The organism is Ensifer sp. 4252, assembly GCF_050434565.1.
GTDB lineage: Bacteria > Pseudomonadota > Alphaproteobacteria > Rhizobiales > Rhizobiaceae > Ensifer.
Map to the genome: position 1 here is coordinate 1 of NZ_JBNDIU010000016.1, position 164,162 is coordinate 164,162.

Consider the following 164,162-nt stretch of genomic DNA (forward strand, 5'->3'; position numbering starts at 1 on the left):
GCCGGCATGGTGATGGTCAACCTGCCGACCGCCGGCGTCGATTTCCACGTGCCCTTCGGTGGCCGCAAGGGCTCCTCCCACGGCTCGCGCGAGCAGGGTCGCTATGCCGCCGAATTCTACACAACCGTCAAGACGGCCTACACCCTGGTTTAAGGGGCGCCGTCCAGGGCCCGCGTTTCGGCGCGGGCCGCTCAAGGAAGGATAAGATGAAGAAGAAAGCTGAGTGGCCGCGCAAGCTGCGTTCGCAGGAATGGTTCGGCGGCACGGGCAAGAATGCCATCATGCATCGCTCCTGGATGAAGAACCAGGGCCTGCCCGCCGACACGTTCGACGGCCGGCCGATCATCGGCATCTGCAACACCTGGTCGGAGCTGACGCCGTGCAACGCGCATCTGCGTGATCTCGCCGAACGGGTGAAGCGCGGCGTCTACGAGGCCGGCGGCTTCCCGGTCGAATTCCCGGTCTTTTCGGTGGGCGAGAGCACGCTGCGGCCGACGGCGATGATGTTCCGCAACCTGGCGGCCATGGACGTCGAAGAGGCGATCCGTGGTAATCCGGTCGATGGCGTCGTGCTGCTCGGCGGCTGCGACAAGACCACGCCGAGTCTGCTGATGGGGGCTGCCAGCGTCGACATCCCGGTCATTCTCGTTTCCGGCGGTCCGATGCTGAACGGCAAGTGGCGCGGCAAGGATGTCGGCTCCGGCACGGCCATCTGGCAGTTTTCCGAAATGGTGAAGTCCGGCGAGATGTCGCTCGCCGAGTTCATGGACGCCGAGCAGGGCATGGCTCGCTCGGCCGGCAGCTGCATGACCATGGGCACGGCCTCGACCATGGCATCGATGGCCGAAGCGCTCGGCATGACGCTCCCGGGCAATGCGGCAATTCCCGCCGTCGACGCCCGCCGGCGAGTGATCTCCCAGCTTTCCGGCCGTCGTATCGTCGACATGGTCAAGGAAGATCTGAGGCCGTCCGACATTCTGACGAGGGAAGCGTTCGAGAATGCCATCCGCGTCAATGGCGCCGTCGGCGGTTCCACCAATGCGGTGCTGCATCTTCTGGCTCTGGCCGGCCGCATCGGCGTCGATCTGACGCTCGACGACTGGGACCGGCTTGGCCGCGACGTGCCGACGATCGTCAACCTGCAGCCGTCGGGCAAGCATCTGATGGAAGAATTCTACTACGCAGGCGGCCTGCCCGTGGTCATCAAGGCCGTCGGCGAAATGGGCCTCCTGCACAGGCAAGCCTTGACCGTCACCGGCGACACGATCTGGAACGGCGTCAAGGACGTCACCAACTACAATGACGACGTCATCGTGCCGCGCGAAAAGGCCTTGACGCAGTCGGGCGGCATCGCCGTGCTGCGCGGCAATCTGGCGCCCAAGGGCTGCGTGCTGAAGCCATCGGCTGCATCGCCACACCTGATGCAGCACAAGGGCCGCGCCGTGGTCTTCGAAAGCATCGAAGACTATCACGCCCGCATCAACCGCGATGATCTCGACATCGACGAGACCTGCGTGATGGTGCTGAAATACTGCGGCCCGAAGGGTTATCCGGGCATGGCCGAAGTCGGCAACATGGGCCTGCCGCCGAAGGTATTGAAGAAGGGCATCACCGACATGATCCGCATTTCGGACGCGCGCATGTCGGGCACCGCCTATGGCACCGTCATCCTGCACACCGCGCCGGAAGCCGCCGACGGCGGTCCGCTGGCGCTGGTCGAGAACGGCGACATGATTACCGTCGATGTTCCGGCCCGCACCATCCGGCTCGATGTTTCCGACGAAGAGCTGGCCCGGCGCCGCGCGGCCTGGGTTTCTCCCGTGAAGCCGCAAAAGGGCGGTTATGGCGGCCTCTACGTCAACACGGTCATGCAGGCCGACACCGGCGCCGACCTCGACTTCCTGGTCGGTACCCGCGGATCTGTCGTCGAACGCGACAGCCATTAGCCGATTAAGTCACGAGGTCACGCCGATGCCGGATTATCCTCGGCATCGGCGCGCCTTAACTGCTTTATTTTAGCATAGCCTTAAAATTGTCGAGTTCGCGAGTTTCACGCGGCCTGGATACAGTGTAATGATGCAGGTGGAGTAGAATTTCGGGGATTGCGACGCTTGCTCTCTTCCTGTCTGAAGGAGGCAGATGAGCGTCGCAGCGTGGCATCTAAGGCTATTGATCTAAGCTTCGTCTGTATTCGCGGGAGGTGTGTGTTGCTCTGCCGTGGTGCCGGTCGTTCACTTGCAGCAAAGCGGGTGACGTATGATCCTACGTGAACGGATCGACATTCCCGCCGACAAGACGTTTGACATCTGCATCGTCGGGGCCGGTGCGAGCGGATTGACCATCGCGTCGGATTTCGCCGGTGGACGCGTTTCCGTCTGCGTGCTCGAAAGCGGAGGCGCCGATGCGATCCCGACGGCCAATGATCTCTCAGCGGGCGAAAGCACGGGGCTCACCTATGCCGAACTCGACACCTGCAGGCTGCGCGGTTTGGGCGGCAGCACGCAGGCTCTGGGCTGGGGCGGTCTCTGCAAGCCGCTCGACGAGCAGGATTTCGCGGTACGCCCTTGGGTCCGGCACAGCGGCTGGCCCTTCGGCCGGGAGCATCTGCTTCCCTATTACCGGCGCGCGCAGAAAACCCTCGGCATTGCGGATGTCGAGGCGCTTGGCCAGCGGCAACCGTTGTTTCCGGGGCGGTCCGACATCATCTCCGTCGATCATCTCGAGCTCTGTCGGCACAATCGGCCCGGCAAACGCCTGCGGCATGCCCTCGAAAGCGCTGAAAATGTCAGCATTCTCCTGCATTCCACGCTGCTCTATCTTTCGTTTGATGAACACAAGCGCACGGTCGGATCGGCGGTCGTCAAAAACGGGGCTGATGAAACCATTCACATCCGAGCGCGGACGTTCGTGATTGCCGCCGGTGGCATCGAGAACGCACGTCTCTTGTTGCTGAGCGGCGGCCCGGGGAGCGACGACAGAACCGCCGGGCGGTTTTTCATGGACCATCCGCGATTTTCCATCGGCACGCTGGTGCCGGCCAATGGCAGTGTTCTGAAAACTCTCAACGCTCTGGATCGAATCCGGATCGCGCGCGGCCAGCGGATCCGCGACGCATTGAGTTACACGCGACAACGCCCTTACCTCGTCAATGGGCTGACGTTGCCGGCGGATTTGCAGCAGCGCGAGGAGCTCCTCAATTATCGGGCATGGCTCGAACCTTGCTTCATCGGCCAGGACACCGCCAAGCTGCAGGCGATGAAAGAGAAACTGCTCGCCTACAGGGAGCAACGGCTGCACGGCGTCGAGGCGAAGTCGGCGGTCCGCGCGGCGGGCAAGGAGGGTCTCGTCAGTTGGACCTGGCTCATGCATCTCGTGCGGCCCTCAAGCCTTCTTCGTTCCTTTCGCCTGCTTCACATCGTGGAACCGGAGCCGGAGCCGGAAAGTCGCGTCATGCTGTCGAACAAGAAGGATCGTTTCGGATTGCCGATGGTCAATCTCCGCTGGCAGCTTTCGGGAAAAACGATCGATTCCGTCATGCGTACGATCACCATATTAGGCAGCGAGTTGACGAAGACCGGCCTGGGCAAGCTGATCGTCAAACCAGAGGAAATGAGCGGGTTCGATAAGCCGATGTGGACCTGGCATCACATGGGCACGACGCGGATGCACGCTGACCCAAGTCAGGGGGTCGTGGATACACAATGCAAGGTCCACGGTACCGATAACCTTTTCGTCGCCGGCAGCTCGGTTTTCCCGACGGCTGGAAACGACACGCCAACCTTTACCGTCGTGGCGCTCGCCCATCGGCTTGCCGACCATCTGCTGCAGGTCGTCCGCGGATAGCCTTGCCGGTGCTTAGAACGGTCGACGTGCGATGCAATCCTTCCCGACGACTCACCCAAAACTCACCAGGAAAACCGGCCGCGCAGTGATTGCACCGCTTCCGGTCGGTCAATCGTTTCAAAAAGAAGCGCGAGCTGCTTTCGCAGCAGCAATGTATTATCCACGATCCTGAAAGTAATAGACTTCTAATATATTCCGCGAAACCTGCCGTGGTCTTCAGGCGTATCTCATTGGTCAGGGCCATTCCGACCCTGAATTTGAGAAGGAGGACGATCATGCGGAGGAATCTTATCGCGTTGTCGCTGGGTCTTCTGACGACAGTGGCGCTCGCCGCACCCTCTCTCGGCCAGAGTGTCGATGGCGGCGGTCTCAATGTCGGGGTCTCTGTTGGTGGTTCGAACGGGCTCAATGCCAATGTCGGTGCTTCCCCTGGTGGATCGAATGGCGTGAACGCCGATGTCGGTGCGTCGCTCGGCGGCTCGCGTGGCATCGACGCTGACGCCACCGCGTCGATCGGGGGCAGCCGGGGCGTCAATGGCGATGCGAAAGTCGGGCTCGAGGGCAGCAATGGTCTCAAGGCCACCGTCGACGCCAATGTCGGCGGGGGCAATGGCCTAACTGCCGGTGTCAACGCCGATGCCGGAGGTGGAAACGGTATCGGTCTCGGCCTTGGCGGTAGCTCGGGCGGTGGCAGCCCAGGCAACGGCAATGGCGGGTCAGGCGGTGTTGTCTCGCCGGGCGTCGCATTGGCCGCTTTCAACGACATGTCCGCAGGCGAACGGCGCAAGGTGCTCAAACGCTGCCGCGATGTGGTTGGCGGCAGCTATGACAGCGGGCTGGTTTCGCTCTGCCGGCTGTTGCAGTCCAGCGCCTCACGGTAGGCTGAGCGTCTTGCTAGCCCGCCAATTCGCTGGCGCATGCTGCTGTCGGGGTCGGGTGTAGGCTGGTTCGAAGGGGCGCTCGGAAGCGCCGCTTTAGCGCCTTACTGACTTTGCGTCTGGCTCTGGCTTTGCGCCTGCTGCTCGACGGTCACCGATACTTTCAGCGTCTCGTTGGCCTCGCCATGGATCAGACCCGATATCGGGGCAGCGTCGCGGTAGCAGAGGCCGGAGGCAATGCGCACATAGCGGTCATCAGGGCAGATCTTGTTGGCGGCATCGAAGCCGACCCAGCCGAGGCCGGGCAAATGCACCTCGGCCCAGGCGTGGCTCGCTGTCTGCTCCGTTTGCCCCTCCATCATCAGGTAGCCTGAGATGTAGCGCGCCGGCATATCGAGCGAGCGGGCTGCCGAGATCAGGATATGGGCATGGTCCTGGCAGACGCCGTGACCGGCCTCGAGCGCGTCCTCCGCCGCCGTCTCCGCATGAGTTTCGCCGGCCTTGTACACCACCGCCGCATGGATCATCGCCATCAACGCGTGCATGCGGGCAAGATCGGTGTCGCCCTCGGCCGATTTCGCCAGATCGCGGATCAGCTTGCCCGCCTTGGTCAGCGGCGTTTCGCGGGCATAGAGCCACAGCGGGACGTAGGACTGATGTGGCCCGAAGACGCCGGCGCGATCCTCGGTGTGGACATCGCCGCTCGCGGCGATGCGGATCGCCTCCTGGTCGCCGTCGACACTGACGAGATGGACGCGGTTGCCGAAGTGATCGTCGTAGCTCACCTCCACGGCGGCGCCGTCGACGAGGGTCTGCCAGCCGAGCACGGTCTGGCCGATGCCGGTGATCGGCGTCAGCCGCAGCCGCTGCAGTGCATACTGCACCGGCTCGTCATAGTGATATTCGGTCGTGTGGCTGATTTTCAGGTGCATGCTGTCCTCCCGAAACTCAGTTGAAACGATAGCCGTCGGAGATTTCCTGGCCGAGACGATTGTTCTGGCTGATGAAATCCTCGAGATATTCGTGCAGGCCCTGGTCCATGATGTCGGTGATCGAGCGGCTGCGCAGCGCGGCAAGCGTGCGGTCCGCCGTCTCGTGCGCCTCGTGCCGCTCACCATATTCCCGTTCGAGATAGCCGAGGTTGCTGGCGATCTTTTCGTAGCAATAGGCGAGTGATCGCGGCATGCGGCCGTTGGAGATCAGGAAGTCGGCGATGTTCGCCGGCTTCAGCTCGGCGTCATAGACCCAGCCATAGGCGCGGTGCGCCGAGACCGAGCGCAGGATCGATTCCCACTGGACATTGTCCATCGACGAGCCGACGGCGACGACCGCGGGGAGCAGCACGTAATACTTGACGTCGAGGATGCGTGCGGTGTTGTCGGCCCGCTCGATGAAGGTGCCGATGCGCGAGAAGTTGAAGATCTCGTTCCTGAGCATCGTGCCGTGGAAGGCGCCGCGGATGAGGCCGGCGCGCCGCTTGATCGTGTCGATGATCTCCGGCATGTCGGTCGGACGCGCCTTCCTCGAGAGGATCGCCTTCATTTCGAGGTAGCACTCGTTCGTCGCTTCCCAGGTCTCGCGCGTCAGCGCCGTGCGGACCATGCGGGCGTTGTGGCGACCCGCCTCGATGCAGGACATCACGCTCGATGGATTGCTGCGGTCGCGCAGCAGGAAATCGATGGCGTCGATGCTCGTCAGCGCCTCGTGTACTTCGTCATAGAGTTCGCGCACGCCGGCGCTTTGCAGCACGCCGTCCCAATCGCCCTCGGTTGCGCCGCTGCGGGTCAGCGCCATGCGCAGGCCGGCGTCGATCAACCGGGCGCTGTTTTCGGCGCGTTCGATGTAGCGGAACATCCAGTAGAGACCGTTTGCAGTTCTTCCCAACATGGTCTCAATCCTCCAGCACCCAGGTGTCCTTGGTCCCGCCGCCCTGGCTGGAATTCACGACAAGCGAACCAGCCTTGAGGGCGACGCGCGTCAGGCCGCCGGGAATGATCTGCACCTTGTCGGAGACAAGGACGTAGGGACGAAGATCCACGTGCCGGGGCGCGATGCCCTTGTTGACGAGAATGGGCACCGTCGACAGCGACAGCGTCGGCTGGGCGATGTAGTTGGTCGGGCGGGCTTTGAGCTTTTCGGCAAAGAGGGCGCGCTCCTTCTTGCTGGCGGTCGGGCCGACCAGCATGCCGTAGCCGCCGGAACCGTGCACCTCCTTGACCACCAGTTCTTCCAGGTGTTCGAGCACGTATTTCAGGCTCTGCGGCTCGGAACAGCGCCAGGTTGGCACGTTTTCGAGCAGCGGCTTGCGGCCGGTGTAGAACTCGACGATCTCGGGCATGTAGGAATAGATCGCCTTGTCGTCGGAAATGCCGGTGCCCGGCGCATTGGCGATGGTGATGTTGCCGGCGCGATAGACATCCATGATGCCGGGCACGCCGAGCGCAGACTCTGGGCGAAATGTCAGAGGATCAAGGAAGTCGTCATCGACGCGGCGGTAGAGCACGTCGATCGCCTCGTAGCCGCGCGTGGTCCGCATCTTCACCTTGCCGTCAATAACGCGCAGGTCCGATCCCTCGACCAGTTCGACGCCCATCATGTCGGCGAGGAAGGCATGTTCGTAATAGGCGGAATTATAGATGCCGGGCGTGAGCACGGCGACGCGCGGCTTGCCGCTGCAGCCGGGGGGCGCCAGCGACGCCAGGCTCTGGCGTAAGAGGTTGGGGTAGTTCTCCACCGGGCGCACGCGGTTCTGATGGAAGAGCTCGGGGAACATCTGCATCATCGTTTCGCGGTTTTCCAGCATGTAGCTGACACCGGACGGCGTGCGGGCATTGTCCTCGAGCACGTAGAACTGATCCTCGCCGGTGCGCACGATGTCGGTGCCGACGATATGGGTGTAGACACCGCCCGGCGGTCGGAAGCCGATCATCTGCGGCAGGAACGCCACGTTCTTCTCGACCAGCTCGCGCGGCACGCGTCCGGCGCGGATGATCTCCTGCTTGTGGTAGATGTCGTCGAGGAAGGCGTTGAGCGCGATGACCCGCTGTTCGATGCCCTGGGCGAGCTTGCGCCATTCTCGGCCGGAAATGATGCGGGGGATAAGGTCGAAGGGGATGAGCTTTTCGGAGGAGTCTGCGTGTCCGTAGACAGCGAAGGTGATGCCGGTTTTCCGGAAGATGTTCTCGGCGTCCTTTGATTTCGCTATGAGCCGATTTCTGTCCTGGCTGGCATACCATAAATGATAGGTCGAATATGGCTGGCGCGGACTGCTGTCCGCATTCATCATTTCGTCAAATGCCAAAGGCGTGGTCCCCTTATTTTTGACCATTTGAGTACAACGCTGGATGCAATGCAAGAAGCGTGCACAGTCGCCGGAAAAGAAAGTTTTGGCGCATTATCCTGCTGCCTTCGGGCAAAGAGATGCCCAACAATGGGGCTGGGACGGTCCGCGATCGAAAGCGCCTCGATGTTGGCGTCCTGGAAAATAAGCAAATGCTTGAAATTTGGGCGCGCCCGGTAAACTAGCCCAGGCCGAAAACGATGATCGCCGCGGCTGCCAAACCGGCCAGAACCAGAAGCGACAGCATGGCGGCGGCGCTGGCGCGCGGCCCGGCATCGGCGAGTTTGCGGATGTCGACCTCCAGGCCGAGTGCCGCCATGGCGATGACGGTGAGCCACGTGGCGAGGTGAGCGGCGCCTGCGGCGGCTGCGTCGGGGATCATGCCGCCGTTGCGGGCGACCGCGACGGCGAGAAAGCCGAGGATGAACCAGGGAACGAAATGCGCGAATGCGGCCAGGCAGGCCGGGCGCTTACCGGCAGGCAGTCTCGGCGCCAGCGGATGCGCTTCGCCCTCGCGGTTGATGATCGAGAAGCACAAGACGACCGGGCCCAGCATCAGCACGCGCACGAGCTTGACCAGCGTGCCGACCTGCACTGAGAGGGCGCTGAACGGAGCGGCCGCCGCCAGCACCTGCGGCACGGCATAGACGGTCATGCCGGCCAAAACACCGAAACCATAGGGCGACATGCCGAACCAGCCGCCGATCAGCGGCAGGGTGAGGACGACGGCAATGCCGAGGATTGCGGTGAACGAAATGGCGGCGGCGACTTCATCGCCATCGGCGCCAATCGCCGGTGCGACGGCAGCGATTGCCGAATTGCCGCAGATGGCGTTGCCGCAGGCAATCAGCGTCGCCATTCGTTTCGGCAGGCCGAGCAAGCGCGCAATGAGATAACCGGAGACGATCGAGAGAAAAACGATGCCGACGATGGTGGCGAGCAGCACCGGGCCGCTGGCCAGGATGGCCTTGAAGCTGAGTGTCGCGCCGATCAGGACGATCGCCGCTTCCAGCAGCAGCTGGGAGGAAAAGCGGATACCCGCCATCCAGCGATCGCCGGGCGTCCGGAAGGTGCGCAGGAGCGCGCCGAGAAGGATGGCGATCACCAGCGCTTCGAGCCAGGGGCGACCGGTCCAACTTGCCTCGAACCGTTCGAGGATGAAGGCGGCGAATGCTACGAGACAACAGAGGATCAAACCCGGCGCGATGCGCGTTATGCGGGAAGTGAGCGTGGAGGCGAGGGCGGTCGATGGGGAATGCGATTTGGACATGGCTGCAACCTAGTCCGATTGATGAATCTGTCTAACGGATTGTTCTTGTCAATCCGATCGGTTTTTGCGATTGATTTTCTATGACACTCGACCAACTTCGCATTTTTGTGGCTGTCGCGGAGCGTCTGCATATGACGCGTGCGGCCGAGGCAATGAACGTCACGCAGTCTGCCGCCAGTGCGGCGATCGCAGCACTTGAAACGCAACACGACGTCAGGTTGTTCGATCGCGTCGGCCGCGGGCTGGCGCTGACCGAGGCGGGAAGAGCGTTTCTGCCGGAGGCGAAGGCCGTGCTGGCACGCGCGACGGCGGCGGCCGCCTGCCTCAACGACCTCTCGCATCTGCGCCGCGGCACGCTGGCGATCGCCGCGAGCCAGACGGTCGCCAGCTACTGGCTGCCGGTCCGTCTCGCCCGCTTCACCCACGATTATCCGCATATCGACGTGAAGCTGACCGTGCGCAACACGGCTGTCGTCGCCGAGGCGGTCGAGGAAGGAACGGCGCAGCTCGGTTTCGTCGAGGGCAGGGTCGATGCGGAGAAGCTCGACCATCGCAGCGTGGCGGTCGACCGCATTGCGATCTATGCACCACCCCGTCATGCGCTGGCCGGCCGGCCGGTCGATCTCGAAGCGCTGCTTGGCGCCCGCTGGGTGCTGCGCGAACAGGGATCGGGGACGCGCGCCATGTTCCTGCAGTCGATGCGGGCGCATGGTGCGGATATCGATCAACTTAAGGTCGAGCTCGAATTGCCGTCAAACGAGGCGGTGCTGACGGCGGTCGAAAGCGGTCCCTTCATCACCGCCGTTTCCAGGCTTGCCGCCCAACCCTTCGTCGACAGCGGCCGGCTGGTGGAATTGCCGTTCGAGCTTGCCGAGCGCAGCTTCGAGCTGCTGACGCATCGTGATCGCCAGTTCAGCCGCGCGGCGCGCGCCTTCGTCGATCTGCTCTGACAGCCTTGTAGGCAAAGGTGATTGCGATCCGGCGCGGCTGGATTATCAATAATCACGGCCGCTTGCGGCGGCGCTCAGTCCCTTCGTTGGCAAGAGGTGGCAATCGTGTTCGAAATCGTCGAAAGGCCGGCGCAGCGGATCGCCGGCTCCTTCTGGGAGGGAACCTTCGTCGAGGCGGCGGACGGTGCAGTACGCCGGTTGATCGCGGAGATGCAGGAGCATCATCTGCGGCTCCATCCAAAGGACCATCCGACCCTCGTCGGCCTTTCCTGGAACGATCGACCGGACGGTTTTCGCTACCTCGTCGGCTTCGTCTCCGAGACGGCGGAAACGACCCGTCACCCCGGTTATGTCGACCTGCCGGCCATGCGCTTCGTCAGCGTTATGCATCACCCTGGTGATGCCGACGTCTTTGCGCATTATCAGCACATGTTCGACTGGATCGCGTCTGAAGGGCTGGCAGTCGATACCAGCAGGCTGCACTACCGCGAGGAATACGAGCCGGGCTTCGTCTCCCTCTCGCTGTCGTCGCTGCGGTTGATGATTCCAATCGGCTGATCGTCACCATCAGAAAAATTGCTTTGACCATCAACGTCCCCGCGTCTATCGCGGCTGACCTCCCTTTGTTGGTTCGGATAGGTCAATGACGCTCGCCCGCCTGGCTCCGGCCATTTTCGTATTGCTCTGGTCGACCGGCTGGGTCGTCGCCAAATATGCGGCTGTCTATGCCGATCCGCTGACGTTTCTGGTGCTGCGCTACACCCTGGCGATCGTGCTCTTCATCGGCTTCTGTCTCGTGACCCGGGCGAAATGGCCGACGTCCTGGTCGGCTGCAGCCCATGCGGTCGTCTCGGGCATGTTCCTGCACGGGCTTTATCTCGGCGCCGTCTGGTGGGCGATCGGGCAGGGCGTGCCGGCTGCGATCTCGGGCATCATCGCCGGGCTGCAGCCGTTGATGACGGCCGTTGCCGCCGTCGTCGTCATTGACGAGAAGCTCAGCGTTCAACAGAAACTCGGACTGGTGCTCGGCTTCTTCGGCATCGCCCTTGCCGTGCTGCCTAAGGTGCTTGTCATCGATACCGGCGCAACGCCGATCCACCTGTTGCCGGTGATCATCAATGTCCTGGGCATGGCGGCCGTCACCTACGGCACGCTCTACCAGAAGCGGCATCTGCAGAGCGGCGACATCCGCACCATCGCGGCGCTTCAGTATCTCGGCGCCTTGATCGTCACCATACCGCTGGCCCTGATGCTCGAGGACCTGCACGTCACCTGGAACCTGCAGGTCTTTGCGGCGCTCGCCTGGTCGGTGCTGGGGCTTTCCATGGGGGCGATTGCGCTCCTGCTCTATCTCATCCGCCGCGGCCAGGTGTCGCGCGCGGCCTCGCTCATCTATCTCGTGCCGCCGCTTGCGGCGGTGCAGGCATGGCTGTTCTTCGGCGAGGCGTTGACGCTGCCGATGATCATCGGCACGGTCATTGCCGTTGCCGGCGTCTACCTCACCAACCGCAAGCAGCAGGCATAAAAAACGGCGGGCCGAAGCGACCCGCCGTTCTTGTTTCTTTGTTTTCAGGCATTTCCTGATGGAGATCGCTTCACGCGGTTCCCCTGAAATGCGCGTGCAGATTAGCTCTGCTGGCCGCGATTGCCGCCACCGGCGCCACGGCGCATGCCGCCCTGGCCGCCTTCGCGGCGGTCGCCGCCCTGGCCTTCAGGACGCGGGCCCTTGTTGCGCCATTCGCCCGGCTTCTGGCCGGGACGACCGTGGTGCTTCTTGGGCTCGTGGTTGCGGTTGCCTTCCGAACGGCCGTCGGCATGACCCTGGCCGGCCGGGCGCTGGCCACGGTGTTCCGCCTTCTGCGGACGGTCGTCGCGCAGGAGGTCGTCACCGGCAAAGCTGCTCGGGCCGAGGGCCGACTGGCGGGCCGGGCGCTCGCGGCGCGGACGGGCGTCCTGGCGCTGACCGCCGCCGCCATTGCCGCGGTGCTGGCCGTTGCCATTGCCGTTGCCGCGACCACCGCGTCCCTTGGACGGGCGGGCCTGGTCGGCAGGCGCTTCGCCGCTGGCAACCGCGATGTTGATGCCCATCAGCTTCTCGATGTCGCGAAGCAGGCGGATTTCGTCCGGTGCGCAGAAGGCAATGGCGATGCCGTCGCGGCCGGCGCGGGCGGTACGACCGATGCGGTGAACATAGGCGTCCGGAACTTCCGGCAGGTCGTAGTTGTAGACGTGGGTGACGCCGGGGATATCGATGCCGCGGGCAGCGACGTCGGTTGCCACGAGCACGCGGATCTCACCGTCACGGAAGGACTTGAGGGCGCGTTCGCGCTGGCCCTGGCTCTTGTTGCCATGGATCGAGGCGGCCTTGAAGCCGACGTGGTCGAGATGCTTCATCAGCTTCTCGGCGCCATGCTTGGTACGGCTGAAGATCAGCGACAGGCCATCCGGATTGTCGGTCAGGGTCTTCTTGAGGATGGTCGTCTTCAGGTCCTTGCCGGGAACGAAGTGAACATACTGTTCGACCTTGTCGGCGGCCTTGCCCGGAGGCGTGACCTGAACCTTGACCGGATCGGTCAGGTATTCGCCGGCGAGTTCGGCAATCAGCTTCGGCATCGTCGCGGAGAACAGCAGCGTCTGGCGGTTCTTCGGCACGAGCTTGGAGATCTTGCGCAGGTCATGGATGAAGCCGAGGTCGAGCATCTGGTCGGCTTCGTCGAGCACGAGGTAGCGACCCTGCGTCAGCGTCACGGCCTTGCGGTTGATGAGGTCGAGCAGGCGGCCCGGCGTTGCGACGAGGATGTCGACGCCGCGGGCGAGCTGTTCGGTCTGCTTGTTGATCGAGACGCCGCCGACGACAACGCCGATCTTCAGCGGGGACTTCTTGACGAACAGCTTGAGGTTGGCAGCGATCTGGTTGACCAGTTCGCGGGTCGGCGCCAGCACCAGGGCGCGGATGTTGCGCGGGTCGGGACGCTTGCCGTCGGCAACGAGCTTTTCGATCATCGGCAGGCCAAAGGCGGCCGTCTTGCCGGTTCCGGTCTGGGCGAGACCGATCAGGTCGTGGCCCTTCAACACCAGCGGAATGGCCTGCGCCTGGATCGGCGTCGGCTTTTCGAAGCCGTTGGCGGACAGGGTTTCCAGAATGTGTTCGGAAAGACCAAGATCTTTAAAGGTGGACAAATGCATATACCTTTTGGGGGCGCCAAACGCATTCGCCGGAACCGCAGTCTGCTGTTCCGGTGTCGTTCGGCGTCAAGAACCCCGCGTGAATTGGGAACTTGTGGGTTAAGAAAAAAGTCGTCAAGCGCCTGTGCTGTCGCCGCTTACGGCGTATGGTTGCGCTTTTCCTTCTTCACGGCTTTCTGTGTTGCCGAGGGCGCGCTCACGCGGCGGCCTGAAGGTGACGCTGCGTCCATGTCGTCGTTTTGGGCTTAAAAGTCAAGGTCCATCTTTTCGCAGGTGCGAAATGAGGTGGGGGCTATTCGCCGACCGACAGCTCGAAATCGGCGTTAGCGGCCTCCTGGCCGTTGACGAGGATCACCACGCGATGGGCGCCCGGATAGTAACGACGGGTTGTGATCGTCCGGATCGCGTGGCGCTTCTCGATCTCGATCGTCGCGCCCGGCTCCAGCGTCGCGGATGTCCATTTGAACACCTTGGGCGAGGTCGTGCCGTTGGCTTTGCGGTGATGCACGGCGTAGTCGATCATGATCTTCTGGGTGGTCTTGGCTGTGTGCCTGACCGCCAGCTTGAAGACGAGGCTTTCGCCGAGCGTGATTTCGGCTCGGTCGAGCGAGAACACTGCGTCGATGCCTGCGGGTGCCGCAAAGCCGAAGTTCGAAAGGGCTGCCTCATGGCCCTGCTTCAGAAGCGTTCGCGACGCGTGGCGCAGCAATTGCTGCCGTTCCGGTGAGGCGCCTGCCATATGTTCGGCCACGAAACCGGCCACCAGATCAGGGTGATCCTTGGCGATGTCGTTGAGGCTGTTGGCGACCGAGCGGCGCACATAGTCCTCGGGATCGTCGATGAGGGCTGTCAGGATCGGCAGGATCGGCTGGGGATCGCGGATGAGCTTCGGCAGCCGCATCGCCCAGGGCAGGCGCGGGCGGGTGCCTTCGCTCGCCAGTCGCCGGACGTGATGATTGGTGTCCGTTACCCAGGAGCCGATGGTCGCCAGCGCGCGCTCCTGGTCCTGGTCGATAAAGACACGGATTCCGAACTCGGCGGTGAAGTGCGGCGTCAAGGCGCGCAGCAGCGACAGCGAGAGCTCGAAATCGTCAAGGCCGCGCACGGCGACATATTGGCTGACAGGCAGCAAGGCCCAGCCGCTGAGGCCGGGCATATCATCGGAGGGAAGGCAATCGCCGAGCGCTGCCGCGGCTTTCGGGAAGGACTGCGGCAGCGTTTCGATCAGCGCATCGCGGATCTGCAGCGATCGTTGCATCAGCTCCAGCACCTCGAGATTGTCGCCGGCAAGCGCCTCGAACCTTGCGCGGTTGAAGGCTGGGCGGGCAGCGCTCAGGCGGTCTGCGATTGCGGTGACGACGCCTGGATGCAGCAGGTTTTTCAGTGGCTCCGCCATCTCTCGGTAGTCTCCCGGCTCAGATCTGTTGCTCGACCGCAAAATGCTGCATCAGCATTACCGCGCTGATTGCTGCCATGTAAGGGGCGAAATCCGGGTCGCGGCGCACGCGTTCGCCCGCCGACTTGGCGGCATCGAGCGTTTCCCATTCGACCAGATCCGCGAGCATGCCGGGTGTTTCGCATGAGCCGACGGCGCGCCAGGAGATGAAGCCCGGGTAGTTCGAAACGGCCTGCATGGCCCGATGGCGCGCGGCTGCGGCCGCCGGCCTGTCCGCGACGATGCAGACGGCGAGTTCGAGGATGCTCCTGGTGGTCATGTCCTGCTCCCTGTTGATTGCCGCTTGACTTAACCACAGCGCAACTGACAGCCTTATGGCCATAACCTGACATCGATACGAGACAGGAACCGCGAATGAGACCCGCCGACCGACTGTTTCGAATCATCCAGCTCATGCGGGCGACCGGCCGGGCGATGACGGCGCAGGAAATCGCCGACAAGATGGAGGTGGCGCGGCGCACCATTTATCGCGATATGGAACATCTGATGGCTTCGGGCGCGCCGATCGACGGCGAGCGCGGTGTCGGATACCTCCTGCGCGAAAGCTTCGACGCGCCGCCGCTCGCCTTCACCTTCGAGCAGCTCGAAGCTCTGGCCTTCGGTGCGCGCGCCGTGCAGATGCTCGGGGACCACCGGCTGGCGCAGGCCGCACGCGAGGCGATGGAAAAGATCGAACACGGACTTCCGCCCGAGCACGTGGCGCGATTGCGCAGCGCCCCGATCCGCGCTTTCCGCTCGGCGCTGCAGCCGAAGCCGCCGCCAATGCTCGGCGATTTGCGCCGGGCGATCGCGGAGGAGCGCAAGGTACGCATGGCCTATGAAAGCCTCGCCGAGCAGAGTTCGGAGCGCACCGTTTGGCCGCTCGGCCTTAGCGTCTTCGGCCATCACTGGCTGCTGACCACCTGGTGCGAGCTACGCCAGGACTTTCGCGACTTCCGGGTGGATCGCATCCGGGAGATGAAGCTTGAGCGCGAACATTACCAGCCGTCGCCCGAGCGAAGCTTCGACGCCTATCTCTCGCGCATGTGAGGCTGCGAACACACGATAAAAGTGCGCCCAATCGAGGAAGTCATGGAACCGGATGGGCCTTCATCCGTTTCTATTAAAGGCTTACTCTGGCCTGCCCACGAGCAACATCATTTCATGGGAGACAATCGTGCAAAACCGGACTTGGATACTGGCCGCGGATGGCAATACGGCGCGCTTCGTCAAGGGCGTCAACCTGCGGAAGGACGAACGTCAGCACCCGGAAGAAGAGGTTATCCACACCGACCCCAAACGCGCCCAGGATATCATGGCCGACAAGCCGGGGCGCAGCCATTCGTCTGTCGGTCATGGCCGCTCGGCGATGGAGTACAGCAGTGATCCGGTGCGCGAGGAAAAGCATCGCTTTGCCGTCGATGTGGCCAGCAGGCTCGAAGGTTATCTGAACGACAACGCCTTCGACAGCCTGGTGATTTGCGCGGCTCCGAGAACGCTCGGCGATCTGCGCAAGTTGCTTTCCGCCAATGTGAAGCAGAAGACGGTTGCCGAAATCGATCGCAATTGCGTGACGGTGCCGATCGAGCAACTGATCGCAACCGCCCGCTCTGCCGTCTATCCCTGACGCTTTTTCAGGGGAAAGCGCGGAAGCGCGTTCCTTGCCCTCCCGGCGCGCCCTAGACGATACTGCTGCGTCCCGTCAGAAGTCCGTCGGGACGCCACCTTCCTGCTTGCGTTTCGCAACGAAGGCGTCGAGCTCGTCTTCGATCGCCGGGTCCAGCGGCGGCCGTTCATATTCGTTGAGCTTCTGCTTGAAGACGCGGTTGGCGTGGTCGTAGGTCGTCGGCCGGCCCGCTTCCGTCCAGGTCTCGAAATTGCGCCAGTCGGAAAGGATCGGCGAGTAGAACGCTGTCTCATAGCGTTGCAGCGTGTGCAGCGTGCCGAAATAGTGCCCGCCAGGGCCGACATCGCGCACGGCGTCGAGGCCGAGTGCGTCCTCGCTGACGTCAAGCGGCGTCAGGAATTCTGCCACCATCTGCAGCATGTCGACGTCGAGGATGAACTTCTCGAAGGAGGCCGTCAGCCCGCCTTCCGTCCAACCGGCCGCATGCATGATGAAGTTGCCGCCCCCTTGCGTCAGCGCCCAGAGCGACAGCGCGGACTCGTAGGCTGCCTGCGCGTCGAGCGTGTTGGCGGCGTTGGTGTTGGAGGTCCGGTAGGGGATGTTGTAACGGCGGGCGAGCTGGCCGCCGGCGATGACTGCCTTCATGTATTCCGGCGTGCCGAAGGCGGGCGCGCCCGTCTTCATGTCGACATTGGAGGTGAAGCCGCCATACATGACCGGGGCTCCACGCCGCACCATCTGGGTGAAGGCGATGCCGCAGAGCGCCTCGGCATTCTGCTGCACCAAGGCACCGGCGATCGTCACCGGCGCCATGGCACCTGCGAGCGTGAAGGGCGTGATCACCACCACCTGATTGCGCGACGACATTTCGATGATGCCCTGCAGCATCGGTCCGTCGAGACGCAACGGCGAGGAGGTGTTGATGATGGTGAACAGCGACGGTTCGCGCTCCATCTGCTCCATGGATATGCCGCGACCGATGCGGGCAATCTCGATGCCGTCGGTGTTGCGCTCGCGGCCGAGCGAATAGACGTGGAAGACCTTGTCGGTAAGCTTCACCATGTCCGAGAGGCAGTCGAGGTGCCGCACGGAAGCGTGCAGGTCGACCGGCTCGACGGGATAGCCGCCAGTGGTGTGAATGATGTCGTAGGACTGGGCAAGCTTCACCAGCTTGCGGAAATCTTCCTGATTGCCGGTGCGCCTGCCGCCTTCGCGGTCGGCGACGAACGGCGCGCTGGCGATCTGGGCGAAGACGAGGTTGTTGCCGCCGATCGCGACATTGCGGGCCGGATTGCGCGCATGCATGGTGAAGGAGGAGGGAACCGAAGCGATCATGTCCATGAGCAGTCCGCGGTCGAAGCGCACGCGGTCGGTGCCGGGGGTAACATCGGCGCCCGCTGCCTTCATGCGCTCGCGCGCCTCGGGCAGGATGACGTCCATGCCGATCTCCTCGAGGATCGTCAGCGACGCCTCGTGGATCGCCTCGAGCGCGTCGTCGGAGAGCACCGAGGATTTGCTCTGGGTGTTGACGAGATTGAGATATTTGCCGCCTGAGGATTTTCGTGTGCGCTCGCCACTGCGGCCGCCAGGCCGGCGTCGCCGCTCGAGCGGGGCTGAGGAGGTTTCGCCTGTCGCAGCATCCGGAAACTGATCGTCGTTCATGAAAAACCTACCGCGTTGCCGATGGATTTTTGTCGCAGATTTTTAGCGATCGTGCCCCGTCATTTGCGACAGTTCAGTTCTCTGGTGGAGTAAAGGCGGTCAAAACGCCCGCGGAGGCCGGCTGTTTGCCGCGCTCAGCGCTTGTCGCCACGCAGCATTTCGCGTTTTCCGGCAAAGCCCTTGCGCTTCTCGACGGTAAAGCCGGCGGCCTGCAGATTGCGACGCACAAAGCCGGCCGCGGCATAGGTGGCGAAGCTGCCGCCGGGCGCGGTGCTGTCGAACACCAGTCGCATCAGTTCCTCCGACCACATGTCGGGATTGCGCGACGGCGCGAAGCCATCCAGGAACCAGGCATCGAAGCGCTCTGTCGCCTGGCTAAGGCCATTGAGAGCAGGACCGCAGACGACGGTCAGGCGAACGCCGTCGCCGAAATCGATCTCGATCCTGCCGTCATTCGTTGCCGGCCAGCGACCGGTGAGGGCCAGCCGTTCGACGTCGATCTCCGGCCAGTGCGACAGGGCGCGGGCGATCTCGTCTGCATGCATGGGAAACCGCTCGAAACTGACGAAATGGAGCGTGCCGCCCGCGGCAGCCGTGGCTTTCCATTGCCGCCAGGTTTCGCAGAAATTGAGGCCGGTGCCGAAGCCGAGTTCGCCGACGGTGAATGCACCGCCGGAGGCCCAGCGTTCGGGCAGGCCGTTGCCGGCAAGGAACACATGTCCGCATTCGAGCCGACCATCGGTGCGGCAATAAAAGTGATCGCCAAATTCCCTGGAATAGGGCATATCGCCTTCGTGCCAATCGAGGCTTTGATGGGCCGGGGGCTGGTTCGGTTCTGCGGCGGATCCTGTCATGCGATGGCGATAATCCCACCACCGGAGAAGGTCAATCGATGAGCGAACTTTTGATCGTCGGCGGCGGCATCATGGGGCTTTGGGCGGCTCTCACGGCGGCGCGCGCCGGTATGGACGTCCAGCTGGTCGAAGAGCGCCATATCGGTGCCGGCGCCAGCGGCGGCATCCTCGGCGCGCTGATGCCGCATATGCCGGACAAATGGAACTCCAAGAAACAATTCCAGTTCGACGCGCTGGTGTCGCTCGAAAGCGAGATCGAAACACTCGAGGCTGAAACCGGGCTTTCAGCAGGTTACCGCCGCAGCGGCCGCATCATGCCGCTCGCCAAACCGCATCTGCGCGACATCGCGATACGCCACGAGCAGGATGCGCTGCAAAACTGGCAGGCGGGCGACAGACAGTTTTTCTGGCATGTGCGCGACGAGCTGCCGTCCGGCTGGCTGGGCGCGGAAGCGGCTGCCTTCGGGCTTGTGTTCGATACACTTGGCGGCCGGCTTTCCCCACGCCAGATGCTGGCGGTGCTGCGCGCGGCGCTGGCGCAGTTGCCGAACGTGCGGATCGTCGAGGGAAACGGCGTTCGGGCCATCCATCCCGGTCAAGGCCGAGCCGAACTCGACGACGGCACGGAAATCTCATTCGGCCATTGCATTCTTGCCGCCGGCGTCGGCAGCTTCCCGTTGATCGACATGCTGTGCGGACCCATCCGCGAACCGAGCGGCACCGGGGTAAAGGGCCAGGCGGCGCTGCTTCTCGCCGACGTCGATCCGCAATTGCCTGTCATCTTTACCGACGGCGTCTACATCGTCGCCCATGAGGACGGGCATGTCGCTGTCGGCAGCACCAGCGAGAACAAATATGCCGATCCGCTGTCGACGGATGAACTGTTGAATGAACTGCAGGGGCGGGCCGAGGCGCTGGTCCCGACACTGCGCGGGGCGGAGGTGGTCGAGCGCTGGGCCGGCATCCGGCCGAAATCGACCGGAAGGGAGCCGATGGTCGGGCGCCATCCGGATCACGGAAACCTCTCGGTTCTGACCGGCGGCTTCAAGGTGAGCTTCGGCATCGCCCATCGCCTCGCGCGCTTCGTCATCGAGGAGATCGCAGGTCAGTCGTCGATCGCTGTTCCGGAATCCTTCTTGTGCCGGAATCACATAGCGGCACTTCGCGAGAAACATCTTTAAGCCGTTGGCATGCAAAAAGCCCCGCCGCCGGCGGAGCCCATATGTGACAGTGGAAAAGCCCGATCCTTACATCCAGTAAGGCGGCACGCCGTAATAGTCGTAGACGCGGCGTCCGTTCTCGCTGTTCCAGTCGTATTCGTCGTTGCCATGATATTTCGGCGCCCGCTCGACCTGCTCGCGAGTCACATCAGTGCGATAGCCACCGAGGTTCTCATCATAGGTCAGCTTCGCCCACGGCAACGGATAGTGGTCTTCGCCGATGCCGAGAAAACCGCCGAACCCGAGCACAGCATAGGCGACGCGACCGCTGCGCTTTTCCAGAATGACGCGCTCGATTGAGCCGATGTGCTTGCTGTCGGCGCCATAGACCTTCGTGCCTTCGACCTTGTCGCTCGCGATCAGGTCATGGGTTTCCTTGATCCTGGCGTCCTGAAGGTTCGCATTCTGATAGGTCACGCTTCTTCTCCATCGTTGTTTGCTACCTCTAGGGAACGGCTGTTGGACGGGATGGTTCCGAGAAAGTTCTGGCCGTATACTTGGCTGCGATCCCCAGGGTTGCCCCTTTTACTTCGTCAATCTGTCACGCAAATCACCTAAGACGCGGGCAATAGAGCGCCGCGTCTCCCCGGGGAGGGCAATGTTGAGGCTCTAAGGTTTTGAACCTGCGCGCCCGCCCTGGCGACAATCGAGATCGATCGTCGCGGGTCTGTGCCAGAACGGTTTTCCGGAGCATGCGCATGCGTTACGCCATTTGTTTCACGCCGCCGATGGCCGATCCGCTTTCAGCGGTTGCCGCCAGCTGGCTTGGCCGCAACGTCTATTCCGGCGAGCCGGCCGAATTGCCGTCGATCTCCGGATTGACGGCATCGGAGATTGCCTTCCATACGGCCGTCCCGCGTCGCTTCGGCTTTCAGGCGATGGTGATGTCGCCCTTCCGGCTTCACCCCGACATGGACGAGGCGCAGCTGCTCAAGGCGCTGATGCATTTTGCCGGCGCCCAGACGCCGTTCGAGATCGAGCGCCTGGAAGTGGCCCGACTCGGCCACTGCTGGGGGCTGATGCCGCAGATCCCCAATACGGCGATGCATCTGCTTGCCGCCAGCATCATCCAGGAATTCGACGCGTTCCGCGCGCCGCTCAGCGAAGACGAGATCGAGCGCTCCGACCCGGACCGGCTGACGGCACCGCAGTTTTCCAATCTGCATCGCTGGGGCGATCCTCATGTGATGGATGAGTATCGCTTTCACATGATGCTGACCGGGCCGCTCAATCAGGACGCGATGCGCCGGATCGAGGCTCCGCTTCGGGATCTGTTCGAACCGTGCCTGGCGCCGCCGCTCACGATCGGCAGCCTGGCGCTGTTCGTCGAGCAGGAATCGGGCGCCCCGATGCGCGTCCACTCGCAACACCCGCTCGGCAAGATTTCGGCGGCCAAACGGGCCGACCGGATCAAGCAGGCGGCAGCCGAGGCGACGCTCGCGCCAAGCCCTATCCCGCCATTGTCGCGGATGGTCGCCTCGCTGATGGCCAGCCGTTAACCGTCTGCACCGACGTCATTTTGTCTCGACAATCCGGTCGGCGGTGTTACCGTTCCGGAAAATTCGAAGGGTGATTTGATGTCTGAGACTACCTATCCGCGTGACCTCGTCGGCTATGGCCGCAACCCGCCCAAGGCGAACTGGCCAGGCGATGCGCGTATCGCCGTGCAGTTCGTGCTCAACTACGAAGAGGGCGGCGAAAGCTGCATCCTCGATGGCGATCCGGCGTCCGAGAGCCTGCTTTCGGAGATCGTCGGTGCGCAGCCCTGGCAGGGGCAGCGCAACCTCAACATGGAATCGATCTACGAGTACGGTTCGCGCTCCGGTTTCTGGCGGCTCTGGCGGATGTTCACCAGCCGCGACGTGCCGCTGACGGTTTACGGCGTGACGCTGGCGATGGCTCGCAATCCGGAAGCGGTCGCCGCCATGAAGGAAGCGGGCTGGGAGATCGCCAGCCACGGTCTGCGCTGGCTCGAATACAAGGATTTCCCCGAGGACGTGGAGCGCGAGCATATCCGCGAAGTGGTTCGGCTGCATACCGAACTGACCGGCGAGCGTCCGCTCGGCCTCTACCAGGGCAAACCTTCAAACAACACGCTGAAGCTCGTCCTCGAAGAGGGCGGCTTCCTCTATTCCTCGGATTCCTATGCGGATGAGCTACCTTACTGGGTGCCGGGACTGACGGCCGACAAGCCGCATCTGATCATCCCCTACACGCTCGACGCCAACGACATGCGCTTTGCGACGAACCAGGGTTTCAACTCGGGCGACCAGTTCTTCACCTATCTCAAGGACACGTTCGACGTGCTCTACGAGGAAGGCAAGGAGGGCGACGCCAAGATGATGAACATCGGCCTGCACTGCCGCCTGGTCGGTCGTCCGGGCCGCGCTGCGGCGCTGGCACGTTTCATCGACTATGTCATGTCGCACGACAAGGTCTGGGTGCCGCGGCGCATCGATATCGCCCGTCACTGGTATGAACACCACAAGCCGGAAGGGGCTCTCTGATGTCCGATCGCGACGCCTTCGTCAGCCGCTTCGGCGGCGTGTTCGAGCATTCTCCGTGGGTTGCCGAACGAGCCTACGACCGGGCGGCCGCGACGGGACTTTCAGCCGGCAACGTGCACTCGGCACTTTGCCAGGCGTTTCGCGCCGGACTGCCGCGCGAAAGGCTGGCGGTGCTGCGCGCCCATCCGGATCTTGCCGGCAAGCTGGCAATCGCCGGCAAGCTGACGGCGGACTCGACCGCCGAGCAGGCGTCCGCCGGCCTCGACCGCCTTTCGGCCGAGGAGCATGCCCGCTTCACGGCGCTCAACGAAGCCTATACGCAGAAGTTCGGCTTCCCCTTTATCATCGCCGTCAAGGGCCTGACGAAGAACGATATTCTCGCCTCGTTCGAAAGGCGCATTGACAATTCGACCGAAGAGGAATTTGAGACCGCCTGTGCGCAGGTGGAGAAAATCGCTCGTCTGCGGCTGCAATCCATGCTTCCAGGAGACGAAAATGCCTGACTTGCCCGTTCGCTATCTGCTCTCACCGCTACAGTGGGCAGTCGAGCCGGACCATGCCACTTGCGATGAGCGTTGCGGGGCGATGGCCTGATGTCGCGTATTCTTTCGATCGAACCCCTGACGCAGGATGCTTTTGCGCCGTTCGGCACGGTCATTGAGACCGATCCGGCTTCGATGCGCTACATCAACGGCGGCACCACCGAGCGCTTCCATGGCCTGGCGCGTGCGGATGTCGTCGGTGAGGGTGCCAACGTCATCATCAATATCTTTCGTGGCCAGCCGCGTGCCTTCCCGTACGCGGTGGCGATGATGGAACGGCATCCCTTCGGCAGCCAGAGTTTTTCGCCGCTCGACGATCGGCCCTGGCTGGTCATCGTTGCCGAAGACGAGGGCGGCCGACCGGGCGCGCCGCGGGTGTTCCGGGCGAACGGGCGGCAGGGCGTCAACTACGGGCGCAATGTCTGGCACCATCCGTTGATGTCGATGGGCGCGGTCAGCGACTTCATCGTTGTCGACCGGGATGGGCCGGGAAACAATCTCGAAGAGTATGCCTACGACGAGCCCTTCGTCATCGAAAGCGCAATGTGAAGGAAGAGCAGTGATGAGCAGCACCGGCCGTCTGACCACCCATGTCCTCGACACCGCACTCGGCAAGCCGGCCGAGGGCTTGCGCATTGATCTCTATTGGCTCGAAGGCGAGGAGCGGCAATTGATCCGCACCGTTCATACCAACGGCGATGGACGCGTCGATGGCCCGATGGTCGAAGGCGTCGGCTTCATGACCGGCAGCTACGAGCTGGTCTTCCACGCCGGCGACTATCTGCGTAAAGCGGGCACCGCGCTGCCGGAGCCTGCCTTTCTCGACCTGATCCCCTTGCGCTTCGGCATTGCCGATCCGGCCAGCCACTATCATGTGCCGCTGCTTCTCTCGCCCTACGGCTACTCGACCTATCGCGGCAGCTGAGCGCGGGTGGGCGCAAACTCGCGGTGGCGCCCAGTTCAGTCGAAAGCCGTCGCCGTCACAGGGATTTGTACGAAACGACTTTGAACGTCACGAGAGGAATTCGATGCGTTTCATCAATCCCATCCCTTTCGTCCGCGACATCGACCGCTCCAGGGAATTTTACCAGAAGACGCTCGGTCTGACGGTGTTGGAGGACTTCGGGAACTTCGTTCTCTTTGATACCGGCTTTGCGATCCACGAGGGCCGTTCTTTGGAACAGACGGTCTGGCGGGAAGTCGCTCCTGCGGAGGAACCCTATGGGCGAAGGAACCTGCTGCTCTATTTCGAGCATGGGGATATCGAGGCGGCCTTCGAAAGCATTGCACCGCAAGTGGAACTGATCCACCCGATTGAGCGGCAAGCCTGGGGGCAGCGGGTGTTCCGCTTTTATGACCCCGATGGGCACGCAATAGAGATCGGAGAGCCGCAAACTCTTGGACCTTCGGGCGATCTGCATCAATCCTGAAACTTGCGACTGAGCCGCCCGTGCTGAAGGACGGTTCGCCGTAAAAATCGGTCGCATATGTTTAGCTTATGCGACCGATTTTGGAACTGCAGGCATTCCACACAATTGTTGGACGTCGGCTACGAAGCCGCCCATTTCCAGGCAATCCGGCTTGGCTGGTTGGCGCGCGGGATCAATCCGCAAGGATGTCGCGGTTGACGTCGTTGATATCGCGCTTGCCGCAGAGCGCCATGGTGATGTCCATCTCCTTGCGGATGATTTCCAGCGCCTTGGTCACGCCTTCCTTGCCCATGGCGCCGAGACCATAGAGGAAGGGGCGGCCGATATAGGTGCCCTTGGCGCCCATGGCGACGGCCTTCAGCACGTCCTGGCCGGAGCGGATGCCGCCGTCGAGATGCACCTCGATCTGGTGGCCGACCGCATCGACGATGCGCGGCAGCATGCTGATCGAGGAATGGGCGCCGTCGAGCTGGCGGCCGCCGTGGTTGGAGACGATGATCGCATCGGCGCCGGTTGCAGCCGCCATCTTGGCGTCTTCCGGATCGAGAATGCCCTTGAGGATCAGCGGGCCGCCCCAGCGTTCCTTGATCCACTCGACGTCCTTCCAGGACAGCTGTGGGTCGAACTGTTCTGCCGTCCAGGCGCCGAGCGAGGACAGGTCGGTGACGCTTTTCGCGTGGCCGACGATGTTGCGGAAGGTGCGGCGGTTGGTGCCGAGCATCTTCATGCACCAGCCCGGCCGCGTCGCCATCTGCCAGAGATGTTTGGGGGTGAGCTTCGGCGGCGCCGACAAGCTGTTGCGCAGGTCCTTGTGGCGCTGGCCGAGGATCTGCAGGTCGAGCGTCAACACCAGTGCCGAGCACTTGGCGGCCTTGGCGCGGTCGATGAGGTTGAGCACGAATTCACGCTCGCGCATGACGTAGAGCTGGAACCAGAAGGGCTTGGTTGTCACCGAGGCGACGTCCTCGATCGAGCAGATGCTCATGGTCGACAGCGTGAAGGGAACGCCGAAGGCTTCGGCCGCCTGGGCTGCCAGCATCTCGCCGTCGGCGTGCTGCATGCCGGTGAGGCCGGTCGGCGCCAGCGCCACCGGCATCGACACCTTCTGGCCGATCATCGTCGTTTCCAGCGAGCGGTTGGTCATGTCGACCAGCACCCGCTGGCGCAGCTTCACCTTGGCGAAATCTTCCTCGTTGGCGCGATAGGTGCCCTCGGTCCAGGCGCCGCTGTCGGCGTAATCGAAGAAGAGCTTCGGTACGCGGCGCTTGGCGAGAGCCTTGAGGTCGCTGATTTCGAGGATTTGCGTCATGGAAACGGCCTTCATCTGAATCAAGGGTCAGAGCGGGATGCCGGTGAAAACCGCGCATGTCTGCTCCAGGAATGACTTCAGAGGCCTTACCATGTTTGACGAAGGCTTGTTAATAGCGCGCGAACAAAGAGGTCAACTTTTTTGACCTCTTTGTGTTTGACGATGCGATCAGGCCGCGGCGAGGGCCGACTTTGCAGGTTTTCCCGCGACATAGGTCTCGACGATCGAGCGGTCGTCGCCCATGGTCTGCAGCAGGAAAAGCTCGTCGGAGAGTGAATTGACCACCTCGGCGCGCAGCGCCATCGCCGGCGTTGCCGCCATGTCGAGCACGATGAAGTCGGCGTCGGTACCGGGCTCGAGCGTGCCGATCCTGTCGACCAGCGACAGCGCCTCGGCGTTGCCGCGGGTCATCATGAAGAAGCTGTCGAACGGGTTCAGCCGCTCGCCCTGCAACTGCAGGATCTTGTAGGCCTCATCGAGCGTCTTCAGCATGGAATAGCTGGTGCCGCCGCCGATATCCGAGGCAACGGAAGTGCGCACCGGCTTGTCGCGCCGGTTGAGCGCCCGCAAGGGAAAAAGGCCCGAGCCGAGGAAGAGGTTGGACGTGGGGCAGAAGACTGCCACCGATCCCGTCTCGCTCATCACATCCGCCTCTCGGTCGGAGAGATGGATGCAGTGGCCGAACAGGCTCTTAGGTCCGAGCAGGCCGTAACGGGCGTAGACGTCGGTATAATCAATGGCTTCCGGATAGAGTTCGCAGGTGAAGGCGATCTCGTCGCGGTTTTCCGAGAGATGCGTCTGGACGTGCAGATCGGGGAATTCGTGCACCAGCGATTTGGCGACATCCATCTGTTCCGGCGTCGAGGTGATGGCGAAGCGGGGGGTGATGGCCACATGGTTGCGGCCCTTGCCATGCCACTCGCGGATCACGGCGCGGGTCTCGTCGTAGCCCATCTGCGGGGTGTCGAGCAGCCCCTGCGGCGCGTTGCGGTCCATCATGACCTTGCCGGCGATCATGCGCATGTCGCGGCGCAGCGCCTCGGCGAAGAAGGCGTCGGCGGAAGCCTTGTGCACGGAGCAATAGGCTGCCGCCGTCGTCGTGCCGTGGCGGACCATTTCGTCGAAGAAGCGGCTGGCGATACGCTCGGCATGGGCAGTTTCGACGAAGCGGCATTCCTCCGGGAAGGTGTAGGTGTTGAGCCATTCGAGCAGATTGGCGGCGTAGGACGCCATCACCTGCATCTGCGGGAAGTGCAGATGGGTGTCGATGAAACCGGGCACGATCAGATGCGGACGGTGATCGATCTCGGCGATATCATCCGCTGCCTCGGCCTTGACGGCTGAATAGGCGCCCGACGCCTTGATCTGGCCGTCTTCGACCAGCAGCGCGCCATCGCCTTCATAGGCGTAGGCCGCGCTGTCGTCGATTGCCATTGGCGCGCGGTGAAAGCTCAAGAGGCGGCCGCGGATGAGCGTCGATATCATTGTGTCTTGCCTTCCTCGACGGCGCTTTCGAACCAGGCTGTCAGCAACTGGCGCTCGTCCGTCGTCATGTCGGTTATGTTGCCGGGCGGCATGGCATGGCTGCGCCCCGCCTGGATATAGATTTCGCGGGCACGGGCGGCAATCTCCTGATCGCTCTCCAGCACCACGCCATTGGGCGGCCGGGCGATGCCCTCATAGACCGGTTCGGCCGCGTGGCACATGGAACAGCGGGTCGAGATCGCATCCTTGACGGCGGGGAAGTGGGCATTCTCAGCAAACCGGGCAAAGACCGGCGCGACTTCTGCCTTTTCTTCGCCGGTCAGCACTTTCGGCACGGTCGACAGCCACATGATCAGGATGAAGAGGATGACGGTGACGAGCCAGGTCCAGGTGGGCCTGCCCTTGCGGGCATGGGTCGTATTGAACCAGTGGCGAATGGTGACGCCCATCAGGAACACGAGGGCGGCGATGATCCAGTTGAAGGCGGTCGCAAAAGCCAGCGGATAGTGGTTCGACAGCATGAAGAAGATGACCGGTAGGGTCAGGTAGTTGTTGTGCAGTGAGCGCTGCTTGGCCTGCGCGCCGAGCTTGGGGTCGGGCGTGCGGCCGGCGATCAGGTCGGCAACCACGATCTTCTGGTTGGGGATGATGATGAAGAAGACGTTCGCCGACATGATGGTCGCGGTGAAGGCGCCCAGATGCAGGAACGCGGCGCGGCCGGTGAAGACCTGGGTATAGCCCCAGGCCATGACCACCAGCGCCACATAGAGGAGCGCCATCAGGCCCCAGGTGCTGTTGCCGATCGGCGACTTGCAGAGCAGATCATAAAAGACCCAGCCGATGCCGAGCGAGGCGAGCGAAATCAGGATCGCGGACGTTGCCGAGATATCGAGCACGTGGCGGTCGATCAGGAAAAGATCGCCGCCGCCGTAATAGACGAGACAGAGCATGGCGAAGCCCGAAAGCCACGTCATGTAGGATTCCCATTTGAACCAGGTCAAGTGCTCGGGCATCGAGGCGGGGGCGACCAGATATTTCTGGATGTGATAGAAGCCGCCGCCATGCACCTGCCATTCTTCGCCATAGGCTCCAACAGGCAGGTGATCGCGCTTCACGAGGCCGAGGTCGAGCGCGATGAAATAGAAGGATGAGCCGATCCAGGCGATGGCGGTGATGACATGCAGCCAGCGGACGGCCAAGGCCAGCCATTCCCAGGCGATGGCGAACTCATACATTCGGGGTCCCCTTTATTCTCTCCGTCGTCGCACCTTGCGCAAAAACCGCAGGTTGGGGAAGGGGGCGAATGCGCGCCGGGACGTGATTTTCCGGGATCAGGACGATTTCGGGAGGAAATCGCCCTGGTGATAAACCTGATCGATTCTAATGGGTTACCCTAGCTCGCGGAAGCCGCTTTGCGCTCTTCTACCCAATCGGCCCCGAACTGAACCGACGGGCAGAGCTCGCTGAGGATCCAGTCGCGGAAGACGCGGATCTTCGGGGTGTTGCGGCGCGCATGGGGATAGGCCAGCCAATAGTCGCAGCCGTCGCTGCAGCGCAGGTCGAAAGGCTGGTAGAGCCGGCCGAGCGCCACGTCGTCACCGTAGAATTCCGGCGTCAGGATTGCCACGCCCTGGCCGGCAACGGCGGCGCGCGCCTCGAAGGACTGCGCGCCGAGCCGGCTTGTCGGACGGCCTTCGAGATCGGGATCGTCGACGCCGGCTGCGGAAAACCAGATCCGCCACCAGGGGTCGCCCGCATCGATGATCCTGAGCTTCAGGAGATCGCGTGGCTCGTGGATGCCCCCGACGGTTTCGGCGAGTGCCGGGCTCAGCATCGGGCTGAACTCGACACGCATCAGCGGATGGGTATCAAGGCCCGGCCAGACGCCGGCGCCGGAGCGGATGGCGAGATCCGCGGATTCCTTGGCAAAATCGATGATGTGGTCGTTGGTGCTCAGCCGCACGGCGATGTTGGGATGGGCGAGTTGAAACGAGCCGATGTTGCGAGCGAGCCATTGCGAGGCGAAGGTCGGGGTCGAACTGATCAGCAGTGCGCTGTCGATGTCGCCGCGCGCCGAGGAGACGGCCTCCTGCAGCATCTCGAACGCTTCGGTGACCCGCGGCGCCAGCCGTTGGCCGACGTCGGTCAGCGCGATCTGGCGCGGGCGGCGCAGGAACAGCGGTTCGCCGACATTCTCCTCGATCAGCTTGACCTGATAGCTGACGGCCGTCTGGGTCATGCCCAGCTCTTCGCCGGCCCTGGTAAAACTGCCGAGCCGGGCCACTGCTTCGAAGACCCGGAGCGCATTCAGCGGAAACTGCTTGGACATCTTCATGGATAAGTTCTCTTGATGCATGCAGACGGATGTTCGATTGGATTTCAATCCTCCTCCACGGCATCCTGCAAGTCAACTTCCCAAGACGAACAGGTGATCAAAATGACTTGCGACGTTCTCGAACATACTGAAAGAAAACCAGTTCTTTCGCTGGATGCGGTCGTGCGGTTCACGTCTACCCTGTTTCGCGGCGCCGTTGCCGCCAAGCCGATCCTGGATGTCAATGCGCTGTCCGACCATCTCAAGAGAGACATGGGTTTCATGGATTGGCATGGTGCTCATGAAGATGACGACGAGGCAATCGCCAACTCTCGCCGCCTTCTCAACATCGATGAACTCCCGCGGATCTAACGCAAATCCCGATGGCCGTCAGGATTGCCGAAGGCGTTCGACGGCCATCAGCACACGCTCCGGCGTCGCCGGCGCGTCAAGACGCGGGCATTCGCGGTAATCGGCAACGCTCGCCACTGCCATCGACAGCGCCTCGAGCACGGAGATCGGCAGCATGAAGGGCGGCTCTCCGACGGCCTTCGACCGCCCGATGGTCTTTTCCGCATTTTCCGCCCACTCGGCCAGTTTGACGTTGAAGATCTTCGGCCGGTCCGAGGCGAGAGGGATCTTGTAGGTCGAGGGCGCATGCGTGCGCAGCCGGCCCTTGTCGTCCCACCACAATTCCTCCGTCGTCAGCCACCCCATGCCCTGGACAAAGCCGCCTTCGATCTGGCCGAGGTCGATTGCCGGATTGAGCGAGCGGCCGACATCGTGCAGCACGTCGACGCGGTCGACCATGTATTCGCCGGTCAACGTATCGATCGACACTTCCGACACCGAAGCGCCATAGGCGAAATAGTAGAACGGCGTTCCCCGTCCGGTCGCACGGTCCCAGTGGATCTTCGGCGTCTTGTAGAATCCGGCGGCCGAAAGCTGAACGCGCGCCATGTAGGCGAGCTTGATGAATTCCGGGAAGGGCACCAGCTCCTCGCCGATCTTCACATGATCGGGAACGAAAGTGACGTTCTCGGCGGTCGTTTGCCAGCGCTCGCAGGCAAAGGCAATGAGCCGTTCCTTGATCTGGCGGGCCGCATCGAAGGCGGCCATGCCGTTGAGGTCGGAGCCCGACGACGCTGCCGTTGCCGAAGTGTTGGGCACCTTGCCGGTCGTCGTTGCAGTGATCCTGACACGGTCGAGATCGACCTGGAAACTGTCGGCGATCACCTGAGCAACCTTCACATAGAGGCCCTGGCCCATCTCGGTGCCGCCATGATTCAGGTGGATCGAGCCATCCTGATAGATGTGCACCAGGGCACCTGCCTGGTTGAAGGCGGTCATGGTGAAGGAGATGCCGAACTTCACCGGTGTCAGCGCGATGCCCTTGCGAATGACGCGGCTCGCACGGTTGAACTCGACGATGGCCTGGCGGCGCGCCTGGTAGTCGGCGTCGGCTTCAAGCTCGGCGACAATTCTGCCGATAATGTTGTCTTCGACGTGCTGGTGGTAGGGCGTGATATCCCGGCCCGAACCCTTCTCGCCGTAGAAATTGAGCTTGCGAATCTCGAGCGGGTCCTTGCCGAGCGCGTAGGCGATCTCCTCGATCATGCGTTCGCCGCCGACCATGCCCTGCGGGCCGCCGAAGCCGCGGTAGGCGGTGTTGGACACGGTGTTGGTCTTCAGTGGCTGCGATGTCAGCTTCACATGCGGGTAGAAATAGGAACTGTCGGCGTGAAACAGCGCGCGGTCCGTGACCGGGCCGGAAAGATCCGAGGAATAGCCGCAGCGTGCCGCATAGTTGGCATGAACGGCGTGGATGCGGCCGTCTTCGTCGAAGCCGACGTCGTAGTCGACGAGGAAGTCGTGACGTTTGCCGGTGGCCGTCATGTCCTCGTCGCGGTCGGGGCGGAACTTGACTGCCCGGCCGAGCCTCTTCGCCGCCACGGCCGCAAGGGCTGCGAACTGGTTGCCCTGCGTTTCCTTGCCGCCGAAGCCGCCACCCATGCGGCGCACATTGACGGTGACTGCATTGGAGGGAACGCCGAGCACGTGCGAGACCATGTGCTGGATTTCGCTCGGGTGCTGGGTCGAGGACCAGACGGTGATCTCGTCGTCCTCACCGGGAATGGCAAGGGCGATATGGCCTTCGAGGTAAAAATGCTCCTGGCCGCCGATGCGCATCCGGCCCTTCAGCCGGCGCGGCGCTTTTTCCAGTTCGGCGTCGGCATCGCCGCGCTGCAGGGTGAGGGGCTGGGTGACGAGTTCGCCGCCATGGGCGACGGCATCGGTGATATCGGTGAAATGCGGCAGGTCGCGATAGCTGATCTTCGCCAGCCGGGCGGCACGGCGGGCGATGTCGCGCGTCTCGGCGATGACGGCAAAGGCCGGCTGGCCGTGGAACTGGACGATGCCGTCGGCGAGCACCGGCTCGTCATGCAGGTGGCTGGGGCTGATGTCGTTGGAATGCGGCATATCGCGCGCCGTCAGCACGCAGACGACACCGGACGCGGCTGCCACGGCCGACAGATCCATTTCGGTGATTTCGGCATGGGCGCGATCGGTCATGCCCAGCGCGCCGTGCAGGGTGCCTGCCGGTTCCGGCATGTCGTCGATATAATCGGCGGTGCCGGCCACATGCTTGTGGGCACTGTCGTGGCGCTGGCGCGAATGCATCTGCCCGTTGATCGCCTTGCGTTCCTCGAAGGTCGACTTATCCATCTACTTCAATCCTTTCGAAGGACATGCCCCTCATCCGGCCTGCCGGCGACCTTCTCCCCGTAATGACGGGGAGAAGGGACATCGCGGTTGCGCCTCCGTTCCCGCTCCCCGCCTGCGGGGAGAGGGATAGGGTGAGGGGCAATCCCAAGCCATTGACCTTGCAGCCGGTGCTCATATCACCTCTCTCCCGTCGCATAGCGCACGAGCTCCGCCGGCTGGCCGCTGCTTTCGAGCAGGAAGCGCATCAGCAGGTTCTTCGCCGCCAGCATGCGATAGGTGCTGGTGGCGCGCCAATCGCTCAAGGGTTGGTAATCCGCCTCGAAGGCTGCTTGAGCGGCGTGCACCGTTTCCTCCGTCCAGGGCTTGCCGATGAGTGCTGCCTCCACACTTGCGGCGCGCTTCGGCGTGCCCGCCATGCCGCCGAAGGCGATGCGGGCGGTCTTCACCCTGTTGCCTTCGAGCGAAATGCGGAAGGCGCCGAGCAATGCGGAAATATCCTCGTCGCGGCGCTTGGAGAGCTTGTAGGCCGCAAACAGCTCATCCGCCGGCAGCCTGGGTACGAAGATGCTCTCGACGAACTCGCCGGCTTTGCGGTCCTGCTTGCCATAGGCGATGAAGAAGTCCTCCAGTGGCAGCGTACGGCTGCCTTCCGTCGAGCGCAGCGTGACGGTTGCCCCGAGCACGATCAGGGGCGGCGGGCTGTCGCCGATCGGCGAGCCGTTGGCGATATTGCCGCCGATCGTGCCCATGTTGCGCACCTGTTCGCCGCCGATGCGGTCGATCAACCGGCCGAAGGCTGGATAGGCTTTGCTGAGCGCTGCAAAGGCGGCTGAATAGCTGACGCCTGCGCCAATGGTCAGGCCGGCGTCGCTCTCCTCGATGCGCTGCAACTCGGTGATGCCGTTGATGAAGATGACGGGATCAATCGGACGCATCTGCTTGGTGACCCAGAGACCGACATCGGTCGCGCCGGCAACCACGGTCGCGCCCGTGTATTCGGCAAGAGCCGCCGCGAGGCCGGCAGCATCGGCCGGCACGATCAGACAGCTTTCACCGTGCCGGACCGTGATTGTCTTCTCAGGTTTAAGCGCCTTGAGACGGGCGATCGTTGCCTCGCGCGCAGCGGTGATCGGATCGAAGATGGCGGATGGCCGCGCGCTGGCGGCGGCTTCGGCCGCCTTTACGATAGGCTCGTAGCCGGTGCAGCGACAGAGGTTGCCTTGCAGCGCCTTTTCGATGTCCGTGCGGCTGGGATCGTCGTTCGACAGCCACAGGCCATAAAGCGACATGACGAAGCCCGGCGTGCAGAAGCCGCATTGCGAGCCATGGAAATCGACCATTGCCTGCTGCACGGGATGCAGCGTTCCGTCCTTCGCGGCCAGATGCTCGACGGTCACCACATGGGTTGCATGCAACGATCCGACGAACCGGATGCAGGCATTGACGCTTTCGTAGACCAGCGCGTTGCCGGCAAGCCGGCCGACGAGCACGGTGCAGGCACCGCAGTCGCCCTCCGCGCAGCCTTCCTTCGTTCCGGTCAGCCGGCGCTCGAGTCTCAGATAGTCGAGCAGGGTCGCGGTCGGTGCGACGTCGGAAAGCGCCACCTCGCTGTCATTGAGGATGAAGCGAATGCTGTCGTCGTCCTTGCTTTCCCTAGCCTTGGGCATGCCATTCATTCCTGCTGATGCATGGCCGCAAAAACCGGAATCGTTCCCGGCGGCGGACCATGCGCATTTTCATAGAGTTAGGGCGTCTTCCGCCTTGTCTCAATGGACGGGCGGCGTGCTATTGCGCCGTCCAGCCGCCATCCATGGAAACATGTGTGCCGGTGATCTGTGCCGCATCGTCGCTGGCGAGGTAGACGGCCAGCGATGCTACCTGTTCGACCGTGATGAACTTCTTGGTCGGCTGGCCCTTGAGCATGACGTCGTTGATCACCTGCTCTTCGGTGATGCCGCGGGTGCGGGCCTGGTCCGGGATCTGCTTTTCGACGAGCGGGGTCAGCACGTAGCCCGGGCAGATCGAATTGGCGGTGATGCCGTTTTCCGCAACTTCGAGCGCCACCGTTTTCGTCAGCCCCATGATGCCATGCTTGGCGGCGACATAGGCCGATTTGAACGGTGAGGCGACGAGCCCGTGGGCCGAGGCGATGTTGACGATGCGGCCCCAGCCCTTTGCCTTCATGCCGGGCAGGGCGGCGCGAATGGTGTGGAAGGAGGAGGAGAGGTTGATGGCGATGATCCGGTCCCATTGCTCGACCGGGAAATCCTCGACCTTCTCGACATATTGAACGCCGGCATTGTTGACCAGGATGTCGACGCTGCCGAAACGCCTTGCCGCCGTCGCCATCAGGTCGGCGATTTCATCCGGCTTGGTCATGTCGGCCGGGTGATAAATGACCGTTCCGGCCGTCAGTGCCCCGACTTCGTCCGTCGCTGCCTTGATTTCGTCCGGCGCGCCGAAGCCGTTCAAGACGATGTTGGCGCCGCCCTTGGCGAAAGCCTTGGCAATGGCAAGGCCGATGCCGCTCGTCGAACCGGTGATGACCGCAGTTCTCGTCATTCCTGATCTCTCCCTTTGCAGCGTCGCTTAATCTTGCCCGGTTTTTGCGACGCAACAGCGTCAACCTACGCGTAAAACCGCCGATGTGACAATTGTGTTTTTCGGGCCGCCGACGCAGAGTTGCGGCAACAGGCTTCGTCGCGATTTCTTGCGTTTTGTTTTCGTTTGACATTCGTTTTGCCATCGTATTGAAGTTTTTCGAAATGGACTCCACGCCCCTCGGGAAGGGCGTCGAAAAACACGTGATGCAGGCCGGGGAGGGGCATATGGGCGGATATATTCTCGCGATCGATCAGGGCACGACGTCGAGCCGGGCGATCGTCTTCGACGGCAAGCAGCAGGTGGCGGGCGTCGGCCAGAAGGAATTCAAACAGCACTTTCCGAAATCCGGCTGGGTCGAGCATGATCCGGAGGAGATCTGGGATAGCGTCGTCGTCACCGTCAGCGAGGCGATCAAGAAGGCGGGGATCTCGCTAAGCGATATCGCCGGCATCGGCATCACCAACCAGCGCGAAACGGTCGTCGTCTGGGATCGCGAAACCGGCAAGCCGATCCACAATGCCATCGTCTGGCAGGACCGCCGCACTTCAGCCTATTGCGACAAGCTGAAGAAGCAGGGGCTGGAGAAGACCTTCACCAGGAAGACCGGCCTGCTGCTCGATCCCTATTTCTCCGGCACCAAGCTCAATTGGCTGCTTTCGAATGTGAAGGGTGCCCAGGCCAGAGCCGCCAAAGGCGAACTCTGCTTCGGCACCATCGACACGTTCCTCATCTGGCGGCTGACGGGCGGAAAGTCCTTCGTTACCGATGCGACCAACGCCTCGCGCACGCTGATCTACAACATCGCCGACAATGCCTGGGATGACGAGTTGCTCGACATCCTGCACGTTCCCCGCGCAATGCTGCCGGAGGTGAAGGATTGCGCTGCCGATTTCGGCGTCACCGATAAGACGCTTTTCGGCGCGGCGATCCCGATCCTCGGCGTTGCCGGCGACCAGCAGGCCGCCACCATCGGCCAGGCCTGCTTCAAGCCGGGCATGCTGAAATCGACCTACGGTACGGGCTGCTTCGCGTTGCTCAACACTGGCAAGGACATGGTGCGCTCGAAGAACCGGCTGCTCACCACCATTGCCTATCGGCTGGATGGCGAAACCACCTATGCGCTCGAAGGCTCGATCTTCGTTGCCGGCGCTGCCGTGCAGTGGTTGCGCGATGGCCTGAAGGTCATCAAGGCCGCTTCGGACACCGGCACGCTTGCCGAAAGCGCCGACCCGTCGCAGGAGGTCTATCTGGTTCCGGCCTTTACCGGTCTCGGTGCGCCGCACTGGGATCCCGACGCCCGCGGCGCGATCTTCGGCATGACCCGCAACACCGGACCCGCCGAGTTCGCGCGTGCCGCGCTCGAAGCGGTCTGCTACCAGACGCGCGATCTGCTCGAGGCCATGCACAAGGACTGGCGCAGCAACGGCAAGGAAACGGTGCTGCGCGTCGATGGCGGCATGGTCGTCTCGGACTGGACGATGCAGCGGCTTTCCGACCTGCTTGACGCGCCGGTCGACCGGCCGGTCATCCTTGAGACAACGGCGCTCGGCGTGGCCTGGCTTGCCGGCAGCCGCGCCGGCGTCTGGCCCAAGCAGGAGGATTTTGCCAAGTCCTGGGCTCGCGATCGTCGTTTCGAGCCCGCGATGGACGAGGCGACACGCAAGGCCAAGCTCAAGGGCTGGCGCAATGCGGTCAAGCGCACGCTGAGCCAGGCCTGATCAAAGTTCCGTTTGGCATCATCCGGGAAACACAGTGTTTCCCGGACGCGCATTTGCTGCGGACACCGGAGCCAACTATCTGTTGGTAAACAACGATAGGATGGGCGCCATGGAACTCGGGCTTTACACTTTCGCGGATGTCGATCCGAACGCTGACGACAAGGGCCGGGAAGGCCAGCGTCGGCTTGCCGATCTGCTGGAAGAGATCGAACTGGCCGATCAGGTCGGTCTCGATGTCTTCGGTCTTGGCGAACATCACCGCCCTGACTATGCCGCCTCCGCCCCGGCCGTGATCCTGGCCGCCGCCGCCGCCAGGACGAAGACCATCAGGCTGACGAGTGCCGTCACGGTTCTCAGTTCGGACGATCCGGTGCGGGTGTTTCAGCAGTTTTCCACGCTCGACCTTCTCTCCAATGGTCGGGCCGAAATCATGGCCGGGCGCGGCTCGTTCATCGAGTCCTTCCCGCTCTTCGGCCAGTCGCTCGACGATTACGACCAGCTCTTTGCCGAAAAGCTCGACCTGTTGATGGCATTGCGCGAAACGGAGAAGGTCTCCTGGGCGGGCGAGATGCGTCCAGCTATCAGCGACCGCGGTGTCTATCCGCGTCCGCTGCAGGAACTGCTGCCGCTATGGATCGCCGTCGGCGGCACGCCGCAGTCGGTTGCCCGTGCCGGTGCCCTTGGACTGCCGGTGGCGCTCGCGATCATCGGCGGCGAGCCGCGCCGTTTCGCGCCGCTGTTCGACCTCTATCGCGAGGCCGCCCGTCGCGCCGGCCAGGATGCGGCAAAGCTGAAGACCAGCATCAACGTCCATGGCTTCATCGCCGATACGACCGATGTCGCCGCCGACCAGTTTTACGGGCCGCAGGCCGAAGTGATGAACCGCATCGGCCGCGAGCGTGGCTGGGGGCCGACGAACCGCGCGCATTTCGACCAGGCGCGCAGCCCCGCCGGCAACCTCTTCCTCGGCGATCCCGAAACCGTGGCCGAGAAGATCGTCGAGAACTGGAAGCTTTTCCGCAACGACCGCTTCCTGCTGCAGATGGCGATCGGCCCGATGCCGCACGCGCAGATCATGCGCGGCATCGAACTCTACGGCACCAGGGTGGCGCCGCTGGTGCGCAAGGCACTGGCGGAGGAACGGGCCGGACAGGCCGTTTCGGCCTGAGCCATTGCGCTTGACCCCTGTGCCTGTTGTCGGCGCTGGAAAATCCGGCGCCGACGGGCTACATGTGGGCACGAAAGCGAGACACGGATGACCCTCAACAACGAAGAAGATCTGCTGCGGCTGAAGGAAATCGGCCGCATCTGCGCCAATGCGCTGCAGGCGATGGGCGAGGCGCTCGAGCCCGGTATCACCACGGCCGAGTTGGATGCCATCGGCCGCAAGGTGCTGGAAGATTCAGGCGCGCGGTCCGCGCCGGAGCTCTGCTACCAGTTTCCGGGCGCCACCTGCATCAGCGTCAACGAGGAAATCGCCCACGGCATTCCCGGCAGCCGCATCATCCGCGCCGGCGATCTCGTCAACATCGACGTTTCCGCCGAGAAAGACGGTATCTTCGCCGACACCGGCGCTTCCTTCCCGGTGCCGCCGGTTTCGGCCGCGATCGACAGGCTCTGCCGTGACGGCAAGCGGGCGATGTGGGTCGGCCTCAAGCAGGTGCGTCCGGACCAGTCGCTTGCCGCGATCGGCAACGCCATCGGCGATTTCGCCCGCAAGAACCGCTATTCGCTGGTCACCAACCTTGCCAGCCACGGCATCGGCCGCTCCCTGCACGAGGAGCCGAAGGAGATCGCGACCTGGCCGGATCCGAGCGAGCGGCGGCGCATGATCGACGGCATGGTCTTTACCGTCGAGCCCTTCCTCTCGATGGGTGCGGATTGGGCCGAAAGCGGCGACAAGGACGACTGGACGCTCTACAGCGAGCCGCGGGCACCGACGGTGCAGTACGAACACACGGTCGTCGTCACGCGCGGCGGCCCGCTGGTGGTGACGCTGCCCGGCTGACGGGCATCGTTCGATTCCTTCAATAGGACGTTCAATTATAGTGATTTGTGGTGTTCGTTTTGCAGTGCAATAAAACTGCAATGACCACGATCGACCGACCACATCACGCAAGCCTCGCCTCCACCGCTACCGCCGGTGCCATCGCCATGGCAGTCGCCATGGGGTTCGGCCGCTTCTCCTACACACCGATCCTGCCGGCGATGATGGTGGACCTCGGCCTGTCGCCGGCGGATGCCGGCCTCATTGCATCGGCAAATTTCGTCGGCTATCTCGCCGGCGCCGTGCTTGGCGCCTACGGTTGGGCGCATGGGCATGAGCGCCGGATCGGGCTTGCCTCACTTGCGGCCACGACACTGCTGCTCGCGGCGATGGGGCTCTCGTCCTCGGTCTTCGTGCTCAGTCTCATCCGTTTTCTCGCCGGCCTCGCCAGCGCGTTTTCGATGATTTTCATCTCCGGCATCGTTCTGGGTCACGGGCTCTTGGCGCGGCATGAACATGTGCCGGCTGTGCATTTCGGCGGCGTCGGGCTCGGCATCGCCTTCTCCTCGCTCTGCGTCTGGTTGGCACCTCTCGCTGGCGTCGCCGGGCTTTCGGCGTCGCAAGCCGACTGGTTCACCGGCGCTCTCGTCGGTCTGATCGGCACGATCGTTGTCGCGCTAATGCTGCCTGCTAGTCCCGTCTCCGGCAACGGCGCCGTGCGTGAAAAGCCACTTATCTGGACGAGGCCCCTGACCGTGGTGACGCTGACCTACGGTCTCTTCGGCTTTGGTTACGTGATCACCGCGACGTTCCTGGTCGCCATGGCCCGCGATGCAAGCGGCGGCCACAGCATCGAGTTCCTCGCCTGGCTGCTGACGGGCTTAAGCGCTGCGCTGTCGGTCTATCTCTGGCGCTTCGCGGTGCCGCGCTTCGGGCTTGCCGGCGTCTATGCGATCGGTCTCCTGGTCGAGGCCGTCGGCCTTGTCCTCACCGTCAGCCTGCCGCTGCCCTATGCGCCGCTTGCCGGCGGCCTGATGCTGGGTGCCACCTTCATCATGATCACCGCCTATGGCCTGCAGATTGGCCGGCATCTGGCGCCGGAAAGCCCGCGCAAGGCGCTCGCTCTGATGACGGCTGCCTTCGGCATCGGCCAGATCATCGGCCCTGTAGTTGCCGGCTGGCTCGCGCAGCGTACCGGCAGCTTTGCTGCCCCCACCTTGATTGCGGCGGCGGTGCTGTTCGTCTGCGGCGGTGTCATCCTGGTGGAGCTGAGGCGGATTTCAGCTGCCTTGCCGCGCTGAAAAGCCACCTTGATGACCGCCCTGAGACGACGGCTGAATGCCGCAAGGCATCCCCTTCCGGCATCATGAAATAACAGTAAGGTTCATATTACCGGATTGTTGAAAACGGCGCTTTGCCCTAGTTTCGGCGCTTCGGGAGGCGAGTTGTTCTCCTCCCCCGAAACGAGAGTGCCGTACTTTGTTCCTATCCTTCTTTCCGAAGCCGAAGCTCTTTTTCATTTCCTTTGTCGTCTGGTCGCTTGTCGCCATCGCCTTTTGGTATGGCGGGGGCGAACAGTTGGGCACCGTCTTCGGAATGCCACCCTTGCCGTCCGATGCGCCGCCGATCACCGGCATTTCTGCGTTCTGGTCGCCCGCCTTCCTCTGGTTCTACCTCTACTTCGGGCTGGTCGTCGGGTTGTTCGCCGCATTCTGGTATGTGTACTCGCCCCACCCCTGGCAGAATTGGTCGATCCTCGGTTCGGCGCTCATTCTTTTCGTCACCTATTTTCAGGTTCAGGTGAGCGTCGCCATCAACAATTGGTACGGGCCGTTCTGGGATCTGATCCAGGCAATCGTCTCGAAGACGAAGGTGGTGACCGCGGCGGAGTTCTACGGAGAAATCGCCGTTTTCCTCGGCATCGCCATGGTGGCGGTCGCGGTTGCGGTCATGACCCGCTTCTTCGTCAGCCACTATATCTTCCGCTGGCGTACGGCGATGAACGAATACTACATGGCCCACTGGGGCAAGCTGCGTCATATCGAAGGCGCATCGCAGCGTGTGCAGGAAGATACGATGCGCTTTTCCACGACTGTGGAAGGCCTCGGCGTCAGCCTGATCGACAGCGTGATGACGCTGATTGCGTTTACGCCGGTGTTGATCCGGCTCTCGGCCAACGTCAGTGAACTGCCGATCGTCGGCGCCATTCCCTATCCGCTCGTTACGGCCGCGGTTCTCTGGTCGCTGTTTGGCACGGTGTTTCTGGCGATCGTCGGCATTAAGCTGCCTGGCCTCGAGTTCCGCAACCAGCGTGTGGAAGCGGCCTATCGCAAGGAGTTGGTCTATGGTGAGGACCACGCCGATCGCGCCCAGCCGCCGACGGTCGCCGATCTCTTCGAAAACGTTCGCCGGAACTATTTCCGGCTCTATTTCCACTATCTCTACTTCAACATCGCCCGCATCTTCTATCTGCAGATCAACGGCATCTTTTCGTTGCTGATCCTGGCGCCGTCGATCATCGCCGGCAAGATCACGCTCGGTGCGTTGAACCAGATCTCGGGTGCATTCGGGCAGGTGACGTCGTCGTTTCAGTACCTGGTTTCGTCCTGGCCGACGATCGTCGAGTTGCTGTCGATCTACAAGCGTCTGCGCGCGTTCGAAGCGGCGATCGATGACGAGCCCCTGCCGGAAATCGAGCAGAAGTTCATCGCGGTCGGTGGCGAAGAAGAGCTGGCCTGAGCCAAATCGAGATCTACGAAGATCAGAAGGCGGAGCGATCCGCCTTCTTTTTTGCCTCCTCGATCATCGGCAGCGCCTCGGCGTAGCTGACGCAGGCGACGTCCGGCTTGGTGCAGACCTCGGTCAGCAGCCGGTCGAGCGCGCGCCAATAGGCGCCGCCGTTCATTTCGACAAAATGGAAGCCGAGCTGCAGCGGGATCCGGTCGCCGGCATATTCCCTGTCGAAGGCTTTCCTGTAGGCCTCGTAGGTGCGCGCCTCGAAAGCGGCGCTGTCCTTCTTGTTTTCCACGCCCATCGAATGGCGCACGAACAGATTGTAGTCCATGCCGATCACCGGCCGCTTGGACGGCCCTTCGGGGATCAGCGGCAGACCGAAGCGCGGCATGCCATCTTTCTCCATCGGCCAGCCCGGTCCTTTGGTGACCAGGCTCGCGTCATAGGTGAAGCCCGATGCCTTCAAGGCCGGAAGCAGGCCGTCGCTCAGCGAAAGGTAGGGAGCGCGGAAACCCTTGATGCCGGTCCGGGCAAATTCCGCCCAGCCTTGCGGCTCGGCATCCGGCTTGTCCGCCTTCTTCCAGGCATCGCGCAGGGCGGTGTCGAAGGTCGAGAATTCGCTCTGCCAGTCGGACTTCGTCCAGCCCTTGCCGTCGAAATGGCCGCAGGCGTGGCTGGCAATGTCGTGGCCGTCGAGATGGGCCTGCCAGATGTGGCCGGCGCGGGCGGCGATTTCTTCGCGGCTCTGAGCAAAGCCGACATTGGAACGACCCGGTTTCAGCCCCGGCGGCTTGTAGATCTGCTTGCCATCGGCGCGCGTCATCAGGAACGTGCAGGAGAGGAAGTAGGTGAAATGCGCATTGGTGCGCTTGGCCATCGCCAGGCTCTTCTCCCACAGCGCGTTGTCATGCGCCCCATCGAAGGAGACGATGACGAGCTGTTTGTCCTTGGCAGGAACAACCGGTGCGGCTGTGTCGTACGTGGGTTCTGCGGCCGCGGCGAGGGCAGGGGCAAGGGCGAGGGAAACGGCAATAAATGTTCGGATCATGATATCTGCGACGATTTGCGTATGCCGTCCCTTTATCCAGGAATGCGGCAATCCTTTGATCTGTCTGGAAATTTCTGCACAGTCCGGCTATGCCTGATACCAAGTCTCGGTGATGGGAACCCATCATCGAGACTTGGTATGAGTGGATAGAACAACAATGAAGGACGGGTGACGACATGGCGCTGCTGATATTGGGTATCGTGATTTTCCTGGGCATCCATCTCGTTCGCAGTTTCGCGCCCGGCCTGCGCGCATCGGTGATCGCCCGCAGTGGCACCGGCGCCTTGCATGCAATCCACGGCATCTGTGCGCTTGTTGGCCTCGGTTTGATCGCCTACGGCTTCGACCAGGCACGCGCCACCACGGGTATGCTCTATACCCCCCCGGTCTTTTTCGCGCATATCGCGCTGACATTGATGCTGATCGCCAGCATCTGTCTCGTGGCTGCCTATCTGCCGCCTGGCAAGATCCGGGCGGCCACCAAACACCCGGCGATCCTTGCAATCAAGATCTGGGCGCTCGCCCACCTGCTTGCCAATGGCGAAACGTCGTCGGTGCTGCTTTTCGGCACCTTCCTCGTCTGGGCAGTGATCCTGCGCATTTCGATGAAGAAGCGCTGGCGCGCCGGCGAAATCACTTATCCAGCCTTCGTTTCCTATCGCTACGACTTCATCGCCGTGGTGCTCGGCGCTGCCCTTTACGGCGTGATTGTCTGGAAGTTGCACGAACTGGTGATCGGTGTTTCGCCCATGGTTGTCGGCTAAATAACGCGCGCCCCCTTACAACTGCCGCAAAATCGGGTAGAAGGCGCAAAATCCTAATAGCGTGCAGGGAAGGCCGAGAGGCCGGGGCAATCGATGGCGAACCAAGACGACAGCTTTATCCGCGAGGTGAATGAAGAACTGCGCTCGGACCGGATGAAGAACATCTGGGCCCGCTTCGGCAGCGTCATTGTGGCGATCGCCGTGCTTATCGTTCTGGGAACCGTCGGCAAGGTCGGCTACGACTACTGGCGCGACAACGCGTCCTCGAAGTCCGGCGACGAGTTCCTCCAGGCGCTGAACCTCGCCAAGGAAAACAAGGCCGACGAGGCGCTTGCCGCCCTCAGCAACCTGCAGAAGGACGGCTACGGCGCCTATCCGGTTCTGGCTCGCCTTCGTGCGGCGACGCTGCAGGCCGAAAAGGGCGAGACCGAGGCCGCAATCAAGGCGTTCTCGGAGATCGGCAAGGACACAGGCCTGCCCGAGGCGCTTCGTGATGCCGCCCGCCTTCGTGCCGCCTACCTGCTGGTCGATGCCGGCACCTATGACCAGGTTTCGGCCGAAGTCGAGCAACTGGCCGTGCCGCAGAACAATATGCGCCACTCGGCCCGTGAGGCGCTTGGCCTGTCTGCCTACAAGTCCGGCGACATCGCCAAGGCGAAGAGCTGGTTCCAACAGATCGTCGATGACGCCCAGAGCCCGCGCAATGTTGCAGGCCGGGCGCAGATGCTGCTCGACGTGATTGCCGCGAGCGGCAAAGCCTAAGCGCATATCCCTGAAGACCGGGACCGGTCTTTGGAAAGGATATGTTGATTTTCAAAGTGTTGGAGCGCTGCGTGTCCTGGTGACGCGCAGCGCTTCAAGACGGAAACGGATACGTTCATGAGTTTCACCGTCGCCATCGTCGGGCGCCCCAATGTCGGCAAGTCCACCTTGTTCAATCGTCTGGTTGGCAAGAAGCTGGCGCTCGTCGACGATACGCCGGGTGTCACCCGTGACCGCCGTCCGGGCGATGCCAAGCTCATCGACCTGCGCTTCCGCATCGTCGACACGGCCGGCCTCGAACAGTCCGCACCCGACAGCCTCCAGGGGCGCATGTGGGCGCAGACGGAAGCTGCGATCGACGAGGCCGACCTGTCGCTGTTCGTGGTCGACGCCAAGGCGGGCCTGACGCCGGCCGACAACACGCTGGCGGAAATGCTTCGCCGGCGCGGCAAGCCGGTCGTTCTGGTCGCCAACAAGTCCGAGGCTCGCGGTTCCGATGGCGGCTTCTATGACGCCTTCACGCTCGGCCTTGGCGACCCTTGCCCGATCTCGGCCGAACATGGCCAGGGCATGCTCGATCTGCGCGACGCGATCGTCGCCGCGATCGGCGAAGACCGTGCCTATCCGCCGGAAGACGACGTGGCCGAAACCGACATCGACCTGCGCCCGACCACCGGCGAGACGGGGGAAGAGGACGACGAGGCCGAACCTGCCTATGACGAGACCAAGCCGCTGCGCGTGGCGATCGTCGGCCGGCCGAACGCCGGCAAGTCGACGCTCATCAACCGCTTCCTCGGCGAAGACCGGCTTTTGACGGGACCGGAAGCCGGCATTACCCGCGATTCGATTTCGGTCGAGTGGGACTGGCGCGGCCGCACCATCAAGATGTTCGACACCGCCGGCATGCGCCGCAAGGCCAAGGTGCAGGAGAAGCTGGAGAAGCTCTCGGTTGCCGATGCGCTTCGTGCCATCCGCTTTGCCGAAACGGTGGTCATCGTCTTCGACGCGACCATTCCGTTCGAGAAGCAGGACCTGCAGATTGTCGATCTCATCATTCGCGAAGGCCGGGCCGCCGTGATCGCCTTCAACAAATGGGATCTGGTGGAAGATTGGCAGGCCGTGCTTGCCGATCTTCGCGAAAAGACCGAGCGGCTGTTGCCGCAGGCGCGCGGCATTCGCGCCATACCGATTTCCGGGCATACCGGCTACGGCCTCGACCGGCTGATGCAGGCGATCATCGACACCGACAAGACCTGGAATCGTCGCATCTCGACGGCGCGTCTCAACCGCTGGCTCGAATCCCAGCAGGTGCAGCATCCGCCACCGGCCGTTTCCGGCCGCCGCCTTAAGCTGAAGTACATGACGCAGGTGAAGGCCCGTCCGCCGGGCTTCATGATCTCGTGCACGCGTCCCGACGCGCTGCCGGAATCCTATACGCGTTACCTGATCAACGGGCTGCGCAACGATTTCGACCTGCCCGGCGTGCCGATCCGCATCCACTATCGCGCATCGGACAATCCGTTCGAGAGCAAGTCCCGCAAGAAGCGCTGAGCCGTCGGCATCAGTGCCAATGGCCGCAGGTGGCGGGAGGCTGAAGCGAAGCCTCAGTCGGCGAGTTTGCTCTTGTCGACCAGTGCGCCGTGATGGCCGATGACGCCGGCAGCGATGCGGGCGGCAAAGGCTGCGGCCTCGCTCGGCGTGCCCCCAGTGACGAGGCGGGAGAGGAAGGCACCGTTGAAGCTGTCGCCGGCGCTGGTGGTGTCGACTACGCGCTCGACCGGTGTTGCCGGCACATGGCTTTCTTCTGATCCCTCGAACGCGAGCGTCACGCCCTTTTCCCCGTCCTTGACGACAACATCGGCAACACCCAGCGCCTTGTACCGCTCGATCGTCGCCTTGATCGAGCCGTCGCCGAAATGCATGACCTCGTCGTCGAAGCTCGGCATCAGAAGGCTGGCTGCTCGGGCGCCATCCGTCAGCGTCTGGCGCATGCGCTCGGCGTCGTCCCACAGACGAGGGCGGATGTTGGGGTCGAAGACCACGCGTTTGCCTGCGGCCTTGGCGCGGCGCAGTTCGGCAAGCAGCGTTTCCACTGCCTCGGGCGCCAGGATCGCAAGGGTAATGCCGGAAAATAGGATGAGATCGGCGCCGTCGATGGCGCGGCGCAGATGGTCAGGGTCATCGGCGAGGAGCCGCGCTGCGGAAGCCGAGCGCCAATAGGAGAAGCTGCGCTCGCCGTCCTTCAGGTGGATCATGTAGAGGCCCGGCGTGCGGCCCTCGATCTTGCGCACGGGCGTCGTGTCGATGCCCTTCTCGGCCATGAAGGCGAGCATTTCGTTGGATACCGTGTCGGTGCCGACGGCGGAGCAATAGGCGACCGACCAATCGCTCGGCAGGAACAGGCGCGCGTAGTAGGCGGCGTTGAAAGTGTCGCCGGCATAACCCTTGCGCAATAGACCGCCCTCGGCCTGCATCAATTCGACCATGCACTCCCCGATCGACAGCATCGTTCCCGCCAACGTCTTCTCTCCCTTTGGCTTTTTCCCGTGCTGACGGGATAAGGTCCAAGGCCGGTCTCGGCAAGAGATTGTTTTCCGACGCTTGAGGATTTGAGCGGTGCCATGGCTGCAGTCCGGCGTTTACTCGCACGCCGGGCGAGGCTACATCTTGGCGCACAGATCGGTTTCACGGGGCAGGGCATGGCGTCTCAGCAGGTTTCGGGTGACGATTGGTGGCGCGGCGCGGTGATCTATCAGGTCTATCCGCGCTCGTTTCAGGATACCGATGACGATGGCATCGGTGACTTGAAGGGCGTCACGCGGCGGCTCGGCCACATCGCCTCGCTCGGCGTCGACGCCATCTGGCTGTCGCCGTTCTTCACCTCGCCGCAGGCCGACATGGGCTACGACGTCTCGGACTACTGCGACGTCGACCCGATGTTCGGCACGCTTGCCGATTTCGACATGATGCTGGCGGAGGCCCACCGCCTTGGCCTCAAGGTGATCATCGACCAGGTGATTTCGCATTCGTCCGATCGCCATCCCTGGTTCGTCGAAAGCCGCGCCAGTCGTGAGAATCCGAAGGCAAACTGGTATGTCTGGGCTGATCCGAAGCCGGACGGGACCGCGCCGAACAACTGGCTTTCGATCTTCGGCGGGCCCGCCTGGGAATGGGACGGGGTACGCAAACAGTATTACATGCACAACTTCCTGGCTTCGCAACCCGATCTCAATTTCCACAATCCGGAAGTCCAGGACGCCGTGCTCGATGCGGCGCGCTTCTGGCTCGATCGCGGCGTCGACGGGTTCCGGCTCGACACCGTGAACTTCTATTTCCATGACCGCCATCTCAGGGACAATCCGCCGCTCGTACCGGATCCGGATGCGACCAGCAACGATGCGCCCGACGTCAACCCGTACGGGATGCAGGACCACCTCTACGACAAGAGCCAGCCGGAGAACGTCGCTTTTCTCCAGCGGTTCCGGGCGTTGCTCGATGGCTATGGCGGGCGCACGACGGTCGGCGAGGTGGGAGACGGCGCACGCTCGTTGAAGACGGTGGCCGCCTATACGAGCGGCGGCGACAAGCTGCACATGTGCTACACCTTCGATTTGCTCGGCCCGGATTTCACTGCCAGCCATATCCGCCGCTGCGTCGACAATTTCCGGAAGGCCGTCACCGACGGCTGGGTGTGCTGGGCCTTTTCCAACCACGACGTTACACGCCATGTCAGCCGCTTTGCTCAAAAAGAGGCGGAGCGGGAGGTGATCGCCAAGCTGGCGATCACCTTGCTGGCAAGCCTGCGCGGCTCGGTCTGCCTCTACCAGGGCGAAGAGCTCGGCCTACCCGAGGCGGATCTCGCATTCGAGGATCTGCGCGACCCCTATGGCATTCGCTTCTGGCCGTCCTTCAAGGGGCGGGATGGCTGCCGCACGCCGATAGTGTGGGAGGCGGCCGCCAGGAATGCCGGTTTCTCCGCCGGAAAACCGTGGCTGCCGGTGCCGGCGGAACAGGCGCGGCTGGCGGTCGACACGCAGAAGGCTGGCGCTGTCACTGTGCTCAATCATTATCGTGCCATGCTGGCCTTTCGCAAATCGCATGCGGCCCTGCACGACGGTGACATGTCATTTGTGGAGAGCAACCGCGACCTCCTGGCGTTTACCCGTGAGAAGGACGGCGAACGGCTGCTCTTCGTCTTCAACCTGACGAGGGAGCCGCAGGAGTTCCTCGTATCCGATGCGGAGATGGAGGCGATACCGTTGCCGGGCCAATCGGCGCAGGTGGCGGGCGGCGTGCTCAAACTCGATGGTCTGAGCGCCTATTGTGGGAAACTCTGATGCGTGTGTTGCTGATGGACGGGGAGATGGTCGGGCGCTGGCTGGAGATGCGGCTTGCGCTCTGGTCCGACACCCCGGCCGCGGTGCATCGCGACGAGATCGACAGTTGTCTTGCCGCCGCCGGGCGGCAGGCGGCGTTTCTGTGCGAGGACGGTGCCGGTGTTGCCGCCGGGTTCGCCGAAGTGTCGCTGCGCACCGACTACGTCAACGGCTGCGAAACGTCGCCTGTCGCCTTTCTCGAAGGCATCTATGTACTTCCCCACTATCGTCGTCATGGGGTGGCGAGGGCGCTGATCACGGCTGCGGAGCGCTGGGCGATCAGCCGCGGCTGCCGCGAGCTGGCGTCCGACACGGATATCGACAACCTTGAAAGCCACGGCCTGCACATGGCGCTCGGTTTCGAGGAAACTGAGCGGGTCGTCTATTTCCGCAAGGAGCTTTCCGCGTCGCTCACCGACAACTGAAAGAGCCGATCTCTTTCAGCCGATCAGCATGAACTTGTCGACATCGACAAGCCCGCGGTCCGATATCTTCAGGTGCGGGATGACCGGCAGCGGCAGGAAGGCGAGCTGCAGGAAGGGTTCTTCCAGCGTGGCGCCCAGCGCAAAGGCTGCCTGGCGCAGGTGATGCAGGGTGTCGCGCACGGATTCATGCGGCTCCAGGCTCATCAGGCCCGCCACCGGCAGGGCGATCTCGCCGGTGACCTTGCCATCCTCTACGACGACGAAACCGCCCTTGATCTGACCGAGGCGATTGGCGGCGGTCGCCATGTCCTCGACGTTGACACCGACGACGCAGATGTTGTGGCTGTCATGGCCGACCGTCGAGGCGATCGCGCCCTTCTTCAGCCCAAAGCCCTGGACGAAGCCGTTGGCGTGGTTGCCGTTGACCCCATGCCGCTCGATCACCGCCACCTTGATGATGTCGCGGCCGAGGTCGACGCCGGTCTCGTTGCCATTTGCAGGGAGCCGGTAACGGCGATGCTCGGTGATGATCTTACCCGGCAGGACGCCGATGACCGACGTGTCGCTGTCGGAGTAGGGCACGCCGAAATCGCTGGCATTGACATGGCCGGCCTTGACGCTGTCGAGCCCGACGGGGGGGACCGGCCTGCGGGTGGCAAACAGCGCGTCGGTGACGCGGCGGCCGCCGGAAAATACCATCTGGGCGCGGCAGCTTTCGAGACTGTCGACGACCACGAGATCGGCGCGCCAGCCGGGTGCGACAAGTCCGCGGTCGCGAAGGCCGAAGGCACGGGCGGCCGAGATCGAGGCGGCGCGATAGATCGCCAACGGCTCGACGCCGGCGGCGATTGCGGTGCGGATCATGTGGTCGAGGTGGCCCTGCTCGGCGATATCGAGCGGATTGCGGTCGTCTGTGCAGAGCGCCAGATAGGGCGACAGCCGTTCGGTAATGATCGGCATCAGCGCATGCAGGTCCTTGGAGACGGAGCCTTCGCGCACCAGAATATGCATGCCCTTGCGGATCTTCTCCATCGCCTCTTCGGCGGTGGTGCATTCATGCTCCGTGCGGATGCCGGCCGAGAGATAGCCGTTGAGGTCCTTGCCGCGCAGCAGCGGCGCGTGGCCGTCGATGTGACCACCCTGGAACGCGTCGAGCTTGGCGAGGCAGACAGGATCCTTGTGGATGACGCCGGGGAAGTTCATGAACTCGGCAAGGCCGATCACTTTCGGATGATCGCGGAAGGGTAGGAGCCGTTCGATCGGCAGGTCGGCGCCGGCGGTCTCCAGATGCGTCGCCGGCACGCAGGACGACAGCTGCACCCGGATATCCATGATGGTCTCGAGGGCGGAATCGAGAAAGAACTGGATGCCCTCGGTGCCGAGCACGTTGGCGATCTCGTGCGGGTCGCAGATGACGGTGGTGATGCCGAGCGGCAGCACGCAGCGATCAAACTCGTGCGGGGTGACAAGCGAAGATTCGATGTGCAGGTGCGTATCGATGAACCCGGGCACGACGATGCGGCCGGAGATATCGATCTCCTCGCGCCCCACATAGTCGCCATAGGTGCCGACGATGCGACCGCCCGATATAGCGATATCGGAGGCGACCAGCTCACCCGTTGTCAAATCGAAGAAGCGCCCGCCCTTGAGCACGATGTCGGCCGGCTCGCGGCCGACGCCCTGGTCGATCATTCGCTCCAAAGCTGTTGACATCTTAGCACCCCTCATTTCGGTCTCTACAGCGCCGCGCGTCAAATATGACGCGCAAAGGACGCTGTAGCAGATTGAAACTGCTGCATAATTTTATCCTTAAATCGGATTCGATTTAAGGAATTATGCAGTAGATAAGATTGACCCTCTCCCCGTTGCCGGGGAAAGGGTCGTATTCTCGGGCCTACGTTATCAGATATTGTTGACGAGCACGTCGCGAAGCTTATCGAACAGTTCGTCGATCTCCGCCTTGGAGATGATCAGCGGCGGCGACAGCGCGATGATGTCGCCGGTGGTGCGGATCAGGAGGCCCTTTTCGTAGGCCTTCAGGAAGGCGTTGAAGGCACGCTTGGTCGGTTCGCCGGCAATTGGCTGTAGTTCGATCGCGCCGATCAGGCCAACATTGCGGATGTCTATGACATTCGGGCAATCCTTGAGGGAATGCAGGCCGTCCTCCCAATAGGAGGCGAGCTCGGCGGCGCGTGTCAGAAGGCCCTCTTCCTTATAGGTGTCGAGGGTGCCGAGCGCGGCGGCCGAGGCGATCGGGTTGCCGGAATAGGTGTAGCCGTGGAAGAACTCGATCAGATGTTCCGAACCGTTCATGAAGGCGTCGTGGATTTCCGAGGTCACGAACACCGCGCCCATCGGGATCACGCCGTTGGTCAGCCCCTTCGCGGTGGTGATGATATCCGGAGTCACGTCGAAATACTGTGCGGCGAACGGCGTGCCAAGGCGACCGAAGCCGGTGATGACCTCATCGAAGATCAGCAGAATGCCGTGCTTGGTGCAGATATCGCGCAGTTTCTTGAGGTAGCCCTTCGGCGGGATCAGCACGCCGGTCGAACCCGCGACCGGCTCGACGATGACGGCGGCGATCGTCGAGGCGTCGTGCAGGGTGACGATGCGCTCGAGCTCGGTCGCCAGATCGCCGCCATGTTCGGGTTCGCCGCGGGTAAAGGCGTTCTGGGCCGGCAGGTGGGTGTGCGGCATATGGTCGACGCCAGTCAGAAGCGTGCCGAACATCTTGCGGTTGGAGACGATACCGCCGACCGAGATGCCGCCGAAATTGACGCCGTGATAGCCGCGCTCGCGGCCGATCAGGCGGAAGCGCGAGCCGTCGCCCTTGGCGCGGTGATAGGCGAGCGCCACTTTCAGCGCGGTCTCGACCGATTCAGAGCCGGAATTGGTGTAGAGAACGTGGTTCATGCCCTCGGGCGCAATGTCGACGAGGCGGTTGGCCAGCTCGAAGGCCTTGGGGTGGCCGAGCTGGAAGGCCGGTGCATAATCGAGTTCGCCCGCCTGTTCGCGGATCGCCTCGGTGATCTTCGGGCGACAATGGCCGGCATTGACGCACCAGAGACCGGCCGTACCGTCAAGGACCGTACGACCGTCATGGGTCGTATAGTGCATGTCCTTCGCGCCGACGAAGAGGCGCGGTTCCTTCTTGAACTGCCGGTTGGCAGTGAACGGCATCCAGAAGGCGCGCAGGTCGTTCGGCGTGGTGTTCAGGCGGTTCGACATTCCAGTTCTCCTCGCCATGGTCCCGTGTCGGGCAGTCGCGCCCGCTTGGATTCTTTTACCCTTTGGTCAAACTATCAGGGCGCCGGTTCGGGTCAAGTCTGGAGCGCCGGCGCGTGATCGCTCAGGCCACGCCCGGGATTTCGAGTGCGGTATGATCCGCCGGTCGCAAATGCACGCCTGTTCGAGGCGTCCTAGAAGTGGGAATTTTCGTTATGAGGTCAGACGTTTTCTCAAGTTTAACCTGTTTGCGTCAACGCTACCGCGCCGTGTATCGCCGGATCCATGGCAGTGCTCCTGGCCGTCATTCGGCGGTGCGGTCCGGTGTCGAAAGAAGCGGAGTGACGAGACAGTGTCGAGGTTGGGGATCGCGCAGGCGGCCATTGCTGTCCTCATTCTGCCGGGCATGGCTGCGGGCGCCGACCTGATTGTCGATGGCCGCTTCGAGCACGGGCAAGATAGCTTCTGGGCCGGGGAAGGCGTGGCGCTGACGCGAAACGGAGGACAGCTTTGTGCCGATGTTTCGGCGGGCGGCGACACCTGGGACAGGCTCATTGGCGTGAATGGGCTGAAACTCGAGCCGGGGCTTCATTACAGGCTCTCGATGTCGACCACGGCCGATCCCGCTCGTGCAGTGCCCGCTCGGATCCAGCGCGGTGCCGAACCCTGGACGGTGCAGAGCGAATTCAGCGTCAGCGGTTCGCCCGAGCGCACTCCGTTTTCGGCAGATTTCATGGCCTCGGAAATCGATGAGGCCCAGCTGATTTTCCCGCTCGGCGGCGCTGAGAAGGCCTGGCGTTTCTGCATCGACGACCTGTCGCTCGTCGAGATTGCGGCACCTTCTGGTGCGGCCAGCCGGGCGAACCAGGGGCCGGCCATTCGGGTGAACCAGCTCGGCTATTTCACCGATGGGCCGAAGCGGGCGACGGTGATATCGGATGCGCGCCGCGCCATTTCCTTTCAGTTGGTCGACGCAAGCGATGCGGTCGTCGGCGAGGGGACAACGCGGGCGAGCGGGTTTGATCCGTCAGCCGGCGTCAGCACGCATGTGGCTGACTTTTCCGCCTATGCCGTTCCCGGCAACGGTTACCGACTGCTCTCCGGTGACTGGACCAGCGATCGGTTTTCGATATCCGACGATCTCTACGGTCGCCTCACCGTCGATGCGCTCTCCTGGTTCTATCCGCAGCGCAGCGGTGTCCAGATCCGCGGCGATATCGCCGGCAAGGCCTATGCCCGGCCGGCCGGCCATGTCGGTGTCGCGCCGAACGAGGGCGACAAATCCGTGGGTTGCCTGACTGGCGACGAGGCCAGGGCGCTCTATGGCAACTGGTCCTGCTCCTATCGTCTCGACGTTTCCGGCGGTTGGTACGATGCCGGCGATCACGGCAAGTATGCCGTCAACGGCGCGATCTCGGTCGCGCAGCTGATGGCCACGTTCGAGCGTGGCCGTGTCTTTGGCGGTGCGACATCACCCGTCGTCAGCGATCGGCTTTCACGTATTCCCGAGAGCGGCAACGGCATCCCCGATCTGCTCGACGAAGCGCGATGGGAATTGCAGTTTCTGCTTGCGATGGTGGTGCCTGACGGCGAGCCGCTTGCCGGGATGGTGCACCACAAGATCCATGACACAGAGTGGACCTCGCCGCCGATGCTGCCGAGCGAGGATCCGAAGCCGCGGGCGCTTCACCGGCCTTCGACGGCAGCGACCTTCGACGTGGCAGCGGTTGCCGCACAGGCCTCGCGGCTCTATGCGAAGGACAATCCGACATTCGCCGCAAAGCTGCTTTCGGCCGCGCGCAAGGCATGGGTTGCGGCCAATGCCAATCCGGCCCTGTTTGCGCCGAAATCGGACGGGAATTCAGGCGGCGGCGACTATGACGACGACGACGTTTCGGACGAACTCTATTGGGCCGCGGCGGAACTGTTCCTAACAACCGCAGAGGGCAAGTATCTCGATGCGCTGCGTGCTTCTCCGCATTGGTCAGGCGACGTGCTGCCGCCGAGCGGTGCCTTCCACTGGCGCAATGTTGCCGGTTTCGCCCGGCTGCAACTGGCGCTTTACGGTGACGCGCTGCCCAAGGCCGATCTCGACAGGGTGCGAAGCTCGGTTCTGACGGCGGCACGGACATTCCTGTCACTGCAGGCGGCGGAGCCGTTCGGGCAAATCTACCGCCCGAGGAACCACCAATATGATTGGGGCTCGAACCAGTTGATCCTGCAGAACATCATCGTCCTGTCCGCCGCATTCGACCTCTCTGGCGACAAAGCCTTCCTCAACGCAGCGCGCGAAAGCATGGATTACGTTCTCGGCCGCAACGCCATGGCGATGTCCTACATCACCGGTTACGGCGCACGCTCGCCGCAGAACCAGCATAGCCGCTGGTACGCGCATCAGGTGGATCCGACCCTGCCCAATCCGCCTGTTGGCTCGCTTGCCGGTGGGCCGAATTCGACGCCGGTGGATGCGATCGCCAAAGAGCGGCTGCAGGGTTGTGCACCCCAGACCTGCTATGTCGACGATATCGAGGCCTATGGATCCAATGAGATCACCATCAACTGGAATGCGCCGCTCGTCTATGTCGCGTCGTTCCTTGCCGACGCACGCTAGGGGGCTGCAGTGATGACCGGGATAGCCTTTGTCGGAACCGGCTTTGTTGCCGACTACTACATGACGACGCTTGCCAACCATACGCAGTTGCGCCTCGTCGGCGTCTGGGATCGCGATGAAACGCGCCTGACAGAGTTTGTCGCCTACTGGAAAGTCCACCGTTATGCGTCATTGGACGAGGTGCTGGCGGATCCGGCGGTCACAATCCTCGTCAACCTGACGACGCCGGAAAGCCACTATACGGTAAATCGCACAGCACTTCTGGCCGGCAAGCATGTCTACTGCGAAAAGCCGCTGGCCATGGACGTCGAGGCGGCAAGCGAACTGGTGGAGCTGGCGCGAGAGCGGGCTCTGGTGCTTGCCGCGGCGCCGGCCAATGCGCTGAGCGAGGCGCACGTGCTCTGCGCCTCGCTTCTTGCGACCGGCGCCATCGGCACGCCACGCCTCGTCTATGCGGAAATGGAAGATGGCCCGGTCTTCAAAGCCAACTGGCGCGAGTGGCGCAGCCGTTCCGGCGCCCGCTGGCCCGGCGTGCATGAGTTTGAAGTCGGTTGCACGCTCGAGCACGCCGGCTATGCGGCAAGCTGGCTCGTTTCGCTTTTCGGACCGGTTGCAGAAGTCAGCGCGGTTTCCGCCCTGACCTTCCCGGGCAAGGGGCCGGGTACGGAACGCCTAAGCCTCGGCCCGGATTTTTCGGTCGGTTGCCTTTCCTTCCGGTCCGGCGTGACGGCCCGTGTGACCTGCGGGCTTGCAGCCCCGCGCGACCGTTCGCTGACCATCATCGGCGACAAGGGCACCATCGTCGTGCGCGATCTCTGGGACAACCGCTCGCCCATTCATCTGGAGGCCTTCGGCGCGAAGCGCTCGCTGCAACACCGTATCCTAGACTGGGTCGAGTGGAAGGTCGGTCGCAAGCTGCCGCTCCGGCTCTACGCCGGCAGCAGGGTGCAGTATCCGGCCAGAGCCGCGGCTCTCGCATTGCCCGCCTATCCCTCGAAGATCGATTTCGTTGGCGGCATCGCCGCCCAGGCCGACGCGATTGCCCGGGGGGAGACGCCATTCTTCTCAGGCGCGACCGCGCGCCATCTGACCGAGATCGTACTTGCGCTCAACAACGGTCGGCAGGGCTATCGCCCGCTCGACCTATGAAGGTGGCAAAGCGCGGATCGTCTCGATGATCTCGATCGCCTGGATGCTGCGCGACGTCGGCATCAGGATGTGCTCGTGCCAGCCCTCGAGGATCGCCGCACTTGCAGCTTCGATCTCGAATTGCAAACCGTTGCCTGGGAACGGCAGATCGAAGCGTTGAAGGCCGGGCAGGGAGACGCGCCCGGCAATACGCGTCAGCGTCTTTGCCCACAGGCCCTGGCCCCTTGGTGCGATGACCTTGCGCACAAGGCCGTTGTCGCCTAGAAACAGCCTGCTCGCCTTCAGAAACGGCGCGTCGATGACCAGCGTGCCGCGATCTCCGTCGATGATGAAGCGGTTGTCGCCGTCGCGGTCGAAGCCGCAGGCAAGGTGCGCCTGGAAGCCGGTGTAGGAAAGGCGCATTTCCGCCTGGAGGTCGACGCCCGTGGGTGCGCTTTGCCAGCGCCCGTCGACCGCCTGTGGATGTCCGAACAGGTTGAGGCACAGGGACAGCGGATAGATGCCGAGGTCAAGCAGCGATCCGCCGCCAAGCCTTGCGTCGAAGAAGCGGCTGGTGGGATCGAATGGTTTCTCATAGGCAAGCTCGGCTATGACATGCCGGATGCGGCCGAGAGCCTCTCCAGCGAGCAGGGCGCGTGCCTTGGCGATCGCCGGCAGAAAACAGGTCCACATGCCTTCCATGGCGAAGAGGTTTTTGGCTGCGCCCAAGGCGGCAAGAGCCCGCGCGTCGTCGAACGACGTCGCCAGCGGCTTTTCGATCAGCACGGCCTTGTTTGCCGACAGGAAGACGATGGCCTGTTCCAGATGGACGGCGTTCGGCGAGGCAACGTAGACCGCATCGATACCAGGATCTGCAGCAAAGGCCTCGATGCCGGAATGGCTCGCGATGCCGCCGAAACGGGCGGTGAAGGCCTCGGCCTTCTCCTTGCTGCGGGAATAGACAGCGGCCAGCACGGCATTGCCGGTAAACTGGATGTCGGACGCGAAGCTGTTCGCGATCGCGCCTGTCCCAGCGATGCCCCAACGGACCTTTTCTTGCATTAACCGATGTCCCGGCTGTTTCGCTCGGGGCGCATCCTGCCCCCGAAACCTCAAGGCCGCGTAAACATCGGCGGCAAGCTCCGAGCAACATTGACGGTCGATGCTATCAGGGCAGCGGGGCGCTTCGGCCGGGCAATGGCTTGCCCCGTCTGCCGATCTTCCAGAAAAGAATAAGCCCCGCGCGATTTCTCGTGTGGGGCTACTTCAGGGCATGATCCCTGTTACGGACTGATTAGGTCAGGCCGAGCGGCGGACCAAGGTCTTTTCTGCCACGGCGTTTGCTTCGACGCCGTAGATATCGGAGAGCGTGCCCAAAATTCTCATGACGGCGTCGGACGAGCTGGAATAGTAGATCGTCTGAGCGTCACGGCGAGTGCTGACCAGATTCTGGGCTCGCAGTTTGGACAGGTGCTGGGACAGAGCGGACTGGCTCAAGCCCACCTTATTGGCTAATGCGCCGACTGCCATCTCTTCCTTGACAAGGGAATCGAGGATGAGAAGGCGCTTAGGATTTGCCATGGCCGAGAGGAAGCCGGCTGCTATCTCGGCTTCATCGTGTTTTTCAGGCGAAAGTGGCTGCATTGCGTGCTCCATGCGAAAATTACATCACACGTAGTTATGGTTGACGAAGGACGATAATTAGTCGTGATGCATAAAAGGGCAACTACCTACTGCAAGAAATGGGGGTAGCTTGCGAGCGATTAACCGTAAAGTTCGCGCAAAAGTGGCCGTAACTCGGAACTGTCCCGCATTGGCGCAGGGAATTCGAGCCGTTTCAATTGATCGCCACAGGCGAGATCGAGGCCGGCAGCGTCGATTCCGACAACCTTCCAGTCGCCCGCCGGCGCATTGCAGAGTTTTTCAGCGTAAAATCTGACCGCTTCGGCATGATCGGTGTTCATATGCTCGATGGCGCCGGTTTCCATGGCGGCGAGCGATGCGGTGGCGGGTGATTCGATCACCAGATCCTTGGCGGTCAGCACATAGGCACGGCCAAAACCACCGTTAAGGCTGGCCCGTAACGGGTTCAGGCGGAAGAAACCGAAGTCCGGGAAGTCGACATAGAGCTTCGATTTCGGATGACGGCGAACGAATCGTTCGCGGATGCGGGCATGGGCGTCCGAATCACGCGAGATCGCTTCGGCCTCGCACTGAACCGTCAGCCGCGGATGGGCGAGGGGATCGCCCTTACCGGGTTCTCCCGTCAGCAGTGACGCGCGTGCGTCGGCGAGCAGCGCCTTGGTATGGGTGGACAACTTGGAGATCAGGATCAACGGCACGCCGTCGACATCCATGCCGACGAGAACGCGACTGACGAAGGGGAAACCGCCGCTCTCCGGCTCGATGGCCGCAAGCGAGCCGCTGCGCGCACCGCGCAGAAGGGTGTGCGCAAGCTTGCGCGCCTCGTCATCGGTCTCGCGCAATACGTTCGGCTTGTCGGTCATTCGTCGGTCCTTCCTGAATTCCAGTCCGGCTCCAGACGAAAAAAGCCCGGAACAGGTTCCGGGCTTTTATTGGCTTCTTGTGCGCTTTCGTCAACTTTTGTTGCGGTGCCGCGTCAGTCCCTCGACGATGTTTTGCGCGTTGATCGTGCCGACGACCGAACCGTTGTCGACGACGCCGACGCTGCCCGGCTGGCGGGACATGGCGTCGAGGATATCGACGAGCGGTGTCGTCGGCTTGGCGGTCGCCGTCACGCCTGCAACTGTCGCCCCGCGCTGAACCCCGGTCTGCATCACATCCTTTGCCGTCAGCATGGTGATCGGGTTCATGTGCTGGACGAAATCGGCGACATACTGGTTCGCCGGGTTTCTGACGATGTCCTGCGGGGTTCCGCACTGGATGATGCGGCCGCCTTCCATGATGGCGATGCGGTTGCCGATGCGGAATGCCTCGTCGAGGTCATGGCTGACGAAGACGATGGTCTTCTTCAGGCGGCGCTGAAACTCGAGCAGTTCGTCCTGGAGCCGGGTGCGGATCAGCGGGTCGAGCGCCGAGAACGGCTCGTCCATCAGGAGGATCGGCGCGCCGGTCGCAAACGCGCGGGCAAGACCGACACGCTGCTGCATGCCGCCCGAAAGCTCGTTGACCTTGCGGCCCGCCCACTTCGTAAGATTGACGAGCTCCAGTTGCTCGCCGACACGGGCCTTGCGTTCGGCGTCCGGCATGCCAGCAAGCTCGAGGCCGAAGCCGACATTGTCGGCGACGGTACGCCAGGGAAGCAGAGCGAACTGCTGGAACACCATCGACACGGTGTGCATGCGGAAGTCGCGCAGCGACTTTGGCGTCGTGCGATAGGGGTTGAGCGGCCCGTTTGCCGTCTTGACCTCGACCTCGCCGCGAACGACGGGCGCCAGGCCGTTGACGGCGCGAAGCAGCGTCGACTTGCCGGAGCCGGAGAGGCCCATCAAAACCAGGATCTCGCCCTCGTTGATCGCCAGCGACGCGCCGGCGACGCCCAACACCAGGCCGGTGGCAGCGCCGATTTCGTCGCGGGTCTTGCCCTGGTCGACCATCTGCAGCGCGGTTTGCGGATTGTTGCCGAAGATGATGTCGACATTTTTGAATACGACGGCGTCGGTCATGCACCCTCTCCTTCGTCGGACGAGCGGAACAAGCGGTCGAGGATGATGGCGAGGATGACGATACAGAGACCGGCCTCGAAACCCTTGGCGACGTTTACCGAATTCAGTGCGCGAAGCACGGGGACGCCAAGGCCGTTGGCACCGACGAGTGCGGCGATGACCACCATCGACAGGGAGAGCATGATCGTCTGGGTAAGGCCCGCCATGATCTGCGGCATGGCGAAGGGAAGCTCGACCTTGCGCAGCACCTGGCCGGGCGTTGCGCCAAAGGCCTGTGCCGCTTCCACCAGCGACGGCGGCGTCGAGATGATGCCGAGACGGGTGAGGCGGATCGGTGCTGGGATGGCGAAGATCACCGTTGCGATCAGGCCCGGCACCATGCCGAGACCGAAGAGAATGAGCGCGGGGATCAGATAGACGAAGGTCGGGATCGTCTGCATCAGGTCTAGGATCGGCCGCATGATGGCATAGACCCAGGCCCGGCGCGCAGCGGCAATGCCGAGTGGCACGCCGACGGCCATGCTGACGACGCTGGCGGCGAGCACCAGCGCCAGCGTTTCCGTCGTTTCCTTCCAGTAGCCCTGGTTGATGATCAGCAGCAATCCGAGGCCGGTGAACAGCGTGACGCCGAGCGAGCGGCGGAACCACCAGGCGAGTGCGGTGATGACCGCAACCACGATCAGCGGGTGCGGCGTCTGCAGGATGTAGAGCAAAATGCCGACGACGCCTGACAGGAATTGAGCGAGTTGGTCGAAGAACAGCTCGAAATTCGTTGTCAGCCAGTCGACGAACGCCTTGGCCCAGCCGCCGATGGGGATGCGGTATTCTGTCAGAAATTCCACAGGAGTGAATCCGTCTCGTCAGATCAACACTATCGCGCGATGCGGTGAAAAAAGGCGGGGACTTCCCCCGCCTTGTTGCTGCCGGTCAGAGCCCGAGCGCGGTCTTGACCGCGGCGAGACCTTCGCCGCCATCCTTGGTCGTGACGCCGGCAAGCCATGGGTCGATCGCCGTCGGGTTGGCCTTCAGCCATTCCGTTGCGGCTGCGTCCGGCTCCTTGCCGTCGTTGAGAATCTTGCCCATGATCTCGTTTTCCATCTGCAACGAGAACTTGAGGTTTGTCAGCAACTTGCCGACGTTCGGGCATTCGGTGGTGTAGCCGGCGCGCACATTGGTAAAGACGCTGGCGCCGCCGAAATTGGCGCCGAAGATGTCATCGCCGCCGGCGAGATAAGTGAGCTTGAAGTTGGCGTTCATCGGGTGCGGTTCCCAGCCGAGGAACACGATCGGCGCGCCATCCTTTTCCGAGCGGGCGACCTGAGCCAGCATGCCCTGTTCTGAGGATTCGACGACTTCGAAGCCCTTGAGGCCGAAGGTGTCCTTGTCGACCATGTCGATGATCAGGCGGTTGCCGTCATTGCCCGGTTCGATGCCGTAAATCTTGCCCTCGAGCGCGTCCTTCTTGGTAGCGATGTCCTTGAAGTCCTTGATGCCGAGTTCGGCACCCTTGGCGTTGGTCGCCAGCGTGTATTTCGCGCCTTCGAGGTTCGGCCCGAAGGATTCGACCGACTTGTCGTCGAGATAGGGGCGCACGTCGTTTTCCTGGGTCGGCATCCAGTTGCCGAGGAAGACGTCGATGTCCTTGTTCTTGAGCGAGGTGTAGGTGACCGGAACGGAGAGAACCTTGATATCCGTCTCGTAGCCGAGGCCCTTGAGAACAGAAGAAACCGTGGCGGTGGTGGCGGTGATATCGGTCCATCCGACGTCGGAGAACCGGACGGTGCCACAGTTTTCCGGCTCGGCTGCCGCGGCGTTTCCGGCAACAAGGGCAGCCACCGAGACGGCGCCCGCGAGCATGAATTTGAGAGAGAGTGCTTTATTCATCGTTGTCGTTCCCCTGCCTCTATTATTGTTTTAGCCAAACACCATTGGATAGCGAATTCAAGCGCTTTGATGTCGAAGGAAGTGTATTGCGTCAATACGCGGACGGGATGCACGCTGCGACGCAGAATGTCGCAATGCCCACGAAATGGTCAAGTCGAGCGAAAAACTGTGGGTCGCGCAAACAGGCACTGGCCTTCGGGCCTAAGCCTCGTCATGTACCGGCGAGACGATTTCCGGAAACGGCAGGATATGGCCAAACTCTATTTCAGCTATGCGACGATGAATGCGGGCAAGAGCACGTTGCTGCTGCAGGCATCCTACAACTACCAGGAACGCGGCATGCGCGTCGTCATGCTGATCGCGGCATTCGACGACAGGGCCGGCACCGGGCGCATTTCTTCACGCATCGGCCTCGATGCGGACGCCATTCCGTTCCATGGCGGCGACGATCTCTACGCGTTGATCGAAAAGCTCAACACGGATGGCGCGGGCCAGATTGCCTGCGTCTTCGTCGACGAAGCCCAGTTTCTCGACGAAGAGCAGGTCTGGCAGCTGGCGCGGGTCGCTGACCGGATCGGCATTCCCGTCATGGCCTACGGATTGCGCACCGATTTCCAGGGCAAGCTTTTTCCGGGCTCGATGGCGCTGCTGGCCATTGCCGACGAGCTGCGCGAAGTGCGCACGATCTGCGACTGCGGCCGCAAGGCGACCATGGTCGTGCGTCTTGACGGGCAGGGCAACGTCGTTCGCGAGGGCGCCCAGGTCGAAGTCGGCGGCAACGAGAAATATGTCTCCTACTGCCGGCGCCATTGGGAAGACAAGATGCGCTGCGACCCTGCCTGACGCCTTGAACCGGATTCGATTCAAGGCACTATGCCGCGAGCTTGCAGAGTTACATTCCTTGGGCGGACGACGGTGCGGTGCGACTGCATGATGTCTTGAAAGTCGCACTTTCGGGATGCCATGCTGATTCCGGTTTTCCCCGATGAGGTTTGCGATGCCGCGTCTCTTTCCGTCTCTTCTGCTCTGTCTCTGTCTCGGGGCGACGCCCGGTCATGCCGGCGGCGATGCCAAGGCGGGGGCCGCCGTCTTCCGCAAATGCGGTGCCTGCCACACGGCGACCGAGCCCAACAATCGTGTGGGCCCGAGCCTGATGGGCGTCATCGGGCGTCCGGCCGCTTCAGTCTCCGATTACAGCTATTCGGAAGCGATGAAGGCCTTCGGCTCCGAGGGGCATGTCTGGGACGAGGCAACGCTGAGTGAGTATCTGCTGAGCCCCAAGGCGATGGTCGGCGGCACCAAGATGAGCTTTGCCGGGCTGAAGAAGCCGCAGGACATTGCCGACGTCATTGCCTATCTGAGAGATCCGTCGGCTGCCAAGTAGGCAATGCCCTCGATATCTCAAGCACTTCGACGGGACGGTTGACCAAAAAAGCAGGCCAGCGAGGCTTGTTCTCTTTCGATAAACACCCTTTATATAACTGCAATCGAAGGCTGAATAATTTGGCCCGGATGGCATCTGTTGCCTCAACCGATCCAGGGGGATGATATGGCGACTCTTCAGAATTTTGACGCGGAGATCGAGAAGACGAAAAGCGTTGTCGAGCAGATGCGCGGCAAGCTTGAGCAATCCGGCGTCGTGCTGGAGCAATTCGCCAAGGCGGAGACCAAGCTCGGCGACGTCAATTTCGATATCGAGAACGCCCGCATCCAGGATGTCATCAACCAACAGAAGGTGATGGAGGCCAACATCGCCGACCTGATCATCGGGCTGGAAGATGCAACCAACGTCTTCGGCTCCGAGTTCGAGAGCATGAAGAACTATACCGGCTACGAGAAGTTCATCGGCATCTTCTCCAAGCAGAAGATGCAGCGCATGCGCACCGACCGGGTGCGCAACATGTCGCTTGCTGGCAACCTACAGGAGCTGCTTTCGAAATCCGACACCATCGTCGGCATCCTCAAGGACCAGAAGTCGATCCTCGACCAGCGCTACAAGACCTCCGAGCAGAGCCTGATCCAGGTGATCAAGCGCCGCAAGGGCACGATGTCCAATCTCGAAGCGGTGCAGAAACGCATCGAGGAGCTCAACCCGCTGCTGCTCGACATCGAGAACCGCATTGCCGCATCGACCGAGCAGAAGGTGCGCACCGAGCTCGAAGGCGAGCGCTCGGCACTGGCGACGGAGTATAACGAAAAGCAGGCGAAGGAGCAGGAGCTTCTGGCCGAAAGCCAGACGCTCGAGCGTTACACCTCGATGTTCCAAACCTTCGTCGATTCGCTTAACAACCAGATCGCCGCGCAGAACACGCTGATCAACAAGCTGACGATCGATACCGAACAGCGTATTGTGCTCTACAAGGCACTTGAGGACTCGTTGAAGACGGCCGCCCAGCAGGATGTCGCCCACAAGATCAACACGCTCGGAAGCCAGGTCGACACCGCTGCCGAGGAGACGATGGCCGGCATCGGCGCCGCCGCCCAGCGCCATATCGGCGACCTCTTGGAAATGCACGAGAAGAACATGCTGTCGACGCAGGATATCCAGCGCCGCAAGAAGCTGGCCGACGACGCCTTTGCCCGCCGCTTCCAGGCGGTCATGGACAAGCACAACACCGCCAACTACGTGAAGCAGTGATCGGCGCCAGGCCATGGGCATACGCATGAAACGGTCCGAGTTTGCCTTGCGGCACGCGCCAGGGGGAACGGCATGAAAGTCGCCGCATCCCCTGCCGTCACGCAGTATTTCGCCTCGATCCATTCGGCTCTGGCCGGGCTCGAGCTGTTTCTCGGCGACCGCAATTCGCCGCTCTATCGCAACACCGTGGTCGGCGAGGTGATCGTCCCCTATCTGGCGCGGCTGAAGGCTTCGATCGCCTGCTGGGAAAACCGCATCGGCTTCGTCGATCAGTTCAGGATTTCCCGGGCCGAAAGCGGCTTTCCAGTTTTCCAGAACGTGCTCGAGCTGGAAAACGACCGTCAGACGGCGGGAAAGCGGCTTGCGGATATCCCATCGGCCGATGCGCTGCGCGAAGAGATGGCCGATTTCATCCTGAGGCAGAAGGCTTTTCCCGAGGCGCTGCAGTCGCGCATGGCCGAGCGGCTCTATCTCGAGCAGATCGGCAAGGGCGAGATTTTTTCGCCGTTCATCCTGCCGGAAACGATCCGCGTCGCCGTCAACCCGAAGACGATGCGGCCCTATTACGTGGTGAGCTGGGGCGCCTTCGACGGCACCCAGACCCTGCCGATGGTCTACATGGCGACGATCGAGGATTCCTCCGAGAAGATCGTCGAGATGCTCGTGACTGAGGACGGCAAGCTCAATCCGCAGGTGGAGATCCCGCTGCCGGTTGGCGGCCTGCTCAATCCGGAGCTTGCCAGCCGCTTTGATGATTTCGCCTCGAAGAACAGCACCTATTCGCTGACGCCGGTCACGATCGCCACCAATATGGATAAGGATTTCCCCGAGCTGCATCCCAAGCAGTTGCGGCGCATCGTGCTTGGCCCGTTCTATTCGGCCGGGATCACCGAGAACAACGCGAAGATCAACGAGATCCTTTCCAAGGTGCGCAAGCCCGAAAATGCCTGGCTCCTGACCTGGACCGTGCAGGAGGTGTTTTCGAAGGCCGAACGGGCCGCGCAGCGCGGCTTCTGGTCGACGACGCCGGCACAGGAAGAATTCCACATCGACACCGACAATCTGGAGGCCACGCGCATGGGCGTTTCGTCCTATGAAAAGCATGCGCTGGTGCCGCACGACGCCTATCAGGCGCTCTATGCCTCGGGCGAGGCGGCCCAGGTGTTCGGCGACTATAAGGTGCATGTCATCTCCGGAAACCAGGTCGTGAGCGAGGTTTAAGCATGACACTCAATACCGGGCTGACGACGCTGCACGAGGACGAGATCGCCAAGCACCAGGCAATCGCGCAGGGGCTGGTGACCAAGCTGGTAATCCTCGAACGCGACGAGGCCTCGGCCGGCGCGCCGCTTGCCGGCACCGGGCGGCGGTTCGTCTCGACGGTTTCGACCGGCGGCCAGCGCCGCACCCGCGAGGTCGAGCTCGCGCGCACCGTCCAGGCAGTGCGGCAGGGTGACCCGATGCTGTCGCCGGCGCAGCATGCGGTTCTCTACAGGACCCGTCGCGGCATCCAGGTGGCACTGGCTGTCGCCGACGTTTTTGCACGCCAGACGAACCTCGAGCAGTTGCAGGCCCGCAATACGACCGCGCCGCTTGCCGGCGAGGACGCCAACCAGTTCAAGGCGCTGCTCAACGCCTCTGCCTACATCTCCGCCTTTACGCTTGCCGCCTATCTCGGCGCGACGCTGTCGGGCGAGGGCGAGCCGGTGGACGATGCCGTCGAGCCGGACTTCCTGTTCGACACGCCGCAGGATGCCCTGAAGGGGCTGATCGCAGCTCTCGACCGCAGCATCACAGGTGCGGCCGACGATCTGGCGCTGACGGTGCGTGCCCGTGCCTTTTCGCGCGTCGCGATCGAAGGGCTGATTGCGCGCAAGGGCCGCTTTACCGGGCTGCAGAGCTTCGAGAACGTGCATATTCGTCTCGACCAGGACGACTTCACCCTGAACGGCTTCGACGTTGCGCCCGGACAGAAGCGCAAGCCGCTGGTGATGACCTTCAAGAAGCCGGAAGAGATCATCGGCAACCATATCGCCAAGTACCAGGCGCTGAAGCTTGCCAAGATGCTGATGGCCTATGACTTCGACCGGCAGATGAACCCCTTCGTCGAGCTCGGCGGCTTCCTCTTTACCTTCATCGGCGACGGCATGCCGGGCACCGGCAAGACGATCCTGATCCAGATGCTCGCCGGCATGCTCAACGAATATTGCGAGATCGCCGGCTACGCCTTCCACTACGAAAACTTCGGCGTCGACCAGATTTCCTCCTATCAGGGCAAATCAGGCCAGAACTGCAAGGAGTTCGTCAACAACGTCATCAATCCGCGCGCCATCGGCTTCGGTACCATCGACGACGTCGACCAGGTCGCGGCCAAGCGCTCCGACGACCGGGCATCGGCCGGCCAGCACGAGGTGACGGCGGTGCTGATGGAGAGCTTTGCCGGCGCCTCGACCGTGGTGCGCGGCAATTGCACCTTCGGCATGTTCTCCAACTATCCTGAGAATGTCGATGACGCGCTGCGCCAGCGCGCCGGCGCCCGCTGGCTGGTCGACGGGCCGCAGACGGAAGACGACTATATCGACATCTTCGCGTTGCTGGTCGGCAAGAACCACAAGATCCCGCTCGGCGAGCATGCGCTGTTCGAGGGCCAGGAGATCAAGCGCGCCGTGTCGCAATCCTACGAGGCGCATTCGCGACCGCAGGAGGAGGGCCTCGTTTCCGTCTGGGAACGGTACCAGAAAGAGAAGGGGGCGCTCGCCACGCTCGCCGATGTCGGCGCATATCTGCACATGATCAAGGAAGCAGAGCCCCGTTTTACCGGCCGGGCGATCAAGAACATCACCGATGCGGTCAAGCTCAGGGCGATGGACGTCGAATTGCCCGACGACTGGTTCAAAGATGCCGGATCGTTCATGCACAAGGGTTACGACGAGAAGAAGGCGATGATCGAGGCGCTTCGCGGCCCGATCACCATCGAGATGGTGCTGCAGGAAATCAACCGCTACGCCGACAGCGAATTCCGCTACACCGACAAATCGGACGATGCCGCCGTCACCGACATCATCCGCCGCGAGCGCCAGCGCGAAAAGGCGATCCGCGAGATCGAGGCGATGAAACGCGACGGTCGGTGGCAGGGCTGATGTCTGTGGCATGGCATGATGTACTTAGTTTGCTTTTCGCACTTTGGTCGACCGCAGCGCGCGACGCTGTTCCCTCTCCCCGCGTGCGGGGAGAGGGTTAGGGTGAGGGGCCGGTATGAGAGGAACAAACGAAAAAACCACCGAACGAGCCCGTCTTCTGCGACGTGCGGACAACGACGCAGAAGCCATACTATGGGCGGAACTCAGGGGCCGGCGGCTGAACGGCTACAAGTTCGTGCGGCAGTTTCCGATAGGCCGCTACTTTGCTGATTTTGCCTGTCGGGATCATCATCTCGTCGTAGAAGTCGATGGAAGTCAGCACGCGAATAGGAGTGGCGATTCAATTCGCGATATGTACATGGTCGCCAACGGATGGAGCGTCGTTCGCTTCTGGAATACGCAAATATTCAAGGAGCGCGACGCGGTCCTGGAAACGGTTGTCGCAGTTCTGGAGAAGCGGTTGACGGGTGCAGTGAGGACATTGGATTTGACGTTCATTCCAGCAGGCGGAAGCCATGATTGAGCGATGGCGATTTGCCCCTCACCCTAACCCTCTCCCCGCGAGCGGGGAGAGGGTACGCCTGTCCGGCCCACACAAGCTCGATAACGCTGAGCAACTTTGCGATATCGCCACGGGAGAGGTGCGGGCATGAAACGCCTTCTCGAAGCCGAGCTTATCTACGGACGCCTGCTCGATATCGCCGAACCGCATCTGATCGCGCGCTACAACAAGGCGCTCGAGGGCTTCGGCCTGCGTCCGACAGCGCTGACGCGCTTCAGCATCGACATGACGGGGTTCTCGCCGGAGATTGCCGACGAGCTAGGCGACCGCGATTATCTCGACCCCAACCGGGTGAACCGCCGCTTCATCATCATGACGCCGGATCAGGCGGAACTGCCGGTGGTGCATACGAGCTTCTCCAATACGGCGGCGTTGATGCACGAATTCTTCAACGCCAACAGTCGCGCGATCAACGCGGTGACGATCAAGGATGCGCTCTACGGCGAGATCGAGGATTCGGTTTCCATCGTCGACGACATCGACGATCTGCTGTCGATCAACGAGGTGCGCTTCCGGGTGCTGTCGGCCGAAGACATGCTGGGCAAGGCGGCCGAACTCAGGGGCCTCGTCGACCGGCTGAAGAAAGTGCCGACGGCCTGGACCGACGACGACATGCTGAGCCGCATGGTAGAACTGGCGAAGGTGACGGGCGACATCCGCCAGAACGCGCTGGTGCCGGATCAGCTGGTTTTTCGCCACGATGCCTTCTGGGCCAATCATTTCGGCGGTGTCTATGTCTTCCTCGAAGAGAAGACGACGACTGTCATCTGCGACCCGTCGGTCCCCGGCTTTCGCCGGTCGCGGCCCTGGCAGGTAAGTTATATCGCAATCGACGATCACGCCCGCATATACGACTTTCTCGCCTCGACGAAGCGGCTGCAGCTACCGCAGGCGTCCTGGGTCGAAGATTCAGGGCTCTACCAGCATCGCGCCGACATGGTGGTGCGCGGCTTGATCAACGACGCCGATCCGACGACGGATCTTGCCCGTGCCGACCGGATCTGGCTGCAGACCTGGATGCACCGCAACGCCGCACTTGTCGCAAGCGATGGCGCCTATCCCTTCCTGCAGGAAATGCTGCGCACCGTGCAGACGACGGGTAGCATCAGGATGCAGGATGTCGCGCCGGCAAACCGCTTCATGCTGGTCAGGGCCTCGCCTGCTCATCCCGATCAGTGGCTGGTCAACCGCTTGATCGCCCAACTCGTTCCCCGCGATTTCGTTTCCCGCTTCGTCTTCGACAAGCAGGGGTTTTATGACGCCTATGAGCGTTACAGCGAAAAGTTCAGGGAATATGTTGTGGCGACATTGACCGGCACATATCTCAAGGACAAGGCGGCCTTCCGCCGCAAACTTTACGGCCTCAGAGAGGAATAGGACATGTTTGATCCGATCGTCGCGTTTTTCCAGCGTGTCTTTACCGCGATCGGTCGCGGCATCGGCCTGGCCGTTGCCTGGCTGCTGTGGCCGTTCGTTGCGCTTGGAAACTGGTATCGCCAGCGCAGCTGGGTCATCAAGGGGCCGATCGGCATCATCCTGCTCGGCCTGATCTTCTTCTACGGCTATTTCCTTTGGCAGACCCAGGCCTGGACCAATTTCAACCCTGATTATGTCGAGCGCTACAAGCTTGCCGAGCGCAAGGTGCCTGCCGGCTCTCCGGTGAGCGGGCCGGGAGCAACGACGGGACAGTCGACGACCGGTGCGGCCGCAACCAACCAGGCGGCGGCAGTAACGCCGCCGGCTGAAGTCACGCCCGAGGCGCTCGCCGCCGTGCAGCTGCCCGCCGGGACCCAATGCCAGACCTCGGCGATTGTCGATGTCGCGGCCGACCTCATCGATTTCAACGTCAATGAGAATGCCTGGATTTCGTCGATGCTGCTCTACAAGGTCGGCTTCTTCGGTCTCGATTGGGACGATACGCCCTGGCTCGACAACAAGGCATCGTTCCAGCGCGGCATCAACCAGGCGGTCCGCCGCACCTCGGTTGAGCTGGTCGATTCGCTCGGTCGCGTTCGCGGCACGTCCGGCATCAACAGCGATCTGCAGCGGGCGCGCGGCAACATCCAGTTCGATGAAGAGACCTGGTACTTCGGCCTCAATCCGTTTGGCCCGAAGACCCCGACGCCGAGCTTCTATCGCGCCGCCATGAGGGACATGCGCACCTTCAACACCACGCTTGCCAAGTGCGACGCCGTCTTTGACGGCCGTGCCGACAATCTGGTCGAATTCCTTGACCGCATCGCCAACGATCTCGGCAACACCTCGGCGATCATTCGGGAGCGCTCGGAAAACCATAATGGCGGCTGGTTCGACACGCGTGCCGACGACCGTTTCTGGTTCGCCTATGGCCAGCTCTACGGTTATTACGGCATCCTTTCGGCTGCCGGTGCCGACTTCGAGAACGTCGTCGCCCAGCGTGGCCTGACGCCGATCTGGACGGAAACGATCAAGCAGCTGCGCTCGGCACTTCGCATCCAGCCGCTGATCATCTCCAACGGCGAAGAGGCCGGCTGGATCATGCCGACGCATCTGGCGACCATGGGCTTCTATATCCTGCGGGTGCGCTCCAACATCGTCGAGATGCGCGACATTCTGGCGCGATAAAGATCAGCGCCTGATGGGCGGCAGCTCCAGCCGGAGTTGTGCCTTCCGGCGAAGCTGAACGAAACGCCTCATCCCTAAAGGGGTGAGGCACAGAAATGCAGCTTGGGGGAGGGGAAAGCCCATGGCGGAGGTCAAGTCCGATATCGAAATCGCGCGTGCCGCGAAGAAGAAGCCGATCCTGGAGATCGGTGCGAAGCTCGGCATTCCGCCGGAGCATCTGCTGCCCTACGGCCATGACAAGGCCAAGATCGGCGCGGAATTCATCGCTGCTCAAAAGGACCGCAAGAACGGCCATCTGATCCTGGTGACGGCGATCAACCCGACGCCCGCCGGCGAGGGCAAGACGACGACGACGGTCGGTCTCGGCGACGGCCTCAACCGTATCGGCAAGAAGGCGATCGTCTGCATCCGCGAGGCGTCGCTCGGCCCCTGTTTCGGCGTCAAGGGCGGTGCGGCCGGCGGCGGATACGCCCAGGTGGTGCCGATGGAGGACATGAACCTTCATTTCACCGGCGACTTCCACGCGATCACATCCGCCCACAACTTGCTTGCGGCGCTGCTCGACAACCATATCTATTGGGGCAACGAGCAGAACATCGACATCCGGCGCATTTCCTGGCGACGGGTGATGGACATGAACGATCGGGCGCTGCGCAACATCGTCGGCTCGCTCGGCGGCGTTGCCAACGGTTATCCGCGCGAGACTGGTTTCGACATCACCGTTGCTTCTGAAGTCATGGCGATCCTTTGCCTTTCGATGGATCTGAAGGACCTGGAAAAGCGCCTCGGCAACATCATCATCGGCTACCGGCGGGACAAGAGCCCGGTCCTTGCCCGCGACATCAAGGCGGACGGGGCAATGACTGTGCTGTTGAAGGATGCGATGCAGCCGAACCTAGTGCAGACGCTGGAAAACAATCCCGCCTTGGTGCACGGCGGCCCGTTCGCCAACATTGCCCATGGCTGCAACTCGGTGATTGCGACGACCACGGCGCTGAAACTTGCAGATTACGTAGTAACCGAAGCCGGCTTCGGCGCCGATCTCGGGGCGGAAAAATTCTTCGACATCAAATGCCGCAAGGCCGGGCTCAAACCCGATGCCGCCGTCGTCGTTGCCACCGTGCGCGCTATCAAGATGAATGGCGGGGTCAAGAAGGACGACCTCGGCAAGGAGAACCTCGAGGCGCTGCGCAAGGGTTGCGCCAACCTCGGCCGTCATGTCCAGAACGTCAAGAAGTTCGGCGTGCCTGCAATCGTCGCGATCAATCACTTCACCTCCGATACCGAGGCCGAGGTGCAGGCGATCAAGGACTATGTCGCAACGCTCGGTGCCGAGGCGGTGCTGTGCCGCCACTGGGCCGAAGGTTCTGTAGGCATCGAGGAGCTGGCGCGAAAGGTCGCGGCGCTTGCCGAGGGCGGTCACTCGCAGTTTTCACCGCTCTATCCCGACGAGATGTCGTTGTTCCACAAGATCGAGACGATCGCCAAGGACATCTACCACGCCAGCGAAGTGATCGCCGACAAGTCGGTGCGTGATCAATTGCGCACGTGGGAGGATCAGGGCTACGGCCACCTGCCGATCTGTATGGCCAAGACGCAGTATTCGTTTTCGACTGACCCGAACCTGCGTGGCGCGCCGACCGGCCACACGGTGCCGATTCGCGAAGTGCGGCTTGCCGCCGGCGCCGGCTTCATCGTCGTCATCACCGGCGAGATCATGACCATGCCGGGCCTGCCGAAGGTGCCGTCATCGGAGAAGATCTACCTCAATCAGCAGGGCTATATCGAGGGACTGTTCTAGCTGTCGACTATCCATAACGCCTCAAAACGAGATCGATTTGAGGCGTTATGGATTGATCTTAAAGCGTCTCCGCTCCCGTTTCGCTTCTCGAGGCGTCAGGCCTCAGCTGAGGCTGATGAAGTCCGCCTTGCCGACCGGAACGCCCTTATGGCGGAGGATGTCGTAGGCGGTGGTCAGATGGAAGTAGAAGTTCGGCAGCACGAATTTCAACAGGTAGTCCTCGCCGCTCAACGTCATCTTCAGCTTGGTGAAGTTCAAGGTGACTTCGCGGGTCTCGCTGCCCTCGAGATCCGACGGCCGAACCGTTTCCAAGAAGGCGACTGTCTTGCCGATGCGCTCACGCAATTCCCCGAAGGTTTTTTCTTCGTCTGGAAAGCTTGGCACCTGAAGGGCGGTCAGCCGGGCGATGGTGCCTTTTGACGTGTCGCTGGCGCGCTGCACCTGGCCCGAGAGCGGAAGCATGTCCGCGACCAGCCGGGCGTTGACCAGCTCGTCGAGCGCAAGGCCCGTTTCGCCGGCATGGGCCTCGGCCTTGTCGAGCAGTTTGCCGAGGATAGTGAAGCCGTGGACGAAGGTGGGGACGGAGAGCCTGTACATTGTGAGCGCCATGGATGTTTCCTCGGGCTTGGGGGACGGTGATTTGCCTGGACTGCTATCTGGGAAACGGAACCTGATCCTGCAAGGCGGCCAGACCATCTTTGCTGTCGTGCGAGCCCTGGGGATTGCTTTCCGGCAGGCGATGAAAGGTGGGGCGGCTTGTCCTGGTCATCGCCTCTGTGCTGATGTCCTGACTACCACCTGACGAACATGTCTTAAGCCCGAGATGGATATGAGCCGCCCATGACTCCGCTGGACCTTGAAGCCTACCTTCACGCCCATATTCCGCTTTCCGCGGCGATGCAGGTTTCTGTCGATGAAGTGACGGATGAGCACGTGCGGCTCTCGGCGCCGCTTGCGCCCAACATCAATCATCGTGAAACGGTGTTCGGCGGCAGCGCCTCGGCGCTGTCGATCCTGTCCGCCTGGTCGCTGTTGCACGTGCGCTTGAGCCGCGCCGGGATCGCGGCCCGCCTCGTGATCCAGAGCAACCGGATGGAGTATCTGAAGCCGGTTGCCGGCGCATTCTCTGCCAGGTCCACGCTTGCAGACACGGGGCAATGGCCGGGCTTTCTGCGGCTCTTTGACCGGCGGGGCAGGGCACGCATCGTCGTTGCTACCGAACTGCTGGATGGCGGCGACCTTGCCGGGCGCTTTGAAGGTGAGTTCGTCGCCTTGGGTCATAGTGAGGATTAGAGCATTTCCGGGAAAAGTGCGAAGCGGTTTTCCGTCAGGAAATGCGAAAAAAAACAGACGGATAGCGCGTTTCTGCGGCTCTGGCTAAACCGGGAAACGCTCTATCGGCAGTAGCGATATCCGTTCCTGCGCTCGATCACGTCGAGATGCAGGTGTGTCTCGTGCGCTGCGTCGCTGCCCGGGTCGAGCACGGTCTTGAAGTAGAGGCAGGCTGAGGCCGTGACTGCCCGCTGGAAGGCGCCCGTCATCGTACCGTCTTCGTCGCGGGGCTGGATCTCGACGGTCTTGCCGTCGCTGAGCGTGAACGAGGCGATGTCGACGGCGTTGCCGTGCGCATGCTCGGAAATCTTGCCCGTCGCGCCATTGTTGCGCAGGCGGCAGACGTAGGTGGAGGCCTGGTTCAGCGTCTTGACGGTGCCCTTGGCAAAAGCCACGTCGGCCGCCGGCTGCACGGCATCCTTGGTCCAGCGCGCTAGCGCCAGTGCCGCCTCGCAGCGCATCAGCCCTTTCGGCGCAAGCTTGACGTTGGGCAACACGCTTGTCACGTCGAGCGGTTTGTCGATGCCGCAGCCCTTGCCATCGTCGATCCGCTTGGCTTCGGTGAAGACGGCGCCCAATGCTTTCAGCTCCGAAAGGCACTTGGCGTAATCGGCCGGGTTCTCGTTTTCGACCGGCGGGTAGATGACGGGGGGCTCTTCCGTTTTTTCGCCGGCGTCGTCGCCCTTCTTTCCGTCGGCTCCCTTGTCGTCGGCTTCCACCGGTTTCGGCTCAGGCGTCGGCGCTTGGCTGCCCTGTTCACCGCCGGGAGGCTGCTGGTCCTTGTTTTCCTCACCTTCCTTCACCGGCGTTTCCGGCTTCTTTTCCGGAGAGGGTATCGGCGCCTCGGCCTGTGCGTCGGCAGGTGGTTTGTTGGAGGGAAGGGGGCCGGTTTTGGGAAGGCTCGCGCCTGTGAGGAGCAATGTCGACAGGAAAATCAGGGGGATATGGCAACGCATGCGTTTCCTTTCACATGTCCGCGAGGGCAGGCCCCGACGGGGAGGAACGCATGGGAGGCCATCTGGTTTCATCGGGCTGGCGGTAAAGAGCGTTGCAGTTCGGCAACGCTCCGAATTGGGACGATCCCATAAATTGTTGGGGAGGCGTTTCTATGTTGACAATAATACTCATGTTTTTTATGCGGCATAAATGAGGCGACGCAATGTCGCAACGCATTCGAACCCACGCCCAGCCAGCCCCTTGAGTTCGCCGCTCAACAGCAAGCCCGGCCCATGAATTCAAAGGATTGGTCCATGCTCAACCGGCACCGTCGCCTGGCTCTTCTGGCTTGCACGACTACACTTGCTCTTTCCGCTGCCACTGGTGCCTTCGCGCAGACCGCGACGAACGAGCCGAAGGCAAACGAACAGAAGGCCGAGGCTACCAAGAAGGGGGAGACCTTCCTTTCGCCGATCGTCGTCAAGGGCGCGCGCACCAGCGATCCCTATGCGAAGGCCGGCCCGGTCAGCGTGGTGACGACCGACCAGATCGATCTCCAGTCCGGGCTTGAAACCGATGACCTGCTGCGTGGCGTTCCCGGCACATCGACGGCGAACAATCCGCAGAATCCAGGCGTGGCCGTCAACATTCGTGGCTTCGAAGGTTCCGGCCGTGTCAACATGATGATCGACGGCGTGCGTCAGAACTTCCGCTTCACCGGTCACGAAGCGCAGGGCCTTGCCTATTTCGACCCGGCGTTCCTGTCCGAGATCGACATCACCCGCGGCGCCGTCAACGGCGTCGGCGGTGGCGCGCTCGCCGGTTCGGTCAACTTCAAAACCTATGACATCGAAGACCTGATCCAGGACGGCAAGAACTATGGTGGCATTGCCTCCGCGACCTACGGCACCAACGATGCCGGCTGGTCGGAATCGCTGATCGGCGCCTACCGTTTCAACGACGTGTTCTCGGTCCTGGGTGGTATCAGCAAGGCGGACCCCGGCAACTATGACAACGGTGATAGCCGTCAGGTTCCCTTCACCGAGGAAGACCTGCTGTCGGGCATGTTGAAGTTCGAGGTGACGCCGGACGAGGAGCATACTTTCAAGTTCAGTGGCATCACCTATGACAACGACTTCTTCGCCAACTCCTACTTCCAGAACGTGAAGAACCAGACGCTGGCTGCAAGCTACTCCTATACACCGGATAACGAGCTCATCGATTTCCGCGCCAACGCCTACTGGAACCGGCTGAAGATGAAGTACGACGCCGACATCAGAGGTGGTGGGACGGCTGCAGGCCGTCAGATCACCGACACCGGCAAGGGCTTCGACATCTCCAACACATCGCTGTTCGACCTCGGTGAAGTTGCGGTCAAGGCCAATTACGGCGTCGAGTATTTCCGCGACGACTACGACGTCATCAACAGCACGGCGCGGCCGGGCGCTGGTGTCAATGGCAGTGGCACCAATGCCACGACCGGTGTCTTCAGCACGACGACCTTCACCTACGGCATCGCCGACCTGACCGCCGGGCTGCGTTACGACCACTTCAGCCTCGACGGCTCGGGCGCCGTTGTTGCCGGCAACCCGATCGGCCTTCCCGCAGGTCCCTACACGGTTGACAAGTCCGACGGACGCCTCAACCCGAGCATCACGCTTGCGCTCAACCCGACGGACTGGTTCCAGCCCTATGTGACCTATGCCGAGACCTCGCGCTCGCCGACCGTCAACGAAACCTTTGCCGGTGGCACGCATCCGGGTTCGAGCGGCCAGTCCTTCTTCCCCAATCCGTTCCTGGAGCCTGAAATCTCCAAGGGCTGGGAAGTCGGTGCCAACTTTTCCTTCGACGGTCTGCTCGATTCCGGCGATAGCCTGCGTGTGAAGGCCAACTACTTCCATAACAGGATCGACAACTACATCACCGCAGTCCTGCTCAATGGCGGCCGTCAGATCTTCTTCGCCAATAATCCGGGCACCTCGACGGTTCAGGGCTTCGAGCTGCAGGCGGCCTATGATGCAGGCTTCGTGTTCGGCGACCTCGCCTATACGTATACCGACAGCAAGCTGCCGTCGCAGGTCAACGGTTTCGGCGTGCAGAGTTATCTGCCGGACAACATCGTCAGCGCCACGCTCGGTGCGCGCTTCCTCGAAGACCAGCGCCTGACCGTCGGAACGCGCTTCTACGCCGTATCGAGTGCCGACGTCGGCGCGATCAACCGCACCCCGCCCACCGTTCCGGGTTACGGCCTGGTCGATATGTTCGCGAACTACAAGTTCGAAAACGGCTTCGAAGTGACGGCGACAGTGACGAACCTGTTCGACAAGACCTACACCCCGTCGTCGAGCACCATTGCGGGCAGCACGATCGACACCGGTCGCGGCCGCACCTTCCTCGTCACGGCGAAGGCCAAGTTCTGATCGATCGCAGACAAGCTCCAGTCGGAAAGGCGGTCCTTGTGGCCGCCTTTTCTTTTGCCCTTGAGGCATCGCTTTTTCCCGCTTGCGCAAGGCCGCAACCCGCGCTAACACTTTCGCCCATGACAGATGCACGCAACATTTCGATCTGGTGGTGGGCTCGCTGAGGCGGCCTTGACCAGTCATGCGTGATTGAGACATGGAGCCGCCCGGAGATTTCGAGGCGGCTTTTTTGTATTCTGGCCGCGTGGAAAAACCGGGCTTTTACGGAGCGAGACGAATGGCAACGGCAATTCTCGAAGACGGCGCGGAAAGCTATACCACCAGGGGCGGGATCGTCGTTACCCGCAGGCGGCGCGAAGCCTCCTATGCGGATTCGATTTCAAGCTATGTCGACAGGCTGGACGAACGCCGCGGCGCGGTGTTCTCGTCCAACTACGAATATCCGGGCCGCTACACCCGTTGGGACACCGCCGTCGTCGACCCGCCGCTCGGCATTTCCTCTTTCGGTCGCTCGCTCTGGATCGAAGCCTATAACGGCCGCGGCGAAGTGCTGCTGTCGATCATCTCTGAACATCTGAAATCCGTCGCCGACATCACGCTCGTCAGCTCGACGACGACCCGTCTCGACCTGACGATCAACGCGCCCGACCGCGTCTTCACCGAGGAAGAGCGTTCGAAGATGCCGACGGTCTTCACCGTGCTTCGGGCCGTCACCAACCTCTTTCATTCGGCGGAGGATGCGAGCCTCGGCCTTTACGGCGCCTTCGGTTACGATCTCGCCTTCCAGTTCGATGCCATCGACCTGAAGCTGAAGCGCCCGGACGACCAGCGCGACATGGTTCTGTTCCTGCCGGACGAGATCCTGGTTGTCGACCACTATGCCGCCAAGGCCTGGATCGACCGCTATGACTTCGCCAAGGACGGTGCTTCGACCGAGGGCAAGACGGAGGAGATCGCCAGCGAACCCTTCCAGACCGTCGACATCATTCCGCCGCATGGCGACCACCGTCCCGGCGAATATGCCGAACTCGTCGTCAAGGCGAAGGAGAGTTTTCGCCGCGGCGATCTCTTCGAAGTTGTTCCCGGCCAGAAGTTCTTCGAGCGCTGCGACAGCAAGCCGTCGGAGATCTCCAACCGGTTGAAGGCGATCAACCCGTCGCCCTATTCCTTCTTCATCAATCTCGGAAACCAGGAATACCTGGTTGGCGCTTCGCCGGAAATGTTCGTGCGCGTGTCCGGCCGCCGCATCGAGACCTGCCCGATTTCGGGCACGATCAAGCGTGGAGACGATCCGATCGCCGACAGCGAGCAGATCCTCAAACTCCTGAATTCCAAGAAGGACGAATCCGAGTTGACCATGTGCTCGGACGTCGACCGCAACGACAAGAGCCGCGTCTGCGAGCCCGGTTCGGTCAAGGTCATCGGTCGCCGCCAGATCGAGATGTATTCGCGCCTGATCCACACGGTCGACCACATCGAGGGGCGCCTGCGCGACGACATGGATGCCTTCGACGGCTTCCTCAGCCACGCCTGGGCCGTAACGGTCACCGGCGCGCCGAAACTCTGGGCGATGCGCTTCATCGAAAGCCACGAGAAGAGCCCGCGCGCATGGTATGGTGGCGCCATCGGCATGGTCGGCTTCAACGGCGACATGAACACTGGCCTGACGCTCCGCACCATCCGCATCAAGGACGGCATCGCCGAGGTGAGGGCGGGTGCGACGCTGCTCTACGATTCAAACCCGGAAGAAGAAGAAGCCGAAACCGAACTGAAGGCCTCTGCCATGATCGCAGCCATTCGTGACGCGAAATCCGCCAACGCCGGCAAGGCCGGCCGCGACGTCGCGGCCGTCGGCGCGGGCATCAGTATCCTGCTCGTCGACCACGAGGACAGCTTCGTGCACACGCTGGCGAACTACTTCCGCCAGACGGGAGCGACAGTGACGACGGTGCGCACGCCGGTGGCCGAGGAGATCTTCGACCGGGTGAAGCCGGATCTGGTCGTGCTTTCACCGGGACCGGGTAATCCGAAGGATTTCGACTGCAAGGCAACGATCAAGAAGGCGCGCGCCCGCGATCTGCCGATCTTCGGCGTCTGCCTAGGCCTGCAGGCACTTGCCGAAGCCTATGGCGGCGACCTCAGGCAACTGGCGGTCCCGATGCATGGCAAGCCGTCGCGCATCCGCGTGCTGGAACCCGGTATCGTCTTCTCCGGCCTCGGCAAGGAGGTGACCGTCGGTCGCTATCACTCGATCTTTGCCGACCCGTCCAGTCTGCCGCGCGATTTCATGATCACCGCCGAAAGTGAAGACGGCACGATCATGGGCATCGAGCATACCAAGGAGCCGGTGGCAGCCGTGCAGTTCCACCCGGAATCGATCATGACACTTGGCGGCGATGCCGGCATGCGCATGATCGAAAACGTGGTGGCGCATTTGGCCAAGCGGGCAAAGGTCAAGGCCGCTTAAAGAAACCATTTGCACACAGTCAGGCGCCGCCTCCGTAACAGGGGGCGGCGCTTTTCGTTGCCCAGTTTGTCGGCGTCATCGGCTGCTTGGCGCACCAGGAATTTCGCAGCGATCGGCAAACAGTCGCTCGCTCAGAAAATCGACGAACACCCGGACCTTCGGCGAGAGATGCCGGTTCGATGGCCAGAGAAGATGAAACTGGCCCGGTGCGTCAAGATGGGCGTCGAGCACCGTTCGAAGCGTACCATCGGCAAGCGGCCCGCGCGCCAGAAAGTCCGGCATGCAGCCAATGCCGAGACCGCTGATCACGGCGCCACGCAATGCCTCCATATTGTTGCAGGTCAGAACCGTGCACATCGGCGGCATGGTGCCTGGGCCCGATAGGACAATCGGCCAATCCTGAAGTTTGCGGCTGTTGGGAAACCGGAACCGTATTGCACGGTGACCATCGAGATCCCGTGGGCACTCGGGAGTGCCGTGAGCTGCCAGGTAGGACGGAGCGGCGCAAAGCAGAAGCCGAAACGGCCTGAGGGCCCGCGACATCAGACGGGAATCCGGCAGGTCCCCGCTGCGAATGGCGACATCGACCTCCTCGTCGATCAGGTCGACGATGCGATCATTGAAATCGAGGTCGAGTTCCACCTCGGGGTAGCGTTCGGCGAAGTCCGGAAGCACCGGCAACAGCAGGTGATAGCTGACGATCGGGACGCTGACGCGCAGGCGCCCGCGCGGAGCCGCGACGGCCTGGGCGAGCGATGCCTCGGCATCGTCCAGATCATCGAGCACACGGCGGCAGCGCTCGTGAAACAGCCGCCCTTCCTCCGTCAGCCGGATGCTGCGCGTCGAGCGTTGAAAAAGACGGACCCCAAGCTGCTTCTCGAGATTGCTCACCGCCTTGCCGACGGCCGAAGCGGATAGGCCAAGTACTCTCCCGGCAGCGACGAAACTGCCGAGATCAGCGGTTCGCACAAAGGCAGTCAGCCCACTCAAGCGATCCATGTTCTCTCCTATTCGAGCGTTTTATTCCGTCATGCTAGGACGATGAGCCGTATTTCTCGCCCATTGTGTCCAATCTATCCTGCTTAAGTCAATCGATACCCACTGACACGGATCATTCGGCCGGCCATCTTGCGTGCGCCCGGCGGGTTTTCATTTGCTCGAACACAGCGGAACCACAAAACATGAGAGAAAAGATCAGGAGTAGGAGCAACGCCGGAAGGTTGTGCGTTCTTGTCGCCGTTTGCTGCGCAGCCGCGGCGATGCCTCTGACTTTCACCGGACCGGCAGTGGCACTGCCCTCCATCACCCGGACACTGGGTGGAAGCCCGCTGGCGCTCAACTGGGTCACCAACGCCTTCATGCTGACGTTCGGCAGCACCCTGATGGCGGCTGGCGCACTTGCCGACGCCTACGGCCGTAAGCGCATGTTCCTTGGCGGGCTTGCGGCCTTTGGCCTGTTTTCGTTCGGCCTTGCCTTTGCCGGCGACATCGTCTGGTTCGACATTCTCAGAGGTCTGCAAGGTGTCGGAGCGGCTGCAGCGTTTTCGGGCGGCATGGCATCGCTGGCGCAGGAGTTTGAAGAGGGCGAACGGCTGCGGGCGTTCAGTATCGTCGGGGCGAGCTTTGGCGTTGGCCTGGCGTTCGGCCCCATTGCCTCAGGCCTCGTGGTCGAGGCGCTTGGCTGGTCGGCGATCTTTCTGCTCGTCGTTGCGCTCGCGGCCTTTGCCTTTGTGCTCGGCGCCGTTTTCCTGCGGGAAACGCGCGATCCGAATGCCGGGGGTCTCGACTGGAACGGCGCGGCGACGTTCACGCTTGCGCTGGCATTCCTGACATTCGGTATCCTGCAGATGCCTGAGGCGGGTTGGGGTGATCCTTTCGTTCTTGCGGTGCTGGCTGCCGCTGCCGCCTTCTTCTTTGCCTTCTACCGGATCGAGCGCTCGGTGGCGCGGCCGATGCTGGATCTGTCGCTGTTCAGATATCCGCGGTTCATCGGCGTGCAACTGCTCGCCGCGGCGCCTGCCTACGGGTTCGTCGTGCTGCTCATTCTCCTGCCGGTGCGTTTCATCGGTATCGAAGGGATGAGCGAGATTGCCGGGGGGCGGATGATGATTGCGCTCTCGGCTCCGCTTCTAGTCCTGCCGATTGCGGCCGGTCTGTTGACGCGCTGGTTCGCGCCGGCGGTCATCTGCGGAACTGGATTGCTCGTGTCGGCCGCCGGGCTCGCCTGGTTGAGCCAGTTTCCTCTGGGCTCCCAGCCGGAGCTGCTGGTCGCACCGCTGCTCATCGTCGGCATCGGCATCAGCCTGCCCTGGGGATTGATGGATGGTCTTGCGGTCAGTGTTGTGCCGAAGGAGCGCGCGGGAATGGCAACAGGTATCTTCAGCACCACCCGTGTTGCCGGCGAAGGGGTCGCGCTTGCGGTGGTGACGGCGCTCCTCTCTGCCTTCACGCAGATGAATCTGGGGCCAGCGGCGGGCGGGTATGCAGCCGGAATTGCCCAGAGGCTTGTAACCGGCAACGTGGCTGGGGCCGGCAGCATCGTGCCGTCGATTGAGCGCGCCGCGATACTTCAGGCCTATAGTGATGCGTTCGGCACGCTGCTCTGGCTTTTGACAGCCATCACTACGGCAACGGCGGTGGTCGTCTTTCTGTACCTCGGCAAGCGCGCCGACGGGATCGAAAGCGCGGCCGACGAACCCGAGTTGCTGCGGACCACAGTCATGGATCCTTAGAAAGCGGGCAGGAGCCGATCAACCCTTTGACAAGCCGCCATCAATGGCACATATGTTTGCCAATAACCGCCTGCGCGAAATTCGCGCGGGCGGTTTTGCGTTTGAATGGGCTTGCGTTTGCAACTCGTTTGCATCTGCATGAGGAATGAAGAAGATGTCTGGGTCCGATAACCGAACCGTCCTGCGGCTTGCCTTCTGGGGCATTCCGCTTTCTCTGGTCGTGCTGGGGCTGAAGCTGCTTGCCTGGTGGCTTACCGGCTCCGTGGCGCTTCTGTCCGATGGCCTCGAGTCCACCGTCAATGTGATTGCGGCGGTGATCGCCTATCTGATGATCGGCTATGCCGCGAAGCCCGCCGATGCCGGCCATCCCTTCGGGCACCACAAGGCGGAGTATTTTTCCGCGGTTATCGAGGGTGTGCTGATCGTCGTTGCCGCTCTGCTGATCGTCTGGGAAGCGGTGCCGGCGATGATGGCGCCGGTGGTGCTGGAAGCTCCGGCGCTGGGTCTTGCGATCAACTTTGTCGCCGGCATCGTCAACGCCATCTGGGCCTATGTGCTGATCAGCGCCGGCCGGAAGCATCGCTCCCCGGCGCTCAGCGCCGACGGCCATCACATTCTGTCGGATGTCGTCACTTCGATCGGCGTCCTGATCGGCCTTGTTCTTGCCATCGCCACCGGCTACGCGATCCTCGATCCCTTGCTCGCCGTCATCGTCGCCTGCAACATTCTGTTCCAGGGCTGGATGGTGATCTCGCGGTCGATCGACGGGTTGATGGACCGGGCGGTGCCAGCGGACGAGGAGGAGGCGATCAAGCAGGCGATCGCCGCCAACGCCAAGGGTTCGCTGGGTGTGCATGATCTCAAGACCCGTCAGGCCGGCCCGGCGATTTTTGTGGATTTCCACATGGTCGTGCCGGAAAAGATGCCGGTCGGCGAGGCGCATGATATCTGCGACCGCATCGAGGACGCGATCCGTGTCGTTCATCCCGGCGCCAAGATCGCAATCCATGTTGAGCCGGAAGGTGAAACGGCGCACGGCGTGCGCGTCAAAGTGAGTGGAGCATCACGCAAATGAGCAAGACTGACGTATCCGGCCTTTCGCAACTTGGCGCAAAGGTCGATCTGCCACAGAACCCCGACGAAGCGGTGCTCGAGCGCGTGCCGAGCGGTAACCAGGGCGCGGACTTCCTGGTGCGGTTCACCGCGCCTGAATTCACCTCGCTTTGCCCGATGACCGGCCAGCCGGACTTTGCCCATATCGTTATCGACTATGTGCCGGACGAATGGCTGGTGGAATCGAAGTCGCTGAAGCTGTTCCTGCATTCCTTCCGCAATCACGGCGCCTTCCACGAGGACTGCACCATCGATATCGCCAAGCGGCTGGTGAGCCTGCTGTCACCGCGCTGGCTGCGCATCGGCGCATACTGGTATCCGCGCGGCGGCATTCCCATCGACGTCTTCTGGCAGACCGGCAAGCCGCCGGAAGGACTTTGGCTCCCTGACCAGGGCGTTCCGACCTATCGCGGGCGCGGATAAAAAATGGCGGGCATGACCCGCCATTCCCCCGTTCGTTTCGTCAGCCGAAGATCAAGGCCGTGCCGGCAAGCGCCGTGACGCCGCCGAGAATGCGCGCCAGCGTGCCCCCGCGTGATAGGCGCCCAAGCACTACGCCAAGGCCGATGCCGGCCGCATGAAGCACGGCTGTGGCGAGCATGAAACCGATGGCGAAGGGAAGGGCGCCGGCACTGCCGAGCTCGCCGCCATGCGCATGGCCGTGAAAGAGCGCAAAGAGGCCGACGACCGCAGCCGACGCGGCCGCATCAAGGCGCACGGCCATGGCCACCAGCAACCCCAGCGCGACCACCGAGGCGAGGACCGCTGGCTCGACGAAGGGAAGATCGATGCCGGCGGTTGCCAGCGCGAAGCCGGCCGCCATCATGGCGACGAAAGCTGTCGGCACAAGCCACAGCGCCCGGCCGCCAATCTGGGCGGCCCAGAGGCCGACGGCGACCATGACCAGGATATGGTCGAGGCCGAAGAGCGGATGTGAGAAACCGGCGGCAAACGAGCCGTGCTCTTCCGGGTTGAGGTGAGCGAAGGCTGGTGCGGCTGACGCCATCAGCGCGGCCGCCGCAATCAGGATGCGTCTGTTCATATCTGTCCCCATGGATCGACAGGACCGGGAGGGAGCCCCGTCTTCGTAGTTTTTTGACGGGCTCGATCTTATTGGGCTTTGGGTCCCTGTCCATACGGCATTTGGCGGTGGCAGTGTTTACCATAGGCACAGTCCGGATTGCCGCTTTGTCGCCCCTTCGGTTTGTTGCATTGTCTTCGCAGCCGAGTCGCATTATCTGACTTTGACTGAAGAATTCATGAGACGCCGGAGAAATACGGATGAACGACAACGACGAGGAAGACAAGAAGACCGAATTGCCCTTGGGCAAGGAAACGGAGGCGAACCTTTTCAAGTCGCGTTCGATTTTCATCTACGGCACGATCACCCAGGAACTGGCGCAGAAGGTGTGCTCGCAGCTCGTGGCGCTTGCGTCCGCCAGCGATGAGGACATCCGCCTCTTCGTCAGCTCGCCGGGCGGCCACGTCGAATCCGGCGACAGCATTCACGACATGATCAAGTTCGTGAAGCCGAAGGTCTGGACGATCGGCACCGGCTGGGTCGCTTCCGCCGGCGCGCTGATCTATGTCGGCGTTCCCAAGGAGCGTCGCGTTTGCCTGCCGAACACCCGCTTCCTGCTGCACCAACCGTCAGGCGGCACCCGCGGCATGGCTTCCGATATCGAGATCCAGGCACGCGAAATCATCAAGATGAACGAGCGCCTGAACAAGATCTTCTCCGAAGCGACCGGCCAGACGGTCGAAAAGATCGCCAAGGACACGGAACGCGACTATTGGCTGTCGGCTGAAGAGGCCAAGACCTACGGTCTCGTCTCGCGCATCATCACCTCGGTTTCGGATATCTGAGACCGATACTCGCCGGAAACGGCGGAATGGCTTGAAAAAGGGCATCGGCGGTCTCGCCGGTGCCCTTTTGCGTTACGGGGCATCATGCGAAGGGACGCGTCGGTCTACGTCATGTTTCCACGGCTGGATGCCTTGCTCCGTTTCGGCAAGCCGTGTATAGGCTTTGTCATGATCAAGGCCAGCGCATATCGGATCGTTACGATCTCTGCCGCACACGATGACAATCGTGCGCCGCTGCGCGCCTTCGCCTCGCTTCTTCTCCTCGGCCTTACTCGCGGTTGCCGGGTTCGCTGAGGAGCGCCCGGCGGCCGAAAAGCCACGCCGGCAAATGCTCCTCGAATCCGATAGAGTTTTAGGACAAAGGCGCGTCCGTCCGGCATTTGCCATCGCAATCCGATCCTTGATCGGGTAAGGCAAAGCGGCCAGAGCGCTCAGCGATGAAGAGAAGCTGCAATGATCCAGAAATCCCATTCCATCAAGAACGGCATGCCCGAAGCGGCGGTGAAGTATCAGCCTTACCCGCAGATCGCGCTTGCCGAACGTACCTGGCCGTCGAAGACCATCTCCCAGGCGCCGATCTGGTGTTCGGTCGACCTGCGTGACGGCAACCAGTCGCTCGTCGACCCGATGGGCCATGACCGCAAGGCGCGCATGTTCCAGCTGCTCTTGGACATGGGCTTCAAGGAAATCGAGATCGGCTTCCCCTCGGCCTCGCAGACGGATTTCGACTTTGCCCGCTGGTGCATCGAAGAGGGCAATGTCGCCAAGGACGTGTCGCTGCAGGTGCTGGTGCAGTGCCGGCCGGAGCTGATCACCCGGACCTTCGAAGCGCTGCAGGGTGCCCACAAGCCGATCGTGCATTTCTACAACTCGACCAGCGAGCTGCAGCGCCGCGTGGTGTTTGCCAAGGATGTCGCCGGCATCAAGCAGATCGCGACCGATGCTGCCAAGATGATCACCGACATGGCTGCCAAGGCCGGTGGCGGTTTTCGCTTCGAATATTCGCCGGAGAGCTTCACCGGCACCGAGTTGGAAGTGGCGCTGGAGATCTGCAACGCCGTCACCGAGATCGTCAAGCCGACGCCTGACAACAAGCTGATCCTCAATCTGCCATCAACTGTCGAGATGGCGACGCCGAACATCTATGCCGACCAGATCGAATGGATGTGCCGCAACCTCGACAATCGCGAGAGCCTGATAATTTCCCTGCACCCGCACAACGACCGCGGCACGGGCATTGCGGCGACCGAGCTCGGCCTGATGGCCGGTGCCGACCGCGTTGAAGGCACGCTGTTCGGCAATGGCGAGCGCACCGGCAATGTCGACGTCGTGACGCTGGCATTGAACATGTTCACGCAAGGGGTCGATCCGCAGCTGGACTGCTCCGATATCGAACGGATCAAGGAAGTCTACGAATACTCCAACCAGATGGTGATCCCCGAGCGCCATCCTTACGTCGGCGAACTGGTCTACACGGCCTTCTCCGGCTCGCATCAGGATGCGATCAACAAGGGCATGAAGGCGATCAAGATCGCCAACAAGCCGCTCTGGGAAGTGCCGTATCTGCCGATCGATCCGCGTGACGTCGGCCGCTCCTACGAGGCGATCATCCGCATCAACTCGCAGTCGGGTAAGGGCGGCATTGCCTATATCCTGCAGGAAGACTACGGCATCAACCTGCCGCGCAACCTGCAGGTGGAGTTCCGCGAGGACATCCAGCGCATCACTGACGAGGAAGGCAAGGAGCTACCGTCCAAGCGCATCCATGAACGTTTCATCGAGCGTTATGTCCAGCAGCCCGGCGCACGCATCAAGTTCGTCGATCACAACACCTATCCGGTCGGCGAACACAAGGGTGTGCGCGTGGTTTCGGCCGAGATCACCGACAACGGCGAGATCAAGCGCATCGAAGGCAAGGGCACCGGCCCGATCGACGGCTTCATCAACGCGCTGTCGATCTATCTCGGCGTCGATCTCTCGGTTGCAGACTATTCCGAACATTCGCTGCAGCACGGCTCGAACGCAGCCGCCATCGCCTATGTCGAGATGGAGCATCCGGGCGGCAAGCTGTTCGGCGCCGGCATCAATACGAACATTGTTGCCGCCTCGCTGGAAGCGATCGTATCGGCTGCCAACCGCGTGTTGGAAATCAAGCGTAGCTGAGCATCAAAACGCCGCGCGCCCGGAATGGACGCGCGGCGGTTTCGATCGATACTTGACGCCATCCTGGGTCACGGCTTGCCATGACGTGGGTGCCGAAGTCTATTTGGCGGCTGCGGCGTTGCCGTTAAGCTTGCCGCGCCTTGCGGTTGGCGTAACGCCGATCGCGCTCGGCCTTGCGGGCAGCCTCGTCCTCGATCACGCGCGAAATGCGGTTCTTGTCAGCGGCTTCGCGTGCCTCGATCTCGGCTCTTGCGGCAGCGGTGGCTGCTGCCTCGCGCTCGGCGGCCTCGGCCTGCAAGCGCTCGCGCTCCTCATTCTTCGCCTGTTCGCGATTGATGCGCCGCTCTTCGCGGGCTGCAGCGACCGCCTGACGCTCTGCCTGGCGGGCGAGCTGAGTCGGTTCTGCGGCTTCCTTTGCTGCGCGGTAGGCTTGAAGAAGCGCTGTCTTTGCATCGGCCGCGGCGCTGCGACGATCGGTGAGTTCACTGTTTCTGATGTTTCTCAAGTCTCTATTCCAGTTGAGGTGTCACCCTGACTGAAGGTCAGGTTTTTCTGACGCGTTTTGAAACGGGGGCGGCGGCGGTCGCCAGGCGATCCTGCAATTCCTTCGCCAAGCGGGCTTCGCGCAGACGCAGTGTCTTCTCTTCGCGAGCCTGGACGATGGAGTCGAGCTCTTCGACGGCGCTGTCTCGGGCAAAGAACTGCGATTGTTCCTTGGCAAAGGCAATCTCGGCTCGCTGGCGCGATTTGTTGTGTGTCTCTGTCATGGGATATCCCCGACTTTTGGGGCGCGTCTACGGCGTCGCACGTCACTCCCGATGCATAATGCAGTTGCGGGACCGTGCAGTCGGCGCGCGGTGATAAAAAAAGGCCAGGCATATAGCCTGACCTTGATGGGTATCATGCTCTCGACAGTGCCAGTACATCCGTGGTCAAGGGAGAGCCGATACCGATTTAAGCCGCCTGAAGGTTGCAGGCAGACATCTTGCCCGACTTTGCGTCGCGCTCCATGTCGTAGCCGATCTTCTGGCCTTCGACGATTTCGCGCATGCCAGCACGTTCGACGGCAGAGATATGGACAAATGCGTCCGGACCGCCGTTGTCAGGCTGAATGAAGCCGAAGCCCTTGGTGGAATTAAACCATTTAACTGTGCCAGTGGTCATGATGAACCCTTTCATAGCATATTGAGTGACCGCCGCGCGTAAGCACTGCGGATGATGATAGCGATTTTTGAAAGGAAGGTTCGTCAGGGCGCGGTTGCTAAATGCGCGGTAACCAAAGTTCAGCAAGCAAATATCGATTTGTAGGAGATAGAGATAAAGTATTGCGATGTCAACCTTTGGTTTTTTCTTGCTGGATTTTACCAATTTTGCGCGAAGTACGGCGCCGCAATTCGGGCTCGATGTTTGTCCTCGGCCGCGCATGTATTTCATGCCGTGGAAACGGGCCTAACTGATTGGTTCCCTGCAGAAATTTTTGCTTGAACCGAAGTTGGGATTTTTCAGTTATGCTCTCTGGCGCGCAGTGAAGGTGTCAGATTTTCGCGGCAGCGAGACTTGCCCTTGCAACAAGCGCTGCAAAGGATCCGTTCCCGAATTTTTGGTGGCGGCCGCGGCTCAGCCCCAGTTGGGAGGGCGTGGGCTCAGATTGTCGTCGACACCGCTTCGGCCAGATCGTGCAGGCCGACCGTGGCCGACGGGCCGACGACGACGAAAGACGCGCCGCCACGCTGCCAGGAAACCATGCCGAGATTGTCGCGGATGCTTTCTGAGAATTTGTCGGACTGCGGGCTGTCGCTGTCCTTGAGGAAACAGATGGCAAACACGTCGCCATCGGCATTGCGATAGAGCAGTTGCGCGACGGGTTTGCTGTTGGCGACGAGCAGACGCGCACCCTCGAAGTTCAGACCCTTGCCGGTGAGGTTGGGAATGGTGAACGGAACGCCGACGCTGGCGGCGAGCCAGGTCTCGATCTTCGGCGCTTCGGAGGCCGGAACCTCGACGAGGCGTTCCTTCTGGCGGGAATAGATGCGGTGGTAGTCGGCGATGTCGTCCAGCCAAGTGCGGGTGGAGGCGAGCTTCGCAGGCTCGCCGACGTTGTTGGCCGTGCCGATGATAAAGCCGGTGGCGCCACCGACCAGCACCAGTGCCACGGAAGCCGCCATCACCCGCGGCCAGATGGGCACGCTACGCACGTTGGCGGCAGCGATCGTCACGCGTTCCGCCTTGGGATTGATGCCGGAGCCTTGCTTGATCTGACGCACCAGCGCCAGCGGCACAGGATCGTGAAGGAAATCCTCGAATGCCGTGTTGCCGAAGGCGCTGCCGGCCTTCAGTTTTTCAAACAACGCCTTGGCTTCCTCGTCGCGGGCGAGAAGCGTCTCGAGTTCAGTCTTTTCTGCCTCGCCGAGTTCGCCGTCGATATAGGCGCACAACCGGACTTCGAGTGCGTGACCTTTTGTCTGCTGCAACGGTCATGCCCTCCTTTCGGTGTTTTCGGAAATCATCGCGGCGAGCCTCAACCGCGCAGTCGACAGCCTGCTCATCACCGTGCCGATAGGTATGCCCAGAATGTCGGCGGTCTCGCGGTAGCTATGGCCCTCGACATTGACCAGGAGGAAGGTGCTTGCCAGGCCTTCGGGCATCGAGAGGATCATCTTCTGCAACTGGTTGGCGTAGACGGCTTTCTCGGCGGAGGCCTCGACGCTCAGTTCATCCTGGTCGGACACGTCGACCGTACCGCTGCCGGTGCGGACTTTCCGCTTGCGGATCTCGTCGATCCAAAGGTTGCGCGTCATGGCGTAGATCCAGCTTTCGAGCCGGCCTTCCCCGTTCCAGAGGTGACTGCGCGTAATCGCTCTTTCGCATGCTTCCTGGACAAGATCATCGGCATCATGGGCATTGCGCGTCAATGTCATCGCGAAGCGGCGCAATTTGGGCAGAAGGCTGACCAAGTCGCGTCTGAAGTCCTTCGTTTCTGCCGCTGGGCGCATTGCTCTTCCAAGTGAAACGTGTGGGATCGTGTCTTTATTCGCCAGGTAATATCCACGGCGAATGATATGAAACATTTGGCCCTTAGTCTGCAAGGGAAGTCACGGATCGGAAAGCGAAATCTGTTCTTTCGCGCGCCGTTATCCCAAAAACTTTCGCTCGCCCGCATCCGTGCCGCCAGGCGGTCGTTACCGTAAACTGCAAGGTCCAGCCGGCATTGCGTCAAAGTTCAGCCCGAATCTGGCCGGTACTCATCCGCACAACTTCAAGTCGATGACGGGGGACGTGTCAATGAACGAACAAGCGTGCGGCCGGAGACGAAATGGCAGTAGATTTTTCGGGGGCGGCCCCCGCGGGAGGCGTTTACGGTCGGCTTCGGCGTTCATCCGGGTTGCCGGCCTGACCGTATCGCTCGCGGGCCTGGTTGGCTGCCAGAGCGCGTCTCTCAGTGAAAGCGGTTCGCTGTCTTCCTATAAGGATTTCGTCGCCAGCGACGGGATGGTGACCAAGACCAAATATCGCGTGGATTCCGCTTCGACCAAGACGGTCAAAACCGTGCATCTGATCCCGACGACCTTTGCCTCCAATGCCGATGTCGGCAAGCTCGGCGATCCCCAGAAGAAACTGGTGGCGACGGCCATCGATCGGTCGCTGTGCGAGGCGCTCAGTGCGCATTTCGATGTCGTACCGGTATCGAAGCCGGCCGATATGGCCGTGCGTTCCGTGGTCAGCAAGGTCAAAGCGACGAATGCCGTCGTGGCCGGCGTGTCGACCGTCACCTCGGCGGTTGCCCCGGTGCCGGTTCCGCGCATTCCGATCGGCCTTGGCAGTCTCGCTGTCGAGGCGGAGGCCTTCGATGCGAAGGGCAAGCAGATCGCCGGACTGACATGGGCGCGCGGAGCCAACATCCTGACAAACGGTTCGCGGGCGTCGACCGCTGCCGATGCGTTCGAACTGGCCGGCGATTTCTCCGACGATTTCAGTGCGTTGCTGGCAAAGTCGAACGACCCGATGAAGTCCGGCTTCGAACTGCCGTCGATGAAGAACGTCTCGAACAGCGTATCCTATGCCGTTACCGGCAAGTCGACCGATCCCGACTGCGCGGTTTTCGGACGCGGCTCCGGGGTCACGGGCATTGTCGGCGGCGCGCTCGGCCTGCCGCCGGAATGGACCGAGAAGAAGCGCACCTGAGGGAAGGCTTCCTCGGTCGATGCCGCAGCTGCCTTCCCGTGTTCGGGAAGGCAGAGGGCAGGCATCAGTATTGTCTGACGCCGCCCAGCGACTGCTGCAGCGAGCGATAAGCCCATGTGCCTTCGCCGCCGCGGTCGCGGATCTCGACCAGTTGCACGCGGGCATCCTCCACCTGACCCTGTTCGATCAGGGCCTGGCCCATATAGGAGCGGGCGAGGATGTAATTCTCGTCGGCCTGAAGCGCGCGCTTGTAATATTGCATGCCGAGTTCCATGCGGCCGGCCTTGCGGTTGGCATAACCGAGATAGTTCAGCACGCGGGCGCTCTTCTGATCCCTGACGGCGCCGAGGACCTTGATGGAGTTCTCGTACTGGCCGGCGTAAGCAAGCTCGCGGGCGGCCTCGAAAAGGATGTCGTCGCTAAGATCGCTCTTCTTGGCGTTGACGCAGGCATTCTTCTTGGCATCCCAGATCTTGCCGTTGGTGCATTCGCTGCTCGTCTTGGTTTTCTTCGGAGGTTCGCTGGTGTCCTCGCCGGCGGCGATGGCCGTCTGCCCTGCAAAGACAGCCGCGCTGGCGGCAAACAGGGCGCATAGAATGGTCTTGCGGTTCATCATGCCTATCTCCCGACATATGCAATGGCGCCGAGCACACCATTTACGGCACAGAGGATAGATCGCTCTGCCGGTTGTGGGAACCCGAACGAAGGTGTGACGCCCAAACAGACGGATTTATTCGCCCCGGCGACGGGATTTCGGCGAAAAGCCGGGAGAGCAGACCTAGAAACGGGTGGTTTCGACCAGCGTGGCCCCGGTCGCATCGTCGTTGAGCGCGTAGCGCTCGCGGGTGAGGTGCCAGTTGCCGGCCTCGCCGACAATCGTGAACAGGTTGTAGGCCGCCGGCGGCTTGTGGCCGCCCGGCCCTTGCGACGCCGAAGAGATGCCGACGACCGGCACCGGGCCGTTCGGGCCCTTCAGCGAATAGACGGTGTTGAGGTGGGTGTGACCATGGATCACAAGCTCGGCGCCGCCGGACGAGATCGTCGCTGCAAAACGGCGGATGCCGAGCATGCGTTTGTGCAGTGACGTGGCGCCGCGGATCGGCGGATGATGGATCATCACCACGCGGAAGAGACCGGCATCGCCCGCCTGGCGAAGCAGGTTGACGGTGGCGCGCGCCTGCCGCCGGCCGAAGTAGCCGCTGGCGGCAAAGGGCGGCGTCGCGACCGCCGTCGAGCAGCCGATCAGCGCCACCGGGCCGCGCACCCGCATATAGGGGAAGCAGCGATGGCCCTCATGCCAATTGGCCGGTGCGCCATCCGCCCGCATAAAGGGATACCAGGCGCGCGTCGTCTTCTCATAGGCGCCGGGCACATAGGCATCGTGATTGCCCGGGACGATCGAGATGTTTGCCGGGTCTCCGGCGTCCTCGAGCCAATCGGTCACCGCCGTGATCTCCCGCGACGAGGCGAGGTTCACCAGGTCTCCGGTGATCGCCATATGGTCGGGATCGCGCTTCTCGATATCGGCCATCAGGCAGTCGAGCGTGCCCGTGAACAGGTGGCGGCTGCGGTTCCGGTGCCAGTTGACGAAGCCGGTGATGCGTTTGGAGGCAAGTTCCCTCAAGGAGAGATCGGGCAGCGGGCCGAGATGGACATCGGAGATATGGGCAAGTTTGAACATCGTCCCCGTCTAGCGCATATTCCGGTTGAGGGGAATCATGTCGCCGGATTAATCCGGTCTGACAGTCAATGCGGAAGGATAGGCATCTGAAGCAGGAACGGCCACCGGAGATGCGGCGCTGGTATCTCCGCGTCCTTATGCGTTTTGTCCACGGCTACTACGCATTGTCGCGCGGCATGACGATCGGCGTGCGTGCCGCCTGCTTCGACGATGAAGGACGCGTCTTCCTGGTGCGGCATTCCTACCTGCCCGGCTGGCATTTGCCGGGTGGCGGGCTGGATCGCGACGAGACCGCGCTCGAAGGGTTGCTGCGGGAGTTGCGCGAAGAGGGTAATCTGGAAGCGACCGTCCCGCCGACACTGGTACAGGTCTATTACAACAGGCGCACGAGCCGCCGCGATCACGTGGTCTTCTATCGTTGCGACGGCGTGCGCCAGACCTTGCCGAAAGTGCCGGATCTGGAGATCGCAGCGAGCGGCTTCTTCGCGCTTGATGCGCTGCCTGACGATACGACGCCGGCCACACGCCGCCGGCTTGGCGAGCTTGCGGGCAGCGCTGCTTTCGACACCTACTGGTAGGGGCAGGGCAAGCGCCGCCGCACGCGTGCATGCGCGGCGGCGGCTTAAGGCGTGTGGCTAGGCGGCCTCCCGCCCATGCGTCGCAGTCAGATCGAGGATCGGGCCGACGGGCACGACGCCGGTCGGATTGATCATCGTGTGGCTGCGATAGTAGTGCTCCTTGATGTGGTTCATGTTGACCGTCTCGGCCACGCCCGGCACCTGGTAAAGTTCACGCAGATAACCCTGCAGGTTCTTGTAGTCTGCGATCCGGCGGATGTTGCACTTGAAGTGCCCGACATAAACGGGGTCGAAGCGCACCAGCGTCGTGAACAGTCGCCAGTCGGCTTCGGTAAGCCTGCTGCCGGTCAGGTAGCGTCGGGTGGCGAGCCTCTCCTCCAGCTCGTCGAGCATGTCGAACAGCGGGGTCACGCCTTCCTCATAGGCCTCCTGGCTGGTGGCGAAACCGGCCTTGTAGACGCCGTTGTTGATAGCGCCATAGATGCGGGTGTTCAGCTCGTCGATTTCGCATCGCAGGTCCTCCGGATAGAAATCGTCCTTGGAGCCTGTCAGTTCGTTGAAGGCGGAGTTGAACATGCGGATGATCTCGGCGGATTCGTTCGAGACGATCGTGCTTTTCTGCTTGTCCCACAGGACGGGCACGGTCACCCGGCCGGAATAGGTGGGATCGGCGCGGGCGTAGACCTGCCAGAGGGCGTCGAAGCCGAAGAGGTGGTCGACGGTGCCGCCGTCCTTGCCCTTGAACTCCCAGCCCTTCGACAGCATCAGCGGATCGACGATCGAGGCCGAGATCAGGTCCTCGAGCTTTTTCAGCTTGCGGAAGATCAGCGTGCGGTGCGCCCAGGGGCAGGCGAGCGAAACATAGAGATGATAGCGTCCGGCCTCGGCCTTGAAGCCGCCTTCGCCGGATGGGCCTGCCGACCCATCGGCGGTGATCCAGTTGCGGAACTGTGATTCGCTGCGCTTGAAATGGCCCTTCGTCGCCGCGGTGTCATACCAGACGTCCTGCCAGACGCCGTCTACAAGCCTGCCCATGGGCGATCTCCTTTGTCGTTTCGTCGTTCATAGATAGCGGCCTTGTCGGTCTTCGATAGATGTCGATTTCTGAACAGTGCGTTTTGGGCTTTGACATCGGGCAATTTTCTGGTATCGGCGATTTCAGAAAATTTCTCTGTGTCCGGAACGAACCGTACTCATGACCTTCTCGGGAAACCTGCGACGACGCTGATGCTGCCAACGCCCTTCGGGCGAAGCCATCCCCATGTCTGTTCGTACGCCTGGTTCCTGATCCCATGAAAAAGCACGACCTCGTCTACCTGACCGAAGACGCGTCCCATGACGCAGCCATCGAAATCATCAACGAAGAAGCCTTTGGCCCCGGCCGGTTTGCCCGGGCGGCCGCACGTATCCGCGAGCAGGGGCAGCACGATCGGTCGCTATCCTTCATCTGCGCCGACAATGGCGAGACGATCGCCTCGGTGCGCATGACGCCTGTGATGGCCGGTTCGATCAAGGGCCACCTGCTCGGACCGCTTGCCGTCAGGCCGTCGCACAAGAACATGGGCATCGGCCGGGAACTGGTGCGCATCGCGGTCGAGGCTGCGCGGCGGAAGGGGTCGGAGGCCGTCATCCTCGTCGGCGACCCGCCGTATTATCAGCCGCTCGGATTCGAGAAGGTCCGTTACGCCGCGCTGGAATTTCCCGGCCCGGTCGATCCGGCGCGGGTGCTGGTGGTGCCAATGGCTGAAGGCGTTCACGCCGGCCTTGTCGGCATCATCGGCTGGCGGTACGACGCGGCGGCCCATGACGGGGCCGAGACGGCCGATATCGAACTGGCGCTTGCCGTCTGATAGCCCTCGGGCGTTACTGCTAAATCAGCAGCTTTTTCAGGAAGACACGGCTGCGGCCCGGCGGAAAGTCGGGCAGCTCGCCAAAGCACTCGTAGCCTTGGCGTTCGTAGGCGCGCCGGGCTTGCGGATTGAACGTGTCAATCCAGGCGCCGTGGCAGCCGCGGCGAATGGCCTCTTCCTCGGCTGCCGCCAGCAACTTGCCCGCAAGGCCCTGGCCGCGCAGGTCTTCCGGCAGCCAAAGCCATTGCACGAACAGCCAGCCCCAGGCGGTGTAGCCGCTCAGACCTCCGCGTTTGCCTGCAGCATTGGGGCCGCCGACGAGCACCGCCAGCGGCCGCCGTTCGGATGGACCGACATCGGCTGCATTGAAGGCCGTCAGCCCATTACCGATGGCCTCGAGTGCTGCGGCCGGCGGTGCGTCGGTGATCTCGAACATAACTGCTCCTATTGCGCCAGCCGCTTGGCTATCGGTTCGAATTCCGGTGTCGCCGTGCGCTTGACCGGATCCGGCGTGCCGGCGTCGATCGCGTCCCAGTATTTCCAGTGGACCTTCTTCGATCCCAGTTCGTAATCCATGCCATCCCAGCTGTCTTCGCGGAAGCTGTAGAAGGCCCAGTGCAGGCTGTCCTTGTCGAGCGTCGTCAGCACGTCCTCGAGATAGGCCTTGCAGTCGTTCCAGCGGCGCATGCAGCCGAACTCGCCGGCAACGACGCGATTGAGTGGTATGCCTTTGTCCTTGGCCCATTGCACCGGCTGGTCGAGATAGGGCGCAACCCGGGCCTTGTCCCAGTTTTCCTCGCCTTCGCCGAAGGGCACCTTGCCGGGATAGGCATAGGGTTTTTCGCGCTTCATGTTGGGCGCGCTCGTCGCGGCATAGGGCTCGTACATGTGGAAGCTGTAAAGCACCTTCTGGTCGCTCAGGCCCGACGGCCAATAGGTGAAACCGTCGGCAGCCGCATACCAGCCGGCATCGGCCATGATCGGCGTGGCCGGATCGACCTCTCGGATTGCGGCGATCACCGTTTCGTAGAAGGCGACGAGATCGGAAGCGCCACCCTTCTTGCCGGCATACCAGTCTTGCATCGCCTTGCTGTCGGCATGTTCTGCAAGGCCGTTTTGTTTTTCGGGCGCCGGTTCGTTGATGATGTTGTAGGCGGCAACACCAGGATGGTCCTTGAGTTCGCGGGCGAGATCGCGCCAGAAGCTTGCGGCCTGAGCCCACCAGGCCTTGTCCTGCCAGATGCGGCCGTCGAACTTGTTGCCGTTGTTCTGGGACCAGCGCATGCCGGGCAGCGACAGGGGGGTGATGACCACCTTCAATCCGGCCTTGTCAGCCCGGTCGAGGGTTTCCTTCAGCGTCTTCAGGTCGGCGGCCGGAATGCCCTCGTATTTGTCGGCATCGCCGATCAGATAATCGCGCTTGGCCGGCTTCCACTTGTCATAGGACAGGCGGACCCAGGTGGCGCCGTAACCGGACAGCGCCTTGAAATAGGCCTCGTCCGGCGGCAGCCGGTTGAAGCTGTTGCCGCCATGCTGCGGCTTGTCCCAGAAGCCGATGAGATCGGCGGCATGGGCTGCACCTGTTAGGGCAGAACCGGCAAGGGCGAGGGCAAGGAAGGAGGAGGCTATCAAACGCATCTACAGAGCTCCAGAAGGTACCTCTGCGATGTCGAAGGTCATTGTGGCCTAAATCAGGAACGGCGCATGCTGAAGACGTCGAGCCGGCTTTCACCCACATCCTTTTCGTCGAGCCGCCAGCCACAGCGTTCGTAGAACGCACGCTTTTGCGGCAAGGCGCAGAGATGCACGCTCTCGACCCCGGTGGCCAAGGCCGCGTCGGCCGTATGGCGAACGATGCTTGCGCCGATGCCGAGCCCACGAAAGGTCGGCTCCACCCAAACCGCCGCGACCCAGGGGCCAAGTGCCGGCCTCTCTTCCAGGTCGGATTCGATAACCGATGCGGTGCCGATGAAGGTCGCGCCGCGATGGGCGACGATGGCGAACGGAATCTGATCGTCGCCAAGGCTTCCGGCGACCAGCCCGGCGATATGGCCGAGCGGAAAGCCGCGCGGCTCCCACCAGGCCCGCCAGACGCGGTCGGCGATATCATCCGCGAAATAGGGCACATCGCGCAGGTTGCTGATGGCGATGCTCGGATCGGTCATCGACCCTCGCGGTACCAGGTCGCCGAGATCAGGAAGAGCAGGGCGGCAAGGCCGAAGAGACCGGTAAACAGCGACAGTGAGTTGATGCCCCTGAGCACGGTTTCATCGGTCATGCGCAGCGACAGCCGCTGGTCGTCGGCGACACGGACGGCGCCGCGCACCGGCAGGATCGACGGCAGGTCGATGGCGCCATCGGCGCTTGCCAGCCGCCGTACCAACCCCTTGGTCTTGTCAGCCCAGGGGCGCAGCTTGTCCTCGGTCGAGATCGCCGCCCTAAACTCCGGTGCGTCGACATTGCCGACATGCACAAGCGTCGTCAGTTCGTCGTTGGCGACTTCGAACAGGCCGGTTTCCGTGGTCTTGACCTCGGCGCTGTAAAGACCCGGCTCGCGCTGGGTCAGCGCCAGCTCTTCGGTCTTTCCAGAGGGGTAGGTGAGGGTCGCGTGGCCGGGGTCGCCTTCGATGGTCTGGCGGGTGATCTCCAGGGTGCGGCCGGCGGCATGCGCCGTCAGCGCTTCTTCTTCCAGTGCCGGTTCCTGCATCAGCCAATGGGCGGTGCGGCGATAAAGCGAGACGTGCGGACCGCCGCCCTCGAAGCCGCGGGCCCAGAGCCAACCCTGGTCGGACAGCAGCATGGCGACCCGTCCCTTGCCGACGCGGTTCAGGACCAGCAGCGGCTTGCCGTCGGCCGCTTCCATCACGGTCTGGCCGAGCGGCCTGTCGACGTCGACGGTACGGAACCAACGGCCCCATTGCGGCGGTTCGCTTGCCGCACCTTCGAGGCCGCGGGTGACCGGATGCTTCTTTCCCTCGTCCGACAGGCGCGGGTAGAAGCCTTTTTCATTCATCACGCCGGTTGGGTTTGCCGGCAGCACAGCCGACAGGGGCGTTGCGGCGATGGAATCGTTGCCGGCATGCTCCGGCCCGGCGGCGATCAACAGCGCGCCGCCGTTCTGCACATATTGCGCGATGTTGTCGTAGTAGAGGATCGGCAGGACGCCGCGGTGCTGGTAGCGATCGAAGATGATCAGGTCGAACTCGCTGATCTTGTCCACGAACAGTTCGCGCGTCGGAAAGGCGATCAGCGACAACTCGTTGATCGGGGTCCCATCCTGCTTTTCCGGCGGGCGCAGAATGGTGAAGTGCACGAGGTCGACGGCGGCGTCGGACTTCAAAAGGTTGCGCCAGGCGCGCTCGCCCGCATGCGGCTCGCCGGAGACAAGCAGCACGCGCAGGTTCTCGCGGATACCGTCGAGCACATGGACGGCGCGATTGTTGGTTTCGGTTACCTCGCCGGGAACGCCGTTCACTGCGAATTCGAGGATGTTGTTGCCGCCGCGCGGCACGGTGAAGCTGAAAGGCACGTCGGTGCCGGGCTCGGCGACTTCGGTGGCGATCTCGTTGCCGTTGAGACGGATGGTCACCTCGGCGGTTCCGCCCGGTGCCGCACCGTCATCGACGACGCGGAAGGACAGCTTCTGCTGTTCGCCGACGATGCCGAAGCGCGGTGCGCTGACAATCTCGATGCGGCGGTCGAACTCATCCGGTCTGCCGCTGATCAGCCCATGGATCGGCGCGTCGAAGCCGAGCTTCTGGTTGATCTCGGGAACGTCGTGGATCTGGCCGTCGGTGATGAAGATCGCACCGCCAACCCGCGCCGGCGGCACATCGGCGAGCACCGAGGTCAATGCGGAGAAGAGCCGGGTCGATGGCGCTTCGCTCTCCTCGCTGTCGGCAGCTTCGACGATGCGGGTCTCGATCTGCGGGAAGCGGGCGAGCCGGTCCTTGAGGTCGGCAAGTGCCTTGTCGGTCTGCTCGCGTCGGCCGGCATAGTCCTGGCTCTGACTGCGGTCGACGACAACAGCGACGATGGTCGACAGCGGCTCGCGCTCCTCCTGGAAGAGGATCGGATTGGCAAGCGCCAGGCAGAAGGCGGCAAGGGCTGCGGCGCGAACCCAGGCCCCGCGCACGCCACGCCAGATGCCGAGTGCGGCCAGAATTGCGGCTGCAACCGCAAGCACCGCCAGATAGGGCCAAGGGATGAAAGGCGAAAAGTCAGCGGTCATCGATCGGCCCTCATTGTCCGAGCCGTTCGAGCAGGGCTGGCACGTGCACCTGGTCGGCCTTGTAGTTGCCGGTCAGCATATACATCATGATGTTGACCCCGGAGCGGAAGGCGTATTCACGCTGCATTTCGTCCGGTGGCACCGTCGGCAGCAGCGCGACGCCATTGGTGTCCACCGCCCAGGCGCCGGCAAAGTCGTTGCCGGTGATCATGATCGGCGTCACGCCGTCGCCGGAGCGGGCCGGGCGATTGCTTGCCTCTTCGCGATTGTCGAGCTGCGCCTCGATCCAGAGCGGGCTGCCGGTATAACGGCCGGGGAAGTTTGCCAGCAGGTAAAAGGCCTTGGTCAGCACGTGGTCGGTCGGAACCGGTTCCAGCGGCGGGATGTCGAGATTGGCAAGGATCGCCTGCAGCCTCTCGGTGTTGGGGCTGGTGCCGCCGGACGATGCGCCGAGCGAAGAGAACTGGTCGCGCGTGTCGAACAGCACGGTGCCGCCGGCGCGCATATAGGCGTCGATGCGGCTGACGGCCTGCGGGCTCGGCATCGGTGCCGATGCGGAAACCGGCCAGTAGATGATCGGATAGAAGGAGAGTTCGTCCTTGGCGATGTCGAGGCCGACGGGCGTGCCGGGCTCCAGCGTAGTGCGATAGGTAAGGAAGTCGGTGAGCCCCGTCAGGCCCCGCTCGGACAGGCGGTCGACTTCGCTTTCGCCGGTCACGACATAGGCCAGATGCGTCGTGTCGAGGCGCTCGAGAATGGCGGCGTCCTCGGGTCGGTTGTCGTCGGCCAGACCGTCCGGCGGCGAAACGAGGAAGGCGCTTGCCGCCAGCAGCAGGACCGCGGTCATTGCCTTTGCTGTGCGCGGCCGCGAGAAGGCACCGCCCATGAACAGCACGATCAGTGCGTCGACGAGCAGCATCAACAGCGCCAGCGTAAACAATGCCGGCTTCAGCGACCAGCTCTCGGAGCCGGCCAATTGCTGGACGGTGTGAGCGCCAGCGGCCGTCATGTCGATCGGCTGCAGTTCGGCGTTGCGTGGCAGCAGGTTGAGCGCGGTGAAGCCGTCTTCAGAACCATAGAGACCCGGAGGGTTTTCCGCCGTTGCAACCGGCACCTTGCCGGGGATGACGTCAAGCGGCCGGGCATTTCCGGTTTCGGCGACGAGCACGCCGTCAGCATTGAGCAAGCGGTAGGGCGCGAGCGTCTGCTGTTGTGCCTTGCCCTCATTGGCAATGCCGCCGCCGCGCGAAAGCTGGACGCTGCGGCGAAGCATCTCGACGAAATCGCCCGAGATCGGCAGGTTCGACCAGGTGGCCTCGGCGCTGACATGGAAGAGGATGATGCGGCCGGCGCTGCGGGCGGACGTCGTTACCAGCGGCGTGCCGTCGGCAAGGCTTGCCCAGGTGCGCTCGGCAAGATCGGCGGTCGGCTCGGCCAGAACCTGCCGCTTGACGAGAATGTCGTTCGGGCGCGCCATGCCGGCAAACGGGCTGTTGCCCGGATAGTCGGCGAGCGGCTGCGGTTCGGACCAGGAAAGCGCGCCGCCAAGGGCGCGTTCGCCCTGGCGCAGTGTTACCGGCACCAGCGGGTCGTCGGCGGGGGCAGCTGCAAGCCGCGGGCCGGCGAAGCGGATGAGCATGCCGCCATTGTCGATCCACTTCGACAGCTTCGGATAGATCTCTTCCGGCAGCCGGCCGATATCGGCCATGATCAGCACGGACGGCTTCTGCTCCAAGAGTTCCGGAATGGCGACGGCGAGATCCGTCTCGTGCGGTTCGACGAGATCGGCATAGGGGGCGAGCGCACGGTTGATATAGTAGAGCGGCGACAGAAGCGGTTGCGACAGGTCGCGGGCCTCGCCGCTCAGAAGGGCGACGCGGCGACGGCGGAAGCCATCGTCGAGCAGGTGCACGCTGCCGGCGGTCGCGGCATTCTCAATGCCGATGCGGGCAAAGTCGTTGCGCAGTTCGAAGGGCGCTTCGATGCTGCCCTTGGCAACGCCTTCGCCGGAAGCAAAGGCGATCTGGCCATCGGCGATCGCGCGTCCGCGCGTATCATAGGCAACGATCGGCAGGGTCAGCGCACCGTCCTTGCGCAGCCGTGTTGCCGTCACCGACATGCCGGTCGAGCCGTTGCTGGTATCGGTCAACGCCACGGTGCGGCTGCCATCGGCCTCGACGATCCGCAATTCGGCGGCTCCCACTTCGGCAAGCGCCGCCATCGTTTTCTGGTCGGTGGCCTCGATGCCGTCACTGACGAAGGCGAGCGTGCCCGGCTTCGTGCCTTCGAATGCGGTTTTCAGCGCGGCTATCGCCTGGGTGCGGTCGACGGCAAGCGGGATGGGGGCGGCAGCGGCAAGCCTGTTGCGCGCGGTTGCGGACGAGCCTGGCGTGGCATCGTGCTGGCGATCGCCGGTGAAGGCGATGGAGACAGCGAGGTCCCGCGCTTCCGCATCGTCGATCAGCGTGCTCACGGCATCGACGCGCTGTTCCCAGTCGGTGGCCGTTGCCCAGCTGTTGTCGACGACGATGGCGAGCGGACCGTCGGTTGCAAGCGTGTTCTGACGCGGGTTCACGATGGGATCGGCGATCGCGAGGATGACGGCGGCAGCCATCAGCATGCGCAGCAAGGTCAACCACCACGGGCTTTTCGAGGGTGTTTCCTCGCGTTTCAGAACCGAGGCAAGAATGCGCAGCGGCGGAAACACTTCGGTTGCCGGCTTCGGCGGCGTCATGCGCAACAGCCACCAGATCACCGGCAGGGCGATCAGTGCTGCCAAAAGCGCCGGATTGGCGAAGAGGAAGGGAAGGCCGGTCATAGCTGGCCCCCATGGGTGGCGCGTCCCGGCATGCCGGAGAGGTACATGTGGACGGCAACCAGCGCCTCTGAGGCGGGCCGGTCGGTCCTATGCGGCGTAAAGGTCCAGCCGAGATGGCGCAGCGTCACGCCGAGGCTTTCGCGGCGGGCGAGGTAGGCGCGCTGATAATCCTCGCGCAGGATCTCGGCGCGGCCGGCCGTCAGCTTCTGGCCGGTTTCCGGGTCACTGAATTCGGTCCGCCCGGCATAGGGGAAGACTTCCTCCGCCGGATCGGCAACCTCGACGACATGGCCGCGCAGGCCACGGCGAGCGAGCGGACCGAGCCGCTCCATGATCCTGTCGGTCGGATCGAGAAAATCGCCGATCAGCACGAGATCGCTGGCGCTGCGGATCATGCCCGTTTCGGGAAGTCCTTCGGAGAGCGGGCTCAGCATGATCGCGGTTGCCAGCCGTTCGGCGGCGTTGCGGGCCGAGATCGGCTCCATCACCCCGGGGCAGCCGATGCGTTCGCCGGAGCGCGCGAGGATTTCGGCGAGCGCCAGCATCAGTACCAGTGCGCGGCTTTCCTTCGATACCGAACCGAGCGTCGACTTGTACATCATCGACGGCGACAGGTCGGCCCAGAGCCAGATGGTGTGAGCCGCTTCCCATTCGCGGTCGCGCACATAGGTATGATCGTCGCGGGCGGAGCGGCGCCAGTCGATGCGCGACAGGCTTTCGCCGTCGCTATAGGGCCGGAACTGCCAGAAATTCTCGCCGATCCCGCGCTTGCGCCGCCCATGCCAGCCGGAGATCACCGTATTGGCGATGCGGCGGGCTTCGACGAGGCAGTCAGGAACGAGCATCGCGCGCTGCTGCGCACGGGAAAGAACCTCACCAGCGGGGGTACGCGCAACTATGTGCCCGATGGAGGCCATTCTTTATCCCTTGGCTTGCTTCACCAGCCCGGCGATCACGTCGCGCACGGTCATGCCTTCGGCACGCGCGGCGAAGGTCAGCGCCATGCGGTGCTGGAGAACGGGCTCGGCGAGCGCCAGAATATCGTCGATCGACGGTGCCAGGCGACCGTCGTAGAGCGCGCGGGCGCGGGCGCAGAGCATCAGTGCCTGGCCGGCGCGCGGGCCAGGGCCCCAGGCGACGTTCTTGTCGGTGGCCGCATCGCCCGTGCCGGGGCGGGCTGAGCGCACCAGCGCCAGGATGGCGTCGACCACCTTCTCGCCGACCGGCATCTGGCGGATGAGGTTCTGGATCTGCTGCAGGCGGGCGGCATCGATCACCGGCCGGGCAAAGGTTTCACCCACACCGGTGGTTTCCAACAGAATCTGCCGCTCGGCGGCGAGTTCGGGATAACCGACGTCGACCTGCATCAGGAAGCGGTCGAGCTGGGCTTCGGGCAGGGGATAGGTGCCTTCCTGCTCCAGCGGGTTCTGGGTGGCCAGCACATGGAACGGCTGCGGCAGGTCCTTGCGCGCGCCGGCAACGGTGATGTGATACTCCTGCATCGCCTGCAGCAGTGCTGACTGCGTGCGCGGCGAGGCACGGTTGATTTCGTCGGCCATCAAGAGCTGCGTGAAGATCGGGCCGGCGATGAAGCGGAAGGAACGATGACCGGCGGCATCCTGGTCCATCACTTCGGAGCCGAGAATATCGGACGGCATCAGGTCGGGCGTGAACTGCACGCGGCTGGAATCAAGCCCAAGAACGGTGCCGAGCGTCGCCACCAGCTTGGTCTTGGCAAGGCCGGGAACGCCGACGAGCAAGGCGTGACCGCCGGAGAGCACCGCAAGCAGCGTCTGCTCGACCACGTCCTCCTGACCGAAGATGACCTTGCCGACTTCGGCGCGCACGAGCGCGATCTCCGCGAGCGCGTTTTCCGCCGCGGCAACGATCGCCTTTTCGTCGGTCGCTTCCGTCGCGCCCTTCATCACACTCATGGTCGTACTCCCCGGTCGCCCGTTGTTGAACCGAATCGCCCCGCCGGGGATTTTCAGTTGCCTTATTCCAATTTAGACCCTGGCTGACGGCTGACAAGTCGCCGCAGACGCACTATCTCGTGACAGCATACACGCCGCATCTCGCGACGGCATACACGCCTCCGGTGCAAAATCGGGGCCAATCGGGACGGAACGATGGCAGAAGCCGAAATTCAGCGAACCGGGGACGCGGCCGGACTGGCGGCGCTGATCGCGCGCGCGGCCGGCCAGACGGGCGACGACAAGCGTGGCCTGCCGCCGGTGGAGCGCTGGAATCCACCGTTCTGCGGCGATATCGACATGGAAATTCGCGCCGACGGCACCTGGTTCTATCTCGGCACGCCGATCGGCCGCCAGCCGTTGGTGCGGCTGTTCTCCACAGTTCTGCGCAAGGACGAGGACGGCATTACCTATCTGGTGACGCCTGTGGAAAAGGTGGCGATCCGCATCGCCGACGCGCCGTTCATTGCCGTCGAAATGAGTGTGACGCAGACGGACGGCGTGCAGGTGCTGACCTTTCGCACCAATGTCGGCGACGTTGTCGAGGCCGGGCCGGAGCACCCCCTGCGTTTCGTCATCCACGGCGAGAACCGCGAACTGAAACCCTATCTGCATGTGCGTGGTCGGCTTGAGGCGCTGGTTTCCCGGCCCGTCATGTACGATATCGTCGAACTCGGCGAGACCGTGGTGGTCGATGGCGTCGAGATGTTCTGCGCGCGCTCGGGCGGTTCCATCTTCCCGATCATGAAGGCTGCCGAACTGGAAGCGCTGTCGCGATGAACGGGCATCCCTATTCCGCCGACGAATTTCGCCGCCGGGCGTTGACCCAGATGGGCGGGCCGGTGGAAAGCGCGTGGCGGGAACACGGAGATTTCCTGCTCAATCCCAGCATCGTACCGCATCTTGAAACCCTGCATCTGAAGGATGCGGCCGTGCTGGTGCCGGTGGTCGACGACGGCGAGGATGCGCATGTCATCTTCACCCAGCGGACCGCAAGCCTGCGCAAACATTCCGGACAGGTGGCGTTTCCCGGCGGGGCCGTCGACCCGGAGGACCGCTCGATCGAGTCCGCCGCCCTTCGCGAGGCGCAGGAGGAGATCGGTCTCGACCCGCGTTTCGTCGAGACGATCGGACGACTGCCGCACTATATGGCGTTGTCCGGTTTCAAGATCACGCCGGTTCTGGCGGTGGTGCAGCCCGGCTTCGTGCTGGTGCCCAATCCCGACGAAGTCGAAAGCGTCTTCGAAGTGCCGCTGTCCTTCCTGATGAACCCCGGAAACCATGGGCGTGGAAGCGGCCACTGGCAGGGTGAAGACCGGCATTTCTATCGCATGCCCTATGGCGACAGGAATATCTGGGGTATCACCGCCGGCATCGTCCGAATGCTCTATGAAAGGCTTTATGCATGACCTCGGTTGCCGGTGAGAGCTGGTTTTCGGCCCCATCCCTTCATCGCGTCTTTGATCTCCTGAACGCTGAGGGCGGGGAGGTGCGCGTCGTCGGCGGCGCCGTGCGCAACAGCCTGATGGGGGTGCCCGCCGGCGATGTCGACATGGCCACCACCTGGCATCCCGACGAGGTCGTCGCCCGCGCCAAGGCCGCCGGTATCAAGGTGGTGCCGACTGGCATCGACCACGGCACGGTGACCCTTGTTATCGACGGCACGCCCTACGAGGTGACGACGCTGCGCCGCGATGTCGCGACCGATGGGCGCCGCGCGGAAGTCGCGTTCGGAACCGACTGGAAGGCGGATGCCGAGCGGCGCGACTTCACCATCAACGCGCTCTACGCGGACCATGAGGGTGAGGTCGTGGACGATGTCGGCGGCCTTGCCGATATCGAGACCCGCACCTTGCGCTTCATCGGCAATGCGGCTGAGCGGGTGGCCGAGGATTACCTTCGGATACTGCGCTTTTTCCGCTTCTTCGCCCATTACGGCAACGGACGCCCCGATGCGGATGGCCTGAGGGCCTGCGCCCAGGCGCGCGCTAAACTGTCGACGCTTTCGGCGGAGCGGGTTTGGGCGGAGACGAAGAAGCTGCTTTCGGCCGAAGACCCGGGCCGGGCGCTGCTCTGGATGCGCCAGGCGGGTGTGCTGACCGAAATCCTGCCCGAGACCGAGAAATGGGGCATCGACGCCATTCCGGAACTGGTTGCCGCCGAGAGGGCCTTCTCTTGGGTGCCGGATCCGCTGCTGCGCCTTGCGGCAATCGTGCCGCCGGATGAAGAGCGACTCGAAGCCATGGCCGCGCGGCTGCGCCTGTCGAAGGCCGAAGCCGGCTATTTCGCGCGCTTTGCCAACGCGCCTGTTATACCGGAAAAGACCGTGGATGCGGCGCTTGACCGGTTGCTCTATCGCCACGGCGCTGAGGGGATTTCCGTCCGGCTTCGGCTGGCGCTCGCCTCGGCCAGGCGCAAGTCGGAAAACGATCCGGCATTGCTTGCCGAGACGGCGGCGTTCCAGCGCCTGCTGAAGCGCGCAGAGACATGGAAGCGCCCGAGCTTCCCGCTGACGGGGGCCGATGTGCTGAAGGCCGGAATCCCGGCCGGACCCCGCGTCGGCGAGGTTTTGGGCGAGTTGGAGACCCTGTGGGTAGACCGCAACTTCAGCGTCGACCGGGCAAATCTTGTCGCCCGCCTCGAGGCGATGGTGCCGCGCGCGTAAAGCGCGTGACGATGGGCTGTCAGCGTTACGGTGAAGGGCGAGCATAACGTCATCGGTTTGTTCGATCACGAGGTTGCCGGGTCGGAAGCAGAAAGAAACGGCAAAGTACTCTGGTGTCGTCTATCCGCCGCAATAGCGCCTTTTCGACTCTGCGAGTGTACCAACGCGGATTGATCTGGCCACAACAGCGGCGTTCTGTTTTAGAAGCCTGCCACCGCTCAGACGCTCGACGTCCGCAATTGCCTTCTGCCAGTCGGGGCCGTTGAGAACCCTTTTTTGTTCCGTGAGCCAATCGGAAGACTTACCTCGAATGACTTGCCGAAACGCGGCGTCGACGGCTCCCTTGTCTTTGAGCGGCGCAGTAACCCGAGCCCTTACCGGCTTCCCATCAGAGGTACAGCCGTAAACGAATACTCCATTGCTCGCGCTCGCAGCGCTGGTGCTCAGCGATAATGCGCCAGCAATCAGCAACATGGCAGTAAAAATACCCCTCACGTGCAGCCCCCAAGATGACCATGCGGTCTTGAAAATGTCCCCATAAGCGCTTCTGTCAGATGCAAGCAGAAGGCAACGGCTGTGTTCTCTGTCGGCGTAGAATCAGCCCGGTCGCTCGTCTGGCTCACAATCAGAGGGTCACGGGTTCGAGGCCTGCCGCCGCAGCCGACTCCCAGCGCGAGAGCGCCCGGCGCCGGTCACCCGATCAGCGAGGACGCAATGGTAGAGTGAGAGCGTCGAGAGGCTGCTACTTGGTCGGCCTCACCAGCGAGACGACCCGCGGCTTCGATGGCGCGTCTAGCCATTCGATCCACTTGTCCCTTTCCTCGATCGTGTCGAAAAACCGCCAGAGCTTGTACTCTTCCTCGGTGGTCTGCAACATCTCCCCGATGGATACGAGCTCCAGAGGCAGTGTCACCTCGTTGCCGTCGAAGCGAATGAAATAGATTCCCTCGGCAGCGAGGCGAATAACTTGGCCAGTGCCGTAACTTCCATCAGGATCGTCGACGGTGAAGTACATGCCGGTCAAAGTGTCAAAAGCTTTGTCGTTCATAGGTTTCGAATGCCAGTTCAAAAAAAAGCAGGGCACGAGACGTTCGCGCAGGCCGCCGACAAACGCAAGAGTTCACCAGGACAGGTTAGAACGACAGGCCGCGCACTGATTGGAAGGCTATAGAGCGTGAGTACCGCGCGGGTCAAATCTCCCTTCGCGGTATTGCCACTACGCATGGGATCGTCGAAGGCGGTGCTGTATACCCAGTTCCGGAAATGGATCACGGAATCAGCCACCCCGTTCTGAAAATCCAGATCGGGCGGTTCGGCTGCGATAGCTTTGGACCCTCGCACCGGTTCGATGCCACGCACCGTCATTCGGCGTCAGGCATGCGGCACGCCTCGCGGGTCCGTTGTCAGTGCAAAACCCGGGCGCGTTCGGACTATATGTAGCTTTGTCAGGCGGCCTTGGTCTCTTCGACGATGCGGGCCTTGATGTTGTCGATCATGTTTTCGCGGATCATCGTTTCACCGTGGGCCTGGCGCATGTGTTCCACTACGCGGCGGACGATTTCGGCGTCGTTATCGGCGCGGGTGTGCCATTCGCACCCCGGGACAAGAGAACCGCATTCAAACAGGCGCATGATGTTCCTCCTTCCGATGTGAGCTCATAGCGAGACGTCTAGCACGCACATCTCCTCCGCGCGGCATAGGCCTCAGCCTAGCATCAACCCCCGGAGTGGCCAAATTGTTCCCGCCAGGTGTGAGACAAGAAAGCGTTATAGACATGCGGGTCGATGGTGTTATGGGTTTGCGGTAACAAGCGACACAAAGGCCTTCTTTGCCCATGACCACCACCGTTCAATCGGAACTGATCGCCGCCATCCGCAACATTCCGGACTATCCGAAGCCGGGCGTCATGTTCCGCGATATCACCACCTTGCTTGGCAATCCCAGGGCGTTTCGCCGTGCGATCGACGAACTGGTGCACCCCTATGCCGGTACCAAGATCGACAAGATCGCCGGCATCGAGGCGCGCGGTTTCATTCTTGGTGGTGCGATCGCCCACCAGCTTTCCTCCGGCTTCGTTCCGATCCGCAAGAAGGGCAAGTTGCCGCACGACACGGTACGCATCGCCTATAGCCTGGAATACGGCGTCGACGAGATGGAGATGCACAAGGATGCGATCAGCCCGGGCGAGAAGGTCATTCTGGTCGACGACCTGATCGCAACCGGCGGCACCGCCGAAGCGGCGGTCAAGCTGTTGAAGCAGATGGGTGCTGATATTGTCGCGGCCTGTTTCGTCATCGACCTGCCGGAACTCGGCGGCCGCAAGAGGCTCGAATCGCTCGGTGTCAACGTCCGCACGCTGATCGAGTTCGACGGACACTGACAACGCTCAGCCGCGATTGATCGTCGGCAGCATAAGCTGCACCTCGCGCTGCGTTGCCGGCGAAAGCGTCTCCACATTGTTCCGCCAGAATGCATCGGCTTCCGGCGGTTCGTTTTCCCAGCTTCTGATCGAGGTTTCGTTATCGTCGATGGCCACACGCCGGTGGCCGCCGAGGCGAAGATATTCCTCCGCCAGTTCGCGAACATGGGTCTTTTCCATCGATAGCCCTCCAGTTCTTCCTGTCGAAGCTCCCGCGCTGCTGGCCAGTCGGCCACTGGCGCGGAGCCTTCAAGATCCGAACGGATTTTACGCCCAAATCGTTCCCGGTTTAAGGAATAACGGTGCCGCGCGTCGTTTGGGTGAGCGCGGCAATCGATCCCGACCTATACGAACTCGATGACCTTGCTTTCGAAGCGGATCACCGCTTCGCCGTGCTGGTTTTCGCCTTCGCAGAGGATCGTGTTGATCCGCCAGCCCGGCCGCGAAGCGAGCGTGCGGCTTTCGAGGAACGTGACGGCATAGGTGACGGTGTCGCCGGCATAGACCGGCTTCAACCATCTCAGATCGCGGAAGCCGGGCGAGGGGCCGAGCCGCGGCGCGTGCAGACCTTCGGCCGCAAGCCGCCGCTGTTCGTCCTTCCAGAACCGGACGAAACATTGCATCCATCCGGCCGCAGTGTGCCAGCCGGAGGCGCACAGGCCGCCAAACAGCGAATGCCGGGCCTCTTCGGCGTCGAGATGAAAGGGTTGCGGATCGAAGTCGCTGGCAAAACGAACGATATCCTCGGCCGTAAAGGTCAGGCTGCCGATGACGGTCCTGCGGCCGGTGGCGTAAAACTCCTCCATCGTCATCATCAGTTTTGATCCTTGTCGCGACAACGGAAGAGCACGGAACATTCCGAAATAGCCACCGTCTCACCGGCCTGGTTGACGATTTCGTTGCGGAACTTGACGATGCCAAGGCTCGGCTTGGACCTCGAGCGGCGCGCTTCGAGCACCAGGCTGAAGCCGGTCAGCACGTCGCCTGCTATCACCGGCTTCTTCCAGTCCATGAAGTCGATGCCGGGCGAGCCTTGAGATGTGGACTGCCCCATGAAGGCGTTGAGCATCATGCGCATACCGACGGCGCTGGTGTACCAGCCGGAGGCCGACAGGCCGCCAAGGATGCTGCGCTTGCCGGCTTCCTCGTCGAGATGCATCGGTTGCGGGTCGAATTCGCGGGCAAAGGCAATCATATCCGCAGGCTTCATTTCGACCGGCTTGTAGTCGAAGCGCCGCCCTTCGGAAAAATCCTCGAAATACAGCATGCTGAGTTGTCCCGTCTGTTTTGATGCCGCTTTACGTACTGCATAATTTCTCAAATCGGAATCGATTTGAGCGGGAAATTGCGCAGCAGCTTTCAAGCATTACGGCGTCCGTTGCGCGTCATGTCAGACGCGTGGTGCTCTCGCGTCGGTTGATCGCCGTATCGAGGAATTTCCAGGTTGCCTATGCCCGGCGCTCATGCAACCACCAGCATTGAACAGATGTATCTGCCGGCTTTTGATTGAGGAATGCTCGTGACCGAACTGAACAGGGCGCTCGCAGGGGCTGCCGAAAAGGGGATCATCTCTGCCCATCAGGTGAGCGATCTCGAAGCCTATCTCGCCGACCGCGGCATCAGCTTCGGGCCGGTGGCACCGGATGCCGCCGCAGACCGGGATGATGCCGCTCTGGATGCACGTGCGGCCGAAGACAGCGAACAGCCGCGGTTCGTCAGGGGATTTCACGATATCCTGATCACGATCGGCGTCGTTGTCGTGCTTATCGGCCTGAGGGGACTGGGTGGCCCGTTCGCAACGCTGCCGGTCATTCTCGTGCTTGCGGAAATCCTGGTGCGGCGCCAGCGGCTCGCGCTGCCCTCGGTGGCGTTGACACTGGCTCTCGTGCATTGGGTTGCGATGGCGACGTACGCCGTGTGGAGCGAACACCAGGCTAACTGGCGCCCGCTGACCGATACGCTGGTCTATCTCGCAGCTTTCCCGATACCCCTGGCGTTGTTTTACTGGCGCTACCGCGTTCCGCTGGCTCTCGCCGGCCTGGTGCTGTCGATCGCATCTATCGCGGTGATGTCTGTTGTATTCGCGCTCGACAGCGGGTTCGGCATCAATATTGCCAGCGACGACTATATCGTGTTCTTCCCGCTGATCCTTCTGGTCGGGGCGCTGGGGATCTTTGCGGTCGCCGTGCGCTACGACGTCTCCGATCCAACGCGGTTGACGTCGCGGTCCGACACGGCGTTCTGGCTGCATCTCGCAGCAGCGCCGGCGCTGCTCTACTCGTTGATGGGTATTGTCTTCACTTCGAATGGTGCTGGAACGTGGTGGGACGGGCAGGCCAGCTTCGGTCAGGCGGTTGCCGCCATTCTGATCGTTGCTTTGTTCATGCTGGTCGGCCTGATCATCGATCGCCGCGCCTTCGTCACATCCGGGCTGTTGTCGCTGGGGGGCGCGGTCTGGACGATGCTCAGCAAGAGTGGCGCATCGCTGGACAGCTACGTTTTCGTCGCCTTCGCGGTGGTCGGCGTTACCGTGCTGTTTATCGGCATTTTCTGGCAGAGGTTGCGCCGCGTGGTGATGAGCCTTCTGCCGGAAGGAATCACGACGCGGCTGCATGCCGCGTCGTGACAGCATGTCTTACGTGTTGAAGCGGAAGTGGATGACGTCGCCGTCCTGGACGACGTATTCCTTGCCTTCATCACGGGCCTTGCCGGCTTCCTTGGCGCCGACTTCGCCGCCAAGCGCGATGTAATCGTCGAAGGCGATGGTGTTGGCGCGGATGAAGCCGCGCTCGAAGTCGGTGTGGATGACGCCGGCGGCCTGCGGTGCCTTGGTGCCGCGCGGGATCGTCCAGGCGCGCGTTTCCTTCGGCCCAACGGTGAAGTAGGTGATGAGGTCGAGCAGCTTGTAGCCGGCGCGGATCAGACGGTCGAGACCGGCTTCCTCGAGACCGAGTGCGCTCAGGAACTCCTTGGCTTCGTCTTCCGGCAGCTGTGCCACTTCGGATTCGATTGCCGCCGAGATCACGACACTCTCAGCACCTTGGGTCTTTGCCATTTCGGCAACCGCGCGGGTGTGCTCGTTGCCGTCGACGGCGTCGCTTTCCGCGACGTTGCAAACGTAAAGCACGGGATGGGCCGTCAGCAGGTTGAGGCCCTGCAGAATGCGCAGTTCTTCGGCATCGAGCTTGGCAAGCAGCGTGCGGACCGGCTTGCCGTCCTGCAGCAGCTTCAGCGAAGCTTCCATGATCGGCAACTGCGCCATGGAGTCCTTGTCCTTGCCGCCGGCGCGCTTGCGCGTCTGTTCGGTGCGACGCTCCAGACTGTCGAGGTCGGCGAGCATCAGCTCGGTCTCGATCGTCTCGGCATCGGCGACCGGGTGGATGCGGCCCTCGACGTGGGTGATGTCGTCATCCTCGAAGCAGCGCAGCACGTGCACGACCGCATCCACTTCGCGGATGTTGGCGAGGAACTGGTTGCCGAGGCCTTCACCCTTCGACGCGCCGCGCACGAGGCCGGCGATGTCGACGAAGGAGATCCGCGTCGGGATGATTTCCTTCGACTTGGCGATGTCGGCCAGCTTGCGCATGCGCGGATCGGGAACCGCGACTTCGCCCGTGTTCGGCTCGATCGTGCAGAACGGATAGTTGGCAGCCTGAGCCGCCGCCGTCTTGGTGAGCGCGTTGAAGAGAGTGGACTTGCCGACGTTCGGCAGCCCGACAATACCGCATTTAAAGCCCATGGGGTCTCGTCCGTATCCTTGAATTCCGTTGGCGTGCCTATGCGGGAAGGTCGCTGGTTGGTCAAGGGCGCACGCCCGGTTCACGGTAAATAAGGGTCTTCGCTGTTGAACCGACGAGCGTCGGGCCGCATATCCGCTTCGAGGCCGCTTGCTTTTCCGCGGCGCTGAAGACGTGTCCGAGGGAGTGCGGGAGTTGATCGATCAGAAATTCATGTTCCCGCGGGTGCCGGTGGCCGTCGTCGATATCGGCGATACGCTTGAGGCCCTGCTCATCCGCGCGACATTGGAGAGCCTTGGTGCTGTCGTCACCTTGCATTTGCCCGGCACACCGCAGGATTTTCTCACCTTGATCGGTGCCGGTGATCTCGTGCACCAGCATGTCGTCATCTGCGGCCACGGCGATGAAAACGGCTTCGTCTTCGGTGAGTATTGCGAGGGAATCGACACCTCGATGCTGGTTGAAGAGAGCATGCCGCCTGCGGTCATTGCTAAACACGCGCGGCTCGACGGCAAGGTGATCGTCAGCACCGCGTGCGAGACCGGCGGCAAGGTTTTTGGCGACGCATTCGTCGAGAGCGGGCGAGCGGCTCTTTATGTCGGTCCGGACGGTTCGCCCGAGGGTGCGGACGCGCCGCTGTTCGTGCATTGCTTCTTCCATGCGCTCCTCGCCCGTCGGCAGAACCCGGCGGCGGCGCTGGATCGGGCTCGCGGTTATGATGAAGCGGCAGAAATGTTTGTGGGTTATCAAAGCGGCCGTTGATGCGCATCACAGGCCCAACCCGGCTATGGCAGATTGAGTATGCAGGATGGGCCTTCCTGGAGTCTTCGATGGCGGTGCCCCGGCTTTTTCTTGATCGCAGCGCCCCCACATAGGATAGTGGGGCAGCCGGCGACCGCGACCGCCTTTCCTGTCATCAACGGGTGGATTTCCGATGAGTGACGACGATCTTGCCGCAAAACCGAAGCTGAAGCCGAAGCCGAAACTGGAGCGGCCGAAACTCTACAAGGTCATTCTCGTCAACGACGACTACACGCCGCGCGACTTCGTCGTCATGGTGCTGAAGGCTGTGTTCCATATGAGCGAGGAGGCGGGCTACCGGGTGATGATGACGGCGCACAAGCTCGGGGTCTCCGTCGTTGTCGTCTGCGTGCGCGATATCGCCGAGACCAAGGCCAAGGAGGCGACTGACCTCGCCAAGGATGCCGGCTTCCCGCTGATGTTCATGACCGAGCCGGAGGAGTGACGGTCAGGGACGGCGAATCTGATAGCCGGTCTTGTCCTGCCTGAAACCGCAATTTTCATAGAAGCGCAGCGTCGCGGGATCCTTCGATCCCGTCAGCAGCATCACCTTGTAGCAGCCGGCGTCCCAGGCTTTCGCGATGGCGTGCCGGATCAGCGCACCGGCAAAGCCCCGGCGGCGAAAGGCGGCCGACGTGACGACGTTTTCGATAAGGGCATAGGGTGCGCCGCCCCGCGTCAGGTTCGGCACGACGACCGATGTGACCGATGCGGCGGCGATATCGTCGGCAAGTCCGATGAAAACCGTCATGCCGGGGCGGGCAAGAATTGCTGCAAAGCGGTCCGCCGCTAGTGCGGCGTCGAGCGCCGGGTCGTCCGGGTTCAGTTCGCCATAAAGCGCAAGAAGTCCGGGCAGGTCATCTGCCGATGCGGCACGGATGGCAAAGGGCGAGGGCGACACGCCTCAGTCGCCCTTCGGGCCGAACAGTTTTTTCAGCATGTCGGCCATCGGGCCGCTCGTCGGCAGCTTCTTCGGTTGGGCCGAATTGCGCGCCTGATGGATGTGGGATTGAGCGCCCTGCTTCTTTTGCGCCTGCGGCTTGTCCTCGTCCGGCTTGCCGCCGGTCGCAAGCGCGATCTTGTTCAGAAGCTGCGAGTCCTCGCCGCGCACCAGCATGTCGGCATTGTCGGCGATGGCGTCGAGCAGCGGCACCAGCCAGGTCTGGTCTACCTTGGCGAAATCGCCGAGCACATGGGCGTGGACGAGGTCCTTTACACCGGGGTGCCCGATGCCGAGCCGCAGGCGTCGATACTCCTTGCCGCAATGGGCGTCGATTGATTTGATGCCGTTGTGGCCGCCGTGGCCGCCGCCGACCTTGATGCGCGCCTTTGCCGCCGGTAGGTCCAGCTCATCATAGATGACGGTGATGTCCTTGGGGTGCAGCTTGTAGAAGCGCATGGCATCGCCGACCGCCTCGCCGGAGAGGTTCATGAAGGTCTGCGGCTTCATCAGCAGAACGCGCTCTCCGCCGATTTCGCCTTCGGCGATCTCGGACTTGAACTTCTTCGACCAGGAGGAAAAGTTATGGCGGCGATGGATGACGTCGACAGCCATGAAACCGATATTGTGGCGGTTTGAGGCATATTTCGAACCTGGATTGCCAAGTCCTGCGATGATCAGCATGTCGTTACGCTCCGTCGGGCTTTCCCCGCTTCACGAGCGCGAAACGCCATCAGAGTCAATCCTTATTTCGTCGCCTGCACGCTTCCGCTCGGTCGAACGCCGTAGCGTTCGAAGATCGCGTCCTGGGTGCCATTGTCGATCAGGCGGTCGAGTTCGCGCTGCATCCTCTCGACCGTTTCCTTGTCCATGTCGCGGTGGCAGGCGATGCCGTAGTACTTTCCTTCCAGCATCAATGCCGCCTCGACGGGCTTGCCTTCGGCGCGCATGCTTTCGAAGGTCTTCTCCGACGTCATCATCAGATCGATGCGGCCGGCAATCAGTTTCTTCAGCGTTGATTCGAGGTTGGTCGCATAGTCGATCTTCTGAAAGCCGTGCTCCGTGAGGTAGGTTGCAGAAAAATCTTCCCGCTGGGTGCCGATAGTGAACCGCTTCGCAGCGTCGATCGAGCCGGGGGCGATGTCCGATCCCTTGCGTCGGACCATGATCATGTGGTCGACGAGCAACGGCTGCACCCATTGGAACTGCTTCTCGCGCTCGGCGTTGCGGCCGGTGGTGAAGACGCAGTAGGACGCATCGGTTTCGGCCAGCATGTAGGCCCGTGCCCAGGGCAGTACCTCGATCGTATGGGGAAGCTTCAGCCCCTCCATGATCGCCGTCACCTGCTCGACCGAGGCGCCGCTTGCGCCGCTTGGGGTGGAGAAATTATAGGGCGGGTAGTCCTCAGTGACGAATTTGATCGTCTGCGCTTCGGCGGCGGTGGAAAGGCCGAGGAAGAATACCAGGATCAGCTCTTTCACGCCTTGCTCCTTCGCGCCAGTATCTGGCCGCTATGCCTGGATGTTTGCCTTGACTTCGGAATCGCTCTCCAGCATGGCCAGCATCTTGCCGATCGGCATGGGGCGGCTGAAAAGATAACCCTGCCCACAATCCACACCAAGCTTGCGCAGGAGTTGCCACTGCTCCTTGGTCTCGATGCCTTCGGCGACCACGGTGCAGCCCATCTGGTGCGAGATCGTGCGGATGCCCTTGATCAGCATTCGGCTCTTGCGGCGGATATCGGCGGTGCCGGAGCTGAGCGAGCGGGTGAAGGACTGGTCGACCTTGACGATATCGACCGGGAAACGGTTGAGATAGCTCAGCGACGAGTAGCCTGTTCCGAAGTCGTCGAGCGCGATCCGGCAGCCGAATTCGTTGAGTTGCTTCAGCACCGCATGCACCTCCGGATTGTCGAGCATCAGCACCGCTTCGGTGATTTCGATGACGATCCGGTTCGGCGAAATATGATGCTTGAGGAGCAGCGCTGCGAGCTTGTGCGGCAACGTCAATTCGAACTGCAGCGGCGAGAAATTTACCGCGAGATAGGTGTTCTGCGTGCCGTCGAGGGCGGAGATCGCCGCCAGATGCCGGATCGCCTTTTCGAGGATGCAGTCGCCGATGCGGGCGATCGTTCCCGTTTCCTCGGCAATGCCGATGATCTTGCCGGGCGGCATCACGCCTTTTTCCGGATGGTTGAGGCGCATCAGCGCCTCGAAACCGGCAATCTGACCATCGCTGAGGCTGACGATCGGCTGCAGCCACGCCTCGAAGTGATCGTCCTTGAGCCCCGCTTCGATGCACTGTTCGATCTCGTGGCGCTCGCGCGCGGTATCGAGCATGCTGGCGTCGAATACCTGCAGGCCGTTCTTGCCGTCACGCTTGCGGGCATACATCGCCATGTCGGCCTTGAGCAGCAGGTCCGAAGCATTCTCGGCGTGCTCGGGATAAACGGAGATGCCGACGCTGGCGCTGACGAAAAGCTCATTGCCGGCTATGTGCATGGGTTCGCGGAGCGCATTGACGATGCGCTCGCCGATTTCAGAGGCAAGAGTGGCGACGTCCTTGTCAGATACCAGGATCGCGAACTCGTCGCCGCCGAGGCGCGACATGACATCGTCGGGGCGCAGGGTGGCGCGGATCAACTCGACGGTGCGGCGCAGAACCTCGTCGCCGGCGGCATGGCCGAAATTGTCGTTGATCCACTTGAAGCGGTCGAGGTCGATGAACAGGCAGCCGACCTGGATGCCGCAGGCATCGGCGGTCACGATCGCCTCGTCGAGCGCCGCCTCGAAGCCCTGGCGGTTGAGAAGACCGGTCAGGTGATCGGTGATCGCCTGGGCATGGTTACGGCTTTCGGCCTGCTTGAGCGCGGTGACGTCGGTCATCACGGATAGCGACAGATCGCCATCCCCCGTCGTTTCCGTTTCGAGGATCAGCACGGTCATGAACGCGCCGTCTGCCTTGCGGAAGGGGACAGTCACCTCGCAGATGTTGTGGTCGCCGACGGCAATCGCCTTGGCATGGCTGCGGTAGGCTTCGTGCCAGTGCGGATCGATGAAGTCGGTGAAATTTTCGCCGATTACCTGCTCGCGGGCATAGCCGGTTGCCAGCAGCCAGTAATCGCTGACGGCGCAGAGGCGGTTGTCGGTGTCGAGTGAAAACAGCATCGCCGGGGTCAGGTTGTAGATGTCGGTGGCGCGCTCATGCGCGCTCTTCAGCTCCATCGACTCGCGCTCGAGCCGGTCCTGCATTTCGTTGAAATTGGCAGCCAGCGCGCCCATCTCGTCGTGTGAAGTCCAGTCGACCCGGTGGCGCGAGCCCAGGCGTCGTGTCGCCTCGATGGCCGCTGTCAGGCGCATCAGCGGGCGGATGACGGTGAAACGGTTGCCGATGAGGGCGGCCGCGAAAACGGTCGCGACAGCAATCAGCAGGATGGCGAGGATCGCCAGCTCATCCTTGCTGAACTGCGACAGCAGGCCAGGTGTCGGCCCGCGCACTTCGATGCTGCCGATTTCCCTGAGGCCGCCGATCGAGTCGTAGGAAATGGGTGTCTTCAGGGTGCGGCTGTCGCTGTCGACGCCGAGACCGCCGGAGGGTAATTGCGCGAGGATCGAGCCCGAAGTGTCGCGGATGGTGACCGCGACGATATCGGTGTCGTTCATCAGCGAGCGGGCGATGCGCTTGATGCCGTCACTGTCGAAATCCCAGATAGGCTTGCCCAGCGCTTCGGCGCTGGCACCCATCAGAAGCTCGATGTTGTGCAGGCGATCACGCGCCACGCGTTCACTGGAGATACTGAGGAAGAGCACGAAGAGAGGGGCAACGAAAACCAGCATTGCACCGCAGACAATCGCAATAAATCGGTTCTCGACGGAATGCATCATCGGACGCATCCCTCAGGCGTTGCCACTCTTGTCATTTCGGATTCTCTTATGACGCTTGCTTACAATTTCCCCGCTGCAAGAACATCATCAAAACCTTAAATGTTGCTGAAATTGCTACATTACAATTCGCGAGGGGGCCCGGCCGGATTGTCGGCGCGCGACAGCACGGCAACTGGAGCGTTCAACGCAAAAGGCCCGCCCCGTTTGACGGGGCGGGCCTTTCAATGGGGATTGCAGGATAACCGGCATTTGCCGGATCGCCGCTTCACCTCAAGGTGAATCAGGCTTCTGCTTCGCCTTCTTCTTCTTCCTTCAGACCGCCAGCCGGAGCAGCGATCGTCGCAATCGTGAAGTCGCGGTCGGTGATAACCGGGGTCGCGCCCTTCGGCAGCTTGATGTTGGAGATGTGGATCGCGTCGCCGACCTTGTGACCCGACAGGTCAACGGTCAGGAATTCCGGGATGTCGTCGGCAGCAACGGCCAGTTCGACTTCGTGGCGAACGATGTTGAGAACGCCGCCAGCCTTGAGGCCCGGGGACTTCTCTTCGTTGACGAAGTGAACCGGAACCTGAACGGTGACCTTGCTGTCCTTGGAGACGCGCAGGAAGTCAACGTGCATGGTGAAGTCGCGGACCGGATCCAGCTGGTAGTCCTTCGGCAGGACGCGGATCTTTTCGCCGTTGACGTCGATGACCGCAACGGTGGTCATGAAACCGCCGGCGTGGATCTTCATCGTCACGTCCTTGGTGGACAGCGCGATCGAAATGGGGGCCTGCTTGTCACCGTAGATGACAGCCGGGATAAGACCGTTGCGACGAAGTTCACGGGAGGACCCCTTACCAACCCGTTCGCGCGTCTCGGCCTTGAGCTCATAAGTTGCGTGGCTCATAGGTAGACCTTTCTATGTCTAATTCTGGAGAGTTCATCCGCAATGGCGGAAAAACCGAAGCCGCATGGGCTTCATCCGCATTGCCTCCAAGGGTGTCTACGCGGACGGGCGGTGCATAGACGAGATCACCCGAAAATGCAAGCTTTGCCGCGGTTTTAAAGCATCTCGCGCAAAAGGGCACAGCGGTTTTGCGACAACGACATGCGCGAAATCAAATAGCGAAAGCGCGTCGCGGGCACGGCGCGCTCAGGCCTTTTTCCGTGTGAAGCGCGCCAGCGCCAGCATCAGGCCGCCGGCGATCAGCCCCCAGAAGGCACCAGAGACGCCGCCGAAACTGACGCCGGAGGCGGTCACCAGGAAGGTAATCGCGGCTGCCTCGCGCGTCCTGGCGTCGGTAAAGGCTGCCATGGCGGAGCCGGCAAAGGCGCCGACAAGAGCGAGACCGGCGACCGCCTCGATCAATACCGATGGCGCGAGACTGACGAAGGTGGTGACGGCGCCGGCAAGCAGGCCGAAGATGGCATAGAAGATGCCGGCATTGATCGCCGACCAATAGCGGCGCGCAGGATCCGGGTGGCTGTCGGCGCCGGCGCCCATGGCGGCGGTGATCGCTGCAAGGTTGACCGCGTGGCCACCGAAAGGCGCGCTCAGCATCGAAAACAGGCCGGTCGTCGCAAACAGCGGGCCGGGAGTGGGGTTATAGTCATTGACTTTCATCACGGCGATGCCGGGAATGTTCTGCGACGCCATGGTGACGATGAACAGCGGCAGCGCGATGCTGATCATTGCGGGTGTCGTGAAGGACGGCATCACGAATTCCGGGCGCGGCACCAACGCCGAAGACAGATCGGCCAGGGCATTAACCGGCATTTCGACGCCGAAGGCGATGACGAGCACGAAGGCGAGCAGGGCTGCCGGCACTGCATAAAGCCTGTTGACGCTGCCGACGATCGCCCAGGCCAGGAGGATCGGCAGACCGAAAAACGGATTGAAACCGATCGCCTTGACCGGAGCAAAGCAAAGGCTGAGCAGGACGCCGGCCAGCATGGCGTTTGCAAGTGCCGCCGGAATGGAGGAGACCATGCGGCCGAGTGGTTTCCAAAGACCGGCGACGACGATGAGCAGGCCGCAGACGAGGAAGGCGCCCACGGCGGCGTTGAAGCCGCCCTCGACGACACCGGAGTTCGCCAGCAACGCGGCGCCGGGGGTCGACCAGGCGATGCTGATCGGCAGCCGGCTGACGGCGCTGAGGATGACGGCGCAGACGCCCATCGATACCGACAGCGCCATCAGCCCGGACGCAGCCTGTGCTTCCGTGGCGCCGACACCGCCAAGCCCGTGAAGGACGACGGCGAAGGAACTGGCGAAGCCGACAAAGGCGATCAAGAGGCCCATGAAGAGGCTCTGGAGCGAGAAGTCACGTAGCATGGCTGGCAACCGGTTGTTGTGATGGCGCGTCGGATGATGCTTGAACTCGCCTATCATATTCCGCCGGCGTGTCGATACCGCCGGCGTGATGAACGCATCAAACGCGCTGATGCGGGCTTCATCGTGGACCTTCGTCTTGCTGGACCTCTCATCCAATCGATGCCTATAGTGCAGGCAAAGCAGGCTCGACCGTTTGGGAGAACGGCCTCGTCCTGCGGCTGCCGGACGTTGCTTGCAGGGAGGAAACCGATGCCTGCCGTCAGGGATCACACGGAATACGTCTATCAGGTTGCGCACCAGTCCTCCGCGGCGGCAAGCTCGCCGGTGGCTGCATCCTGGCGCCGCTGCATGACGCTCCATGGTCTGGCGCCCGAGGATCGGCGCACGCCACTTCGATTGTCCGAGAGCGAATTCCGACTGGCGCGGCAGCGCTCGGCCGAGCTGATCGCCGAGGCGGGCGGCGAGCTCGACCGGCTGTTTGCGACGGTCGGCAAGGCCGGCTGCTGCCTGCTTCTGACCGACGACAAGGGCGTGGCGCTGGAGCGGCGTGGTGCCGTCGGCGACGATGCGGATTTCCGCGGCGTCGGCCTCTGGTCGGCAACGGTGTGGAGCGAGGCGAGCGTCGGCACCAACGGCATCGGTACGGCGATCGCCGACGAGCGTGCCGTCATCATCCAGCGCGACCAGCATTTCCTCAGCAGCAATATCGGGCTCAGCTGCACCACCGCGCCGATCCGCGATCATCTCGGCCGGCTGGCGGCGGCAATCGACATTTCCACCTGCCGCGACGATGCGTCGGAAATCACCATCTCGCTGCTGTCGCAGGCCGTGCGCGATGCGGCCGCGCGCATTGAGGCGGGGCTTTTCCGTAGAGCCTTTGCCGGATTGCGCATCGTGCTCGTGCCCGTCGACAGGGCAGGGCCGGCGCTTTTGGCTGTTGATCGCGACGATCTGGTGCAGGGCGCGACGCGCGCGGCGCGCCAATGGCTCGGCCTGGACGACAAGCGCATCGCCTCGGGCATTCCGGCGTCGGATCTTCTCAAGGAGGATACGTCCGGAGACGGGAGCGAGCTTCCCGATGCCGAGCGGGCCGCACTCCGGCGCGTGCTGTCGCGCGCCAATGGCAATGTGTCGATGGCGGCCGAACTGCTCGGCATCAGCCGCGCCACGCTTTATCGCAAGATGAAGCGGCTTTCGGTCAACTGACCTTTCTACGTCATCTGCCGGCTGCCCCTCACCCTAACCCTCTCCCCGCAGGCGGGGAGAGGGGACGAGAGATGCGGCTGAAACTCTGCGTCGGTTCAGAGCCGTGACGCAGAAAACGAGACGGGCAGCGGCAGATTCGAGCGGATGCCACGACGTTCCTTCTCCCCCTGATGACGGGGAGAAGGTCCCGGCAGGGGGATGAGGGGCGGATGCGCGACGAAGCGATTATCGCCGCGCACCTCGATTGCTGCATTGCAGCACGGTGGCCTGAGCCCAGCTGTCTCAATAATGAAACAGATCGCGTCGCCGGCAATCGCGCCTCTCTATCGAAGATGCACATTCGGCATCACCTTCCTCTCACAGCTTTGGTTGCTGGTTCACAGGGAGGAATGAGCATGTTGCATCAAAAGATCGTCGAGAGCCCGTTCAAGCAGAAATACGGCAACTTCATCGGCGGCGAATGGCGCGAGCCGGTGGCCGGGCGCTACTTCGACAATACCACACCGGTGACCGGTGGCGTGCTGTGCCAGGTTGCGCGCTCGGATGCCGCCGACATCGAGCTTGCGCTCGACGCTGCCCATGCCGTCCGCGAGAAGTGGGCGCGCACGTCGGCTGCCGAGCGGTCGAACATCCTGATGAAGATCGCCAGCCGCATGGAAGACAATCTGGAGCTTCTGGCGCGGGCCGAAACCTTCGACAACGGCAAGCCGATCCGCGAAACCATGGCGGCCGACATTCCGCTGGCGATCGACCATTTCCGCTATTTCGCCGCCTGCATTCGCGCCCAGGAAGGCTCGATCGGCGAGATCGACCATGACACGGTCGCCTATCACTTCCACGAGCCGCTCGGCGTCGTCGGCCAGATCATCCCCTGGAACTTCCCGATCCTGATGGCCGCCTGGAAGCTCGCCCCGGCGCTCGCCGCCGGCAACTGCGTGGTGCTGAAGCCGGCCGAGCAGACGCCGGCCTCGATCCTTGTGTGGGCAGACCTCGTCGGCGACCTCTTGCCGGCCGGCGTGCTCAACATCGTCAATGGTTTCGGTCTTGAAGCCGGCAAGCCGCTTGCCACCAACCCGCGCATCGCCAAGATCGCCTTTACCGGCGAAACGACCACCGGGCGGCTGATCATGCAATATGCCAGCCAGAACCTCATTCCTGTTACCCTCGAGCTTGGCGGCAAGTCGCCGAACATCTTCTTTGCCGACGTGCTTGCCGAGGACGACGACTATTTCGACAAGGCGCTCGAAGGTTTCGCGATGTTCGCGCTCAACCAGGGCGAGGTCTGCACCTGCCCGAGCCGGGCCCTGGTTCAGGAAAGCATCTATGATCGCTTCATGGAGAGGGCGCTGAAGCGTGTCGAGGCGATCCGCCAGGGCAACCCGCTCGACAGCGCCACGATGATCGGCGCGCAGGCGTCGAGCGAGCAGCTCGAAAAGATCCTCTCGTACATCGACATCGGCCGGCAGGAGGGGGCCGAGGTCCTGACCGGCGGCAGTCGCAACGTGCTCGAAGGCGAGCTGGCGGAGGGTTTCTACGTCAAGCCGACGGTCTTCCGCGGGCACAACAAGATGCGGGTGTTCCAGGAGGAAATCTTCGGCCCCGTGGTGTCCGTCACCACGTTCAAGACGGAAGCCGAGGCGCTGGAGATCGCCAACGACACGCTCTACGGCCTTGGCGCCGGTGTCTGGAGCCGCGACGCCAACCGGTGCTACCGCTTCGGCCGCGAAATCCAGGCAGGCCGGGTGTGGACCAATTGCTACCACGCCTATCCTGCCCATGCGGCTTTCGGCGGCTACAAGCAATCGGGCATCGGCCGCGAGACCCACAAGATGATGCTCGACCATTACCAGCAGACCAAGAACATGCTGGTGAGCTACAGCCCGAAGGCACTCGGCTTCTTCTGAGCCCTGCTGCATGTTTCCGTAAATCGCATTCGACTTACGGATAAAAACTTGCAGCAATTCAAAGTGCTACAGCGACCTTGGCGCGTCTCACAAGACGCGCGGCGCTGTAGAAGCTTCCCTCTCCCTCCAAGGGAGAGGGCCTCCCAGGTGTGGCCGAGGGCTCTCCTCCAGCTCTCGCCCTCGGCCCACCCTCTTTTTGAAGCCGCAAGGCGCAGCGCTTGCGCAAAGAGGCTTGTCATGACCACCACCGAACCGCGTGTGCTTGCGACCGATACGGCACTCGACTTCATCGCCGAGATCAGGCGCGATCACCCCGACATCCTGTTTCACCAGTCGGGCGGCTGCTGCGACGGCTCGTCGCCGATGTGCTATCCCGCTGACGACTACATCGTCGGCGACAATGATGTGAATCTCGGCGAGATCGGCGGCGTTCCCGTCTATATCAGCGCCAGCCAGTTCGAAGTCTGGAAGCACACGCAGCTGATTATCGATGTGGTGCCGGGCAGGGGCGGAATGTTCTCGCTCGACAATGGGCGCGAGCGGCGTTTCCTGACGCGCTCGCGCCTCTTTGCCGGCGCCGAGGCATGTCCGCTGGCGGCCACAGCAATAAGCTCCGACGCGTGACCGCTCCTGACGTCAGCGTGACCTCACATGTCCTCGGCCGCGCGGCGTTCTCGAATGCTTTCGTCGGATCCGCGCGTGTTCTACTGCAGACTACCGTCGCCGCCGCTGTCTGCCGCCTTGAAATCGGCCATCACACTGTTCAGGAACTCGCTCTGGGTGATCTTGCCGTCGCGGTTGACGTTGATCGCGGCAAACTGTTGCGCGTTCAGGACAGGCGCTGCCTCGGCGGCGCTCAGGGTACCGTCCTTGTTCTTGTCCAGACTTGCGAAAGCCGTTGTCATGAAGCCCTGATACTCGGGCCGGCTGATCGCGCCGTCTCCGTCGCGGTCGAGCCGATCCATTTGCCCCTGATACATCGCCGCAGGCTTATCCTGTGCGGCGACCGGAACGAGCTGGCAAAGCACGGCTGCCATAAGCAGAGCTACTTTTCGCATTTCGTAGCCTTTCGTAATCAGCGGCAAGTCAAGGCACTACCGGCCGCACCACCAAGCGTGGCGCCGCCGCCGACAGCCCAGAGCTGACCGCTGCCTGCGCCGATGGCCGAGCCGGCGAACCCGCCAAGGATTGCGCCGCTGACGGTTCCGGCAAGGCAGCCGAAATCGCCCGCGCCCCCCTGGGACATCGTAGCAGATTGGCAGCCAGACAAGGCGAGGCCGCCTGCAAGAATAAGGGTTAGCGTAAGGTTACTCATCTTTTCCTCCAAATTATCCGGGCGTGATCAGGATAGTCGGTGGAGCCGCCACCTAAGTGGCGTTGCATGGAAGTAACGTTTCGATTATGTCCTTCGAAGTATCAAAAGGGATGCTGTTCGATCAGAGGCACTTCATCGAAGAACAATGCCGTCTGCAGCGAAAGACGCTGGCTGCAGTGGACAAATGTTACCCCTACAGATGGAAGATGACAACTCTGGGCGCTGATGCTACTGCGCCGTGCGTCCACTTAGACGCGCAGGAATCGCTGTAGCACTTTGATTTACTACACAATTTTATCCATAAATCGATTCCGTTTTAAGGCTGAAATTCTGCAGTAGGCCATGTCGTACAAAAGTGCGCAGCCGTTCTGCGACGACGACGCGCGTCAAATCGAGCAGTTGAAGCGCGTTGCATAAGGCTGCTTAAACGCAACGCGCTTGTCAGGAATGACAGAAAATGGACGCCAAATCCCGTTAGACGAAGACGGAAACCTTTGCGGGCGGGCGTGTCTATCTCAGTCGAAGAGGCTCGAAACCGATTCTTCCTGGCTGGTGCGGTTGATCGCTTCACCGAGCAGGGTCGCCGTCGTGATGACGCGGATGTTGTGCGCGGACTGAACCGCCGTCGTCGGCTGGATCGAGTCGGTGATCACGAGTTCCTTCAGCATCGACGAAGTGACGCGGGCAACAGCGCCGCCGGAAAGCACGCCGTGCGTGATGTAGGCGGTGACGCTGGTTGCGCCGTTCTTCAGCAGCGCTTCGGCGGCGTTGCAGAGCGTGCCGCCGGAATCGACGATATCGTCGATCAGCAGGCAGTCCTTGCCTTTCACTTCGCCGATGACGTTCATGACTTCCGATTCACCCGGGCGGTCACGGCGCTTGTCGACGATAGCAAGCAGACAGTCGAGGCGCTTGGCCAGCGCACGGGCACGCACCACGCCGCCGACATCAGGCGAAACGACCATGACGTTCTTCAGGTCGTAGTTTTCCTTGACGTCGCGGGCGAGGATCGGGATCGCATAGAGGTTGTCGGTCGGGATGTCGAAGAAGCCCTGGATCTGGCCGGCATGAAGATCGAGTGTCAGCACGCGGTCGGCGCCGGCTTCGGTGATCAGGTTGGAGACGAGCTTGGCCGAGATCGGCGTGCGCGGACCAGGCTTACGGTCCTGGCGGGCATAGCCGAAATAGGGGAGCACCGCGGTGATGCGGCGGGCCGAGGAACGGCGCACTGCATCGATCATGATCAGCAGTTCCATCAGGTGATCGTTGGTGGGAAACGACGTCGACTGGATGATGAAGACATCCTCGCCGCGCACGTTTTCGCCGATCTCGACGAAAATCTCCTGATCGGCAAACCGCCTTACGGTCGCCTTTCCAAGAGGCAGGTTGAGATAGTTGCAGATCGCTTCGGCCAGCAGCCGGTTCGAGTTGCCTGCGAAAACCTTCATTGACGGACCGCCTTGAGCTGGCGCGGCTACCGTCCGGGTTCATCCGGGAGCGGCATTTTCCGCGCAGATTCCGAGAGCCATTCCAATCGCGGACATTCATTGCGGATGGCCGCCGTTCAGAGCTGATCGGCCGCTTTTTAGCGACACTGAACTTGAATGCAAGGGGAATGCTGCACCACGAAGCGTATTATCCTAAAAACTTTGTATCAACCGGGCTTGGATTGCCGCCATTCGAGGTAGGCGCTGATGGTTCTGGTGGCGATTGCCTGCATTGTTTCGGCCGGAACGCCCTCCCAGAGATCGGCCCCGACTGTAGCAACCGAGTCCTGTCCCTGAATGCGGTGCAGTCGATTGCCGCTGCCGTCGAGCACATCCCAGACATAGACGATCGTGGTCTTGCCATTGTCCTTCAGTGCCGAGAAGTAGCCCTTGAGGATGTGTTCGCTGCTGGCATCGGCCGACCCCTTGATCGTCAGGCCATGGCTGCGCGCCTCGGCACCGAGCTGTTTCGAAAGCGGCGTGACTGCGGCAACCGGCGCGCCGATGATCGGCAGGAAGCGGATCGTCCCACTCGTCGCCGTGCTTGCGGACGGAACGGAGGCAACGGCCGGCTGCTGCTGCTGCTGTGGCGGCTGCTGGACCTCTTCGGCGGCGGGCTCGGATGTTTCGACGGGTGCGGGTTCGGCAAGCGTCATTGTGTTCTGAACCGGTTCTGCCCCGGAGGCCAGGCGGCTTGCCTGCGCCTCAAGTGAGCCGGCGGGATCGGTGTAGGTGCTGTCGCCGGTCGCATATTCCGTCGGCATGCTGGCGGGTGCCGGCTGGGAGGCGAAGGCCCGGGTCCGCTGCACCGGCGAGCTTTGCACCGGAACGACGGCTGTCTGCGTCGACATCGACTCGAGATCGGACTGCGTCACCGGTGGCGAGCGGAACGTTCCGCCGCCGACGTCGACCTGCGGTATCAGCGCGTCCGTGCTGTTGCAACTTGCCAGGGCCGCTACAAGGCCAAGGCTTGCGATGGGCGTGATAAGCTTTCGCATCGTTCAAACCGTCCGTCTTTCCTTCGCGGCAGTTCTGTGAAGTCAGCTCCTGTTGTCTGCCATTTCAGCGCGAGTGTAGGCGGATTTCCCTAAGCAGAAATGAAGTCCAGCCCGTAACGGGAAAGAGCGCGCGGCGTATCGGTGGTCGTGATGTAGGTCTGGCCGAGCGTCATGGCCGTGCCGCTGTCCGAATCCATGATGATCATGTGCACGAACAGCGACATATCGGGCTCGATCTCCTGCGGGTTGCCGACGTGGAACATCTGGTGCTCCATCCAGGAAGGGGAGAAGCGGGCGCCCAGCGAATAACCGCAGGCGTTCAGCCGGTGTCGGGCCAGGCCGCGCTCGTCCATGATCTTGGCATGCACGTCGAACACGGTGCCGAAGGTGTTGCCGGGTCGCAGCACCATCTCGATCGCCTGGATGGTCTCGCGGCAGGCGCTGTAAAGCTCGCGGTGACGGTTGGTGGGTTCGCCGATGACGACTGTGCGCATCATGGCGGCGTGATAATGGGCGCTGACGCCGGCCCATTCCAGTGTCAGCTGGTCCCGGCTGTCGAGCAGCCGGCGGCCGGCCTTGTAACGGCAGAGCAGCGCGTCTGCGCCGGAGCCGATGATGAACTCGTTGGCCGGGTAGTCGCCGCCGCCGGCAAAGATCGCTCCCTGCATCGCGGCAAGGATGTCGGCTTCGTTGCCGCCGGGGCCGATCAGCGGGAGTGCTGCATCGAGCGCGTCGTCGGCAAGGCTTGCTGCCCTTTCCACATGGGCGATTTCCGCCGGGCTCTTGATCAGGCGCAGGCGGCTGACGAGCAGCGAGGCGTCAACGAGCTCGCCGAAGGTCGAAAGCTGGTGGTCGACAAGGCGCGCGGTCCGGCCGGTCATGCCATGGGTGTCGTATTCGACGCCGATGCGGTTGCCGAGCAGGTCCATTTCGCTCAAGAGGTTCTTCAGATCCATCGTCGGGTCGGCGTTGACGCGGTCGACCCAGATCTCGATCCGCTCGATATTGGAGGTGTGACGGGCCTGGCGTAGGTCGGCAGAGCGCGTCAACAGCACCATCGAGCCGTCCTTCTTGACCACCAACGTCTGGAAGAAGCAGTAGCCGAAGGTGTCGTAGCCCGTCAGCCAGTACATGCTTTCCTGGGCAAAGAGCAGAACCGCGTCGAGCTTGTCTTCGCGCATCTTCGCGGTCAGCCGCGCAAGGCGGGCGGCGTATTCCTCCTGGGCAAATTGAAGCGCCATGTCAGGTCTCCCGTATGCAAATTGCGGATATCTGTCGGCCGTAGTCCGGTTCCTGCCGATGGGTGGTGCGGCGGTAGGAAAAGAAGCGGTCCTCGTCGGCATAGGTGCAGATGTCGAGGTTTTCGGCGCTGACGCCGGCGGCCGTCAGGCGCGCGATGGTGAGGCCGGGCAAGTCGAACATGGCGTGGCCGTCGCGCTCCGACGGGCCAAAGAACCTGTCATAGCTGCCATCGGTCGCAAGGAACCGGTCGACGAACTCGGCGCCGACCTCGTAGTTGCGACGGCTGATCGACGGGCCGAGACAGGCAACGATGTGCTCGCGCCGGGCGCCGAGCGTCAACATCGCCTCGATGGTGCTTTCGAGCACGCCGCCAAGTGCGCCCTTCCAGCCGGCATGGGCAGCACCGATGACGCCGGCATCTGCGTCGGCAAACAGGATCGGTCCGCAATCGGCCGACAGCACGCCGAGCACGACGCCGGGCGTTGCCGTCACCAGGGCGTCGGCGTCTGGCCGGCTGCCGTTGTAGCTGTCATCGACGACGACCGCATCGGGAGAATGGACCTGGTGCACGGTGGCAAGCCGCTCCGGATTGGCGCCGAACCAGCGGCTGACACGGGCGCGGTTCTCACCGACCCTGTCTTTGTCGTCGTTCGAGCCGAGACCGACATTCAGCCCGCGATAGATGCCTTGGGAAACGCCGCCTTGGCGGGTGAAATAACCATGTGCGATCGCCGAACCGGCCTTGTCGCTAAAGAGCGAGCTTTGCACGGGGGAAAGCGCGGCATCATGCTGCATCGGTGTTTTCGCCCTTTGCTTTGACGTGAGTTTCAATGGGGTTGGGGGCACGTGCGGCCCGGTGGCTGGCGGCTGATTTGCCAGCACGATGTTGACCCGCGACGGCGGGGCTGTCAATTGCCGAACGACAGGGGTGCCATTCGGCGGGGGCTCAAGGCCGATGGTGCAAGGCGTCAAACGCACTGGTCCAAGGGCGCCGCAGCGCCCCAGATCACCTGGATGATTTTCACCCTGGGTCGGCTGCGGCGGAGGTAATCAAGCCTTTGGTTTGCGGAACGGCGGAAGCGCAATCGGCGGGCTGCTGACGGCAAGCACCTTGAAGAGCTCGCCCATCTTGCCTTCGCCGGATCCGGCAAGCCTTTCGACATCCTGGCGGATGGCTTCCTGGACGACGGCATCCTTCTCGCGGCCGAGTGCTGCGGCGCGCTCCAGAAGACCAAGGCCGATCAGAAAATCGCCCTGGTGGACAAGCCCGTTAATCTGCAGGCCATCGCTCTTTGCGCGTCGTGCGAGCTGCTCGAAGTCGACATGGCTGGTGAGGTCAGCGCGACCGGGATTGGCAAGCGGCGGGTCGTATTGATGGTCGAGCAATGCCTGCAGCGTATCGCCGTAATTGGTCGCCAGGTGCCCGTAGTCGATGATGACGGCGGTGCCGCCGCCGATCTGCAGCCGCTCGCAAAGGGCGGCCATGACTGCGTCGCGGGCAGGCGCGATCTCGAAGATCGTGCCTTCGGCAACCGCTTGTGCGGGCGTCGGCAACAGTGTCGGGTCGATGCCGGCAATCCCCGCTGCGAAAGTCAGTTCGTCTTCAGCATCGAGGCCCACCATGCGTTCGCGAAATCCTTGCGGTGTTCGCACGAACTGGCGGATAGGGATGGCATCGAAAAGTTCGTTGGCCGCGAGAAGCAGGAAGCCCTCCGGCAGCGTTTCGAAACTGGTGTGCCATTCCACTTTCTCACCATGGGCGGCCAGCGTTTCCGCCTGGACCTTGCGCAGGCGATCACTCGTCTCGACGAGATGGACGCTGGCGGCGGCATAAAGTTCGGGGGACAAGCGCCTGACGACCCGCAGGACGTCCGACATCATCGTGCCGCGGCCGGGGCCGATCTCGACGATCACGGTCTCATCCGGCGTGCCATGCTGCTGCCAGGCATGGACGAGGAAGATGCCGATCATCTCGCCGAAGAGCTGGCTGATTTCAGGCGCAGTTGTGAAGTCGCCCGCTTTGCCGAAGGGTTCGCGGACGCGATAGTATCCGTGCTCCGGATCCGCGAGGCAGAGTGAGAAATAGTCGGTGACGCTGATCGGGCCGTTGGTCCTGATCAGCGTCTTTATCTTGTCCGCGAGTGGTGTCGTCATGCGTCCGTCCAGTTATGCGGCGGCGACGGCGGCCCGGCGCGCCCGGGCGATGGCCCAGATGCCGGCAAGCGCCATCGGCAGCGAAAGCAGCATGCCCATGGTCAACCAACCACCGGCGAGGTAGCCGATCTGCGCGTCCGGTTCGCGGAAGAATTCGACGAAAATGCGGCTTGCGGCGTAACCGAGCACGAAGATGCCGGTGACGAGGCCCGGCGATTTCAGCGCATGGCGGCGATAAATGAACCCGGCGATGACCGCGAGCAGCACGAGGCCTTCGAGTGCCGCCTCATAAAGCTGGCTCGGGTGGCGGGCGAAGGGGCCGCCGGTCGGGAACACCATTGCCCAGGGCGCGGACGAGAGCCGGCCCCAAAGTTCGCCGTTGATGAAGTTGGCGATGCGGCCGAAGAACAGGCCGATCGGAACAACGGCTGCGACGATGTCGAACATGCTCCAGATGGCGATGCCGTTCCTGCGCGCAAAGACAATCATGGCGATCGTCGTGCCGAGGAAGCCGCCGTGGAACGACATGCCGCCATTCCAGATCTCGAGCGCGCGGATCGGGTTTTCGAGGACGGAGCCCAGATCATAGAAAAGGATGTAGCCGATGCGGCCGCCAAGAACGATGCCGCCGGCGGCCCAAAGCAGGAAGTCGTCGAGCTGCGCCAGGGTGGCGGCGGGTTCGCCGTTGCGCCAGAGCGACGTGTTCTGCACGAGGCGGCGCGCGTAATACCAGCCGATCAGGATTCCGGCGACATAGGCGAGGCCGTACCAATGGACGGCGAGCGGACCGATCTGGAAGATCACGGGATCGATTTGAGGGAAGGGGAGAATGGCGAGGCGGGTCGCGATGGTTTCCAAAATGTCTTCTCGTTCCGGACCGGTTGTTTTGCCGGAACATGGCGATCGAATCCGGCGGGGTCAAGGCCGCTTGCGGCCGACGGCCAACCACAGTTTGGTGATTTTTCTTGCATCCGTTCGCGCCTGACCCTACCTGAAAACCAGGACCGCATCGCAATGCGAAGCGGCGGCCGAATATGGAGATCAGGACGATGAGCACAGGCGCCAACCGCATCATGGATGATTTTGCCAAGCTGATGACCGATGCCGCGGGGGCGGCCCAGGGTGTACGTCGCGAGGTCGAGACCGCGTTTCGCGCCCAGGCAGAGCGCGCGATGAATTCGCTCGATGTCGTCAAGCGCGAGGAGTTCGAAGCCGTGAAGGAAATGGCGATCAAGGCGCGCGACGAAAATGATGCGCTTCTGGCGCGTATCGAGGCTCTGGAAGCGCGTCTCGCTGAAAGCGGCAAGTAACGCGATTCCTGCCAAATAACGGCTTTTCAACGTTTCTACTTCGCCCGCGGATCGATTCTGCGGGCGTTTTGCTGTCGCTATTCCTTTGCAGTGTGAAACGCCGCACAGGGAGGTTAATAAAACCTGAAAAGTTTTCCACCTGTGGACACTGGCAAAAAACCCTTATGCCAGAGTCGTTTAACCACCCGGGCTGAATCGAAATGGCAACACGCAAGTGGTTGTACCCGGCTATTTTTCGGCCGGGGGGCTGGCAGCCTGACTCCGCCATTATACACTGATTTTAAATGATGATTCGAAACGGACCACGCAAGCTCCAGGCAGGGTAAGTCAGCCAGGATGGATGTGAGTTCAGCAATCATAGTGTGTTCTTATTCAGTGCCAGGTTTGCAGAGTTGCGTCTTGTAAACGTGATAACGCGCGCCTGTGTCGCGCCTACTAGGGTGATGCATGAGCCTTTTGGAAATGGAAATCGAGCGTCAGTCCAACCCGGTCGATATGATCGAGTTCGTGGCCGCCACCAATGACTGGTCATTCGAACGGTCGGGCGAGGACGAGATCGCCATGACCGTGGAGGGCAAGTGGGCGGACTACCACGTTTCCTTCTCGTGGATGGAAGAGTTTGAGGCGCTGCATCTTGCCTGCGCCTTCGACATCAAGGTTCCCGATAGCCGTGTCAACGAAGTCATCCGTCTTCTGTCGCACATCAACGGTCAGGTGCTCATGGGGCATTTCGATCTGTGGCGGCAGGAAGAGGTGGTGATCTTCCGGCAGTCGCTGCTGCTCGCCGGCGGGGCCGAGCCCACCAATCAGCAGGTCGAGGTTCTGCTTTCGAGCGCGCTCGATGCCTGCGAGTCCTATTTCCAGGCGTTCCAGTTCGTCGTCTGGTCGGGCATGGATGCGCAGCGCGCCGTCGATGCGGTCCTGTTCGAAACGGTCGGGGAGGCCTGATATGGCAGCCGTCGCTTCCGGTCCCATCGTTCTCATCGGCGCCGGCAATATGGGTGGCGCCATGCTCAGCGGCTGGCTGAAGAGCGGCGTCAAGGGCGCCGACATTCTCGTCATCGATCCCGGCCCGCCGCCGGCGATGGCAAAGCTGATCGCCGACAATGGCGTCAGCCACGCGACCTCTGCTCCTGGTGGTGTCGAGGCTGCGGTGATCTTTATCGCCGTCAAGCCTCAGGTGATGGAGGCGGTGCTGCCGCCGCTGAAGTCGCTCGTCGGTCAAAGCACGGTCATCGTGTCGGTCGCTGCCGGCAAGACGCTTGCCTTTATCGAAAGACACCTGGGTGCTGCCGCCACCGTGCGCGCCATGCCCAACACGCCGGCGATGATCGGCCGCGGTGTTACCGGTGCCTTTGCCAATGCCCGCGTCAGCGACGCGCAGCGCGGCCAAGTTCATGATCTCTTGAAGGTCAGCGGCCCGGTTGAATGGGTCGAGACCGAAGCCGATATCGATGCCGTCACCGCCGTTTCCGGCAGCGGTCCGGCCTATGTATTCTACCTCGTCGAGTGCATGGCGGAGGCCGGGCGCAAGGCCGGTCTCAAGGCGGACCTCGCCATGCGGCTCGCGCGGGAAACCGTCGCGGGGGCTGGTGAACTCCTTCATCAGTCCCCCGACGACGCTTCAAGGCTGCGCCAGAACGTAACGTCGCCGGGCGGCACGACCGCCGCAGCACTCGCAGTGCTGATGGCTGATGATGGGATGCAGCCACTTTTCGATAAGGCCATCGCCGCTGCCCGCCAGCGCGCCGAGGAACTGGCCGGTTAATTCAAGAGCATTGCCATGTCGGAAACGATTACTTTCGCAGATTTCGAACGCGTCGATATTCGTGTCGGTACCATCATCGAAGCCGAGGCTTTCCCCGAGGCGCGCAAGCCGGCCTACAAGCTGAAGATCGATTTCGGTCCCGAGATCGGCATAAAAAAGTCATCGGCGCAGATCACCGTGCACTACCAGCCTGAGGATCTCGTCGGCCGGCAGATTATGGCCGTGGTCAATTTTCCGCCACGCCAGATTGGTCCTGTCCGTTCCGAGGTTCTGACGCTGGGCTTTGAAGACGAGGCCGGCGCGATCGTGCTGGCTGCCGTCGACAAGCCGATACCCAACGGCCGAAAGCTGATGTGATCCGATGACAATCCATGTTGATCTGATACCCGAGCGCGTGAAGGTTTCCTGCCTTTGGCGCGCGGCAGATGCTGCGCGCGACTGGCGCGCCAGCCATGTTCTCTCGCTGCTCGATCCGGAACTGCCCGATACCGACGTGCCCGTGATCGCCGAGGCAAGCCATCGCGTCGTGCGCATGCGCGACCAGGAAAACGTCGTCGCAACGCAGCACTTCACGGATCTGGTTCTGGAGGTGTTCGAAGCGATGCGGCCCGCAGCCGACGACACGTCGAGCCGCATTCTGGTGCATTGCCATGCCGGCGTCAGCCGGTCGACGGCCTTTGCCTATGGCCTGATCGCCCACCAGCTTGGGGCCGGGCGCGAGGATGACGCTTTCCGCGCGCTGCTGACTATCACCAGAAAGCCCTGGCCGAACAGGCGGATCATCGAGATCCTCGATGCCTCGCTCGGTCGCGAAGGCCGGCTGCTGGCTCCGCTCGACGCCATGCGCGCGCGTCATCCGCGTCGCATCGATGCTTGGCACCGCTTCAACGAGCGGCGCGGCCTGACTTCGATTTACACCCGCTAAAACATGTTGCCCGAAGACGCGTAGTGCTTCGGGGAAAACGATCTGCGTCGGAATGCTCACGCGTTCGGCAGCAACGCGTCGGCGTAGCGCTTGAGCGAACCGTTGTAGCGGGGCAGATGGCGCGCCAGCCTGCCGAGCGCCAGGCCACCGGCTTCCTGCGGCCTTCCGGCATCCACCAGTGAGAGCGCCAGAAAGGCGACAACGGCATCGTCGAGTTCGTCGGATGGCATCGCGCGCTCGGCTTCCAGCAAGGCAATGCTCTCGTCTATCTGTCCGAGATTGCGCAGCGTGCTTGCAAGCTGGATGGTGGCGCGGCGACGGCGAGTGCCGGAGAGGCCACCGGCAAGCGCCTGCCGGTACAGAGGTGCTGCATTTGCCTCGTTGCCGAGGGAATCCTGCGCGGATGCCTGCTCGAAGAGGCCGATCGGATCACCGTCCGGCAGCTCGGCCGCCAGCGCCTCGAGCCGCTCGACGAACGCTGCCGCGTCCATATGGCCGAAATCCACCCAGTGCAGAGCCAGCCGCTGCTCCCAATCGTCCCAATCTAGCGTGTTGGACACGTCCGGTGCCTCCATATCTGCAGCACTGACCAGATCGCCCGGATCACGCCGGCACGCGCACGGTCGCCCGCAGGCCGCCCAGCGGGCTATCGCCGAGCGTGACGTTGCCGCCGTGGCTGCGGGCGATGTCGCGGGCGATCGCGAGGCCAAGGCCGGTCCCTGAACTGTCGAGGTTGCGCGCCTCGTCCAGGCGGAAGAACGGCTTGAACACGTCCTCACGCGAGCGCTCCGGAATGCCGGGGCCGTCGTCGTCGACGGTGATCGTCACCCATTTGGCGCTGTGGCGCGCGTCGATATTGACGCGATTGGCGTAGCGATAGGCGTTCGATGCGAGGTTGGCGACGAGACGCGTGAAGGCGTTCGGCCGGACGCGGACCTCGTTCTCCCCCTCGATCGACGTCGTCAGCGTCTTGCCGTGCAGTTCGGCTTCGGCGGCAAGCCGCGTCATCAGGTCGCTGAGCTTCAATTGCCCGACGTCTTCCTCCGCCTCGCCACGGGCAAAGGCAAGGTAGCCCTCGAGCATGTTCTGCATGTCATCGACATCCTGATTGAGGCTTTCGAGGTCCGGGTTGTTGCCGGCCAGCGCCAGTTGCAGCCTGAAGCGGGTGAGGATGGTTCGAAGGTCATGGCTGACACCGGTGAGCATGGCCGTGCGCTGCTCGATCTGGCGCTCGATGCGCTCGCGCATCTGGATGAAGGCGAGGCCGGCACGGCGAATTTCATCGGCGCCGCGCGGCGCGAAGTCGTCGATCTTCTGGCCCTTGCCGAAGCTTTCCGCTGCCTTCGTCAGCGCCAGGATCGGCCGGATCTGCCCGCGCAGGAACAGGATGGCGATCGACAGCAGCACCAGCGAGGCGGCGACCATCCAGACGATGAAGATATGTGTATTGGAGGCATAGGCCTGGTTGCGGCGGGCATAGACCCGGAGCATGCGGCCGTCGTCGAGCTTGATGCGGATTTCGACAAGGTTGGAATTGCCAACCGTGTCAATCCAGAAGGGGCGGCGGACCTGGTTGGAGATCTCCTCGCTCAAAATTTGATCGAGGATCTCGAAGAAGGGCTTGGGCCGCGGCGGCGGCAGCTCGCCGCCCGGTTCGACGGAGATGCTGAGATCGAGCTGGTCGCGGGCAACGCGGACGATTTCCGAGATGTCGCGATCGGCGGGGAAAGTGGCGATCAGATCGACGATTGCAGCGATATCTCCGGTCACGGCAGCCGAGAGGCGCTGTGTCACCAGTTGCCAGTGCCGCTCCATGAAGACGAAGGCGACCACCGATTGCAGCAGCACCATCGGGATGATGACGATGAGCAGCGAACGGGCATAGAGGCCCATCGGCAACCGCCGGCGCAGCCAGCGGGAGATACGCTTCCACGAATTGTCGCTCGGGCTTGCCGTCTCGCGCCGCATACTGTCAAAGCTTGCCATCGGTTTCCGCCGCGCTCATCGTAGGGGTCGCCATTCTAAAGCGCGCCGCGATCTCTGGGATTCGCTTGTTGCGCTTCAATTTCTTGTCTCTGCGCATGTCGTTATCGCAAAACCGCTGCGCACTTTTGCGCGACATGCTTTAGTCCACGCTCAACCTATAGCCGATGCCGCGGACCGTCTGTAGCCAAACGGGGTTGGAAGGATCGTCCTCGATCTTGCGCCTCAGGCGATTGATCTGGACATCGATGGTGCGTTCGCCGACCTCGGCATCGTCGCCGATCAGCTCGTGGCGCGGGATCGTCTCGCCGGCGCGCTGGGAGAACAGCGTCATGATTTCCTGCTCGCGGTCGGTGAGGCGGATGTGATCGGCGCCGCGCCGAAGCTCCTTGCGGACCACGGAGAACGTGTAGGGACCGAAGATCACCTGATCGACCTTAGGCGCCTGCGCCGGCTGGTTGCGTCGCAGGATATTGCTGATGCGCAGCACCAGTTCGCGCGGCTCGAAGGGCTTGGAGAGATAATCGTCGGCGCCGGCTTCGAGGCCCTCGATGCGCGAATTCGATTCTGCCAGCGCCGTCAGCATCAGGATCGGCACGGTCTTGATCTGACGCAGGCTCTGCGTCAGGGAAATGCCGCTTTCGCCGGGCATCATCACGTCGACGATCAACAGGTCGAAATCGAGACCGACCAGCTTGCGCCGTGCTTCATCGGCGTCGGCGGCGGTCGTGACGCGAAAACCCTGTTCGACCAGATAGCGGTTGAGCAGATCGCGGATACGCCTGTCATCGTCGACGACCAGTAGATGGGCGGCATCGTCGGAGACTGTCGCTTTTGTTGTCATGCCTAGCTTTCCCCCGTCGCCCGCCGATAGCGGGCTTTCGACATTTCAGTCCCCGGCGCCGTTCTTCATGCAGGCAAGGAAGCGCTTGACGGTTTCGCGCGCGCCGGGACCCGTCTTTGCCAATGCATCGGCTATGCGGCGGGACTGTGGCTCGGCAAGCGCACGGGCGAGCGCCTGGCCTTCCTCGGTGGTGTAGAGCATGCGCTGACGCCGGTCCTCTGGCCCCGTGACCTGCCGGATATAGCCGGAATCGATCAGCTGCTTGAGCACCCGGGCCAGGCTCTGTTTGGTGATCTTCAGCGTATCGAGCAGGTCTGCCACGGTCATGCCCGGCTCGCGGTCGACAAAGTGCACGACGCGGTGATGCGCGCGGCCGAAGCCGCTCTTTTCCAGGATCGCATCCGGATCGGAGGTGAAGTCGCGATAGGCGAAGAAAAGCAGCTCGATGATTTCGAAGTCGATCGTATCATCGTCGTGCGCGACCGTGTCGCCCACATATCGGGTGTTTTCTTTGGATTGGCCGGCCACGCGGTCATTTCCTTTCAGCCAAGTTGCAACTTACGAAACAATCGGAAAAATATGTCAGCTTTATTGACATATTTTTACCGCGTTGGTAGCGTCCATGCTCGGTAAGCGAGACATTTGGCGGCGGTAATACCTCAGGAGGATATGCCGCGCCGCACCGATCGCAAATCCAAAATCTCGAAATTGAATTTTCCCACAATCAGTTTGCCGATAAACTGAAAGCGGGAAGATAATCAACAGCAAGAATGGCGCACAAGCGTCGGAGGACGACATCATGGCAGCGGTTCCTTTTGATCAGTTGGACGGCGAAATCTGGTTCAACGGTGAGTTCGTCGCGTGGAAGGACGCCAAGATCCACGTGCTGACCCATGGTCTGCACTATGCAAGCGCCGTATTCGAGGGCGAACGCGCCTATGGCGGCCGCATTTTCAAGCTGACCGAACACAACCAGCGCCTTCACAACTCCGCAGAAATCCTGGGCTTCAAGATTCCCTATTCCGTCGAAGAACTGGATGCGGCGAGCGTTGAGCTTCTGAAGCGCCAGGGCTTCTCTGAAGCCTATGTCCGGCCGATCGCATGGCGCGGCAGCGAGATGATGGGCGTTTCGGCCCAGAGCAACCGCATCAACGTGGCGATCGCCATCTGGCAATGGGGCAGCTATTTCAACCCGGCCGAAAAGCTGAAGGGCATTCGTCTCGATATCGCCGAATGGCACCGCCCGGATCCGAAGACGGCGCCGTCGAAATCGAAGGCTGCAGGTCTCTACATGATCTGCACGATCTCCAAGCATGCGGCGGAAGCCAAAGGCTATGCCGACGCGATGATGCTCGACTACCGTGGCCAGGTAGCGGAGGCGACCGGCGCCAACATCTTCTTCGTCAAGGACGGGGTCATCCACACGCCGGTGCCGGATTGCTTCCTCGACGGCATCACGCGACGCACGGTGATCGAGCTGGCGAAGCGCCGCGGCTACCAGGTGGTCGAACGGGCGATCATGCCGGAGGAACTGTCCGGGTTCAGCGAGTGCTTCCTCACCGGTTCCGCCGCAGAGGTGACGCCGGTTTCCGAGATCGGCCCCTATCGCTTCACGCCGGCGACCATCTGCGAAACGCTGATGAACGACTACATGAAGGAAGTCTATCCGGTCGCCGCAGCGGCCGAATAATCTCCACCCCAGAATGCAGAAAAGGCGGCCACGGGCCGCCTTTTGTCTTGCTACGGATATCGTTCGGAAGGCGTCAGGCTTGTTTGCCGAGGAACTGCCCGACGATGCCGCTCAACACACCGCCGCCGACGAGACCGCCGAGTGCCTGCATGGCAAGACCAGTCGCGGCCGCTTCCCCGCCGAGCATCTGGATCAGGAATCCCCCGCCGAGGCCGCCGATAGCGCCGACGATCGTGCGTGCGACGACACTGAATGCCCCTTGCTTCAACACTGCGCTGGCCGCGTTGCCACCGGCCGCCCCCGCGATCAATTGGGTAATGATTGGCATTAATGCTTCCATTGATCCCTCCGTATCGAGGCTCGTCGAAGACGAGCCGCCAAATGCCGATGATCCGGCAAGGACAGGTTGAGACCGAATCTAGACTCTTGTCAATTTGAGGAAGTCACGGCTGCCTTCTGTGAAGGCTTTACTCGCTAAAATGTTGCTGTTTCATGCCGAAAACCGTGATTTCCGAGCTTTGAAAGCCAAAAATGACAGAATTACTGCAGTGTTTGCGGACCGTTTCAGCCACCCGTGGCCAACAAGACTGGTGATTCGCTGCAGTGCAAACGAAAACTCCAGCGGCCGGGCCGCTGGAGCTGGTTGTGTATTCGCCCACGTAAGGGCTGTGTCGTTTAGCGATAGACGTAAACGATGCGGCGTGTTGTCGGCTCGACCAGAACCGGCTGGCCGTTGATGCTGACATAGTCGTAGCTATAGTCCGGCACGCGGCGCACTTCGACTGTCTGCGGCAGCTCGGCGCCGACCACGACTTCGCCGTCAAGGTAGATGGTTTCGCCGGGGTTGGTGGTGATGTAGGTGCGCACCGTATCCGGCGGCACGATCGGCTCGACCTCTTCGACAGGGCCGAGCAACTCGTCACCGGGTGCCGGCAGTGGCGGATCGCCGGCCTGCGCCTCATAGGTCACGACGGGAACCGCCAGGTCAGCGCGTCGATCCTGAACGACGACGGCCGCGCCGCCGAAATCGGTGGTCAGATATTGGGCATAGACCCAGCCGCGAAGGCCGTTGACGTCGATGCGGCACCACTTGCTGCCCTCAATGCAGCCATCAAGGACTGCGGTGCTGCCGCGTATTGCCAGGCCGACGGTCGGATATTGCGGGCCAGGACCAGCGCGGACATTGAGGTCCGTGACGGTTGTGGCGGTCATGGCTGCGAAGGCTGCCGAGGTGCCAGTTACGAGTACGAAACCCGCAGCCGCGGCAGTTCGCAACAGGGTGCTGCTAAGGTTCTTCATCATCATGCTCCTTCTTTATGGCTGAGGGGCAAACGCGGCGATGGTGGGGATGTTCCCTCGGTAACGTCACGAAATGTGAAGATGCGACATACTCAAACTGCAACAGTTCAACCCGGCGTTACGCCGAGGGAACCGTTTCGCGATCAAGGTGTTCTTCCTGTCGATGGCGGGCAGGCGCCCGAGGGAAGCGATCAGCGATATGTCCGCGCAAAGAAGGTGAGCACGGACAGGAGAGGGAGGTTCAATGTCGAATTCAGCTGTTAATCCGGTAAACTCCGCCGTCAACGGTTTGCGCCCGGTAGTGGCCATCGTCGTTGTGGTCGAGCTGCTTGTCTCGGCCCTGTTGCTTACCACCGTGCAACTCCCCACACCTCAATCGCCATCAGCCGAAATTGCGGCCTTGCGTTAATTCGCGCTGTGCCTGATGCCGTTTGGCGCTATAGGTGTGCCAACGACATCTGAGTGAGGCGCAGACGGCATGCTACAGGCGGGCATCATCCCGGTTACTCATTTCCAGCAGAACTGCACGGTTCTCTTCGATGCTGAAACCAAGGAAGGCGTGATCGTCGATCCCGGCGGCGACGTCGACGTGATCCTTCAGACGATCCAAGAGAACGGCATCACGCTGAAGGCGATCTGGCTGACGCACGGCCACATCGACCATGCCGGCGGTGCCAAGGAACTGAAGGAAGCGCTCGGGCTTTCGATTATCGGGCCGCACAAGGACGATCTGCCGCTCCTGTCACGGCTGGAAGAGCAGGCCGAGAAATTCGGCCTGGCGATGAAGGTCGAAAACGTCGTGCCCGACCAATGGCTGGAGGACGGCGATACTGTCTCCTTCGGCAATCATGTGTTCGAAGTCCTGCATTGCCCCGGCCATGCGCCTGGCCATGTGGTCTATTTCAACCGGGCGCAGAATTTTGCCCATGTCGGAGATGTGCTGTTCCACGGCTCGATCGGCCGAACCGATCTTCCGGGCGGCAATCATCAGCAACTGCTCGATTCCATACGCGACAAGATCCTGCCACTCGGCGATCAGGTCGGCTTCATCTGCGGCCATGGCCCTGGTGGCCAGATTGGCGAAGAGCGACGCACCAACCCTTATCTGCGGGGTCTTTGACCCCACCATCCCGTATCCGCCTTGACGGATATAGGTCGGTCACAATGAAAAAGCGCATGCCCCAGGGGAGGCATGCGCTTTTTGTTTATCGCGTGACCGGCTTTACGATCAGCCGGCGTTGCAGAAGTAGCTGCGGCCGTCATAGCCACGGAATGTGCCGTTGTCCGGGTTGAACGAGCGGTAACGCTGCGAGCAATAACGGTACCAGGACGGGGTCCAGGGCTCGAGCGAGCCGTAACCGTCGCCGTAGTTGTCGACGACAACAGGTTGCGCGCGATAAACCGGGCGCGAACGGTAGGCCGGGCGGGGCTCGTAATAGTCGGGTTCCGGATCGACATAGACGCGCTCGCTGTAACGCGGCTGCGAGGCGATCGCGCCGCCGATGATCACGCCGGTCGCCAGGCCAAGAGCGCCGAGTGCAACGGCGTCACCGTTGTTATGGTGCCGGTGGCGGTTCCAATCACCAGCCTCAGCCGTGCTGAGGGTCGGGAGAACCGAGGCGGCGGCAATGACCGAGAGAACCGTCGCTTTGATGAACTTGTTCATGGCTTCAATCCTGTGCATGGTCCGGAGCGGTTCCGGCCTTCATGATGAAAGAAGGTTAACCACGCCAAACTGAACGGAGCCTGAACAAAAAAACCCGGCATCGCTGCCGGGCTTCAACTTGAATCTTTCAGCAGAACCGGTGTTATCCGGAGATCTGCAGGTTGACCGCCTTCGGGCCTTTGCCGCGGCGATCCGGTTCGGTGTCGAAGCTTACCTTCTGATTTTCCGACAGGCCGTTCAGGCCGGAAGCCTGGACAGCGGAAATGTGTACGAAGATATCCGCACCACCGTTGTCAGGCTTGATGAAACCAAAGCCCTTGTCGGTGTTGAAGAATTTTACAGTGCCAGTTTCGGCCATGCGTCAGGTCCTTTTCTCTCTACCCGTTTGACGGACAGGTAGCATTGCAGTTTGCCCGGTTGGGCGTTGGGCAGGCAGTTCTCGATATTTGAGGAAAGGTTCCTGTTACCGCAGCCAGCCATCGGAAAGGTTGCAAACTCGCGTCCCCCCAGTCTGGCCACCCGGAGTTTTTGCGTCTCCGGCCCGCTTTTATTTCAAGATCTTCCCATGCTCGTAGATTGCCCGAACAGAGTAAGATTGATGGGTTTATTTTGAATTGGCAAGCAAAACTTTTTAGAAGTGGTATTGCGTCTTGCCATTGCTCAAAATTCGGTCAGTCGCGGATTTTTCAGGTGATATTGGAGATGCATCGCAAGCTGTTGAAATCACAGCTTTTTGAACTAATGTGCCGAGAAGTTGAGCACTTTGCGCCGTTTTTCGCCGCAATCGGCGAGGCGGCGATGGCCGCCAAACAAGTCCATTCATTTGGCAAGCGACTGATATGTTTGAAGCTTCTTGCCCAAGTGAAGCTGTCAGGCACCGTGTCGGTTCGCCTTGCAGAAATCCTGCAAGTAATAACTGGGAATCCGCAGGCCGCATCGCGGAGTTTTAAAGTCAAGCAACAGCTTTGCGGGGCGGGGCAGTAACAAGTAATGCAGCAGTGCAGTACCCGTCAAAATCAAGGGTTATAGTTCTGCAGGCCCCCCGCGCATGCCTATCTCGCCTCAGGCTGCGGCTTCCTTCCGGCCGCCCTTCGTGATCTCGGGCACGATCTCGACGACCAGCATGGCGGCAAAGATGATGGCGCAACCGACATAGCCGAGAGGCGTGATGATCTCCCCAAGCAAGAGCACGCCGAAGAGGGCCGCAAACAACGCCTCGCTCGACAGGAAGATCGCCGCCTGCGGCGCCGTGGTATAGCGCTGGCCGACCACCTGGCAGATGAAGGCGACACCGCTGGAGAAGATGCCGGCATAGAGGATTTCCGGCAGGGCCCCCTTCACCGCCTCCATGCTCAGGGGCTCGATCGCCAAAGCGACGACGCAGCCGAGCACCGCGCAAACGGCAAACTGCGTCATCGACAGCAGCATCGGCCGACCGCTGCTCGGCGCGAAGATGCCGACAAGCATCAGCTGCAATGCCCAGAACAGGGCGCAGACGATTGTCAGATAGTCCCCACCGGTCAGGCTCGACAATGCGCCGCCGCTCAGGAGGAAGATACCGAGCAGCGCCATCGACGCACCGGGCCAGATGATCCAGTGCGGCTTGCGGCGGAGGAAGATGATCGTCAGCACCGGGACGAAAACGACGTAGAGTCCGGTGAGGAAGCCCGAGTTTGTGACGCTGGTGGTCAAGAGCCCGTATTGCTGCGTGACAGCGCCGGCAAAGAGCGCGAGCCCGACAAACACGAAGTTGCGCATGGTCTTGCCGGTCAATGGCTGCGGTGCCCGCCTGGTTTCGACGACGGCGAGCGGCAGCGCGACCAGGGTTGCGATGGCAAAACGAAGCGTGATGAACCAGAGCGGGCCGATCGCCTGCATCGCCGTCGACTGGGCGACGAAGCCGGCACCCCAGATGGCACCGGAAAACAGCAGGAACAGATTGGCCTGAACGCGGGTCATGTTTGCATCTCCTCAGATGGCCCGCCGTCTATCAGTTGCGATTTTCCCGGGCAAGGCTCATCGTCGGCCATCGGTTGATCCGCGTGAACCGCCAGAGACGATTGCGATGGGGGTCACAGGGACGATGGAGATGAGCGAGAGCGGGTATTCCAGAACGCCGCTTGTCCGCAAGCTGGGCTTGAGGAACGGGCAGTCAGCGCTGTTGCTTGGCGTCCCTGATGATCTGACCGACATTGCCGGCTTTTCCGGGTTTGCCAGTTGCGAAACCTCTGCTGACGGCCCGGCGTCACGCCGGCACGATTACATCCACGTCTTCGCGCGGCAGAGGGCAGAGCTTGAGGCGTTGGCGCTACCGCTTGCGGCGAGCCTCAAGGCCGACGGGGTGATGTGGATCTCGTGGCCCAAGCGCGCATCCAAGGTTCCGACCACGCTGACGGAAGACGTTTTGCGCGAGATCTTCCTGCCGCTCGGGCTCGTCGACACCAAGGTCTGTGCCGTCGATGCGGTCTGGTCCGGATTGAAGTTCCTGTTCCGCAAGGACGCCCGCGCCCATCTCTGATCTCGATTGAGGATTTATGCCAACCTGCGCTGATATCGGCCCACCCGAAGGGGCGGGCGCTTTGGCCCCCTGATGGCGTCGACAAACCTCACCGGACCGCTTGGGGATCCGGCTCCGGTTTTCTCCGTGCACGAAACCAAAATCGCTCCAGCGCAACAGGCCAATATCAGCGCAGGTTGGTATTACTGCGTCGGCGCCTTGGACACCCTGAGCAAGGCGCCATCCTCTTCGTCCGTCACCATCAGCAACGCGCCGTCCGGCGCCACCACGACATCGCGGATACGGCCGAACTCGCCGTCGAACAGCCGTTCCTCGGAGGTGACTACGCCGGTGTCGTCCCGTTCCAGCCGGGCGAGGAGCTGATACTTCAGCGCCGCCACCAGCAGGTTGCCATCCCACTCCGGGAACATCTTGCCGCGATAGACCGCAAGCGCGCCTGGTGCAATCGAGGGGTCCCAGTAGTAGAGCGGCTGATCGAAACCTTCCTTGGCCGTGCCTTCGCCGATCTCGGCGCCAGAATAGTCCTTGCCGTAGGTGATCACCGGCCAGCCGTAGTTATGGCCGGATTGCGGGTTGTTGACCTCGTCGCCGCCGCGCGCCCCGTGCTCTACCGTCAGAAGCGTGCCGTCCTTCGGGTCAGTGGCGATGCCCTGCGGATTGCGATGCCCCTTCGACCAGATCTCCGGGAGGCCCTCGGTGCCGCGATAGGGATTGGCGGCGGGAATGCTGCCGTCGGCGTTGATGTGCAGGATGGCGCCGGCATGGTCGTGCAGATCCTGCGCGCGCTCGGGCTCGCCGCGGTCGCCGATGCCGAAGAACAGGCTGCCATCAGGCGCGATTGCGATGCGCGAGCCGAAATGCTGGCCCTTGCGGGTCAGCTTGTTCATCCGGAAGATTTCCTTGACGTCGGTCAGGCCCGTATTGTCCGCCGACAATGCCGCCCGCACCAGGACCGTGCCAAAACCGCCTTCGCCATTGGCCGCAAGCGTCAGGTAGAGCGTGCGGCTGGTGGCAAAATCAGGGGCAAGGGCGATGTCGAGCAGGCCACCCTGGCCCTGTTCGGCCGCCTCAGGCACGCCGGAGAGCGGCGTCGAGGCCTTGCCGTCGCGGATGATGCGCAGCCGACCGGCGCGCTCGCTGACGATGTAACTGCCGTCCGGCAGCACTTCGACGGACCACGGATGTTCGAGCCCGCTCGCCAGCGTCTCGACGAGCACGTCGCCGTGTTGAGAGGGAAACTCGCGCGTTTCCTGCGCAATAGCAGCACATGGGGCGGCAAACAAAACCAGGCCGACAAGCAGCGGCAGCGCGCGAATTGTTCGCGCCGTCCGGGTCGTTTCCAGCCTTGATGCCTGCGCCTGCCGCATTCGATATCTCCGATCCGTTTATGCCCTTGTCTGGCAAGCTGGAGCGGTCGCCCGGTTCGTTCAAGTCAAATCGGATCAAAAAGGCTTTATTTTGAAATCGAGCCTGTCGTCAGCGGCACCGGACGCTGCTCGCCGACCAGTTCGGCCGTCACGATGTAGCGCATCGGTCCCGGCTCGATCGCATCGAAAGGGAAGCAGGTCGCGAGCGCCAGGTTGTGGCCGCTGGCGGCGGCGTTGATGCCGCTCTCGTCCCAGCGCGCGACCCGGCCCTCGCCGGCGCGGAAAAGAAAGCGCCGCCCGTCCTTGCGGGTCAGCACCAGCAGATCACCCACTGAGACATCCTTCAGCCAGCGGAAATGCGTGTCGCGGTGAGCGGCGATGACCGAAGTGCCTTCGTCGCCGGGAACGGGGGTGTTGGTGAGCCAGGCAGGCCCAAAGGCAAGCGCCTGGCCGCTTGCGCCCTTAAGTACGATCGCCGAGCGGTTGAGGCGCGGGGCCATGATTTCCGCTGTGGTTTCGAAATCGGCCCAGGGCCAGGGTCTGCCGTCGGCCTCTCCGTGCAATTGTGCCTCGAAGCTCTTCTTTAAGAGCACCTGAGAGACCTCGGCCTTGGCCTTCATGTAAAACCCCTTGCCGACCAGCATCAGGCCGGCAAGGGCGAACAGGGCAATGATCGCGACCACGATAGTCTCGATCGCCGAAAGACGGGCGAGGAAGCCCGGGCGTGGCCCGGGCAGGTCGTCGTCAGCGGCCATGGCGTCGAACCCCTGAAGTGACGAGGGCGGCGATCTGCCCACGCCAGAAGACGAAGGTGCTGCCGGCAACAAGCGCAAAGGCGAGCAGCATCAGGCCGATGAGGATCTGCTTGTCTGCTTCGGTCGCCGTCTGCGGCAGGTTCACCTGGTTGTTGGCTTCGGCAATCAGGCCGGCCGCGCGCGCCGTCGGTGCCGCAAGCATGCGGTCGGCGGTCAGCATTGCGAGCTTCGTTTGGCTTTCGACCGAAGCCTCGCGCTCGTCGACCGTGCCGGTTGCATTGGGGTCGGGCGCATCGGGCTTTTCGTCGAAGACCTTGCCGAAGTCCCAGCCGGCCGGCAGGTTGAGCGGCACGTCGGTTTCCGTCAGGTTTTCGCCGGCGGGCCGTGACGGCGTCGCATCGACGGCGACCAGGCTGGTGACACGCGAGACCAGATGGTGGGCGAGGGCTACGGTTTCGATCTGCTTGTCGAGCGTTGCGGGGTCGGCGATCGCCGATGCGCTTGCCTCGATATCGTCGATCTTGCGGCGGGCCCAGAGCTTGGCGATACCTTCGCCGGTCGCAGCCTTGGCGATGTCCATCTCGACGCGCCAGGGCTGGTCGCCGGCCTTGCCGACGATGCGAAGCTTGCCTTCCGGGGCTGTGCCGTCAAGTTCGGCCGTCAGCACGACAGGCTCGCCGCGATAGAGATCGGGCATCGGGTTCGGGGTAATGTCGCCTGTGGCCCCACCTTCGAAGCTGGCCGAAATGTCCGTCATTGCCGGGCTTTCGAGCTTGGTGAAGAGCTCGCCCATGCGGGCGGCCACCTGGCTTTCGGAGCCGATCAGCGTGAAGGTGCCACGGCCGTATTCGGCCGCCTTGGTCATGAAATGGCTGTTGGGCGCCGAACCGATGCCGACGGTGAAGACGCGCGCGTCGCCGCGGTTGTTCTGGATCTCCTGAAAAAGCTGGCCTTCATTGCCGATGGCGCCATCGGTGAGGAACACCACCTGGCGAAGGGCGCCAGCGGCAACCGGCCCTTGCGTACGCAGGGCCGCCTCCAGCGCCGGCAGCATTTCGGTGCCGCCGTCGGCGGTCAGGCCGCGCACGAAGGCAATGGCATCCTCCCGCTTGTCGGGCGTCGCCTCGACGAGATCAGGGAAATGCACGGTCATCGTGTCGTCGAAGCGAATGACGTTGAACCGGTCTTCCGGCTTCAGTCGCGAGATCGCCAGCGCCAGGCTTTCCTTTGCCTGCTCCATCGACGGGCCGGCCATCGAGCCGGAATTGTCGATGACGAAAACGACCTCGCGCCTGACCTGCTTGTCGGCCCCGGTTGCCGTGACCGGCGGGGTGACGAAGGACAGGAGATAGGTCTTGCCGCCGACGGTCTCGCGGAAGAGACCGGCATAGGGGCTCTTGCCTTCGACCGCCTTCCAGTTGAGTTCGAAATCCCTGTCGGCAGGAACCCTTCCGGACTTCAGGGTGATGCGTCGTGTAAGCTGGTCGAGCGTGGTCGTTTCGATCTCGTGATAGGCCGACGTCACCTCGCCGATCGGGAAGCCGGCCTTCAGGTTGATCGTCAGCGTCACCGGATTGACCTTAGCGTTTTCGCGCGGGTCGAGCACCGGCGGCTCGATCTTTTCGCGATCGGGAACCGGATCACTGACGGCATAGCCGGAGCGGCTGTCGAGGTCGACTGTCTGGACGATCGGCTGCGGATTGTAGCGAGGCGCGACCACCATCGGGAAACGGAAGGTGAAGGCGTCGTTCGACTGGCGCACGCCGCTCTGGTACTCGATCTGCACCACCACCGTTTCGCCGGGGCCGATATTGGCGACCTGATTGGTGAAGAGGTTGGGGCGCTGCTGTTCGAGAAGTGCTGCCTTCTTGCCTTCGGCCTTTGCCTGCTCGTAGATCTCCTTTGCCGCCTGACGCGGCTTGATCTGACCTTCGATGAAGCGGTCGCCGATCTGCATCTTCAGGGTGTCGACGGCGGAATCATCGGGAAGCGGGAAGACATAGGTGCCTTCGACCCATCCCTTGCTCGGGTTCTGGAACCGCTGCGTTACCCGGGTGCGCATGATCGGGCCGTTGACGTCGATCTGAACGTCGGTCGCCAGTCGCGGCGCCTCGACGAAATAGCCGGGCTCCTTGGAAGGGAAGAGCAGGGCGCCGGTGCCCATGTCGTTGGGCCTGACATAGCCGGCCATCTGCTGCGGTTGGGCACTTGCCGTCTGGGCGGCGGCCTGGGTCATCAACCCGATGATCATCACGATGCACGCGGCGAGTGCCGCAAGCGCCAGATACATGCCCCAGCGCGCCTCGTTCTGCCGTGTCCGTGATTCAGCGATTTCGTCGTCGAGAAACATTGCACACCCCCGTGATGCGATGCGATCGGATTATGGGATGAAAGGCCCGGAAACCGGCTGTTGCGGGACGGAATTGCGGCGTTCCGCGACAGTTGTTGTGGCCAAAATAAGGCTTTTCGGAAAAAGCCGAAATCCGCTGATTTCTCTGAATAAATCGGGACCGCGGCACGTACTTGATCGATGCTGTTTCCGTGTCCGATGACGCCAGCTGGAGACGAGGTTCGGTGACGAGTGCCGCAACACGTGTGTCCCGTTGTAGTTGCCGGCGGACGTCGATCCGGTATCGAGCGACGATCGTGATTGCTGATCGCACTCATGAAACTTTGTCATGGTGACGCATTTTGCCCGCATTCCCGGCGGTTTTTCAGGCTCTGGCGCTTGCAAGACCGGGCGTCTTTCGACATAGACCTAACCGCTATGGAGCCTGGCTTTTTCGTTCCGTAGCGTTCACCGCGTCTCGAAACGATCAGGACCTTTCATCATGGCCTTCCTTGCCGATGCTCTTTCCCGTGTAAAGCCTTCCGCCACCATCGCCGTTTCGCAGAAAGCCCGCGAGCTGAAAGCGAAGGGACGCGACGTGATCGGCCTTGGTGCAGGGGAGCCGGATTTCGACACGCCTGATAATATCAAGAAGGCCGCGATCGACGCGATCAACCGCGGCGAGACGAAGTACACGCCGGTTTCCGGCATTCCTGAACTGCGCGAAGCGATCGCCAAGAAGTTCAAGCGCGAGAACAACCTCGACTACACCGCCGCCCAGACGATCGTCGGCACCGGCGGAAAGCAGATTCTTTTCAACGCCTTCATGGCGACCCTGAACGCGGGCGATGAAGTTGTCATCCCGGCGCCCTACTGGGTTTCCTACCCGGAGATGGTGGCGCTGTGCGGCGGCACGCCGGTGTTCGTCTCGGCCACGCAGGAAAACAACTTCAAGCTTACGGCCGAAGACCTGGACAAGGCGATCACGCCGAAGACCAAGTGGTTCATCTTCAACTCGCCGTCCAACCCGTCGGGCGCTGCCTACAGCCACGCCGAACTCAAGGCGCTGACCGACGTCTTGATGAAGCACCCGCACGTCTGGGTGCTGACCGACGATATGTACGAGCACCTGACCTATGGCGACTTCAAGTTCGCAACGCCTGTCGAGGTCGAGCCCGGCCTCTACGACCGTACGCTGACGATGAACGGCGTCTCCAAGGCCTATGCCATGACCGGCTGGCGCATCGGCTATGCAGCCGGCCCGCTGCAGCTAATCAAGGCCATGGACATGATCCAGGGCCAGCAGACCTCGGGCGCAACCTCGATTGCGCAGTGGGCTGCCGTCGAGGCGCTCAACGGCACGCAGGACTTCATCCCCGAGAACAAGAAGATCTTCGAAGGTCGCCGTGATCTCGTAGTGTCGATGCTGAACCAGGCCAAGGGCATTGCCTGCCCAACGCCGGAAGGCGCCTTCTACGTGTATCCGTCCTGCGCCGGCCTCATCGGCAAGACCGCGCCGTCGGGCAAGGTCATCGAGACCGACGAAGACTTCGTCTCCGAATTGCTCGAATCCGAAGGCGTTGCCGTCGTGCACGGCTCGGCCTTTGGCCTTGGCCCGAACTTCCGCATCTCCTACGCGACGTCGGAAGCACAGCTCGAGGAAGCCTGCCGCCGCATCCAGCGTTTCTGCGCGGCTTGCAAGTAAGCTCAGACATTTCATGCGATGAGAAAGCCCGCCGGAAACGGCGGGCTTTTTATTGCTGCAGACCCTTGAGAAGGCCTGTTTGACGGAAGGCTCATCCAGTGCTCCCTCATTCCGGCCTTGTGCCCGATCCAGTGAGCTGACGTCCGTCAGGTCAAAGGACCCTTCAGCCCAAGGACTTGGGCTGGCTAGATTCCTGTGACGGGCACAGGAATGGGGGCCCTCCTGATGGCCCGCCATCTATGAGGGCTGACTTTATCAGCAGTCTGAGAGCCTGCCGGAAACGGTGGGATTTTTGTTGGCAAACCGATTCAAGAAGCGGTCAAACTGATTCAAACGTGTCGGCTAAGGCGTTGAAATCAGTAATGAACTTCAAGCGCCGGGAACTTCGTCGTCACCGACGACGCCGCCCTCGCTTTCGAGAATGGAGAGGCGACGCGCCTCGGAGCGGGTGAACTTCAGGCAGACGCCGATGCCGCGCTCGCCTTCGGGCAGAAACACGGCGCCGGCATTTTCGAGCGCATGCGTCAGCGACAGGATCACCTCGTTGGCGGGTGTTTCCATCTTGCGCTCGAACTTCAGGATCGTGTCTTCGTCGACGCCCGAAAAGCTCGCCAGCATCTCGCGGGAAATTTCGATCAGCGCCCGGGCGGCGCGGCACTGTGAACCTGTAATCATCGTCACCTCCAGTTGCGGTGAGGATGCGCGAAGGGTTGCGACGGGTCAACCGCAAGCAAGTGGCCCGCGACCTTTCGACCGCGGACCGTTTGCCTCCACCGGTGGGGGGCTCGGCAGGAGCCGGATGGACCTTCACCGATATCGGCCATGCGTTGAATTCGGAAGCCTATTTCGTCCGCATCGCCTCGATGATGCCGGAGACCTCGTCGGTGCCGAAGCCGCCGGCGAGGCGCTTTTGCGCTAGTCTTTCCATCGGCTCCATGAAAGCCGGATCGATGCCCTGGCTGCGGCTTGCAGCGACGATGTTGGTGATCGCCACCGACTGCATCGCCAGGTTCGACATGACGTTGCGGGCATGATCGCCGCTGTCGATCCGTTCGGCATAGTCGGGCAGGGCTGTCATCATTGCCGTAAGCCAAGGCTCGACCAGGGACAGGAACTGCTTTGCCGTGACGCCGACGCTGCCGGCAAGTGCTGTTGCGTGGAGATAACCGCCGAAGAGGCCGTACATCGCCGAAAGCAGAGCGAGGTCGTTGACCGCGGCGAGGATCGGATCCTCGCCGAGATAGTGGCTCTGGCCGAAGGCCGCGAGTTGAGCCCTGGCTGCGGCGAAAGCATCGGCGCTGCCGCTGTAGAGCAGGAAGGCGTGCGGCGAGCCGATCATCGGCGGCGTCGCCATGATGCCGCCGTCGAGATAGTGCGCGCCGTATTGCCCAAGGCGGGTAGTAATCGCCCGGACCTCGTCCGGACGACCATTGGTGAGGTTGACGATCGTCTTGCCGGCGAGGTCAGGACCGACGTCGTGAAGGATGGCTTCGACGGCGGCGTAGTCGGTGAGGCACAGGACGATCAGGTCGCTCGCTGCGATGGCCTCGGTGACCGTTTCGGCGTGGCTTGCGCCACGAGCAACCAGCGCATCGGCACGCGCCGATGTGCGGTTCCAGACCGTTGTTGCGTTGCCGGCGTCGATGAGGGCGTTGGCAAGTGCCGTGCCCATCGCGCCCAGGCCGATGACCGAGATTGTATTGGACATGAGGCTTCTCCGTTTCCGTTCGTTTCAGGCTGTCGGCGACAATTGCTGGCCGAGGCCGCCATCGACCGTCAGCCTTGCGCCGGTAGTGAAGGTCGCGTCGAAGGCGAGGAACAGTACGGCGCGGGCGACTTCGTCGGCGGTTCCGTTGCGGCCCATCGGCGTGATCGCGTCGCCCAGCGCCTTGAACTCGGCCCGCTCCGCGTCGGTAATGTCGGCCACGCCCTTGGTCGGTGTGTCGATGAAGCCGGGGCTGACCGAATTCACACGGATGCCGCGCGGCAACAGTTCGGCGGCAAAGACGGAAGCAAACGAAATGAGAGCCGCCTTGCTGCCGCTATAGACCGCCATGCCCGCATGGCCGCCGACATCGGCAACGGACGAGGTGAAGACGATCGAGCCGCCGTCGCGGATCAGCGGCGCCAACCGTTGAACGGTGAAGAAGGCACCCTTGGTGTTGATGGTGAACTGGCGATCGTAGGAGGCCTCCGTCACCTGGTCGAACGGTTCGAGCAGCGACGTGCCGGCATTGACATGCAAGAGGTCGATCGAACCCAGCTTCTGCCCGACCGTCGCCCCGAGCACGGCGATCTCGCCAAGATCAGAGATATCGGATTTTACCGCATGGACACGTGACCCGAAGCGCTCCTGGATCTTGGCAAGGTTTGCCTCGTTGTTACCGGTCAAAAGCACCTCGGCGCCGCCGTCGACGAGCCGCTCGACCGTCGCCAGGCCCATGCCATGCGTGCCGCCGATGACGACAGCCTTCTTGCCTTGATAGTTGCCCATGTTCTTTTCCTTCGATGTTCGGTTTCGATGGAGAAGAGATAAATTCATGGACGATATTGCGGAAGCCCGGCAGATGTGGATCTATCGTCCACGTTTGTAGACATTGGATCCTGCAATGCGCAATCTCAACGACTTCATCGTCTTTGCCCATGTGGTCGATCACAAAGGGTTCGCGCCGGCGGCACGCGCGCTCAATGTGCCGAAATCGACGCTGAGCAAGCGCGTGGCCGAGCTGGAAAAGACGCTCGGCGTCAGGCTGATCAACCGCACGTCGCGCCGCTTCACCGTGACCGAGATCGGCGAGGATTTTTATCGGCATGCCGCGGCGATGCTGATCGAGGCGGAGGCGGCGGAAGCCATCGTCAAGGGGCGGCTCGCCGAGCCGAGCGGCACGGTCAGGATCACCGCCTCGGTGCCGACGGCGCAGATGATGCTGGCGGGGCTCCTGCCGCCGCTGGCGCTCGCATACCCGAAGATGCGGGTGATGCTGCACGCGACCGACCGTTTCGTCGATGTCGTCCAGGAGGGCTTCGACATTGCCGTGCGCGATCACTTCGCGCCATTACCGGATTCCGGGATGGTACAGCGGCGGGTGGCAACGGATGCGATTCTGCTGGTGGCAGCGCCGGCCTATCTCGAAAGGCGCGGGGACCCGCGCGACCCCAGCGACCTTTCTCGTCACGACGGGCTCCTGGCGTCCCTGACCTCAGAGGGATGGACGATGCGCAACGAAGCGGGCGTGGTCGTCAGGGTTCGGCCCGAGCCGCGTTTCCTCGCGGACGAATCCCATGTGCTGCTCTCCGCCGCCGTCTCCGGCCTCGGCATCACCGCGCTGCCTCGAAAAATCTGCCGGGCGGAAATCGAGGCAGGCAGCCTCGTGCGCGTTCTGCCAGACTGGGAGGCGGGCAGCGTGACCACGACGCTGTTGATGCCGCATCGGCGCGGTCAGCTGCCGTCGGTGCGCGCGGTGGTCGATTTCATCGCCGCGCATCTGCCGGCAGGGTGAGGCTTGGGGGCAGTGAAAGCACATGCTCGAAAAGAAAAGCCCACCCCGACCGGGCCCTGAGACTGCCGACAAAATCAACGCCAGTCGTTGGGAAGGCTCGGCGCTAGCCAAAATCCCCCTTCATTCCTGTGCCTGTCACAGGAATGAAGGAAGCCCATGTCCTTGGGCTGAAAGGTCTTTTGACCTGACGGACGTCAGGTCGCTGGATTCCGGCACAAGGCCGGAATGAGGGGGGACTGAACGAGCCTCACGTTAAGCGGGCATTCCAACAGTTGGCCATTATGCAGAAGGCCCGCTTGGAGCGGGCCTTCAATACCTGTCTCGGTCGCGCTCTCAGCGCTCGGCGAGCGCCGGCTCGCCCTTCTTCTCGCGCACGAGGTTCATGAACCGGCGGAAGAGGTAGTGGCTGTCCTGCGGGCCCGGCGAGGCCTCCGGATGATGCTGCACCGAGAACACCGGCTTGCCGGAGACGCGCAGGCCGCAATTGGTGCCGTCGAACAGCGAAATGTGCGTCTCTTCAACGCCTTCCGGCAGCGACTTCGAATCGACCGCGAAGCCGTGGTTCATCGAGACGATTTCGACCTTGCCGGTGGTGTGGTCCTTGACCGGATGATTGGCGCCATGGTGGCCCTGGTGCATCTTCTCGGTCTTGCCGCCGAGCGCCAGCGCCAGCATCTGGTGGCCGAGGCAGATGCCGAACACCGGGATGTCGCTCTTCAGCAGGTCCTGGATGACCGGCACGGCGTATTCGCCGGTTGCCGCCGGGTCGCCCGGGCCGTTCGAGAGGAAAATGCCGTCCGGCTTCTGGGCAAGCACTTCTTCGGCGCTGGTCGTTGCCGGCATCACGGTGACGCGGGCATTGAGGCCGGTGAAGAGGCGCAGGATGTTGCGCTTGACGCCGTAGTCCAGCGCGACGACGTGATAGTCGGCCTCGGCATCGCCGAGCGTCGAATAGCCTTCGTCCCAGACCCAGGGCTTCTCGGTCCACTGCGACGACTGGCCGGAGGTAGCAACCTTGGCGAGGTCGAGGCCCTCAAGCCCGCTCCAGGCCTTGGCTTCCTTCTTCAGCGTTTCGATGTCGAAGACGCTGGAAGGGTCGTGGGCGATGACGGCGTTGGGCATGCCGTTTTCGCGGATCCAGGCGGTCAACGCGCGAGTGTCGATGCCGCAAAGGCCGATGATGCCGCGCGCCTTCAGCCAGGCGTCGAGGTGCTTGACGGCACGGTAGTTCGACGGCTCGGTGATGTCGGCCTTGAAGATGACGCCGACCGCGCCGTGGCGAGCTGCCGGCGTCAGGTCTTCGATGTCCTCGTCATTGGCGCCGATATTGCCGATATGCGGGAAGGTGAAGGTAACGATCTGGCTGAGATAGGAAGGGTCCGTCAGGATTTCCTGGTAGCCGGTCAGTGCCGTGTTGAAGCAGACTTCCGCCTGCACCTTGCCGGTTGCGCCGATGCCCTTGCCTTCGATTACGGTGCCGTCGGCAAGAACGAGCAAAGCGGTGGGTTTTTCAGTGGTCCATGCGGGTGTCGCGGTCATCGTTCCTATCCCGTTGTGGCGTGGAGCGCGGGGCTTGAAAGCCCGGCGGCTGATCGCCATTTCATGTGCTCAGGCATGGACGCGCGGAATCCCCGCGAAAAGTGCTCACATGCCGATGTCGTGCAGGTGCGGGAAAATAGCCAAAGCGCAAAGCCCGGTCAACCAGCCGCTGTGAATTGTCCGGAAATAAAATTCCTTTTAATTCAAGCGGTTGTGTAATCCGTTTGATTGCACCTGCCACACTGGTTTAAGACGACGACAACATTGACGCATCGAACCGGTTCCGGGCAAGAGCAGCGCGGGCCGGCTTCGACATGGAGAAAGACATGCGCGACCAGTTCGCTGAGGTACTGAAAGAAGCCCTGAAGGCCAAGGACACACGGCGCACCTCGACCGTGCGGCTGATCCAGGCTGCGATCAAGGATCGTGATATCGCCAACCGTGGCCTGGGCAAGGATCCGGTCGGCGACGACGAGATCCTGCAGATCCTCGCCAAGATGATCAAGCAGCGCGAGGAATCGGCCCGCATGTACGATCAGGGCGGCCGGCCGGAGCTTGCAGAGCAGGAGCGGCAGGAAATCGTCATCATCAACCAGTTCCTGCCGGCCCAGCTGTCGGAAGACAAGGTCAGGGAGCTCTGTGCTTCGGTGATCCAGGAAACCGGTGCGCACGGTCTTCGCGACATGGGCAAGTGCATGAACGCGCTCAAGGAGCGTTATCCCGGCCAGATGGACTTCGCCAAGGCTTCCGGCCTGGTCAAGGACCTGCTGAAGTAACCGACAGCGCCCGCTCATCTGCGGCGGGCGCCGTTGCTGCACCGAAGGCGCCGGCGAGCCTTTCATGGGCCTGATCGATCAGCGCGAACTTCTCCGCCTGATAGTCCCAATATTCCCGGATGAAGCCTTGCGACAGCCAGAGGCTTCCGCGGCCCGACGGGCCATCCCATCCCACGTTTCCAAATTCCGTCGCCTTGCTGAGGATGCGCTTGAGATGTGTCAACGCTGCTGCGAGGAGAAGATCGAGGCGAGCCGCGGGTTTTCGGCATAAAGTGCGATCATGCCACCGTGTTGAAGAAGCCGGCGCTGGATGCAAGTGCTTCGACGGAGATGGCCATGATGAGGGCATCCGAGCTCGGGAGGCGAATTCATCCTATTGGGCCTGTTCGGAGTCAAGCCCGGCGCACGGCCTGCGTGTAGTCATAAATTCGCGTTAGGCGTGTGTCGATCGGGTGCCTGCAGCAAGCCGGGTTTGCTATTGCCCGTGTCATTGCCATTGTCTTGGCCTGTGAATTGCGGGCACGGCGGTTGAGCGCTGTGGCGTCCGGCGGTTTCGCCGCCTATATGGAGGATCGATCAGAGGTATCCATGCGCTTTTCACAATCCTTTCTTGACGAGATACGCGACCGCGTGCCGATTTCGGACGTGATCGCCAAACGCGTCAGCTGGGATCGGCGCAAGACCAATGTCTCGCGCGGCGACTACTGGGCCTGCTGCCCGTTCCACGGCGAGAAATCCCCGAGCTTCCACTGCGAGGACCGCAAGGGCCGCTACCATTGCTTCGGCTGCGGCGTTACCGGTGACCACTTCCGCTTCCTCACCGACCTCGAAGGCTTGAGCTTCCCCGAAGCGGTGCAGCAGATCGCCGACATGGCCGGCGTTGCGATGCCGCAGCCCGACCCGCAGGCCGAGCGGCGCGAGAAGGAACGCACCAGCCTGCTCGATGTGATGGAACTGGCGACCCAGTTCTTCGAGGATCAGTTGCAGACCGCCAATGGCGCCAAGGCACGCGCCTATCTGCGCGAGCGCGGGCTGACGGGCCGCACGATCGAGACTTTCCGCCTCGGCTTTGCGCCCGACAGCCGCAATGCGCTGAAGGAATTTCTGGCCGGCAAAGGCATCGGCAAGGAGCAGATCGAGGCCTGCGGCCTGGTGGTGCATGGCGCGGAAGTGCCGGTTTCCTACGACCGCTTCCGCGACCGCATCATGTTTCCGATCCTGTCGTCGCGCGAAAAGGTCATTGCCTTCGGCGGTCGCGCCATGTCGCCGGATGCGCCGGCGAAATATCTCAATTCGAATGAGACCGAGCTCTTCCACAAGGGCAACGTGCTCTACAATTTTGCCCGGGCGCGACGTGCGATGTCGGGGGCCAGCCGCCCCGGCGACGCCGGGCAAAACGAAAATGCTGCTTCCACGATCATCGCGGTCGAAGGCTATATGGACGTCATTGCGCTGCACCAGGCGGGCGTCGAGAATGCCGTTGCGCCGCTTGGAACCGCGCTCACCGAAAACCAGCTCGATCTGCTCTGGAAGATGACGTCGCAGCCGGTGCTCTGCTTCGACGGCGACGGCGCCGGCATCCGCGCCGCCAACCGCGGCGTCGATCTGGCGCTGCCGCATCTGAAGCCCGGCCGTTCGGTGCGGTTTGCCATGCTGCCCGATGGCAAGGACCCTGATGATCTCGTGCGGCAGGAGGGGCGGGCGCCCTTCGACCAGGTGCTTGCCAATGCAAGATCGCTGGCCGAGATGGTCTGGCAGCGCGAAATCCAGGGCGGCTCGTTCGACACGCCGGAAAAGCGCGCCGAACTTGAAGCGAGGCTGAAGCAGGTTACCGCCGTCATCGCCGACGAGAGCGTGCGGCGCCACTATGGCCAGGACATGCGCGACCGGCTGCATACGTTCCTGCAGGCCTCAAGCCCCGGTCGCGGTGGCGAGCGGCGGCAATTCGAACGTGGCGGTCGGCAAGGCGGCGGCCAGCGCGGCGGGCAGGGTGGGCGACAGCCCAACACGTCAGGCCCGACGGCGATCTCGGACCGGCTGGCGCGCTCGTCGCTGGTCAGCGGCCAGCAGGCGGTGCCATCGCTGCGCGAAAGCGTGCTGGCTCTCACCATCGTCAACCACCCGCAGCTGCTGTTCGACGAATACGACGAGATCTCGACCATCGAGTTCGACCACCGTGATCTGCAGCGCTGCTGGGCGGCCGTGCTCAATGCGGCTGCCGCCAATGGTCCGCGCCTGACGCGCGAAGGGCTGGTGGAACAGCTCGACGCCGAAGGTTTTGCTCAACTGATCGCGGCCATCGATCGGCAGATCCGCTATGCCCGCCTGTGGACGGCGACGGCCGTCGCCGCACCCGAGGATGCCCGCGAGGGGTACCTGCAGGCACTGGCGCTGCACCAGCGCTCCAAGGCGCTGCATTGGCAGCGGCGCGAGCTGGAGCGGGAACTGGCGCATGCGACAGAGGAGGGCGACCTCGAAGCGGTTCCGCAACTGCTGCGCACCCTGCAAGAAGTTCAGTTTGAAGTGACGCGGCTTGAAAACCAGGAAGCGATCATCGAAGGCTTCGGTGTGCTCTCCGGCCGCGTGAAGGGACCGGCAGCGCGCTGATCGCCGAAAAATCGCTCGCCCACGCCGAAATCCGGTCCGGTCTCAACAGTATGCCGACTATTCGCGCCAATGTTCGGCCACCCATGGGGCGGGGCGGATATAGTGGCGCAGGTAGCGGATTGGATTCTTTTCGCGCCGGTCGCCGGAAAACAGGCGCCGGATATGGCCAAGCGGTGTGTCTACGCGGCCGCGGTAGCCATATTGTCCGTCGATCGCATGCTGCGGCAGCAGGCTGCGAGGGAAAAGCACCACGCGTGCATCGGTCGGCAGGCGCGGCACGAAGAAGTAGTTCAGGGGGAGCGGCCAGTGGCAGTCCTGGCGGAAATGCAGCACCCAGCGCCTTGGGAAAAGCTTTACGCCGCCCGGCGCGTTGCGCGTCACGAAACGCTGCTCGAAGCGGTATTCATTTGCAACGCCCTGCGGATCGGCCAGGAACTTCTTCTGCAGCGGCACCAGCTTGCCGACCGGGAAGCGAAACAGCGAGGTCTGGCCGAGCCGTTCGAACGGCGTCGTCTGGTTGCGCGCCAGGATCACGTCATCGGGCTCTCCGACCTCGAAGAAGTCGTCGAGCGACCCGACGATGACGATATCGAGGTCCAGAAACAGCACCGGTCCGCTGAGGTTGCCCAGCTTGGCGCCCCACAGCCGAGATTTGTTCCAGATGCCCGGCGTCTTCTCGGGCATTTTTCCGATGTCCAGCGGCGGCAGATCCTCACAGAGAATTTCCGGACGCAGGCCTTCGCGGTTGTCGGTGAAACAGGTGAAGGTGAAGGGCGGGGTGATGTTGCGCGCCGCCATGGCATAGAGGCGGTTGATGAAGGGCGCGCCGTATTTGGTCCCCCAGTTGATGCAGATCAACTGCTTGACGCCGCCGCTTGCCGCCAGAATGCTAGACATCGTTACTTTCCAGTTTTTCAATCCACGAGATTGCCGGTGACCGGAAGGGTCGGATCGGCGGCGAGTTCAGCTAACAGGTCCGAAGCCGCCCGTCCAGCGGGCGCGATTTGCCTTGCTCTATTCCGTTGACCGGAAGGCTATGGCATTGCGGTCGCTTTGGGCGATGATGATCAGGTGATTCCCGCGAAGGAGATATGATGGAGATTGGGCAAAGGGCGCAACGCGCCAAAGGCGTCGCCGGCCATCTCTTCGACGGAGCCGCGCCAGCACCTCTGGATGTGCTGAAGCGCGTCTATGGCTACTCCGCCTTTCGCGGCCGGCAGCAGGAGGTGGTCGAGCATGTGGCCGCCGGCGGCGATGCCGTCGTTCTGTTCCCGACCGGCGCCGGAAAATCGCTCTGCTTCCAGATCCCGGCACTTTGCCGCGCCGGCCTCGGTGTCGTCGTTTCGCCGCTGATCGCGCTGATGCGCGATCAGGTCGAGGCGTTGAAGCAGCTCGGCGTCAACGCGGCTGCCCTCAATTCGTCACTAACGCGCGAGGAGGCGGTCGCGGTGCGCCGGCAGATTTCTGATGGCACACTTGACCTGCTTTACGTCACGCCCGAGCGCATCGTCACCGACGGTTTCGCCGATCTCATCGGCAATGCGCGCATCGCGCTTTTCGCCATCGACGAGGCCCATTGCGTCTCGCAGTGGGGCCATGATTTCCGACCGGAATATCGCACCCTCGGCCTGCTTGCCGAGCGCTATCCCGGCGTGCCGCGCATCGCGCTGACGGCGACGGCAGACCCGCATACCCGCGACGACATCATCGAACGGCTGTCGCTGCAGGACGCTGCGGTCTTCACCACCAGTTTCGACCGTCCGAACATCGCCTACGAAATCGTCGAGCGCGACCAGCCGCGCCAGCAGTTGCTGCGCTTTGTCTCCCGCTTCCGCGGATCGTCCGGCATCGTCTATTGCCTGTCGCGTGCCAAGGTCGACGATACGGCGGAATGGTTGAACGGGCAGGGCATTCGCGCGCTGCCCTATCACGCCGGCATGGACCGGACGCTGCGCGACACCCATCAGGACGCATTTCTAAAAGAGGAAAGCCTCTGCCTGGTCGCAACCGTCGCCTTCGGCATGGGCATCGACAAGCCGGATGTGCGCTATGTCGCCCATCTCGATCTGCCGGGCTCGGTCGAGGCCTATTATCAGGAAACCGGCCGCGCCGGTCGCGACGGCCAACCGTCCGAGGTCTGGATGGCCTATGGCATGGCCGACGTGCTGCAGCGCCGCCGGATGATCGACGAGGGCGGGGCGGCGGATGAAATCAAGCGCATCGAGCGCGGGAAGCTGAATGCACTGCTGGCGATCTGCGAGACGGCCGGTTGTCGCCGTCAGGCAATTCTCGCGCATTTCGGTGAGGCGCATCCCGGCCGCTGCGGCCATTGCGACACCTGTCTGAAGCCTGTGGAAACCTGGGACGGAACCGAGGCTGCGATCAAGGCGCTTGCCGCCGTTTACCGCACCGGAGAGCGTTTTGGCACCGGCCATGTCGTCGACGTGCTGATGGGGACCGTCAACGAAAAGACCGAGCGTTTCGGCCATGTCGACATCCCGGTCTTCGGTGCCGGCAAGGATCTGCCTGCTCGCACCTGGCAATCGGTGTTTCGGCAATTGCTGGCCGCCGGTCTCGTCAGCGTCGATCACACGGCCTTCGGCGCAATCAAACTCGAACCGGAGGCCCGTGCCGTGTTCAAGCGCGAGCGACAGGTGCTGTTTCGCAAGGACCGCTCGCAGACGGGCAAGGCGGCACGGCAGGCAAAATCGGGCAGTCAGCGCGAGCGCGCCGACCTCGCCGGCTCCGACCTCGAACTGTTCGAACTGCTGCGCGCCGAGCGCTTCACCATCGCCAAGGACCTGAACGTGCCGCCCTACGTCGTCTTTCCAGATGCGACGCTGATCGCGCTTGCCAAGGAGCGCCCGCGCGGCTTCGACGAACTGCTCGATATCCCCGGCATCGGCGAAAGCAAACGCGAGCGTTACGGCGAGGCGTTTCTGGCTGTCATCGACGGGTATCTGGACGGGTGAGCCTGCAAGTCCGGCAAAGGTGGTGCGGGTTCGCTTTCAGAAGAGTTAGTCTATCGCGCCGCCGACGCGGCGCTGCTGGATTCCTGTGACAAGCACAGGAATGAGGGGACGCGAGGTCGGAATCTCGTGATCGCCTGCAATTTTTACTTGTGCGTCCACCGCACCGCTATCAATCTCATATCCCATGAAGGGCTACGTTTACATCCTTGCGTCAAAGCGAAACGGCACGACTGTATGTCGGCGTCACGAAGGACCTTGCTGCCCGGCTTTACGAACATCAAAATGGCCTCACACCCGGCTTCACCTCAAGATATGATGTCAAGACGCTGGTCTGGTTTGAGGAATTCGACTTGTTGACGGTCGCTATTACGCGGGAGAAAACGATCAAGAAATGGCCACGAAAGTGGAAGCTGAATCTGATCGAACAGATGAACCCGGATTGGGAGGACATCTCGTCCTATCTTCATGCGCTCTGACCAATGACCCGCCACATCGCCTCAAGCGGGCGGAGGACATCGCCGTGACTGTCGGGGCGAGATCTTCAATGGGATGGCGGCGGCTACACTCGCTATCCTCATTCCTGTGCTTGTCACAGGAATCCAGCGCGCCGCGTCGGCGGCGCAATAGATTGTGTTTGAGGGGTATATCGCGCGCGCACTCAAGCGTCGCTGCCACCGAAGCAATCTGTCTTGCATGACTAAGAGCGCGACATAAAATTTCAGGCAAGCTGGCCTGTTGCGAAATGCCCTGTCGTTTTCTCTCGCTACCGCTGCCAGGCGCGGCTTGGTCGCTGGAATTTGCTGCAACGGGAAAGCTGTCGTGGTACTCGTCTGGCACGAAACGTCCTTTTCACAGTGAAAGCGGCCCGCCATGACCAGTGCTTTTCTTTCGCATCTCCGCTCGGAACTCGACGGGTTGAAATCGTCAGGTCTTTACAAGTCGGAGCGGGTGATCGTCTC

Annotated in this window: 160 protein-coding genes and 2 pseudogenes; 76 read left to right on the forward strand and 86 right to left on the reverse strand. The window is 62.4% G+C overall.

The window, feature by feature from the left end:
* The 4 genes from ABIE33_RS24355 to ABIE33_RS24370 all read left to right on the forward strand — a co-directional run.
* The coding region (locus ABIE33_RS24355; RefSeq protein WP_429130532.1) for an aldehyde dehydrogenase family protein at window positions 1-153 on the forward strand (153 nt) is incomplete at its 5' end.
* 53 nt (window positions 154-206) lie between these two features.
* On the forward strand, window positions 207-1,946 hold the full coding sequence (gene araD / locus ABIE33_RS24360; protein ID WP_429130391.1) for an L-arabinonate dehydratase: 1,740 nt from the start codon (window positions 207-209) through the stop codon (window positions 1,944-1,946).
* Between the two features lie 310 nt (window positions 1,947-2,256).
* On the forward strand, window positions 2,257-3,843 hold the full coding sequence (locus tag ABIE33_RS24365) for a GMC oxidoreductase (RefSeq protein WP_429130392.1): 1,587 nt from the start codon (window positions 2,257-2,259) through the stop codon (window positions 3,841-3,843).
* A 275-nt stretch (window positions 3,844-4,118) separates the two neighbouring features.
* Complete coding sequence (locus ABIE33_RS24370) at window positions 4,119-4,724, forward strand: hypothetical protein (RefSeq protein ID WP_429130393.1); 606 nt, start codon at window positions 4,119-4,121, stop codon at window positions 4,722-4,724.
* Window positions 4,725-4,825: 101 nt separating this feature from the next.
* On the opposite strand, the gene ABIE33_RS24375 is transcribed toward ABIE33_RS24370, so the two are convergent.
* The 4 genes from ABIE33_RS24375 to ABIE33_RS24390 form a co-directional block, all read right to left on the reverse strand.
* Window positions 4,826-5,653, reverse strand: a complete 828-nt coding sequence (locus tag ABIE33_RS24375) for a transglutaminase family protein (protein WP_429130394.1) — start codon at window positions 5,651-5,653, stop codon at window positions 4,826-4,828.
* Between the two features lie 16 nt (window positions 5,654-5,669).
* Window positions 5,670-6,608 (reverse strand): alpha-E domain-containing protein, encoded by a 939-nt coding sequence (locus ABIE33_RS24380; protein WP_429130395.1) that lies wholly within the window; start codon window positions 6,606-6,608, stop codon window positions 5,670-5,672.
* 4 nt (window positions 6,609-6,612) lie between these two features.
* On the reverse strand, window positions 6,613-8,007 hold the full coding sequence (locus ABIE33_RS24385) for a circularly permuted type 2 ATP-grasp protein (RefSeq protein WP_429130533.1): 1,395 nt from the start codon (window positions 8,005-8,007) through the stop codon (window positions 6,613-6,615).
* A 235-nt stretch (window positions 8,008-8,242) separates the two neighbouring features.
* The gene (locus ABIE33_RS24390) at window positions 8,243-9,331 is read right to left on the reverse strand and encodes a YeiH family protein (protein WP_429130396.1); all 1,089 of its coding nucleotides are present in this window, start codon (window positions 9,329-9,331) and stop codon (window positions 8,243-8,245) included.
* 80 nt (window positions 9,332-9,411) lie between these two features.
* Between ABIE33_RS24390 and ABIE33_RS24395 the strand changes: the two genes are divergently transcribed.
* From ABIE33_RS24395 to ABIE33_RS24405, 3 genes are all read left to right on the forward strand, one after another.
* The gene (locus ABIE33_RS24395; protein WP_429130397.1) at window positions 9,412-10,281 is read left to right on the forward strand and encodes a LysR substrate-binding domain-containing protein; all 870 of its coding nucleotides are present in this window, start codon (window positions 9,412-9,414) and stop codon (window positions 10,279-10,281) included.
* A gap of 105 nt (window positions 10,282-10,386) precedes the next feature.
* Window positions 10,387-10,839: a GyrI-like domain-containing protein gene (locus tag ABIE33_RS24400; RefSeq protein ID WP_429130398.1), complete on the forward strand. Its 453-nt coding sequence runs from the start codon at window positions 10,387-10,389 to the stop codon at window positions 10,837-10,839.
* 85 nt (window positions 10,840-10,924) lie between these two features.
* Window positions 10,925-11,806 carry a DMT family transporter gene (locus ABIE33_RS24405; RefSeq protein ID WP_429130399.1) on the forward strand — a complete coding sequence of 294 codons (882 nt, stop codon included), beginning with the start codon at window positions 10,925-10,927 and terminating at the stop codon, window positions 11,804-11,806.
* Window positions 11,807-11,907: 101 nt separating this feature from the next.
* Here ABIE33_RS24405 and ABIE33_RS24410 read toward each other — a convergent pair whose 3' ends face one another.
* From ABIE33_RS24410 to ABIE33_RS24420, 3 genes are all read right to left on the reverse strand, one after another.
* Window positions 11,908-13,461: a DEAD/DEAH box helicase gene (locus ABIE33_RS24410; protein WP_429130400.1), complete on the reverse strand. Its 1,554-nt coding sequence runs from the start codon at window positions 13,459-13,461 to the stop codon at window positions 11,908-11,910.
* Window positions 13,462-13,759: 298 nt separating this feature from the next.
* A complete protein-coding gene (locus tag ABIE33_RS24415) occupies window positions 13,760-14,863 on the reverse strand; it encodes a DNA alkylation repair protein (protein ID WP_429130401.1) in 1,104 nt (367 codons plus the stop codon).
* 19 nt (window positions 14,864-14,882) lie between these two features.
* The gene (locus ABIE33_RS24420; protein ID WP_429130402.1) at window positions 14,883-15,182 is read right to left on the reverse strand and encodes a hypothetical protein; all 300 of its coding nucleotides are present in this window, start codon (window positions 15,180-15,182) and stop codon (window positions 14,883-14,885) included.
* A gap of 95 nt (window positions 15,183-15,277) precedes the next feature.
* Between ABIE33_RS24420 and ABIE33_RS24425 the strand changes: the two genes are divergently transcribed.
* Together ABIE33_RS24425 and ABIE33_RS24430 are read left to right on the forward strand one after the other, a co-directional pair.
* Entirely contained in the window at window positions 15,278-15,952 is a 675-nt protein-coding gene (locus tag ABIE33_RS24425) for a helix-turn-helix transcriptional regulator (protein WP_429130403.1), read from the forward strand.
* A gap of 127 nt (window positions 15,953-16,079) precedes the next feature.
* Complete coding sequence (locus ABIE33_RS24430) at window positions 16,080-16,529, forward strand: host attachment protein (protein WP_429130404.1); 450 nt, start codon at window positions 16,080-16,082, stop codon at window positions 16,527-16,529.
* Between the two features lie 75 nt (window positions 16,530-16,604).
* Here the strand turns inward: ABIE33_RS24430 and ABIE33_RS24435 are convergent, their stop codons facing one another.
* Together ABIE33_RS24435 and mnmD are read right to left on the reverse strand one after the other, a co-directional pair.
* Window positions 16,605-18,191, reverse strand: a complete 1,587-nt coding sequence (locus tag ABIE33_RS24435) for a trimethylamine methyltransferase family protein (protein ID WP_429130405.1) — start codon at window positions 18,189-18,191, stop codon at window positions 16,605-16,607.
* A 134-nt stretch (window positions 18,192-18,325) separates the two neighbouring features.
* Complete coding sequence (mnmD, locus tag ABIE33_RS24440) at window positions 18,326-19,045, reverse strand: tRNA (5-methylaminomethyl-2-thiouridine)(34)-methyltransferase MnmD (protein WP_429130406.1); 720 nt, start codon at window positions 19,043-19,045, stop codon at window positions 18,326-18,328.
* Window positions 19,046-19,083: 38 nt separating this feature from the next.
* Here mnmD and ABIE33_RS24445 point away from each other — a divergent pair, with 38 nt between their 5' ends.
* Entirely contained in the window at window positions 19,084-20,226 is a 1,143-nt protein-coding gene (locus ABIE33_RS24445; RefSeq protein WP_429130407.1) for an NAD(P)/FAD-dependent oxidoreductase, read from the forward strand.
* A 66-nt stretch (window positions 20,227-20,292) separates the two neighbouring features.
* On the opposite strand, the gene ABIE33_RS24450 is transcribed toward ABIE33_RS24445, so the two are convergent.
* A complete protein-coding gene (locus ABIE33_RS24450; RefSeq protein ID WP_429130408.1) occupies window positions 20,293-20,682 on the reverse strand; it encodes a PRC-barrel domain-containing protein in 390 nt (129 codons plus the stop codon).
* 281 nt (window positions 20,683-20,963) lie between these two features.
* Here ABIE33_RS24450 and ABIE33_RS24455 point away from each other — a divergent pair, with 281 nt between their 5' ends.
* The 6 genes from ABIE33_RS24455 (at window position 20,964) to ABIE33_RS24480 (ending at window position 24,744) form a co-directional block, all read left to right on the forward strand.
* Entirely contained in the window at window positions 20,964-21,764 is an 801-nt protein-coding gene (locus ABIE33_RS24455) for a DUF1045 domain-containing protein (RefSeq protein WP_429130409.1), read from the forward strand.
* A gap of 78 nt (window positions 21,765-21,842) precedes the next feature.
* Window positions 21,843-22,772 carry an allantoinase PuuE gene (gene puuE, locus ABIE33_RS24460; RefSeq protein ID WP_429130410.1) on the forward strand — a complete coding sequence of 310 codons (930 nt, stop codon included), beginning with the start codon at window positions 21,843-21,845 and terminating at the stop codon, window positions 22,770-22,772.
* Complete coding sequence (gene uraD / locus ABIE33_RS24465; RefSeq protein ID WP_429130411.1) at window positions 22,772-23,275, forward strand: 2-oxo-4-hydroxy-4-carboxy-5-ureidoimidazoline decarboxylase; 504 nt, start codon at window positions 22,772-22,774, stop codon at window positions 23,273-23,275. The genes puuE and uraD overlap by 1 nt, the downstream gene beginning before the upstream one ends.
* Window positions 23,276-23,365: 90 nt before the next feature.
* Window positions 23,366-23,863, forward strand: coding sequence for an ureidoglycolate lyase (locus ABIE33_RS24470; protein WP_429130412.1), 498 nt, complete (start codon window positions 23,366-23,368; stop codon window positions 23,861-23,863).
* A gap of 13 nt (window positions 23,864-23,876) precedes the next feature.
* The gene (gene uraH, locus ABIE33_RS24475; RefSeq protein ID WP_429130413.1) at window positions 23,877-24,239 is read left to right on the forward strand and encodes a hydroxyisourate hydrolase; all 363 of its coding nucleotides are present in this window, start codon (window positions 23,877-23,879) and stop codon (window positions 24,237-24,239) included.
* A 103-nt stretch (window positions 24,240-24,342) separates the two neighbouring features.
* Window positions 24,343-24,744: a VOC family protein gene (locus ABIE33_RS24480; protein WP_429130414.1), complete on the forward strand. Its 402-nt coding sequence runs from the start codon at window positions 24,343-24,345 to the stop codon at window positions 24,742-24,744.
* A 172-nt stretch (window positions 24,745-24,916) separates the two neighbouring features.
* On the opposite strand, the gene ABIE33_RS24485 is transcribed toward ABIE33_RS24480, so the two are convergent.
* The 4 genes from ABIE33_RS24485 to ABIE33_RS24500 all read right to left on the reverse strand — a co-directional run bounded on the left by ABIE33_RS24485 (window position 24,917) and on the right by ABIE33_RS24500 (window position 29,873).
* Window positions 24,917-26,053 carry an alpha-hydroxy acid oxidase gene (locus ABIE33_RS24485; protein WP_025428016.1) on the reverse strand — a complete coding sequence of 379 codons (1,137 nt, stop codon included), beginning with the start codon at window positions 26,051-26,053 and terminating at the stop codon, window positions 24,917-24,919.
* A gap of 168 nt (window positions 26,054-26,221) precedes the next feature.
* Window positions 26,222-27,538: a guanine deaminase gene (guaD, locus tag ABIE33_RS24490; RefSeq protein WP_429130415.1), complete on the reverse strand. Its 1,317-nt coding sequence runs from the start codon at window positions 27,536-27,538 to the stop codon at window positions 26,222-26,224.
* Window positions 27,535-28,773: a urate hydroxylase PuuD gene (locus ABIE33_RS24495; protein WP_429130416.1), complete on the reverse strand. Its 1,239-nt coding sequence runs from the start codon at window positions 28,771-28,773 to the stop codon at window positions 27,535-27,537. The genes guaD and ABIE33_RS24495 overlap by 4 nt, the downstream gene beginning before the upstream one ends.
* A gap of 158 nt (window positions 28,774-28,931) precedes the next feature.
* On the reverse strand, window positions 28,932-29,873 hold the full coding sequence (locus ABIE33_RS24500; protein ID WP_429130417.1) for a LysR substrate-binding domain-containing protein: 942 nt from the start codon (window positions 29,871-29,873) through the stop codon (window positions 28,932-28,934).
* A 12-nt stretch (window positions 29,874-29,885) separates the two neighbouring features.
* On the opposite strand from ABIE33_RS24500, the gene ABIE33_RS24505 reads away from it, so the two are divergent.
* A complete protein-coding gene (locus ABIE33_RS24505; protein ID WP_429130418.1) occupies window positions 29,886-30,224 on the forward strand; it encodes a hypothetical protein in 339 nt (112 codons plus the stop codon).
* Window positions 30,225-30,242: 18 nt separating this feature from the next.
* Here the strand turns inward: ABIE33_RS24505 and xdhB are convergent, their stop codons facing one another.
* From xdhB to ABIE33_RS24520, 3 genes are all read right to left on the reverse strand, one after another.
* Window positions 30,243-32,579, reverse strand: coding sequence for a xanthine dehydrogenase molybdopterin binding subunit (xdhB, locus tag ABIE33_RS24510; protein ID WP_429130419.1), 2,337 nt, complete (start codon window positions 32,577-32,579; stop codon window positions 30,243-30,245).
* A 176-nt stretch (window positions 32,580-32,755) separates the two neighbouring features.
* Window positions 32,756-34,246 (reverse strand): xanthine dehydrogenase small subunit, encoded by a 1,491-nt coding sequence (gene xdhA / locus ABIE33_RS24515; protein ID WP_429130420.1) that lies wholly within the window; start codon window positions 34,244-34,246, stop codon window positions 32,756-32,758.
* Between the two features lie 118 nt (window positions 34,247-34,364).
* Window positions 34,365-35,141 carry a 3-hydroxybutyrate dehydrogenase gene (locus ABIE33_RS24520; RefSeq protein ID WP_429130421.1) on the reverse strand — a complete coding sequence of 259 codons (777 nt, stop codon included), beginning with the start codon at window positions 35,139-35,141 and terminating at the stop codon, window positions 34,365-34,367.
* A gap of 266 nt (window positions 35,142-35,407) precedes the next feature.
* On the opposite strand from ABIE33_RS24520, the gene glpK reads away from it, so the two are divergent.
* From glpK to sbmA, 5 genes are all read left to right on the forward strand, one after another.
* Complete coding sequence (gene glpK, locus ABIE33_RS24525) at window positions 35,408-36,901, forward strand: glycerol kinase GlpK (RefSeq protein ID WP_429130534.1); 1,494 nt, start codon at window positions 35,408-35,410, stop codon at window positions 36,899-36,901.
* Between the two features lie 109 nt (window positions 36,902-37,010).
* Window positions 37,011-38,069: an LLM class flavin-dependent oxidoreductase gene (locus ABIE33_RS24530; protein WP_429130422.1), complete on the forward strand. Its 1,059-nt coding sequence runs from the start codon at window positions 37,011-37,013 to the stop codon at window positions 38,067-38,069.
* Between the two features lie 87 nt (window positions 38,070-38,156).
* Window positions 38,157-38,909 carry a type I methionyl aminopeptidase gene (gene map, locus ABIE33_RS24535; RefSeq protein WP_429130423.1) on the forward strand — a complete coding sequence of 251 codons (753 nt, stop codon included), beginning with the start codon at window positions 38,157-38,159 and terminating at the stop codon, window positions 38,907-38,909.
* A gap of 80 nt (window positions 38,910-38,989) precedes the next feature.
* A complete protein-coding gene (locus ABIE33_RS24540; RefSeq protein ID WP_429130424.1) occupies window positions 38,990-40,189 on the forward strand; it encodes an MFS transporter in 1,200 nt (399 codons plus the stop codon).
* A 178-nt stretch (window positions 40,190-40,367) separates the two neighbouring features.
* Entirely contained in the window at window positions 40,368-41,627 is a 1,260-nt protein-coding gene (sbmA, locus tag ABIE33_RS24545) for a peptide antibiotic transporter SbmA (RefSeq protein ID WP_429130425.1), read from the forward strand.
* A gap of 22 nt (window positions 41,628-41,649) precedes the next feature.
* On the opposite strand, the gene ABIE33_RS24550 is transcribed toward sbmA, so the two are convergent.
* Window positions 41,650-42,669 (reverse strand): polysaccharide deacetylase family protein, encoded by a 1,020-nt coding sequence (locus ABIE33_RS24550; protein WP_429130426.1) that lies wholly within the window; start codon window positions 42,667-42,669, stop codon window positions 41,650-41,652.
* 176 nt (window positions 42,670-42,845) lie between these two features.
* Here ABIE33_RS24550 and ABIE33_RS24555 point away from each other — a divergent pair, with 176 nt between their 5' ends.
* The 3 genes from ABIE33_RS24555 (at window position 42,846) to der (ending at window position 45,746) form a co-directional block, all read left to right on the forward strand.
* Window positions 42,846-43,433 carry an NnrU family protein gene (locus ABIE33_RS24555; RefSeq protein ID WP_429130427.1) on the forward strand — a complete coding sequence of 196 codons (588 nt, stop codon included), beginning with the start codon at window positions 42,846-42,848 and terminating at the stop codon, window positions 43,431-43,433.
* 93 nt (window positions 43,434-43,526) lie between these two features.
* The gene (locus ABIE33_RS24560; protein WP_429130428.1) at window positions 43,527-44,195 is read left to right on the forward strand and encodes a tetratricopeptide repeat protein; all 669 of its coding nucleotides are present in this window, start codon (window positions 43,527-43,529) and stop codon (window positions 44,193-44,195) included.
* Window positions 44,196-44,312: 117 nt separating this feature from the next.
* Entirely contained in the window at window positions 44,313-45,746 is a 1,434-nt protein-coding gene (der, locus tag ABIE33_RS24565) for a ribosome biogenesis GTPase Der (RefSeq protein ID WP_429130429.1), read from the forward strand.
* 53 nt (window positions 45,747-45,799) lie between these two features.
* Here der and ABIE33_RS24570 read toward each other — a convergent pair whose 3' ends face one another.
* Window positions 45,800-46,714 (reverse strand): sugar kinase, encoded by a 915-nt coding sequence (locus ABIE33_RS24570; protein ID WP_429130430.1) that lies wholly within the window; start codon window positions 46,712-46,714, stop codon window positions 45,800-45,802.
* A 180-nt stretch (window positions 46,715-46,894) separates the two neighbouring features.
* On the opposite strand from ABIE33_RS24570, the gene ABIE33_RS24575 reads away from it, so the two are divergent.
* Window positions 46,895-48,532, forward strand: a complete 1,638-nt coding sequence (locus ABIE33_RS24575) for an alpha-glucosidase family protein (RefSeq protein WP_429130431.1) — start codon at window positions 46,895-46,897, stop codon at window positions 48,530-48,532.
* A complete protein-coding gene (gene aac(6') / locus ABIE33_RS24580) occupies window positions 48,532-48,996 on the forward strand; it encodes an aminoglycoside 6'-N-acetyltransferase (protein ID WP_429130432.1) in 465 nt (154 codons plus the stop codon). Before ABIE33_RS24575 ends, aac(6') begins: the two co-directional genes overlap by 1 nt.
* A gap of 15 nt (window positions 48,997-49,011) precedes the next feature.
* Here aac(6') and ade read toward each other — a convergent pair whose 3' ends face one another.
* Window positions 49,012-50,709: an adenine deaminase gene (gene ade / locus ABIE33_RS24585; RefSeq protein WP_429130433.1), complete on the reverse strand. Its 1,698-nt coding sequence runs from the start codon at window positions 50,707-50,709 to the stop codon at window positions 49,012-49,014.
* A gap of 189 nt (window positions 50,710-50,898) precedes the next feature.
* Window positions 50,899-52,227 (reverse strand): aspartate aminotransferase family protein, encoded by a 1,329-nt coding sequence (locus tag ABIE33_RS24590; protein WP_429130434.1) that lies wholly within the window; start codon window positions 52,225-52,227, stop codon window positions 50,899-50,901.
* A gap of 349 nt (window positions 52,228-52,576) precedes the next feature.
* Here ABIE33_RS24590 and ABIE33_RS24595 point away from each other — a divergent pair, with 349 nt between their 5' ends.
* Window positions 52,577-54,835, forward strand: a complete 2,259-nt coding sequence (locus ABIE33_RS24595) for a glycoside hydrolase family 9 protein (RefSeq protein WP_429130435.1) — start codon at window positions 52,577-52,579, stop codon at window positions 54,833-54,835.
* Between the two features lie 12 nt (window positions 54,836-54,847).
* Window positions 54,848-55,984, forward strand: a complete 1,137-nt coding sequence (locus ABIE33_RS24600) for a Gfo/Idh/MocA family protein (RefSeq protein WP_429130436.1) — start codon at window positions 54,848-54,850, stop codon at window positions 55,982-55,984.
* Here ABIE33_RS24600 and ABIE33_RS24605 read toward each other — a convergent pair.
* The 6 genes from ABIE33_RS24605 to ABIE33_RS24630 all read right to left on the reverse strand — a co-directional run bounded on the left by ABIE33_RS24605 (window position 55,979) and on the right by ABIE33_RS24630 (window position 61,494).
* Window positions 55,979-57,025: a Gfo/Idh/MocA family protein gene (locus ABIE33_RS24605; protein WP_429130437.1), complete on the reverse strand. Its 1,047-nt coding sequence runs from the start codon at window positions 57,023-57,025 to the stop codon at window positions 55,979-55,981. The genes ABIE33_RS24600 and ABIE33_RS24605 overlap by 6 nt on opposite strands.
* Before the next feature lie 237 nt (window positions 57,026-57,262).
* Window positions 57,263-57,607, reverse strand: coding sequence for an ArsR/SmtB family transcription factor (locus ABIE33_RS24610; RefSeq protein ID WP_057205742.1), 345 nt, complete (start codon window positions 57,605-57,607; stop codon window positions 57,263-57,265).
* Window positions 57,608-57,726: 119 nt separating this feature from the next.
* A complete protein-coding gene (locus ABIE33_RS24615; protein WP_429130438.1) occupies window positions 57,727-58,470 on the reverse strand; it encodes a HugZ family protein in 744 nt (247 codons plus the stop codon).
* Between the two features lie 90 nt (window positions 58,471-58,560).
* Window positions 58,561-59,610 (reverse strand): choline ABC transporter ATP-binding protein, encoded by a 1,050-nt coding sequence (gene choV / locus ABIE33_RS24620; protein WP_429130439.1) that lies wholly within the window; start codon window positions 59,608-59,610, stop codon window positions 58,561-58,563.
* A complete protein-coding gene (choW, locus tag ABIE33_RS24625; protein ID WP_429130440.1) occupies window positions 59,607-60,452 on the reverse strand; it encodes a choline ABC transporter permease subunit in 846 nt (281 codons plus the stop codon). The genes choV and choW overlap by 4 nt, the downstream gene beginning before the upstream one ends.
* An 85-nt stretch (window positions 60,453-60,537) precedes the next feature.
* Window positions 60,538-61,494, reverse strand: a complete 957-nt coding sequence (locus tag ABIE33_RS24630) for a choline ABC transporter substrate-binding protein (protein WP_429130441.1) — start codon at window positions 61,492-61,494, stop codon at window positions 60,538-60,540.
* A gap of 249 nt (window positions 61,495-61,743) precedes the next feature.
* On the opposite strand from ABIE33_RS24630, the gene ABIE33_RS24635 reads away from it, so the two are divergent.
* From ABIE33_RS24635 to ABIE33_RS24675, 9 genes are all read left to right on the forward strand, one after another.
* A complete protein-coding gene (locus ABIE33_RS24635; protein ID WP_065786321.1) occupies window positions 61,744-62,337 on the forward strand; it encodes a thymidine kinase in 594 nt (197 codons plus the stop codon).
* A gap of 154 nt (window positions 62,338-62,491) precedes the next feature.
* The gene (locus tag ABIE33_RS24640) at window positions 62,492-62,878 is read left to right on the forward strand and encodes a c-type cytochrome (RefSeq protein ID WP_429130442.1); all 387 of its coding nucleotides are present in this window, start codon (window positions 62,492-62,494) and stop codon (window positions 62,876-62,878) included.
* Between the two features lie 165 nt (window positions 62,879-63,043).
* Window positions 63,044-64,132: a hypothetical protein gene (locus ABIE33_RS24645; protein WP_429130443.1), complete on the forward strand. Its 1,089-nt coding sequence runs from the start codon at window positions 63,044-63,046 to the stop codon at window positions 64,130-64,132.
* Window positions 64,133-64,204: 72 nt separating this feature from the next.
* The gene (locus ABIE33_RS24650; protein ID WP_429130444.1) at window positions 64,205-65,353 is read left to right on the forward strand and encodes a hypothetical protein; all 1,149 of its coding nucleotides are present in this window, start codon (window positions 64,205-64,207) and stop codon (window positions 65,351-65,353) included.
* Window positions 65,354-65,355: 2 nt separating this feature from the next.
* Window positions 65,356-67,272: an AAA family ATPase gene (locus ABIE33_RS24655; protein WP_429130445.1), complete on the forward strand. Its 1,917-nt coding sequence runs from the start codon at window positions 65,356-65,358 to the stop codon at window positions 67,270-67,272.
* Window positions 67,273-67,387: 115 nt separating this feature from the next.
* Window positions 67,388-67,795 carry an endonuclease domain-containing protein gene (locus tag ABIE33_RS24660; RefSeq protein ID WP_429130446.1) on the forward strand — a complete coding sequence of 136 codons (408 nt, stop codon included), beginning with the start codon at window positions 67,388-67,390 and terminating at the stop codon, window positions 67,793-67,795.
* A gap of 126 nt (window positions 67,796-67,921) precedes the next feature.
* Window positions 67,922-69,211: a DUF6638 family protein gene (locus tag ABIE33_RS24665; RefSeq protein ID WP_429130447.1), complete on the forward strand. Its 1,290-nt coding sequence runs from the start codon at window positions 67,922-67,924 to the stop codon at window positions 69,209-69,211.
* Between the two features lie 3 nt (window positions 69,212-69,214).
* Window positions 69,215-70,438, forward strand: a complete 1,224-nt coding sequence (locus tag ABIE33_RS24670; protein ID WP_429130448.1) for a DUF2333 family protein — start codon at window positions 69,215-69,217, stop codon at window positions 70,436-70,438.
* Between the two features lie 121 nt (window positions 70,439-70,559).
* Window positions 70,560-72,239, forward strand: a complete 1,680-nt coding sequence (locus tag ABIE33_RS24675; protein WP_429130449.1) for a formate--tetrahydrofolate ligase — start codon at window positions 70,560-70,562, stop codon at window positions 72,237-72,239.
* 102 nt (window positions 72,240-72,341) lie between these two features.
* Here ABIE33_RS24675 and ABIE33_RS24680 read toward each other — a convergent pair whose 3' ends face one another.
* A complete protein-coding gene (locus tag ABIE33_RS24680; RefSeq protein WP_429130450.1) occupies window positions 72,342-72,848 on the reverse strand; it encodes a DUF1993 domain-containing protein in 507 nt (168 codons plus the stop codon).
* A gap of 231 nt (window positions 72,849-73,079) precedes the next feature.
* Here ABIE33_RS24680 and ABIE33_RS24685 point away from each other — a divergent pair, with 231 nt between their 5' ends.
* Window positions 73,080-73,532: a thioesterase domain-containing protein gene (locus tag ABIE33_RS24685; RefSeq protein ID WP_429130451.1), complete on the forward strand. Its 453-nt coding sequence runs from the start codon at window positions 73,080-73,082 to the stop codon at window positions 73,530-73,532.
* Between the two features lie 101 nt (window positions 73,533-73,633).
* Here the strand turns inward: ABIE33_RS24685 and ABIE33_RS24690 are convergent, their stop codons facing one another.
* Entirely contained in the window at window positions 73,634-74,527 is an 894-nt protein-coding gene (locus tag ABIE33_RS24690) for an extensin family protein (protein WP_429130452.1), read from the reverse strand.
* Between the two features lie 294 nt (window positions 74,528-74,821).
* On the opposite strand from ABIE33_RS24690, the gene ABIE33_RS24695 reads away from it, so the two are divergent.
* The 3 genes from ABIE33_RS24695 to ABIE33_RS24705 all read left to right on the forward strand — a co-directional run bounded on the left by ABIE33_RS24695 (window position 74,822) and on the right by ABIE33_RS24705 (window position 79,394).
* Window positions 74,822-76,927: a TonB-dependent receptor domain-containing protein gene (locus tag ABIE33_RS24695; RefSeq protein WP_429130453.1), complete on the forward strand. Its 2,106-nt coding sequence runs from the start codon at window positions 74,822-74,824 to the stop codon at window positions 76,925-76,927.
* Window positions 76,928-77,046: 119 nt separating this feature from the next.
* Window positions 77,047-77,091, forward strand: coding sequence for a trpE operon leader peptide TrpLE (gene trpLE / locus ABIE33_RS24700; protein ID WP_230808219.1), 45 nt, complete (start codon window positions 77,047-77,049; stop codon window positions 77,089-77,091).
* A gap of 113 nt (window positions 77,092-77,204) precedes the next feature.
* Entirely contained in the window at window positions 77,205-79,394 is a 2,190-nt protein-coding gene (locus ABIE33_RS24705) for an anthranilate synthase (RefSeq protein WP_429130454.1), read from the forward strand.
* Between the two features lie 75 nt (window positions 79,395-79,469).
* Here the strand turns inward: ABIE33_RS24705 and ABIE33_RS24710 are convergent, their stop codons facing one another.
* Window positions 79,470-80,393: a LysR substrate-binding domain-containing protein gene (locus ABIE33_RS24710; protein ID WP_429130455.1), complete on the reverse strand. Its 924-nt coding sequence runs from the start codon at window positions 80,391-80,393 to the stop codon at window positions 79,470-79,472.
* 182 nt (window positions 80,394-80,575) lie between these two features.
* Between ABIE33_RS24710 and ABIE33_RS24715 the strand changes: the two genes are divergently transcribed.
* From ABIE33_RS24715 to queF, 3 genes are all read left to right on the forward strand, one after another.
* Entirely contained in the window at window positions 80,576-82,126 is a 1,551-nt protein-coding gene (locus ABIE33_RS24715) for an MFS transporter (RefSeq protein WP_429130456.1), read from the forward strand.
* Between the two features lie 154 nt (window positions 82,127-82,280).
* Window positions 82,281-83,201, forward strand: coding sequence for a cation diffusion facilitator family transporter (locus ABIE33_RS24720; RefSeq protein ID WP_429130457.1), 921 nt, complete (start codon window positions 82,281-82,283; stop codon window positions 83,199-83,201).
* Window positions 83,198-83,662, forward strand: coding sequence for a preQ(1) synthase (gene queF / locus ABIE33_RS24725; RefSeq protein ID WP_429130458.1), 465 nt, complete (start codon window positions 83,198-83,200; stop codon window positions 83,660-83,662). The genes ABIE33_RS24720 and queF overlap by 4 nt, the downstream gene beginning before the upstream one ends.
* A gap of 40 nt (window positions 83,663-83,702) precedes the next feature.
* On the opposite strand, the gene ABIE33_RS24730 is transcribed toward queF, so the two are convergent.
* Entirely contained in the window at window positions 83,703-84,281 is a 579-nt protein-coding gene (locus ABIE33_RS24730; RefSeq protein ID WP_429130459.1) for a HupE/UreJ family protein, read from the reverse strand.
* A gap of 239 nt (window positions 84,282-84,520) precedes the next feature.
* Here ABIE33_RS24730 and ABIE33_RS24735 point away from each other — a divergent pair, with 239 nt between their 5' ends.
* Both ABIE33_RS24735 and leuA read left to right on the forward strand, forming a co-directional pair.
* The gene (locus ABIE33_RS24735; protein WP_429130460.1) at window positions 84,521-85,105 is read left to right on the forward strand and encodes an ATP-dependent Clp protease proteolytic subunit; all 585 of its coding nucleotides are present in this window, start codon (window positions 84,521-84,523) and stop codon (window positions 85,103-85,105) included.
* Window positions 85,106-85,558: 453 nt separating this feature from the next.
* The gene (gene leuA / locus ABIE33_RS24740; RefSeq protein WP_429130461.1) at window positions 85,559-87,268 is read left to right on the forward strand and encodes a 2-isopropylmalate synthase; all 1,710 of its coding nucleotides are present in this window, start codon (window positions 85,559-85,561) and stop codon (window positions 87,266-87,268) included.
* Window positions 87,269-87,392: 124 nt separating this feature from the next.
* Here leuA and ABIE33_RS24745 read toward each other — a convergent pair whose 3' ends face one another.
* From ABIE33_RS24745 to ABIE33_RS24765, 5 genes are all read right to left on the reverse strand, one after another.
* A complete protein-coding gene (locus ABIE33_RS24745) occupies window positions 87,393-87,773 on the reverse strand; it encodes a DUF6481 family protein (RefSeq protein WP_429130462.1) in 381 nt (126 codons plus the stop codon).
* A gap of 37 nt (window positions 87,774-87,810) precedes the next feature.
* Window positions 87,811-88,035 (reverse strand): hypothetical protein, encoded by a 225-nt coding sequence (locus ABIE33_RS24750; RefSeq protein WP_429130463.1) that lies wholly within the window; start codon window positions 88,033-88,035, stop codon window positions 87,811-87,813.
* Window positions 88,036-88,222: 187 nt separating this feature from the next.
* Window positions 88,223-88,432, reverse strand: coding sequence for a cold-shock protein (locus tag ABIE33_RS24755; RefSeq protein WP_150497092.1), 210 nt, complete (start codon window positions 88,430-88,432; stop codon window positions 88,223-88,225).
* 479 nt (window positions 88,433-88,911) lie between these two features.
* On the reverse strand, window positions 88,912-89,739 hold the full coding sequence (locus ABIE33_RS24760) for an anti-sigma factor family protein (protein ID WP_429130464.1): 828 nt from the start codon (window positions 89,737-89,739) through the stop codon (window positions 88,912-88,914).
* Window positions 89,740-89,742: 3 nt separating this feature from the next.
* Window positions 89,743-90,261 (reverse strand): RNA polymerase sigma factor, encoded by a 519-nt coding sequence (locus ABIE33_RS24765; protein ID WP_429130465.1) that lies wholly within the window; start codon window positions 90,259-90,261, stop codon window positions 89,743-89,745.
* A gap of 289 nt (window positions 90,262-90,550) precedes the next feature.
* On the opposite strand from ABIE33_RS24765, the gene ABIE33_RS24770 reads away from it, so the two are divergent.
* Entirely contained in the window at window positions 90,551-91,450 is a 900-nt protein-coding gene (locus tag ABIE33_RS24770) for a DUF3313 domain-containing protein (RefSeq protein ID WP_429130466.1), read from the forward strand.
* Window positions 91,451-91,514: 64 nt separating this feature from the next.
* Here the strand turns inward: ABIE33_RS24770 and ABIE33_RS24775 are convergent, their stop codons facing one another.
* Window positions 91,515-92,063, reverse strand: coding sequence for a tetratricopeptide repeat protein (locus ABIE33_RS24775; RefSeq protein WP_429130535.1), 549 nt, complete (start codon window positions 92,061-92,063; stop codon window positions 91,515-91,517).
* A gap of 165 nt (window positions 92,064-92,228) precedes the next feature.
* On the reverse strand, window positions 92,229-93,131 hold the full coding sequence (locus tag ABIE33_RS24780; protein ID WP_429130467.1) for a metallophosphoesterase family protein: 903 nt from the start codon (window positions 93,129-93,131) through the stop codon (window positions 92,229-92,231).
* 68 nt (window positions 93,132-93,199) lie between these two features.
* Here ABIE33_RS24780 and ABIE33_RS24785 point away from each other — a divergent pair, with 68 nt between their 5' ends.
* Window positions 93,200-93,709, forward strand: coding sequence for an NUDIX domain-containing protein (locus ABIE33_RS24785; protein ID WP_429130468.1), 510 nt, complete (start codon window positions 93,200-93,202; stop codon window positions 93,707-93,709).
* Between the two features lie 57 nt (window positions 93,710-93,766).
* Here the strand turns inward: ABIE33_RS24785 and ABIE33_RS24790 are convergent, their stop codons facing one another.
* Entirely contained in the window at window positions 93,767-94,744 is a 978-nt protein-coding gene (locus ABIE33_RS24790) for a glutathione S-transferase family protein (protein ID WP_429130469.1), read from the reverse strand.
* A gap of 257 nt (window positions 94,745-95,001) precedes the next feature.
* On the opposite strand from ABIE33_RS24790, the gene ABIE33_RS24795 reads away from it, so the two are divergent.
* On the forward strand, window positions 95,002-95,559 hold the full coding sequence (locus tag ABIE33_RS24795) for a GNAT family N-acetyltransferase (RefSeq protein ID WP_429130470.1): 558 nt from the start codon (window positions 95,002-95,004) through the stop codon (window positions 95,557-95,559).
* A 19-nt stretch (window positions 95,560-95,578) separates the two neighbouring features.
* Here ABIE33_RS24795 and ABIE33_RS24800 read toward each other — a convergent pair whose 3' ends face one another.
* The 7 genes from ABIE33_RS24800 to ABIE33_RS24830 are packed head-to-tail and all read right to left on the reverse strand — an operon-like array spanning window position 95,579 to window position 104,542.
* The gene (locus ABIE33_RS24800; protein WP_429130471.1) at window positions 95,579-95,995 is read right to left on the reverse strand and encodes a GNAT family N-acetyltransferase; all 417 of its coding nucleotides are present in this window, start codon (window positions 95,993-95,995) and stop codon (window positions 95,579-95,581) included.
* Between the two features lie 8 nt (window positions 95,996-96,003).
* Complete coding sequence (locus tag ABIE33_RS24805) at window positions 96,004-97,197, reverse strand: glycoside hydrolase family 5 protein (RefSeq protein ID WP_429130472.1); 1,194 nt, start codon at window positions 97,195-97,197, stop codon at window positions 96,004-96,006.
* 53 nt (window positions 97,198-97,250) lie between these two features.
* Window positions 97,251-97,724, reverse strand: coding sequence for a GNAT family N-acetyltransferase (locus ABIE33_RS24810; protein ID WP_429130473.1), 474 nt, complete (start codon window positions 97,722-97,724; stop codon window positions 97,251-97,253).
* Window positions 97,721-99,790 (reverse strand): hypothetical protein, encoded by a 2,070-nt coding sequence (locus tag ABIE33_RS24815; RefSeq protein ID WP_429130474.1) that lies wholly within the window; start codon window positions 99,788-99,790, stop codon window positions 97,721-97,723. The genes ABIE33_RS24810 and ABIE33_RS24815 overlap by 4 nt, the downstream gene beginning before the upstream one ends.
* A gap of 10 nt (window positions 99,791-99,800) precedes the next feature.
* Window positions 99,801-102,608, reverse strand: coding sequence for a DUF4159 domain-containing protein (locus ABIE33_RS24820; protein ID WP_429130475.1), 2,808 nt, complete (start codon window positions 102,606-102,608; stop codon window positions 99,801-99,803).
* Complete coding sequence (locus ABIE33_RS24825) at window positions 102,605-103,525, reverse strand: DUF58 domain-containing protein (protein WP_429130476.1); 921 nt, start codon at window positions 103,523-103,525, stop codon at window positions 102,605-102,607. The genes ABIE33_RS24820 and ABIE33_RS24825 overlap by 4 nt, the downstream gene beginning before the upstream one ends.
* Before the next feature lie 3 nt (window positions 103,526-103,528).
* Window positions 103,529-104,542 carry an AAA family ATPase gene (locus ABIE33_RS24830; protein WP_429130477.1) on the reverse strand — a complete coding sequence of 338 codons (1,014 nt, stop codon included), beginning with the start codon at window positions 104,540-104,542 and terminating at the stop codon, window positions 103,529-103,531.
* A 195-nt stretch (window positions 104,543-104,737) separates the two neighbouring features.
* Between ABIE33_RS24830 and ABIE33_RS24835 the strand changes: the two genes are divergently transcribed.
* Genes ABIE33_RS24835 through ABIE33_RS24845 form a run of 3 tightly spaced genes read left to right on the forward strand, consistent with a single transcriptional unit; the run spans window position 104,738 to window position 107,246 of the window.
* Complete coding sequence (locus ABIE33_RS24835) at window positions 104,738-105,361, forward strand: DUF1285 domain-containing protein (protein ID WP_429130478.1); 624 nt, start codon at window positions 104,738-104,740, stop codon at window positions 105,359-105,361.
* On the forward strand, window positions 105,358-105,990 hold the full coding sequence (locus tag ABIE33_RS24840; protein ID WP_429130479.1) for a CoA pyrophosphatase: 633 nt from the start codon (window positions 105,358-105,360) through the stop codon (window positions 105,988-105,990). The genes ABIE33_RS24835 and ABIE33_RS24840 overlap by 4 nt, the downstream gene beginning before the upstream one ends.
* Window positions 105,987-107,246, forward strand: a complete 1,260-nt coding sequence (locus ABIE33_RS24845) for a CCA tRNA nucleotidyltransferase (RefSeq protein ID WP_429130480.1) — start codon at window positions 105,987-105,989, stop codon at window positions 107,244-107,246. Before ABIE33_RS24840 ends, ABIE33_RS24845 begins: the two co-directional genes overlap by 4 nt.
* A 742-nt stretch (window positions 107,247-107,988) precedes the next feature.
* Here the strand turns inward: ABIE33_RS24845 and ABIE33_RS24850 are convergent.
* Both ABIE33_RS24850 and ABIE33_RS24855 read right to left on the reverse strand, forming a co-directional pair.
* Window positions 107,989-108,294, reverse strand: a complete 306-nt coding sequence (locus ABIE33_RS24850) for a hypothetical protein (protein WP_429130481.1) — start codon at window positions 108,292-108,294, stop codon at window positions 107,989-107,991.
* Between the two features lie 397 nt (window positions 108,295-108,691).
* Window positions 108,692-108,877 carry a DUF1059 domain-containing protein gene (locus ABIE33_RS24855; protein WP_025427944.1) on the reverse strand — a complete coding sequence of 62 codons (186 nt, stop codon included), beginning with the start codon at window positions 108,875-108,877 and terminating at the stop codon, window positions 108,692-108,694.
* 203 nt (window positions 108,878-109,080) lie between these two features.
* Between ABIE33_RS24855 and ABIE33_RS24860 the strand changes: the two genes are divergently transcribed.
* On the forward strand, window positions 109,081-109,626 hold the full coding sequence (locus ABIE33_RS24860; RefSeq protein ID WP_429130482.1) for an adenine phosphoribosyltransferase: 546 nt from the start codon (window positions 109,081-109,083) through the stop codon (window positions 109,624-109,626).
* A 6-nt stretch (window positions 109,627-109,632) separates the two neighbouring features.
* Here ABIE33_RS24860 and ABIE33_RS24865 read toward each other — a convergent pair whose 3' ends face one another.
* The 3 genes from ABIE33_RS24865 to ABIE33_RS24875 all read right to left on the reverse strand — a co-directional run bounded on the left by ABIE33_RS24865 (window position 109,633) and on the right by ABIE33_RS24875 (window position 110,932).
* Entirely contained in the window at window positions 109,633-109,845 is a 213-nt protein-coding gene (locus ABIE33_RS24865; RefSeq protein ID WP_429130483.1) for a hypothetical protein, read from the reverse strand.
* A gap of 164 nt (window positions 109,846-110,009) precedes the next feature.
* The gene (locus tag ABIE33_RS24870) at window positions 110,010-110,480 is read right to left on the reverse strand and encodes a MaoC family dehydratase (protein WP_429130484.1); all 471 of its coding nucleotides are present in this window, start codon (window positions 110,478-110,480) and stop codon (window positions 110,010-110,012) included.
* Entirely contained in the window at window positions 110,480-110,932 is a 453-nt protein-coding gene (locus tag ABIE33_RS24875) for a MaoC family dehydratase (RefSeq protein WP_429130485.1), read from the reverse strand. The genes ABIE33_RS24870 and ABIE33_RS24875 overlap by 1 nt, the downstream gene beginning before the upstream one ends.
* Window positions 110,933-111,184: 252 nt before the next feature.
* On the opposite strand from ABIE33_RS24875, the gene ABIE33_RS24880 reads away from it, so the two are divergent.
* Window positions 111,185-112,291 carry a hypothetical protein gene (locus ABIE33_RS24880; RefSeq protein WP_429130486.1) on the forward strand — a complete coding sequence of 369 codons (1,107 nt, stop codon included), beginning with the start codon at window positions 111,185-111,187 and terminating at the stop codon, window positions 112,289-112,291.
* A 9-nt stretch (window positions 112,292-112,300) separates the two neighbouring features.
* Here the strand turns inward: ABIE33_RS24880 and ychF are convergent, their stop codons facing one another.
* Window positions 112,301-113,404 (reverse strand): redox-regulated ATPase YchF, encoded by a 1,104-nt coding sequence (gene ychF, locus ABIE33_RS24885; RefSeq protein WP_429130487.1) that lies wholly within the window; start codon window positions 113,402-113,404, stop codon window positions 112,301-112,303.
* Window positions 113,405-113,597: 193 nt separating this feature from the next.
* Between ychF and ABIE33_RS24890 the strand changes: the two genes are divergently transcribed.
* Both ABIE33_RS24890 and clpS read left to right on the forward strand, forming a co-directional pair.
* Window positions 113,598-114,164 (forward strand): hypothetical protein, encoded by a 567-nt coding sequence (locus ABIE33_RS24890; protein ID WP_429130488.1) that lies wholly within the window; start codon window positions 113,598-113,600, stop codon window positions 114,162-114,164.
* 172 nt (window positions 114,165-114,336) lie between these two features.
* On the forward strand, window positions 114,337-114,648 hold the full coding sequence (gene clpS / locus ABIE33_RS24895; RefSeq protein WP_053248228.1) for an ATP-dependent Clp protease adapter ClpS: 312 nt from the start codon (window positions 114,337-114,339) through the stop codon (window positions 114,646-114,648).
* A gap of 3 nt (window positions 114,649-114,651) precedes the next feature.
* Here clpS and ABIE33_RS24900 read toward each other — a convergent pair whose 3' ends face one another.
* The 6 genes from ABIE33_RS24900 to ABIE33_RS24925 form a co-directional block, all read right to left on the reverse strand.
* A complete protein-coding gene (locus tag ABIE33_RS24900; protein ID WP_429130489.1) occupies window positions 114,652-115,104 on the reverse strand; it encodes a GNAT family N-acetyltransferase in 453 nt (150 codons plus the stop codon).
* 3 nt (window positions 115,105-115,107) lie between these two features.
* Window positions 115,108-115,827, reverse strand: coding sequence for an aminoacyl-tRNA hydrolase (pth, locus tag ABIE33_RS24905; protein WP_429130490.1), 720 nt, complete (start codon window positions 115,825-115,827; stop codon window positions 115,108-115,110).
* A gap of 62 nt (window positions 115,828-115,889) precedes the next feature.
* Entirely contained in the window at window positions 115,890-116,624 is a 735-nt protein-coding gene (locus ABIE33_RS24910; RefSeq protein WP_429130491.1) for a substrate-binding periplasmic protein, read from the reverse strand.
* Between the two features lie 30 nt (window positions 116,625-116,654).
* Window positions 116,655-119,027, reverse strand: coding sequence for a putative bifunctional diguanylate cyclase/phosphodiesterase (locus ABIE33_RS24915; protein WP_429130492.1), 2,373 nt, complete (start codon window positions 119,025-119,027; stop codon window positions 116,655-116,657).
* 280 nt (window positions 119,028-119,307) lie between these two features.
* Window positions 119,308-119,916 carry a 50S ribosomal protein L25/general stress protein Ctc gene (locus ABIE33_RS24920; protein WP_429130493.1) on the reverse strand — a complete coding sequence of 203 codons (609 nt, stop codon included), beginning with the start codon at window positions 119,914-119,916 and terminating at the stop codon, window positions 119,308-119,310.
* A 246-nt stretch (window positions 119,917-120,162) separates the two neighbouring features.
* Entirely contained in the window at window positions 120,163-121,344 is a 1,182-nt protein-coding gene (locus ABIE33_RS24925; protein WP_429130494.1) for a benzoate/H(+) symporter BenE family transporter, read from the reverse strand.
* Window positions 121,345-121,593: 249 nt separating this feature from the next.
* Between ABIE33_RS24925 and ABIE33_RS24930 the strand changes: the two genes are divergently transcribed.
* From ABIE33_RS24930 to ABIE33_RS24940, 3 genes are all read left to right on the forward strand, one after another.
* Window positions 121,594-122,550, forward strand: coding sequence for a helix-turn-helix domain-containing protein (locus ABIE33_RS24930; protein ID WP_429130495.1), 957 nt, complete (start codon window positions 121,594-121,596; stop codon window positions 122,548-122,550).
* 395 nt (window positions 122,551-122,945) lie between these two features.
* The gene (gene adh, locus ABIE33_RS24935) at window positions 122,946-124,454 is read left to right on the forward strand and encodes an aldehyde dehydrogenase (RefSeq protein WP_429130496.1); all 1,509 of its coding nucleotides are present in this window, start codon (window positions 122,946-122,948) and stop codon (window positions 124,452-124,454) included.
* A gap of 237 nt (window positions 124,455-124,691) precedes the next feature.
* The gene (locus ABIE33_RS24940; RefSeq protein ID WP_429130497.1) at window positions 124,692-125,078 is read left to right on the forward strand and encodes a DUF779 domain-containing protein; all 387 of its coding nucleotides are present in this window, start codon (window positions 124,692-124,694) and stop codon (window positions 125,076-125,078) included.
* A gap of 80 nt (window positions 125,079-125,158) precedes the next feature.
* Here ABIE33_RS24940 and ABIE33_RS24945 read toward each other — a convergent pair whose 3' ends face one another.
* From ABIE33_RS24945 to lgt, 8 genes are all read right to left on the reverse strand, one after another.
* Window positions 125,159-125,512 (reverse strand): EF-hand domain-containing protein, encoded by a 354-nt coding sequence (locus ABIE33_RS24945; protein WP_429130498.1) that lies wholly within the window; start codon window positions 125,510-125,512, stop codon window positions 125,159-125,161.
* A gap of 17 nt (window positions 125,513-125,529) precedes the next feature.
* Window positions 125,530-125,769, reverse strand: coding sequence for a hypothetical protein (locus ABIE33_RS24950; protein ID WP_429130499.1), 240 nt, complete (start codon window positions 125,767-125,769; stop codon window positions 125,530-125,532).
* A 515-nt stretch (window positions 125,770-126,284) separates the two neighbouring features.
* Window positions 126,285-127,217 carry a ribose-phosphate pyrophosphokinase gene (locus ABIE33_RS24955; RefSeq protein ID WP_429130500.1) on the reverse strand — a complete coding sequence of 311 codons (933 nt, stop codon included), beginning with the start codon at window positions 127,215-127,217 and terminating at the stop codon, window positions 126,285-126,287.
* A gap of 206 nt (window positions 127,218-127,423) precedes the next feature.
* Window positions 127,424-128,254 (reverse strand): hypothetical protein, encoded by an 831-nt coding sequence (locus tag ABIE33_RS24960; protein WP_429130501.1) that lies wholly within the window; start codon window positions 128,252-128,254, stop codon window positions 127,424-127,426.
* 89 nt (window positions 128,255-128,343) lie between these two features.
* Window positions 128,344-129,495 carry a M24 family metallopeptidase gene (locus ABIE33_RS24965; RefSeq protein ID WP_429130502.1) on the reverse strand — a complete coding sequence of 384 codons (1,152 nt, stop codon included), beginning with the start codon at window positions 129,493-129,495 and terminating at the stop codon, window positions 128,344-128,346.
* A 1-nt stretch (window position 129,496) separates the two neighbouring features.
* The gene (gene pgeF / locus ABIE33_RS24970; RefSeq protein WP_429130503.1) at window positions 129,497-130,291 is read right to left on the reverse strand and encodes a peptidoglycan editing factor PgeF; all 795 of its coding nucleotides are present in this window, start codon (window positions 130,289-130,291) and stop codon (window positions 129,497-129,499) included.
* Window positions 130,292-130,546: 255 nt separating this feature from the next.
* A complete protein-coding gene (locus ABIE33_RS24975; protein WP_429130504.1) occupies window positions 130,547-131,650 on the reverse strand; it encodes a class I SAM-dependent methyltransferase in 1,104 nt (367 codons plus the stop codon).
* A 12-nt stretch (window positions 131,651-131,662) separates the two neighbouring features.
* Entirely contained in the window at window positions 131,663-132,508 is an 846-nt protein-coding gene (gene lgt, locus ABIE33_RS24980) for a prolipoprotein diacylglyceryl transferase (RefSeq protein WP_429130505.1), read from the reverse strand.
* A gap of 191 nt (window positions 132,509-132,699) precedes the next feature.
* Here lgt and ABIE33_RS24985 point away from each other — a divergent pair, with 191 nt between their 5' ends.
* The 5 genes from ABIE33_RS24985 to ABIE33_RS25005 all read left to right on the forward strand — a co-directional run bounded on the left by ABIE33_RS24985 (window position 132,700) and on the right by ABIE33_RS25005 (window position 135,653).
* Window positions 132,700-132,960, forward strand: a complete 261-nt coding sequence (locus tag ABIE33_RS24985; protein ID WP_025427919.1) for an accessory factor UbiK family protein — start codon at window positions 132,700-132,702, stop codon at window positions 132,958-132,960.
* Window positions 132,961-133,407: 447 nt separating this feature from the next.
* Window positions 133,408-133,908, forward strand: coding sequence for a YbjN domain-containing protein (locus ABIE33_RS24990; RefSeq protein ID WP_025427918.1), 501 nt, complete (start codon window positions 133,408-133,410; stop codon window positions 133,906-133,908).
* Between the two features lies 1 nt (window position 133,909).
* Window positions 133,910-134,728: a pyrroline-5-carboxylate reductase gene (proC, locus tag ABIE33_RS24995; RefSeq protein ID WP_429130506.1), complete on the forward strand. Its 819-nt coding sequence runs from the start codon at window positions 133,910-133,912 to the stop codon at window positions 134,726-134,728.
* Window positions 134,729-134,743: 15 nt separating this feature from the next.
* A complete protein-coding gene (locus ABIE33_RS25000; RefSeq protein ID WP_429130507.1) occupies window positions 134,744-135,085 on the forward strand; it encodes a tRNA-binding protein in 342 nt (113 codons plus the stop codon).
* Window positions 135,086-135,089: 4 nt separating this feature from the next.
* Window positions 135,090-135,653, forward strand: coding sequence for a protein-tyrosine phosphatase family protein (locus tag ABIE33_RS25005; RefSeq protein WP_429130508.1), 564 nt, complete (start codon window positions 135,090-135,092; stop codon window positions 135,651-135,653).
* A gap of 56 nt (window positions 135,654-135,709) precedes the next feature.
* Here the strand turns inward: ABIE33_RS25005 and ABIE33_RS25010 are convergent, their stop codons facing one another.
* From ABIE33_RS25010 to ABIE33_RS25030, 5 genes are read right to left on the reverse strand one after another with little or no spacing between them, the layout of a single operon-like run.
* A complete protein-coding gene (locus ABIE33_RS25010; protein WP_429130509.1) occupies window positions 135,710-136,213 on the reverse strand; it encodes a tetratricopeptide repeat protein in 504 nt (167 codons plus the stop codon).
* Window positions 136,214-136,256: 43 nt separating this feature from the next.
* Window positions 136,257-137,639, reverse strand: a complete 1,383-nt coding sequence (locus tag ABIE33_RS25015; RefSeq protein ID WP_429130510.1) for an ATP-binding protein — start codon at window positions 137,637-137,639, stop codon at window positions 136,257-136,259.
* Complete coding sequence (locus tag ABIE33_RS25020) at window positions 137,626-137,775, reverse strand: hypothetical protein (RefSeq protein ID WP_429130511.1); 150 nt, start codon at window positions 137,773-137,775, stop codon at window positions 137,626-137,628. The genes ABIE33_RS25015 and ABIE33_RS25020 overlap by 14 nt, the downstream gene beginning before the upstream one ends.
* Window positions 137,776-137,778: 3 nt before the next feature.
* Window positions 137,779-138,480, reverse strand: a complete 702-nt coding sequence (locus ABIE33_RS25025) for a response regulator (RefSeq protein ID WP_065786378.1) — start codon at window positions 138,478-138,480, stop codon at window positions 137,779-137,781.
* 45 nt (window positions 138,481-138,525) lie between these two features.
* Window positions 138,526-139,008: a MarR family winged helix-turn-helix transcriptional regulator gene (locus ABIE33_RS25030; protein ID WP_025427911.1), complete on the reverse strand. Its 483-nt coding sequence runs from the start codon at window positions 139,006-139,008 to the stop codon at window positions 138,526-138,528.
* Between the two features lie 271 nt (window positions 139,009-139,279).
* Here ABIE33_RS25030 and ABIE33_RS25035 point away from each other — a divergent pair, with 271 nt between their 5' ends.
* A complete protein-coding gene (locus tag ABIE33_RS25035; RefSeq protein ID WP_429130512.1) occupies window positions 139,280-140,170 on the forward strand; it encodes a branched-chain amino acid aminotransferase in 891 nt (296 codons plus the stop codon).
* A gap of 73 nt (window positions 140,171-140,243) precedes the next feature.
* Here the strand turns inward: ABIE33_RS25035 and ABIE33_RS25040 are convergent, their stop codons facing one another.
* Window positions 140,244-140,510, reverse strand: a complete 267-nt coding sequence (locus ABIE33_RS25040; protein ID WP_025427909.1) for a hypothetical protein — start codon at window positions 140,508-140,510, stop codon at window positions 140,244-140,246.
* Window positions 140,511-140,845: 335 nt separating this feature from the next.
* On the reverse strand, window positions 140,846-141,469 hold the full coding sequence (locus ABIE33_RS25045) for a DUF1236 domain-containing protein (RefSeq protein WP_429130513.1): 624 nt from the start codon (window positions 141,467-141,469) through the stop codon (window positions 140,846-140,848).
* 244 nt (window positions 141,470-141,713) lie between these two features.
* On the opposite strand from ABIE33_RS25045, the gene ABIE33_RS25050 reads away from it, so the two are divergent.
* Complete coding sequence (locus tag ABIE33_RS25050) at window positions 141,714-141,878, forward strand: hypothetical protein (RefSeq protein WP_429130514.1); 165 nt, start codon at window positions 141,714-141,716, stop codon at window positions 141,876-141,878.
* Window positions 141,879-141,947: 69 nt separating this feature from the next.
* Entirely contained in the window at window positions 141,948-142,589 is a 642-nt protein-coding gene (locus ABIE33_RS25055) for an MBL fold metallo-hydrolase (protein WP_053248253.1), read from the forward strand.
* A 108-nt stretch (window positions 142,590-142,697) separates the two neighbouring features.
* Here ABIE33_RS25055 and ABIE33_RS25060 read toward each other — a convergent pair whose 3' ends face one another.
* A complete protein-coding gene (locus tag ABIE33_RS25060) occupies window positions 142,698-143,135 on the reverse strand; it encodes a BA14K family protein (RefSeq protein WP_429130515.1) in 438 nt (145 codons plus the stop codon).
* Between the two features lie 142 nt (window positions 143,136-143,277).
* Window positions 143,278-143,493, reverse strand: coding sequence for a cold-shock protein (locus ABIE33_RS25065; RefSeq protein ID WP_025427905.1), 216 nt, complete (start codon window positions 143,491-143,493; stop codon window positions 143,278-143,280).
* A 344-nt stretch (window positions 143,494-143,837) separates the two neighbouring features.
* Between ABIE33_RS25065 and ABIE33_RS25070 the strand changes: the two genes are divergently transcribed.
* On the forward strand, window positions 143,838-144,119 hold the full coding sequence (locus tag ABIE33_RS25070; RefSeq protein WP_429130516.1) for a hypothetical protein: 282 nt from the start codon (window positions 143,838-143,840) through the stop codon (window positions 144,117-144,119).
* Between the two features lie 78 nt (window positions 144,120-144,197).
* Here the strand turns inward: ABIE33_RS25070 and ABIE33_RS25075 are convergent, their stop codons facing one another.
* Window positions 144,198-145,094, reverse strand: coding sequence for a DMT family transporter (locus tag ABIE33_RS25075; protein WP_429130517.1), 897 nt, complete (start codon window positions 145,092-145,094; stop codon window positions 144,198-144,200).
* Between the two features lie 130 nt (window positions 145,095-145,224).
* Here ABIE33_RS25075 and ABIE33_RS25080 point away from each other — a divergent pair, with 130 nt between their 5' ends.
* Window positions 145,225-145,653, forward strand: a complete 429-nt coding sequence (locus ABIE33_RS25080; protein ID WP_429130518.1) for a hypothetical protein — start codon at window positions 145,225-145,227, stop codon at window positions 145,651-145,653.
* 182 nt (window positions 145,654-145,835) lie between these two features.
* On the opposite strand, the gene ABIE33_RS25085 is transcribed toward ABIE33_RS25080, so the two are convergent.
* The 3 genes from ABIE33_RS25085 to ABIE33_RS25095 all read right to left on the reverse strand — a co-directional run bounded on the left by ABIE33_RS25085 (window position 145,836) and on the right by ABIE33_RS25095 (window position 150,125).
* On the reverse strand, window positions 145,836-147,020 hold the full coding sequence (locus ABIE33_RS25085) for a PQQ-dependent sugar dehydrogenase (protein ID WP_429130519.1): 1,185 nt from the start codon (window positions 147,018-147,020) through the stop codon (window positions 145,836-145,838).
* Between the two features lie 86 nt (window positions 147,021-147,106).
* Window positions 147,107-147,775, reverse strand: coding sequence for a class GN sortase (locus tag ABIE33_RS25090; protein ID WP_429130520.1), 669 nt, complete (start codon window positions 147,773-147,775; stop codon window positions 147,107-147,109).
* Window positions 147,765-150,125, reverse strand: coding sequence for a marine proteobacterial sortase target protein (locus ABIE33_RS25095; RefSeq protein ID WP_429130521.1), 2,361 nt, complete (start codon window positions 150,123-150,125; stop codon window positions 147,765-147,767). Before ABIE33_RS25095 ends, ABIE33_RS25090 begins: the two co-directional genes overlap by 11 nt.
* A 481-nt stretch (window positions 150,126-150,606) precedes the next feature.
* On the opposite strand from ABIE33_RS25095, the gene ABIE33_RS25100 reads away from it, so the two are divergent.
* Complete coding sequence (locus ABIE33_RS25100; protein ID WP_429130522.1) at window positions 150,607-151,809, forward strand: pyridoxal phosphate-dependent aminotransferase; 1,203 nt, start codon at window positions 150,607-150,609, stop codon at window positions 151,807-151,809.
* A 369-nt stretch (window positions 151,810-152,178) separates the two neighbouring features.
* On the opposite strand, the gene ABIE33_RS25105 is transcribed toward ABIE33_RS25100, so the two are convergent.
* The 4 genes and pseudogenes from ABIE33_RS25105 to ABIE33_RS25120 form a co-directional block, all read right to left on the reverse strand.
* Window positions 152,179-152,484, reverse strand: coding sequence for an XRE family transcriptional regulator (locus ABIE33_RS25105; RefSeq protein WP_429130523.1), 306 nt, complete (start codon window positions 152,482-152,484; stop codon window positions 152,179-152,181).
* A gap of 166 nt (window positions 152,485-152,650) precedes the next feature.
* On the reverse strand, window positions 152,651-153,034 hold the full coding sequence (locus ABIE33_RS25110; RefSeq protein ID WP_429130536.1) for a hypothetical protein: 384 nt from the start codon (window positions 153,032-153,034) through the stop codon (window positions 152,651-152,653).
* A gap of 30 nt (window positions 153,035-153,064) precedes the next feature.
* Window positions 153,065-153,520, reverse strand: a pseudogene (locus tag ABIE33_RS25115) (NAD(P)-dependent oxidoreductase); the annotation flags it as partial.
* A 21-nt stretch (window positions 153,521-153,541) separates the two neighbouring features.
* A complete protein-coding gene (locus ABIE33_RS25120) occupies window positions 153,542-154,303 on the reverse strand; it encodes an SDR family oxidoreductase (RefSeq protein WP_429130524.1) in 762 nt (253 codons plus the stop codon).
* 115 nt (window positions 154,304-154,418) lie between these two features.
* Here ABIE33_RS25120 and ABIE33_RS25125 point away from each other — a divergent pair, with 115 nt between their 5' ends.
* Window positions 154,419-155,309, forward strand: a complete 891-nt coding sequence (locus ABIE33_RS25125; RefSeq protein ID WP_429130525.1) for a LysR substrate-binding domain-containing protein — start codon at window positions 154,419-154,421, stop codon at window positions 155,307-155,309.
* A gap of 333 nt (window positions 155,310-155,642) precedes the next feature.
* On the opposite strand, the gene carA is transcribed toward ABIE33_RS25125, so the two are convergent.
* Window positions 155,643-156,848: a glutamine-hydrolyzing carbamoyl-phosphate synthase small subunit gene (gene carA, locus ABIE33_RS25130; protein ID WP_429130526.1), complete on the reverse strand. Its 1,206-nt coding sequence runs from the start codon at window positions 156,846-156,848 to the stop codon at window positions 155,643-155,645.
* Between the two features lie 326 nt (window positions 156,849-157,174).
* Here carA and ABIE33_RS25135 point away from each other — a divergent pair, with 326 nt between their 5' ends.
* A complete protein-coding gene (locus ABIE33_RS25135) occupies window positions 157,175-157,624 on the forward strand; it encodes a GatB/YqeY domain-containing protein (RefSeq protein WP_429130527.1) in 450 nt (149 codons plus the stop codon).
* Here the strand turns inward: ABIE33_RS25135 and ABIE33_RS25140 are convergent.
* The gene (locus ABIE33_RS25140; RefSeq protein ID WP_429130528.1) at window positions 157,605-157,847 is read right to left on the reverse strand and encodes a hypothetical protein; all 243 of its coding nucleotides are present in this window, start codon (window positions 157,845-157,847) and stop codon (window positions 157,605-157,607) included. The two genes, ABIE33_RS25135 and ABIE33_RS25140, sit on opposite strands and share 20 nt — an antisense overlap.
* Window positions 157,848-158,212: 365 nt before the next feature.
* Between ABIE33_RS25140 and dnaG the strand changes: the two genes are divergently transcribed.
* Window positions 158,213-160,231, forward strand: coding sequence for a DNA primase (gene dnaG / locus ABIE33_RS25145; protein ID WP_429130529.1), 2,019 nt, complete (start codon window positions 158,213-158,215; stop codon window positions 160,229-160,231).
* Window positions 160,232-160,288: 57 nt separating this feature from the next.
* Here the strand turns inward: dnaG and ABIE33_RS25150 are convergent, their stop codons facing one another.
* Window positions 160,289-161,128 (reverse strand): glycosyl transferase, encoded by an 840-nt coding sequence (locus ABIE33_RS25150; protein ID WP_429130530.1) that lies wholly within the window; start codon window positions 161,126-161,128, stop codon window positions 160,289-160,291.
* A 197-nt stretch (window positions 161,129-161,325) separates the two neighbouring features.
* On the opposite strand from ABIE33_RS25150, the gene recQ reads away from it, so the two are divergent.
* Together recQ and ABIE33_RS25160 are read left to right on the forward strand one after the other, a co-directional pair.
* On the forward strand, window positions 161,326-163,203 hold the full coding sequence (recQ, locus tag ABIE33_RS25155; protein ID WP_429130531.1) for a DNA helicase RecQ: 1,878 nt from the start codon (window positions 161,326-161,328) through the stop codon (window positions 163,201-163,203).
* A gap of 184 nt (window positions 163,204-163,387) precedes the next feature.
* A pseudogene (locus ABIE33_RS25160) lies at window positions 163,388-163,679 on the forward strand (GIY-YIG nuclease family protein).
* Window positions 163,680-164,162: the final 483 nt, after the last annotated feature.

What these genes read in the sequence shown, in the direction of transcription:
- araD (WP_429130391.1), top strand. Translation starts at nt 207, where the DNA reads ATGAAGAAGAAAGCTGAGTGGCCGCGCAAGCTGCGTTCGCAGGAATGG.
- ABIE33_RS24365 (WP_429130392.1), top strand. Translation starts at nt 2,257, where the DNA reads ATGATCCTACGTGAACGGATCGACATTCCCGCCGACAAGACGTTTGAC.
- ABIE33_RS24370 (WP_429130393.1), top strand. Translation starts at nt 4,119, where the DNA reads ATGCGGAGGAATCTTATCGCGTTGTCGCTGGGTCTTCTGACGACAGTG.
- ABIE33_RS24375 (WP_429130394.1), bottom strand. Translation starts at nt 5,653, where the DNA reads ATGCACCTGAAAATCAGCCACACGACCGAATATCACTATGACGAGCCG.
- ABIE33_RS24380 (WP_429130395.1), bottom strand. Translation starts at nt 6,608, where the DNA reads ATGTTGGGAAGAACTGCAAACGGTCTCTACTGGATGTTCCGCTACATC.
- ABIE33_RS24385 (WP_429130533.1), bottom strand. Translation starts at nt 8,007, where the DNA reads ATGATGAATGCGGACAGCAGTCCGCGCCAGCCATATTCGACCTATCAT.
- ABIE33_RS24390 (WP_429130396.1), bottom strand. Translation starts at nt 9,331, where the DNA reads ATGTCCAAATCGCATTCCCCATCGACCGCCCTCGCCTCCACGCTCACT.
- ABIE33_RS24395 (WP_429130397.1), top strand. Translation starts at nt 9,412, where the DNA reads ATGACACTCGACCAACTTCGCATTTTTGTGGCTGTCGCGGAGCGTCTG.
- ABIE33_RS24405 (WP_429130399.1), top strand. Translation starts at nt 10,925, where the DNA reads ATGACGCTCGCCCGCCTGGCTCCGGCCATTTTCGTATTGCTCTGGTCG.
- ABIE33_RS24415 (WP_429130401.1), bottom strand. Translation starts at nt 14,863, where the DNA reads ATGGCGGAGCCACTGAAAAACCTGCTGCATCCAGGCGTCGTCACCGCA.
- ABIE33_RS24420 (WP_429130402.1), bottom strand. Translation starts at nt 15,182, where the DNA reads ATGACCACCAGGAGCATCCTCGAACTCGCCGTCTGCATCGTCGCGGAC.
- ABIE33_RS24425 (WP_429130403.1), top strand. Translation starts at nt 15,278, where the DNA reads ATGAGACCCGCCGACCGACTGTTTCGAATCATCCAGCTCATGCGGGCG.
- ABIE33_RS24435 (WP_429130405.1), bottom strand. Translation starts at nt 18,191, where the DNA reads ATGAACGACGATCAGTTTCCGGATGCTGCGACAGGCGAAACCTCCTCA.
- mnmD (WP_429130406.1), bottom strand. Translation starts at nt 19,045, where the DNA reads ATGACAGGATCCGCCGCAGAACCGAACCAGCCCCCGGCCCATCAAAGC.
- ABIE33_RS24445 (WP_429130407.1), top strand. Translation starts at nt 19,084, where the DNA reads ATGAGCGAACTTTTGATCGTCGGCGGCGGCATCATGGGGCTTTGGGCG.
- ABIE33_RS24455 (WP_429130409.1), top strand. Translation starts at nt 20,964, where the DNA reads ATGCGTTACGCCATTTGTTTCACGCCGCCGATGGCCGATCCGCTTTCA.
- puuE (WP_429130410.1), top strand. Translation starts at nt 21,843, where the DNA reads ATGTCTGAGACTACCTATCCGCGTGACCTCGTCGGCTATGGCCGCAAC.
- uraD (WP_429130411.1), top strand. Translation starts at nt 22,772, where the DNA reads ATGTCCGATCGCGACGCCTTCGTCAGCCGCTTCGGCGGCGTGTTCGAG.
- ABIE33_RS24470 (WP_429130412.1), top strand. Translation starts at nt 23,366, where the DNA reads ATGTCGCGTATTCTTTCGATCGAACCCCTGACGCAGGATGCTTTTGCG.
- uraH (WP_429130413.1), top strand. Translation starts at nt 23,877, where the DNA reads ATGAGCAGCACCGGCCGTCTGACCACCCATGTCCTCGACACCGCACTC.
- ABIE33_RS24480 (WP_429130414.1), top strand. Translation starts at nt 24,343, where the DNA reads ATGCGTTTCATCAATCCCATCCCTTTCGTCCGCGACATCGACCGCTCC.
- ABIE33_RS24485 (WP_025428016.1), bottom strand. Translation starts at nt 26,053, where the DNA reads ATGACGCAAATCCTCGAAATCAGCGACCTCAAGGCTCTCGCCAAGCGC.
- guaD (WP_429130415.1), bottom strand. Translation starts at nt 27,538, where the DNA reads ATGATATCGACGCTCATCCGCGGCCGCCTCTTGAGCTTTCACCGCGCG.
- ABIE33_RS24495 (WP_429130416.1), bottom strand. Translation starts at nt 28,773, where the DNA reads ATGTATGAGTTCGCCATCGCCTGGGAATGGCTGGCCTTGGCCGTCCGC.
- ABIE33_RS24500 (WP_429130417.1), bottom strand. Translation starts at nt 29,873, where the DNA reads ATGAAGATGTCCAAGCAGTTTCCGCTGAATGCGCTCCGGGTCTTCGAA.
- xdhB (WP_429130419.1), bottom strand. Translation starts at nt 32,579, where the DNA reads ATGGATAAGTCGACCTTCGAGGAACGCAAGGCGATCAACGGGCAGATG.
- xdhA (WP_429130420.1), bottom strand. Translation starts at nt 34,246, where the DNA reads ATGCCCAAGGCTAGGGAAAGCAAGGACGACGACAGCATTCGCTTCATC.
- ABIE33_RS24520 (WP_429130421.1), bottom strand. Translation starts at nt 35,141, where the DNA reads ATGACGAGAACTGCGGTCATCACCGGTTCGACGAGCGGCATCGGCCTT.
- glpK (WP_429130534.1), top strand. Translation starts at nt 35,408, where the DNA reads ATGGGCGGATATATTCTCGCGATCGATCAGGGCACGACGTCGAGCCGG.
- ABIE33_RS24530 (WP_429130422.1), top strand. Translation starts at nt 37,011, where the DNA reads ATGGAACTCGGGCTTTACACTTTCGCGGATGTCGATCCGAACGCTGAC.
- map (WP_429130423.1), top strand. Translation starts at nt 38,157, where the DNA reads ATGACCCTCAACAACGAAGAAGATCTGCTGCGGCTGAAGGAAATCGGC.
- ABIE33_RS24540 (WP_429130424.1), top strand. Translation starts at nt 38,990, where the DNA reads ATGACCACGATCGACCGACCACATCACGCAAGCCTCGCCTCCACCGCT.
- ABIE33_RS24550 (WP_429130426.1), bottom strand. Translation starts at nt 42,669, where the DNA reads ATGATCCGAACATTTATTGCCGTTTCCCTCGCCCTTGCCCCTGCCCTC.
- ABIE33_RS24555 (WP_429130427.1), top strand. Translation starts at nt 42,846, where the DNA reads ATGGCGCTGCTGATATTGGGTATCGTGATTTTCCTGGGCATCCATCTC.
- ABIE33_RS24560 (WP_429130428.1), top strand. Translation starts at nt 43,527, where the DNA reads ATGGCGAACCAAGACGACAGCTTTATCCGCGAGGTGAATGAAGAACTG.
- der (WP_429130429.1), top strand. Translation starts at nt 44,313, where the DNA reads ATGAGTTTCACCGTCGCCATCGTCGGGCGCCCCAATGTCGGCAAGTCC.
- ABIE33_RS24575 (WP_429130431.1), top strand. Translation starts at nt 46,895, where the DNA reads ATGGCGTCTCAGCAGGTTTCGGGTGACGATTGGTGGCGCGGCGCGGTG.
- ade (WP_429130433.1), bottom strand. Translation starts at nt 50,709, where the DNA reads ATGTCAACAGCTTTGGAGCGAATGATCGACCAGGGCGTCGGCCGCGAG.
- ABIE33_RS24590 (WP_429130434.1), bottom strand. Translation starts at nt 52,227, where the DNA reads ATGTCGAACCGCCTGAACACCACGCCGAACGACCTGCGCGCCTTCTGG.
- ABIE33_RS24600 (WP_429130436.1), top strand. Translation starts at nt 54,848, where the DNA reads ATGACCGGGATAGCCTTTGTCGGAACCGGCTTTGTTGCCGACTACTAC.
- ABIE33_RS24605 (WP_429130437.1), bottom strand. Translation starts at nt 57,025, where the DNA reads ATGCAAGAAAAGGTCCGTTGGGGCATCGCTGGGACAGGCGCGATCGCG.
- ABIE33_RS24610 (WP_057205742.1), bottom strand. Translation starts at nt 57,607, where the DNA reads ATGCAGCCACTTTCGCCTGAAAAACACGATGAAGCCGAGATAGCAGCC.
- ABIE33_RS24615 (WP_429130438.1), bottom strand. Translation starts at nt 58,470, where the DNA reads ATGACCGACAAGCCGAACGTATTGCGCGAGACCGATGACGAGGCGCGC.
- choV (WP_429130439.1), bottom strand. Translation starts at nt 59,610, where the DNA reads ATGACCGACGCCGTCGTATTCAAAAATGTCGACATCATCTTCGGCAAC.
- ABIE33_RS24630 (WP_429130441.1), bottom strand. Translation starts at nt 61,494, where the DNA reads ATGAATAAAGCACTCTCTCTCAAATTCATGCTCGCGGGCGCCGTCTCG.
- ABIE33_RS24635 (WP_065786321.1), top strand. Translation starts at nt 61,744, where the DNA reads ATGGCCAAACTCTATTTCAGCTATGCGACGATGAATGCGGGCAAGAGC.
- ABIE33_RS24640 (WP_429130442.1), top strand. Translation starts at nt 62,492, where the DNA reads ATGCCGCGTCTCTTTCCGTCTCTTCTGCTCTGTCTCTGTCTCGGGGCG.
- ABIE33_RS24645 (WP_429130443.1), top strand. Translation starts at nt 63,044, where the DNA reads ATGGCGACTCTTCAGAATTTTGACGCGGAGATCGAGAAGACGAAAAGC.
- ABIE33_RS24650 (WP_429130444.1), top strand. Translation starts at nt 64,205, where the DNA reads ATGAAAGTCGCCGCATCCCCTGCCGTCACGCAGTATTTCGCCTCGATC.
- ABIE33_RS24655 (WP_429130445.1), top strand. Translation starts at nt 65,356, where the DNA reads ATGACACTCAATACCGGGCTGACGACGCTGCACGAGGACGAGATCGCC.
- ABIE33_RS24660 (WP_429130446.1), top strand. Translation starts at nt 67,388, where the DNA reads ATGAGAGGAACAAACGAAAAAACCACCGAACGAGCCCGTCTTCTGCGA.
- ABIE33_RS24665 (WP_429130447.1), top strand. Translation starts at nt 67,922, where the DNA reads ATGAAACGCCTTCTCGAAGCCGAGCTTATCTACGGACGCCTGCTCGAT.
- ABIE33_RS24670 (WP_429130448.1), top strand. Translation starts at nt 69,215, where the DNA reads ATGTTTGATCCGATCGTCGCGTTTTTCCAGCGTGTCTTTACCGCGATC.
- ABIE33_RS24675 (WP_429130449.1), top strand. Translation starts at nt 70,560, where the DNA reads ATGGCGGAGGTCAAGTCCGATATCGAAATCGCGCGTGCCGCGAAGAAG.
- ABIE33_RS24680 (WP_429130450.1), bottom strand. Translation starts at nt 72,848, where the DNA reads ATGGCGCTCACAATGTACAGGCTCTCCGTCCCCACCTTCGTCCACGGC.
- ABIE33_RS24685 (WP_429130451.1), top strand. Translation starts at nt 73,080, where the DNA reads ATGACTCCGCTGGACCTTGAAGCCTACCTTCACGCCCATATTCCGCTT.
- ABIE33_RS24690 (WP_429130452.1), bottom strand. Translation starts at nt 74,527, where the DNA reads ATGCGTTGCCATATCCCCCTGATTTTCCTGTCGACATTGCTCCTCACA.
- ABIE33_RS24695 (WP_429130453.1), top strand. Translation starts at nt 74,822, where the DNA reads ATGCTCAACCGGCACCGTCGCCTGGCTCTTCTGGCTTGCACGACTACA.
- ABIE33_RS24705 (WP_429130454.1), top strand. Translation starts at nt 77,205, where the DNA reads ATGGCAACGGCAATTCTCGAAGACGGCGCGGAAAGCTATACCACCAGG.
- ABIE33_RS24710 (WP_429130455.1), bottom strand. Translation starts at nt 80,393, where the DNA reads ATGGATCGCTTGAGTGGGCTGACTGCCTTTGTGCGAACCGCTGATCTC.
- ABIE33_RS24715 (WP_429130456.1), top strand. Translation starts at nt 80,576, where the DNA reads ATGAGAGAAAAGATCAGGAGTAGGAGCAACGCCGGAAGGTTGTGCGTT.
- ABIE33_RS24720 (WP_429130457.1), top strand. Translation starts at nt 82,281, where the DNA reads ATGTCTGGGTCCGATAACCGAACCGTCCTGCGGCTTGCCTTCTGGGGC.
- queF (WP_429130458.1), top strand. Translation starts at nt 83,198, where the DNA reads ATGAGCAAGACTGACGTATCCGGCCTTTCGCAACTTGGCGCAAAGGTC.
- ABIE33_RS24730 (WP_429130459.1), bottom strand. Translation starts at nt 84,281, where the DNA reads ATGAACAGACGCATCCTGATTGCGGCGGCCGCGCTGATGGCGTCAGCC.
- ABIE33_RS24735 (WP_429130460.1), top strand. Translation starts at nt 84,521, where the DNA reads ATGAACGACAACGACGAGGAAGACAAGAAGACCGAATTGCCCTTGGGC.
- leuA (WP_429130461.1), top strand. Translation starts at nt 85,559, where the DNA reads ATGATCCAGAAATCCCATTCCATCAAGAACGGCATGCCCGAAGCGGCG.
- ABIE33_RS24750 (WP_429130463.1), bottom strand. Translation starts at nt 88,035, where the DNA reads ATGACAGAGACACACAACAAATCGCGCCAGCGAGCCGAGATTGCCTTT.
- ABIE33_RS24755 (WP_150497092.1), bottom strand. Translation starts at nt 88,432, where the DNA reads ATGACCACTGGCACAGTTAAATGGTTTAATTCCACCAAGGGCTTCGGC.
- ABIE33_RS24765 (WP_429130465.1), bottom strand. Translation starts at nt 90,261, where the DNA reads ATGCGCCCAGCGGCAGAAACGAAGGACTTCAGACGCGACTTGGTCAGC.
- ABIE33_RS24770 (WP_429130466.1), top strand. Translation starts at nt 90,551, where the DNA reads ATGAACGAACAAGCGTGCGGCCGGAGACGAAATGGCAGTAGATTTTTC.
- ABIE33_RS24775 (WP_429130535.1), bottom strand. Translation starts at nt 92,063, where the DNA reads ATGAACCGCAAGACCATTCTATGCGCCCTGTTTGCCGCCAGCGCGGCT.
- ABIE33_RS24780 (WP_429130467.1), bottom strand. Translation starts at nt 93,131, where the DNA reads ATGTTCAAACTTGCCCATATCTCCGATGTCCATCTCGGCCCGCTGCCC.
- ABIE33_RS24785 (WP_429130468.1), top strand. Translation starts at nt 93,200, where the DNA reads ATGCGGAAGGATAGGCATCTGAAGCAGGAACGGCCACCGGAGATGCGG.
- ABIE33_RS24790 (WP_429130469.1), bottom strand. Translation starts at nt 94,744, where the DNA reads ATGGGCAGGCTTGTAGACGGCGTCTGGCAGGACGTCTGGTATGACACC.
- ABIE33_RS24795 (WP_429130470.1), top strand. Translation starts at nt 95,002, where the DNA reads ATGAAAAAGCACGACCTCGTCTACCTGACCGAAGACGCGTCCCATGAC.
- ABIE33_RS24800 (WP_429130471.1), bottom strand. Translation starts at nt 95,995, where the DNA reads ATGTTCGAGATCACCGACGCACCGCCGGCCGCAGCACTCGAGGCCATC.
- ABIE33_RS24805 (WP_429130472.1), bottom strand. Translation starts at nt 97,197, where the DNA reads ATGCGTTTGATAGCCTCCTCCTTCCTTGCCCTCGCCCTTGCCGGTTCT.
- ABIE33_RS24810 (WP_429130473.1), bottom strand. Translation starts at nt 97,724, where the DNA reads ATGACCGATCCGAGCATCGCCATCAGCAACCTGCGCGATGTGCCCTAT.
- ABIE33_RS24815 (WP_429130474.1), bottom strand. Translation starts at nt 99,790, where the DNA reads ATGACCGCTGACTTTTCGCCTTTCATCCCTTGGCCCTATCTGGCGGTG.
- ABIE33_RS24820 (WP_429130475.1), bottom strand. Translation starts at nt 102,608, where the DNA reads ATGACCGGCCTTCCCTTCCTCTTCGCCAATCCGGCGCTTTTGGCAGCA.
- ABIE33_RS24825 (WP_429130476.1), bottom strand. Translation starts at nt 103,525, where the DNA reads ATGGCCTCCATCGGGCACATAGTTGCGCGTACCCCCGCTGGTGAGGTT.
- ABIE33_RS24830 (WP_429130477.1), bottom strand. Translation starts at nt 104,542, where the DNA reads ATGAGTGTGATGAAGGGCGCGACGGAAGCGACCGACGAAAAGGCGATC.
- ABIE33_RS24835 (WP_429130478.1), top strand. Translation starts at nt 104,738, where the DNA reads ATGGCAGAAGCCGAAATTCAGCGAACCGGGGACGCGGCCGGACTGGCG.
- ABIE33_RS24840 (WP_429130479.1), top strand. Translation starts at nt 105,358, where the DNA reads ATGAACGGGCATCCCTATTCCGCCGACGAATTTCGCCGCCGGGCGTTG.
- ABIE33_RS24845 (WP_429130480.1), top strand. Translation starts at nt 105,987, where the DNA reads ATGACCTCGGTTGCCGGTGAGAGCTGGTTTTCGGCCCCATCCCTTCAT.
- ABIE33_RS24850 (WP_429130481.1), bottom strand. Translation starts at nt 108,294, where the DNA reads ATGAACGACAAAGCTTTTGACACTTTGACCGGCATGTACTTCACCGTC.
- ABIE33_RS24855 (WP_025427944.1), bottom strand. Translation starts at nt 108,877, where the DNA reads ATGCGCCTGTTTGAATGCGGTTCTCTTGTCCCGGGGTGCGAATGGCAC.
- ABIE33_RS24860 (WP_429130482.1), top strand. Translation starts at nt 109,081, where the DNA reads ATGACCACCACCGTTCAATCGGAACTGATCGCCGCCATCCGCAACATT.
- ABIE33_RS24865 (WP_429130483.1), bottom strand. Translation starts at nt 109,845, where the DNA reads ATGGAAAAGACCCATGTTCGCGAACTGGCGGAGGAATATCTTCGCCTC.
- ABIE33_RS24870 (WP_429130484.1), bottom strand. Translation starts at nt 110,480, where the DNA reads ATGATGACGATGGAGGAGTTTTACGCCACCGGCCGCAGGACCGTCATC.
- ABIE33_RS24875 (WP_429130485.1), bottom strand. Translation starts at nt 110,932, where the DNA reads ATGCTGTATTTCGAGGATTTTTCCGAAGGGCGGCGCTTCGACTACAAG.
- ychF (WP_429130487.1), bottom strand. Translation starts at nt 113,404, where the DNA reads ATGGGCTTTAAATGCGGTATTGTCGGGCTGCCGAACGTCGGCAAGTCC.
- clpS (WP_053248228.1), top strand. Translation starts at nt 114,337, where the DNA reads ATGAGTGACGACGATCTTGCCGCAAAACCGAAGCTGAAGCCGAAGCCG.
- pth (WP_429130490.1), bottom strand. Translation starts at nt 115,827, where the DNA reads ATGCTGATCATCGCAGGACTTGGCAATCCAGGTTCGAAATATGCCTCA.
- ABIE33_RS24915 (WP_429130492.1), bottom strand. Translation starts at nt 119,027, where the DNA reads ATGATGCATTCCGTCGAGAACCGATTTATTGCGATTGTCTGCGGTGCA.
- ABIE33_RS24920 (WP_429130493.1), bottom strand. Translation starts at nt 119,916, where the DNA reads ATGAGCCACGCAACTTATGAGCTCAAGGCCGAGACGCGCGAACGGGTT.
- ABIE33_RS24925 (WP_429130494.1), bottom strand. Translation starts at nt 121,344, where the DNA reads ATGCTACGTGACTTCTCGCTCCAGAGCCTCTTCATGGGCCTCTTGATC.
- ABIE33_RS24930 (WP_429130495.1), top strand. Translation starts at nt 121,594, where the DNA reads ATGCCTGCCGTCAGGGATCACACGGAATACGTCTATCAGGTTGCGCAC.
- adh (WP_429130496.1), top strand. Translation starts at nt 122,946, where the DNA reads ATGTTGCATCAAAAGATCGTCGAGAGCCCGTTCAAGCAGAAATACGGC.
- ABIE33_RS24940 (WP_429130497.1), top strand. Translation starts at nt 124,692, where the DNA reads ATGACCACCACCGAACCGCGTGTGCTTGCGACCGATACGGCACTCGAC.
- ABIE33_RS24945 (WP_429130498.1), bottom strand. Translation starts at nt 125,512, where the DNA reads ATGCGAAAAGTAGCTCTGCTTATGGCAGCCGTGCTTTGCCAGCTCGTT.
- ABIE33_RS24950 (WP_429130499.1), bottom strand. Translation starts at nt 125,769, where the DNA reads ATGAGTAACCTTACGCTAACCCTTATTCTTGCAGGCGGCCTCGCCTTG.
- ABIE33_RS24955 (WP_429130500.1), bottom strand. Translation starts at nt 127,217, where the DNA reads ATGAAGGTTTTCGCAGGCAACTCGAACCGGCTGCTGGCCGAAGCGATC.
- ABIE33_RS24960 (WP_429130501.1), bottom strand. Translation starts at nt 128,254, where the DNA reads ATGCGAAAGCTTATCACGCCCATCGCAAGCCTTGGCCTTGTAGCGGCC.
- ABIE33_RS24965 (WP_429130502.1), bottom strand. Translation starts at nt 129,495, where the DNA reads ATGGCGCTTCAATTTGCCCAGGAGGAATACGCCGCCCGCCTTGCGCGG.
- pgeF (WP_429130503.1), bottom strand. Translation starts at nt 130,291, where the DNA reads ATGCAGCATGATGCCGCGCTTTCCCCCGTGCAAAGCTCGCTCTTTAGC.
- ABIE33_RS24975 (WP_429130504.1), bottom strand. Translation starts at nt 131,650, where the DNA reads ATGACGACACCACTCGCGGACAAGATAAAGACGCTGATCAGGACCAAC.
- ABIE33_RS24985 (WP_025427919.1), top strand. Translation starts at nt 132,700, where the DNA reads ATGAGCACAGGCGCCAACCGCATCATGGATGATTTTGCCAAGCTGATG.
- ABIE33_RS24990 (WP_025427918.1), top strand. Translation starts at nt 133,408, where the DNA reads ATGAGCCTTTTGGAAATGGAAATCGAGCGTCAGTCCAACCCGGTCGAT.
- proC (WP_429130506.1), top strand. Translation starts at nt 133,910, where the DNA reads ATGGCAGCCGTCGCTTCCGGTCCCATCGTTCTCATCGGCGCCGGCAAT.
- ABIE33_RS25000 (WP_429130507.1), top strand. Translation starts at nt 134,744, where the DNA reads ATGTCGGAAACGATTACTTTCGCAGATTTCGAACGCGTCGATATTCGT.
- ABIE33_RS25005 (WP_429130508.1), top strand. Translation starts at nt 135,090, where the DNA reads ATGACAATCCATGTTGATCTGATACCCGAGCGCGTGAAGGTTTCCTGC.
- ABIE33_RS25015 (WP_429130510.1), bottom strand. Translation starts at nt 137,639, where the DNA reads ATGGCAAGCTTTGACAGTATGCGGCGCGAGACGGCAAGCCCGAGCGAC.
- ABIE33_RS25020 (WP_429130511.1), bottom strand. Translation starts at nt 137,775, where the DNA reads ATGTCGCGCAAAAGTGCGCAGCGGTTTTGCGATAACGACATGCGCAGA.
- ABIE33_RS25025 (WP_065786378.1), bottom strand. Translation starts at nt 138,480, where the DNA reads ATGACAACAAAAGCGACAGTCTCCGACGATGCCGCCCATCTACTGGTC.
- ABIE33_RS25035 (WP_429130512.1), top strand. Translation starts at nt 139,280, where the DNA reads ATGGCAGCGGTTCCTTTTGATCAGTTGGACGGCGAAATCTGGTTCAAC.
- ABIE33_RS25040 (WP_025427909.1), bottom strand. Translation starts at nt 140,510, where the DNA reads ATGGAAGCATTAATGCCAATCATTACCCAATTGATCGCGGGGGCGGCC.
- ABIE33_RS25045 (WP_429130513.1), bottom strand. Translation starts at nt 141,469, where the DNA reads ATGAAGAACCTTAGCAGCACCCTGTTGCGAACTGCCGCGGCTGCGGGT.
- ABIE33_RS25050 (WP_429130514.1), top strand. Translation starts at nt 141,714, where the DNA reads ATGTCGAATTCAGCTGTTAATCCGGTAAACTCCGCCGTCAACGGTTTG.
- ABIE33_RS25055 (WP_053248253.1), top strand. Translation starts at nt 141,948, where the DNA reads ATGCTACAGGCGGGCATCATCCCGGTTACTCATTTCCAGCAGAACTGC.
- ABIE33_RS25060 (WP_429130515.1), bottom strand. Translation starts at nt 143,135, where the DNA reads ATGAACAAGTTCATCAAAGCGACGGTTCTCTCGGTCATTGCCGCCGCC.
- ABIE33_RS25065 (WP_025427905.1), bottom strand. Translation starts at nt 143,493, where the DNA reads ATGGCCGAAACTGGCACTGTAAAATTCTTCAACACCGACAAGGGCTTT.
- ABIE33_RS25070 (WP_429130516.1), top strand. Translation starts at nt 143,838, where the DNA reads ATGCATCGCAAGCTGTTGAAATCACAGCTTTTTGAACTAATGTGCCGA.
- ABIE33_RS25075 (WP_429130517.1), bottom strand. Translation starts at nt 145,094, where the DNA reads ATGACCCGCGTTCAGGCCAATCTGTTCCTGCTGTTTTCCGGTGCCATC.
- ABIE33_RS25080 (WP_429130518.1), top strand. Translation starts at nt 145,225, where the DNA reads ATGAGCGAGAGCGGGTATTCCAGAACGCCGCTTGTCCGCAAGCTGGGC.
- ABIE33_RS25085 (WP_429130519.1), bottom strand. Translation starts at nt 147,020, where the DNA reads ATGCGGCAGGCGCAGGCATCAAGGCTGGAAACGACCCGGACGGCGCGA.
- ABIE33_RS25090 (WP_429130520.1), bottom strand. Translation starts at nt 147,775, where the DNA reads ATGGCCGCTGACGACGACCTGCCCGGGCCACGCCCGGGCTTCCTCGCC.
- ABIE33_RS25095 (WP_429130521.1), bottom strand. Translation starts at nt 150,125, where the DNA reads ATGTTTCTCGACGACGAAATCGCTGAATCACGGACACGGCAGAACGAG.
- ABIE33_RS25100 (WP_429130522.1), top strand. Translation starts at nt 150,607, where the DNA reads ATGGCCTTCCTTGCCGATGCTCTTTCCCGTGTAAAGCCTTCCGCCACC.
- ABIE33_RS25105 (WP_429130523.1), bottom strand. Translation starts at nt 152,484, where the DNA reads ATGATTACAGGTTCACAGTGCCGCGCCGCCCGGGCGCTGATCGAAATT.
- ABIE33_RS25120 (WP_429130524.1), bottom strand. Translation starts at nt 154,303, where the DNA reads ATGGGCAACTATCAAGGCAAGAAGGCTGTCGTCATCGGCGGCACGCAT.
- ABIE33_RS25125 (WP_429130525.1), top strand. Translation starts at nt 154,419, where the DNA reads ATGCGCAATCTCAACGACTTCATCGTCTTTGCCCATGTGGTCGATCAC.
- carA (WP_429130526.1), bottom strand. Translation starts at nt 156,848, where the DNA reads ATGACCGCGACACCCGCATGGACCACTGAAAAACCCACCGCTTTGCTC.
- ABIE33_RS25135 (WP_429130527.1), top strand. Translation starts at nt 157,175, where the DNA reads ATGCGCGACCAGTTCGCTGAGGTACTGAAAGAAGCCCTGAAGGCCAAG.
- dnaG (WP_429130529.1), top strand. Translation starts at nt 158,213, where the DNA reads ATGCGCTTTTCACAATCCTTTCTTGACGAGATACGCGACCGCGTGCCG.
- ABIE33_RS25150 (WP_429130530.1), bottom strand. Translation starts at nt 161,128, where the DNA reads ATGTCTAGCATTCTGGCGGCAAGCGGCGGCGTCAAGCAGTTGATCTGC.
- recQ (WP_429130531.1), top strand. Translation starts at nt 161,326, where the DNA reads ATGGAGATTGGGCAAAGGGCGCAACGCGCCAAAGGCGTCGCCGGCCAT.